The sequence below is a fragment of the Streptomyces sp. NPDC101393 genome, assembly GCF_044767385.1.
Lineage (GTDB): Bacteria > Actinomycetota > Actinomycetes > Streptomycetales > Streptomycetaceae > Streptomyces.
In genome coordinates this window covers 467,291-694,193 of record NZ_JBIWNU010000001.1, presented here as the reverse complement: position 1 = coordinate 694,193, position 226,903 = coordinate 467,291, and the positions used below count along the sequence as shown (strand labels likewise).

202 protein-coding genes, 2 tRNA genes and 1 riboswitch (1 of these 205 only partly in view) are annotated in these 226,903 nt (G+C 71.9%); of the genes, 112 read left to right on the top strand and 92 right to left on the bottom strand.

All coding sequences use genetic code 11. From position 1 onward, the window contains the following. The 5 genes from ACIRQ7_RS03000 to ACIRQ7_RS02980 all read left to right on the top strand — a co-directional run. On the top strand, window positions 1-1,580 hold the 3' portion of the coding sequence (locus ACIRQ7_RS03000) for an ABC transporter substrate-binding protein (protein ID WP_404259371.1). Its footprint begins 43 nt before the window's first position; the window shows 1,580 of its 1,623 coding nt (coding positions 44-1,623); its start codon lies off the left edge, out of view; its stop codon occupies window positions 1,578-1,580. 67 nt (window positions 1,581-1,647) lie between these two features. Continuing rightward, window positions 1,648-2,571, top strand: coding sequence for an ABC transporter permease (locus ACIRQ7_RS02995; RefSeq protein ID WP_401462610.1), 924 nt, complete (start codon window positions 1,648-1,650; stop codon window positions 2,569-2,571). Continuing rightward, window positions 2,564-3,541, top strand: coding sequence for an ABC transporter permease (locus tag ACIRQ7_RS02990; RefSeq protein WP_404259368.1), 978 nt, complete (start codon window positions 2,564-2,566; stop codon window positions 3,539-3,541). The genes ACIRQ7_RS02995 and ACIRQ7_RS02990 overlap by 8 nt, the downstream gene beginning before the upstream one ends. Window positions 3,542-3,552: 11 nt before the next feature. Continuing rightward, entirely contained in the window at window positions 3,553-4,587 is a 1,035-nt protein-coding gene (locus tag ACIRQ7_RS02985) for an ABC transporter ATP-binding protein (RefSeq protein WP_404259366.1), read from the top strand. Then, entirely contained in the window at window positions 4,574-5,641 is a 1,068-nt protein-coding gene (locus tag ACIRQ7_RS02980; RefSeq protein ID WP_404259365.1) for an ABC transporter ATP-binding protein, read from the top strand. The genes ACIRQ7_RS02985 and ACIRQ7_RS02980 overlap by 14 nt, the downstream gene beginning before the upstream one ends. Before the next feature lie 46 nt (window positions 5,642-5,687). Here the strand turns inward: ACIRQ7_RS02980 and ACIRQ7_RS02975 are convergent, their stop codons facing one another. The 5 genes from ACIRQ7_RS02975 to ACIRQ7_RS02955 form a co-directional block, all read right to left on the bottom strand. Beyond that, complete coding sequence (locus ACIRQ7_RS02975) at window positions 5,688-6,881, bottom strand: ABC transporter ATP-binding protein (protein ID WP_404259363.1); 1,194 nt, start codon at window positions 6,879-6,881, stop codon at window positions 5,688-5,690. 38 nt (window positions 6,882-6,919) lie between these two features. Beyond that, window positions 6,920-8,035 carry an ABC transporter ATP-binding protein gene (locus ACIRQ7_RS02970; protein ID WP_404259361.1) on the bottom strand — a complete coding sequence of 372 codons (1,116 nt, stop codon included), beginning with the start codon at window positions 8,033-8,035 and terminating at the stop codon, window positions 6,920-6,922. A gap of 11 nt (window positions 8,036-8,046) precedes the next feature. Continuing rightward, window positions 8,047-9,024, bottom strand: a complete 978-nt coding sequence (locus ACIRQ7_RS02965; RefSeq protein ID WP_401462623.1) for an ABC transporter permease — start codon at window positions 9,022-9,024, stop codon at window positions 8,047-8,049. Between the two features lie 113 nt (window positions 9,025-9,137). Beyond that, the gene (locus ACIRQ7_RS02960; RefSeq protein ID WP_404259358.1) at window positions 9,138-10,934 is read right to left on the bottom strand and encodes an ABC transporter substrate-binding protein; all 1,797 of its coding nucleotides are present in this window, start codon (window positions 10,932-10,934) and stop codon (window positions 9,138-9,140) included. A gap of 88 nt (window positions 10,935-11,022) precedes the next feature. Further along, window positions 11,023-12,051: an ABC transporter permease gene (locus ACIRQ7_RS02955; protein WP_404259356.1), complete on the bottom strand. Its 1,029-nt coding sequence runs from the start codon at window positions 12,049-12,051 to the stop codon at window positions 11,023-11,025. 608 nt (window positions 12,052-12,659) lie between these two features. Here ACIRQ7_RS02955 and ACIRQ7_RS02950 point away from each other — a divergent pair. Then, on the top strand, window positions 12,660-13,769 hold the full coding sequence (locus tag ACIRQ7_RS02950; RefSeq protein ID WP_404260083.1) for a hypothetical protein: 1,110 nt from the start codon (window positions 12,660-12,662) through the stop codon (window positions 13,767-13,769). 18 nt (window positions 13,770-13,787) lie between these two features. On the opposite strand, the gene ACIRQ7_RS02945 is transcribed toward ACIRQ7_RS02950, so the two are convergent. Next, the gene (locus ACIRQ7_RS02945) at window positions 13,788-15,968 is read right to left on the bottom strand and encodes an alpha/beta fold hydrolase (protein ID WP_404259354.1); all 2,181 of its coding nucleotides are present in this window, start codon (window positions 15,966-15,968) and stop codon (window positions 13,788-13,790) included. A gap of 345 nt (window positions 15,969-16,313) precedes the next feature. Here ACIRQ7_RS02945 and ACIRQ7_RS02940 point away from each other — a divergent pair, with 345 nt between their 5' ends. From ACIRQ7_RS02940 to ACIRQ7_RS02900, 9 genes are all read left to right on the top strand, one after another. Further along, the gene (locus tag ACIRQ7_RS02940) at window positions 16,314-16,508 is read left to right on the top strand and encodes a hypothetical protein (RefSeq protein ID WP_401462631.1); all 195 of its coding nucleotides are present in this window, start codon (window positions 16,314-16,316) and stop codon (window positions 16,506-16,508) included. A gap of 106 nt (window positions 16,509-16,614) precedes the next feature. Continuing rightward, window positions 16,615-17,550, top strand: a complete 936-nt coding sequence (gene mshB, locus ACIRQ7_RS02935) for an N-acetyl-1-D-myo-inositol-2-amino-2-deoxy-alpha-D-glucopyranoside deacetylase (RefSeq protein WP_404259352.1) — start codon at window positions 16,615-16,617, stop codon at window positions 17,548-17,550. A 113-nt stretch (window positions 17,551-17,663) separates the two neighbouring features. Then, on the top strand, window positions 17,664-18,047 hold the full coding sequence (locus tag ACIRQ7_RS02930; protein ID WP_404259350.1) for a DUF6113 family protein: 384 nt from the start codon (window positions 17,664-17,666) through the stop codon (window positions 18,045-18,047). 215 nt (window positions 18,048-18,262) lie between these two features. Beyond that, on the top strand, window positions 18,263-20,506 hold the full coding sequence (locus ACIRQ7_RS02925) for a hypothetical protein (protein WP_404259348.1): 2,244 nt from the start codon (window positions 18,263-18,265) through the stop codon (window positions 20,504-20,506). A 164-nt stretch (window positions 20,507-20,670) separates the two neighbouring features. Then, window positions 20,671-21,669 carry an ABC transporter ATP-binding protein gene (locus ACIRQ7_RS02920; protein WP_404259347.1) on the top strand — a complete coding sequence of 333 codons (999 nt, stop codon included), beginning with the start codon at window positions 20,671-20,673 and terminating at the stop codon, window positions 21,667-21,669. Next, window positions 21,666-22,403: an ABC transporter permease gene (locus tag ACIRQ7_RS02915; protein WP_404259346.1), complete on the top strand. Its 738-nt coding sequence runs from the start codon at window positions 21,666-21,668 to the stop codon at window positions 22,401-22,403. The genes ACIRQ7_RS02920 and ACIRQ7_RS02915 overlap by 4 nt, the downstream gene beginning before the upstream one ends. Window positions 22,404-22,447: 44 nt before the next feature. Then, window positions 22,448-23,635, top strand: coding sequence for a sensor histidine kinase (locus ACIRQ7_RS02910; RefSeq protein ID WP_404260081.1), 1,188 nt, complete (start codon window positions 22,448-22,450; stop codon window positions 23,633-23,635). Between the two features lie 97 nt (window positions 23,636-23,732). Continuing rightward, complete coding sequence (locus ACIRQ7_RS02905; RefSeq protein WP_403667040.1) at window positions 23,733-24,338, top strand: response regulator; 606 nt, start codon at window positions 23,733-23,735, stop codon at window positions 24,336-24,338. 80 nt (window positions 24,339-24,418) lie between these two features. Then, complete coding sequence (locus tag ACIRQ7_RS02900) at window positions 24,419-25,564, top strand: PP2C family protein-serine/threonine phosphatase (protein WP_404259344.1); 1,146 nt, start codon at window positions 24,419-24,421, stop codon at window positions 25,562-25,564. Here ACIRQ7_RS02900 and ACIRQ7_RS02895 read toward each other — a convergent pair. Next, window positions 25,557-26,456 (bottom strand): transglutaminase-like domain-containing protein, encoded by a 900-nt coding sequence (locus ACIRQ7_RS02895; RefSeq protein WP_404259343.1) that lies wholly within the window; start codon window positions 26,454-26,456, stop codon window positions 25,557-25,559. The two genes, ACIRQ7_RS02900 and ACIRQ7_RS02895, sit on opposite strands and share 8 nt — an antisense overlap. 15 nt (window positions 26,457-26,471) lie before the next feature. Then, window positions 26,472-27,509 (bottom strand): GNAT family N-acetyltransferase, encoded by a 1,038-nt coding sequence (locus tag ACIRQ7_RS02890; protein WP_404259341.1) that lies wholly within the window; start codon window positions 27,507-27,509, stop codon window positions 26,472-26,474. A gap of 140 nt (window positions 27,510-27,649) precedes the next feature. Here ACIRQ7_RS02890 and fdxA point away from each other — a divergent pair, with 140 nt between their 5' ends. Further along, entirely contained in the window at window positions 27,650-27,970 is a 321-nt protein-coding gene (gene fdxA, locus ACIRQ7_RS02885) for a ferredoxin (protein WP_016642910.1), read from the top strand. A 185-nt stretch (window positions 27,971-28,155) separates the two neighbouring features. After that, entirely contained in the window at window positions 28,156-29,253 is a 1,098-nt protein-coding gene (gene dapC / locus ACIRQ7_RS02880; protein ID WP_404259339.1) for a succinyldiaminopimelate transaminase, read from the top strand. A gap of 95 nt (window positions 29,254-29,348) precedes the next feature. On the opposite strand, the gene ACIRQ7_RS02875 is transcribed toward dapC, so the two are convergent. Together ACIRQ7_RS02875 and ACIRQ7_RS02870 are read right to left on the bottom strand one after the other, a co-directional pair. Beyond that, window positions 29,349-29,795, bottom strand: a complete 447-nt coding sequence (locus ACIRQ7_RS02875; RefSeq protein WP_404259337.1) for an ATP-binding protein — start codon at window positions 29,793-29,795, stop codon at window positions 29,349-29,351. 301 nt (window positions 29,796-30,096) lie between these two features. Beyond that, complete coding sequence (locus tag ACIRQ7_RS02870; RefSeq protein ID WP_404259335.1) at window positions 30,097-31,038, bottom strand: heavy metal transporter; 942 nt, start codon at window positions 31,036-31,038, stop codon at window positions 30,097-30,099. 41 nt (window positions 31,039-31,079) lie between these two features. Between ACIRQ7_RS02870 and dapE the strand changes: the two genes are divergently transcribed. Both dapE and ACIRQ7_RS02860 read left to right on the top strand, forming a co-directional pair. Further along, entirely contained in the window at window positions 31,080-32,171 is a 1,092-nt protein-coding gene (dapE, locus tag ACIRQ7_RS02865; protein ID WP_404259333.1) for a succinyl-diaminopimelate desuccinylase, read from the top strand. Between the two features lie 134 nt (window positions 32,172-32,305). Beyond that, window positions 32,306-33,058, top strand: a complete 753-nt coding sequence (locus ACIRQ7_RS02860) for a TIGR00730 family Rossman fold protein (protein ID WP_404259332.1) — start codon at window positions 32,306-32,308, stop codon at window positions 33,056-33,058. Between the two features lie 15 nt (window positions 33,059-33,073). On the opposite strand, the gene folP is transcribed toward ACIRQ7_RS02860, so the two are convergent. After that, window positions 33,074-33,934 carry a dihydropteroate synthase gene (folP, locus tag ACIRQ7_RS02855; protein ID WP_404259330.1) on the bottom strand — a complete coding sequence of 287 codons (861 nt, stop codon included), beginning with the start codon at window positions 33,932-33,934 and terminating at the stop codon, window positions 33,074-33,076. Window positions 33,935-34,019: 85 nt separating this feature from the next. On the opposite strand from folP, the gene ACIRQ7_RS02850 reads away from it, so the two are divergent. Together ACIRQ7_RS02850 and ACIRQ7_RS02845 are read left to right on the top strand one after the other, a co-directional pair. After that, window positions 34,020-34,532 (top strand): DivIVA domain-containing protein, encoded by a 513-nt coding sequence (locus ACIRQ7_RS02850; protein ID WP_404259329.1) that lies wholly within the window; start codon window positions 34,020-34,022, stop codon window positions 34,530-34,532. Then, a complete protein-coding gene (locus tag ACIRQ7_RS02845) occupies window positions 34,529-35,143 on the top strand; it encodes a DNA-3-methyladenine glycosylase I (RefSeq protein WP_404259327.1) in 615 nt (204 codons plus the stop codon). The genes ACIRQ7_RS02850 and ACIRQ7_RS02845 overlap by 4 nt, the downstream gene beginning before the upstream one ends. A gap of 85 nt (window positions 35,144-35,228) precedes the next feature. On the opposite strand, the gene ACIRQ7_RS02840 is transcribed toward ACIRQ7_RS02845, so the two are convergent. Continuing rightward, complete coding sequence (locus tag ACIRQ7_RS02840; RefSeq protein WP_401462668.1) at window positions 35,229-36,029, bottom strand: enoyl-CoA hydratase/isomerase family protein; 801 nt, start codon at window positions 36,027-36,029, stop codon at window positions 35,229-35,231. 315 nt (window positions 36,030-36,344) lie between these two features. On the opposite strand from ACIRQ7_RS02840, the gene ACIRQ7_RS02835 reads away from it, so the two are divergent. Continuing rightward, the gene (locus ACIRQ7_RS02835; protein ID WP_006603288.1) at window positions 36,345-36,512 is read left to right on the top strand and encodes a DUF3117 domain-containing protein; all 168 of its coding nucleotides are present in this window, start codon (window positions 36,345-36,347) and stop codon (window positions 36,510-36,512) included. A 233-nt stretch (window positions 36,513-36,745) separates the two neighbouring features. Here the strand turns inward: ACIRQ7_RS02835 and ACIRQ7_RS02830 are convergent, their stop codons facing one another. Further along, the gene (locus ACIRQ7_RS02830) at window positions 36,746-37,429 is read right to left on the bottom strand and encodes an O-methyltransferase (protein WP_401462672.1); all 684 of its coding nucleotides are present in this window, start codon (window positions 37,427-37,429) and stop codon (window positions 36,746-36,748) included. 285 nt (window positions 37,430-37,714) lie between these two features. Here ACIRQ7_RS02830 and sigE point away from each other — a divergent pair, with 285 nt between their 5' ends. From sigE to ACIRQ7_RS02805, 5 genes are all read left to right on the top strand, one after another. Next, entirely contained in the window at window positions 37,715-38,407 is a 693-nt protein-coding gene (sigE, locus tag ACIRQ7_RS02825) for an RNA polymerase sigma factor SigE (RefSeq protein ID WP_403667017.1), read from the top strand. Beyond that, window positions 38,404-39,366: a zf-HC2 domain-containing protein gene (locus ACIRQ7_RS02820; protein ID WP_404259324.1), complete on the top strand. Its 963-nt coding sequence runs from the start codon at window positions 38,404-38,406 to the stop codon at window positions 39,364-39,366. The genes sigE and ACIRQ7_RS02820 overlap by 4 nt, the downstream gene beginning before the upstream one ends. Before the next feature lie 986 nt (window positions 39,367-40,352). Further along, window positions 40,353-42,050 carry a trypsin-like peptidase domain-containing protein gene (locus ACIRQ7_RS02815; RefSeq protein ID WP_404259323.1) on the top strand — a complete coding sequence of 566 codons (1,698 nt, stop codon included), beginning with the start codon at window positions 40,353-40,355 and terminating at the stop codon, window positions 42,048-42,050. A gap of 113 nt (window positions 42,051-42,163) precedes the next feature. Then, complete coding sequence (locus ACIRQ7_RS02810) at window positions 42,164-42,646, top strand: sec-independent translocase (RefSeq protein WP_401462681.1); 483 nt, start codon at window positions 42,164-42,166, stop codon at window positions 42,644-42,646. A 117-nt stretch (window positions 42,647-42,763) separates the two neighbouring features. After that, on the top strand, window positions 42,764-43,411 hold the full coding sequence (locus ACIRQ7_RS02805; RefSeq protein ID WP_401462683.1) for a hypothetical protein: 648 nt from the start codon (window positions 42,764-42,766) through the stop codon (window positions 43,409-43,411). Window positions 43,412-43,499: 88 nt separating this feature from the next. On the opposite strand, the gene ACIRQ7_RS02800 is transcribed toward ACIRQ7_RS02805, so the two are convergent. Genes ACIRQ7_RS02800 through ACIRQ7_RS02790 form a run of 3 tightly spaced genes read right to left on the bottom strand, consistent with a single transcriptional unit; the run spans window position 43,500 to window position 46,608 of the window. Next, entirely contained in the window at window positions 43,500-44,687 is a 1,188-nt protein-coding gene (locus ACIRQ7_RS02800) for an Mrp/NBP35 family ATP-binding protein (protein WP_401462685.1), read from the bottom strand. A 42-nt stretch (window positions 44,688-44,729) separates the two neighbouring features. Continuing rightward, window positions 44,730-45,311, bottom strand: coding sequence for a DUF1003 domain-containing protein (locus ACIRQ7_RS02795; protein ID WP_401462687.1), 582 nt, complete (start codon window positions 45,309-45,311; stop codon window positions 44,730-44,732). Beyond that, window positions 45,301-46,608 (bottom strand): magnesium transporter MgtE N-terminal domain-containing protein, encoded by a 1,308-nt coding sequence (locus tag ACIRQ7_RS02790; RefSeq protein ID WP_401462689.1) that lies wholly within the window; start codon window positions 46,606-46,608, stop codon window positions 45,301-45,303. The genes ACIRQ7_RS02795 and ACIRQ7_RS02790 overlap by 11 nt, the downstream gene beginning before the upstream one ends. A gap of 195 nt (window positions 46,609-46,803) precedes the next feature. Between ACIRQ7_RS02790 and ACIRQ7_RS02785 the strand changes: the two genes are divergently transcribed. After that, window positions 46,804-47,586 carry a hypothetical protein gene (locus tag ACIRQ7_RS02785; RefSeq protein WP_404259320.1) on the top strand — a complete coding sequence of 261 codons (783 nt, stop codon included), beginning with the start codon at window positions 46,804-46,806 and terminating at the stop codon, window positions 47,584-47,586. Between the two features lie 32 nt (window positions 47,587-47,618). On the opposite strand, the gene ACIRQ7_RS02780 is transcribed toward ACIRQ7_RS02785, so the two are convergent. Beyond that, window positions 47,619-48,173: a hypothetical protein gene (locus tag ACIRQ7_RS02780; protein ID WP_404259318.1), complete on the bottom strand. Its 555-nt coding sequence runs from the start codon at window positions 48,171-48,173 to the stop codon at window positions 47,619-47,621. Window positions 48,174-48,221: 48 nt separating this feature from the next. Beyond that, the gene (locus ACIRQ7_RS02775) at window positions 48,222-49,334 is read right to left on the bottom strand and encodes a magnesium and cobalt transport protein CorA (protein ID WP_404259317.1); all 1,113 of its coding nucleotides are present in this window, start codon (window positions 49,332-49,334) and stop codon (window positions 48,222-48,224) included. Window positions 49,335-49,838: 504 nt separating this feature from the next. Here ACIRQ7_RS02775 and ACIRQ7_RS02770 point away from each other — a divergent pair. From ACIRQ7_RS02770 to ACIRQ7_RS02755, 4 genes are all read left to right on the top strand, one after another. After that, complete coding sequence (locus ACIRQ7_RS02770; RefSeq protein ID WP_404259315.1) at window positions 49,839-50,426, top strand: suppressor of fused domain protein; 588 nt, start codon at window positions 49,839-49,841, stop codon at window positions 50,424-50,426. Window positions 50,427-50,787: 361 nt separating this feature from the next. Continuing rightward, window positions 50,788-51,426, top strand: a complete 639-nt coding sequence (locus ACIRQ7_RS02765) for a DUF6758 family protein (RefSeq protein ID WP_401462699.1) — start codon at window positions 50,788-50,790, stop codon at window positions 51,424-51,426. A gap of 82 nt (window positions 51,427-51,508) precedes the next feature. After that, window positions 51,509-52,363 (top strand): PHP domain-containing protein, encoded by an 855-nt coding sequence (locus ACIRQ7_RS02760; RefSeq protein ID WP_404259313.1) that lies wholly within the window; start codon window positions 51,509-51,511, stop codon window positions 52,361-52,363. A 193-nt stretch (window positions 52,364-52,556) separates the two neighbouring features. Beyond that, entirely contained in the window at window positions 52,557-53,162 is a 606-nt protein-coding gene (locus tag ACIRQ7_RS02755) for a MarC family protein (protein ID WP_401462703.1), read from the top strand. Between the two features lie 116 nt (window positions 53,163-53,278). Here ACIRQ7_RS02755 and ACIRQ7_RS02750 read toward each other — a convergent pair whose 3' ends face one another. Continuing rightward, the gene (locus ACIRQ7_RS02750) at window positions 53,279-53,431 is read right to left on the bottom strand and encodes a hypothetical protein (protein ID WP_403667003.1); all 153 of its coding nucleotides are present in this window, start codon (window positions 53,429-53,431) and stop codon (window positions 53,279-53,281) included. A 202-nt stretch (window positions 53,432-53,633) separates the two neighbouring features. On the opposite strand from ACIRQ7_RS02750, the gene ACIRQ7_RS02745 reads away from it, so the two are divergent. Next, entirely contained in the window at window positions 53,634-54,560 is a 927-nt protein-coding gene (locus ACIRQ7_RS02745; RefSeq protein WP_404259310.1) for an NYN domain-containing protein, read from the top strand. Window positions 54,561-54,602: 42 nt separating this feature from the next. Here ACIRQ7_RS02745 and ACIRQ7_RS02740 read toward each other — a convergent pair whose 3' ends face one another. The 3 genes from ACIRQ7_RS02740 to ACIRQ7_RS02730 all read right to left on the bottom strand — a co-directional run bounded on the left by ACIRQ7_RS02740 (window position 54,603) and on the right by ACIRQ7_RS02730 (window position 58,249). Next, window positions 54,603-55,061 carry an SRPBCC domain-containing protein gene (locus ACIRQ7_RS02740; protein ID WP_404259309.1) on the bottom strand — a complete coding sequence of 153 codons (459 nt, stop codon included), beginning with the start codon at window positions 55,059-55,061 and terminating at the stop codon, window positions 54,603-54,605. 53 nt (window positions 55,062-55,114) lie between these two features. After that, window positions 55,115-56,050, bottom strand: a complete 936-nt coding sequence (locus ACIRQ7_RS02735) for an alpha/beta fold hydrolase (RefSeq protein WP_404259308.1) — start codon at window positions 56,048-56,050, stop codon at window positions 55,115-55,117. A 123-nt stretch (window positions 56,051-56,173) separates the two neighbouring features. Continuing rightward, on the bottom strand, window positions 56,174-58,249 hold the full coding sequence (locus tag ACIRQ7_RS02730; RefSeq protein WP_404259306.1) for a DEAD/DEAH box helicase: 2,076 nt from the start codon (window positions 58,247-58,249) through the stop codon (window positions 56,174-56,176). A gap of 541 nt (window positions 58,250-58,790) precedes the next feature. Between ACIRQ7_RS02730 and ACIRQ7_RS02725 the strand changes: the two genes are divergently transcribed. Continuing rightward, window positions 58,791-59,528 (top strand): ferritin-like fold-containing protein, encoded by a 738-nt coding sequence (locus ACIRQ7_RS02725; RefSeq protein ID WP_401462715.1) that lies wholly within the window; start codon window positions 58,791-58,793, stop codon window positions 59,526-59,528. Between the two features lie 71 nt (window positions 59,529-59,599). Here the strand turns inward: ACIRQ7_RS02725 and ACIRQ7_RS02720 are convergent, their stop codons facing one another. The 4 genes from ACIRQ7_RS02720 to ACIRQ7_RS02705 form a co-directional block, all read right to left on the bottom strand. Next, on the bottom strand, window positions 59,600-59,890 hold the full coding sequence (locus tag ACIRQ7_RS02720; protein WP_401462717.1) for a hypothetical protein: 291 nt from the start codon (window positions 59,888-59,890) through the stop codon (window positions 59,600-59,602). Window positions 59,891-60,167: 277 nt separating this feature from the next. Beyond that, window positions 60,168-60,395: a DUF3107 domain-containing protein gene (locus tag ACIRQ7_RS02715; protein ID WP_401462719.1), complete on the bottom strand. Its 228-nt coding sequence runs from the start codon at window positions 60,393-60,395 to the stop codon at window positions 60,168-60,170. Between the two features lie 143 nt (window positions 60,396-60,538). Then, on the bottom strand, window positions 60,539-61,180 hold the full coding sequence (locus ACIRQ7_RS02710; protein WP_401462721.1) for a TetR/AcrR family transcriptional regulator: 642 nt from the start codon (window positions 61,178-61,180) through the stop codon (window positions 60,539-60,541). Between the two features lie 148 nt (window positions 61,181-61,328). Beyond that, window positions 61,329-61,556 carry a hypothetical protein gene (locus ACIRQ7_RS02705; RefSeq protein ID WP_404259303.1) on the bottom strand — a complete coding sequence of 76 codons (228 nt, stop codon included), beginning with the start codon at window positions 61,554-61,556 and terminating at the stop codon, window positions 61,329-61,331. Window positions 61,557-61,750: 194 nt separating this feature from the next. Here ACIRQ7_RS02705 and ACIRQ7_RS02700 point away from each other — a divergent pair, with 194 nt between their 5' ends. From ACIRQ7_RS02700 to moeZ, 13 genes are all read left to right on the top strand, one after another. Beyond that, on the top strand, window positions 61,751-62,773 hold the full coding sequence (locus ACIRQ7_RS02700) for an alpha/beta fold hydrolase (RefSeq protein WP_404259302.1): 1,023 nt from the start codon (window positions 61,751-61,753) through the stop codon (window positions 62,771-62,773). A gap of 8 nt (window positions 62,774-62,781) precedes the next feature. Further along, the gene (locus ACIRQ7_RS02695) at window positions 62,782-64,341 is read left to right on the top strand and encodes a DUF3152 domain-containing protein (protein WP_404259300.1); all 1,560 of its coding nucleotides are present in this window, start codon (window positions 62,782-62,784) and stop codon (window positions 64,339-64,341) included. 98 nt (window positions 64,342-64,439) lie between these two features. Next, window positions 64,440-64,532 carry an Ms4533A family Cys-rich leader peptide gene (locus ACIRQ7_RS02690; RefSeq protein ID WP_401462730.1) on the top strand — a complete coding sequence of 31 codons (93 nt, stop codon included), beginning with the start codon at window positions 64,440-64,442 and terminating at the stop codon, window positions 64,530-64,532. 203 nt (window positions 64,533-64,735) lie between these two features. Continuing rightward, window positions 64,736-66,496 carry an ABC transporter substrate-binding protein gene (locus tag ACIRQ7_RS02685; protein ID WP_404259298.1) on the top strand — a complete coding sequence of 587 codons (1,761 nt, stop codon included), beginning with the start codon at window positions 64,736-64,738 and terminating at the stop codon, window positions 66,494-66,496. A 15-nt stretch (window positions 66,497-66,511) separates the two neighbouring features. Further along, window positions 66,512-67,468 (top strand): ABC transporter permease, encoded by a 957-nt coding sequence (locus tag ACIRQ7_RS02680; RefSeq protein WP_404259296.1) that lies wholly within the window; start codon window positions 66,512-66,514, stop codon window positions 67,466-67,468. Further along, window positions 67,465-68,454 carry an ABC transporter permease gene (locus ACIRQ7_RS02675; RefSeq protein ID WP_404259294.1) on the top strand — a complete coding sequence of 330 codons (990 nt, stop codon included), beginning with the start codon at window positions 67,465-67,467 and terminating at the stop codon, window positions 68,452-68,454. The genes ACIRQ7_RS02680 and ACIRQ7_RS02675 overlap by 4 nt, the downstream gene beginning before the upstream one ends. Next, window positions 68,451-70,157 (top strand): dipeptide ABC transporter ATP-binding protein, encoded by a 1,707-nt coding sequence (locus ACIRQ7_RS02670; protein ID WP_404259293.1) that lies wholly within the window; start codon window positions 68,451-68,453, stop codon window positions 70,155-70,157. Before ACIRQ7_RS02675 ends, ACIRQ7_RS02670 begins: the two co-directional genes overlap by 4 nt. A 180-nt stretch (window positions 70,158-70,337) precedes the next feature. Continuing rightward, entirely contained in the window at window positions 70,338-72,239 is a 1,902-nt protein-coding gene (locus tag ACIRQ7_RS02665; protein WP_404259291.1) for a DUF3492 domain-containing protein, read from the top strand. A 123-nt stretch (window positions 72,240-72,362) separates the two neighbouring features. Continuing rightward, entirely contained in the window at window positions 72,363-72,638 is a 276-nt protein-coding gene (locus ACIRQ7_RS02660; protein WP_404259290.1) for a hypothetical protein, read from the top strand. Further along, window positions 72,635-73,819, top strand: a complete 1,185-nt coding sequence (locus ACIRQ7_RS02655) for a hypothetical protein (RefSeq protein ID WP_404259288.1) — start codon at window positions 72,635-72,637, stop codon at window positions 73,817-73,819. The genes ACIRQ7_RS02660 and ACIRQ7_RS02655 overlap by 4 nt, the downstream gene beginning before the upstream one ends. 325 nt (window positions 73,820-74,144) lie before the next feature. Further along, window positions 74,145-75,104 (top strand): NAD-dependent epimerase/dehydratase family protein, encoded by a 960-nt coding sequence (locus tag ACIRQ7_RS02650; RefSeq protein ID WP_404259286.1) that lies wholly within the window; start codon window positions 74,145-74,147, stop codon window positions 75,102-75,104. Next, entirely contained in the window at window positions 75,092-75,919 is an 828-nt protein-coding gene (locus tag ACIRQ7_RS02645; RefSeq protein ID WP_404259285.1) for a spherulation-specific family 4 protein, read from the top strand. The genes ACIRQ7_RS02650 and ACIRQ7_RS02645 overlap by 13 nt, the downstream gene beginning before the upstream one ends. Before the next feature lie 102 nt (window positions 75,920-76,021). Then, window positions 76,022-77,200, top strand: a complete 1,179-nt coding sequence (gene moeZ / locus ACIRQ7_RS02640) for an adenylyltransferase/sulfurtransferase MoeZ (protein ID WP_401462748.1) — start codon at window positions 76,022-76,024, stop codon at window positions 77,198-77,200. Between the two features lie 101 nt (window positions 77,201-77,301). Here moeZ and ACIRQ7_RS02635 read toward each other — a convergent pair whose 3' ends face one another. Next, a complete protein-coding gene (locus ACIRQ7_RS02635; protein ID WP_404259284.1) occupies window positions 77,302-77,565 on the bottom strand; it encodes a hypothetical protein in 264 nt (87 codons plus the stop codon). Window positions 77,566-77,788: 223 nt separating this feature from the next. Further along, window positions 77,789-80,821 carry a flippase-like domain-containing protein gene (locus tag ACIRQ7_RS02630; RefSeq protein ID WP_404259283.1) on the bottom strand — a complete coding sequence of 1,011 codons (3,033 nt, stop codon included), beginning with the start codon at window positions 80,819-80,821 and terminating at the stop codon, window positions 77,789-77,791. 188 nt (window positions 80,822-81,009) lie between these two features. On the opposite strand from ACIRQ7_RS02630, the gene ACIRQ7_RS02625 reads away from it, so the two are divergent. From ACIRQ7_RS02625 to nudC, 5 genes are all read left to right on the top strand, one after another. Then, the gene (locus ACIRQ7_RS02625; RefSeq protein WP_404259282.1) at window positions 81,010-81,486 is read left to right on the top strand and encodes an MGMT family protein; all 477 of its coding nucleotides are present in this window, start codon (window positions 81,010-81,012) and stop codon (window positions 81,484-81,486) included. A 248-nt stretch (window positions 81,487-81,734) separates the two neighbouring features. Continuing rightward, entirely contained in the window at window positions 81,735-85,169 is a 3,435-nt protein-coding gene (locus ACIRQ7_RS02620; protein WP_404259280.1) for an ATP-dependent helicase, read from the top strand. Window positions 85,170-85,391: 222 nt separating this feature from the next. Next, a complete protein-coding gene (locus tag ACIRQ7_RS02615) occupies window positions 85,392-89,696 on the top strand; it encodes a UvrD-helicase domain-containing protein (protein ID WP_404260079.1) in 4,305 nt (1,434 codons plus the stop codon). A gap of 10 nt (window positions 89,697-89,706) precedes the next feature. Then, window positions 89,707-91,107 (top strand): dipeptidase, encoded by a 1,401-nt coding sequence (locus ACIRQ7_RS02610; RefSeq protein WP_404259279.1) that lies wholly within the window; start codon window positions 89,707-89,709, stop codon window positions 91,105-91,107. Between the two features lie 77 nt (window positions 91,108-91,184). Further along, a complete protein-coding gene (gene nudC, locus ACIRQ7_RS02605; protein WP_401462757.1) occupies window positions 91,185-92,120 on the top strand; it encodes an NAD(+) diphosphatase in 936 nt (311 codons plus the stop codon). A 134-nt stretch (window positions 92,121-92,254) separates the two neighbouring features. On the opposite strand, the gene ACIRQ7_RS02600 is transcribed toward nudC, so the two are convergent. Continuing rightward, window positions 92,255-92,512 carry a mycoredoxin gene (locus ACIRQ7_RS02600; protein ID WP_401462759.1) on the bottom strand — a complete coding sequence of 86 codons (258 nt, stop codon included), beginning with the start codon at window positions 92,510-92,512 and terminating at the stop codon, window positions 92,255-92,257. 282 nt (window positions 92,513-92,794) lie between these two features. On the opposite strand from ACIRQ7_RS02600, the gene ACIRQ7_RS02595 reads away from it, so the two are divergent. From ACIRQ7_RS02595 to ACIRQ7_RS02575, 5 genes are all read left to right on the top strand, one after another. Further along, the gene (locus ACIRQ7_RS02595) at window positions 92,795-95,020 is read left to right on the top strand and encodes an ATP-dependent DNA helicase UvrD2 (protein ID WP_403666949.1); all 2,226 of its coding nucleotides are present in this window, start codon (window positions 92,795-92,797) and stop codon (window positions 95,018-95,020) included. 143 nt (window positions 95,021-95,163) lie between these two features. Next, the gene (locus tag ACIRQ7_RS02590; protein WP_404259277.1) at window positions 95,164-95,490 is read left to right on the top strand and encodes a hypothetical protein; all 327 of its coding nucleotides are present in this window, start codon (window positions 95,164-95,166) and stop codon (window positions 95,488-95,490) included. A 120-nt stretch (window positions 95,491-95,610) separates the two neighbouring features. Then, entirely contained in the window at window positions 95,611-95,964 is a 354-nt protein-coding gene (locus tag ACIRQ7_RS02585) for a WhiB family transcriptional regulator (protein WP_401462765.1), read from the top strand. Beyond that, entirely contained in the window at window positions 95,961-96,278 is a 318-nt protein-coding gene (locus tag ACIRQ7_RS02580) for a hypothetical protein (RefSeq protein ID WP_401462767.1), read from the top strand. Before ACIRQ7_RS02585 ends, ACIRQ7_RS02580 begins: the two co-directional genes overlap by 4 nt. Before the next feature lie 98 nt (window positions 96,279-96,376). Next, window positions 96,377-96,577 (top strand): hypothetical protein, encoded by a 201-nt coding sequence (locus ACIRQ7_RS02575; protein WP_404259274.1) that lies wholly within the window; start codon window positions 96,377-96,379, stop codon window positions 96,575-96,577. Between the two features lie 79 nt (window positions 96,578-96,656). Here the strand turns inward: ACIRQ7_RS02575 and ACIRQ7_RS02570 are convergent, their stop codons facing one another. After that, entirely contained in the window at window positions 96,657-98,117 is a 1,461-nt protein-coding gene (locus ACIRQ7_RS02570; protein ID WP_401462771.1) for an ABC1 kinase family protein, read from the bottom strand. Between the two features lie 35 nt (window positions 98,118-98,152). Continuing rightward, window positions 98,153-99,289 carry a ThiF family adenylyltransferase gene (locus ACIRQ7_RS02565; protein WP_404260077.1) on the bottom strand — a complete coding sequence of 379 codons (1,137 nt, stop codon included), beginning with the start codon at window positions 99,287-99,289 and terminating at the stop codon, window positions 98,153-98,155. 206 nt (window positions 99,290-99,495) lie between these two features. Between ACIRQ7_RS02565 and ACIRQ7_RS02560 the strand changes: the two genes are divergently transcribed. The 4 genes from ACIRQ7_RS02560 (at window position 99,496) to ACIRQ7_RS02545 (ending at window position 103,396) form a co-directional block, all read left to right on the top strand. Beyond that, entirely contained in the window at window positions 99,496-100,122 is a 627-nt protein-coding gene (locus ACIRQ7_RS02560) for a M48 family metallopeptidase (RefSeq protein ID WP_403666940.1), read from the top strand. Between the two features lie 111 nt (window positions 100,123-100,233). Then, window positions 100,234-101,922 (top strand): TerD family protein, encoded by a 1,689-nt coding sequence (locus tag ACIRQ7_RS02555; protein WP_404259272.1) that lies wholly within the window; start codon window positions 100,234-100,236, stop codon window positions 101,920-101,922. Between the two features lie 12 nt (window positions 101,923-101,934). Next, window positions 101,935-102,618 carry an AIM24 family protein gene (locus tag ACIRQ7_RS02550; protein WP_401462777.1) on the top strand — a complete coding sequence of 228 codons (684 nt, stop codon included), beginning with the start codon at window positions 101,935-101,937 and terminating at the stop codon, window positions 102,616-102,618. 19 nt (window positions 102,619-102,637) lie between these two features. After that, entirely contained in the window at window positions 102,638-103,396 is a 759-nt protein-coding gene (locus ACIRQ7_RS02545; RefSeq protein ID WP_404259270.1) for an AIM24 family protein, read from the top strand. Window positions 103,397-103,469: 73 nt separating this feature from the next. Here the strand turns inward: ACIRQ7_RS02545 and ACIRQ7_RS02540 are convergent, their stop codons facing one another. Together ACIRQ7_RS02540 and ACIRQ7_RS02535 are read right to left on the bottom strand one after the other, a co-directional pair. Beyond that, the gene (locus ACIRQ7_RS02540) at window positions 103,470-104,000 is read right to left on the bottom strand and encodes an NUDIX hydrolase (RefSeq protein ID WP_404259269.1); all 531 of its coding nucleotides are present in this window, start codon (window positions 103,998-104,000) and stop codon (window positions 103,470-103,472) included. Next, window positions 103,997-105,514: a zinc-dependent metalloprotease gene (locus ACIRQ7_RS02535; RefSeq protein WP_404259267.1), complete on the bottom strand. Its 1,518-nt coding sequence runs from the start codon at window positions 105,512-105,514 to the stop codon at window positions 103,997-103,999. Before ACIRQ7_RS02535 ends, ACIRQ7_RS02540 begins: the two co-directional genes overlap by 4 nt. 191 nt (window positions 105,515-105,705) lie before the next feature. On the opposite strand from ACIRQ7_RS02535, the gene ACIRQ7_RS02530 reads away from it, so the two are divergent. The 4 genes from ACIRQ7_RS02530 to ACIRQ7_RS02515 all read left to right on the top strand — a co-directional run bounded on the left by ACIRQ7_RS02530 (window position 105,706) and on the right by ACIRQ7_RS02515 (window position 109,103). Further along, window positions 105,706-106,872, top strand: coding sequence for an SDR family oxidoreductase (locus ACIRQ7_RS02530; RefSeq protein ID WP_401462785.1), 1,167 nt, complete (start codon window positions 105,706-105,708; stop codon window positions 106,870-106,872). Between the two features lie 133 nt (window positions 106,873-107,005). Next, on the top strand, window positions 107,006-107,488 hold the full coding sequence (locus tag ACIRQ7_RS02525) for a molybdenum cofactor biosynthesis protein MoaE (RefSeq protein ID WP_404259265.1): 483 nt from the start codon (window positions 107,006-107,008) through the stop codon (window positions 107,486-107,488). 168 nt (window positions 107,489-107,656) lie between these two features. Further along, window positions 107,657-107,854, top strand: coding sequence for a hypothetical protein (locus tag ACIRQ7_RS02520; protein WP_401462789.1), 198 nt, complete (start codon window positions 107,657-107,659; stop codon window positions 107,852-107,854). A gap of 151 nt (window positions 107,855-108,005) precedes the next feature. After that, entirely contained in the window at window positions 108,006-109,103 is a 1,098-nt protein-coding gene (locus tag ACIRQ7_RS02515) for a PDZ domain-containing protein (protein WP_404259264.1), read from the top strand. A 125-nt stretch (window positions 109,104-109,228) separates the two neighbouring features. On the opposite strand, the gene ACIRQ7_RS02510 is transcribed toward ACIRQ7_RS02515, so the two are convergent. Beyond that, window positions 109,229-109,783: a PPA1309 family protein gene (locus tag ACIRQ7_RS02510; protein WP_401462793.1), complete on the bottom strand. Its 555-nt coding sequence runs from the start codon at window positions 109,781-109,783 to the stop codon at window positions 109,229-109,231. A 136-nt stretch (window positions 109,784-109,919) separates the two neighbouring features. On the opposite strand from ACIRQ7_RS02510, the gene ACIRQ7_RS02505 reads away from it, so the two are divergent. The 4 genes from ACIRQ7_RS02505 (at window position 109,920) to ACIRQ7_RS02490 (ending at window position 115,266) form a co-directional block, all read left to right on the top strand. Further along, entirely contained in the window at window positions 109,920-112,835 is a 2,916-nt protein-coding gene (locus ACIRQ7_RS02505; RefSeq protein ID WP_404260075.1) for a UPF0182 family protein, read from the top strand. Between the two features lie 112 nt (window positions 112,836-112,947). Beyond that, window positions 112,948-113,021 (top strand) — tRNA-Met (locus ACIRQ7_RS02500). A gap of 209 nt (window positions 113,022-113,230) precedes the next feature. Beyond that, the gene (locus tag ACIRQ7_RS02495; protein ID WP_404259262.1) at window positions 113,231-115,075 is read left to right on the top strand and encodes a sel1 repeat family protein; all 1,845 of its coding nucleotides are present in this window, start codon (window positions 113,231-113,233) and stop codon (window positions 115,073-115,075) included. Window positions 115,076-115,192: 117 nt separating this feature from the next. After that, window positions 115,193-115,266: transfer RNA gene (locus tag ACIRQ7_RS02490), tRNA-Met, on the top strand. 65 nt (window positions 115,267-115,331) lie between these two features. Here the strand turns inward: ACIRQ7_RS02490 and ACIRQ7_RS02485 are convergent. The 4 genes from ACIRQ7_RS02485 to ACIRQ7_RS02470 form a co-directional block, all read right to left on the bottom strand. After that, window positions 115,332-116,474: an ABC transporter substrate-binding protein gene (locus ACIRQ7_RS02485; protein ID WP_404259260.1), complete on the bottom strand. Its 1,143-nt coding sequence runs from the start codon at window positions 116,472-116,474 to the stop codon at window positions 115,332-115,334. Between the two features lie 55 nt (window positions 116,475-116,529). Further along, the gene (locus tag ACIRQ7_RS02480) at window positions 116,530-117,414 is read right to left on the bottom strand and encodes an ABC transporter permease (RefSeq protein ID WP_404259258.1); all 885 of its coding nucleotides are present in this window, start codon (window positions 117,412-117,414) and stop codon (window positions 116,530-116,532) included. Next, window positions 117,411-118,214, bottom strand: coding sequence for an ABC transporter ATP-binding protein (locus ACIRQ7_RS02475; RefSeq protein WP_404260073.1), 804 nt, complete (start codon window positions 118,212-118,214; stop codon window positions 117,411-117,413). The genes ACIRQ7_RS02480 and ACIRQ7_RS02475 overlap by 4 nt, the downstream gene beginning before the upstream one ends. A gap of 370 nt (window positions 118,215-118,584) precedes the next feature. Further along, a complete protein-coding gene (locus ACIRQ7_RS02470; protein WP_401462801.1) occupies window positions 118,585-119,004 on the bottom strand; it encodes a Fur family transcriptional regulator in 420 nt (139 codons plus the stop codon). A gap of 160 nt (window positions 119,005-119,164) precedes the next feature. On the opposite strand from ACIRQ7_RS02470, the gene ACIRQ7_RS02465 reads away from it, so the two are divergent. Further along, complete coding sequence (locus ACIRQ7_RS02465) at window positions 119,165-120,628, top strand: catalase (RefSeq protein WP_404259256.1); 1,464 nt, start codon at window positions 119,165-119,167, stop codon at window positions 120,626-120,628. Window positions 120,629-120,894: 266 nt separating this feature from the next. Here ACIRQ7_RS02465 and ACIRQ7_RS02460 read toward each other — a convergent pair whose 3' ends face one another. Both ACIRQ7_RS02460 and hisN read right to left on the bottom strand, forming a co-directional pair. Further along, window positions 120,895-121,296 carry a cyclic nucleotide-binding/CBS domain-containing protein gene (locus tag ACIRQ7_RS02460; RefSeq protein WP_401463759.1) on the bottom strand — a complete coding sequence of 134 codons (402 nt, stop codon included), beginning with the start codon at window positions 121,294-121,296 and terminating at the stop codon, window positions 120,895-120,897. A 173-nt stretch (window positions 121,297-121,469) separates the two neighbouring features. Further along, window positions 121,470-122,273, bottom strand: coding sequence for a histidinol-phosphatase (hisN, locus tag ACIRQ7_RS02455; protein WP_404259254.1), 804 nt, complete (start codon window positions 122,271-122,273; stop codon window positions 121,470-121,472). A 185-nt stretch (window positions 122,274-122,458) separates the two neighbouring features. On the opposite strand from hisN, the gene ACIRQ7_RS02450 reads away from it, so the two are divergent. Then, entirely contained in the window at window positions 122,459-123,220 is a 762-nt protein-coding gene (locus ACIRQ7_RS02450) for a TetR/AcrR family transcriptional regulator (protein ID WP_404259252.1), read from the top strand. Window positions 123,221-123,277: 57 nt separating this feature from the next. Here the strand turns inward: ACIRQ7_RS02450 and ACIRQ7_RS02445 are convergent, their stop codons facing one another. The 4 genes from ACIRQ7_RS02445 to ACIRQ7_RS02430 form a co-directional block, all read right to left on the bottom strand. Continuing rightward, window positions 123,278-123,601 (bottom strand): DMT family transporter, encoded by a 324-nt coding sequence (locus tag ACIRQ7_RS02445; protein WP_401462809.1) that lies wholly within the window; start codon window positions 123,599-123,601, stop codon window positions 123,278-123,280. Window positions 123,602-123,742: 141 nt separating this feature from the next. Beyond that, window positions 123,743-124,750, bottom strand: coding sequence for a ribosome small subunit-dependent GTPase A (gene rsgA / locus ACIRQ7_RS02440; protein WP_401462811.1), 1,008 nt, complete (start codon window positions 124,748-124,750; stop codon window positions 123,743-123,745). 13 nt (window positions 124,751-124,763) lie between these two features. Further along, entirely contained in the window at window positions 124,764-126,116 is a 1,353-nt protein-coding gene (aroA, locus tag ACIRQ7_RS02435; RefSeq protein WP_404259250.1) for a 3-phosphoshikimate 1-carboxyvinyltransferase, read from the bottom strand. Between the two features lie 145 nt (window positions 126,117-126,261). Continuing rightward, window positions 126,262-126,975: a M50 family metallopeptidase gene (locus ACIRQ7_RS02430; protein WP_404259248.1), complete on the bottom strand. Its 714-nt coding sequence runs from the start codon at window positions 126,973-126,975 to the stop codon at window positions 126,262-126,264. Window positions 126,976-127,019: 44 nt separating this feature from the next. Between ACIRQ7_RS02430 and ACIRQ7_RS02425 the strand changes: the two genes are divergently transcribed. Next, entirely contained in the window at window positions 127,020-127,853 is an 834-nt protein-coding gene (locus tag ACIRQ7_RS02425; RefSeq protein ID WP_404259246.1) for an SOS response-associated peptidase, read from the top strand. Between the two features lie 99 nt (window positions 127,854-127,952). After that, window positions 127,953-128,600: an alpha/beta family hydrolase gene (locus ACIRQ7_RS02420; RefSeq protein WP_404259244.1), complete on the top strand. Its 648-nt coding sequence runs from the start codon at window positions 127,953-127,955 to the stop codon at window positions 128,598-128,600. 67 nt (window positions 128,601-128,667) lie between these two features. Here the strand turns inward: ACIRQ7_RS02420 and ACIRQ7_RS02415 are convergent, their stop codons facing one another. Further along, window positions 128,668-129,267: a helix-turn-helix domain-containing protein gene (locus tag ACIRQ7_RS02415; protein WP_404259243.1), complete on the bottom strand. Its 600-nt coding sequence runs from the start codon at window positions 129,265-129,267 to the stop codon at window positions 128,668-128,670. Window positions 129,268-129,582: 315 nt separating this feature from the next. Here ACIRQ7_RS02415 and ACIRQ7_RS02410 point away from each other — a divergent pair, with 315 nt between their 5' ends. The 6 genes from ACIRQ7_RS02410 (at window position 129,583) to def (ending at window position 135,930) form a co-directional block, all read left to right on the top strand. Then, window positions 129,583-130,287 carry a sigma-70 family RNA polymerase sigma factor gene (locus tag ACIRQ7_RS02410; protein ID WP_401463761.1) on the top strand — a complete coding sequence of 235 codons (705 nt, stop codon included), beginning with the start codon at window positions 129,583-129,585 and terminating at the stop codon, window positions 130,285-130,287. Beyond that, on the top strand, window positions 130,284-130,682 hold the full coding sequence (gene rsrA, locus ACIRQ7_RS02405) for a mycothiol system anti-sigma-R factor (RefSeq protein ID WP_401462823.1): 399 nt from the start codon (window positions 130,284-130,286) through the stop codon (window positions 130,680-130,682). The genes ACIRQ7_RS02410 and rsrA overlap by 4 nt, the downstream gene beginning before the upstream one ends. 161 nt (window positions 130,683-130,843) lie before the next feature. After that, a complete protein-coding gene (locus ACIRQ7_RS02400; protein WP_404259241.1) occupies window positions 130,844-132,358 on the top strand; it encodes an HD-GYP domain-containing protein in 1,515 nt (504 codons plus the stop codon). A gap of 167 nt (window positions 132,359-132,525) precedes the next feature. Then, complete coding sequence (locus ACIRQ7_RS02395; RefSeq protein WP_404260071.1) at window positions 132,526-133,773, top strand: HD-GYP domain-containing protein; 1,248 nt, start codon at window positions 132,526-132,528, stop codon at window positions 133,771-133,773. 442 nt (window positions 133,774-134,215) lie between these two features. Further along, complete coding sequence (locus ACIRQ7_RS02390; RefSeq protein WP_401462827.1) at window positions 134,216-135,217, top strand: tetratricopeptide repeat protein; 1,002 nt, start codon at window positions 134,216-134,218, stop codon at window positions 135,215-135,217. Window positions 135,218-135,285: 68 nt separating this feature from the next. Continuing rightward, a complete protein-coding gene (gene def / locus ACIRQ7_RS02385) occupies window positions 135,286-135,930 on the top strand; it encodes a peptide deformylase (RefSeq protein WP_401462829.1) in 645 nt (214 codons plus the stop codon). Window positions 135,931-135,969: 39 nt separating this feature from the next. Here the strand turns inward: def and ACIRQ7_RS02380 are convergent, their stop codons facing one another. The 6 genes from ACIRQ7_RS02380 to ACIRQ7_RS02355 all read right to left on the bottom strand — a co-directional run bounded on the left by ACIRQ7_RS02380 (window position 135,970) and on the right by ACIRQ7_RS02355 (window position 144,957). Then, on the bottom strand, window positions 135,970-137,904 hold the full coding sequence (locus ACIRQ7_RS02380; protein WP_404259239.1) for a transglycosylase domain-containing protein: 1,935 nt from the start codon (window positions 137,902-137,904) through the stop codon (window positions 135,970-135,972). 113 nt (window positions 137,905-138,017) lie between these two features. Continuing rightward, entirely contained in the window at window positions 138,018-139,085 is a 1,068-nt protein-coding gene (locus ACIRQ7_RS02375; protein WP_404259237.1) for a ribonucleotide-diphosphate reductase subunit beta, read from the bottom strand. Continuing rightward, the gene (locus tag ACIRQ7_RS02370) at window positions 139,085-141,520 is read right to left on the bottom strand and encodes a ribonucleoside-diphosphate reductase subunit alpha (protein WP_404259236.1); all 2,436 of its coding nucleotides are present in this window, start codon (window positions 141,518-141,520) and stop codon (window positions 139,085-139,087) included. The genes ACIRQ7_RS02375 and ACIRQ7_RS02370 overlap by 1 nt, the downstream gene beginning before the upstream one ends. A gap of 160 nt (window positions 141,521-141,680) precedes the next feature. Next, window positions 141,681-141,840: riboswitch (cobalamin riboswitch) on the bottom strand. Window positions 141,841-142,048: 208 nt separating this feature from the next. Continuing rightward, window positions 142,049-143,731: a monocarboxylate uptake permease MctP gene (gene mctP, locus ACIRQ7_RS02365; RefSeq protein WP_403666896.1), complete on the bottom strand. Its 1,683-nt coding sequence runs from the start codon at window positions 143,729-143,731 to the stop codon at window positions 142,049-142,051. A gap of 17 nt (window positions 143,732-143,748) precedes the next feature. Then, on the bottom strand, window positions 143,749-144,009 hold the full coding sequence (locus tag ACIRQ7_RS02360) for a DUF3311 domain-containing protein (RefSeq protein WP_401462840.1): 261 nt from the start codon (window positions 144,007-144,009) through the stop codon (window positions 143,749-143,751). A 186-nt stretch (window positions 144,010-144,195) separates the two neighbouring features. Then, complete coding sequence (locus tag ACIRQ7_RS02355) at window positions 144,196-144,957, bottom strand: GntR family transcriptional regulator (protein ID WP_401463765.1); 762 nt, start codon at window positions 144,955-144,957, stop codon at window positions 144,196-144,198. A 242-nt stretch (window positions 144,958-145,199) separates the two neighbouring features. Between ACIRQ7_RS02355 and ACIRQ7_RS02350 the strand changes: the two genes are divergently transcribed. From ACIRQ7_RS02350 to ACIRQ7_RS02335, 4 genes are all read left to right on the top strand, one after another. Further along, window positions 145,200-146,465, top strand: a complete 1,266-nt coding sequence (locus ACIRQ7_RS02350; protein ID WP_404259233.1) for an extracellular solute-binding protein — start codon at window positions 145,200-145,202, stop codon at window positions 146,463-146,465. A gap of 89 nt (window positions 146,466-146,554) precedes the next feature. Continuing rightward, entirely contained in the window at window positions 146,555-147,538 is a 984-nt protein-coding gene (locus ACIRQ7_RS02345; protein ID WP_404259231.1) for a carbohydrate ABC transporter permease, read from the top strand. Beyond that, window positions 147,535-148,365 carry a carbohydrate ABC transporter permease gene (locus ACIRQ7_RS02340; RefSeq protein WP_401462847.1) on the top strand — a complete coding sequence of 277 codons (831 nt, stop codon included), beginning with the start codon at window positions 147,535-147,537 and terminating at the stop codon, window positions 148,363-148,365. Before ACIRQ7_RS02345 ends, ACIRQ7_RS02340 begins: the two co-directional genes overlap by 4 nt. 9 nt (window positions 148,366-148,374) lie before the next feature. Beyond that, complete coding sequence (locus ACIRQ7_RS02335) at window positions 148,375-149,898, top strand: glycoside hydrolase family 3 protein (RefSeq protein ID WP_404259230.1); 1,524 nt, start codon at window positions 148,375-148,377, stop codon at window positions 149,896-149,898. Window positions 149,899-151,166: 1,268 nt separating this feature from the next. Here ACIRQ7_RS02335 and nagB read toward each other — a convergent pair. Further along, window positions 151,167-151,949: a glucosamine-6-phosphate deaminase gene (nagB, locus tag ACIRQ7_RS02330; RefSeq protein WP_404259228.1), complete on the bottom strand. Its 783-nt coding sequence runs from the start codon at window positions 151,947-151,949 to the stop codon at window positions 151,167-151,169. A gap of 156 nt (window positions 151,950-152,105) precedes the next feature. Next, window positions 152,106-152,867, bottom strand: coding sequence for an SDR family oxidoreductase (locus tag ACIRQ7_RS02325; RefSeq protein ID WP_404259227.1), 762 nt, complete (start codon window positions 152,865-152,867; stop codon window positions 152,106-152,108). A 141-nt stretch (window positions 152,868-153,008) separates the two neighbouring features. On the opposite strand from ACIRQ7_RS02325, the gene ACIRQ7_RS02320 reads away from it, so the two are divergent. Then, window positions 153,009-153,692, top strand: a complete 684-nt coding sequence (locus ACIRQ7_RS02320; RefSeq protein WP_404259225.1) for a TetR/AcrR family transcriptional regulator — start codon at window positions 153,009-153,011, stop codon at window positions 153,690-153,692. A 329-nt stretch (window positions 153,693-154,021) separates the two neighbouring features. After that, on the top strand, window positions 154,022-155,494 hold the full coding sequence (locus tag ACIRQ7_RS02315; protein WP_401463767.1) for a sensor histidine kinase: 1,473 nt from the start codon (window positions 154,022-154,024) through the stop codon (window positions 155,492-155,494). Window positions 155,495-155,688: 194 nt separating this feature from the next. On the opposite strand, the gene ACIRQ7_RS02310 is transcribed toward ACIRQ7_RS02315, so the two are convergent. Together ACIRQ7_RS02310 and ACIRQ7_RS02305 are read right to left on the bottom strand one after the other, a co-directional pair. Further along, entirely contained in the window at window positions 155,689-155,946 is a 258-nt protein-coding gene (locus tag ACIRQ7_RS02310; RefSeq protein ID WP_003983230.1) for a WhiB family transcriptional regulator, read from the bottom strand. Between the two features lie 320 nt (window positions 155,947-156,266). Beyond that, window positions 156,267-157,250, bottom strand: coding sequence for a diacylglycerol/lipid kinase family protein (locus tag ACIRQ7_RS02305; protein ID WP_401462859.1), 984 nt, complete (start codon window positions 157,248-157,250; stop codon window positions 156,267-156,269). A 95-nt stretch (window positions 157,251-157,345) separates the two neighbouring features. Here ACIRQ7_RS02305 and ACIRQ7_RS02300 point away from each other — a divergent pair, with 95 nt between their 5' ends. Next, window positions 157,346-157,807, top strand: a complete 462-nt coding sequence (locus tag ACIRQ7_RS02300; protein ID WP_401462861.1) for a hypothetical protein — start codon at window positions 157,346-157,348, stop codon at window positions 157,805-157,807. A gap of 63 nt (window positions 157,808-157,870) precedes the next feature. Here ACIRQ7_RS02300 and ACIRQ7_RS02295 read toward each other — a convergent pair whose 3' ends face one another. The 4 genes from ACIRQ7_RS02295 to ACIRQ7_RS02280 form a co-directional block, all read right to left on the bottom strand. Next, the gene (locus ACIRQ7_RS02295; protein WP_404260068.1) at window positions 157,871-158,851 is read right to left on the bottom strand and encodes an RNA polymerase sigma factor SigF; all 981 of its coding nucleotides are present in this window, start codon (window positions 158,849-158,851) and stop codon (window positions 157,871-157,873) included. A 43-nt stretch (window positions 158,852-158,894) separates the two neighbouring features. Continuing rightward, window positions 158,895-159,308 (bottom strand): anti-sigma factor, encoded by a 414-nt coding sequence (locus ACIRQ7_RS02290; RefSeq protein WP_003985353.1) that lies wholly within the window; start codon window positions 159,306-159,308, stop codon window positions 158,895-158,897. A 292-nt stretch (window positions 159,309-159,600) separates the two neighbouring features. Beyond that, a complete protein-coding gene (locus ACIRQ7_RS02285; RefSeq protein WP_401462863.1) occupies window positions 159,601-160,089 on the bottom strand; it encodes a GNAT family N-acetyltransferase in 489 nt (162 codons plus the stop codon). Window positions 160,090-160,151: 62 nt separating this feature from the next. Beyond that, complete coding sequence (locus ACIRQ7_RS02280; RefSeq protein ID WP_404259223.1) at window positions 160,152-160,412, bottom strand: UBP-type zinc finger domain-containing protein; 261 nt, start codon at window positions 160,410-160,412, stop codon at window positions 160,152-160,154. A 71-nt stretch (window positions 160,413-160,483) separates the two neighbouring features. Between ACIRQ7_RS02280 and ACIRQ7_RS02275 the strand changes: the two genes are divergently transcribed. Next, window positions 160,484-162,085 (top strand): Na+/H+ antiporter, encoded by a 1,602-nt coding sequence (locus tag ACIRQ7_RS02275; RefSeq protein WP_404259222.1) that lies wholly within the window; start codon window positions 160,484-160,486, stop codon window positions 162,083-162,085. Window positions 162,086-162,337: 252 nt separating this feature from the next. Here the strand turns inward: ACIRQ7_RS02275 and ACIRQ7_RS02270 are convergent, their stop codons facing one another. The 6 genes from ACIRQ7_RS02270 to ACIRQ7_RS02245 form a co-directional block, all read right to left on the bottom strand. Next, entirely contained in the window at window positions 162,338-164,899 is a 2,562-nt protein-coding gene (locus ACIRQ7_RS02270) for a bifunctional lysylphosphatidylglycerol flippase/synthetase MprF (RefSeq protein ID WP_404259220.1), read from the bottom strand. Then, entirely contained in the window at window positions 164,896-165,198 is a 303-nt protein-coding gene (locus tag ACIRQ7_RS02265) for a hypothetical protein (RefSeq protein WP_404259219.1), read from the bottom strand. Before ACIRQ7_RS02265 ends, ACIRQ7_RS02270 begins: the two co-directional genes overlap by 4 nt. A 134-nt stretch (window positions 165,199-165,332) precedes the next feature. Next, window positions 165,333-166,286 (bottom strand): 1-aminocyclopropane-1-carboxylate deaminase/D-cysteine desulfhydrase, encoded by a 954-nt coding sequence (locus tag ACIRQ7_RS02260; protein WP_404259217.1) that lies wholly within the window; start codon window positions 166,284-166,286, stop codon window positions 165,333-165,335. A gap of 39 nt (window positions 166,287-166,325) precedes the next feature. Then, window positions 166,326-166,904, bottom strand: a complete 579-nt coding sequence (locus ACIRQ7_RS02255; RefSeq protein ID WP_404260066.1) for an XRE family transcriptional regulator — start codon at window positions 166,902-166,904, stop codon at window positions 166,326-166,328. Between the two features lie 1,378 nt (window positions 166,905-168,282). After that, entirely contained in the window at window positions 168,283-168,873 is a 591-nt protein-coding gene (locus tag ACIRQ7_RS02250) for an N-acetylmuramoyl-L-alanine amidase (RefSeq protein ID WP_404259215.1), read from the bottom strand. A gap of 179 nt (window positions 168,874-169,052) precedes the next feature. Further along, window positions 169,053-169,286 carry a hypothetical protein gene (locus ACIRQ7_RS02245; RefSeq protein ID WP_401462877.1) on the bottom strand — a complete coding sequence of 78 codons (234 nt, stop codon included), beginning with the start codon at window positions 169,284-169,286 and terminating at the stop codon, window positions 169,053-169,055. Window positions 169,287-169,365: 79 nt separating this feature from the next. Between ACIRQ7_RS02245 and ACIRQ7_RS02240 the strand changes: the two genes are divergently transcribed. From ACIRQ7_RS02240 to ACIRQ7_RS02230, 3 genes are all read left to right on the top strand, one after another. Beyond that, a complete protein-coding gene (locus ACIRQ7_RS02240; RefSeq protein WP_404259213.1) occupies window positions 169,366-170,166 on the top strand; it encodes a helix-turn-helix domain-containing protein in 801 nt (266 codons plus the stop codon). Between the two features lie 10 nt (window positions 170,167-170,176). Further along, window positions 170,177-171,094 carry a glutaminase gene (locus ACIRQ7_RS02235; protein ID WP_404259211.1) on the top strand — a complete coding sequence of 306 codons (918 nt, stop codon included), beginning with the start codon at window positions 170,177-170,179 and terminating at the stop codon, window positions 171,092-171,094. An 89-nt stretch (window positions 171,095-171,183) separates the two neighbouring features. After that, window positions 171,184-171,417, top strand: coding sequence for a hypothetical protein (locus ACIRQ7_RS02230; protein WP_401462883.1), 234 nt, complete (start codon window positions 171,184-171,186; stop codon window positions 171,415-171,417). A 3-nt stretch (window positions 171,418-171,420) separates the two neighbouring features. Here ACIRQ7_RS02230 and ACIRQ7_RS02225 read toward each other — a convergent pair whose 3' ends face one another. The 3 genes from ACIRQ7_RS02225 to ACIRQ7_RS02215 all read right to left on the bottom strand — a co-directional run bounded on the left by ACIRQ7_RS02225 (window position 171,421) and on the right by ACIRQ7_RS02215 (window position 175,647). Next, on the bottom strand, window positions 171,421-171,861 hold the full coding sequence (locus tag ACIRQ7_RS02225; RefSeq protein ID WP_404259210.1) for a VOC family protein: 441 nt from the start codon (window positions 171,859-171,861) through the stop codon (window positions 171,421-171,423). A 91-nt stretch (window positions 171,862-171,952) separates the two neighbouring features. Continuing rightward, entirely contained in the window at window positions 171,953-172,891 is a 939-nt protein-coding gene (locus tag ACIRQ7_RS02220; protein WP_401462888.1) for a beta-ketoacyl-ACP synthase III, read from the bottom strand. A gap of 386 nt (window positions 172,892-173,277) precedes the next feature. After that, window positions 173,278-175,647 carry a heavy metal translocating P-type ATPase gene (locus ACIRQ7_RS02215; protein WP_404259208.1) on the bottom strand — a complete coding sequence of 790 codons (2,370 nt, stop codon included), beginning with the start codon at window positions 175,645-175,647 and terminating at the stop codon, window positions 173,278-173,280. A gap of 246 nt (window positions 175,648-175,893) precedes the next feature. Between ACIRQ7_RS02215 and ACIRQ7_RS02210 the strand changes: the two genes are divergently transcribed. Further along, window positions 175,894-176,979, top strand: coding sequence for a magnesium and cobalt transport protein CorA (locus tag ACIRQ7_RS02210; protein WP_404260064.1), 1,086 nt, complete (start codon window positions 175,894-175,896; stop codon window positions 176,977-176,979). A gap of 51 nt (window positions 176,980-177,030) precedes the next feature. Here the strand turns inward: ACIRQ7_RS02210 and ACIRQ7_RS02205 are convergent, their stop codons facing one another. Then, window positions 177,031-178,314 (bottom strand): CynX/NimT family MFS transporter, encoded by a 1,284-nt coding sequence (locus ACIRQ7_RS02205; RefSeq protein WP_404259206.1) that lies wholly within the window; start codon window positions 178,312-178,314, stop codon window positions 177,031-177,033. Continuing rightward, window positions 178,307-179,053 (bottom strand): FadR/GntR family transcriptional regulator, encoded by a 747-nt coding sequence (locus ACIRQ7_RS02200; protein WP_404259204.1) that lies wholly within the window; start codon window positions 179,051-179,053, stop codon window positions 178,307-178,309. The genes ACIRQ7_RS02205 and ACIRQ7_RS02200 overlap by 8 nt, the downstream gene beginning before the upstream one ends. Before the next feature lie 442 nt (window positions 179,054-179,495). On the opposite strand from ACIRQ7_RS02200, the gene ACIRQ7_RS02195 reads away from it, so the two are divergent. Further along, a complete protein-coding gene (locus ACIRQ7_RS02195) occupies window positions 179,496-180,047 on the top strand; it encodes a GNAT family N-acetyltransferase (RefSeq protein ID WP_404259203.1) in 552 nt (183 codons plus the stop codon). Window positions 180,048-180,333: 286 nt separating this feature from the next. Here ACIRQ7_RS02195 and snpA read toward each other — a convergent pair whose 3' ends face one another. Continuing rightward, complete coding sequence (gene snpA, locus ACIRQ7_RS02190) at window positions 180,334-180,999, bottom strand: snapalysin (protein WP_404259202.1); 666 nt, start codon at window positions 180,997-180,999, stop codon at window positions 180,334-180,336. Window positions 181,000-181,218: 219 nt separating this feature from the next. Here snpA and ACIRQ7_RS02185 point away from each other — a divergent pair, with 219 nt between their 5' ends. After that, window positions 181,219-182,178, top strand: a complete 960-nt coding sequence (locus ACIRQ7_RS02185) for a LysR family transcriptional regulator (protein ID WP_401462900.1) — start codon at window positions 181,219-181,221, stop codon at window positions 182,176-182,178. A 191-nt stretch (window positions 182,179-182,369) separates the two neighbouring features. Here the strand turns inward: ACIRQ7_RS02185 and sodN are convergent, their stop codons facing one another. After that, entirely contained in the window at window positions 182,370-182,765 is a 396-nt protein-coding gene (gene sodN, locus ACIRQ7_RS02180) for a superoxide dismutase, Ni (protein ID WP_401462902.1), read from the bottom strand. Between the two features lie 156 nt (window positions 182,766-182,921). Between sodN and sodX the strand changes: the two genes are divergently transcribed. Continuing rightward, window positions 182,922-183,404 carry a nickel-type superoxide dismutase maturation protease gene (gene sodX, locus ACIRQ7_RS02175; protein WP_404260062.1) on the top strand — a complete coding sequence of 161 codons (483 nt, stop codon included), beginning with the start codon at window positions 182,922-182,924 and terminating at the stop codon, window positions 183,402-183,404. On the opposite strand, the gene ACIRQ7_RS02170 is transcribed toward sodX, so the two are convergent. After that, window positions 183,308-183,937, bottom strand: coding sequence for a CGNR zinc finger domain-containing protein (locus tag ACIRQ7_RS02170; RefSeq protein ID WP_404259200.1), 630 nt, complete (start codon window positions 183,935-183,937; stop codon window positions 183,308-183,310). The two genes, sodX and ACIRQ7_RS02170, sit on opposite strands and share 97 nt — an antisense overlap. Before the next feature lie 91 nt (window positions 183,938-184,028). Between ACIRQ7_RS02170 and ACIRQ7_RS02165 the strand changes: the two genes are divergently transcribed. Continuing rightward, window positions 184,029-184,790, top strand: a complete 762-nt coding sequence (locus ACIRQ7_RS02165; protein WP_404259198.1) for a class I SAM-dependent methyltransferase — start codon at window positions 184,029-184,031, stop codon at window positions 184,788-184,790. Window positions 184,791-184,900: 110 nt separating this feature from the next. Here ACIRQ7_RS02165 and ACIRQ7_RS02160 read toward each other — a convergent pair whose 3' ends face one another. From ACIRQ7_RS02160 to ACIRQ7_RS02150, 3 genes are all read right to left on the bottom strand, one after another. Further along, window positions 184,901-185,653 carry an amino acid ABC transporter ATP-binding protein gene (locus ACIRQ7_RS02160; RefSeq protein ID WP_404260060.1) on the bottom strand — a complete coding sequence of 251 codons (753 nt, stop codon included), beginning with the start codon at window positions 185,651-185,653 and terminating at the stop codon, window positions 184,901-184,903. Window positions 185,654-185,700: 47 nt separating this feature from the next. Beyond that, complete coding sequence (locus ACIRQ7_RS02155; protein WP_404259197.1) at window positions 185,701-186,645, bottom strand: amino acid ABC transporter permease; 945 nt, start codon at window positions 186,643-186,645, stop codon at window positions 185,701-185,703. Window positions 186,646-186,727: 82 nt separating this feature from the next. Further along, window positions 186,728-187,699 (bottom strand): ABC transporter substrate-binding protein, encoded by a 972-nt coding sequence (locus ACIRQ7_RS02150; protein ID WP_404259195.1) that lies wholly within the window; start codon window positions 187,697-187,699, stop codon window positions 186,728-186,730. A gap of 525 nt (window positions 187,700-188,224) precedes the next feature. On the opposite strand from ACIRQ7_RS02150, the gene ACIRQ7_RS02145 reads away from it, so the two are divergent. The 3 genes from ACIRQ7_RS02145 (at window position 188,225) to ACIRQ7_RS02135 (ending at window position 191,305) form a co-directional block, all read left to right on the top strand. Continuing rightward, entirely contained in the window at window positions 188,225-189,448 is a 1,224-nt protein-coding gene (locus ACIRQ7_RS02145; RefSeq protein WP_404259193.1) for an NADP-dependent malic enzyme, read from the top strand. Between the two features lie 159 nt (window positions 189,449-189,607). Continuing rightward, on the top strand, window positions 189,608-190,570 hold the full coding sequence (locus tag ACIRQ7_RS02140; RefSeq protein ID WP_401462914.1) for a zinc-binding dehydrogenase: 963 nt from the start codon (window positions 189,608-189,610) through the stop codon (window positions 190,568-190,570). 33 nt (window positions 190,571-190,603) lie between these two features. Further along, the gene (locus ACIRQ7_RS02135; protein ID WP_404259191.1) at window positions 190,604-191,305 is read left to right on the top strand and encodes a hypothetical protein; all 702 of its coding nucleotides are present in this window, start codon (window positions 190,604-190,606) and stop codon (window positions 191,303-191,305) included. 32 nt (window positions 191,306-191,337) lie between these two features. Here the strand turns inward: ACIRQ7_RS02135 and ACIRQ7_RS02130 are convergent, their stop codons facing one another. Together ACIRQ7_RS02130 and ACIRQ7_RS02125 are read right to left on the bottom strand one after the other, a co-directional pair. Then, complete coding sequence (locus ACIRQ7_RS02130) at window positions 191,338-191,850, bottom strand: cupin domain-containing protein (protein WP_404259190.1); 513 nt, start codon at window positions 191,848-191,850, stop codon at window positions 191,338-191,340. A gap of 46 nt (window positions 191,851-191,896) precedes the next feature. Then, window positions 191,897-192,604 carry an antibiotic biosynthesis monooxygenase gene (locus tag ACIRQ7_RS02125; RefSeq protein ID WP_404259189.1) on the bottom strand — a complete coding sequence of 236 codons (708 nt, stop codon included), beginning with the start codon at window positions 192,602-192,604 and terminating at the stop codon, window positions 191,897-191,899. A gap of 256 nt (window positions 192,605-192,860) precedes the next feature. Here ACIRQ7_RS02125 and ACIRQ7_RS02120 point away from each other — a divergent pair, with 256 nt between their 5' ends. Beyond that, window positions 192,861-193,070 carry a helix-turn-helix domain-containing protein gene (locus tag ACIRQ7_RS02120; RefSeq protein WP_244418743.1) on the top strand — a complete coding sequence of 70 codons (210 nt, stop codon included), beginning with the start codon at window positions 192,861-192,863 and terminating at the stop codon, window positions 193,068-193,070. Beyond that, complete coding sequence (locus tag ACIRQ7_RS02115; protein WP_404259188.1) at window positions 193,070-193,630, top strand: Clp protease N-terminal domain-containing protein; 561 nt, start codon at window positions 193,070-193,072, stop codon at window positions 193,628-193,630. Before ACIRQ7_RS02120 ends, ACIRQ7_RS02115 begins: the two co-directional genes overlap by 1 nt. Before the next feature lie 15 nt (window positions 193,631-193,645). Here the strand turns inward: ACIRQ7_RS02115 and ACIRQ7_RS02110 are convergent, their stop codons facing one another. From ACIRQ7_RS02110 to ACIRQ7_RS02085, 6 genes are all read right to left on the bottom strand, one after another. Further along, window positions 193,646-194,527, bottom strand: coding sequence for a hypothetical protein (locus tag ACIRQ7_RS02110; protein WP_404259187.1), 882 nt, complete (start codon window positions 194,525-194,527; stop codon window positions 193,646-193,648). 420 nt (window positions 194,528-194,947) lie between these two features. Next, window positions 194,948-195,178: a hypothetical protein gene (locus tag ACIRQ7_RS02105; protein WP_404259186.1), complete on the bottom strand. Its 231-nt coding sequence runs from the start codon at window positions 195,176-195,178 to the stop codon at window positions 194,948-194,950. 222 nt (window positions 195,179-195,400) lie between these two features. Then, a complete protein-coding gene (locus tag ACIRQ7_RS02100; RefSeq protein WP_404259185.1) occupies window positions 195,401-195,586 on the bottom strand; it encodes a hypothetical protein in 186 nt (61 codons plus the stop codon). A 106-nt stretch (window positions 195,587-195,692) separates the two neighbouring features. Further along, window positions 195,693-196,916: a helix-turn-helix transcriptional regulator gene (locus ACIRQ7_RS02095; protein WP_404259183.1), complete on the bottom strand. Its 1,224-nt coding sequence runs from the start codon at window positions 196,914-196,916 to the stop codon at window positions 195,693-195,695. A gap of 2 nt (window positions 196,917-196,918) precedes the next feature. Continuing rightward, window positions 196,919-197,839, bottom strand: a complete 921-nt coding sequence (locus tag ACIRQ7_RS02090; protein ID WP_404259181.1) for a DUF4097 family beta strand repeat-containing protein — start codon at window positions 197,837-197,839, stop codon at window positions 196,919-196,921. Between the two features lie 297 nt (window positions 197,840-198,136). Continuing rightward, a complete protein-coding gene (locus ACIRQ7_RS02085) occupies window positions 198,137-198,322 on the bottom strand; it encodes a DUF6104 family protein (RefSeq protein ID WP_401462929.1) in 186 nt (61 codons plus the stop codon). Window positions 198,323-198,473: 151 nt separating this feature from the next. Here ACIRQ7_RS02085 and ACIRQ7_RS02080 point away from each other — a divergent pair, with 151 nt between their 5' ends. From ACIRQ7_RS02080 to fxsT, 7 genes are all read left to right on the top strand, one after another. Then, window positions 198,474-198,902 carry a CU044_2847 family protein gene (locus ACIRQ7_RS02080; RefSeq protein WP_404259179.1) on the top strand — a complete coding sequence of 143 codons (429 nt, stop codon included), beginning with the start codon at window positions 198,474-198,476 and terminating at the stop codon, window positions 198,900-198,902. Further along, a complete protein-coding gene (locus tag ACIRQ7_RS02075; RefSeq protein WP_404259177.1) occupies window positions 198,902-201,103 on the top strand; it encodes a trypsin-like peptidase domain-containing protein in 2,202 nt (733 codons plus the stop codon). Before ACIRQ7_RS02080 ends, ACIRQ7_RS02075 begins: the two co-directional genes overlap by 1 nt. Window positions 201,104-201,464: 361 nt before the next feature. Beyond that, window positions 201,465-202,541 carry an AAA family ATPase gene (locus ACIRQ7_RS02070; protein WP_404259175.1) on the top strand — a complete coding sequence of 359 codons (1,077 nt, stop codon included), beginning with the start codon at window positions 201,465-201,467 and terminating at the stop codon, window positions 202,539-202,541. A gap of 5 nt (window positions 202,542-202,546) precedes the next feature. Further along, on the top strand, window positions 202,547-205,816 hold the full coding sequence (locus ACIRQ7_RS02065; RefSeq protein WP_404259174.1) for an SAV_2336 N-terminal domain-related protein: 3,270 nt from the start codon (window positions 202,547-202,549) through the stop codon (window positions 205,814-205,816). A 133-nt stretch (window positions 205,817-205,949) separates the two neighbouring features. Beyond that, entirely contained in the window at window positions 205,950-206,168 is a 219-nt protein-coding gene (locus ACIRQ7_RS02060; protein ID WP_404259172.1) for a YxD-tail cyclophane-containing RiPP peptide, read from the top strand. Between the two features lie 157 nt (window positions 206,169-206,325). Then, window positions 206,326-207,528 (top strand): FxsB family cyclophane-forming radical SAM/SPASM peptide maturase, encoded by a 1,203-nt coding sequence (locus ACIRQ7_RS02055; protein WP_404259170.1) that lies wholly within the window; start codon window positions 206,326-206,328, stop codon window positions 207,526-207,528. A 128-nt stretch (window positions 207,529-207,656) separates the two neighbouring features. After that, window positions 207,657-210,668 (top strand): FxSxx-COOH system tetratricopeptide repeat protein, encoded by a 3,012-nt coding sequence (gene fxsT, locus ACIRQ7_RS02050; protein ID WP_404259168.1) that lies wholly within the window; start codon window positions 207,657-207,659, stop codon window positions 210,666-210,668. 113 nt (window positions 210,669-210,781) lie between these two features. On the opposite strand, the gene ACIRQ7_RS02045 is transcribed toward fxsT, so the two are convergent. The 4 genes from ACIRQ7_RS02045 to ACIRQ7_RS02030 form a co-directional block, all read right to left on the bottom strand. Further along, window positions 210,782-214,588: a multifunctional oxoglutarate decarboxylase/oxoglutarate dehydrogenase thiamine pyrophosphate-binding subunit/dihydrolipoyllysine-residue succinyltransferase subunit gene (locus tag ACIRQ7_RS02045; protein WP_404259166.1), complete on the bottom strand. Its 3,807-nt coding sequence runs from the start codon at window positions 214,586-214,588 to the stop codon at window positions 210,782-210,784. Window positions 214,589-214,826: 238 nt separating this feature from the next. Continuing rightward, on the bottom strand, window positions 214,827-215,951 hold the full coding sequence (locus ACIRQ7_RS02040) for an ATP-binding protein (protein WP_401462947.1): 1,125 nt from the start codon (window positions 215,949-215,951) through the stop codon (window positions 214,827-214,829). Then, complete coding sequence (locus ACIRQ7_RS02035; RefSeq protein WP_401462949.1) at window positions 215,948-216,688, bottom strand: response regulator transcription factor; 741 nt, start codon at window positions 216,686-216,688, stop codon at window positions 215,948-215,950. The genes ACIRQ7_RS02040 and ACIRQ7_RS02035 overlap by 4 nt, the downstream gene beginning before the upstream one ends. Before the next feature lie 74 nt (window positions 216,689-216,762). After that, complete coding sequence (locus ACIRQ7_RS02030) at window positions 216,763-217,521, bottom strand: spermidine synthase (RefSeq protein ID WP_404259164.1); 759 nt, start codon at window positions 217,519-217,521, stop codon at window positions 216,763-216,765. Between the two features lie 133 nt (window positions 217,522-217,654). Between ACIRQ7_RS02030 and ACIRQ7_RS02025 the strand changes: the two genes are divergently transcribed. Both ACIRQ7_RS02025 and ACIRQ7_RS02020 read left to right on the top strand, forming a co-directional pair. Further along, window positions 217,655-218,512 (top strand): rhomboid-like protein, encoded by an 858-nt coding sequence (locus ACIRQ7_RS02025; protein WP_404259162.1) that lies wholly within the window; start codon window positions 217,655-217,657, stop codon window positions 218,510-218,512. An 83-nt stretch (window positions 218,513-218,595) separates the two neighbouring features. After that, window positions 218,596-218,982: a VOC family protein gene (locus ACIRQ7_RS02020; RefSeq protein ID WP_404259160.1), complete on the top strand. Its 387-nt coding sequence runs from the start codon at window positions 218,596-218,598 to the stop codon at window positions 218,980-218,982. A 36-nt stretch (window positions 218,983-219,018) separates the two neighbouring features. Here the strand turns inward: ACIRQ7_RS02020 and ACIRQ7_RS02015 are convergent, their stop codons facing one another. Both ACIRQ7_RS02015 and ACIRQ7_RS02010 read right to left on the bottom strand, forming a co-directional pair. After that, window positions 219,019-219,594 (bottom strand): hypothetical protein, encoded by a 576-nt coding sequence (locus ACIRQ7_RS02015; RefSeq protein WP_404259158.1) that lies wholly within the window; start codon window positions 219,592-219,594, stop codon window positions 219,019-219,021. A 49-nt stretch (window positions 219,595-219,643) separates the two neighbouring features. Further along, on the bottom strand, window positions 219,644-220,153 hold the full coding sequence (locus ACIRQ7_RS02010) for a YfbM family protein (protein WP_404259156.1): 510 nt from the start codon (window positions 220,151-220,153) through the stop codon (window positions 219,644-219,646). A gap of 194 nt (window positions 220,154-220,347) precedes the next feature. Between ACIRQ7_RS02010 and ACIRQ7_RS02005 the strand changes: the two genes are divergently transcribed. Beyond that, complete coding sequence (locus tag ACIRQ7_RS02005) at window positions 220,348-221,205, top strand: pentapeptide repeat-containing protein (protein WP_404260058.1); 858 nt, start codon at window positions 220,348-220,350, stop codon at window positions 221,203-221,205. Between the two features lie 176 nt (window positions 221,206-221,381). After that, complete coding sequence (lon, locus tag ACIRQ7_RS02000; RefSeq protein ID WP_404259154.1) at window positions 221,382-223,790, top strand: endopeptidase La; 2,409 nt, start codon at window positions 221,382-221,384, stop codon at window positions 223,788-223,790. A gap of 121 nt (window positions 223,791-223,911) precedes the next feature. On the opposite strand, the gene ACIRQ7_RS01995 is transcribed toward lon, so the two are convergent. Next, window positions 223,912-224,781 carry a lysozyme gene (locus tag ACIRQ7_RS01995; RefSeq protein WP_404259152.1) on the bottom strand — a complete coding sequence of 290 codons (870 nt, stop codon included), beginning with the start codon at window positions 224,779-224,781 and terminating at the stop codon, window positions 223,912-223,914. 301 nt (window positions 224,782-225,082) lie between these two features. Here ACIRQ7_RS01995 and ACIRQ7_RS01990 point away from each other — a divergent pair, with 301 nt between their 5' ends. Next, a complete protein-coding gene (locus ACIRQ7_RS01990) occupies window positions 225,083-225,577 on the top strand; it encodes a MarR family winged helix-turn-helix transcriptional regulator (RefSeq protein WP_404259151.1) in 495 nt (164 codons plus the stop codon). 117 nt (window positions 225,578-225,694) lie between these two features. On the opposite strand, the gene ACIRQ7_RS01985 is transcribed toward ACIRQ7_RS01990, so the two are convergent. After that, window positions 225,695-226,540 (bottom strand): hypothetical protein, encoded by an 846-nt coding sequence (locus tag ACIRQ7_RS01985; protein WP_404259149.1) that lies wholly within the window; start codon window positions 226,538-226,540, stop codon window positions 225,695-225,697. Between the last annotated feature and the right edge of the window lie 363 nt (window positions 226,541-226,903).

The following is a 226,903-nucleotide window of genomic DNA, read 5'->3' as shown; positions in this document are numbered from 1 at the left end:
CCGTCGCCCTCGCGGCCACGGCCTGCGGAGGCGGGGGGAGCGGCGGGGACGGTTCCGGGGTGGTCAGTTCCTCGTGGGGGGATCCGCAGAATCCGGTGGAGCCCGCGAACACCAATGAGGTGCAGGGCGGCAAGGTCCTCGAAATGCTTTTCCGGGGGCTCAAGCGGTACGACCCGAAGACCGGGGCCGCGGAGAATGTCATTGCCGACAAGATCGAGACGACGGACTCGAAGAACTACACCGTGACGCTGAAGAGCGGATGGACCTTCAGCAACGGTGAGAAGGTCACCGCCAAATCCTTTGTGGACGCCTGGAATTACGGCGCGCAGCTCAGCAACAAGCAGCGGAACGCGGCCTTTTTCCAGTACATCGACGGATACGACCAGGTCCACCCGGCGAGCGGCGCGGCGAAGGCCAAGGCGATGTCGGGGCTGGTGGTGAAGGACGACAAGACCTTCACCGTCAAGCTCAACCAGAAGTTCTCCAGTTGGCCGGACACGCTCGGCTACTCGGCCTTCATGCCGCTGCCGCAGTCCTTCTTCACCCAGCACGACGCCTGGCTGAAGAAGCCCGTCGGGAACGGGCCGTACGTCGTGGATTCCTACACCAAGGGATCCGTGATGAAGATGCGCAAGTGGGCGAAGTACCCGGGCAAGGACCCGGCCCAGAACGCCGGCATCGATCTGCGGGTCTATACGGACAACAACACCGCCTACACCGACCTTCAGGCCGGGAATCTCGACCTCGTCGACGATGTGCCGGCCGCGCAGCTCAAGAACGCACAGGCCGACCTGGGCGACCGGTACATCAACCAGCCGGCCGGCATCATCCAGGCCCTCACCTTCCCCATGTACGACAAGAAATGGAACAAGCCGGGGATGGAGAAGGTGCGGCGCGGCATCTCGATGGCGATCAACCGCGAGCTGATCACCAATGAGATCTTCCAGAAGACCCGCACGCCGGCCTCCGACTGGACGTCGCCCGTGCTGGGGGCCGACGGCGGCTACAAGGCGGGACTGTGCGGCGATGCCTGCATCTTCAACGCGGCCAAGGCGAAGCAGCTGGTCAAGGAGGGGGGCGGGCTGCCCGGCGGGAAGATGACCATCACCTACAACGCCGATACCGGCTCGCACAAGGACTGGATCGACGCGATCTGCAACAGCGTCAACAACGCGCTGGACAACGACAAGGCGTGTGTCGGCAATCCGGTCGGCACGTTCGCGGACTTCCGCAACAAGATCACCGCGCGGCAGATGCCCGGTCCGTTCCGGGCCGGCTGGCAGATGGACTACCCGCTGATCCAGAACTTCCTGCAGCCGCTCTACTACACCAACGGCTCGTCCAATGACGGGGTGTGGAGCAACCCCGGCTTCGACAAACTCGTCAACGAGGCGAATGCGGCGACCGACACCAAGGAAGCCGTCGGGAAGTTCCAGGACGCGGAGAAGATCCTCGCCGAGCAGATGCCGGGAATTCCGCTGTGGTACCAGAACGGCAGCGGCGGCTACAACGACCGGATCACCAACGTCTCGCTGAATTCCTTCAGCGTCCCCGTCTACAACGAGATCAAGGTCAGCTGAGCCCTCGGGCCCCGCCCCGCGCGCCCGTTCCGCCCGCTCTTCCCGTTCCACAGAACCCGGAGCCCTCATGGGACGCTATGTGATCCGGCGGCTGCTCCAGATGATCCCGGTGTTCATCGGCAGCACGTTCCTGATCTTCTTCATGGTGTACGCACTGGGTGACCCCGTGGCCGCGATGTTCGGCGACCGCGCACCCGACCCCGCCACCGCCGCGCAGATCCGTTCCGACCTCTACCTCGACGAACCCCTGTGGAAGCAGTACCTGCACTACATGGGGCAGATCTTCCAAGGGAATTTCGGCACCGCGTTCAACGGCCAGCCGGTCACCGAGCTGATGGCGGCGGCCTTTCCTGTCACCCTGCGGCTGACGCTCGTCGCCGTCGTGATCGAGATGGTCGTGGGCATCGTGCTCGGTGTGTTCAGCGGGCTGCGGCGCGGGCGCACCATCGACACCTCCGTCCTGGTCTTCACCCTCGTCGTGGTGTCCATCCCGACCTTCGTCAGCGGCTATGTGCTGCAATTCCTGTTCGGTGTGCAATGGGGCTGGGTGAAACCCGCCGTCTCCACCGACGCGCCGTTCGGTGAACTCCTGCTGCCAGGAATCGTGTTGGCGCTGGTGTCGCTCGCCTATGTGACCCGGCTGACCCGTACCTCCATCGCCGAGAACACCCGCGCCGACTATGTCCGTACGGCCGTCGCCAAGGGTCTGCCACGGCACCGGGTCATCACCCGCCACCTCCTGCGCAATTCCCTGATCCCGGTGGTCACCTTCATCGGCACCGATATCGGCGCCCTGATGGGCGGCGCCATCGTCACCGAGCGCATCTTCAATATCCACGGTGTCGGATTCCAGCTCTACCAGGGGATCCTGCGGCAGAACTCGCCGACCGTCGTGGGCTTCGTGACGATCCTGGTGCTGGTCTTCCTGGTCGCCAACCTCCTCGTCGACCTGCTGTACGCCGTCCTCGACCCGAGGATCCGCTATGCCTGATCCGTACGTACCGAAAGAAGCCATCACCCCGGGCGACGGCGGCGCCGCCGCGCTGGCCATCGGCGAGGCGGAGTCGCTGGAGCGCGCCCCCGGGGCGGGACCGCCCGACCAGGTGCCCCCCGGCAAGCCGCGCAGCCTGTGGAGCGACGCCTGGCACGACCTGCGGCGCAACCCCGTCTTCGTGGTCTCCGCGCTGGTCATCGTCTTCCTGGTGATCATCGCGATCTGGCCGCAGCTGATCGCCACCGGCAACCCCTACCGGGCGGACCTGGCCAAGGCGCAGGCGGGAGCCGAACCCGGCCACCCCTTCGGCTTCGACACCCAGGGCCGGGACGTCTACACCCGGGTGGTCTACGGCGCCCGCGCCTCCATCACCGTCGGCGTCTGCGCCACCACCGGTGCCGCCCTCCTCGGCAGCCTGATGGGCGGCCTCGCGGGCTTCTTCGGCGGCTGGTGGGACACCCTGCTCTCCCGGCTCGCGGACATCTTCTTCGGCATCCCGGTGATCCTCGGCGGCCTGGTCTTCCTCTCCGTCATCGTCAGCTCCACCGTCTGGCCGGTGGTCGGCTTCATCGTGCTGCTGGGCTGGCCGCAGATCTCCCGGATCTCCCGCGGCGCCGTCGTCACCGCCAAGCAGAACGACTACGTACAGGCCGCGCGGGCGCTGGGCGCGAGCAACGGCCGGATGCTGCTGCGGCACATCGCGCCGAACGCCGTCGCCCCCGTCATCGTCGTCGCCACCATCGCGCTGGGCACCTACATCTCGCTGGAGGCCACGCTGTCCTACCTGGGCGCGGGCCTGAAGCCGCCGACCGTCTCCTGGGGCATCGACATCTCCGCGGCCTCCACCTACATCCGCAACGCCCCGCACATGCTGCTGTGGCCCGCGGGCGCCCTGAGCATCACGGTGCTGGCGTTCATCATGCTCGGCGACGCGGTGCGCGACGCCCTCGACCCCAAGTTGCGCTGAGGAGCGGCCGAATGACGAGTGGCCAGATGACGATCGGGCCGACGGCGGGCGACGACCGGCCGGCGGCCCTGCTCGACGTACGCGACCTGCGGGTCGAGTTCCGTACCAGGGACGGCATCGCGAAGGCCGTCAATGGCGTGTCCTTCAGTGTGGCGCCCGGCCAGACCCTGGCCGTGCTCGGCGAGTCCGGCTCCGGGAAATCCGTCACCGCGCAGGCCGTGATGGGCATCCTCGACTCCCCGCCGGGTGATGTGACCGGGGGCGAGATCCTCTTTCAGGGCCGGGATCTGCTCAAGCTGAGCAATGACGAACGCCGTAAGGTCCGCGGCGCCAAGATGGCGATGATCTTCCAGGACGCGCTGTCCTCGCTGAACCCGGTGCTCAGCGTCGGCGCGCAGCTGGGGGAGATGTTCGAGGTCCACCAGAAGCTGTCCCGCAAACAGGCCCGCGGCAGAGCCGTCGAGCTGATGGAGCGGGTCGGCATCCCGGCGGCGCGGCAGCGGGTCGGGGACTATCCGCACCAGTTCTCCGGGGGCATGCGCCAGCGCATCATGATCGCGATGGCGCTCGCCCTGGAGCCGGACCTGATCATCGCGGACGAGCCGACCACCGCCCTCGACGTCACCGTCCAGGCCCAGGTCATGGACCTGCTCGCACAGTTGCAGCGGGAATTCACCATGGGCCTGATCCTGATCACCCACGACCTGGGGGTGGTCGCGGACGTCGCCGACACCATCGCGGTGATGTACGCGGGCCGGATCGTCGAGACGGCCCCCGTCCACCGGCTCTACAAGGCGCCCGCGCACCCGTACACCCGCGGCCTGCTGGACTCCATCCCGCGACTGGACCAGAAGGGCCGGCAGCTGTACGCGATCAAGGGCCTGCCGCCCAACCTCACCGCCATCCCGCCGGGCTGCCCCTTCAACCCGCGCTGCCCGCTGGCCCGGGACATCTGCCGCACTGACCTCCCGCCGCTCTACGAGGTGGGCCCCGGCCGGACCAGCGCCTGCCACTTCTGGAAGGAGACCCTCGATGGAGCACGGTGACGCGGTGGGCGGCCGGGGGCCCGCGACCGGCGAGCCGATCCTGGAGATCCGGGACCTGGTCAAGCACTACCCCCTCACCCGGGGCATCGTGATCCGCAAGCAGGTCGGCGCGGTCAAGGCCGTGGACGGGGTCTCGTTCACCCTGCACAAGGGGGAGACGCTCGGCATCGTCGGTGAGTCGGGCTGCGGCAAGTCGACGGTGGCCAAGACGCTGGTCGGCCTCGAACGGCCGACGGCCGGTCAGATCCGCTACCGCGGCGAGGACATCAGCACCCTGTCGGGCCGGGCCCTGAAGGCGGTCCGCCGCAACATCCAGATGGTGTTCCAGGACCCGTACACGTCCCTGAATCCGCGGATGACGGTCGGTGACATCGTCGGGGAGCCGTACGAGATCCACCCGGAGGTGGCCCCCAAGGGCGACCGTCGCAAGAAGGTGCAGGATCTGCTGGACGTGGTCGGGCTCAACCCCGAGTACATCCACCGCTACCCGCACCAGTTCTCCGGCGGGCAGCGTCAGCGCATCGGCATCGCCCGCGGGCTCGCCCTGCGGCCGGAGGTCATCGTCGCCGACGAGCCGGTCTCCGCGCTGGACGTCTCGGTCCAGGCCCAGGTCGTCAACCTGCTGGAACAGCTCCAGGACGAATTCGACCTGTCGTACGTCTTCATCGCACACGACCTGTCCGTGGTCCGGCACATCTCCGACCGGGTCGCGGTGATGTACCTCGGCAGGATCGCCGAGATCGGCACCGACGAGCAGATCTACGACCACCCCACCCATCCGTACACCCAGGCCCTGCTCTCCGCCGTCCCGGTCCCCGACCCCGAGGCGCGCGAACGCCGCGAGCGGATCCTGCTCGCCGGCGATGTCCCCTCGCCCGCCGACCCGCCGTCCGGCTGTCCCTTCCGCACCCGCTGCTGGAAGGCCCAGGACGTGTGCGCGAAGGTGGTCCCGCCGCTGGAGGTGCCGGTGGGATTCCGCGGCGTGGACGGACCCGTACGGCACGACTCCGCCTGCCACTTCGCCGAGGAGCGGCACGTGGTGCCGATCGAGTAGCCCGGCCCCGCCGGGCGGCCGGGGCAGCCGGGCAAGGGCGTCCGCGTCACAGGGACTTGTGGGGCCCGCTCCCGTCCGCCCCGCCGCCGCTGCCGTCCGCCTCGCCGGACGCCGCCGCCCGCGCCCCCTCGATCGCGGCGAGCGCCGGGTCGAGGACGATGTCCACGTCCCTGGCCGCGGTCGTCGGCTCCTCCGGGAAGTGGCAGGCGGTGAGGTGGCCGGCCCGGTTCCCGTCGAGCGCCACGAGCGGCGGCTGCTCGGTCGCGCACCGGTCCTGCGCCTTCCAGCAGCGGGTGCGGAACCGGCAGCCGGAGGGCGGATTGATGGGGGAGGGGACGTCGCCGGCGAGCCGGATGCGCTCGCGGTCCGGGGCGTCGGACTCCACCAGCCTGGCCTCCGGCACAGCCGACAGCAGCGCGTGGGTGTACGGGTGGCGCGGCCGGCTGTAGATGTCCTCGCGGCTGCCCACCTCGACGATCTTGCCGAGGTACATCACCGCGACGCGCTGGCTGAAGTGCCGGACGATCGCCAGGTCGTGCGCGATGAACAGGAAGGCGATGTCCAGTTCGCGCTGCAGCTTCTGCAGCAGATTGATCACCTGCGCCTGGATGGAGACGTCCAGCGCCGACACCGGTTCGTCGGCGATGATCAGCTTCGGTTCCAGCGCGAGCGCACGGGCCACTCCGATGCGCTGGCGCTGCCCCCCGGAGAACTCGTGCGGAAAGCGGTTGTAGTGCTCCGGGTTGAGGCCGACGGTCTCCAGCAGCTCGCGGACCCGCTTCTCGCGGCCGCCCGGCGGATCGATCCCGTTGATCTCCATCGGGCCGCCGATGATCGTGCCGACCGTCTGCCGCGGATTCAGCGAGGAGTACGGGTCCTGGAAGATCATCTGGATCTCGGAGCGCACCGGCGCCAGCTGTTTGCGGGTCGCGTAGGTGATGTCCTGGCCCCGATACGCGAGGGTGCCGGAGGTCGGCTCCAGCAGCCGGGTCAGCAGCCGTCCGGTCGTCGACTTGCCGCAGCCCGACTCGCCGACCAGGCCGAACGTCTCACCGGCGTGCACGGTGAGGTCGATGCCGTCGACGGCCTGCACCGCGCCGACCTTCCGCTTGAACGGGAAGCCGCCATGGATCGGGAAGTGCTTGGTCAGCCCCTCGGCGACCAGCAGGGGTTCGCCCACCGGCGCGCCGCCCGAGGCGTCGCGGGGCGGCGGGAGGGTCACACTGTCGCTGGCGTTCATGACGTCTGGTCGCTCCCTGGAGACTTCGGACTCACTCATCACGAACCGCCGGGCCGGCCCTGGCCCGGCCGCGGCGTGAGCTGCTCGGCGCGGTGGTCTTGCGGGGGGCCGCCCCCGGGCGCCCGGAGGGTCTGCTTCTGGTCGGCGCTCAGGTGGCAGGCGGCGCCGCGCCCGGCGGGCAGCGGCGGCCGTTCGTCCGCGCAGCGGGTGCCCCCGACCTCGCCGACGAAGGCGCAGCGGGTGTGGAAGGGGCAGCCGGACGGCGGGTCCAGCAGGCTCGGCGGGGCGCCGGGGATCGGTACCAGCGGCTCGTTCACATCGGCCGACAGCCGGGGCATGGAGCCCAGCAGGCCCCAGGTGTAGGGGTGTTGGGGGCGGGTGAGGATTTCCTTGACGGACCCGCGCTCGACGGCCCGGCCCGCGTACATCACCAGCAGGTCGTCGGCGGTGTCCGCGACCACGCCGAGGTCGTGGGTGATCAGGATGATCGCGGAGCCGAACTCCTGCTGGAGGTCCTTGAGCAGGTCCAGGATCTGCGCCTGGACGGTGACGTCCAGGGCGGTGGTCGGCTCGTCCGCGATCAGCAGCTCGGGGTTGCAGATCAGCGACATGGCGATCATCGCGCGCTGGCGCATCCCGCCGGAGAACTGATGCGGATAGTCGTCCACCCGCAGGGTCGGCTGCGGGATGCCGACCTTGGTGAGCATCTCGATCGCGCGCCGCCGCCCCTCGCGCTTGCCCGCCCCGGTGTGCTTCATGAAGGGCTCGGCGATCTGCCTGCCCACCGTGTAGTACGGCGACAGGGCGGTCAGCGGGTCCTGGAAGACCATCGCCATCTTGTTGCCGCGGAGCTTTTCCAGGGTGCGTTCCCTGGCGCCGGTCAACTCCTGGCCGTCCAGCAGGATTTCGCCGGTGATCTCGGCGGAGTCGGGGTTGTGGAGGCCCAGTACGGCGAGGTTGGTCACGGACTTCCCGGAGCCGGATTCGCCGACGATGCCCAGCGTCCGGCCGCGCGCCAGGTCGAAGGAGAGCCCGTCCACCGCCTTGACGACGCCGTCCTCGGTGGAGAAGTGCACATGCAGATCGCGTACGGAGAGAAAGGCATCGGATCCGGCCGGGGCCGGCGCACCCTCGGCTGTGGTGAGTGTGGTCACTGGTGGCTCCCCTAGGACAGCCGCACGCGCGGGTCGATGAAGGCGTAGCAGGCGTCCACGATGATGTTGAACAGGATGATGAAGGTGGCCGCGAAGAGCATCACGCCCATGACCGTGGGCAGGTCGGTGTTGAGGACCGACTGCATCGACAGGGTGCCGAGGCCGGGCAGCGCGAACGTCACCTCGGTGATCATCGCGCCGCCGAAGAGCGAGCCCAGGTCGATGCCGAAGATGGTGACGATGGGGATCAGCGAACCGCGCCAGGCGTAGCGGAAGAAGACCGTACGGGCCGACATGCCCTTGGCGCGTGCCGTACGGACGTGTTCCTCCTGCAGCTGTTCGATCATCGCGGAGCGCGCCATACGGGTGTACTGCGCGGTGAAGATGATGGACAGCACGCACCAGGGGATCAGCAGCCCCATGAACCAGCCCGCCGGATCCTCGGTGATCGGCACGTATTTCGGCTGCCCGAGCAGATCGGTGTTGTAGACGAGCAGCGCCAGCACGATCGGGCCGACGAAGTAGATCTGCATCGAACTCAGCACCAGCGAGACGGAACTGAAGAGCTTGTCGATCAGCTTGCCCTGTTTCCAGGCGGCGATCATGCCGGTGCTCAGGCCGACGAGCAGGAAGACCGCGGCGCCGCCGAGGGTGAGCGAGAGGGTGATCGGGAAGCGGTCCACGATCGTGCTCCACACCGCGTCGCCGGTGGCGAAGGAGTAGCCGAAGCACGGGGCGGGGCACGCCCCTTGGGCGAAGTCGCGGCCGGTGACGATGCCGGACATGAAGTGCCAGTACTGCACCGGGATCGGCTGGTCCAGGCCCAGGTTCTTGTGGATGATCGCGAGCGCGTCGGGTCCGCAGTTCCTTCCGCAGGCCAGCAGCGCGGGATCCCGTGGCGCGGCGAAGAAGAGGAAGAACGTGAACGCGCTGATCAGCAGCAGGAGCACGATCGCGCCGAGCGACCGGCGGAAGAGGAATCGAAGCATGGCAGATCGCAGCTCTCGTGGGGCGGCGGGAGTGAGGGGTGTGACCGGCGTCGGTGTGCCCGTCCCTCGGGGCGGGCACACCGTGCCCTCGGTGACCGCTTACGGGTGCGTGGTCACTTCTTGACGTACAGCTTGGTCGGGTCGATCGAGCTGATGACGTCGTTGTTCACGACACCGCCGATCTTCGAACCGTGCAGCTGGATCTGCTTGTAGTAGAAGGTCGGGATCTGCGGGAGGTCCTCCTTGAGGATCCGCTCGCCCAGCGCGAACCACTCGTCCGCGGCCTTCTTCCCGTCCGTGATCTGCGCGATGCGGTCCATTTCCTTGCTGACCGCGGGGTTGTCGTAGTGCGAGTAGTTGTTGCCGCCGTCGTGGATCAGCCGGCCGTCGTACACGGGCGGCAGCACCGTCAGCGAGCTGGGCCAGTCGGCACCCCACGACGACGGGTACAGGTCGAACTTGTTGTCCACCTTGCCGATGAGGTCGTAGTAGGTGTCCGAGGGCAGTTCCTTGCTCTGGACGTCGAACCCGGCCTGCTTGAGGTTGTCCACCACCGCGACCGAGTACTTCGCCGGCTCGGTCGCCGTGTTGTGGGCGTAGGTCAGTTTCATCCCGCTCTTGCCGGCGGCCTTGAGGATCTTCTTGGCCTTCGCGACGTCGCCCAGCGGCTTCTTGAGCTTGCCGTAGGGGTCGATGTCCTTGTAGCCGGTCAGCGTCGGGCTGATGTAGCTGCCCGCCGGCTCACCGCCGCCGGGGGTGCCGTAGGCGTCGAGGATGGCCTGCGTGGGCATGGCGTAGGCGATGGCCTCGCGGACCCGCTTGTCCTTCAGCCGCTTCATGTTGAAGTTCATGACGCCGACGTACGGCTGGTAGCCGGAGGTCGAGCGCTTCTTGATCTTCGGGTCGCCCGCCACCTGCTGCATGCTGGCCGCGTCGACCTGGTTGGTGAAGCTGATCGCCTTCTGGTTGTCCGGGTTGTCGGCCATCAGGCGCTGCGTCGAGTCGGTGTAGGACACGCTGAACTGGATGTCGAACGAGTCGACGTACTGGTGCCGGGAGTTGTCGGTCTTCGGGTCCCAGTGGGTGTTCCTGACCAGCGTGATGCCCTTGCCGTTCTTGAACGACCCGGGCTGGATCTTGTACGGGCCGGAGGAGACCGGGGCCTTGTCGTACTTCTCCTTGGTGTCCTTGCTCTTCTCGACCGCGCCGTACCCGGCCATGGCGAGCGCGTAGGGCAGGTCACCGACCGGCTTCTTGAAGTGGAAGACGATGGTCTTGTCGTCCGGCGTGTCCAGCACGGACTTCGGCAGGTGCTTGCCGTTGTACGGACCGCCCGGCAGCAGCTTGCGGTAGTCCGTGGAGTCGGCCATCCAGGTCTGGAGGTACGTCGGGCCGACCCCGATGTAGTCGGCGAACTGCCGCTCGAAGGTGTGCCGGATGTCGGCCGAGGTGATCGCCTTGCCGTCCTCGAACTTGATGCCGTCCTTGAGCTTGTACGTCCAGGTCTTGCCACCGTCGGACTTCTGGCCGCTGTCGGTGGCGAGGTCGCCGACGACGGTGTACTTGCCGTGGTTGTCCAGCTGGAAGTTGGTCAGCCGGCGGAACAGCAGGGTCGAGAGGGTGCCCTCGTCGGAGACGTAGATCTGCGCCGGGTCCAGGTGGGCGTAGGTGTCGCGCTGGTAGACCTTGACGGTCCCGCCGGGCGTCGCGCCGGGGACCGCCTCGGCCGCCCCGGACGAGGCCTGCGCGTCGCCGAACGTGATCTGGGCGCGCTGCTTCTCGGCGTTCTTGCGGGCGTCGTCGTCGCCCGTTCCCTTGGTCGCGCCGCTGCTGCACGCGGTGAGAGCGAGCGCTCCCGCGGCCAGGGCGACGAGCGTGGTGCGTGCTCTGCGCATACGGACATTCGTCATGAGATGGATGCACCTGCCTGTCGTTGATCCGTGGCTGCTGCCTGACTGATGGCGGTGCTGGGGTGGCAGCACCCCCCGTGGAACGGATTCACCGGGCCCGTTTCGGGTCGAAGGCGTCCCGGACCGAGTCCCCCAACAGGTTGAAGGCGACGATGAAGACCACCATCGCGATGCCGGGGAAGAACAAGTACGTGATGTCGTTGCGGTAGTAGTCCGCCGCGTTCGCGAACATCCGGCCCCAGTCGGGGGTCGGCTCGACCAGCCCGAAGCCGAGGAAGGACAGGCCCGCGATGGACGTCACGAAGTTCGGCAGCATGTAGGTCGTCTGGACCAGGATCGGTGTCAGCACGTTCGGCACCAGCTCGCGCCGGATGATGCGCCACGGCGACGCCCCGCTGACCTTGGCCGCCTCGACGAACTCCCGCTCGCGCAGCGACAGCACCTGGCCGCGCAGCAGCCGCGCCAGGCTCATCCAGCCCAGGAACCACATCACCAGGATGATGATGACGGCGCGCAGCCAGGTGGGCATCTCGTCCTCGGGCGCGACGAAGACGGCGCCCACCACCGGCGCGAACGCGAGGAAGAAGAGCTGGTTGGGGAAGGCCATCAGCAAGTCGGTGAAACGGCCCACGAAGTAGTCGAACCGGCCGCCGAAGTAACCGGCCGAAACGCCCAGCAGGATCGCGGTGAGCACCGAGACGGCCGTGATGGCGACGGCCAGGCCGAGGGTGTTGCGGATGCCGTAGAGCAGCTGCATGAACACATCGCGGCCCAGGCCCGGTTCGATACCGAACCAGAAGTCGGCGGAAATACCGCCGTTGGGCTGCGCCGGATACTGGTTCACCAGCAGGCCGGGGGTGACCTGCCCGTACCGGGTGTAGGGGTCCTTGCCGTAGACCTTGGAGATGACCGGGGCGAGCAGCCCGATCGCGAAGAAGAACAGCACGACGCAGGCGCTGGTGACGCCGGTCCGGTCGCGCTTGAACCGCATCCACATCAACTGGCCGGGCGAACGCCCGGTCAGTGCACCGGACTTACGCTTCTTATAGTGCGGACCTTGCGGGACGAGGACCGGGGTTTCGGCCTCGACCGCCGCGGCCTGGGATGGGCTTGTCATCGCGAAATGCCCCCGCGCCGAGTTCACTTGGAACATGAAGCGGCAGAGTCGCACCGCCGGATGTGCGGACTTTCGCAAGTGATTTATGGCGGAGTCAAGGGATGCCGCAGCCGTATAGGTCCGCTGTCCGCTTCTTGAGCGAAGAGAACGCAGATCGACGCACCGACGTGCTTGACAGGGCGGTGAGATGTACGGCATGGAGGGACATATGGCGCCCAACTTCTTTAACAAGAAGGCAACTTCGCCGTCGCAACACCGATATACGGACGCCCCATAATGAACGTGTACGGCCGTGCGGGTGCCGTAGACCGGCCGGAGCGCCCTGGGTGGCGCTCCGGCCGGTTGCCCCTCCGCCCCGCCTCCCTGCGCCGCCCCCCATGCCGTCTCTCCGTGCCGCCCTCCGCGCTGCCACCTTTCGCGCGAGGTGCGCGCCCTCTGTCCGCCTCTTTACCCGTCTGCCCGCCTTCGGTCGCGGGTTCCTCGCTCGCGGCTGTTGTCCACACCTCGCCACGGGAGTAGACCTGCCGTGGGCGCCGTCCACGCAGCCGCGTATACAGGTGTCCGGAACATTCGATGACCTACGCGGACGGGGGCGGGCCGTGCCCACCATGCGGGCTGCCGCGCTCACCCGGGGCGCACGCGGAATCGGTGCCCTCGCCTGCCTCCTGCTGGCGCTGCTGAGCGCCGGCTGGATCGCCCGGGACCTCTCCGTCGCCGTGCGGCCCGGAGACGTCTGGTGGACCTGGCTCGGCCAGGCGCACCGCCCCCGGGAGTTCACCGCCTGGGCCACCTCGGCGCTCGATCCGCTGCTGCTGCTCGGCGCGCTCGCCGCCGCCGTCGCCGCGGTCCGCAGCGCGGTCGCCCCGGCCGTGGCGGCCGGCGCGCTGGCCGCCGTCGCGGCCGTCACCGTACTGTCCCGGGTCCCGCTGCTGTGGGTGCTGGGCGCCGGCTGGCTGCAGGGCCTGGACGGTGCGCTCACCGGACGGGCCCGGCTCACCGCCATCGGCCAGCTCGCGGCGGCCGCGGTGCTGCTCATCGTGCTCGCGGCGGGCCGACGGCCGGGTGGCGTGCGGCGCGCCCGGCCCGGCGGCGGAGCCCGCGCGCTGCCGGTCGCGGCGTACGCCGCCTACGGCGTGGTCCACGCGGCGCCGCAGCACGGAACGGGCCCCGCAGCCCCCGGACGCCCCCGCAGGGGCCCGGCGACGGCGACGGCGCTGCTGCTGGCCGCCGCGGGACTGGCCGTCGCCGCCTGGGAGGTCCACTGGTGGCGGCAACTCGGCTGGGACACCTACCGCAAGGGGCTGCTCGGCGACGCGTCGGTCTTCCGGGCGCTGCTGCAGCCCCCGGTGCACTGGCAGGCAGCGGCGCTCGCACTGTTCGCCCTGGGGGCCGCCGTCGCCGCGCTGCGCCGGGCCCCCTGGGCCGGACCCACCGCCCTGGCCGCCGCCGTCCTGCTGTGCGCCGACGGCGCGGGGACGCTCGCCTTCGCGCTGCGCACCGGGCAGCTGGGCCGCTTCCCGCTGCTGCCGGCGGCATCCCAACTGGAGCTGGCGACGGCGGCGTTCGTGGTGGCCGCCGGCCTCGCGGCGCTGGTCACCGCCCGGCGGCCGGCCGAGCGCGCCGGGCCGGGCGCGGCCCCGGCGGTGTACGGCCCCGCGGGAGGGTACCGGCCGCCGCACGCCCCGCCGCCCCCGTCGACGCTGCCACCCGGCTGGTGAGCGCCCGGCGACGGGCCCTCAGTCCATCCGCAGCGACCTCTTGAGGAAGTCCACCTGAAGCAGGAGCAGGTTTTCGGCCACCTGCTCCTGCGGCGTCATGTGGGTGACCCCGGACAGCGGCAGGACCTCGTGCGGACGGCCCGCGGCGAGCAGCGCCGAGGACAGCCGCAGCGAATGCGCCACGACCACATTGTCATCGGCCAGCCCGTGCACGATCAGCATCGGGCGGTGCGTTTCCGCCGCCCCCGACAGCCCCTCGTCGGTGACCAGGGAGTTGACGGCGTAGGACGCCGGCTCCTCGTCCGGGTGGCCGAGATAGCGCTCCTGGTAGTGGGTGTCGTACAGGCGCAGGTCGGTGACCGGGGCGCCCACCACGGCCGCGTGGAACACATCCGGCCGGCGCAGCGCGGCGAGTCCCGCCAGATAGCCGCCGAAGGACCAGCCGCGGATCGCGACCCGGTCCAGGTCGAGGGGAAAGGATCCGGCCAGCGCATGGAGGGCCTCGACCTGGTCCGCCACGGTGTACTCGGCGAGCTTCCGGGACACCGACTTCTCCCACGAGGGGGAGCGGCCCGGAGTGCCGCGGCCGTCCGCGACGATCACCGCGAAGCCCTGGTCGGCGAACCACTGGGAGGTCAGATAGGCGTTGTGGGCGGCAACCACCCGCTGACCGTGCGGACCGCCGTACGGATCGAGCAGCACCGGCAGCGGGCCGTCACCCTCCGCATATCCGTCCGGAAGCAGCACCGCGCACGGGATCTCCCGCTCGCCCGCGCGCACCAGCCGCGGCCGGGCGGTGAGCACCGGCTCCTCGGCGTACGAGCCGATCGTGGCCAGCGTCTGCATCCCGCCCTTCGCGTCCAGCCGCACCACCTCCATCTGGGCGCCGGGCCGCTCCAGCGACGCCTGGGACAGCACCGTCACCCCGCCGGCGCGCACCGCGGAGGAGACCGTCGGATACGCGCGCTCGCCGACGCGTTCCCAGCCGCCCTGGTCGCCGCTGCCGCGGAACCAGGCGCGGTAGACACCGATGTCGTGCATGTCGGTGCCGCTGGCGGAGAAGAGGACATCGTCCTCGCCGACGTCCAGGACGGCGCGCACATGCAGCGGCGCCCCGGTCAGCGGCCGGTCACCGACGAACAGCTTCCGTGCGCCGCCCTCGTCCGCGATCCGCACCAGGCGGCCGTCCGGCGTCCAGGCCGGCGCCCCGGGGAACGGCTCGACCCACACCTCGTCCTCGTCCTCGTGCACCGTGCGGGTCGCGCCCGTCTCGGTGTTGACGGTCAGATACCGCTGGTCGCGCTGGTCGCGGGCCTGGACCAGGAGCAGCGGCGGCCCGGCCGACGACCAGTGGACGCGCGCCAGGTAGGGGTAGCGCTCGGTGTCCCAGGTGACGTCGGTCCGCGAGCCGTCGAGGCCGTGCAGGGCCAGGGTGACCTTGGCGTTGGGGGTGCCGGCCGCCGGATACGCGACCTTGGCGGGCGCGCGGTCCGGATGGGCGGGGTCGGCGATCCACCAGCGCCGCACCGGTGACTCGTCGACCCGGGCAGCCAGTACCCCGTCGCTCTCCGGCGACCACCAGAAGCCGCGGTAGCGGCCCATCTCCTCGGCGGCGATGAACTCGGCCAGCCCCCAGGTGACCTCCTCACCGTCGGGCTCCGCCAGTGCCCGGTCGCTTTTGGGCGCGCCCGCGCCGTCGGCCCCGTCCGCCGTGTGGCCGCCGTCCACCGCGACCACCCGCAGCGCGCCGTTGGCCACATAGGCGACATGCCGGCCGTCCGGCGAGGGGCGCGGGTCCACCACCGGCCCCTGGACGGCGAGTTCACGCGTCGTGCCGGCCTGGAGCTCGGAGACGAACAGCCGGCCGGAGAGCGTGAACGCCGCCAACTCGACGGCGGAATCCACCGCGTAGCCGACGATGCCAGCCGATCCCTCGCGGGTGCGTTCACGGCGGGCCCGCTCCTCGGGGGAGAGCTCCTCGTCCGCGCCGGCGAGCAGGGCCTGCGGGTCGGCGGCCGCGAACTCCTTGCCCTGGCCGAGGTCGAGGACCCACAGCTGCTGGGTGCGGTCGGTGCCGGTGAGGGAGCGGAGGAAGACGACGCGGGCGCCGTCCGGGGAGATGGCGTAGCCGCGCGCGGTGCCCAGCGTGAAGCGCTGTGTACGGGCGTGTTGCCGGGGGAACGAGAGCTGTCCGGTCATGCGCCGAAGCCTAAGGGCTGTCCCGTGCCCTTGGCGGGCGGGATGGCGGGACTGCCCTTGGGCGATCGAGACCGTCCGGGGGTGGGTCGAGGGGTGTCCGCCGGGAGGTCTCGGGTAAGACCCGAAAAGGGTCTGGGGGGCTCACGTGTCGCGCCCGTGAAGATCGCGTGCGCCCCTGCTCTGCTCCTGTGCTCCGACTTATGCGCGCGGACGGAAAGTTATGATCCCTTGCGCGTAGTGGGTACTGGGTAAAGAGCCCTTGGCATACCCCGGTGCAGGGTCCGCAGTTGCGGTCCAGGCACCATCAACTCTGTCCGTTCCGTGCGTACTTGGAGGTGAGCCGCCGTGGCACTCTCGATTTCGGCGGTGGTGCTGCTGGCGATCATCGTCTTCTTGCTTGTCAAGAAGTCCGGGTTGAAGGGCGGGCATGCGTTCGTCTGCATGTTGCTGGGCTTTTATCTGGCCAGCTCGTCCATCGCCCCGACGATCAAGCAGGTGACGACGAACGTCGCCGGAATGCTCGGCAATCTGAAGTTCTGACCCGCGACCCCGCTCCGGCCCGCCCGATCGGTCTGCCGATCGGGCGCACCGGCGGAGACCGGGATCGCATGCTGAAGGCGGACCGGGCGGCTCGTAGGCTGTCCGTATGCCCGACATTCCCGCCCGCCGGCTCCTGCTGGTGCACGCGCACCCGGACGACGAGTCGATCAACAACGGCATCACGATGGCCAAGTACGCGGCCGAGGATGCCCTGGTCACGCTGGTGACCTGCACACTCGGCGAGGAGGGCGAGGTCATCCCGCCCGAGCTCGCCCATCTCGCCCCCGACCGCGACGACACCCTGGGCCCGCACCGCGTCGGCGAGCTGGCCGCCGCGATGGAGGCCCTGGGTGTCACGGACCACCGCTTCCTCGGCGGGACGGGCCGCTACCGCGACTCCGGGATGATGGGCGCCCCGCAGAACGACCGGCCCGAGGCCTTCTGGCGGGCGGATCCCGACGAGGCGGCAGCCCATCTGGTGGCCGTGATCAGGGAGGTCGAGCCGCAGGTCCTGGTCACGTATGACCCGAATGGGGGATACGGCCACCCCGACCACATCCAGGCGCACCGCGTCGCGATGCGCGGCGCCGAACTGGCGGCACAGCCCGGCTTCCGGCCCGACCTGGGTCCCGCGCACGCGGTCGCGAAGATCTACTGGAACTGCAACCCCCGCTCCGTGGTCGAGGAGGGCTTCGCGCGGCTGCGCGCCGCCGGCCGGGCCTTCCCCGGCGTCGCCTCGGTCGACGATGTGCCCGGAGTCGTGCCGGACACCGAGGTCACGGCGTCGATCGCCGGCACCCCCGCGCATGCCGCGGCGAAGACCGAGGCGATGCGCGCCCACTACACCCAGATCGCGGTCGACGGGCCGTTTTTCGCGCTCTCCAACGACCTCGGTCAGCCGCTGTTCCGCACCGAGCACTATCAGCTGGTCCACGGCGTCACGGGCGCGGTGGACGGCGAACGCGAAGATGATCTCTTCGCGGGTATCTCCCAAATGGTGGGTATGGATGACAGTGCCCGGATTGAGGAGGTTGCGGAATGAGTGCGGCGAAGAGCGGCGGTAGCGCCCGTGGGGGAAACCGGCGGGCGCGCGCGGGCGCGGGTGCCTCGTCCGGCACACGGGGCCTCTCGGTGGCCCCGAAGGTGAGCGCGGCGATGAGCGCGCCCGTGTCGGTGGCCCGGCTGGGCATATATGCCCTGTTGTTGGTCACTGGCGCACTGGTCGCGCTCGCCGGGACCCTCATTCAAGCGGCATGGTTCCCGGGCGGGTTGGTGCTGGCGCTCGCCGGTATCGGCGGCCTCTTCTACGGCGGGGTCCGGGCGACCGGCACCGCCGCGGGCGTGCTGGTGCCGGGCGCGGCCTGGCTGGTGGCCGTCTTCCTGCTGCTGGGCAACGCCCGGCCGGAGGGAGACTTTCTTTTCGGTGCCGGGCTCGGTTCGTATCTCTTCCTGCTCGGCGGGATCGTGGTGGCTGTGATCTGTGCCACCGCCGCCCAGATCCGCGCTACGGGTGCGCAGCGCACCCGAGTTGGCGGATGACATGGTTGATACCTGGACGGAAGTCCCAGAGAACCGGCTGATCAATTCCGGTGCCGGGGGTTCGCTCGTGCCGACGGTGTTCGTACGCTCTTCGGGTGTCCGTCGGCGGCGGCCAGTATGGTGGTGCGCGCCGCCGCGCCGCCCTGGGGGCACCTCCCGGCTACGGGCCGGGGATCATCTCTGACGAGCGGCGGAGCCAACCGGGAGAACCTGCTTTGAGTCGTGAATCTGACAGTTCGTCCTCCGGCCCCCAGGGCCGTGGCGGAGCCGCGTACCCCTCTGGGACGCCGCCGTACGGCTCGCCCAGGGGAGATGCCGACGAGGCGCTGCCGCCCGGTGCCGCCGCTCCGCAGGAGGCGCCGAAGACCGAGACCACGCTGACGACGCGGATCAAGATCAACATTCCGGGGTCCCGCCCCATCCCGCCGGTCGTTGTGCGCAAGCCCGTCGGTGAGGAGTCCGGCATGAACGGATCGGCAGGATCCGGCGGTTCCGGCGGATCCGCCGGTTCCCGAGGTGTGCCCCGCCCGCTGGGCGGCGCCGAGCGCGATGCCGAACGCACCGCGAACAACCCCCTCGGCGCCCCGTCTTCGCCCGCCGCCCCGGCGGACGAGCCCGGGTCCGGCGGCCCGGCGGAGAAGACCAGCGACTGGTTCGCGCCACGCAAGCAGGGCGGCCCCGCGGCAGCGCCCGGAGGGGCGGGCTCGTCCTCGACGACGGGTTCCCACCGCGCGCCCTCCCCGCCGCCCCTCGGCGACACCGGGGCGACGCCGACCGGCGCCACGCCGCCGCAGCGGCCCGATCTGCCCTACTTCTCCGACAGTCAGGCCCCGCAGGGCAGCGCTTCGCCGTACGACAGCGGCGCTTCGCAGGGCGGCGGCTCGCCGTTCGACGGGGGCGTGCCGCAGGGCGGCGCCTCGCCCTACGACAGCGGCGCGCAGCGCGGCGGCTCGCCGTTCGACGGCGGTGCCCGGCCCGGTGGCGGTTCGCCGTTCGACGGCCCGACCGGGGGCCCGGGTGAGCCCAGCCCCTTCGACGCCCCGCGGCCCGGCGGACCGAGCGGTCCCAGCGGCCCGACGACCGGCCCCGCACCCGGCCGCAGCGCGCTCAACCTCCCGCCGGGCTTCAGCGACCCCGGCGCCACCGGCGCCGCGCCCGCGCGCAGCGACGACACCGCACAGCTCACCCCGCAGCCCCCGGCGCCCCCGCTGGCCGGCCCGGGGAACGGCCTCGGCGTCACCGGCGGCATCTCCGGTGGAGCGCCGGGCGGCACCCAGCGCGGCCCCAAGGGCGGACGCAAGGGCGGCCCCGGCGGCGCACCCGACGGGGCCGGCGGCCAAACCGGCTCCCACGGCAGGGTGTCCGGCGACACCCTGGTCAGCGGCATCCCGAAGGTCCCGTCGGCCGGCGGCCCGGCCTCCGCCTTCCCGCCCGGCCCGCCCGGCAGCGGTGAGAGCGCGGCCCCGACGCCCCGTCCCAAGATCCCCGAGCCGATCAACCCGCCCAAGAAGGGCCGCAACAAGCTCGTCCTCGCGGGCGTCGGCATCGTGGTCCTGGCCGGTATCGCCTACGGCGCGGGCCTGCTGCTCGACCACGCCGACGTGCCCAACGGCACCACCGCACTCGGCGTGGACATCGGCGGCACGACCAAGGAAGACGCGGTCAAGAAGCTCGAAGCGGCCCTCAAGGACCGTCGTACCGCGCCGCTGAAGCTCACCGTGGACGGCACGTCGAAGATGCTGCAGCCCGCCAGGGCCGGGCTGGACATCGACACCCAGGCAACGGTCCGCGACGCGGCGGGCCGTGACTACAACCCGGTCTCCGTCATCGGCTCGCTGTTCGGCGGCACCCGTACGGCGGAGCCCGCGTTGGTCGTCGACGACGAGAAACTGCAGATCGCGCTGCAGAACGCCGCGGGGGCCGTGAGCGCCACCAAGGACGGCGGGATCACGTTCGAGAACGGCAAGGCCGTGCCGCATTACGGTGTGCCGTACAAGTCGATCGACGTCGCGGCGTCCAAGGTCGACGTCACGGACGCCTACCGCCAGCGCGCCACGTCCGGCACCAATGCCCCCGTGGTCCTGGCCACCGGCACCCAGCAGCCGAAGGTCGGCAAGGCCGCAGTGAACAAGGCGCTCAAGCAGTTCGCGGAGCCCGCGATGTCCGGTCTGGTGACGGTCCGGACCGACGCGGCGCACTCGGTCTCCTTCAGCCCGCAGAAGTCCATCCCGAAGTTCCTCTCCTTCCGGATGGGTTCGGACGGCGGACTGACCCCGTACTACGACCTGGCGGCCCTGCGGTCGCTCTACGGCGACACCTTCAACGGCGAGGTCCTCACGAAGGGCGACGGCTCCAAGAAGCCGGTCGGCGTCCGCGAGGTGGCGAGCGCGGTGGGCAAGGCGCTGCAGGGCAGGACCCCCGCCGAGCGGGTCCAGACCATCGGGGCGGACACTCCCTGACCCCGCGCGCCGGCGGCCGCATCCGGTGACCTCGCAGGTGGAGGCCCCCTCACGGTGATTCCTCAGGGAATCCCCTAGGGGGCCTCACCCATGACATCTGTCATGCGACAGTGCGTACGGCTGACACTGCCGCACGGCCCCCCGCATCCCTGATGCTGAAGGACATGACGACCACAGCTACCGGCACCTCAGCCGACACCGCCGCGCACCGCGCGGGCCCGGCACCCGTGGTCAGCTTCCAGCAGGTCAGCAAGAGCTACGGCGCGGTGCGCGCGGTGGCCGATCTGAATCTGGAGCTGTATCCGGGGGAAACCGTCGCACTCCTCGGCCCCAACGGGGCGGGCAAGTCGTCCACCCTCGACCTGCTCCTGGGCCTGCGCAAGGCCGACACCGGCACGGTGTCGCTCTTCGGCACGACGCCGCAGCGGGCCATCGAGCAGGGCAAGGCCGGCGCGATGCTGCAGAGCGGCGGTCTGATGGAGGGCGTCAAGGTCAAGGAGCTGGTCCGGCTCGCCCGCGATCTGCACCCGCACGGCTATCCGCTCGACGAGATCCTGGCCACCGCCGGCATCACCGACATCGCCGACCGCATGGTCGACAAGCTCTCCGGCGGCCAGGAGCAGAAGGTGCGCTTCGCCCTCGCCACCGCCGGCGCCAACGACCTCATCGTGCTGGACGAGCCGACCACCGGCATGGACGTCTCGGCCCGGCAGACGTTCTGGGGCGCGATGCGGGAGCAGGCGCGGCAGGGCCGTACGGTCCTGTTCGCCACCCACTACCTCGAAGAGGCCGACGAGATCGCCGACCGGGTGATCGTGCTGCACCGCGGCCGGGTGCTCGCCGACGGCACCTCCGCCGAGATCAAGGCCAAGGCCGGCGCCCGCCGGGTCACCTTCGACCTCGAGGAGCCGTTCGACCGCGGCGCGCTGGACGGCCTGCCGTTCCTGACCTCCCTGGGGGTTTCGGAAAGCGGCTCCGGCTCGGGACGCCGCACCGTCCGCATCCAGTCCCAGGACGCCGACGCGACCGTCCACGCCGTCTACGGCCTCGGCCTCTACCCGCACAACCTGGAGGTCGCGGGCCTCGGCCTGGAGCAGGCCTTCATCGCCATCACCACGGCGTCCGACGCGACGGCCGGCACCGCCGAGGAGGCGGCACGATGACCACTCTGATCAAGCTCGAAGTCCTGCGCGCGCTGCGCAACAAGAAGTTCATGTTCTTCTCGGTGATCTATCCGCCGGTTCTCTACCTCATCATCGCCGGCGGTGCGGACAGCAAGCCGATCCCCGGGATGAAGCTGGACATGGGGCTCTACTACATGGTCTCCATGGCAGCATTCGGTGCCATGACGGCCGTCCTGCTGGGCAACAGCGAGCAAATCGCCAAGGAGCGTGCGAAGGGATGGGTGCGGCAGCTGCGGCTGACGGCCCTGCCCGGCCGCGGCTACGTCTCCGCCAAGATCGCCGCGGCGGCGACGGTCAGCCTGCCGTCGATCGTGCTGGTGCTGCTCGTCGCCGCCGCCGTCAAGGGCGTGCGGCTGGAGGCCTGGCAGTGGATCGCCATCGCCGTCGGCACCTGGCTCGGCAGCTTCGTCTTCGCCGCCCTCGGCGTGGCCATCGGCTACCTGGCCACCGGTGACGCGGTCCGCCCGATCGCGATGCTCTTCTACTTCGGCCTGGCCTTCCTCGGCGGCCTGTGGATGCCGCTGACGATCCTGCCGCAGTGGGTGCAGAACATCGCGGAGTGGCTGCCGACCCACGCGTACGCCGCGCTCGGCACCGCCGTCGAGGCCGGCGGCGCACCGCACACCAAGGACATGGCGATCCTGGTCGGCTATCTGCTGGTCTTCGCCGGCGGCGCGGCCTGGCTGTACCGCAAGGACACCCGGAAGGCGTGAGCCCCTTGACGACGAGGAGCGGGCCGCCGGACGGCAACCCGGTCATGATCGGGCAGGCACCGACCACCCGGCGGCAGGCCGTCGCGAAGGTGATGTGGATCGTCGTCTGGCTGATCTACTTCGCCGGACCTGTGGCCGAGCTTTTCGGCGAGCACCACTCCGTCGCCACCCGGGTGCTGGGCGCCACCGGCCTCGGCCTCTTCGTCGTCACGTACTTCGTCGTGGTCTTCCGGCACATGTGGCGCACCCAGACCCGCGCGGGGCTGTATTCGGCGCTGGCCGTGATGCTGGTGATGTCCACCGTGCTCGCGTGGTTCCTGGGCCCCAACTGGCTGGTGCTGTTCATCTTCACCTCGGTGGCCTCCGGAGTCGTGCTCCCCTGGGAGGAGGCCCGCTGGACGATCCCGGTGGCCACCGTCCTGCTGCTCGCCGTGGGCATGCGCTTCCCCGAGATCCGCGGCTACTACCTCTTCGCCTACGGCCTGCCGGCGATGGGCAGCGGCTACACCATGGTCGGCGTGCAGTATCTGATCCGTACGACGAAGGAGCTGCGCGCCGCCCGCGAGGAGGTCGCCCGCCTCGCCGCCAACGAGGAGCGGCTGCGGATGGCCCGCGACCTGCACGACCTGCTCGGCCACTCCCTCTCCCTGATCACCCTCAAGAGCGAGCTGGCCGGGCGGATGCTGCCCGGCACCCCCGAGGCCGCCGCCCAGCAGGTCGCCGACATCGAGCGGGTCAGCCGGCAGGCGCTCGTCGATGTCCGGGAGGCCGTCACCGGCTACCGCCGGGCCACTCTCGCCGTCGAGCTCGCCGGGGCGCGCGCCGCGCTGCGCACCGCCGGCATCACGGCCACCGTCGACCCGGCCCTGGAGAGCGGGCCCCGCGGCCTGCCGTCCGACGAGGAAGGCGCCCTGGCCTGGGCGCTGCGGGAGGCCGTCACCAACGTCGTACGGCACAGCGGGGCGCGCCGCTGCGAACTGCTGCTGACCGAGGAGTGGGAGGCCGACGAGCGCCGCTACCTGCGTCTGGCGGTGCTCGACGACGGCGCGGGTCCGCCCCGCGCCCAGCACGACGGCAACGGCCTCGGCGGTCTGCGCGAGCGCCTCGCCCTGGCCGACGGCCGGCTGGAAACCGGCCCCGCCCCTGGCGGCCGGGGCTTCGCCCTGCGCGCCTACGTCCCGCTGGGCACGCCCGCCCCGTCCGCCGCCGACGAGCCGGCCACGCTCCCGTAGGACCGTGCCACCCGCGGACCCGCGTGCCCGCGGGCCGGCAGCACCGAAGTCCGCAAGCCCGGCGGCACACCCCCGCGCAGCCTCTAAGCTGGCCCGCATGATCAGAGTGCTGCTCGCCGAGGACCAGTCGATGGTCCGCGAGGCGCTGGCCGCGCTGCTGTCACTGGAGGACGACCTGGAGGTGGTCGCCCAGGCCGCCCGCGGTGACGAGGTGCTCCCGGCGGCCCGCGCACACTCCGTGGACGTCGCCCTGCTGGACATCGAGATGCCCGGCATCAGCGGTCTGGACGCGGCGGCCGGGCTGCGCGACGAACTCCCCGGCGTGAAGATCGTCATCCTCACCACCTTCGGACGCCCCGGCTATCTCCGCCGCGCCATGGAATCGGGAGCGCACGCCTTCCTGGTCAAGGACGCCCCGGCGGCCCGCCTCGCGGACGCCGTACGGCGGGTCCTGAAGGGCGAGCGCGTCATCGATCCGGTGCTGGCGGCGGCCGCGCTCGCCGACGGCGCCAGCCCCCTGACCGACCGCGAACGCGAGGTCCTGCGGGCGGCCGCCGACGGCTCCACCAACGCCGAGATCGCCCGAGCCCTGCACCTGTCCCAGGGCACGGTCCGCAACTACCTCTCCCTCGCCATCCAGAAAACGGGCGCCCGCAACCGCGCCGAAGCGGTCCGCACGGCCCGCGACAAGGGCTGGCTGTAGCGGGCCGGCGCCGGATCGGGCCCCACCGGGAACCCCGCCCCTGTGCGGTGTCGCGCGACGTCCCGCAGGCTGGGAGTGTTATGCCTGCCACCCGCGCGCCGGAGAGCGGCGGCCGTGCCGCCGTGCTGCTGATCCTCGCCATCCTGGCCGTCACCGTCGTGGACGCGACGACCGGCCCGGAACTGCACATCTCCTCCTTCATGGGCATCGCCCCGCTGGTCGCCGCGCTGCGCTGCTCCTACGGCAACACCCGCGTCGTCGCGGCCATCTATGTCGTCTGCCTGACCTGCGTCGACCTCCTCACCGTGCCCGACTGGGAGCCGGCCAGCCGGGCCGTCGGCATCTTCGGGGCGTTCCTGGTCGCGGTCTTCTCGCTGGTGCTGTGCCGCACCCGCCTGCAGCGTGAGGCGCTGTACGCCCGGACGAGCCTGGTCGCCGACGTCGTGCAGCGCGCCATGCTGCGCGAGCTGCCGCTCACCGCCGGCCCCATCGAGGCGTACGGCTTCTATGTCTCCGCCCAGGAGGGCGCCCGGGTCGGCGGCGACATCTACGAGGCGGTCGAGACCCCGCACGGCATCCGCCTGATGATCGGCGATGTGCAGGGCAAGGGCATGCCGGCGATCGGCGCCGGGCTGGAGGTCCTGGCCTCCTTCCGGGAGGCCGCCCACCACCAGGACTCGCTGGAGTCGGTGGCCGACCGCATGGAGCAGGCACTGGCCCGCTACAACGCCCGCACCGTGGAGCAGGGCTCCGACGGGCGCTTCGTGACGGCGCTGCTGATGGAGGTGTACGGCCCGGACCACGGCCGGGTGCTGTCCTGCGGCCACATCCCGTACTACCTGGTGCGGGACGGCCGGGTGTACGAGCGGAGCGACGGCGAGGGCGGGCTGCCGCTGGGCCTGGGCACCCTGAGCCGCGAACCGCGGCAGGGCGTCACGGTGCGCCCACGGACCCACGACTGGGTCGTGCTGTGCACCGACGGGGTGACCGAGGCGCGCGGCGCGGACGGCGAGTTCTACCCCCTGGGCGAGCGGCTGGCTCACTGGACACGGCTGGCGCCCGCCGACCTGGCCCGCACGCTCCGGGCCGACCTGGAGCGGTTCACCGACGGCGACCTCAAGGACGACGCGACGGTGCTGGTCGTCCGCCGCACCCCGGACACCGGGCGGCCGGACGGCGAAGGGCCGGACAGCGGGCGGCCGGAAGGCACCTCCCCGGTCAGTTGAGCCTCGCGCGGGCCGCGGCGGCCTGCCGGCGTACGGCGGACGCGGTGTCCGGCTCGACGGGCTCCACCACCTTCGCGAACTCCTCCAGCTCCGCCGCCCCCGCCAGGAACTCACCGCGCTCGACGAGCAACTGCGCCCGCTCGTGCCGCAGCCGCGCCGGCCGGCTGGGCAGCAGCAGCGACAGGTCCAGCGCCCACAGCTGCACCGCGCTCTGCTCGGGACGTGCGCGGGCCCAGGCCCGGATGTTGTTGAGGATCCGCAGCACGATCTCCAGCGGATCCGCCGGGGTCAGCATCCCCTCGGAGAGCTGCCCGCCCGTCGCCCCGGCCACCAGCAGCGCCGCGTCCTGCCCGTCGAGCACCCGCCCGCCGCCGAACGGATCGACCAGCACCTGCCCGCCGGGCGCGGCCGGCGCCCCGGTGTCCGGGGGAGCCGCTCCGAAGCCGACGACGAAGTGGCCCGGCAGCGCCACCCCGTACACCGGGGCACCGGCCCGGCGCGCGACCTCGATCCACACCACCGACAGCAGGATCGGCAGGCCGCGGCGGCGCCGCAGCACCTCGTGCAGCAGCGACGACTCCAGCCGCCGGTAGTCGACGGCCGCGCCGCCGAAGCCGCACTGCGTGCCCAGCAGTTCGGCGACATTGCGGGCCCAGGCGAGCGGGCCGCCGACCGGGGCGTACGGGAGCAGTCCGGCCAGCCGGTCCAGCTCGATCTGTGCGGCGTCGATGCCCGCCTCGTCCAGCGCCGGGTCGGCCTCCGCGGCGATCAGCAGACACAACAGCGCCAGGTCGGGCCGCTCCTCGCGCACCGCCTCGGCGAACTGCCGCCGCCGCGCGTCGCGGGCGCCGTCCGGGGTCGGCTCCGGCTCCGGCTCGGGTTCCTGGGACATGGGAGGGATACCTGTTCAGTGCGCGGCGCCCGGAAGGGCACGCCGGTAGTGGTAGCGGTGGTGGACGGTGAAACCGAGCCGTTCGTAGAGCGCGCCGGCGCCCGGGTTGTCCTCCTCGACCTGGAGGTACGCGGCCGACGCACCCTCTTGGAGGGCCCGTTCGGCGAGCGCCGCCATCACCAGGATCGCCAGCCCCTGGCGCCGCAGCGCCGGGTCCACCTCGATGGCCGAGAAGCCCGCCCAACGGCCGTCGGTCACCAGCCGCCCGATCGCCGCCGTCCTGCCGTCCGCGCCCGGCACCGTGGCGAACCACACCGAAGGCCCGCCGGTCAGCACCTTCAGGGCTTCCGGTGTCGGCTCCCCGGTCCGGTTGTAGAGGGCGAACCAGCCCGCGTCGGGCTGCCGGGTGAGGACGACGCGGGCGGAGGCATCCCCGGCGGAGCCCGGGGGAGCGTCCGCGCCGGTGTCGGCGAGCGGTGCCAGCGCCGCGGTCCGGACGGTGGTGTGCCGCTCGTCCGCCCAGCCGCGCTCCGCCAGCTCCGCCGCCAGCCGCTCGTCGGTGTCCGTATGCCCGGTGGCGACGACGATGAGGGCGGGCAGCCCCCGCTCGCCGTACCAATGGGTGATCCGCTCCAGCGCGGTGTCCAGCGGGACGCCGGGGTCACCGATCGGCAGGACGGAGTTGGCGCGGCGGGTGAAACCACCGGAAGCACGCAGCGTCCATTCCCCGAGACGCTCCGTTTCCGTGGCCGGCCATCCGCGGGCCGCGACCTCCTGGAGCTCCCGGGCGTTCGCCGCCGGGCCCCTCCTGCGGGCCGGCGCCGCGGGCACGACCTTGGCGGCGACCAGCGACGTCTCGTCGATCCGAACGGACTCACCACTGCGTCGTGTGATGCTCAGCACACCGCCGTCCCAGGATGTGAGAACGCCGACCGCGTCAGTGAATGCGGCTGCCCCCTCGCCGGCCTCTGTCCGCCGCCGGACAGATACCCTTTTGCCCACGTCAGCAAGGGTGATACGGACTTCCGCCCGACCGCCGGTCATGAATTCCACCGCTCTAGCCGCCCCTCTTGTTCGTCTCGTGCCCGGGAACGGAGATACTAGGTGGCGGGCATCGACGACGCCGCGCTCCCGCGCGCCCTGCGGCGGTACTGCCAATCGGTCCGCCGGCCCTACCGAGGAGGAACGACAGCGTGACCTACGTCATCGCGCAGCCTTGTGTCGACGTCAAGGACAAGGCATGCATCGAGGAGTGCCCCGTCGACTGCATCTACGAGGGCTCCCGGTCCTTGTACATCCACCCGGACGAATGCGTCGACTGTGGTGCGTGTGAGCCGGTCTGCCCCGTGGAGGCAATCTTCTACGAGGACGACACTCCGGAGGAGTGGAAGGACTACTACAAGGCGAACGTGGAGTTCTTCGACGAGCTCGGTTCGCCCGGTGGCGCCAGCAAGCTGGGCCTGATCGAGCGCGACCACTCCTTCATCGCCGCACTCCCGCCGCAGAACCAGTAACGATCCGCGGCCGGCGGGGAGCCGCCCGCTCCCTCCCGCCTCCGCGATCGTCAGGGGGACCTCCCGGCGTTGCCGGGGAGGTCGCACGGCGCCGCCCCGGTCCCGTACGGCCTGCCCGGCTGTACGGGACCGCGGCATGTGTGCCGTCGTCCCCCGCGCCACCCCGTCCGAGAAAGAAGAGCATCGTGGGCGCAGTCTCCTCCCTCCTTCCGGTCTTTCCCTGGGACCGGCTGGAGCCGTACAAGACCACGGCCGCCGCGCACACCGACGGCATCGTCGACCTGTCCGTCGGCACCCCGGTCGACCCCGTGCCCGCGGTGATCCAGCAGGCCCTCACCGCCGCGGCCGACAGCCCCGGCTACCCGACGGTCTGGGGGACGGCCGCGCTGCGCGACGCGCTCACCGGCTGGGCAGCCGACCGGCTGGGCGCCCGCGGTCTGGAACACACCAACGTGCTGCCGATCGTCGGCTCCAAGGAGCTGGTGGCCTGGCTGCCGACCCAGCTCGGCCTGGGCGCCGGCGACAAGGTGGCCTACCCGCGCCTCGCCTACCCGACGTACGAGGTCGGTGCCCGCCTGGCCGGCGCCGAGCCGGTGGTCTACGACGACCCGACGGACCTCGACCCCGCCGGCCTGAAGCTGCTGTGGCTCAACTCGCCGTCCAACCCCACCGGCCGCGTGCTCGGCGCCGACGCACTGCGCCGCACGGTCGCCTGGGCCCGCGAGCACGATGTGCTGATCTTCAGCGATGAGTGCTACCTCGAACTGGGCTGGGAGGCCGACCCGGTCTCCGTGCTGCACCCGGACGTCTCGGGGGGCTCCCTGGACGGCATCGTGGCCGTGCACTCCCTCTCCAAGCGCTCCAACCTCGCCGGCTACCGCGCCGCCTTCCTGGCCGGCGACGCCGCCGTCCTCGGCGAGCTGCTGCAGATCCGCAAGCACGGCGGCATGATGGTCGCCGCGCCCGTCCAGGCCGCCACCGTCGCGGCGCTGGGCGACACCGCGCACGTCGCCGAGCAGCGCGCACGCTACGCCCGCCGGCGCTCCGCGCTGCGCGGCGCCTTCGAGGCCGCCGGCTTCCGCATCGAGCACAGCGAGGCCTCGCTCTACCTCTGGGCGACCCGCGACGAGCCCTGCTGGGACACCGTCGGCGATCTCGCCAAGCGCGGCATCCTCGTCGCTCCCGGCGAGTTCTACGGCAGCGCCGGCGAGCGGTTCGTCCGCATCGCCTTCACCGCGACCGATGAACGGGTGGACGCGGCGGTGCGCCGCCTGGCGGAGTGAACCGCTGAGCGTGCGCCGCTGCACGCGACGAAGGCCGGGGCCCGGAGAGTGCACACTCTCCGGGCCCCGGCCTTCGTGCGGTGCTGACCGGAAGATCAGCCGCCGATCGGCACGCCACCGATCAGGCCGTTGGCCGCCGGCAGGCCGCCGAGCAGGCCCTGGACGGCGTCGACGGGCAGCGAGTCCGACGAGACGCCCTTCTTGGAGGACTTCTTGGCCGCACGGGCGGCGGCGGCCGCGGCCTGCTTGCTGGCCGGCACGGCCTGCTTCATGACCGGGCCGGCGGCCTTGCCGAGTGCCGGGGCGAGGGTGGTGGCGGCCTGGGTGCCGACCTCGGTCACCAGGCCGGCGCCGGCCTGCGCGGCGTTGCCGATGGTCTCGTTGGTGTTCGCGGAGTCCAGGGAGGTCACTCCGCCCAGGTCGGGTGCCTTCGTGGGCAGTTCCGCGGCACTCGCGGAGCCGGCCGCAGCGACCACGGGAGCGGCGCCTGCTGCGACGAGCAGAGCGGCTCGGGCGATCCGACGCGTAACGGGGAGGGACATGGTGCTCCTTTTGCGGAGAGGGACTCGGGCTTCTGACGGATGTGCCGTGTCCGGCTGGCGGACGCACTGACTACCGCGCCAGACGTCCGAAGGTTGCGGTGAACTCCGGTAAAGAATTGGTAACGCGTCACATAATCAGCCCTGGATAAAGACGGGCAATATGCGCACGGTGCGACGGTGTGCGGAAACGTCACAGCCCTTGAGGCATAAGGGAATTGGCGTAATGCGCAGTCATCGCGCAATGAACTCCCGCGCACGCAAAGGGAATTGGCGCCGTGCCACTTTCGGGGGACGGGTCGGACTACTGCGCGGTGATGATACGAACGTCACCGGAAGAGGCCCCGGATCCGCCGCTCGACCCGGCCGGCTCCTGCTGCCAGCCCTTCCCCGAATCGGCGGCCGTCCACATCCGGCCGGCGTAAGAGATCTGTTCGATGCGCAGCTCGGCAGAGTGCGCCAGCGCCCATGTCGCCAGCTCCCAGCCGCGGCGTGCGGCGCCGCCGCCCGCCACCGCCCCGCCCGGCCGCACCGGGACCGTCACCTTCCGCTCGGCGGCCGCACCCCGCCCGCCGGCGCCGTCCGTGCGCGGCAGCACCTCGCGCCCGAACTCCCGGACCAGCTTCTCCCGCACCTGGGCGCCGCCGCCCGCCTTCCCGTCCACCGGGCGGCTCTGGCTGCAGGTCATCGCGTGCTGGTCGCGGCCGGTGAGGGCCCCCGTCAGCCGGGCGGCGTCCGTCTCGTGCTTCGCGTACGCCTGCGGGAAGCCGCTGCGCTGCACCTTCTGGGCCGCGACGGTCAGCGGCAGCCGGGAGTAGCCGGGCACGTTCGCCAGATGCGTGTAGAACTCACCGGCCGAATAGACCGGGTCCATGATCTGCTTCACGGTGCCCCAGTCCTGGGACGGCCGCTGCTGGAAGAGCCCGACCGAATCCCGGTCACCGAAATCGATGTTGCGCAGCCCCGACTCCTGCATCGCGGTCGCCAGCGCGATCGTCACCGCACGCTCCGGCAGCCCCCGGGAAGAGGCCACCGCCGAGATGGTCGCGGCGTTCGCGGCCTGCTCCGGAGAGAGCTCGTACGGCTCCTCGCCGGCCTCGGCGCGCAGCGTGCAGCGCGGCGCGCCGGGGCCGCCCGTGACGTACTGCACCACGAGATAGCCGGCCAGCCCGATCAGTACGGCGAAGGCGGCGGCGATACGCCACGGACGCTTGCTGCGGGCGGGGGCACTGGGCTGGGCGGACACGCGGCCCACCGTACTGGAGCGCTGCCGATAGGGTCGTTTCCATGGAGCGCCCTACAGACCACCCCGCCCTCGACCTGTCGCTGGACGCCGCCGAGCTCACCGCGCAGCTCGTCGACTTCCCCTCCGAGAGCGGCAACGAGAAGGACCTCGCCGACGCCGTCGAGCACGCCCTGCGCGCACTGCCGCACCTCACGGTCGACCGGTACGGCAACAACGTCGTGGCCCGCACGAACCTGGGCCGCGCCGAGCGGGTGGTGCTCGCCGGACACCTCGACACCGTCCCGATCGCGGACAACGTGCCCTCCCGGCTCGACGAGAACGGCGTGCTGTGGGGCTGCGGCACCTGCGACATGAAGTCCGGCGTCGCCGTCCAGCTGCGGATGGCCGCCACCGTCCCCGCGCCCAACCGCGACCTCACCTTCGTCTTCTACGACCAGGAGGAGGTCGCCGCCCACCTCAACGGCCTCGGCCGGGTCGCGGACGCCCACCCCGACTGGCTCACCGGCGACTTCGCGGTCCTCCTGGAGCCCTCCGACGGCCAGGTGGAGGGCGGCTGCCAGGGGACCCTGCGGGTCCTGCTGCGCACCACCGGTGAGCGCGCGCACTCCGCCCGCAGCTGGATGGGCGCCAACGCCGTCCACGCCGCCGCCCCGATCCTGGCGAAGCTCGCCGCGTACGAACCGCGCCGCCCGGTGATCGACGGCCTGGAGTACCGCGAGGGCCTCAACGCCGTCGGCATCGAGGGCGGCGTGGCCACCAACGTCATCCCCGATGCCTGCACGGTCACGGTCAATTTCCGCTACGCGCCCGACCGCACCCCCGACGAGGCGCTCGCGCACGTCCGCGAGGTCTTCGCGGACTGCCCGGTGGACGAGTTCGTCATCGACGACCACTCCCCGGGCGCGCTGCCCGGCCTGTCCCACCCGGCGGCCAAGGCGTTCATGGAAGCCGTCGGCGGCATCGCGAAGCCCAAGTTCGGCTGGACCGACGTCTCCCGTTTCAGCGCCCTCGGCGTCCCGGCCGTCAACTACGGCCCCGGCAACCCCCTGCTCGCGCACAAGAGGGACGAGCGCGCCGAGGTCGCCCGCATCCTGCACTGCGAGGAGCAGATGCGGGCCTGGCTGACGGACTGAACGCCCGGGTGCGCGGGGCGCACCCGGCGCCTACCGCTCGCATCCACATCGCATATCGGCCGAATTCCCCTTCCGGTCATGTCCGTGGACATACGCTGATCAGGCAAACGATCTGTCAGCGGAGGGAGCACGTCATGGCCAACCCCGAGGGTGCACCGGCCCCGGAGGAGCAGCGGCTGGGTCCCGTACTGCGCCGACGCGACCAGGTACAGACCGGCACGACGGACCAGCGGCTGCTGGACACCCAGGGCCCCTCCGAGTGGGTGCACACCGACCCCTGGCGCGTGATGCGCATCCAGGCGGAATTCGTCGAGGGCTTCGGCGCGCTGGCCGAGCTGGGCCCGGCCGTCAGCGTCTTCGGCTCGGCCCGCACCCCCCGGGGGTCGACGGAGTACGAGACCGGCGTGCGGATCGGCGGCTCCCTGGTGGAGGCCGGGTTCGCGGTGATCACCGGTGGCGGGCCCGGCGCGATGGAGGCCGCCAACAAGGGGGCCCACGAGGCCGGCGGGACCTCCGTGGGCCTCGGCATCGAGCTGCCCTTCGAGCAGGGCATGAACGACTATGTGAACCTCGGCGTCGACTTCCGCTACTTCTTCGTCCGCAAGACCTGCTTCGTGAAGTACGCACGCGGATTCGTCGTGCTGCCCGGCGGGATGGGCACCCTCGACGAGCTCTTCGAGGCGCTCACCCTCGTCCAGACCCGCAAGGTCACCCGCTTCCCGATCGTGCTGTTCGGCACGGCCTACTGGGGCGGCCTGGTCGACTGGCTGCGCGGCACCCTGATCGCCCAGGGCAAGGCGTCCCCGCACGACCTGGAGCTCTTCCACCTCACCGACGACGTCGACGAGGCGGTCGGCCTGGTCACCAAGGAGGCGGCCGGTTTCTGACGGGCGCCGGGCCCCTCAGGCCAGTCCCCGGCGGGCGACCGCCGGGGGCCGGTGACCGGCGATGGTGGCCACCATGTCCAGCACCTGCCGGGTCTCGGCGACCTCGTGGACGCGGTAGACCTGCGCCCCCAGCCAGGCCGATACGGCGGTGGTCGCGAGGGTGCCCAACACCCGCTCCTTGACCGGCTTGTCGAGCGTCTCGCCGACGAAGTCCTTGTTGGACAGCGACACCAGGACCGGCCAGCCGGTCTCCGTCATCTCGCCCAGCCTGCGGGTCGCCTCCAGGCTGTGCCGGGTGTTCTTGCCGAAGTCATGACCCGGATCGATCATGATCGCGTCGCGCCGTACGCCCAACTCCACGGCCCGTGAGGCCAGTTGGAGCGTCACCCGGAGAATTTCGGCCATCACGTCCTCGTACGCCACCCGGTGCGGGCGGGTGCGCGGCTCGGCGCCGCCCGCGTGGGTGCACACCAGGCCGACGTCGTGCCGCGCGGCGACCTCGGCGAGCCGCGGGTCGACGCCGCCCCAGGCGTCGTTGAGCAGATCCGCGCCGGCCTCGCACACCGCCTCGCCGACGTCGTGCCGCCAGGTGTCGACGCTGATCACCACATCGGGGTGGCGCCTGCGCACCTCGGCCACGAACCCGACCGTGCGGCGCGCCTCCTCCTCGGCGCTCACCTCCTCGCCGGGACCGGCCTTGACGCCGCCGATGTCGATGATCGCGGCACCCTCGGCCACCGCCTGCTCGACGCGGGCGAGAGCGGGCTCGTCGCGGAAGGTGGCGCCCTGGTCGTAGAAGGAGTCCGGGGTTCTGTTGACGATCGCCATGATCACCGGCTCATGTGCACCGAATTCGCGATTCCCCAGCCGCAGCATTCCTTGACTCCCTCTCCTTGGTCCGCCAGCGACCCTAACTGTCACACCCGCATGGCACGATCAGTGCAGGCGCATAGTTCGGGGAGTGATCGTGTTCTGGTTCCTGCTGATCGCGATGGTCGTGGTCGTTGCCGCGGTCACGCTCGTGGTCGTCGGCGGAGGTGACGGCGGCGGTCTGCGCGACGCCGAGCCCGACCGGCTGCTCGACCCGCTGCCCGGCGACCGTCCCGTGGACCGCGCCGATGTGGAGGCCGTCCGTCTCCCGGTGGCGGTCCGCGGCTATCGGATGATCGAGGTCGACGATGTCCTGGACCGGCTGGCCGCCGAGCTGGCCGAGCGGGATTCCCGGATCGCCGAGCTGGAGGCCGCGCTGGCCGGTGCGCATGCCGCGGCCATGGGCCCGGGCCTGATCCGGGACACCGGCGCGCAGCCGGGCCCGTCGGCGGAGCCCGGTCCGGTGGAGGACGCTTCGCCCCCTGCCGGGCCCGCGCAGGAGCCACCACCGCCCGGCCCCGGCGTCCCGCCCGCACCGGGCACCCCCGACACCCCCGGCGGCCAGGAAGGCCCCGGCAGCACCGAAGGCGAGGGCCGGTCATGAGCGGCGTGGTGACGGCTCCGGACGGCGTTCCGCGCTGCCCCTGGGGCATGGAGTCGGAGCAGATGGCCGACTATCGGGCGTACCACGACACCGAATGGGGCCGGCCGGTCCACGGCGACGACGCCCTCTTCGAACGGATGAGCCTGGAGGCCTTCCAGTCCGGGCTGTCCTGGATCACGATCCTGCGCCGCCGCCCCGGCTTCCGTACCGCGTTCGCCGGCTTCCGGATCCCCGAGGTCGCACGGTTCACGGACGCGGACGCCGAACGGCTGCTCGCCGACGCCGGCATCATCCGCAACCGCGCCAAGATCGCCGCGACGATCAACAACGCCAAGATCGCCGCCGAGCTGGCCCCCGGCGAGCTGGACGCCCTGATCTGGTCCTACGCCCCCGACCGCGCCGGCCGCCCGGCACCGCACACCGTCGGCGAGGTGCAGCCGGTCACCCCGGAGTCGACGGCGCTCGCCAAGGACCTCAAGAAGCGCGGCTTCCGCTTCGTCGGCCCGACGACCGCGTACGCCATGATGCAGGCCTGCGGCCTGGTCAATGACCATCTGGCGGGCTGCCACGCCCGTGCGGCCACCGAGGCGGCGGCGGACGCCGCCGGGTGACGCCAGGGCGCCCGGAAGCCCGTCCGGACGCCTCCGGCGGCCCCTGGGGGCCCCGGACGGACGGGCCGGCGTCCCGGTCGGCCCGTCAGCGTCCCAGGAAGACCGGCTTCTCCTTCTTCACGAACGCCTCGACCGCGATCCCGTGGTCCTCCGAGGCCCCGGCCCGCGCCTGCAGCTCGTCCTCCTTGCCGAGGGTCTCGGCGAGCGAGTGCTCCGCACCGTAGGCCAGCGACTCCTTCAGGGCGGCGTAGGCGACGGTCGGCCCCTGGGCGAGCCGCCGGGCGACGGCTGCGGCCTTGTCGGCCAGTTCGTCGGCCGGCACCAGCTGGTTCGCGATGCCCAGCTCGAAGGCCTCCTGGGCGCTGACATTGCGCGGGAAGAGCAGCAGGTCGGCGGCCCGGCTCTGCCCGATCAGCCGCGGCAGCGTCCAGGACATCCCGGAGTCGGCGGTCAACGCGACACCCGCGAAAGAGGTGTTGAAGGACGCGGAATCGGCGACGACGCGGTAGTCGGCGGCCAGCGCGAAGCCCGCGCCCGCACCCGCGGCCACGCCGTTGACGCCCGCGACCACCGGCTTGGGCATCTCGGTCAGCGCCTTGACGATGGGGTTGTAGTGCTCGCGCACGGTGCTCATGGTCCGGCCGGTGCCCTTGGCCCGGTCCTCGGCCAGCAGCCCGATGTGTTCCTTGAGGTCCTGCCCGACACAGAAGGCGCGCCCGGTGGCGGTCAGCAGGACGGCGCGTACGGCCGGATCGGCGGCGGCCTCCTGGAGAGCGTCCCGGAGCTGCACCTTCGCCTCGATGTTCAGCGCGTTCATCGCGTCGGGGCGGTTGAGCGTGATCGTCGCCAGTCCGTCGGTCAGGTCGTAGAGCACGGTGTCGGCCATTGTGGGGGTCCCCTCCGTCGCGGCTCGGACTGCGCAGAAACGGCAGTCAGCGCTCAGGATGCCGGAGATCATCCGCCGCCGACATGTGACGTACATCAAAGAATGTGGGCGGGCGGGATGCCGATGAGTGGCGGAGTATCGCAGCCCGCTCCCCGAATTGAGTGGTTTTGCGAGAGCGCGTTGCAGAAGGGTTGTCGGCCGATGTTGGTCATCGGGTCGTTCGATGCGGGATAATGGCTTGGAAGCAATGTGTTCGATGCCGGTGACACGTGGGTTGTCGGCTGCGATGAGCTGGTTTCAGGAAGGGGAACGAGCATGGCGGCCATGAAGCCGCGGACGGGTGATGGCCCGCTCGAGGTGACCAAGGAGGGGCGGGGCATCGTCATGCGCGTTCCGCTCGAAGGCGGCGGGCGACTCGTCGTCGAGCTGACACCCGACGAAGCCAAGGCCCTGGGTGAGGCCCTGGACAAGGTCACCGTCTGACGCGGGCGGAACAACCGCTGCGGTTTCCCGGGGCTGACCCCGGTACCCCCAGCCGAAATACCCCGGCCCCGGCAGGCGGCGCGCAGACACTGCGCGCCGTGTGCCGGGGCCGTTTCGTTGCCGAGAGGGACAGTCTTGCGGGCCATGCGGCCATGCGGGCTTGGGGGCCTTGAGGGCCGGCGGGCGTGCCGACGCGGCAGACCGTGCGCCGGCCGGCGAGGGCCCGGGGGCCGTCAGCCGCGCTTGACCGCGCAGAGCAGTCCGTCGCCGACGGGCAGCAGGGACGGCACCAGGGTGCTGCTCTCCCGTATGGCCCGCAGCAGTTCGCGCAGCCGCAGCACTTCGGCGGGCTGCACGGCGGAGTCGACCGTACGGCCGTCGGCGAAGACGCCCTCGAAGCAGACCAGGCCGCCGGGGCGCAGCAGACGCAACGATTCAGCGAAATATTCCAGGCACTCCATCAGATCCCCGTCGCAGAAGACGAGGTCGTAGCCGCCGTCCGCGAGGCGGGGGAGTACGTCCAGTGCGCGGCCGGGGATGAAGCGCGCCCTGTTGCCGGCGAAGCCCGCCTCGCGGAACGCCTGCTTGGCGAAGGTCTGCCGCTCGGGTTCGAGATCGACGGTGGTCAGCACCCCGTCGGGCCGCATGCCGTGCAGGAGGTAGATGCCCGACACGCCCGTGCCGGTGCCGATCTCGGCGACCGCTTTGGCATCCGCCGTGGCGGCGAGCATGCGCAGGGCCGCGCCGGTACCGGTCGTCACCGTGCGGATACCGGCCTCGCGCGCGCGGTCACGGGACCAGCGCAGGGCGGCGTCGGCGGTGCCGTCGATGGTCCCGGCGCCGTACGCCTCGGCGAAAGCCAAGCTCGTCTGCCGGTTGCCGGTAATGGCCCTCTCCTGTCCCCGTAGTTGACGCAACCGTGACTGTATCCGCTGCGTGCGGGAACCCGCAGATGGGACCGGGCGTTAATAAGAGGCAGGGGGGATGCACAGGTGGAGACCGAGCGAGACACGCAGTCAGAGCGACAGAGCCGGCAGCAAGACCAAATGCAGGTCAAAACTGCTTATCCGGAGCTAACGGGCGAGGTGGATATGGTAGGGGCTCTACTGGACACCACCAGAGCCACCAGGGGAGGTGCGGCCACGACGGGTGACCGCGGAGTGCTGAAGCGCTTGCGCAGGTCGTTCGCCGAGCCGAAATCCGTGACAAACACTGCTGACCGTTCCCGCCCTCATGGCCCCAAGGGCATGGGACGGGCCTCCGCCACCGACTCCGCACCGACAGCGACCTTCGCCTCAGACGCGGATGCGCAGGCGTGGACCCCGCCCAGCTGGGAGGAGATCGTCAGCACCCACAGTGCACGGGTCTACCGCCTCGCCTACCGCCTCACCGGCAATCAGCACGACGCCGAGGACCTCACCCAAGAGGTTTTCGTCCGCGTCTTCCGCTCGCTGTCGACCTACACCCCCGGCACCTTCGAGGGCTGGCTGCACCGCATCACGACCAACCTCTTCCTGGACATGGTCCGCCGGCGCCAGCGCATCCGCTTCGACGCCCTCGGCGACGACGCCGCCGAGCGGCTGCCCAGCCGCGAGCCCTCCCCGCAGCAGCACTTCAACGACACCCACTTCGACGCCGACGTGCAGCAGGCGCTGGACACCCTCGCGCCCGAGTTCCGTGCCGCCGTGGTCCTCTGCGACATCGAGGGCCTGTCGTACGAAGAGATCGCCGCGACCCTGGGCGTCAAGCTCGGCACGGTCCGCAGCCGGATTCACCGGGGCCGCTCCCACCTGCGCAAGGCGCTCAAGCACCGTTCCCCGGCAGCGCGCGAGGAAGAGCGCGAGCAGCAGCGTGCGCTGGCCGTGGTGTCCACCGGGGAGGTCGGAATCGCGTGAGCGCAACAGGCGGTGCGTCCCCCGCCGAGCAGCATCTCGGTGACCGCCTCGCGGCTCTGGTCGACGGCGAGTTGGGCCATGACGCGCGCGAGCGGGTGCTCGCGCACCTCGCGACGTGCGGAAAATGCAAGGCCGAGGCCGACGCCCAGCGTCGGCTGAAGAGCGTTTTCGCCGAGACGGCGCCCCCCGGGCCCTCCGAGGGGCTGCTGGCCCGCCTCCAAGGGCTGCCCGGCGGCGACCCGAACGGTCCCGGCAGTCGGCTCGGCAACGGCAGCTTCGGCCCCGGCGACTTCGCCCGGGGCGACACCCCGTTCGGCTACGTCCCCTCAGGCGGCCACGGTCGGCACACCATGTCCGCCGTCCCCCCGCAGCCCCGGCTGCGCGGCTTCCGCACCCCGGAATCCGAGCGTTCCGCACCCCAGCGGCGCCGATTCGCCTTCGCGGCGGCCGGCGCGGTCTCGCTCGCCGCCTTCGCCCTCGGCGGCGCCTTCCCCCTGGAGGCGTCCGTCGACTCCCCGGGCGGACGCGCCGACGGCACCGGCACCACCGTCACCCCGCTCAGCGCGACCCCGGCGGCCGGCAGCGGCTCCTGGGTCCGTGACGAGGACGTCGTGGCCACCCGTGACTCCCGGTCCGCATCCGGTGCGCCCGCCGGTGGCGCGACCGCGGCCCCGGCCCCCGGCGCGATGAGTCTGTTCGGGCCCGGTGCCCCGATGTCCGCCCGCCCGCCGCTCGCGGTGTCGCACCCGATGGCCGGGCGGTTCGGCCTGTCGCCGCTGATAGCCGCGACCGGCCCCGCGTCCGCCTATCAGGCCCCTTCGCCGACCGCAGCGGTCGGCAAGACCCCCAAGCGTCAGAGCCTCCCCCCGCTCCCGCAGCCGGCACCCAAGCGCCCGATGGCCGCCTCCGAGGCCCCCTCCGGCGCGCCCACCCAGGGTCCGGCCGCCGCCGCCCGCTGACCGAACCCTGCGCAGCCCCGCGCGGAACTGGTTGAATCGCAGTCGGGCGGCGCACCCCTGTCCGGGGCGCGGGCCGCGAGGTGGCGGTGGCCCGCGAGTGACCGCGGGCGAAAAATGGGGAGAGCATGGACGACGGTAAGGCCGCCGGGCCGAAGCTGAAGTGGTGGAGCCGTCCGGGACGCACCCCGGAACCGCCCACCGAGACCGGTCCACCGGCAGCGATGCCTCCCGCCGACGCCGGGCCTGCCACGGGCGCCGGTGACCGGCCGCTCGGCGTACCCGCTCCGCGAGGGGACCACGAGACCCGTGGGCCGGATGAGACACATGGGCCGGACGAGCTGCGTGGGACGGTCGGGGCGACGCAGGCTTCGGGTGGCGGCGTGACCGCGGAGGGGGCCGAGCCCTCGGAGGACTGGACCGTCCGACCGCCGCAGCCGGCCACCGCCCCGGAGGCAGCGGGCTCCGGGATATCCGACGGCCGGCCGCACGCCGCACCTGAGCGCGGTGCGGCACCTGCGGCATCAGCGACCCCTGGAGCACCTGCGGCACCTGTAGCACCCGCGGCACCCGCGGCCGGTGCGACGGTGACGCTCCATCAGCTGCCCGCCGATGCGGCGGACGAGGCCTCCGGGGCACCCGATCCGCAGCGGGGGACCCCGGACGGTACGCCGGCCCGCACCCCGGCCGCCCCCCAAGCCCCGGTCGCCCCCCAGGGCCCGACCGCTCCCCAAAGCCCGGCCCCGCCCCACTCCCCACCTCCGGCCCAAGCCGCGCCCCCGCCCCACCCCCCGGCCCGGCAGCAGCCGTTGCACCCCGAGGACCCGTACGGGACGCCGCCATACGGCGGTCCCGGGCCGTGGGCGCCCGCGCCTCCCGTGCAGCGACCGGTGCCGACCCCCGCGCACGGCACCAGGCTCCCGCCGTCCGCCGGGCCGCTGCCCGCGTACGGCTCTCCGCCACCCGGCGCCCCGGTCCCCTCGGGTGCGATGCCTCCGCAGGCCCAGAACCAGGCCCAGGCCCCGGCCCCGGCCCCTGCCTCCGCCCCGACCCCGCCCCCGGTGGCGGCCCACCCGGGCGGCCCGCCGCAGCCACCGGCACCGAGTGGTCCGGGGGGTTCGGACGGCGCCGGATTCGTGGTCCCGCCGCCCCCGCCCGCCCCGCTCCCGGCGCAGCCCGCCGACCGGCCGGACCCGGCGCCGCCGGCCGATGCCGCGCGCCCGCTGCCCGCCGAGCAGCCCGACCCCCACCGCCCCGCACTGAAGAAGCCGGGCGCCCCGGAGGCGGCCCGGGACGCCGGCACCGCCGTGGACGGCGCGTTCGTACCGGTCCCCGGCGAGGGCGGCCCCCGGCCCCAGGAGAGCCGTACGCCGCCCCCGCCGCACCCGACCGGCGACGGTGATCACCCCGCAGCCCCCGCGCCGCCCCGGCCGCAGGCGCACCACCACCCGGCGCACCCCGGTCCGGCGGCGCACGGCCCCGCCCCGCTCGCCCCGCAGGGGGCCTGGCAGCAGTACGACCCCTGGAGCGCGCCGCAGCACGGCGGCCCCCCGGCCGCCCCGCTCGCCCTCCGGCGTGGCCGGCGCGGGCTGCTGGTGGTCGGTGCCGTGGTGCTCGCGCTGCTCGCGGGTGGCGTGGGCGGCGGGATCGGCGCGTACGTCGAGCGCAACGGCGGTCTCGGGGACATCCAGCTCCCGCAGGCAGGCGACGACGAGCAGGGCCGCAATCCGGAGAGCGTCGCCGGGATCGCGCAGCGGGCGCTGCCCGGAGTGGTCACCCTGCACGTGAGCGGCAATACGGAACAGGGCACCGGCACCGGCTTCGTGCTCGACCGGCAGGGCCACCTCCTGACCAACAACCACGTCGTCGAACCGGCCGGCGCCGGCGGCGAGATCTCGGTGACGTTCAGCGGCGGCCAGACCGCCAAGGCCAAGGTCATCGGCCAGGACAGCGGCTACGACCTCGCGGTCGTCCAGGTCGAGGGCGTCACGGGCCTGCGGCCGCTGACCCTGGGCAATTCCGACGCGGTGCGGGTCGGCGACCCGGTCGTGGCGATCGGCGCCCCGTACGACCTCGCCAACACCGTCACCGCCGGGATCATCAGCGCCAAGCAGCGCCCGATCACCGCCGGTGGCGAGAAGGGCGACGGCAGCGATGTCTCGTACGTGGACGCGCTGCAGACGGACGCGCCCATCAATCCGGGCAACTCCGGTGGCCCGCTGGTGGACGCCCAGGCGCGGGTGATCGGCATCAACAGCGCGATCCGCGCGGCCGACAGCGGCAGCGGGCTGGACGGCGCCGCTCAGGGCGGCAGCATAGGGCTGGGCTTCGCCATACCGATCAACCAGGCCAAACGGGTGGCCGAGGAGCTGATCAACACCGGCCGGGCGGCCCACCCGGTGATCGGCGTCAGCCTGGAGACGGAGTACGCCGGTGACGGCGCGCGGGTCAGCACCCGGAGCAAGGAGGGCACGCCGCCGGTCACTCCCGGCGGGCCGGGCGCGAAGGCCGGGATCAAGGCCGGCGATGTGATCACCAAGGTGGACGGCGCCCCGGTGCACGGCGGTGAGGAGCTGATCGTCAAGATCCGCAGCCATCGGCCGGGCGACAAGCTGATGGTGACCCTGGAGCGCGACGGCAAGGAGCGGACGGTCCGGCTCACGCTGGGATCGGCCGGCACGGGCTGACGTTTGCACGGTGTTGGCGCGGGTGGCTCCCGCCCGGGGCCCGGGGCCAGGTACCGTGATAGTCGGCCTGGCCCCTAGGCCACCCAGGCCACGCGTACCCAAGGAGCTGCAAGGTGTTCTTCGACATAGGACCCCTAGAGCTGGTAGCGCTCGTGATCCTTGCGGTGCTCATCTTCGGCCCGGACAAACTGCCCAAGGTCATCCAGGACGTGATGGGCTTCATCCGCAAGGTGCGGGCGTTCTCCGACAGCGCCAAGGAAGACATCCGCAGCGAGCTGGGGCCGGAGTTCAAGGACTTCGAGTTCGAGGACCTCAAGCCCAAGAACTTCGTCCGCAAGCACGTCCTGGAGAAGGACGAGTACGGCCTCAAGGACCTTCAGGACATCCGCAACGGCTTCGACCTGAAGAAGGAGATGGCCGAGGTCACGGACGCCGTGAACGGCCGCGACAGCTCCCCGGCCGACAGCGCCCCCGCCGCGCGCCCCGACTTCTCCAAGGAGTCCCCGGCCGCCGCCTCCGGGCGTCCCGACCTGGTGAAGAAGAGCGCCGAACCGGCCGCCCGCGAGCACCCGCCGTTCGACGCCGACGCCACGTAATCTTCCCGTATGCCCGGCTGTGTTGACGCCTATGGCTATGCTCCCGGTGTCCGGGGTGAGGTCGCCTGAGGGGGGCGGGCCGCCCACGACGCAGGGCAACAAGGAGGCTCCGCGCAGATGGAGACGACGAGTCGGGCAGCGGCACAAGCGGTGTCCGCCGACGGCCGGAAGGTCGACGGCTATCTGCTGGCCGAATTCCCGTGGTACGGCCTCGATGAGGCGTTCACCGGGTCACGCTGGCTGATGCAGGTCGGCGCGGCCGCCGACGGCACGGTCGAGCACGGCGCCACGGGGCACGGCGAGGAGCCCAGCATAAAGGTGGCGGAGGCGGCCAAGGAGGCCGACCGTTTCGCGGTCGTGGTGACGGTCGCCGGCCGCCCCGTACGGCGCAGCGCCGACGGAACCGGCGTATTGGACGCGACCTCGGTCTCGACGGCCGCCTGGCTCGCCGGGTCCGGGCTGCTCGCGCAGACCTGGCCGTCCCAGATGGACCGCTCGCTGCGGCAGGACTGGCTGGACCAGCAGACGATGATCGCCTGGGAGCTGGCCGACGACCTCGGCGGCGAGACCTGGAGCGAGCTGATACTGCCGGTCGACGGCGTACCGACGCCGTTCCAGTACCGCGAGTCCGAGTACGGCTGGGTGCTGGCCGGTTCGGCGGGCGACGGTCCCGAGGGCGTGCACATCGGTGCCTACGGGCGCGGGATGAGCGCCTACGGCCTGGGCTTCTCGGTGATCAAGGACCTGGCGGCGTACGGGGGCTGAGCCCGGCGCACCCCGCCGACGCGGAAGGGGCGGACCCGCCGGCGGGTCCGCCCCTTCGCGCTGCCGTGCGGCGCTTCGCGCGCCGGACCTAGAACTTGTTGCGCGGGGTGATCCCCAGCGACATGCCCTGCAGACCGCGCTGGCGGCCGCCGATCTTGCCGGCGATCGAGCGGATGGCTGCGCCCGCGGGGGAGTCGGGGTCGGTCAGCACGACCGGCTTGCCCTCGTCGCCGCCCTCGCGGAGCCGGACGTCGATCGGGATGGAGCCGAGGACGGGGACCTGGGTGCCGGTGGTCTTCGTCAGGCCCTCGGCGACCCGCTCGCCGCCGCCGCTGCCGAAGACGTCGACCATCTCGTCGCAGTGCGGGCAGGGCAGCCCGGACATGTTCTCGACCACGCCGACGATCTTCTGGTGGGTCTGCACGGCGATCGACCCGGCCCGCTCGGCGACCTCGGCCGCGGCCTGCTGGGGCGTCGTCACGACCAGGATCTCGGCGTTGGGCACGAGCTGCGCCACCGAGATGGCGATGTCACCGGTGCCGGGCGGCAGGTCCAGCAGCAGGACGTCGAGGTCGCCCCAGTAGACGTCGGCGAGGAACTGCTGGAGTGCGCGGTGCAGCATCGGGCCACGCCAGACGACGGGGGCGTTGCCGGGGGTGAACATGCCGATCGAGATGACCTTCACGCCGTTCGCCGACGGCGGCATGATCATGTTCTCGACCTGGGTGGGCTTGCCGTAGGCGCCCAGCATGCGGGGCACGGAGTGGCCGTAGATGTCGGCGTCCACGACACCGACCTTCAGACCGTCGGCCGCCATCGCCGCGGCGAGGTTGACCGTCACCGACGACTTGCCCACGCCGCCCTTGCCGGAGGCGACGGCGTAGACGCGGGTCAGCGAGCCGGGCTGGGCGAACGGCACCTCGCGCTCGGCGGTGCCGCCGCGCAGCGACGACGCCAGCTCCTTGCGCTGCTCGTCGCTCATCACGTCCAGTTCGACGTCGACGCTCGTGACGCCCTCGACCCGCTCGACGGCCTCGCGCACATTGCTGGTGATCGTCTCGCGCATCGGACAGCCGGAGACCGTCAGGTAAACCGCCACGGCGACCGTGCCGTCCGCTGCGATCTCCACCGATTTGACCATCCCCAGATCGGTGATGGGACGGTGGATCTCGGGGTCGTTCACCGTCGCGAGCGCGGCACGAATCGCGTCCTCGCTCGGCGCGGAACCTGATGGGGGTACCACCCGGACGGAGTCTGGGGGAGTGTCGGTAGCCATGCCCTGATGGTACGGCGGAGGAGCGGGCCTCCGGTAAGGCCGTCAGCGGTCGCGTTCGTCACTCTCCGCGTCGACCATCTGCCGCAGCTCCAGTTCCTTCATGATGTCGGCCAGCTCGGAGCGGATCCAGTCGCGGGTCGCGACCTCGCCCAGGCCGAGCCGCAGTGCCGCGATCTCCCGTGTCAGGTACTCGGTGTCGGCGATGGAGCGCTCGTTCTGCTTGCGGTCCTGCTCGTGGGTGACCCGGTCGCGGTCGTCCTGCCGGTTCTGCGCCAGCAGGATCAGCGGCGCCGCGTACGAGGCCTGCAGCGACAGCATCAGGGTCAGAAAGATGAACGGGTACCCGTCGAACCGCAGCGGGTCGGGCGCGGCGATGTTCCAGGTGATCCACAGGATGATGATGACCGTCATCCAGACGATGAACCGGCCGGTCCCCAGGAAGCGGGCGATCTTCTCCGACAGCCGGCCGAACGCCTCCGGGTCGTACTCCGGCCAGAACGTACGGCGCGGTGCGCGCGGCTGGTCGAGCCGCACCCGCGGCCGTTCCGGGGCGCCCCGCCGCAGCGCGGTGGCCCCCTGGGCCCGTGACCGCTCCTTGGCGCTCTCCCGCTCCTCAGCGCCCATCTGCGGCCTCCCCGAGCGGTCCGGCGCCGGTGATGCCGGCCGCCGCCGCGCCGTGCATCTCGGTCTCCCGCCAGTCGTCCGGCAGCAGATGGTCCAGCACGTCGTCGACGGTGACCGCGCCCAGCAGCGCCCCGCTCTCGTCGACGACGGGCGCGGCGACCATGTTGTACGTCGCCAGATAGCTGGTCAGTTCGGACAGCGGGGTGTCGGGCGGCAGGGCCGGCAGATCGGTGTCGGCGATCGCGCTGACGAGGGTGAACGGCGGGTCGCGCAGCAGCCGCTGGAAGTGCACCAGGCCCAGGTATTTTCCGGTCGGGGTCTCGTCCGGGGGCCGGCAGACGTAGACCTGGGCGGCCAGCGCCGGGGACAGGTCCGGGTCGCGGACCCGGGCCAGCGCGTCGGCGACGGTCGCGTCCGGGCGCAGCACGATCGGCTCGGTGGTCATCAGACCGCCGGCCGTCCGTTCCTCGTACGCCATCAGCCGCCGGACGTCCGCGGCCTCCTCCGGACGCATCAGCGTCAGCAGCCGCTCCTTCTCCTCCTCGGGCAGCTCGGAGAGCAGGTCGGCGGCGTCGTCGGGGTCCATCTCCTCCAGGACGTCGGCGGCCCGCTCGTCCTGGAGCTTGCCGAGGATCTCGACCTGGTCGTCCTCCGGCAGCTCCTCCAGGACGTCGGCGAGCCGGTCGTCCGTGAGTGCCGCCGCGACCTCGGCCCGCCGCTTGGGGGAGAGGTGGTGCAGCACGCTCGCGAGGTCGGCGGGGCGCAGCTGCTCGAAGGTGGCCAGCAGGTTCTCCGCGCCCTGGCCGTGCTCCTCCAGCGAGAAGCCGGTCACCGCCGACCACTCCACGGTCAGCGCCTCCCCCTTGCGGCGCAGCGCCCCGCCCTTCCCCTTCCGTACGAAGACCTTGTCGATCTCCCAGTCGCGGCGGGCCGGCAGCTGGGAGATGCCGATGTCGAGGACGGTGACCTCCTCGCCGGACTCGACCAGCCGCACCCGGCGGTCCAGGAGTTCGCCGAGGACCAGGGTCTCGGAGGCGCGCTGTTCGAAGCGCCGCATGTTGACCACGCCGGTGGTGATGATCTGGCCGGACTCGACGCCCGTCACCCGCGTCATGGGCAGGAAGATCCGCCGTCTGCTGACGACCTCGACGACGAGCCCGAGCAGGCGGGGCGGCCTGCTGCCGACGCGGAGCATCGCGACGAGGTCCCGGAGCCGGCCGACCTGGTCGCCGTTGGGGTCGAAGACGGCGATGCCGGAGAGGTGGGAGACGAAGACCCGGGGAGTCACCACTGCCATGCAGAGCTCCTCCTTTTCTCCCGTTTCGCCCGTAATGGGGGCTCAATCCGGGTTCAGGCTAACGTGCCCGGCTCGCCGCCGCCCCGGCAGGGGAGGCCGTACGGTGTCCGCCCGGCACCCGCCGAAAACGGTGGCCGTGACAGGTACGCTGCCGTACTGCTGTCGAGGTCACCCGCATCAGGAGGCAGAACCGACGTGACTGCAATCCCCTCGGGGGCGAGTCCCCGCCCCTTGGCCGGTCCGCGTCGCACGGGACGGGCGGCGCTCGTGGGGTCGGTGTGCGCGGCGTTGGCCGCGGTGCTGGCGGGATGCGGCACCGAGGACCCGGACGCGGGCACGAACGGCGTCGGGAAGCTGCCGGCCGCGAAGATCGAATCCAAGGCGCGGGCGGCGGCCGAGCGCGCCGACACCGTCCGGCTCTCGGGCAACATCGTCAGCCAGGGCCGCACCTACAAGCTCGACATGCGCCTCGCCAAGGGCGGCGCCCGGGGCGAGCTGACCACGAAGGCGGCCGCCTTCCAACTGCTGCGGGTCGGCGAGGAGCTCTATCTGAAGGCGGACGCCGCCTTCTGGGCCGGCGAGAAGGGCAGCACATCCGGCACCCCGGACAAGGGCGCCGCGGCCAAACTCGGCGGCAAATACGTCAAGGTGCCCGCCGCCGACCCCGTCTACAAGCGCTTCAGCGGCTTCACGGACAAGGATGTGCTGCTCGGCAGCCTGCTGGGGCTGCACGGCAAGCTGGCGACCGGCGACCGCAGCGACATCGACGGCGTCCGCACGATCCGGCTCTCGGCCGGCGGGGGCTCCGGCGGCACCTTGGACGTCTCCCTGGAGGGCACGCCCTACCCGCTGCGGCTGCAGCGTGCGGGCGGCGCGGGTGTGGTCCGGATGGCCGACTGGGGCAGGACCGTGGACCTCAAGGCCCCGGCCAAGGACCAGGTCGTCGACTACGGCACGAAGATCCCCGGCGACGGCTGACAGGGACGGCGCAGGCCGACGGGCCGCGCCGGTCAGCCCTTGCGGCCCCGGCGCAGCAGCTTCGGCAGCGCGGCCGGGGCCGCCCGCCGGGTGATCGCGGAGGTCGGCAGCGGCGGCGCGGCCTGCGAGCCGTCCCCGAAGGCGGTCCGGGCGGTGCCCCCGGAAGGCGCCCCGTCCGCCCCGGCCGGCTCCAGGCGCAGCACCCGGCACTCGCGTGCCCAGCGCTGGGTGATGGTCTCCGCGTCCGGTGCGTTGAGCCGCTTGCCCTTGAGTTCGTCCACGGCGGCCCGCCAGGCCTCGCCGTCCGGCGCCAGCTCGCTGACCCAGGCCTCCCAGGCCACCAGCCGGCCGCCCTTGTCCTTGCTGCGTACGGTGACCGTCGCCGGGCCGCCGTCGCTGAGCCCGAGGTCGGCGAGCGGTTGTTCGCCGTCGCCGTCCCCGATGAGGCAGGCGGCGCCGTCGATCCAGAGGTGCCACAGCGCACGCGAGGGGCCGGTCGTGCCCCGCACCCAGATGAGGCCGGACTTCTTGGTGGCCTCTTCGATGAGCGCCCGATCCTGCAGGGCCTGCGACACGGTCTCCGTCATGCGGCTCAGCCTAATGTGCGGGGCGCGGGCGCCCCGGGGGTGGTGCGGTCAGAGCCAGCCGTTGCGCTTGAACCCGCGGTGGATGCCGAAGCAGATCGTGACGGTCACCAGCACCATCGCCGGGTAGCTGAACTTCCAGTGCAGCTCCGGCATGTAGTCGAAGTTCATGCCGTAGATCCCGGCGATCATCGTCGGCACCGCGAAGATCGCCGCCCAGGACGTGATCTTGCGCATGTCCTCGTTCTGCGCGACGGTCGCCTGCGCCAGATTCGCCTGGAGGATGGAGTTCAGCAGGTCGTCGAAGGACAGCACCTGCTCGTTGACCCGCGCCAGGTGGTCGGCGACATCCCGGAAGTACTTCTGGATGTCGGTGTCGACCAGCCGCATCGGCCGCTCGCTCAGCTGCTGCATCGGCCGCAGCAGTGGCGACACCGCGCGCTTGAACTCCAGTACCTCGCGCTTGAGTTGGTAGATCCGCCCGGCGTCGCCGCCCTTGCTCGAACCCTTGCCGTTGGTGCCCGAGCTGAAGACGTCGATCTCCACCTCGTCGATGTCGTCCTGGACGGCCCCGGCGACCGCGATGTATCCGTCGACGACCTGGTCGGCGATGGCGTGCAGCACGGCCGACGGTCCCTTGCCCAGCAGCTCGGGGTCGTCCTGCAGGCGGTGCCGCAGGGCGCGCAGCGAGCCCTGGCCGCCGTGCCGCACGGTCACGATGAAGTCCCGGCCGGTGAAGCACATCACCTCGCCGGTCTCCACGACCTCACTGGTCGCGGTCAGCTCGGCGTGCTCGACGTAGTGGACCGTCTTGAAGACGGTGAAGAGGGTGTCGTCGTAGCGCTCCAGCTTCGGCCGCTGGTGGGCGTGCACCGCGTCCTCGACGGCGAGCGGGTGCAGCCCGAACTCCGCGGCGATACCGGCGAATTCGGACTCGCTGGGCTCGTGCAGGCCGATCCAGGCGAAGCCGCCGTCCTCCCGCACCCGGGCCATTGCCTCGGCCGGGCTGACGTGTTCGCTCACCCGGCGGCCCTCGCGGTAGACACCGCAGTCGACGATGGCGCTGTTCGCGCCGGCGGGGCTGATCTTTTCGTAGGTGTACGGGGAGTCATCGCGGCGGCGGGACGGGCGGACGGCGGCGCGCAGGTCGCGGATCATCGACATGCCAGGCTCCTTCACGGGCCGGCCGTCAGCTGCGGGCGCGGGGCAACGCTGCCCGGAACGTGGACGTACGAGGCAACGCTGGCCGTACGTCCGCAAAGCGGGCGGCGCTCCGTGCGGTGTCAGACTGACGGCAGTTCGCAGAAAACACGGAACAAGAGTTGAAGGCGCTCTTCCGTCATCTACATCCGGCGCAAAGGCGCTTCCCGGGTTTCGCCGCTGAGCGGCGGGGTACGGAAGCTCTCGGATCAGGAGATTCGCTGCGCGAGGGAGATGACAGGAGAACTATCGGTACTGCACGGTCGACTCGGATCCACCGCAGCCCCACCTCCTCCGGCCGGTCCCCGTTGGGGGACGACGTCATTCCCTGACCAGACGGCAAGGCTATCAGCCACCTGAAGCGTTACGGTGCCGCTTTGCCGCATCGATACGAATGGCGGTGCGCGCCGCGCGGCAGCTCCTCAAGGGGCCGACCGCCGGGCGAGGGGCCGACCGTATGCTCGCCGCATGTCTGACGTTCTTGAGCTGGTCGAAGCCCGGTTGCACAGCGCCCTGGGCGAGCCGGACGCACGCGCCGCCGTCACCTTCCTCGGGACCGACCGCATCGAGGTGCTCCGTTTCGTCGGGGACGGAGTCGTCCGCTACGCCACGCTCGGGATGTCCGCGCAGCCCATGGCCGACCCCACCGCCGTCCTCGCCGATCCGCTGCGCGGTCCGCGCGCCGAGCTGGTGCTGTCCGTGAAGAGCGGCCGTGCCGAGACCGGCAAGGTCCTCCGGCCGCTCGCCGTCCTCGCCGCATCCCCGCAGGTCGAGGGGGTGATCGTGGCTCCGGGCGCGTCACTGGACGTGGGGGAGCCGCTGTGGCCGGGCGCCCCCTTCACCTCGGTCCTGGTCGCCGCGCCCGGCGGACTGGTAGAGGACCTCGCACTCGACGAGCCGCTGGAGCCGGTCCGCTTTCTGCCGCTGCTGCCGATGACGCCCAACGAGGCCGCGTGGAAGCGGGTGCACGGCGCCGAGGCTCTGGAGGAGCGCTGGCTCCAGCAGGGCACGGATCTGCGCGATCCGCTCCGCCAGGGTGTCCCGCTCGACGGCTGAGTGCCGTACCGGGCACCGCGCCTGGTGACCCGTCACACACCTGGGCGCCTGCCCGCCCTGCGTGGGGAGGGGCGGGCCGAGCGGGTGGCGGACGGGGCGTCAGGTGGCGAAGAGCGGGACACGGCCACCGGTGGCGTGCCGTGGCTTCCTGTCCTCGGCGCGGCGGCACCGGGGCCCGGCGGCGACGGCGCCGTTCCTCGCGCCGATGGCCGCGGGCGGCCGCCTGGGGAATCCACGCGGCAACCACCCCGGATACCGGGGCGCGGAGTGGGGGAGGGCCGCTCCCCGAGGGCGAGGTCGTGGGTACCGGACGGGTGATCGTCCTTGACGCGGCGGCGCCCCAGGAGGACCGTTGGTCCTTATGAGGGGCGAACCCAGTTGCCCGAAGTGCGGAGGCCGGGTACGGGCGCCCGGTCTCTTCTCCGACTCCTGGCAGTGCACCGTGCACGGCACCGTGCACCCACTGCAGCCGGTGGTCCCGCCGAGCGTGGAGGCGCTCGGCGTGGTCGTTCACCGCGCGCAGGTGCCCGTATGGATGCCCTGGCCGCTCCCCGTCGGCTGGCTGTTCACCGGTGTGGCCTGCGCGGGCGACGACCGCAGCGGCGGCCGGGCGACGGCGGTGGCCTGCTCGGGGCCCGGTCCGCTCGGCGGTCCGGGGGAGCTGCTGCTGATCGCCGAGGAGCTGGGCGTCGGACTGGGCGCGCGCTACGCCGGTATCGACGGACCCGACCCCGGGCCCCATATGTGCGTGAACAAACCCCCGCACGCCAAGGTGCTGGCGGCCGGGCGGCCGACCCCTATGTGGCACGTCGCGGACGCCCCCGGTGACCGCGCGGTCTTCGCGGGTGAGGCGCGCGGTCTGTGGCTGTGGGCCATCGTCTGGCCGGAGCAGTCGGGCCTGCTGATGTACGACGAGCTGGTGCTGACGGATCTGCGGGAGGCGGGCGCCGAGGTGGATCTGCTGCCGTGCGGCGCGCTCTCCCCGCGCATCCTGGGCTGAGGCCGCCCCGCCGGGGCAGGTCCCGGTGCCCGGTATCCTTCTGAGGTCCCCGTCCGTCCGCCCGCAGTCTGGAGTCCGTGCCGTGCGTATCGACCTGCACACCCACTCCACGGCTTCCGACGGCACGGACACCCCCGCGGAGCTGGTGCGGGGGGCCGCGGCCGCGGGTCTGGACGTCGTCGCGCTGACCGATCACGACACCGTCGGCGGCCATGCCGAGGCGCGCGCCGCACTGCCCGGGGGCCTGACGCTGGTGACCGGCGCGGAGCTCTCCTGCCGGATCGACGGGGTGAGCCTGCACCTGCTCGCCTACCTCTTCGACCCCGACGAGCCGGAGCTCGCCCGGGAGCGCGAACTGGTCCGGGACGACCGTGTGCCGCGCGCCCAGGGCATGGTCGCCAAGCTGCGCGATCTCGGCGTGCCCATCACCTGGGAGCAGGTGGCGCGGATCGCCGGGGACGGCGCCGTCGGGCGGCCGCATGTCGCGAGTGCGCTCGTCGAGCTGGGCGTCGTCGATTCCGTCTCCGACGCCTTCACCCCGCAGTGGCTGGCCAACGACGGCCGGGCGTACGTCGGCAAGCACGAACTCGACCCGTTCGACGCGATCCGGCTGGTCAAGGGCGCGGGCGGGGTCGCCGTCTTCGCGCACCCGCAGGCCGTCAAGCGCGGCAGCTGTGTGCCGGAGAGCGCGATCGCCGAACTGGCCGCGGCCGGGCTCGACGGCATCGAGGTCGACCACATGGACCACGACGAGCCGACCCGCACCCGGCTGCGGGCGCTGGCCGGCGACCTCGGGCTGCTGACCACCGGCTCCAGCGACTACCACGGCAGCCGTAAGACCTGCCGGCTCGGTGAATACACCACCGACCCCGAGATCTACGGCGAGATCGTGCGCCGTGCGACCGGCGCCTTCCCCGTCCCTGGCGCGGGCGGCTGACCCACCCCTCCCCGCGGGCCGCCGCGCAGGCGGCAGCCGCCCGTGCGGCTCTCACCTGATGTCCGCACCGTCCGTGCGGCCGTATGCCCTCCGGTCGTCGCCGCCCGGACCGGGCCGACTCCGTACGGGCCGCCCTCGCGCCCGCTCCGTTTTCCCCCTGCTCACCTGTTCGCACTCCCGCAAGGCCATCATCGTGTTCGACGTCGCTGTCTTCAGTACGCTCTTTGTCACCCTTTTCGTGATCATGGACCCGCCGGGGATCACCCCGATCTTCCTGGCCCTGACCTCCGGCAGGCCCGCCAAGGTGCAGCGCCGGATGGCCTGGCAGGCTGCCACCGTCGCCTTCTGCGTCATCGCGGTGTTCGGCATCTTCGGGCGGCAGATCCTGGGCCGGCTGCACATCTCCACGCCCGCGCTGATGATCGCGGGCGGTCTGCTGCTCCTGCTGGTCGCGCTCGATCTGCTGACCGGGAAGTCCGAGGAGCCGACCCAGACCAAGGACGTCAATGTGGCGCTGGTGCCGCTGGGGATGCCGCTGCTGGCCGGGCCCGGCGCGATCGTGTCGGTCATCCTCGCGGTGCAGCACGCGCACGGGTTCTCCGCGCAGCTCTCGGTGTGGGTGGCGATCGCGGCGATCCACGTGGTGCTCTATCTCGTGATGCGGTTCTCGCTGGTGATCATCCGGGTGATCAAGGACGGCGGGGTGGTGCTGGTGACGCGGCTGGCGGGCATGATGCTCTCCGCGCTCGCCGTGCAGCAGATCATCAACGGCGTGACCCAGGTGATCCAGGGCGCCTGACGCCCGCACCGGGGCATGGCGGCCCCGGACGGCAAAGCGCCCCCGTACGACGTGTTCGTACGGGGGCGCTTTCGCGGTTCTCAACAGAACAAGTTCATCGGGCGGCGGTGTAGGCGTTAACGGACGGCGGTGTCGGCCGGGCGGATGTAGATGCGCTGGCCGATCGAGGCGGCCTGCTGCACGATCCGGTTGACGGAGGCGGCGTCCACGACGGTGCTGTCCACGGCCGCGCCGTCGACGTCGTCCAGGCGCATGATTTCGAAGCGCATACGGCTTCTCCCTTCGTCTGATCCTCCTGCGGAGAACTCTGTGGTCGGCGCGCCCGGCCGCACTGCCGGGCGTTCCTGTGGGTACAACGAAATGCCTCCTGCAATGATTCCCTACGCTAAAGAAAATTTTTCACGGTCTAAGTACTCGCAGGTAGTGAACCGGTTGTGCCCGCAGAGTGACCCCCCGGACAATGGGTCGGGTATGAACGACGTCCGGCCCACGGGCCCCACAGACCTTGCCGCGCTGGCGGCCGGCATCGAGCGCACCAACGAGCTGCTCACCCGCGTGCTCGCCGAGGTCGCCACCACCCCGTCCACCCACGCGGCCTTCGTGGACGCGGGCTATGTGTACGCGGCCGCGGGCCGGCTGGTCACCGGCACGGAGGACCGCCGGGCGTTCGACCTGGACGCCGAGGGGATCATCGAGGCGTTCATCGACAAGGCCCGGATGATCTTCCCGGACAGCCGGCTGCTGCGCGTCTACTGGTACGACGGCGCACGCCGCCGCATCCACACCCAGGAGCAGCAGCGGATCGCCGAGCTGCCGGACGTGAAGGTCAGGCTCGGCAACCTCAACGCCAACAACCAGCAGAAGGGCGTCGACTCCCTCATCCGCACCGATCTGGAGTCGCTGGCACGCCACCGCGCGATCAGTGACGCGGTGCTGATCGGCGGCGATGAGGACCTGGTCTCCGCGGTGGAGGCCGCGCAGGGCTACGGCGCGCGGGTGCACCTGTGGGGAATCGAGGCGGCCGGCGGCCGCAACCAGGCCGAACCGCTGCTGTGGGAGGTCGACAGCCAGCGCACCTTCGACCTCGACTTCTGCAAGCCGTACGTCTCCCGGCGGGCGGGCGGCGAATTCACCGACCCGGCCGCGGCCGAGGGCCCGGTGCCCACCCGCGAGGAGGTCCGCTTCGTCGGCGCGCGGGTGGCCGCCCAGTGGCTGGCCGACCGCGGCCGTGAATGGGTCGCCGAACTCCTCCCCGGACACCCCTACCTGCCCGGCACCGTCGACCAGGAACTGCTGACCGCCGCCGAGGGGCTGCTGCGCCACTCCCTGCGCGGCCACGCGGACCTGCGACGGGTGCTGCGGGACGGCTTCTGGGACCACGTACAGGGGCAGTACTAGGGCCCAGGTGTGCTGACCGGACAGTCCGCACGAGGGCGCGGGTCAGGCCTGTGCCAGCAGTTCGGTGAGCCGGTCGAAGAAGCCCTGCCAGCCCGCCTCGGCCTGCTGGTACTGCTCGGCGGTGAGGTGGCCGCCGCTCTGCCGGAAGGCCATCTCGGTACGGCCCCCGAGGTCGGTGAGGGTGACGTGGACGACGTCACCCTCGGTGCCGTCGGACGGGGGCAGGTCCCGCACCGTGAATTCCAGCCGCTCCGGTGCCGCGACCTCGCGGTAGACGCCGGAGAACGGCAGTTCGTCGCCGCCCGGCGTGACCATCACCAGGCTCCAGCCGCCGCCGGGCCGGACGTCCATGTCCACCCGGTCCACGGGCACCGACAGCTCCCCGCCGAACCAGTACGCGAAGTGCTCGGGCGTCGTCCAGGCCCGGAACACCAGCTCGCGGCGGGCGTCCAGGACGCGGGTCACGTCGATGCCGTGGGCCGTCTGCGGATTCTGCGTCATGCCGGTGTCCTTCGTGCCGGGGAGTGGCCGGGAGCGTCGCCGGCCGGCCGGGCTCAGGGGGACCCGGTGGCCTTCTCCGATGCTCGCCGAGCCGGGCGGTCCTGTCCTCCCGAGGCGGCCGCCGCGCGGCCCGGACCGCTCCAGAATCCGGCCAGTGCGGCGGCGGTCGCCTCCGGGCGCTCGGCATTGGGGGAGTGCTCGGCGCCCTCGATGACGGTGCGGCGGGCGCCCAGCCGCTCGGCCATCCGGTCCATCAGCGGCACCGGCCAGGCGTAGTCCACGGCGCCGGAGATCACATGCTTGGGCAGCGGCACGGCCGCCAGCTCCGCGACCCGGTCGGGCTCCCCGATCATCTGCCGCCCGGTGGCGATCAGCTGCTCGGGGACGGTGTTGAGCCAGCGGCGGTGCAGGAACGCGCCGATCTCGGCGGGGGTGGCGGCGTCCGCGGCCTCCGGCGGGTCCAGGGCGCGCATCGCCCCCCAGACCTCCTCCATGTCCAGCGTGCCGAGCGCCTCGATGAGCATCCGTACCCGCTCCTGCTGGGACGGATCGATGGCGGCCGGCCCGGAGCTGAGCACCGTGAGGGACCGGAACGCGTCGGGGGAGGCCAGCACCGCCGCGCGGGTGACCAGCCCGCCCAGGGAGTGCCCCAACAGGTCCACCGGCTCGCCCGGACGGCTCACCGCCCGCGCCTGGGCCAGCACATCCAGCGCCAACTCCCGCTGGGCGTAAGCGAGTTCATCACGCGGGCCGGGGGACTCGTGCTGCCCGCGCCCGTCCACGGCCAGCACCCGGAACCCGGCCGCGGCGAGCGGTGCGAGCAGCGCGATGAAGTCCTCCTTGCTGCCGGTGAATCCCGGCACGAGGAGGGCCGTGCCGATCGGTACGCCGTCGGGCCGGGCGTCATGGACGGCGAACGTGCCGCGCTCGGTGCTGAGTCGGTACGCGCGGGCGCACGGGGGCAAGGTGAGGGTGGGCGGCCTGCTCATGCGCCCGAGGCTATCCGGCCGGACCCGCGCAGCGGCGCCCCACGCACCGCGGGCACGCCGAAGGCCCGGTCCCCGCACTGGGCGGGGCCGGGCCTTCGGATCGCACGGTGACCGGACGGGCGGTCAGCTCTCGGGCGTCGCCTCGGCGGTGGCGGCCTTGGCGCGGCTGCGGCGTCGCACCGGCTTCGCCTCGGCCTGTGCCGCAGGCGCGTCCGCGGCGTCCGCGGCCGGCTTGGCGGCGGCGGCCTTGCGGGTCCGCTTGGGCTTGGCCGGCGCGTCCTCGACGGCCTCGGCGTCGGCCGGCTGCGCGGTCTTCGCCGCAGCCTTACGCGTCCGCTTCGGCTTGACGGCCTCGGCCGCCTCGGTGCCCTCGGCGCTGTCCACGGCGGCGTCCGCGGCCGGCTTGGCGGCGGCGGCCTTGCGGGTCCGCTTCGGCTTGGCCGGTGCGGCCTCCACGGCGGACTCGACCGTTTCCACGACCGCCTCCGCCACGGTCTCCACGGCCTTCGCGGCGCCGCGGGTCCGGCGGCGCGGCTTGGCGGGAGCCTCGGCGGCCTCCGTCACGGCCTCGGCCTCGGCGACCACCGCGGCGCCCTCCGCCGTCGCGGTCGCGTGCGCGGCCGGGTCGGTCTCGGGCTTGGCGGCGCGGGTACGGCGGCGACGCGTCTTGGCGGCCGGGGCCTCCGGTGCGTCGGCGGCGGGAGCGGAGACGGCGACGGCCGCCTGAGTGGCCTGGTCGGACTCCGGCGCCTGCACGGCGGCCGGGGCGCCCTGGGCGGCACCGCGGGTGCGCCGGCGACGGCGCGGCTGGCGCGGCTCGGCCGCGCCCTCGGCGGTGCGCACCGATTCGGTGGCCTTCGGCGCGGACGTCTCGCCGGCCGCGCCGTCCTCGAGCGGGGTACCGCCACGGGTGCGGCGGCGCTGGCGCGGGGTGCGGGTGCGCTGGGGGCGCTCCTCCTCCACGACGGCGGCGGCGACAGGCTTGCGCGGCCCGCGGCCGCGGCCGCCGGTCTCGCCCAGGTCCTCGACCTCTTCGGCCGCGAGCCCGGCGCGGGTGCGCTCGCCACGCGGCAGCACGCCCTTGGTGCCCTGCGGGATCTTCAGCAGTTCGTAGAGGTGCGGGGAGGTGGAGTACGTCTCCTCGGGCTCGTCGAACGGCAGGTCCAGCGCCTTGTTGATCAGCTTCCAGCGCGGGATGTCGTCCCAGTCGACGAGCGTGACCGCGGTGCCCTTGGCGCCCGCGCGGCCCGTACGGCCGATGCGGTGCAGGTAGGTCTTCTCGTCCTCGGGGGACTGGTAGTTGATGACATGCGTCACACCCTCGACGTCGATGCCGCGGGCGGCGACGTCGGTGCAGACGAGCACGTCGACCTTGCCGTTACGGAAGGCGCGCAGCGCCTGCTCGCGGGCGCCCTGGCCGAGGTCGCCGTGCACCGCGCCGGACGCGAAACCGCGCTTGGCGAGCTGGTCGGCGATGTCGGCGGCGGTCCGCTTCGTACGGCAGAACACCATCGCGAGTCCGCGGCCGTCGGCCTGGAGGATGCGGGAGACCAGCTCCGGCTTGTCCATGGAGTGCGCGCGGAAGATGTGCTGGGTGGTGTTGGCGACGGTCTGGCCCACGTCGTCCGGCGCGGCGGCGCGGATGTGGGTGGGCTGCGACATGTAGCGGCGGGCCAGCGAGATGACCTGTCCCGGCATGGTCGCGGAGAACAGCATCGTCTGACGCTTGACCGGCAGCAGTTGGATGATCCGCTCGACGTCGGGCAGGAAGCCCAGGTCGAGCATCTCGTCGGCCTCGTCCAGGACCAGGCTCTTGACCTCGGAGAGGTTGAGCTTCTTCTGGCCCGCGAGGTCGAGCAGCCGGCCCGGGGTGCCGACGACGACGTCGACGCCCTTCTTCAGCGCCTCGACCTGCGGCTCGTAGGCACGGCCGCCGTAGATGGCCAGCACCCGGACGTTACGCACCTTGCCGGCGGTGAGCAGGTCATTGGTGACCTGCTGGCACAGCTCGCGGGTGGGCACGACGACGAGGGCCTGTGGGGCCTCGGTGAGCTGATCGGGGCGGGCGCGGCCGGCCTCGACATCCGCGGGGACGGTGACGCGCTCCAGGAGCGGCAGACCGAAGCCCAGGGTCTTGCCGGTGCCGGTCTTGGCCTGGCCGATGACGTCGCTGCCGGAGAGGGCAACGGGGAGCGTCATTTCCTGGATGGGAAAGGGGGAGGTGATGCCGACGGCTTCAAGGGCCTCGGCGGTCTCGGGGAGAATCCCGAGCTCTCGGAACGTAGACAGAATCTTGCCTCTTCTGTGAGACGCGGCGTGAGGCGGCGAAGGGGGTCGTACCGCACCTTCGTACGGGTTCGTACGGGGGCCGGCCTGATACAGCCGGATGGCGCGGGACCACTGCCAACGCTCAGGCACTCCTGCCGCGAGCGGTGTCCCTACCTGCGCTGCGTATCTCGTACGCGCCGCGGGGGAGGGCGGTCGGTTTGGAGCCGATCGGGCCACCGACCGGGCATCCGCATTCGTGGAACGACCCACCGATACTCGGCGGGTCCAATACCACTGTACCCCGGATGCGGCGCGGCATCCGAAGACTTGTCTGGGTGAGGAATTCGTCACGCTACGGCGCGTCGCTGCCGGCACCCCTCACGACGGCTGTGCGTACGGGTGACGGGGGAGGTGCCGGGCGGGCCCTTCCCCATGCCTTCGCCGGGGCACCGAGCGGGCTATTGTGCCCGTCATGGAGACGCCTGACAACGCCGCTGCTGATGCGCAAGAACACACCGGGATCGCCGCCCAGAACTGGGCGCAGGCATCCGCCGACCCGCATTACCGGGCGGCCGTGATCGACCTCCTCGGCGCGCTCGCGTACGGCGAGCTGTCCGCCTTCGAGCGCCTGGCCGAGGACGCCAAGCTCGCGCCGACGATGGACGACAAGGCCGAACTGGCCAAAATGGCCTCGGCCGAATTCCACCACTTCGAGCGGCTGCGGGACCGGCTCGCACAGATCGAGGCGGAGCCCAACGAGGCGATGGAGCCGTTCGCCGCCGCACTGGACGAGTTCCACCGCCAGACCGCGCCGTCGGACTGGCTGGAGGGCCTGGTCAAGGCGTACGTCGGCGACTCGATCGCCAGTGACTTCTACCGGGAGGTCGCGGCCCGGCTGGACTCCGACACCCGGGATCTGGTGCTGGCTGTCCTGGACGACACCGGTCACGCCTCCTTCGCCATCGAGAAGGTGCGCGCCGCGATCGAGGCCGAGCCGCGGGTCGGCGGGCGGCTCGCGCTGTGGGCGCGGCGGCTGATGGGCGAGGCGCTGTCGCAGGCGCAGCGGGTCGTCGCGGACCGCGATTCGCTCTCCACGATGCTGGTGGGCGGCGTGGCCGACGGTTTCGACCTGGCCGAGGTCGGCCGGATGTTCTCGCGGATCACCGAGGCGCACACCAAGCGGATGGCCGCGCTCGGACTCGCGGCGTAGCGGGTACCCGCACAGCGATCGGCCGGCGGCCCCGAGCGGGGGCCGCCGGCCGATCGCCGTGGTGGTGTCCCTCAGGCCGTGCGGTGGCCCTTGAGGGGTGCGGCCGGGCCGCGCAGCCTGCGGCGCGGCGGGTGGACCAGGACCGAGAGCATGGCCACGCCCACGGCGAGCGCCGCGAAGAGCACCTGCACCGGATTTCCCGGGCCGAGGATCGAGCGGGTCAGCAGCGCGCCGAGCAGCGCCGCGACCGGGCCCGTGGCCAGCGTCAGGGCGCGGGCGGGGAGGCGGTCCGGCAGCCATCGTGTGGCGCACAGGGCGATGACGAATCCGACGATCAAGGCGCCGAGCGCTTCCCAGATCATGCTGTTCCCTCCCGCGTGACGAGGCCGATGCATCGAACAAATCGGTCGTAGGCGGTCGTACCCAAGGGGCACTGCGATAACCCTCGCCCGATCGATCCCTTGCCTGATCAGAGCAGCCGGAACGACACGAATGGGGGGTACGGGGGAAACCTGGTCACAACACCGTGCGAACGGCGGGGAAACGACGGAAAGGAAAACAGGAGCGGCGGCCCCGGAGGAGAACCTCCGGGCCGCCGCTCCTGTTCGTCCGCGGGCGCCGCGCGCGGCGCCCCACTGATCAGAGCGCGCCGAACCCGACCTTGCGGGCGGCCTGCTCGCCGATCTCGACGTAAGCCAGCCGGTCCGCCGGGACCAGAACCTTACGACCGTGTTCGTCGACCAGGCTCAGCAGCGGTGACTTGCCGCCCAGCGCGTCAGCCACCGCGCTTTCGACCTCTTCGGCAGACTGCCCGCTCTCCAGAACGATCTCGCGGGGTGCGTGCTGCACGCCGATCTTGACCTCCACGGCTTATGTCCCTCCGACGGTCTGGGGTCCCCCAGCGTCAGCTGGGGGAGGGTGCGCGGCAATCCGCGCTGTACGCAGCACACATTAGCCCGCTGCGAGGACCGGCAGGACGCCGCGGAGCACGCCCGCAGCGAACACGGCCGTCACTGCCCTTCGGTGCCGTGCAGCGGGAAGCCGGCGATGCCCTTCCAGGCGAGCGAGGTGAGCAGGCCCACGGCGGTGTCGCGCGGCACCTTGCTCCCGGAGGAGAGCCAGTAGCGGGCCACCACATGGGAGACGCCGCCCAGGCCCACGGCGAGCAGCATCGATTCGTCCCGCGACAGGCCGGTGTCCTCGGCGATCACCGCGCAGATGGCCTCCGCGCATTCCAGCGAGACCTTGTCCACCCGCTCGCGGACGGCCGGTTCGTTGGTCAGGTCCGACTCGAAGACGAGCCGGAAGGCGCCGCCCGGGTCCTCGACGTACGCGAAGTAGGCGTCCATCGTCGCCGCGACCCGCTGCTTGTTGTCGGACGTGGAGGCCAGGGCCGTACGCACCGAGTGCAGGAGCGACTCGCAGTGCTGGTCGAGCAGGGCGAGGTAGAGGTCGAGCTTGCCCGGGAAGTGCTGGTAGAGGACCGGCTTGCTGACGCCCGCCCGCTCGGCGATGTCATCCATCGCGGCCGCGTGGTAACCCTGCGCGACAAACACTTCCTGGGCAGCACCCAGAAGCTGATTGCGCCGGGCTCGGCGTGGCAGGCGTGTGCCCCGCGGGCGTGCCGCCTCGGTCTGCTCGATGGCGCTCACGCTGCCTCCCAGAAGTCGTTCCGTACGTGACACGCGCAAGATGGTGCGTCACGCCCGCCATCGTACTTTTGGGTAACCCGGCTGTGCGCGGTCAGAGGTGAGAAATTCTGCCGGGGCGCGCCATCGGAAGCCGACATAACGGCGCAGGTCATCGGTATTCGTCTTCGTTGAGCTCCACGACACGGGACTGTTCGGCGCGGTCCGCCTCGTTGGCCGAGTCCGGATCGGAGCCGGTGAGGGAATCGTCGAGGCGCGGTGCGATGTCGGCGTGCTGCTCCGCGGTGTCCGTTTCCGGTGCCTCCACGTCGAACTCCGTCACGTCGCGCGCGCCGTCCTCGCTCTCGAAGGTGTCCGGGTCGGTCGGGTCGACGGGCATGGTGGCTCCCTCTCTCGCTCTCTCGGCTGATGCCTGGCATGAAGCAGGGGCCCGGGCGGGGCGGCTGCCCCTCTTGCAAGCGTAGGAGGGCGAGCGCTCCTGTGACGAGGGTAGGAGAGCCGCCGCGCCCGCGCGATGCGGTGTGTGACGGCGAACACACGATCGGGGGTGTGATCGTCTCGTAACATCGACGCATGTCTTCGACCGAGTCGCCGGACACCCGGACCGCCGCCCTTCCGGTGCCGCCAGCCGGCCCCGGGGTGAGGGCGGGGGAGACGGTGCGGTCCGTGACCTTGCCGGGCCTGACACTGAGCGTGCGCAGCCCCGACGGTCCCGTGGGCGGCGCCGTCCGGGACGCCGCGGCGGTGGAAGAGGGCCCGGTCCGCGAGCCCGCGCTGTACGTCCACGGCCTCGGCGGCTCCTCGCAGAACTGGTCCGCGCTGATGCCGCTGCTCGCCGACCGGGTGGACGGCGAGGCGCTGGATCTGCCCGGCTTCGGGAACTCCCCGCCGCCGGACGACGGCAACTACTCCGTGTCCGCCCAGGCGCGGGCGGTCATCCGCTACCTCGACGCCTCCGGGCACGGCCCCGTGCACCTCATCGGCAACTCCATGGGCGGTGCGGCCTCGACCCGGGTCGCCGCGGTGCGCCCGGACCTCGTCCGGACCCTGACCCTGGTCTCGCCGGCGCTGCCCGAGCTGCGGCCGCAGCTGACGGCGGTGCCGACGGCGCTGCTGGCGGTCCCCGGCGTCGCCCGGCTCTTCAGCCGGGTCACCCACGACTGGACGCCCGAGCGCCGTACCCGCGAGGTGCTGGCGCTCTGCTATGGCGACCCCGGCATGGTCACCCCCGAGGGCCTGAGCTCCGCCGCCGACGAATACGCGCGACGCCTCGAACTCCCTTATTTCTGGGAGGTGATGGAGCGTTCGGCGCGGGGTCTGGTCAACGCCTACACACTCGGCGGGCAGCATAATTTGTGGCGTCAGGCAGAGCGGGTCCTGGCGCCCACCCTTCTCGTCTACGGTGGGCGCGACCGCCTGGTCTCCTTCCGGATGGCACGGCGGGCCGCCGCCGCGTTCCGCGGTTCGCGGCTGCTGACACTCCCGGAGGCGGGGCATGTGGCGATGATGGAATACCCCGAGGCGGTGGCGCGGGCCTTCCGTGAGCTGCTCGACTGCGAAGTGACCGAGAAGACCGCTGATGCGGGCAGGAGCTGACAGGCCCAGTGGGACGCCATAGCCGCCGAGGCCGGCCGGAGAATCCAGCAGACACGTCGGGCGGAGCGCCGGGGCCCTTGGGCCCGCCCACCGCTCCCGCGGCCCCCGCCGGGAGCGATTCCCTTGCCGCGCCGGGGCAGGGGAGCCGTCGGCGCGGTCCCGGCGCGGACGACGACCTGTTCGGCGACGGCGTACGCGGCGGCCACCCCGAGCAGCGCGAGCCGGGCGGCGGCTGGGGCGCGCATCGGCCCTCCCCGGCCTTCCCCGCCTCGCCCTCGGCACCCGCGCAGGGCGGCCCGAGGGTCCCCCGGCCGCGTGCCGCCGAGCCGGACGGGCGGGGGGCGGCCGGCTTCGGTCCCGCGGGAGGCGCCGGGCGTCCCGGTGCCGGAGGCGCCAACGGCCCTTCTTCGGACGGCAGTTCCTACCCGGCGGGCCCCGGGGTGCTCCGTTCGCCGATGTCGTCGCCGGGCGGCGGTGTGCCGGGGCCGCGCCGCGAGTACGTGGAAGCCTTCAGCGACACCGTGCCGGGCGGCGACCCCTATGCGGACGACGACGTGTTCCGGGCCGGGGCGCCGGGCGGCACCGCCGACGGGGTCCCGGCCGGCGGCCGGAACACCGGGCGGTCGGTGGTCTTCGACCGCGCGGAGATCGACGAGCTGGACCGGCAGGACGGACTGCACACGGAGGGCGCCGAGCGGGGCGGACCGGCGGGCGGGGACCCGGACGGTCCGGCCGGCGAAGGGGCAGCGGGCGACGGCCGCCGGAAGGGTGCCAAGGGGCGCACCTTCACCGGGGCGGCGGCCGCGGCCGTGACGACCGTGCTCGCCGTGGTCATCGCCGGGCAGGTCGCCGAACGGCACAAGGACGGTGAACCGCAGGCGCGCAGCGGTCCCGACCGCGCCGACGGCGTCGACGACGAGGCCTCCAGGTCGCAGGCGCGTCCGACGCAGGACGCCAAGCCGGCCGGCTACGCCCAGAAGATGGCCAAGGCGTTCCCGCTGGATGCGGAGCTGACGGCCAGCGGCAGGTTCAAGGCGACCGGCGGCGACGCCGCTGCGCCCGGCCGCGGGCATGTGGTGCGCTACCGCGTCGATGTCGAGGAAGGGCTGCCGCTGGACGGCGATCTTTTCGCCGACGCGGTGCACAAGACCCTCAATGACAAACGGAGTTGGGCGCACGGCGGGGAGCGGACCTTCCAGCGGGTGGGCTCCGGCGACGCCGATTTCGTGATCTCGCTGGCGAGCCCGGGGACGACCGCGAAGTGGTGTGCGAAATCCGGTCTGGACACCACCGAGGACAACGTCTCCTGTGATTCGGCGGCGACCGACCGCGTCATGATCAATGCGTACCGCTGGGCGCAGGGCGCGGAGACGTACGGCCACGACAAGATGTACGCCTACCGCCAGATGCTGATCAATCACGAGGTCGGCCACCGCCTAGGGCACAACCACACGATCTGCAGCAAACAGGGCGCGTTGGCCCCCGTGATGATGCAGCAGACGAAGTTCCTGACGACGGACGGCGCGACCTGCCGGCCCAATGCCTGGCCGTTCCCCACGGCGGGATGACCCGGGCGCCGTACGCGGCCCGCGGCGGAAATGAGACGAGGTGTCTCTCATGGCGAGACACCTTTGCCAGGACCGCATATCCGTTCCATGATCTGCGCATGCCGCACCGTCACGCCGTCGAACACGCCGCCATAGAGCTGGCGCTGATCGGCGTGTCCGTGCTGTCCGTGGCCGACATCGACTGTCGCTGAGGCCCTCCCGGATCCGTAGAGGCATGCCCTGCCGTCACCCGCGTTGGCCGGTCGGCGGCGGGTGAACCTCCGGACCGGGGCAATTCCCCCGCGTATCCGCGTACGTCCTCATCCACGCGTCCGCAGGGGCGGCCTCGCGCGTCCTCGGCGCCCTCCCTGCCGCCTTTCGCGGGTGCGTCCCGCTGTGAAAGGCGAACCCCGTCATGGCCGAGCAGGCCCGATCCCCGCGTCACCCCCGATCCCGTAGAACCCCACTCCTCTTCACCACCCGCCGGGTGCTCGCCGCCGCGGTGGGCGTGGCGCTCGCCGGCGGCGCCGTCGCCTGCGGTCCCAAGGACGCCGCCGCGGGCAAGGCCGGGGACGCGCCGCGGAAGGGCGGCACGCTGACCGTCCTGAACTCCGAGCCGCAGAGCGACTTCGATCCCGCGCGGCTCTACACGTCCGGCGGCGGCAAGGTCCCGACGCTGGTGTTCCGCACCCTGACCACCCGCAACCGCGCCAACGGCGCGGCCGGCGCCAAGGCCGTGCCGGACCTCGCCACCGACACCGGGCGCCCCAGCAAGAACGCCACCGTGTGGACCTACACCCTCAAGGACGGCCTGACGTTCGAGGACGGGTCGCCGATCACCAGCGGCGACATCAAATACGGCATCGAGCGGTCCTTCGCCGCCGAACTGTCCGGCGGTGCCCCCTATTTGCGGGACTGGCTGGTCGGCGGTGAGAAATACCAGGGGCCGTACAAGGACAAGTCCAAGGACGGGCTGACGTCGATCGAGACACCGGACGACAAGACCCTGGTCTTCCATCTGAAAAAACCCGAAGGCGAATTCCCGCTGCTGGCGACGCAGACGCAGTTCGCGCCGGTGCCGCGGAAGAAGGACACCGGAACGAAGTACGAGGAGCACCCGGTCGCGTCCGGTCCGTACAAGGTCGTCAAGAACACCGGCGACGGCGAGCGGTTGCTGCTGGAGCGCAACACGCACTGGTCACCGAAGACCGACAAGGAACGGCACGCCTATCCCGACATCATCGACGTGAAGTCGGGCCTCGACGCCTCCGTCATCAACCAGCGGCTGGCCACCGGATCGGGCGCCGACGCCGACGCGGTCACCACCGACACCAACCTCGGACCGGCCGAACTCGCCCAGGTCGGAAATGACAAGGAACTCCAGAAGCGGGTCGGCACCGGCCGCTTCGGCTACACCAATTACCTCGCCTTCAACCCGAAGGTGAAGCCCTTCGACAACCCGAAGGTGCGCCAGGCCATCGCGTACGCCGTCAACCGGCGGAGTGTGGTGAACGCGGCCGGTGGATCCTCGCTCGCCGAACCCGCCACCACCTTCCTGCCGAACCAGAAATCCTTCGGATACACGCCCGCCGACCCGTTCCCGGCGGGCGCGACCGGAAATCCCGGGAAGGCACGGAAGCTGCTGAAGGAGGCCGGCCACAAGGACGGCCTGACCCTCACGCTCACCCACTCCACCGCCAAGAACTTCGCCACCAGCCCGGAGGTCGCCACCGCCGTCCAGGAAGCGCTGAAAAAGGCCGGTATCACCGTCAAGCTGGCCGGCCTGGAGGACAACGACTACAAGGACAAGGTGCACAGCCTCAAGGACGAGCCGGGGCTGTTCATCGGCGGCTGGGGTGCGGACTGGCCCTCCGGCGGCCCGTTCCTCGCGCCGATCTTCGACGGCCGGCAGATCGTCAAGGACGCCTACAACTTCAACCACGCCCAGCTCGACGACCCCGCCGTCAACCACGAGGTCGACGCGATCAACAAGCTGACCGACCTGGACGCGGCCGCCCGGCGCTGGGGCGCACTCGACAAGAAGATCGGCGAACAAGCCCTCTCCGTCCCGCTCTTCCACCCCGTCTACAAGCGCCTCTACGGCAAGAACGTCAAGAACATCGTGATCAGCGACTGGGATGGCGTGCTCGACATCTCGCAGGTCGCGGTCAAGTAAGGCCGGACCGACACTGTGAGTGACCCCCAGGAATCCGGAGTATGGCGGCGACTTCGCGCCCGCCCGTCGGCCGTCGTGGCCGCCGCCGTACTCGCGGTGCTCGCCCTCCTCGCCCTCGGCGCACCGCTGCTGTCGGCGCTGGAGGGCCAGGACCCCACCACCTACCACGACAGCCTCATCGACTCGGCGCGCGGCGGCGTACCGCTCGGCGGGTTCGGCGGGATCAGCGGCGACCACTGGCTGGGCGTCGAACCGGGCACCGGCCGCGATCTCTTCTCCCGGCTGCTCCATGGCGCCCGGGTCTCGCTGCTGGTCGCCCTCGGCGCCACCGTCGTCCAGGTGCTGATCGGCGTCACCGTCGGCCTGGCGGCCGGGTTCGGCGGACGGCTCCTCGACACCGTTCTCAGCCGCTTCACCGATGTGCTGCTGGCGCTGCCGATGCTGGTCTTCGCCGTCGCGCTGACCGCCGTCGTACCCGCCGACTTCCCGCGCCCGCTGCTGCTGGTCATCGTCATCGGACTGCTCAACTGGGGCGGTACCTCGCGGATCGTGCGGGCCCAGACGCTGAGCCTGAAACAGCTCGACCATGTCGCCGCGGCCCGGCTCGGCGGCTCACGGCCCTTCCGGGTGGCCCGGCGCGAGCTGCTGCCCGCGCTGGCCGCGCCGGTGATCACCCACGCGGCGATCCTGGTGCCCGCCAACATCGTCGTCGAGGCCTCGCTGTCCTTCCTGGGCATCGGCGTCAAACCGCCCACCTCGTCCTGGGGCCAGATGCTGTCCACCGCCACGACCTGGTTCCGTGCCGACCCGATGTACGTCCTGCTGCCCGCGGCCTGCCTGCTCGTGACCGTCCTCGCCTTCACCGCGCTGGGCGACGCGGTCCGCGGCGCCCTCGACCCGCGCGAGCGCTCCCGCCTGCGGGTCGGCACCCGCGGCGGCTCCCGCGCGCCGAGGACAGGAGCCGTCGTATGACCGGCTATGCGCTGCGCAGGCTCGGCGGTGCGCTGATCGTCCTGCTCCTGCTGTCCGTCCTCGTCTACCTGCTCTTCTACGTCGCGCCCGGCGACCCCGCGAAGCTCGCCTGCGGACCGCGCTGCGACGCCGGACAGATCCGCCAGGTGCGCGACCAACTCGGCCTGGGCGAACCGCTGTACCGGCAATACCTGCACTTCCTGCAGGGCCTCGTCGCCGGCCGCGACTACTCCACCGGCACCGGCGTACTGCACTGCCACGCCCCCTGCCTGGGCCTCTCCTACCAGAACGACCAGCCGGTCACCGCGCTGCTCGCCGCCCGGCTGCCGGTCACCGCCTCGCTCGCGCTCGGCGCGATGGTGCTGTGGCTGCTGCTCGGCGTCGGCACCGGACTGCTCTCCGCGCTGCGCCGCGGCGGCGCGACCGAGCGGGTGCTGACCGTGCTCACCCTCACCGGCACCGCCACTCCCGTCTTCATCACGGGACTGCTGCTGCTGATGGTGTTCTGCGCGTATCTCCAGTGGCTGCCGTTCCCGTCCTACGTGCCGCTGACCGAGGACCCCGAACAGTGGGCCTGGAACCTGCTGCTGCCCTGGACGGCGCTGGCCCTGCTGGAATCCGCCAAGTACGCCCGGCTGACCCGCTCCTCGACCCTGGAGACTCTGGCCGAGGATCACATCCGCACCTTTCGCGCGTACGGCGTACGCGAGCGCGCCGTCATCGGACGGCATGCGCTGCGCGGCGCGCTGCCGCCCGTCATCGCGCTCAACGCCATCGACCTGGGCACGATGTTCGGCGGCGCGATGCTCACCGAGACGCTGTTCGGGCTGCCCGGCATCGGCCGGCTGCTGGTCCAGTCCGTCCGCACCGTGGACCTGCCCGTCGTCGTCGGAGCGGTGCTCGGCATCGGCTTCGCCGTCGTCCTCGCCAACGCCGTGGCCGATGTGCTGTACGCGCTCGCCGACCGAAGGGTGGCCCTGAGATGACCGCACCGCTCGTCGAGGTCGAGGACCTCACCATCACCTTCCCGGGCGGCGACGGGGGCGCGGGCGGCGTACGCGCCGTCGACGGTCTCTCGTTCCGCCTGCCGCCCGGACGGGCGCTGGGCATCGTGGGGGAGTCGGGGTCCGGCAAATCCACCGTCGCCGCCGCCCTCCTCGACCTCCACCGGGGCACCGGCGCCCGGGTCGGCGGCACGGTCCGGGTCGACGGCCTGGACGTGCTCGCCGCCCCGGAACCGCGGCTGCGCCGGCTGCGCGGCGGCACCGCGGCGATGGTCTTCCAGGACCCGCTGTCGTCCCTGGACCCCTACTACGCCATCGGCGACCAGATCGCCGAGGTCTACCGCGTGCACCGCCCGGACGCCTCCCGCCGCGCCGCCCGCGCCCGCGCCGTCGAGGTGCTGGACCGGGTCGGCATCGCGGACGCGGCCCGCCGCGCCCGCGCCCGGCCGCACGAGTTCAGCGGCGGGATGCGTCAACGCGCCCTGATCGCGATGGCCCTGGCCTGCGCGCCGCGGCTGCTGATCGCCGACGAGCCGACCACCGCCCTGGACGTCACCGTGCAGGCGCAGATCCTCGACCTGCTGCACGACCTGCGGGCCGAGAGCGGCATGGGCCTGATCCTGGTCACCCACGACCTCGGGGTCGTCGCCGGCAGCGTGGACGAGCTGCTGGTCATGCGCGCCGGACGGGCTGTCGAGCACGGGCCGGTGGGCGAGGTCCTGAGCGCGCCCGCCGCCCCGTACACCAAGGAACTGCTGGCGGCGGTGCCACGGGTGGACGCGGCAGGGCCGGCCGCGGTCCGGGAACTGTCCGCCGTGCCGGCGCCCCGTGCCCCGGCCCGGCCGGCGGCCACACCGGACGGGGCGCCCGTGCCCGGCGAGGTGCTGCTCGAAGCCGCCGGTCTGCGGCGGGAGTTCGGTCGCCGCGGCGCCCGCACGACCGCCGTCGACGACGTCTCGCTGACCGTGCGGGCCGGGGAGAGCCTCGGCCTGGTCGGCGAGTCCGGCAGCGGCAAGACGACCGTCGGCCGGATGCTGGTGCGCCTGCTGGACCCGACGTCCGGGACGCTGCACTACCGGGGCCGCCCGATCGGCGCTCTCGGTGAGCGTGAGCTGCGGCCGGTGCGCAGCGAGTTGCAGATGGTCTTCCAGGATCCGGTGTCCTCGCTCAACCCCCGGCGCACCATCGGGGAGTCCGTCGCCGATCCACTCCGGGCCGCCGGGGTGCTCGACGACGCGGCGATCGTGCGGCGGGCCCGCGAGCTGCTGGACCGGGTCGGGCTCGACCCGGCCTGGTACCACCGCTATCCGCACGAGTTCAGCGGCGGCCAGCGCCAGCGCGTCGGCATCGCACGGGCGCTGGCCCCCTCGCCCCGGCTGCTGGTCTGCGACGAACCGGTCTCCGCGCTGGACGTCACGACCCAGGCGCAGGTCATCGAGCTGCTGGGCGAACTGCGGCGGGATCTGGGTCTCTCCCTGGTCTTCATCGCCCACGACCTGGCGGTCGTCCGGGCGGTCAGCGACCGGGTCGCGGTGATGCGGGCCGGCCGGATCGTCGAGGAGGGCCCGGTCGACCGGGTGTACGACCACCCCGCGCACCCCTACACCCGGGGCCTGCTGGCGGCCGTCCCGGTCCTCGATCCGCAGGTCGCGGCCGACCGCCGGGCACTACGCGCCGTCGCCTAGCGATGACATAGCGCGTCGAAACGCCCCAGGGGACGGAAAGTTACGAGTGTTCACCCCTTCCGGTGGTGCGATGGACAACCGTCCATCGCCCCACCGGCCCCTTTGCGTAGCTTCTTCCTGCAGGTGACGGCGAGTCCGCCGGGCCAGGGAACACCGATAGGGGAGGACGGGGGTGCACTCGTGCGCATTGGGATGCTGACCGAAGGTGGTTTCCCGTACGCGTTCGGTGAGTCACGCGCGTGGTGTGACCAGCTCGTGCGCGGACTCACCGGCCACGAATTCGACGTCTATGCCCTGAGTGCCGGCGCCCGGCAGGAGGCGCGCGGCTGGGACGCGCTCCCCGGGCAGGTGCGGCAGGTGCGCACCGCCCCGCTGTGGGGGGAGTTCCCCCCTCAGCATCTCCGGCACCCCGAGGAGCGCACGGGCCGTGCCGCCGGCCGGCGCGAACGGCGCCGCTTCACCGAGCACTTCGGAGACCTCGTCACGTCCCTCGGTGGCGGCGCACCCGCCGCGGACGCCGAGGCGGACGGGCCCGCCGGCTCTCCCGCGGCGGCCAAGGCGGACCGTTTCGCCGCCGGTCTCTACGGGCTCGCCGAACTCGCCCGCGACCACCCCGGACACGGCGGACTGCCCGCACTGCTGCGCTCCGAGGACGCCGTACGCACCCTGGAATCCGCCTGCCGCGGCCCCCGCGCGCTGCGGGCGGCGCAGGGCGCCCAGGTCCAGGACCTGCTGGCCGTCGCCGAACGGCTCGAACTCGCCCTGCGCCCCCTCTCGCTGGACTGGTACGGCGACGACCACGACCCGGGTCTGGGCGGGGTGGATCTCACCCATGCGACTTCCGGGGGCGCGGCGGCGCTCCCGGGGCTGTTGGCCAAACGCTTCTTCGGTACTCCGCTGCTGGTCACCGAGTACGGCGTACGGCTGCGCGAGCACTACCTCGCGCGCGCCGCATCCCCCCTGAGCGCACCGGTCCGCGCGCTGCTCGCCGCCTTCCAGGGCGCGCTGGCCGCCGAGGTCTACGCCCAGGCCGCGCTGATCACCCCCGGCAACACCCACGCCCGGCGCTGGCAGCAGCGGTGCGGCGCCGACCCCGCCCGGCTGCGCACGGTCTACCCGGGCATGGACGCCGCGGCCTTCGCCTCGGTCGCGGACGCCGCCGCGGACGACTCCAAGACCCTGGTACGGGTCGGCGCCGTCGAACCGGCCAAGGACATCGTCGGCCTGCTGCACGCCTTCGCCGAGATCCGCAAGGCCGAGCCGGAGGCGACCCTGAGGATCATCGGCGGCGTCGGCCGCGACCCCGAGGCGCCCGGCTATCTCGCGCACTGCCGGGCGCTCGCCGCGCAGCTCTTCCCCGACGAGGCGGCCGACGCGCGCACCGTCGGCGAGAATCCGGTCAGCTTCGAGGAGATCGGCAGCCCGGACGTGCCGACCCTGGAGGACGCGTACGCCTCCGGTGCGGTGCTGGTGCTCTCCAGCGTCGTCGAGGGCTTTCCGCGCTCCCTGGTGGAGGCGATGTTCTGCGGCCGGGCCACGGTGTCCACCGATGCCGGCGCGGTCTGCGAAGTCATCGGCGGCACCGGCCTGGTGGTCCCGCCGCGCAACCCCCGCGCCCTCGCCGAGGCCTGCACCGCGCTGCTCGGCGACCCCGAGCGCCGGGCCCGGCTGGGTGCGGCGGCCCGTGCGCGGGCCCTCGAACTCTTCACCGTCGAGCAGAACGTCGCGGCATTTCGTGGCATCTACCTGGAGCTGATCTCGCACGCGCCGGGCCACCCGGCCGGGTACGGCGCGCGGGACGCGCACGGCGTACCGCAGCCGTTCGCCCGCCCCGCCGAGTCCCACGTCCCGGGCCGGTGGGCGGCCGCCGGCGCGGCGGGCCGGCTCACGACGGCGGTCCGCACCCCCAGCTGGGCGGCGCCGGACCCGGACGAGGCGCCCGCCGACGGACCCGCCGCACACGGACCGGCCGGGCGTGCTGCCAACAGCCGTGACGAGGAGGCCCGTTGGGATGCCTGGATGCCGGTCGGTGTGGGTGGCCCCGGTGGGTTCGGCGGCTTCGGGGGAGGGGCGGGCGCGTGACGGGCGAACGGCGGGCGGGCCGGCCGGAGTGCGGCGCGGCGACCGGTGCGCGGCGAAGCGGGCGGCCGTAGCGGTGAGCGGGATGTCGATGAGGCGGGTGTGGTGAGCGTGAGGGAGGCGGCGGTGACAGGCGTGCTGGACGTGATGTGTGCGATGGGCGTGGTCGGCGTGGCGATGGTGACGGGCATGGCGGATGTGGCACACGGCAACCGACCCGGGCGATCCGGCCGTCCCGGCCCGCTGCGCCGTGGCCGCGTCGCCCTCCCCGGCAGCCCGGCATACGCCGAGCCGCAGCGCGCTCCGGAGGCCCCCGGCCTGCTGCCGCGCCGCCACGCCGCGCTCTCCCGCGCCGCCCACGGAATCTGTGTGCAGGCCGCAGGGAGAGGAGACCGCGCATGACGGCGCCCGAGACGGAGCGCAGGGCGCCCGCGGGCGAGACCCCCGCGGACCGGCGGACTCCCGCAGCGCGCCGGGGCCCGGCCGACCCCGTGCGGTCGTTGATGCACCGTCACCACGAGCTGTGCGCACGGGCGGTCGACGCGCTGGAGATCGCGGCCGGCCTGGAGGCGCACGGCGTCACGGACCGTACGGCCGCCCGGTTCCGGCACCGTGACGTCTTCTCGCTGGCCGAGGAGCTGTACGCGCGAGTGCCGCGCGCCGAGGCGGAGGCCGCGGCCGCCCCCGGGCCCGAGCCCGCCCGGAGGCAGCGCGGCGTGCGCGCCGCGCTGCACCTGCTGCCCGGCGCGGTCTGCGCCGCCACCCTCGCCGCCCTCTCCTCGGCGGACGCCTCAAGTCCCTTCGTGCGCCCGGCCTTTGGGGCCACCGGACTGGTGCTGACGGTGCTCGCGCTGCGGCTGGCCCTGCGGTCCGGGCCGCTGCGCGTACGCCACCGGGGGAGCGGGACCAGGGCCGCCGGCCTGTGGACCTGCTGGCTGACGGGCTATGCCGTCCTCGGCGACTGGCTGCTGGCGCAGGTGCTGGCCGGCGGGCCCGACCTGCCGTCCGCGCACCCCAGGGCGGCCCTGGCGACGGCCGTGGCGCTGGCCTTCGCCGTCGCCCCGGCGGCCTGGTGCGCCCGCTGGTTCGCGGTGCGCGGGCGGCGCTGCCTGGCCGGCAGCCGCGGGCTGGGCGAACTCGCCGCCCGGATGCGGCCGTTGCCGGTCGCCGTCACCCTGCTCTTCCTGGGCGCCCTGCTGGTGCTGCTGTCCGGCGCGGAGCTGGGCCTCGGGGGTGGTGGCGCGACGGTGATGACCGCGGCGGCGGCGCTGGGCGTCCTGCTCTTCCTCGCCCGGCTCCTCACCGTGCACGGCTTCGGCGGGGCGGCGGCCGGCGGCCTGGCCGCGGCCGCCGCGCTGGAGGCGCTCGCCCTGGCACTCGTGCTGATCGCCCGGCTCCCCGGCCTGACCGTGCTCGACGCCCCGGTGGAGGCACTGACCACCGCCGCCGGACCGGCCGCGGTCCCCGCCGTGGCCTGCGCGGCAGCCGCCCTCGCGCTGCTGTTCCACGGCCTGCGCGCGCTGACCGGCGCCAGCGCGCACTCGCCCGCCTCCTCCGCGACGGCGGAGGCGGGGCGGCCATGAACCTCCGGATAGCGAACGCTCGCCCCCCGACCGGGCCGCCCCGCCCGAAGCCCCCGTACGGCCCGCCCCGCGCCGCCACCGGCCCGCGCCGCGCGGCACGAGGACGGCCCGACGGCCGACCGCAGCACGCACCGCCCCCGGAGAGGTGCCCCGACACCGCCGCTCCGGCCTCTTCGACGCGGCCCCCACCCCCCACGTGGCCCCCGCCTCCAGGACGGACGCCGAACCCGCGGCCGAAGCCCCCGTACTCCCTTCCACTCCCCTTAGGAGCACGACACATGAACGTCCACCCGACCACACGCCACGGGCACCGGGGGGTCACGCGATGAGGGTCCTGCTCATCGGCGCCAACGGGTACCTCGGCCGCTACGTCGCCGACCGCCTGCTCGCCGACCCCGCCGTCCAGCTCACCGTCCTCGGGCGGGGCGACGACGCCGACGTCCGCTTCGACCTGGCCACCGGCAGTCCCGGCGCGCTCACCCGCTTCCTCGACGCCGTCCACCCCGGTGTCGTCGTCAACTGCGCCGGCGCCACCCGGGGCGGCGCCCGCGATCTGACCCGGCACAACACCGTCGCGGTCGCCACCATCTGCGAGTCGCTGCGCCGCAGCGGCTGCGGCGCCCGGCTGGTCCACCTGGGCTGCGCGTCCGAGTACGGGCCCTCGCAGCCGGGCTCCTCGACGGCCGAGGACGCGGTGCCGCGACCCGGCGGGCCGTACGGCGTGAGCAAGCTGGCCGCGACCGAGCTGGTCCTCGGCTCCGGGCTCGACGCCGTCGTGCTGCGGGTCTTCTCGCCGGTCGGCCCCGGCACCCCGGCGGGATCGCCCCTGGGCCGGCTCGCCGAGGCGATGCGCCGCGCGATGCAGGCAGGCGACAGCGAACTCAAGCTCGGCGGGCTCGGGGTGCAGCGCGACTTCGTCGACGTACGCGATGTCGCGCGGGCCGTGCACGCCGCCTCGCTGTCCGCCGCCCAAGGCGTCGTCAACATCGGGACCGGCCGCGCCGTACGGCTGCGCGAGGCCGCTTCCGTGCTCGCCCGGGTCGCCGGATTCGGCGGCTCGCTGCACGAACTCGACTCCCCGCCCGCGCGGCTGGTCATCCCCGGCCCGTCCGGTGAACACCCGGGCCTCGGCTCACCGCCCGCCACCTATCCCTACCCGGACGGCTGCGGCACCTGGCAGCAGGCGGACGTGCGCACCGCACGCGACCGGCTCGGCTGGCGGCCGCGGATCGGCCTGGAGGAGTCCCTCGCCGACATCTGGATGGAGGCCGCGTGTCGTATCTGACCACCCCGACGGACACCACCCGTGCCCCGACCGGCGCCGGGCCGCTCGGCGTCGGTGTGCCGGGCTTCGCCCATCCGCTGCTCGCGCCCACCGAATGGGCCGAGCTGCTCCGCTGCTCCCGGGGGTTCGTGCTGCCGCCGGAGGGCCGACGGGCCGGCACCGGGCACGGCTACGTCCCGGTCGCGCCGGTGCACTGGGCGGTGCTCAATGTGTCCAACGGGCCCGGTGCCCGGCCGGACCCGCACTGCATGCCCGCGGCGGCCCGGATCCGTGAGACGGGTGTCCGCCTGCTGGGACACCTGGACATGGCGCAGGGCGCCCGCCCCTTCGGGGAGCTGGTGTCCGACGCGCACCGCTATCTGGAGTGGTACAAGGTCGACGGCTTCTGGCTGGACCGCTGTCCCACGGACCGGACGCTGCTGCCCGAGACCCGGCGGGTCGCCACCACCCTGCGGACCCTGCGCGAGGACGCCTACCTCGTCTTCGGGCACGGCGCGCACCCCTTCCCCGGCTACGCCGAGTCCGCCGACCAGCTCGTCACCTTCGCCGGTGCCTGGGCCGACTACCGCTGGTCACAGGTGGCCGAGTGGACCGCCGATTACCCACCGGAGCGGTTCTGCCACCTCGTGCACGGCGTCCCGCGGATGCATCTGGACGAGGCGCTGCGGATCGCCCGCTGGCAGGGAGCGGGCACCGTCTACTTCACGGACCGCCGGGCCGCCGGTCCGGCAGGTGCGGCCGGAGACGCCTGGGAGACACTGCCCGGCTACTGGGACGAATTCGTCTCGCGCATCGGACCAGGTGTCTCGGAATGAAGAGGGGCGTGGCAGTGTTACGGAAGAACAATCTCCCCCACTCAGGGCTGCGCCCGAGCGGGGGTTGCCCAGAGATGGACCAACCCTTTGTTGAGGTCTTCCGTGTCGCTGCCACCCCTGGTCGAGCCAGCTGCTGAGCTCACCGTTGACGAGGTCCGCAGGTACTCCCGCCACCTGATCATCCCCGACGTGGGGATGGAAGGGCAGAAGCGGCTGAAGAACGCCAAGGTGCTGTGTGTCGGCGCCGGCGGTCTCGGCTCGCCCGCACTGATGTATCTGGCCGCGGCCGGCGTCGGCACCCTGGGCATCGTGGAGTTCGACGAGGTCGACGAGTCGAATCTGCAGCGCCAGATCATCCACAGCCAGGCCGACATCGGCCGTTCCAAGGCCGCGTCCGCCAAGGACTCGGTCCTGGGCATCAACCCGTACGTCGACGTCAAGCTCCATGAGGAGCGCCTCGACTCCACGAACGTCATGGAGATCTTCGGCGAGTACGACCTGATCGTGGACGGCACGGACAACTTCGCCACCCGCTATCTGGTCAACGACGCCTGCGTGCTGCTCAACAAGCCGTACGTCTGGGGTTCGATCTACCGCTTCGACGGCCAGGCGTCGGTGTTCTGGAGCGAGCACGGCCCCTGCTACCGCTGCCTGTACCCGGAGCCCCCGCCCCCCGGCATGGTCCCCTCCTGCGCCGAGGGCGGCGTGCTGGGCGTGCTCTGCGCGTCCATCGGCTCCATCCAGGTCAACGAAGCGATCAAGCTGCTGGCCGGTATCGGTGACCCGCTGGTCGGCCGCCTGATGATCTACGACGCGCTGGAGATGACCTACCGCCAGGTCAAGGTCCGCAAGGACCCCGACTGCGCGGTCTGCAGCGAGAACCCGACCGTCACCGAGCTCATCGACTACGAAGCCTTCTGCGGCGTCGTGTCGGAGGAGGCCCAGGAGGCCGCGGCCGGTTCGACGATCACTCCCAAGCAGCTCAAGGAGTGGATCGACGGCGACGAGAAGATCGAGATCATCGACGTCCGCGAGCCGAACGAATTCGAGATCGTCTCGATCCCGGGCGCCAAGCTGATCCCCAAGAACGAGTTCCTGATGGGCACCGCCCTGCAGAACCTCCCGCAGGACAAGAAGATCGTCCTGCACTGCAAGACGGGCGTCCGCTCCGCCGAGGTCCTCGCCGTACTGAAGTCCGCCGGCTTCGCCGACGCGGTGCATGTCGGCGGCGGCGTCATCGGCTGGGTCAACACGGTCGAGCCGGAGAAGCCGATCTACTGATCCGCCCGTATCGGCGGGTTGCGGCACGGTGCCGCAACCCGCCGATCGGCGTTTTTCGGAGCGGCTCACAGGAGGGCCGGGGCGCTGCCGCGCCACAAGCGTCAGCCCTGAAGGGCCGACACCACCACGAGACACAACGCCAGGGAACCCACAGCCCCGAAACCGCCCCATGTGACGAGCCGCTGCCGATCGTTGCGCCGGCCGTACATCCGGAGGGCCAGGCACGCGTACACGGCCACCAGATTCAGGACGGTCAGCCACACTCGCGTCCCGTTGGTGACGGAGAGGTAGACGAGCACCCAGGGCGCCAGGAGCCCCAGTCCGGACAGGACATGCGCGAAGACTCGGCTTTCCCGCTGCAGCATCTCATCCGAGGGTGAGAGCGGTTCCAGATCGGGCAGTTCGGAATACACAAGCTTCCTTCCCTCATGTCTTCCCTTACGTCCGCGGCCGCACGACACGGTTGTCACCACACTCGGCGTCCGGAGCACGGCCCCGGGCGCCCCGCGCGGCCAGCGGGCGCCGCTCATGGCCGCCTACCGGGGCGTCGGTGCGGTGTGCCGGCGTGGTTCGCGCGCGGCAAGGAACTCAGATCTCGCCCTTGCGGGTCAGGTAGTTGAACGCCACCCAGCCCGGCAGCACCGGCAGCCAGAAGACCATCAGGCGGAAGAGCAGTACGGCGGGGAACGCGGTGTCGCCGGTGAGTCCGGCGAACGTCAGCGCGGCGATCAGCGCGCCCTCGACGGCACCCACACCACCCGGTGTCGGCGCGGCCGAGCCCAGCGCGTTGCCCGCGAGGAAGGCGACCGCGATGCTGGCGTAACTGATGTCGCCGCCGCCGAACGCCCGGATCGAGGCGTCCAGGCACATCACGTTCGCCGCCGTCAGCAGCAGCATGCCGCCGATGCCGGTGATCAGCTTCCGGGGGCGCTGAAGGATGTCCAGCATGCGCGGGACCACGCCCGCGAACAGGGAACGCACCCGTGTCGAGACGAACTTGCGCAGCGCCGGGACCGCCGTGACGACCAGGACGAGCACGGCGACGGTCAGCAGGCCGGCGATGACCGTACGGGACGGCGAGATCTGCGGGGCGCGTTCGGTGCCCGTCAGGTAGCCGAAGGTCAGCAACAGCAGGATGTGACTGCCCAGACCGAACAGCTGGGACGCGCCGACGCTCGCCACCGCGAGGCCCGGCCGGACCCCGGCACGTTGCAGGAAGCGGGTGTTCAGGGCCACGCCGCCGATCGCGGCGGGCGCCACCAGCTTCACGAAGTTGCCCGCGATCTGCGCGATGACCGTCCGGACGAACGACACCTTCTCCGTGACGAACCCGAGCAGGCTCATCGCCGCGGCGATGTACGTGAACGCCGAGAAGAACATCGCGACCAGCACCCACACCCACTGGGCCTCGCTGACCACGTCGCCGAGGTTGAAGTTGGTCAGCTGCGAGAGCAGCAGATAGACCGCGAACGCGCCGGCGATCCAGCTGATCAGGATGCGCGGACTCAGCCGCTCCAGACGGGCCGGTTCGATCACCGCGGTCGGGCGGACCAGCAGCACCTGCTGGCGGATCTGGGCGAGCAGATCCTCCTCGCGGGCGCCCTCCGACGCCTCGTCCAGGGCCCGCTTCTCGGCGCTCTTCTCCGCGTTCTTCTCGGCCCGCAGCGTCTTGCGGTCCTTGTGCCCGGCCGCGGCCCGCGCCTCCCGGGCCTCCTTCGCGGCCTCCGAGGCCGCCAGCACCGCCTCGCGCTCCCGCTTGGAGCGCTCCCGGGCCAGGTGGCGCAGCGTCGCCCGGGTCGTCCGGCTGAGCGCGATCGGCTGGAGCAGCGGAAGGCTGTCGGCGACCGCGTCCGGGCCGAGGACCTCCACGGCCGCGGCCACCGCGCGCTCGGCGCCGACCCGTAGTCCGCAGGTCGTCAGCAGCTGGGCGATGTCCATCCGCAGCACGAGGTCGCCGGCCGCGATCTCACCGCCGCGCAGCTCGGTCAGCACGATGTTGCCGGAACGATCCACCAGAAGGGCGTCACCGACCAGCCGGCGGTGGGCGATCCGCCGCGACTGCAAGGCCTCGACCTGCCGCCAGGCGCTGTGCATCAGCGCGTCGGTGATCTCCTCGTCGGCCAGTGAGTCCAGGGTGCGGCCGCCGATGTGCTCGTACACGAGCATCACCGCGTCCGGGCCGAGCTCGGAGGTGGCGATCAGCTTGGGGGCGTTCGCGCCGGCCGCGATGGCGGCGTAGGCCAGCAGCGCCTCCTGCTCCAGGGCCTGGCGCAGCGACTGCAGGCTGCGGCGCTGGTTGATACCGCGCAGCGAGAGGCGGCGCCAGACGCGGTAGAAGAAGCCCTGGGCCTGCTGCTCGCGGTCCACGACGGTGACGTCGATCGGCGGGCCGTCCTCCAGGGTGACGATGTAGCGGCGGCCGCGGTCGGCCTGCTCGGGGTGGTCCGGGTTGGTGGAGTCCTCGGCGCGCATCGCGCTGACCGGATGGAAGCCGACCCGGCGCAGCCCCGCGAGGAGGTTCTGCCCGGTGGGGCGGACATTGGGCGAGCCGACGGCGTAGAGGGTGCCGAAGGCGACGGTCCAGCCGATCAGCACGGTCGTGACGATCGCGAAGGGAGTGGTGTAGCGCCCGACGAGCACCGCGAAGGCGTCCAGCAGCAGCACGCACCACATCGCGACCCGCCAGCGGGGCCGCCGGGACATCCCGACCGCCGTCATATAGGCGATGACGGGCGCCAGATAGCTGTGCACCGGGGCGGTGAGGCCGCCGTTCTCCAGCGGGTTGGTGAGCGCGTCGCGGATGGATCCGGGGGCGGCCTCGGCGACCCACAGGTCGGTCGCGAGCGAGACGCCGTGCGCGAGCACCGCGGCGAGCACACCGTCCGCGATCCGCAGGCCGTCCCGCTTGATCAGCCGCTCGACGGCGAACGCCACCGGGACGATCAGCACCGCCACGCTGGAGGTCAGGCCGGTCAGGTTGATCAGCAGCCGGGGCGCCGCGTCGGCGCCGTTGCCGATGTCGTTCTCCAGGCCCTGGGTGGTGCCGTGCGCGAAGGTGGCCAGCCCGAGAACGAGCGCGATGCCCGCGATGCCGAGGAGCAGCCGCAGCAGGTCGGAGGGGCGGTGCACCCGGGCGGGCAGCAGCGGCTCGTCGCCGGAGACCCGGTCGACGTGGAACTCGCCGCACGCGTCGGCCGTCAGGTCGGCGCGGTGCGAGCCCGTACGGGGCGTGCCGCGCTCCGCGCCGTCCGGGGGCGTGCTGTCCTGGCGCGCGTCCCCCGGGCGCGCGGCCTGCTGCTCGTCCCCCTGCTGGGTGTCCTCCTCGTGCGGTCCCTTCTCCTGCCGCTCGGGTGGCTCGGGCTCCGTGGGCCCATCCGGCCTCTCGGACGCCTCAGGTCGTTCGGCCTTCTCGATCGTGCTCGCCTTTTCGGTAGCGGAAGCCGTGGAGGGCTTCCGTTGGTGCTTCCCCTGTTCCGCCTCCTGCCGGTCCGGCCGCGTGGTCCGCGCGGGTGGTTCCGGGTCGGCGTCGGTGGCGTCGGCGGTCAGCGCGTCAGGGGCGCCCGCCTCCCCTGGAGGCACCGCACCCTGCTGCTCAGCCGTCTCTTCTTTGTCTCGTATCACCAGTCACCGTCCGGAAGATGGTGGCACGGCCGAGCGGCGGTGGGGGGCATCAGGGGGGCATTTCGGGGGCGCGGGAAGCGGAACGCCCGCCACCGCAGGGGGCCCGCGGCGGGTCGCCACCGTCCTTGTGGGGGTGCCGGGCCGGATATCGGGGACCGTTGTCGGTGGGGTGCGGCAGGATGGACCGAATGAGTGGGACCGGAGACACGGCGGCGCATCACGCCGCGGACGACGGCGCCGGCCGGGCCGGCGGCGGGCCGCCCGACGGGCCCGGTGAGCTGCCCGAGTACGCCGAGCGGGTACTCGGCGTCGCCGAGCTGATCCCGGCCGGCCGGGTCATGACCTACGGCGATGTCGCGGAGTGGCTGGAGGAGGGCGGGCCGCGCCAGGTCGGCCGGGTGATGGCCCTCTACGGCGGGGCGGTGCCCTGGTGGCGGGTGGTGCGCGCGGACGGCCTGCTGCTGCCGGGCAGCGAGCTGCGCGCGCTCGCCCACTACCGCGACGAGGGGACGCCGCTGCGCACCGTCTCGCGGGCGGCGCGCGACGAGAATCACATACCCCGGCTCGACATGCGGGGGGCCCGCTGGGACGGCGCGCCCACGGGCGAGGACTCCCCGGCGGACGGCTCGCCCGGCGCCGGGGAGGGCGACGGGCGGCACCCCTGAGGCGGCAGCCGCCCGCGCCCCGGCCGGCCGGCGCCGCCCCCGTAGCCTGGGGGCCGCGTCCGGCGCCGACACGGTCGCGGGACGCGCCGCGGTCCGGGCGCCGGGCGGCGTAGCGTCGGGGCCTGCCGCCACCGCGGTCCCGGGGGCGCGCCGCGGCACAGCGTCCGCCGCCGCCCGCCCCGCAGGCCCCCGACCCGTTCTCACGCACCGCACGACGACCAGCACTCCCACCAGGACCGGCGATCCACTTGAGTTCCTCCTTCTCGGCCCTTCCGCCGACGCGGCCGCACCGGGCGGCGCGGCGGGATGCCTCCGGCGCGTACCGGTTGGTGCGCACCCCGGCGGGGACGGTGGAGCCTCCTGTCTTGGACGCAGCCCAGCGCGCTGTGGTTGACCATGACCACGGACCGGCCCTCGTCCTCGCGGGACCGGGCACCGGCAAGACCACGACGCTGGTGGAGTCGGTCGCCCGCCGGGTACGCGACGGCGCCGATCCCGAGCGGATCCTCGTCCTCACCTTCAGCCGCAAAGCCGCCGTCGAACTCCGCGACCGGCTGGCCGCCCGCCTCGGCGGCAGCGCCGTCCCGCAGGCCACGACCTTCCACTCCTTCTGTTACGCCCTGGTCCGCGCCCACCAGGACGCCGACCTCTTCGCCGACCCGCTCCGGCTGCTGTCCGGCCCCGAACAGGACCTCGTCGTCCGTGAACTCCTGGAGGGCCAGGCCGAACTGGCGGACGCGGGCCGGGCCCGGACCCGCTGGCCGGACGAGCTGCGCGCCTGCCTGACGACCCGCGGCTTCGCCGACGAGGTCCGCGCGGTGCTCGCCCGCAGCCGCGAACTGGGCCTCGGACCGGAGGCGCTCGCGGACTTCGCGCGCCGCACCGGCCGCCCCGACTGGGGCGCCGCGGCCGGCTTCCTCGCCGAATACCTCGACGTCCTCGACGCCCAGGGCGTGCTCGACTACGCCGAACTGGTGCACCGCGCCGTCCTGCTGGCCGAGCGGACCGACGTCGCCGCCGAGCTGGCCGGTGCGTTCGACGCGGTGTACGTCGACGAGTACCAGGACACCGACGTCTCGCAGGTACGGCTGCTGCGGGCGCTCGCCGGCAACCACGGAGCCGCCGCCACACCGGGGAGCCCCGGCCGCACCCTGGTGGCCTTCGGCGACCCCGACCAGTCGATCTACGCCTTCCGGGGCGCCGACATCAACGGCATCCTCGACTTCCCGGAGACCTTCACCCGCGGCGACGGCACCCCCGCCGCGGTGCACGTCCTCGGCACCTCCCGGCGGTCGGGCGCCGCCCTCCTGGCGGCGACCCGGCTGCTCGCCCGGCGGATGCCGCTCACCCGCCTCCCGGCGCGGAAGGTCCGCGCACACCGCGAGCCCGCGCCCGTACGGGACGGCGGCCGGGTCGAGGCCTTCACGTACCCGACACCGGGGGCCGAACTCGACAACATCGCGGACATCCTGCGCCGCGCCCACCTGGAGGACGGCGTGCCCTGGCGCGACATGGCCGTCCTCGTCCGCGCCGGCGGGCACTCCATCCCCGCCGTACGCCGTGCGCTCACCTCTGCTGGGGTGCCGCTCGACATCGACGGCGACGATCTGCCCCTCCGGCACGAACCGGCCGTCGCGCCGCTGCTGGGCGCACTCCGGGCGGCCGCGCGGGCGGCCCTCGGGACGCCGGGGGAGCCCACGGTGCCGGAGCAGGACGGCGGACCCGACGCGGCGGAGGCACAGGCGCCCGATGACGGCCCCGCCGGCGGGCCCGACGCCGCCGTTCCCGCTCCCACCGTCCCCGCCTGGCTCGACGCCGAGACCGCCATGGAGCTGCTGACCTCACCGCTCGGCGGGATGGACTCCGCCGACCTGCGGCGGCTGGGCCGCGCGCTGCGCGAGGAGGAGCGGGCCGCCGGGCAGCCGCTGCCGCGGCCCTCGGACGAGCTGATCGCGCAGGCGCTCGCCGAACCACAGCGCCTGGTGGCGCACGATCCGGCGTACGCCCGTGGCGCGCAGCGGCTCGGGGTGCTGCTGCGCAAGGCCCGTGAGCTGCTGGCCGGTGGCGGCACCGCCGAACAGGCGCTGTGGGAACTGTGGGACGGCACCCCCTGGCCGGGCCGCCTGGAGCGCACGGCCCGGCGCGGCGGCGCGGCCGGCCGCAACGCCGACCGGGACCTGGACGCCGTCGTCGCGCTCTTCGAGACCGCCGCCCGCGCCGAGGAGCGCACCGGCGGACGCGGCGCCCTCAACTTCCTGGAGGAGCTGGACGCACAGGACATCGCCGCCGACACCCTCACCCGCCGCACGGTCCGCCCGGACGCCGTACGGCTGATGACCGCGCACCGCTCCAAGGGCCTGGAGTGGCACCTCGTCGTCATCGCCGGTGTCCAGGAGGGGCTCTGGCCCGACCTGCGGCGGCGCGGCTCGCTCCTGGAGGCGGACCGGATCGGCCGGGACGGCCTGGCCGAGCCGCTCACACCGGGCGCGCTGCTCGCCGAGGAGCGCCGGCTGTTCTACGTGGCCGCGACCCGCGCCCGGGAGCGGCTGGTGGTCACGGCGGTGAAGGCCGCAGCGGACGACGGTGACCAGCCGTCCCGTTTCCTGACCGAACTCGGCGTCGACCCGCAGGACGTCACGGCCCGCCCGCGCCGCCCCCTCGCGGTCGCCGCGCTGGTGGCCGAGCTGCGGTCCACCACGGTCGACCCCGCGGCCACCCCCGCGCTGCGCGAGGCCGCGGCCCAGCGGCTCGCGAAGCTGGCGGCCCTGACCGACGAGGACGGGAACCCCCTGGTGCCGGCCGCCCACCCGGACAGCTGGTGGGGGCTGCACGAACCGACCCACAGCACCGTCCCGCTGCGCGACCGCGACCGGCCGGTGGTCCTGTCGGGCAGCGCCCTGGACCAGCTCGCGAACACCTGCTCCCTCCAGTGGTTCCTGGGGCGCGAGGTGAAGGCCGACGCCCCGTCCACCGCCGCGCAGGGCTTCGGCAACGTCGTCCACGTCCTCGCCGACGAGGTCGCCTCCGGGCGCGCACCCGCCGATCTGACCGTCCTGATGGAGCGGCTGGACTCCGTATGGGACGCGCTCGCCTTTGACGCGCCCTGGAAGTCCCGCCAGGAGAAGGACAGCGCCCGCGCCGCCCTGGAACGCTTTCTGCGCTGGCACGTCATGGAGCGCGAGACCCACGGCCGGGACACCGTCGCCACCGAGCACGGCTTCGACGTCACCCTCGAAGCCGGCGCCTACGAGGTCCGTATCCGCGGCAGCATGGACCGGGTCGCGCGCGACGCCGAGGGACGGGCCTACGTCGTCGACTTCAAGACCGGCAAGCAGAAACCGACCGGGCCGGAGGTCGCCCGCCACCCCCAGCTGGCCGTCTACCAGCTCGCGGTCCGCGAGGGCGCCGTCGACGACGCCTTCGGCGGCAGCACCCCCGGCCCCGGGGGCGCCGAACTGGTGCATCTGCGCCTGGGCGCGCCCCGCAAGGAGGGCGGCGACGTACTGCCCGCCGTCCAGGCGCAGCAGCAACTGGAGGGGGAGTGGGTCGGCGACCTGCTCGCCACCGCGGCCGGCCGGGTCCTGGAGGAGCGGTTCACGCCGACGACCGGGACGCACTGCACGCACTGCGCCTTCCGGGCCTCGTGCAGCGCACAGCCCGAGGGACGGCACATCGTGGAGTGAGCCCGGTGGCGGGCAGGCCGGGCGGGGGCGCCCGGTCGGTCGGGGCGGCGACGCCGCGTCTCGTCCGCGGGCTCCCGGCCGGCCGGGAGCGGGGGTGGTCGGCCGGTCCGCCGGTCCCCCGGCCGGCCGCGATTGTCAGTGCGGCCGGTTACGGTTTCGGACGTGTCAGCCCGCATCTCCGACCCGGCCCGCGACCCCGGCTCCGTCCCCCGCACCGACCCGGTGCCTCCCACCGGCGCGGCCCGCCTCACCGACCCCGAGCAGCTCAAAGAGCTCCTGGGCATCCCGTTCACCCCGGAGCAGACGGCGTGCATCACCGCCCCGCCCGCCCCGCAGGTCATCGTGGCCGGAGCCGGTTCGGGCAAGACGACGGTGATGGCCGCCCGCGTGGTGTGGCTGGTGGGCACCGGCCAGGTCGCCCCCGAGCAGGTCCTCGGGCTGACGTTCACGAACAAGGCCGCCGGCGAGCTCGCCGAACGCGTCCGCAGCGCCCTCCTCGCCGCCGGCGTCACCGACCCGGAAGCCCCCGCCCGCCGCCCGGCCACCGCCCCCGCGGGCACCGCCGCGCCGGACCCCTTCGACGGCGGCCCCGAGCAGCCCCAGGGCGAGCCGCGGATCTCCACCTACCATGCCTTCGCCGGGCAGCTCCTGAAGGACCACGGCCTGCGGATCGGCCTGGAGCCCAGCGCCCGGCTCCTCGCCGACGCCACCCGCTTCCAGCTCGCCGCCCGCGTCCTGCGCGCCGCCCCCGGCCCCTATCCGGCGCTCACCAAATCCCTGCCGTCCCTCGTGGAGGACCTCCTCGCCCTGGACGGCGAGCTGGCCGAGCATCTGGTGGAGCCGGCGGACCTGCGCGCCTACGACACCGGGCTGCAGGCCGCCCTCGACGGCGTGAAGCTCTCCAACGCCGATCTGCGCAAGGTCCCCGAGACCGTCCGAGGCCGGCTGGAGCTGCTCGACCTCGTCGGCGCCTACCGCGACGAGAAGCGCCGCCGTGACCTCCTCGACTTCGGCGACCAGATCGCCCTGTCGGCGACCCTCGCCACCACCCGCCCGGAGGTCGGCCAGATCCTGCGCGACGAGTTCAAGGTCGTGCTGCTCGACGAATACCAGGACACCTCCGTCGCCCAACGGCTGCTGCTCTCCGGCCTCTTCGGTGCCGGCACCGGCAGCGGCACCGGTCACGCCGTCACCGCCGTCGGCGACCCCTGCCAGGCCATCTACGGCTGGCGCGGCGCCTCCGTCGCCAACCTCGACGACTTCCCCCACCACTTCCCCTTCGAGGACGGCACCCCCGCCCGACGGTTCGCCCTCAGTGAGAACCGCCGCAGTGGCGGCCGGCTGCTCGACCTCGCCAACGGCCTCGCCGCCCCCCTGCGCCGGATGCACGCCGGCGTCGAGGCACTGCGCCCCGCCCCCGGCGCCGAACGCGACGGCATGGTGCGCTGCGCCCTGCTGCCCACCCACGCCGAGGAACTGGCCTGGCTCGCCGACTCCCTCGCCCACCTCGTCCGTACGGGCACCCCGCCCGGCGAGATCGCCGTGCTGTGCCGTACGGCCGGGGACTTCGCCCGCATCCAGGGCGAGCTGGTCGCCCGGGACGTCCCCGTGGAGGTCGTCGGCCTCTCCGGGCTGCTGCACCTCCCCGAGATCGCCGACCTCGTCGCCGTCTGCGAAGTGCTCCAGGACCCGACGGCCAACGCCGCCCTGGTGCGGTTGCTGATCGGCCCCCGCTGGCGCATCGGCCCCCGCGACCTGGCGCTCCTCGGCCGCCGCGCACGCACCCTCGTCCACCACGGCGGCCCGTCCGAGGACCCGGAACAGCGCCTCGCGGCGGCCGTGGAGGGCGTCGACCCGGCCGAAACCATCTCGCTCGCGGACGCCCTCGACACCTTCCTCGAAGCCGAGGGCCCCGATGACGGCCTGCCGTTCTCCGCCGAGGCCCGCGTCCGCTTCGCCCACCTCGCCGCCGAGCTGCGCGACCTGCGCCGTTCGCTCAGCGATCCGCTCATGGACGTCCTCCACCGCGTCCTGGCCACCACGGGCCTGGAGGTGGAGCTGTCCGCGTCGCCGCACGCCCTCGCGGCCCGCCGCCGCGAAACCCTCGGCACCTTCCTCGACATCGCCGCCGGATTCGCCGCCAAGCAGGGTGGTGCATCCCTGGACGGCGAAGCGTCCCTGCTGGCCTTCCTCGGCTTCCTGCGCACCGCCGTGCGGCACGAAAAGGGCCTGGACAGCTCACTCCCCGGCGGCGACAACACCGTCAAGGTGCTGACCGCCCACAAGTCCAAGGGCCTGGAGTGGGACGTCGTCGCGGTGCCCGGCCTGGTGGGCAAGCAGTTCCCCAGCGAACAGGCCCGGGAGTCCTGGATCACCCAGCCCAAGGTCCTGCCCCACGCCCTGCGCGGTGACGCCGCCACCCTCCCGGACGTCGGGGAATGGGCGGCGCGCGGCCTGAAGGACTTCAAGGAGGAGATGAAGCACCACCAGGCGACCGAGGAACTCCGCCTGGGCTACGTCACCTTCACCCGCCCCCGTTCCCTGCTCCTCGGCTCCGGCCACTGGTGGGGCCCCAACCAGAAGCGGCCGCGCGGCCCTTCCTCGTTCCTGGAGGCGCTGCGCACCCACTGCGAGGCCGGTCACGGCGAGATCGAGGCCTGGGCGGACGCCCCCGAGGAGGGTGCGGAGAATCCGGCCCTCGCCGAGGCCGCCGCCGAGCAGGCCTGGCCGCTCCCGCTCGACCCCGTCGCCACCGCCCGCCGCCGCGCCGCCGCCGCCACGGTCCGCACCCACCTGGCCCGCCGCCGCGCCACCACGCCCTCCCCGGACGCGGCGGACCTCCAGCCCCCCTTGGCAGCCGGCCACGGCCTCACCGGCCCCGCCACTGCCCCCTCCGCCCCCGAGTCCCTCTTCGCCCACGACCCGGAATGGCCCCCGCCACCGGACGACGAGACGGAGGACGCCCCGTACGACATCCCGGAGCCGGACCCCTTCGCCGACGACACGGACCCGGACCGGTACGCCGACGGCGCGGAGGCTGACGGGTACACCGGTGGCGCGGAGGCTGACGGGTACACCGACGGTGCGGGGGCGGACGGGTGCACCGGTGTCGCGGAGGCGGACGGGTACACCGGCGGTGCCGGGGCTGACGGGTACACCGACGGTGCGGGGGCGGATGGGTGCACCGGTGTCGCGGAGGCTGACGGGTACGCCGACGGTGCCGGGGCTGACGAGTACACCGGCGGCCCCGGGCTGGGCCGGCATGCCCACCATCCGGATGCTGAGTCCTACGGCCCGGATGCCGCGTCCTACGGCCGGGACCCCGAGTCTTACGGCCGGGACGATGAGTCTTACGGCCCGCACGTCGAGTCCGATGCCTCGGGCGCCGAGTCCTACGGTCCGGGCCTTGGGGCACACGGCCCGGACGCCGAGGGGCTCGGCGCGGATCCTGCGATCAGTGGTCCGGATCCCGCTATGAGTGGCCCGGACTCCGACGTCGATGCCGCCCCCGCCCACGGGCACGCCCCGCTCCGGCCCCGTGTGGTCGCCCAGCGCTCGGCCCCGGACGAATCGGAAGACCCGGGCCGCGCGGACGCCCGATGGGACCCGTCCCGTGCGGGCTCCTCGACTCCCTCCGGCACCTCCACCCCCTCCGGCGCCCCCGACGCCTACGACACCCACCGCTCCGACGACACCCACCGCTCCGGCGACACCCACCGCTTCGATGACGCCCACGGCTCCGGCGACGCCGACGACCCCTTCGGCCCGGCCGATGCCGCCTCAGCCCCCCGGGCCCTCCTCCCTGAGGAGCGCCGCACGGTGGGGTCCTGGGACCGTGACCTGGATGCGCTCGCGGGCGAACTGCGGCGCTCCCGTGCCCGCGTCCGGGACGTCCCGCTCCCATCCGCGCTCAGCGCCACCCAACTGCTCCGGCTGGCCGCCGATCCGGACGGCTTCGCCCGCGAGCTGGCCCGCCCCATGCCGCACCCACCGCAGCGTGCCGCCCGGCGCGGCACCAGGTTCCACGCCTGGGTGGAGTCCCGCTTCGAAGAGCTGACGCTGCCCCTGCTCGGCCCGGACGAGCTGCCGGGCGCCGAGCCCGGCGAGGAGCCGGAGATCGTGGACGAACGCGATCTGGAGGCCCTCAAGGAGGCCTTCGCCCGCACCCCGTACGCCCGCCGCACCCCGTACCGCGTCGAGGCCCCCTTCCAGCTCACCCTCGCCGGCCGGATCATCCGCGGCCGGATCGACGCCGTCTACAAGGAGCGCACCCCCGAAGGCGGCGACCGCTTCGAGGTCGTCGACTGGAAGACCGGCCGGGCCCACTCCGCCGACCCGCTCCAGCTGGCCATCTACCGCCTCGCCTGGGCCGAGCGGCACGGCCTGCCGCCGTCGGCCGTCGACGCAGCCTTCCTGTACGTCCGCAGCGGCGAGGTCGTCAGACCCACCCGGCTGCCGGGCCGGGCCGGGCTGGAGCGCATCCTGCTCGGTGAGACCGCCGACGGGCCTGCCCCCGAAGGCCGATAGGCTCGGCCGTATGAGCACCACCCCGGACAGCGCCGTCCACGCGTACCTCACCAGCCACCGCGACACCTTCCTCGACGACCTCGCCGAGTGGCTGCGCATCCCCTCCGTATCGGCCGACCCGGAGCGCGCCGCCGATGTGCGCCGCAGCGCCGAATGGCTCGCCGCGAAGCTTGCCGACACCGGCTTCACGACCACCGAGGTCTGGGAGACCGACGGCCTGCCCGCGGTCTTCGCCGAGTGGCCTTCCGGGGACCCGTCCGCGCCGACCGTCCTCGTCTACGGCCACCACGACGTGCAGCCCGCCGCCCGCGAGGACGGCTGGCACACCGACCCCTTCGAGCCGCAGACCGTCGACGGCAAGCTCTACGCCCGCGGCGCCGCCGACGACAAGGGCCAGGTGTTCTTCCACACCCTGGGTGTCCGCGCACACCTCGCGGCCACCGGCCGTACGGCCCCCGCCGTCAACCTCAAGCTGCTCATCGAGGGTGAGGAGGAGTCCGGCTCGCCGAACTTCCCCGCCCTGATCGCCCGGCACGCCGACCGCCTCGCCTGCGACACCGTGATCGTGTCGGACACCGGCATGTGGTCCAAGGACACCCCGACGGTCTGCACCGGCATGCGGGGCCTGACCGACTGCCAGATCGACCTCTACGGTCCCGACCAGGACATCCACTCCGGCTCCTTCGGCGGTGCGGTCCCCAACCCCGCCACCGAAGCGGCCCGTCTCGTCGCCGCCCTGCACGACGACGACCGGCGGGTAGCCGTCCCCGGCTTCTACGACGGCGTGATCGAGCTCACCGACCGCGAGCGCGAACTCTTCGCCGAGCTGCCGTTCGACGAGTCCGAGTGGCTGCGCACCGCGCACTCGCACGCCACCCTGGGCGAGCAGGGCGCCACGACCCTGGAACGGATCTGGGCCCGCCCCACCGCCGAGGTCAACGGCATCGGCGGCGGCTATCAGGGCCCCGGAGGCAAGACCGTGGTGCCCTCCACCGCCCAGCTCAAGCTCTCCTTCCGCCTCGTCGCCGGCCAGGACACAGCGGCCGTCCAGCAGTCCGTACGCGACTGGGTCGCCGCCCGCCTCCCGGCGGGCATCCGCCACGAGATCACCTTCTGGGGCGCCACCCGCCCCTGCCTCACCCCCCTCGACCACCCCGCGCTCCAGTCCGTGGTCCGCGCGATGGGACGGGCCTTCGGCCAGAAGATCCGCTTCACCCGCGAGGGCGGCTCCGGCCCCGCCGCCGACCTCCAGGACGTCCTCGGCGTCCCGGTCCTCTTCCTCGGCATATCCGTTCCGTCCGACGGCTGGCACGCACCGAACGAAAAGGTCGAGCTCGACCTGTTGATGAAGGGCGTCGAGACGGCCGCCCACCTGTGGGGCGACCTGGCGGACAGCTGGCGCCCCGCTTGACCCGCGCCGGCACCGCCGTCACCGTTCCGCGTCCTACACAGCAATCACCCACGCCACAGGGGGAGTTGGAAACAGCAGTGACCACCTGGACCGCCCACAGCGCCGACCGGCCGCTCACCTTCAGCGCACCGAGCGGGATCGACCGCGCCGCCCACCACCGCCTCGACGAGGCCTGGCTGGCGGCAGCCTGGAGCCACCCGACGACGCGCGTCTTCGTGGTGTCCGGCGGCCAGGCGCTGATCGACGACACCCCCGACGGCCGCACCGAGCTGATCATGACGCCCTCTTTCGAGGCCCCCATGACCGAGGCGCACCGCTATTACCTCGGCACCGACGACGACGGCGTCAGCTACTTCGCCCTCCAGAAGGACTCGCTGCCCGGCCGCATGGACCAGTCCGCGCGCCCCGCGGGTCTGCGCGAGGCCGGTCTGCTGCTCTCGCCTCGCGATGCCGGCCTGCTCGTGCACGCCGTGGCCCTGGAGAACTGGCAGCGGCTGCACCGCTTCTGCTCCCGCTGCGGTGAGCGCACGATCATCGCCGCCGCCGGTCACATCCGCCGCTGCCAGGCCTGCGGTGCCGAGCACTATCCGCGCACCGACCCCGCCGTGATCATGCTCGTCACCGATGAGGAGGACCGCGCGCTCCTGGGCCGCCAGGTCCACTGGCCCGAGGGCCGCTTCTCGACCCTGGCCGGCTTCGTCGAGCCGGGGGAGTCGATCGAGCACTCGGTGGCCCGCGAGGTCTTCGAAGAGGCCGGTGTCGTCGTGGGCGAGGTCGAATACGTCGCCAGCCAGCCCTGGCCGTTCCCGTCCAGCCTGATGCTCGGCTTCATGGCCCGCGCCACGTCCTCGGAGATCCAGGTCGACGGCGAAGAGATCGAAGAGGCCCGGTGGTTCTCCCGCGAGGACCTGCGCGCCGCCTTCGAATCCGGCGAGGTGCTCCCGCCGTACGGCATCTCGATCGCGGCCCGGCTGATCGAGCTCTGGTACGGCAAGCCGCTGCCGAAGCCCTGATCGCAGTCCCCGCGCCACACCTTCCGTCCCGCGACGGGCCGGTGGCGCCGGACGGCCGCAGGGACGGACGAGGGCCCCGGGGGAGTTCCCCGGGGCCCTCGCTCCGCTCGGAGACCCTGCTCCGATGCGGCTCGTCAGACGGCGAGGGCCTGCTTCACCTGCGCGAGGCTCGGGTTCGTCATGACGACGGCCTCGGCACCGGCGGAGGGCACCACCTGGACGGTCGGCACCGTCTGGTTGCCGCCGTTCGCCTTCTCCACGAAAGCCGCGGACTCCGGGTCGTGCTCGATGTTGATCTCGGTGTACGCGATGCCCTCGCGGTCCATCTGGCCCTTCAGCCGACGGCAGTAACCGCACCAGGTCGTGCTGTACATCGTCACAGTGCCCGCCATGCGTCCCGCGCTCCTTCGTTAAGGGTGATCCGACGCCGCCGACGCCGTGTCCGGCGCGACGACAAGAGAAAGAACGCACACCGCGCTCCGGCAATTCCCGCTTCATCCCCCAGCTCCTTCCCCCGCTCGGCCGGCCCGTGATCCCGAGCCGGTGAGTCCGATCGTGCCCGGACCGCCGCGGCCCTGCCGCCGACCGTCCCCACCGTCCGCGAAAAGTACGACCGGACCCGGCGCCTGTGGACAACTTTCCGGGCGCCGTCGCGGACCTGGCAGCATGGCGGGGTGACACCAGCAACGGACTCCTCTCTTTTCCCGCAGGTCCCCGACTCTCCCGACGCGGTGCTCGACGGGCTCGACCCCGAGCAGCGGGAGGTCGCGACGGCCCTGCACGGTCCGGTGTGTGTCCTGGCAGGCGCCGGCACGGGCAAGACCCGCGCGATCACCCACCGGATCGCGTACGGCGTGCGAGCCGGAATCCTGCAGCCCGCCAGTGTGCTCGCTGTCACCTTCACGGCACGCGCGGCCGGCGAGATGCGCGGCCGTCTCCGGCAGCTCGGCGCCGGCGGCGTCCAGGCCAGGACGTTCCACTCCGCCGCGCTGCGCCAGCTCCAGTTCTTCTGGCCCAAGGCCGTCGGCGGCGAGGTCCCCCGGCTGCTGGAGCGCAAGGTGCAGCTCGTCGCCGAGGCCGCCGCCCGCTGCCGCATCCGCCTCGACCGCAACGAGCTGCGCGATGTCACGGGCGAGATCGAATGGTCCAAGGTCACCCAGACCGTGCCCGCCGACTATCCGGCCGCGGTCGCCAAGGCCGGCCGCGACGCCCCCCGCGACCCGGCCGAGATCGGGCAGATCTACGGCACCTACGAACAGCTCAAGCGCGATCGCGGCACGATCGACTTCGAGGACGTGCTGCTGCTCACCGTCGGCGTGCTCCAGGACCGGCACGACATCGCCGAGCAGGTCCGCTCCCAGTACCAGCACTTCGTCGTCGACGAATACCAGGACGTCAGCCCGCTCCAGCAGCGGCTGCTCGACCTGTGGCTGGGCGAGCGCGACAACCTCTGCGTGGTCGGCGACGCCAGCCAGACGATCTACAGCTTCACCGGCGCCACCCCCGACCACCTGCTCAACTTCCGCACCCGCCACCAGAACGCCACGGTCGTCAAGCTCATCCGCGACTACCGCTCCACACCCCAGGTCGTCCATCTGGCCAACGGCCTGCTCTCCCAGGCCAAGGGCCGGGCCGCCGAACACCGCCTGGAGCTGGTCTCGCAGCGCGAGGCCGGCCCCGAGCCCGGCTACGTCGAGTACGCCGACGAGCCCGCGGAGGCGGAGGGCACCGCCCGCCGTATCCGCGACCTCATCGCCTCCGGCGTCCCCGCCAGCGAGATCGCCGTCCTCTTCCGCATCAACGCCCAGTCCGAGGTCTACGAACAGGCACTGGCCGATGTCGGCGTGCCCTACCAGCTGCGCGGCGCGGAGCGGTTCTTCGAGCGGCCGGAGGTACGCGAGGCCGGCATCAAGTTGCGTGGCGCCGCCCGCTTCGGCGCCAATGACGCCCTGCTCGACGACGCCGTCGACCTGCCGTCCGAGGTGCGGGCGGTGCTCAGCGACATGGGCTGGACCGGCGAGCCGCCCGCGGGCTCCGGCGCGGTGCGCGACCGCTGGGAATCCCTGGCTGCCCTGGTCCGGCTCGCCGAGGACTTCGCCAAGGCCCGCCCCGCCGCCACCCTCGCCGACCTCGTCGCCGAGCTGGACGAGCGGGCCAACGCCCAGCACGCCCCGACCGTCGAAGGCGTGACGCTCGCCTCGCTGCACGCCGCCAAGGGCCTGGAGTGGGACGCCGTGTTCCTGGTCGGCCTCACCGAGGGCATGATGCCGATCACCTACGCCAAGACCGACGAACAGGTCGAGGAGGAGCGCCGCCTCCTGTACGTGGGCGTCACCCGTGCCCGCCTGCACCTCGGCCTGTCGTGGTCGCTGGCCCGCTCGCCCGGCGGCCGGGCCTCCCGTCGTCCCAGTCGCTTCCTCGACGGCCTCCGGCCGGGCTCCGGAGCGTCCGCCGCCCGCCGTACGCCGGGGGCGGCCTCGGGCGGTGTCGAGCGCGGCGCCGGGGCAGCGGGGGCGAGCCGCCGCAAGAATCGCGGGCCGGCCCGTTGCCGCGTCTGCGGTAAAACGCTCACGGCTGCCGGTGAGATGAAGCTGATGCGCTGCGAGGACTGTCCCTCGGACCTCGACGAGGCGCTCTACGAGCGGCTGCGCGACTGGCGGGCCGGGCAGGCCGAGCAGTCCCGCCAGCCCGCGTACTGCGTCTTCACCGACAAGACGCTGATGGCAATTGCCGAGGCCGTTCCGGGAACCGAACCGGAGCTCGCGGCCATCTCAGGAGTGGGACGGCGAAAGCTCGACCGGTACGGCACCGATGTACTGGCGCTCTGCGCCGGCGAGGAGCTCGCGGGGGCCTCGGAAGAGGGTTCCGAAGACGCCGCGGAAAACTCGTCGGAAAAATAGTTTGCGCACGCGGAGCACGGCCCCATAGCCTTCACAAGCACGGAGACGACGGACCTTCCGAGATCCGATGGATCCGTGCTGTACTTGAACAAGCCTGGAACGGGATCCCCGGTCCACCGAGACGCCGAGAGGAGGCGAGCCCAGTGATCAGCATTAACGAGACCAGCAAAATGACCGATCTCTCGGTCGTCGCCACCTGCGCCCTCGGCTCCTCGCTTCTCGGCACCGGTCTGTCCGGCTTCGGCCGCCTGTCCGGTACCGAGGTCGCGCGCCCCGAGTCCCTCGTGGCTCTGACGAGCAGCGAGCGCATCGCGCGACCGACCGAGGCACCTGCGGTAGCAGCAGCGGCAGCAAAGGTGAATGCCTTTGCCTTCGCGGCGGCCAATGGTGCCGGATCCCCGGAGCAGTACCAGACGAAGCATGAAATGTGGGCCTACCGCGGCCTCGAACCCTGGAGAGATCCAGCCTGATCGGCACGATCAGGTCGGCACCTTCCAGGGCCGCGGAACCCACACCGGGATCCGCGGCCCTTTTGCTTGCCCGATGCGCCCAGCCACCAGCCGGGCCGAACCGACGAGGAACACACCACAGTGCAACTCCAGACGCACACCCCGTCCGTAGCGACCGACCTGATCCCACCGCCCGACCCTCAGGAGAACTCCTTGCTGCCCCTCACCGAGCTCGACGACGAGATCGACCGCCTCGGCGCCGCTGTTCCGTGCCGGACCTACGACCCCGAGGTCTTCTTCGCGGAGTCTCCGGCCGACGTCGAGTACGCCAAGACCCTGTGTCAGACCTGTCCGGTGCGCGAGGCCTGCCTGGCCGGCGCCAAGGACCGGCGTGAGCCGTGGGGCGTCTGGGGCGGCGAGCTCTTCGTCCAGGGCGTCGTCGTGGCCCGGAAGCGTCCGCGTGGCCGTCCGCGCAAGAACCCGGTCGCGGCATGAACTCCACCGGCACAGGAACGATCGACCGTCCCGTCACACGGGATCCCCAGAAGCAGGTCCCCACGATGAACCCCACCTCCACCGAAACGCCCGCCCCTGTGAACTCCGGTGCGATCGAGTCGCGCCAGAACAGGAACCACGAAATGCAACTCATCCCAGAAGCCCTGGCGCGTGCCCATATGGACCAACGCCTCCAAGAGGCTGAATCCGAACGCAGGGCGCATCGGCTTGCCGCCGCGCGGCGTATGCAGCGGCGCGCCGAGCGCGCGTCGCTCCGTGCCCGGCGTGCGCTGGCCATGGCAGTCATGCAGTAAGGCAGCACAGCGCTGCCGCTCCTACGGGGTCCGTCCGACAGGGCGGGCCCCGTGGTGCGTTGTATCCCGCTTCGCGTGGTTGACAGGGATATCGTCGGATGGTGGACCAGAAGACGCATGAACAGGCGGAGTTGACCGCCGAGAACACGGTGTGCGCCCAGTGCGGCGCGGTCGCCGAGGGCACACCGCTGACCTGGACCTGCTCCGTCGAGAACGGTAAGCGTCGCTATTTCTGCGACGGCTGCGCGCGGGAGAACATCCGGGCCATCGAGAGCCGCCTGGATTCGAGCGGATGGTGAGACACGTGACGGGGTGAAGCTCTTTCAGGAGGGGGAGCCTGAGCGGGCCCGGCACCGGGCCCGCTCCAGGCCGCCGGGCTCAGGCCGTGCTCTCCTTGACGGCCCCCTCGACCACGTCGTCGTCCGCCTCGGCGTCCGCGTCCGGATCGGCCTCCGTGCCGACGGCGGCGGGGTCCGCGAGCTCCGAGGCGGCAGGCTCCTCCTCAGGGACGAAGCCCGGCATCCATGTCTCCAGTTCGTCCCGCAGCCGGACCGTCGCCCCCAGCTGGCAGAGCACTCCGATCGTGCTCAAGGTCACACGGTGTATCAGGAGATACGCGGGCGGCAGGTTGAGCTGCTTGCCCAACTGGTGCGCGGGGGAGCGCGGATCGCCGATCCGGGCCGCCTGATTCCGCATCCAGCTCCGGGTGAAGGTGAACTCCTCGACCTGTGCGGGCTCGATAATCGGCAGCAGGTAGTCCAGCACCGCCTCCGGGTCCAGCTCGATGGTCTCCTTGACGAAGCCCTCCTCGCACAGCAGCTGGTAGACCGCGTCGGCCTCGCCGTCCAGGGTCATCCGCAGCGACGTCCCGATCGTGGGCGGCAGCCCGTCGGGCAGCCGGTCGACCGTGCCGAAATCGAGCACCCCCAGGCGCCATTCCTCGACAGGTCCGTCCGGGGAGTCCCCCGTGAGGAGCCGGAAATTTCCCGGATGCGGGTCGGCGTGCAGCAGGCCGGTGCGGACGGGACCGGAGAAGAGGAAGCGGGCCAGGAGCTGGCCGGCGCGGTCCCGCTGCTCCTCGGTGCCGTCCGCGATCACCTCGGACAGCGGCACCCCTTCCATCCACTCCGTGACCAGCACCTGGTCGCTCTGGTGCACCACGGCCGGCACCCGTACATCCGGGTCGTCGGCGAACTCCTCGGCGTGTGCCTGCTGGGCCTCCGCCTCCAGGGCGTAGTCCAGCTCCTCAGCGACCCGGTCGCGCAGCTCGGTGATCAGCGGTTTGACGTCCATGCCCGGGATCAGCGGGCCCAGCAGCCGCGCGAAGCGGCTCAGCTGTGCCAGGTCGGACAGCAGTGCCTTGCCGGCCCCCGGATACTGCACCTTGACGGCCACGTCCCGGCCGTCGTGCCACACCGCCCGGTGCACCTGCCCGATCGACGCCGCCGCCGCGGGCTTGTCCGCGAATTCCTCGAACAGCTCCCGCCAGTCCTCGCCCAGCCGCTCCGCCAGCACCGAGTGCACCGTGCTCGTCGGCATCGGCGGCGCGGCCTCCTGGAGCTTGGTCAGCGCCGCGCGATACGGGCCGGCGATCTCCTCGGGCAGCGCCGATTCGAAGACGGACAGCGCCTGCCCGAACTTCATCGCACCGCCCTTGAGTTCCCCGAGGACCTTGAAGAGCTGTTCCGCGGTGCGCTGTTGGAGTTCGCGGCCGACGATCTCGGCCGATCTCCCGCCGATCCGCTTGCCCAGGCCCCAGGTGGCGCGGCCGGCGAATCCCAGTGGCAGCGCGGCCAGCTTGGCGGTGCGGGTGACCGCCTTGCGGGGAAGATCAGACATGCGCCCCTCCAACTCACACTGTCCCCCTACCGGGGTTACTCCGTCATTGTGGCGTGTCGCGGCCGAGGATCCGAGGCGTGTGCCTCCATCGGCGAAGCGGCAGCGCCGCAGCCGCACTCCGGATGGGGTGCGATCCGTGTCGTGCGCACACTCGCACACGGCAGTGCGAGCTCCATCCGCGCACCGGTGCACGGTGGCAGCTCACCGTCGAGGAACGTCAGCGCCTGGACGGCGGCGAGCCCCGCCACCATCGTCGCCAACGCGCCGTCGCAGGCCGGCATCGCCGGGGATCCCCGCCCCGAACGCCACTGCGCGAGCAGCCTGGGCCAGGCCGGCTCCTCGTCCGTACGCCGCAGCTGGTCGCAGCCGGCGCAGGCCGATCCACCGGGCAGCACCAGCGGGCCCACCACACCCGTGCCCTCCACCACCCCCGCGTACAGATGCGGGATACCGGCCGTGACCAAGGGTTCGGACAGGACGGGATCGGGGGCGTACGCGGCGAGGCCGTCACGCGGGGTCAGCACCACCAGGGACAGCCCCGGCTCGCCGGAGTCGCTGACGGGGACTCTCGGGCGCGGGCGGCGGCTCCAGGGGGAGGACTGCTGGACCAGCCGCCGCGCCGACGCGTCGCGTCGTTCGCCGACCCGCTCGGCGGACTGCCCGCCGGGCACCACGTCCCACGGCTCGACCGTGCCGCCGTCCAGCACGTCCACCCGGCCGATACCCGCGGCCGAGAGCAGCGCCGCGACCTGGGCACCCACTCGCCCCGCCCCGCGCACCCGGGCACGGACCGCCCGGCGCGCCCCTATCCGGCCCAACGCGCCGTCGGCTTCCGGATGCCGCACGGACAGCGAGGCCAGATCGGGCCTGAGCCGTTCGTACGCCGGCCCGTCCGCGCGTACCGCGTCGGCCGCCGGGCCGCCCGCCGCCGGAGCCTCCAGCAGCCCGGCCGCGCCGAGCCGGTCCACCACTCCCCGCACGTGGTCGGGCGGCAGATCCAACGACCTGGCGTCGGCGAGGAGCTGCTGTATGTTCCGGGTGCCGTCGATCATCCCGAGGAAGCTGCCGGTCGCGGTGTCGACCGGGCCGACCACCACCGCATGCGCCGGCGCCACGCCGAACCGCACCGTTTCCCTGTCCCGCCAGCCGCGCCGCAGCGCGGGCTTGAGCATGGGATGCATGACATCCGCCCCCGTCCTTCGTCGTCCCGTCCATCGGCGACCGGAACCCAGCATGCGACGGGCGGCGGAACAGCGGGGAAAGTTATCCACAGGCAGGGCCATTAGTCGTACAAGCCGCGCCCGCTGTGGATGGGTTTCCGGGGCGAACCGACCGTGGGTCGGGACTTCCCGCAGTGCCAGCGGGTAACGTCGGACGCGTGCCCGCCGACCCTTCCCCTCGCGGCTCCGGAGAGACACCCTTGCGCCGCGCCGCAGACACTCCACGCAGGGCTGCGCCGAGCCCGCAGAGCCGCGGATCAGGGACGAGCGCGGTCGAGGTGCGCCGCAGTTCCCGGCGGCGCAGAACGGTCTCCGCCTACCGCGACGGCGACCGCACGATCGTCCTGATCCCGGCCCGTATGTCAGCGGCCGAGGAGCAGCGCTGGGTCACCGTCATGCTGGACAAGCTCGCCGCCCAGGAGAGCAAGCGGATGCTGGGCGACGGCGAGCTGGCCGAGCGCGCCGAGCGGCTCTCCGACCAGTTTCTGGACGGCCGGGCGCGGCCGGCGTCGGTGCGCTGGGTCACCAACCAGAACACCCGCTGGGGGTCGTGCACCCCGGCCGAGGGCAGCATCCGCCTCTCGCACCGCCTGCAAGGCATGCCGGAGTACGTCATCGACTACGTCCTGCTGCACGAGCTCGCCCATCTCCTCGTACCGGGCCACGGCCCGAGGTTCTGGCGCCTGCTGGAGACCTACCCCCGCACGGAACGGGCCCGCGGCTATCTCGAAGGGGTGGTCGCCGCCGACCGCCTGCCGCATTTGCCCGCCGCCCGCAGTGAATGACCCGCGTCCCGTGTGACATCGGGCGTGCCCCGGGATCGCCTGCTGTCGGCGCGAGCGGTTAGCCTGGCGCGCACACGAACTCACAGCGGGAGCGGGGGACGGTCGTTACGTATGGCCAGGGAATTCCAGCGGGGCCACAAGGCCAAGATCAGTGATCTGACGGCGGGGACGGATCTGTACGTCGGCGTGCAGATCGCCGGTCCGGGCCTCACCTTCGACATCAGCTGTTTCGGTCTGGACGCGAACGAGCGGCTGTCCGACGACCGTTACTTCATCTTCTTCAACCAGCCCAAGTCGCCCGAGGAGTCGATCCAGCAGCTCGGCGCGCAGGCCGGTGACACCGAGTCCTTCCGGGTCACCCTCGACAGCATTCCGCAGAACGTCCAGAAGCTGTCGTTCACCGCGGCGCTCGACGGCGCCGGCCAGGTGTCGCAGATCGGCCCCGGCTACATCCGGATCGTGGCCGGTGGCGAAGAGGTCGCCCGTTACTCCTTCACCGGGAGCGAGTTCAGCACCGAGCGCGCCGTCATGCTCGGCGACTTCTACCTCAAGGACGTCTGGCGGTTCGCCGCGGTCGGCCAGGGATTCGACGGCGGCCTCGAAGCGCTGCTGAAGAACTTCGGCGGCGAGGTCGCCGAGGAGGCGGCGGAAGCTCCGGCGCCGCCCGCCGCGGCGCAGGGCGCCCCCGGTTTCGGACCGCCCGCAGGGGCCGCCCCCGCGCCGTCCTTCGGGCCGCCGGCCGGCGCGCCCATACCGCAGCAGCAACCGCCGGCCGCGCCCCAGGGTGTCCCGCAACAGCCCGCGCCCCAGCAGCCTCAGCAGCCGACCGCACCACAGGTCCACAACGCGCCGACCATCGCCGCGCCGATGGCCCCGCCCGCTGGTCCGGTGCCGCCTCCCGGCATGCCTGGTCCTCCCGGTATGCCGGGCCAGCCCGCCCCGTACGGCCAGCCCGGTCAGCCCGCGCCCGGTGGCTTCCCCGGCCAGCAGGCGCCGCAGGCACCCCCGTACGGCCAGCCCGCCCCGGCGCCCGGCGGATACGCCGCGCCCCAGGGTCAGCCCGCCCCCTACGGCCAGCCCGGTCAGGTGCCCGGCGCCCCGTATCCGGGGCAGGCACCGGCGGCCCCTCAGGGAGCCGGGCCCAGCCTGGGCGCCGTCCTGGAGAAGTACAAGGAAGCGCCCACCGGCCAGCGCTGGACCCCGCAGAACAGCAAGCTGATCCGCGTCGACCTCGGTGTCGACGGCCAGCCGGTGCTCGCCCGGCAGGGCAGCATGGTGCTCTATCAGGGCAAGGTCGACTTCAGCTACAAGGGCGCCGGCTTCCGCGGCCGGATCGTCGGCAACGCCACCGGCCAGGAAATGCAGCTGATGCGCTGTTCCGGCCAGGGTCAGGTCTTCTTCGCCGAGAACAGCGCCCATGTCCATCCCATCGAGCTCCAGGGCGACGCGATCTGTGTCTCCGCCGAGAGCGTGCTGGCCTTCGACGAGTCGCTGACGCACGAGATCCGCCGGATCGAGGGTCACGGCATCCCCGGTGGCGCCCTGTTCACCATGCAGTTCCACGGCACCGGCACGGTCGTCGTCACGACCCAGGGCACCCCGGTGGTGCTGCCGGTCACCCCGACCACCTTCGCCGACGCCAACTCCATCGTGGCCTGGTCCGCGGCCTCGCAGGTGATCATCTCCAGCCAGGTGAGCCTGCGCCGGCAGGCCTACCCGGGCCACTCCGGTGAGACCGTGAACCTCCAGTTCCGCGGTGCGCCGGGCAACTTCATCGTCGTCCAGCCCTACGAGGTCTGAGGGAGCCCGTAAATGAACCAGCAACAGCTGTCGGGCTATGCCCCGACCCCGCCCGCCGCACGCATGGAGAACCACGGCGCGTCCATGGTGAAGATCGCCATGCAGAGCGGCCAGGACGTCCTCGCGCGCACCGGCTCGATGATCGCCTACGAAGGCTTCGTGCAGTACGAGCCGAACCCGCCCGCCGTCCGCCAGATGGCCTCCCAGTGGATCACCGGCGAAGGCGCACCGCTGATGAAGTGCACCGGCGACGGTCTGCTCTTCCTCGCCGACTACGGCGCCGACGTCGTCTGCATCAACCTCAACGGCGAGTCGCTCTCCGTCAACGGCACCAACCTCCTCGCCTTCGACGCGCACCTCCAGTGGGGCGTGCAGCGCGTCAAGGGCATGGCGAAGTTCGCCGGCCAGGGGCTCTTCAACGTCGCGATCTCCGGCACCGGTTGGGTCGCACTGACCTCCCGGGGCACGCCGATCGTCGTCGACTGCGGCCGTGGTGACGACGAGACGTATGTGGACCCGGACGCGCTCGTCGCCTGGTCCACCAACCTCAAGATGAAGGGCAAGCGCAGCTTCAAGGCATCATCGATGATCGGGCGCGGCAGCGGCGAGGCGTACCAACTCGGCTTCTCCGGCCAGGGGTTCGTCGTCGTCCAGCCCAGCGAGGACAGCACCGACCGGCTCCGGGCCCGGGGCTGAGGGGGAGGACGAGAACACCATGCAGAGTCCGCTTTTCGCCTTCACCGAGGCACAGTCCGAGGACCGTTACGCCTTGCAGAACCCGCAGTTGCTGCGGGTCGGCCTCCAGGGCCATGAAGACCTGCTCGCCCGTAAGGGCTCCATGGTCGCCTATCAGGGCATGCTCGAATTCGACGGCAACTACCAGACCCAGGGCCAGCACCGCGCCCGCGCGATGTCCGGTGAGGGCCTGGATCTGATGCGGGTCTCCGGGCAGGGCACGGTCTATCTGGCCAACCTCGCCCAGTACATCCACGTCGTCGAGGTCGACCACGACGGTCTGACCGTCGACAGCAGCTACGTCCTGGCGCTCGACTCCGGCCTCCACTGGGACGTCGTCTCCGTCGACAGCCAGTACGGCATCTCCGGCACCGGTAAGTACCAGCTCAACATCTCCGGGCGCGGCAAGGTCGTCCTGATGACCTCGGGCCAGCCGCTGATGCTGCAGGTCACCCCGGACAAGTACGTCAACGCCGACGCCGACGCGGTCGTCGCCTGGTCCGCCTCGCTGCGGGTCCAGCTGCAGGCGCAGACGCACTCCTCCGGGGTGTGGCGGCGTCGCGGCAACACCGGCGAGGGCTGGGAGCTGAGCTTCCTCGGCCAGGGCTACGCGCTGGTCCAGCCCAGCGAGCTGCTGCCGCCGCAGAACGCCGTGATCGGGTCCGGTATGGCCGCCCAGTTCGGCCTGGGCCAGCAGGGCGCCCATGGGCAGAACCAGGGCAACATCTTCACCAACTGACGCACCGCAGTGACGCATTCGGCGCCCGTCCCTCCAGGGAACGGGCGCCGAAAGCGTGTCACGGGCGGTTGCGCTACAGCACCGCGCGGGTACGCTCCACCAGCCGCACCACCGAGTCGTCGGCGACGCCGGCCACCTCGTCGTACGCGAACCACCGCAGGTCCAGCGATTCCTCGCTGATGGCGGCCACCGCGCCCTCGGGAGCCAGCGCCGCATACTGGACGTCCAGATGCCAGGCGCAGGGTGTGTGGTGGCGATCCAGCCGCACCGGGCCACCGGGGAGCAGCGTCAGCCCCTCGGCGATCCCGGACTCCTCACGCGCCTCACGCAGCGCCGCGTCCGCCAGCGAGGCGTCCTCCGGCTCGCAGTGGCCGCCCATCTGCAGCCACATCTCCAGCTTGCGGTGCAGGGTCAGCAGCACCCGGCCGGCAGCCGGATCGATCACCAGCGCGCTCGCCGTGATGTGCCCGTCCTTGCAGGGCTTCCACATGCCGTCCTGGTGGGCGGCGAGGTGGTCCAGATACGTGAGCCGCAGCTGCTCCTGGTCGGGCGACGGCGCGGGCCACTCCTTGAGCACCCGCGCCGCGTCCTCACGCAGACTCACTTGTCGCCGTCACCCCTGCCGTCACCCTTGCCCTCGCCGGAGGCGCTGTCCGGGCCGTCGGCGGTGCCGGTGGCGTCCTCGTCCGACGACGCATCGGCCGGGGCGTCCTTCGCCGGCTTGCTCAGGTCGGGCTTGCCGCCGCTCGCGGCCTCGCCCAGCATCTTGTCGAGCTCGGAGAAGTCCAGCTGCTCGTGGTGCACGAAGCCGTCCGGGTCGTCCAGATCGGCCGCCGTCGGCAGCATGTCGGGGTGCTCCCACAGGCCGTCGCGGCCCTCCAGGCCACGGGCGTCCGTCAGGGAGGCCCACAGACGGGAGGCATCCCGCAGGCGCCGCGGACGCAGCTGAAGACCGATCAGCGTGGCGAACGTCTGCTCGGCCGGGCCACCGCTGGCCCGGCGCCGCCGCAGCGTCTCGCGCAGCTTGTCCGCCGACGGGAGATGCGGGGCGGCAGCGGCGTGCACCACCGCGTCCACCCAGCCCTCGACGAGCGCCAGCGCGGTCTCCAGCCTGGCCAGCGCCGCCTTCTGCTCGGGGGTGTCCTCGGGCTGGAACATGCCCTGCTGGAGGGCGTTCTGCAGCTCCTCGGGGTGCTGCGGGTCCAGCTGGCCGACCACGTCCTCCAGCTTGCTGGTGTCGACCTTGATGCCGCGGGCGTAGCCCTCGACGGCACCGAACAGATGCGAGCGCAGCCACGGCACGTGGGCGAAGAGCCGCTGGTGGGCGGCCTCGCGCAGCGCCAGATAGAGCCGCACTTCCTCCTCCGGGACGCCCAGGCCGGAGCCGAAGGTCGCGATGTTCCCCGGCAGCAGGGCGGCCTTGCCGGCCGGCCCCAGGGGCAGCCCGATGTCCGTCGAGCCGACGACCTCGCTCGCCAGGACGCCGAGCGCCTGGCCGATCTGGGTGCCGAACATCGCGCCGCCCATGGAGCGCATCATCCCGAGCAGCGGGCCCGCCATGGCCTGCATCTCCCCGGGAAGCACGTCGCCCATCGCCGAGCCGACGCGCTCGGCGAGCGGGTTGACCAGGTCCTTCCACACCGGGAGGGTCTCCTCGACCCACTCGGCGCGGCTCCACGCCACCACCGAGCCGGAGCCCGACGGCAGCGACGTCACACCGTCCAGCCACAGGTCGGCCAGCCGCACGGCCTCCTCGACCGCGGTGCGCTCACCGGGGGACAGGCTGGCGTCCTTGCTGCCGTCCTCGGCGCCCTGCGCGACGGTCTGGCGCGCGATGTCCTTGGCCATGTCCCAGTTCACCGGGCCGCCCTCGTAGGAGAGCATCTGGCCGAGCTTCTGGAAGGCGGCGCCCAGGTCGCCGGGGTTCATCTCGCCACCGGCTCCGCCCATGCCGCCGAAGAGCGCCGCGAACGGATTGTCCGCGCCGCCGCTCCCGCCGCCGAACCCGAAGGGGTCCGCGGGGTCCTGGCTACCTCCCTGGCCGCCCTTCTTGCTGCCGTTGTCGCCGTCCTCCGGCTCCTCCGGCGGAAGGCCGAATCCAAATGGGGTGTCACTCACGGGTTTCCTCGGCTCGTAGGGCCGCCGACCAGGGGCCGGCAGCGACTGCCCGACATCACCTCCAGCGTAGACACCCGACCCGCTTCGGGGCTCGGTGCTTCGCTGTACCGGTGGCTGCGGCAGGATGGACGCCACCTGGTGCGCACGCGTCAGCACGTGTACGTACTGAATTCAACCGCTGGAGACGCCCGGTGAGTTCCCCAGATCCGACCGTTCGCGCAGCGCGAAACGCTGCGGCCGACACCGAGAAGGCCGAAACCGAGAAGGCGGCCACGACCGCGGGCGGCGCCAAGGACCGGCCGGAGCGCCGGCCCGTCGTCGCCGTCACCGGAGCCGCGTCCGGTGTGGGCGCGCTGCTCACCCACGCCCTCGTCGCATCGGACGAGGTCAAGCAGGTGGTGGCCATCGACGAACGGCGCGGCGACATCGCTGAGGCGCACTGGCACGTCCTCGACGTACGCGACCCCGCCATCGCCGAGAAGCTGCGCGGCGCCGACGTCGTCGTCCACCTCGCGCTCGACCTCGACCTGGAGACCGACGACACCGCCCGCACCGCCTACAACGTCCGCGGCACCCAGACCGTGCTCACCGCCGCCGCGGCGGCCGGTGTCCACCGGGTCGTGCTGTGCACCTCCGCCATGGTCTACGGCGCGCTGCCCGACAACGACGTGCCGCTGGCCGAGGACGCCGAGCTGCGGGCCACCGCCGACGCCACCGGTGTCGGCGATCTCCTGGAGATCGAGCACCTCGCACATCGCGCGCCCCGTGCGCACCCCGGCCTGAATGTCACGGTCGTACGCCCCACCGTTCTGGTCGGCGGCACCGACACCGCGCTGACCCGCTACTTCGAGTCACCGCGCCTCCTGGTCGTCGCCGGATCCCGCCCCGCCTGGCAGTTCTGCCACGTCGAGGACCTGGTCAGCGCACTGGAGTACGCCGCCCTGGAGAAGGTCGACGGCGAGCTGGCGGTCGGCTGCGACGGCTGGCTGGAACAGGACGAGGTCGAGGAGCTCTCCGGCATCCGGCGCATGGAGCTGCCCTCCTCGGTGGCCCTGGGCGCGGCCGCCCGCCTGCACCGCATCGGTCTGACACCGTCGCCCGCCGGGGACCTCGCGTACACGATGCACCCCTGGGTGGTCAGTGGCAGTCGGCTCCACGAGGCGGGCTGGCGGCCCCGGTGGACGAACGAAGAGGTGCTCGCCGAGCTCCTGGAGGAGGTCGCGGGCCGGCACACCGTCGCGGGCCGCAGGCTGGGCCGCAAGGACGCCACCGCGGCCGGCGCCGCCGGTGCCACCGTGGCCCTGCTGGGCACCGCCGCCCTGGTCAGGCGCGCACGCAAGGCCCGCCGCCGTATCTGAGCCGTCCGGTCCGGCAGGGCGGCCGGGCGGTCAGGACCGGGCTGCCACGGCTGTAGGAGCCTCCATACGGCCGCCCTCGCGCCCGGCAGAAACGGCCATTCCGCATCGCTGCCCGGTGGGGCACGATGGGACCATGTCCAGCACGCAATCCCTCCCGCCGTCCGGCCGCGACCACCCCGGTGAGCAGGCCGCACAGGACCCGATCCGGCTCCTCGCGATCCGTGACACCGCGCTGTCCGTCGACGAGGTCTTCGCGGCCGTCGGCGACGCTGCGGCCGGCGGTACGGCGCTGTTCGTCGGTACGGTCCGCTCCCATGACGGCGGTGCCGACGTCGACGGCCTGGGCTATTCCGCGCACCCGAGCGCCGAGGCGGAGATGCGCCGGATCGCCGAGAAGGTCGTCGCCGAGTTCCCCGTCCGCGCGCTGGCGGCCGTCCACCGGGTCGGCGACCTGTCCATCGGCGACCTCGCCGTGGTCGTCGCGGTCTCCTGCCCGCACCGTGGCGAGGCCTTCGAGGCCTGCCGCAAGCTGATCGACGATCTCAAGCACGAGGTGCCGATCTGGAAGCACCAGACGTTCTCGGACGGTACGGAGGAATGGGTGGGCGCCTGCTAGCGGGCACCGGGGCCGGCCGGCGGGCCGAACGGTGACTTCCCGAACGCATGGCCGAATCGGTGCGGTCCTCCGGTTGCGTAACCCGCCCCCTGGCGTGAGCGTTGATCTGGCAGATGGTTAATCTGCTTATTGGTCGATTGCGGTTGTGCAAGCAGTTGGGAGGTCGCTGTGGGTGCGCTCCTCTGGTTGCTGATTCCGGTTCTCGCCGCGCTGGTCGCCGCGGGATGGAGCAGCTGGGCCCTGCGTAACCGCAAGACCGGGGATGTCGCCGAACTGGCCGGCTATGCCAGGTTCCGTGAGGCGATGGAGAAAGATCCTTCCGCTTCCGAACCCGCTGCGGCCGCGGCCGCCACCGACGCCGCCTGACGTTCGGCGGCCTGCGCACCAGGAAGTCCTGCGCACCAGGAAGTGCCGCATCCCCGCGGAGTGACGGGCCGTCGGTCGTGCGTGCCTGGACCGGCCCCCGTACGGACGGCCCCGCGGGCCGGTTGTCATACCCGTCCCGTACTGTCGTTCCATGCCACGCCGCACCGCGACGCTGCTCGCCTCGACCCTGATGCTGATCGCGCTGCTCTGCGCCGGGGTACTGATCCCCGTGCCGTACGCCGAGATGTCGCCGGGCCCGACGGTGAACACCCTCGGTGATCACGACGGCGAGCCGGTGCTGCAGATCTCCGGCCGCAAGACCTACCCGGCCACCGGTCACCTCAACATGACCACGGTCCGCGTCACCGGCCCCGACTACACCATGAACCTCGTCGAGGCCGTCTACGGCTGGCTGAACCACGACAACGCCGTGGTGCCGCACAAGACCCTCTATCCCGAGGGGCAGACCGCGGAGCAGGCCGACCAGGAGAACGCCGAGGAGTTCTCCCAGTCCCAGGAGAGCGCCAAGGTCGCCGCGCTCAACCAGCTGCACGTCCCGGTGGCCACCCAGACCGTCGTCGGCTCCGTCGTCAAGGACAAGCCGGCCGACGGCAGGCTGCACGCCGGCGATGTGATCACGGCCGTGGACGGCACGGCGGTCAAGGCGAACACCGACGTCGCCAAGCTCGTCACCCGCCACAAGCCCGGCGAGAAGGTCGTCTTCACGGTCATCCCCGCCAAGGACGCGGCCGCGGCGGAGAAGAAGGGCAAGCGCCCGACGGCCGGCCGGAAGCAGATCTCCCTGACCACCGAGAAGGCGGACGACGGCCGCGCCATCGTGGGCATCCAGGCCGGGGTGGATCACATCTTCCCGTTCCACATCGACGTCAAGCTCGCCGATGTCGGCGGCCCCAGCGCCGGGCTGATGTTCTCGCTCGGCATCGTCGACAAGCTGACCCCGGGGAACATGACCGGCGGCAGGTTCGTGGCGGGTACGGGCACGATCGACGACAAGGGCAAGGTCGGGCCGATCGGCGGCATCTCGATGAAGACGGTCGGGGCGCGGGAGAAGGGCGCGGAGTTCTTCCTGACGCCCAAGGAGAACTGCGCGGCCGCGGCCAAGGACACCCCGGCCGGCCTGCGCCTGGTCAAGGTCGACACCATAGGCGACGCGGTGAAGGCCATGGAGAAGATCCGCAACGACGACACCCAGGGTCTGCCGAGCTGCAGCACGTCCGGCAGGTCGTAGCCGCGTCCGCGGCGCCGCCGTCCGGAAGGGCGCGGCTGCCGGGACGCGGAACATCACAGAGGGAAGGCCCGGCCGAGCGGCCGGGCCTTCCCTCTGTGGTCACGGAATTCCTGCCGCCTCGAAGCTCACGCCTCGAAGGTCGCCGCCAGCGCGTCCGCGAGGCCCGGCACCAGCGCGGCGCCGGTGAGCACCTCGGAGGTGGAGTCCTTCTCGCGCAGCCGCAGCGCCGATTCGCGGGAGCCGTCCCGCAGCACGGCCACCGTCATCCGGACCTCCTGGCGGTCCGGGTGGTCGGCGACCCACTTGGCGAGCTGCGTATCGCTCATGCCCTCGGGCACGGAGTCCTCGGCGGACGGCGGCAGCATCAGCCGCTCCACGGTCATCGCGCAGCCGGTGACCGCGTCGGGCCAGGCGATGGTGCCGAGGAACTCGTCCAGCGGCGCATCGGCCGGGATCTCGTCCTGCTCCACGGGGGTCAGGGAGGCGGTGGTGGAGTCGTCGATGCCGAGCTGGGCGGCGAGCGAGGGCTCCTGATCGCGCAGCTTGGCGGTGTCGACGAGGGCGAACAAACGGGCGGGCTGGTCCCAGCCGAGACCGGCGCTGTACTCGTCGATTTCGAGTACCGCTCGGGTCAGTGGGCCGGCGGCGAGGGGGGTGCCGTCAACGGGGAGGTTGGTCATGTTCAACATCGTGCCTTGTGAACCCCTGAAATCGGGAACCGAGTAAAGCCTTAGTAAGTTGCATCAGTGGGTCCTACTATCGCCGGGCCTGCTCCACACCACAGCGAACTTCGAGGTGCGCACCTTGGCTTTCCAGATGCCGGACCGCGGCGGAGGCCCGACAGGGCCACGGATCAGAGTCGGCCGACCGTCCCGGCGGATCCGGACCCTGCTCATGACGTTGGGCGTGCTGGCCGTGCTGGCCATGCTCTTCGTGATGTTCGCGGGGTTCTGGACCGACTGGCTCTGGTATCGCTCGGTCAATTATTCGTCGGTCTTCACCACGACCCTGTGGACCAAGATCGGACTGTTCTTCTTCTTCGGCGTCCTGATGGCCTCGGCCGTCGGCGTCAACATCTGGCTGGCGCACCGGCTTCGGCCGCCGCTGAGCGCGATGTCCATGGAGCAGCAGAGCCTGGACCGCTATCGGATGGGCATCGCCCCGTTCAAGAAGTGGGTGCTGATCGCGATCACCGCGGTGATCGGCCTGATCGCGGGCGCGTCCGCCTCCGGCGAGTGGCGCACCTGGCTGCAGTGGATCAACGGCGTGCCGTTCGGTCAGAAGGATCCGCAGTTCGGCATGGACGTTTCCTTCTACGCCTTCGATCTGCCGTGGTACCGCTTCCTGTTGAGCTTCGGCTTCGCCGCCGCCGTGCTGTGTCTGGTCGCCGCGGCGCTGACGCACTACCTCTACGGCGGGCTGCGGGTGACGAGTCCCGGCTCCCGGGCGACCGCCGCGGCGACCGGCCATCTGTCGGTGCTGCTCGGCATCTTCGTCTCGCTCAAGGCGATCGCCTACTGGCTCGACCGGTACGGCCTGGCGGTGAAGTCCAGCGGCCTGAAGTCGGCCGACAACTGGACGGGCCTGCGCTATGTGGACGCCAACGCCTATCTCCCGGCGAAGACCATCCTGTTCTTCATCGCGGCGATCTGCGCGGTGCTGTTCTTCGCCACGCTCTGGCGCCGCACCTGGCAGCTGCCGGTGATCGGCTTCGGTCTGATGGTGCTCTCCGCGGTACTGATCGGCGGGCTGTATCCGGCGATCGTGCAGAAGTTCCAGGTCCAGCCCAACGAGCAGGCCAAGGAAGCGCCGTACATCAAGCAGAACATCAAGGCGACCCGGGATGCGTACGACATCCAGGACTCCGACGTCACGCCGTACAAGGGCAATTACAAGCCCAAGGACAAGGAGGACAGCCAGCGGCTGCGGGACGATGCCGACTCCACGGCCAGCATGCGGCTGCTCGACCCGAACGTCGTCTCGCCGGCCTTCCAGCAACAGCAGCAGGTGCGTGGGTACTACCAGTTCCCCTCGACCCTGGACGTCGACCGGTACAAGGACCAGGACGGTGCCGAGCAGGACACCGTCATCGGTCTGCGTGAGCTGAACATCGCCGGTATCCCCGAGCGCAACTGGATCAACGACCACTTCAAGTACACCCACGGCTACGGCGCGGTCGCCGCGAAGGGGACCGAGACCGCCGACGGCGGCGGGCCGAAGTACACCGAGTCGGATCTCCCGGCCAAGGGGCAGCTCGGGAAGTACCAGCAGCGGGTCTACTACGGCGAGAAGACCTCGCAGTACTCCATCGTCGGCGGGCCGCAGAAGGAGCTCGACTACTCCGACGACAGCGGCGAGAAGAGCTACAGCTACCAGGGCAAGAGCGGGGTGAATCTCTCCAACCCGATCAACCGCGCGGCATACGCCGTGTCGTTCGGGGAGCCGCAGATCCTCTACTCCGGCGCGATCGGCAAGGGTTCGCGGATCCTCTACAACCGCACTCCCAAGGAGCGCGTCGAAGCGGTCGCCCCCTGGCTGACCATCGACGGTGACGCGTACCCGGCGGTCATAGACGGCCGGATCAAGTGGATCGTGGACGCCTACACCACGAGCAACGGCTATCCGTACGCCTCGCGCACCACGCTCGGGGACACCACGGCCGACTCGCTCACCAACGGACAGCGGGCGGTGGTGGCCCAGCAGAACCAGGTCAACTACATCCGCAACTCCGTCAAGGCGACGGTCGATGCCTACGACGGCTCGGTGAAGCTCTACCAGTGGGACAAGAAGGACCCGGTCCTCAAGACCTGGATGAAGTCCTTCCCCGGCACGGTCGAGAAGCGGGACGCCATAAGTCCCGCCCTGATGGAGCACCTGCGCTACCCGCAGGACCTCTTCAAGGTGCAGCGGCAGCTGCTCACGACCTACCACGTCACGGACCCGGGTACCTTCTACACCGGCTCCGAGCGCTGGCAGATCCCGAACGATCCGACGACCAAGTCGGGCAACGCCGTGCCGCCGTATTACCTGAGCATGAAGATGCCGGGCCAGAAGGACCGGGCGTTCTCGCTGACGACGACCTTCACGCCCAACAAACGCGACAATCTAGGCGCGTTCATGGGTGTCGACGCCAACGCGAAGAGTCCCGACTACGGCAAGATCAGAGTTCTGAAACTGCCCTCGCAGACACCCGTCCCCGGGCCGCAGCTGGTGCAGTCGAAGTTCAACTCCGATCCCAGCATCGCCAACGAGCTCAACATCCTCAAGAAGCTCGGTGACTCGGAGATCGAGTACGGCAATCTGCTGACCGTGCCACTGGACGGCGGGCTGCTGTACGTCGAACCGGTCTATCTGCGCGGCGCCAACACCAACTACCCGCTTCTGAAGAAGGTGTTGGTCAGCTACGGCGACAACAAGCCCGTCCTGGAGAACTCCCTCAAGGACGCGCTGGATGTTGTCTTCGGCAAGAAGGCGCCGAGCACCGGCACCCCTGAGGAGCCACCGAGCGGCGACACGAGCCAGCCGCCGCCACCGTCCGACCAGACGGTGCAGGAGGCTCTCGGTGACGCCCAGAAGGCGTACGAGGACGGCGAGAAGGCCCGCACCTCGGGCGACTGGGCCGGTTACGGCGAGGCCCAGAAGAAGCTGAAGGAGGCGCTGGACCGGGCCGCCAAGGCGTCCGAGAAGGCCCCCGGCAAGAACGACAAGCCGGCGGACAAGTCCGGCGGCTGAGGCGCCCCCCCGGCCTCGTGAAGCGGCCCGTGACCGCCGGTGTGAGCCGGTGGTCACGGGCCGCGGTGGTCAGGGGTCTCCCCGGCACCGTGATAGGTTGAGATCACAACGGCGCGGGGTGGAGCAGCTCGGTAGCTCGCTGGGCTCATAACCCAGAGGTCGCAGGTTCAAATCCTGTCCCCGCTACTCAAGAACGAAGGCCCGGATCCTTGAGGATCCGGGCCTTCGTCGTGCGTTCCCGGATCCGTTTCGCACACGGCCGGGTCGTTCGGCCGATGTGGGGAAAGTGTGTGCTTGAGTTTGACAAGTCGTCGTGTCGGGAAGTCGACAAACCGCTGAAGTGACCTCACTGGCTGCGGTATACCAGGTGTACGTGGGTTACGGGTGATGCGACGATGGCTCTTATGGGGGACAAGGCAAGGTTGTTGGAGACAGACCGGTTTGTGCATGCGCCCGACGACGGGCGCGAATCCGAGCTGCCGATGGATGCGATGGAAGCCGCGGAAGCCTCCGACGCCGTGACCGAGACCGGCCACCGCCGGGCCGCGGCGGCCGGCGACACCGCAGCCATGAGCGCGCTCGGCGCGCTGCTGCTGCGCCGCGGTGACCTCGACGGCGCCGAGCCGCACCTTCGCTCCGCCACCGCCGCCGGCGACCGCGCAGCCGCGAACAACCTGGGTGTCCTGCTCCACCAGCGGGGCTACGCGGACGAGGCGGCCGGATGGTGGCGTATCGCCGCGGTCGCGGGTTCCGCCGCCGCAGCCCACGCCCTCGGCCGGCACTACCGCGAGCGCGGTGATGAGCCGGCCGCCGAGTACTGGCTGCGCCAGTCCGCCGAATCCGGCCACTGCCTGGGCGCGTACGCCCTCGCCGACCTGCTGGAGCACCGCGGTGACGTCGGAGCCGAACGCTGGTTCCGGGCCGCAGCCGAGCGGGGTCACCGGGAGGCCGCCTACCGCCTCGCCCGGGTCGTCGAGGACGGCCGGGACACGGACCGCCGGGCGGTGCCCGCCTACGGCGAGCTGACCCAGGAAGCGGAGGCCGAGCAGTGGTACCGCCAGGCCGCCGCGCGCGGACACCGGCGCGCCGCCCTCCAGTTGGGCGCGCTCCTGGAGGACCGCGGCGACATCCAGGAGGCCGGCCGCTGGTACCTCTCCGCAGCCAAGGACGGTGAGCCGCGCGCCGCCTGCGCGCTGGGCTTCCTGCTGCGCGACGCCGGTGACGAGGAGAGCGCCGCCGAATGGTGGCGGCGCGCCGCCCAGGAAGGCGATGGCAACGCTGCCAACGCGCTGGGCGCGCTGCACGCCGACCGCGGGGAACTGCAGACCGCCGAGCGCTGGTACCGCGCCGCGCTGGACGCCGGGGACGTCAACGGCGCCTACAACATCGGGCTGCTCTGCGCCGAGCAGGACCGGTCCGGACGCGGCGAGCAGTGGTACCGCCGGGCCGCCTACGCCGGGCACCGCGAGGCCGCCAACGCGCTCGCCATCCTGCTGCTGCAGCGTGGCGACGCCGCGGGGGCCGAGCCGTGGTTCTCCAAGGCGGCCGAGGCGGGCAGCGTGGACGCCGCGTTCAATCTCGGCATCCTGTTCGCCGGGCGGGGCGAGGAGCGGATGGCGCACACCTGGTACGAGCGGGCGGCCGCGGCCGGGCACACCGAGGCGGCGCTGCAGGTCGGCATCGTGCAGCTGCGCGAGGGCGACGAGCAGGCCGCGGAGCGGAATTTGCGCTGCGCGGCCGGCGGCGGCAGCCCCGAGGCGGCCTTCCGCCTCGCCGACCTGCTGGACCGCAGGTCGGCCGAGGTGTCCGGAACGGGCTTCGCGGATCCCGGGCGGACGCCGGACGACGAGAGTGCGCAGTGGTACGAGCGTGCCGCGCGGCAGGGGCACCGTCGCGCCCAGGTCCGGGTGGGCATGCTCGCGGCCGCTCGTGGCGATGTGGTCGAGGCCGCGACCTGGTACCGCGCGGCGGCCGAGTCCGGCAGCCGTAACGGCGCCTTCAACCTCGGCCTGCTGCTGGCCCGCGAGGGCAGCCTCCCCGAGGCCGCTCTGTGGTGGCAGCGCGCCGCTGAGGAGGGGCACGGTCGCGCGGCGCTTCGCCTCGCGCTGCTCGCCGCCCGGCGCGGTGCGCTCGCGGAGGCGCAGAGCTGGTGTGCGCGGGCCGTCGAACTGGGGCCGCCCGAGGTGGCGGGGCGCGCGGCGCGGCTGCGGACGGCGCTCCAGGAGGAGCTCAGCGCCTGAGGGTTCCGGAAGGAGCCGCCGAGGGCCCGGGCTCCGGCCCGCTGAAGGCCGGAGCCCAGGCCCCGGGAAGGGATTTGCGCTGGTCGTCGGCCTAGGGTTAGAGTAAAGGCACAACGACGCGGGGTGGAGCAGCTCGGTAGCTCGCTGGGCTCATAACCCAGAGGTCGCAGGTTCAAATCCTGTCCCCGCTACTTAAGACGAAGGCCCGGATTCCGAGTGGATCCGGGCCTTCGTCATGCGTGTGTCCGGGGCGGCTCTACGAGGCGTTGCCGGGCCGGTGACCGACCGCTTCCGCGTAGAGCGTGCGGTCGACGATCCGGTCCTCGGGGAGCGGCGCTCCCTTCGTGACGCCGGCGTCCCGGTAGGACTTCTGGAGCCGGTCCGTGGTGCCCTTCCTGATCTCCCAGTCCATCCGCAGGGACGGCACCGAGGTCAGGATCTTCGCGTCGACCTTCAGCAGCTTGGCGAGTTCGGTGACGAACGCCTTGTCGGCCTTGTAGTCGCCGCGGAAGTAGGTGTTGACGGTGCGGGTGTAGGCGCGCAGGAAGGCGACGCCGGCGTCCGGGTCCTTCCGCAGCAGGTTCGGGCCGTACAGCGCGCCGCCGAGGGGTTCGCCCTGGGGCTGGCCGCCGAGGAACGCGTACTTCTTGTCGCCGTCCACCCGCCGCCATACCGGGTCGAGGAGCCAGGCGGAGTCCACGCCACCACCGGTCAGCGCGGTGAGGACATCGGCGGAGCCGAGCTGCTGGAAGGCGACGGAGTTCATGTCGGCGCCGTGCGAGGCGAAGGACGAGTCCATCGGGTACATGATCACGGAGCCCTTGCCGATCATGGTGCCCATCCTGGAGCCCTTGAGGGATGCCGACGAGGCGCTCTCGCCCTTCTTCAGACGCACCCACAGGCCGCTCTTGGACTCCGGGTCGGGGGAGAAATTGCCGGCCACCCAGCGGATGGGGAAGCCGCCGTTGATGCCGTTGACCACGGCGGCCTCGGGGGCTGCCCAGAGGGTGTCCAGGTCGCCCTTGGCCAGCAGCGGCAGCGCCTCCGGGGTGGGCAGCACCTTCAGCTCGACGTCCAGGCCCTCCTTCTTGAACTCGCCCTTCTCGATGGCCAGTCGCAGCGGCGCCACGTACTCGGCGTTGAGGGTCCCGGTGGCGACGGTGAGGGTCCGGCGCTTCTTGAGGGGGGCGGGCGCCGGGGTGCCCTTGTCGCAGCGGGCCGGGGCGCGGTCGGGGGCGCGGTCCGCGGGGTCGGTCCAGGCGGCCTTGCCGCAGCCCGGGACCGCTTTGATGGTGCGGGGTGCGGAGGGGGACGCGGTGTCCTCCTTGGCGGCGCAGCCCGCGCTGAGGGCGAGTACCGCGGTGAGCACGGTGACGGTGGTGGTGCGGATGCGGCGCATGGGACCTCCGTGCGGGCGGTGTCTCAGGGTCTGCTCGGGATTGCTCGTCCAGGGGTCAGTTCTGGGCGCGGCTGCGGTCGCGAGGTGCCCAGGGGGTGAGGAAGCGTCCGGCCAGGCGGACGAGTTCGGAGAAGAGCACCCCGAGGACGGCGACACAGACGATGCCGACGAACATCACGTCGTTCTGGAACAGGGCGCGCGAGTCGAAGATCAGGTGGCCGAGGCCGTCGGTGGCGGCGATCTGTTCGGAGGCGACGATGACCAGGACCGCCACGCCCGCGGCGATCCGCGCGCCCACCAGGACGGCAGGCAGCGACGCGGGCAGCAGGACGTGCCGGAACATCTGCCAGGCGCTCGCGCCGAAGACCTGGCCGGCGTCGCGGTGGCCGGCGGGGATGGCCAGTACGGCGGCCATGGTGGAGATCCAGACGAAGAAGAAGACGGTGGCGGCGACGAGGGCGACCTGGGGGCCTTCGCCGAGGCCGAACATGTTCAGGAACACCGGGAGCAGGGCGAGTTTGGGGACGACGTACAAGGCGTCCAGGAGGGGTTCGAGGGCGGCCCGCACGAGGTGCAGGGAGCCCATGAGGAGGCCCAGGAGGTAGCCGGACACCGTCCCGATGGCGTAGCCGGCCAGGACGCGCTGGAGGGTGGCCCGGACGTCCGGCCACAGCTCGCCGGCGAGGGCGCGGTCCCAGCCGTCGGCCAGGATGGTGGACGGTGCGGGGTAGATGCGGTCGTCGATCCAGGACTGGCCGGCGGCCAGCTGCCACAGCAGGACGAGGACGAGCGGGACGGCGACGGCCAGCGAGAGTTCGAGGGTGCGCCGGCGGCGGTGGGTGCGTTCGGGGCGCAGTTCCCGGGGGCCGGGGCGGCGGACGATCAGGCGTTCGGTCCGGGCGTGGTGGCCGGGGTCGTTCGGGCTCAGGGTGGTGGTCATCCGCGCGGGGCCCCCTTCGTGCCGTGCGCACCCGTCCCGACGGTGTCCAGGGCGGCCCGGCCGGCGACCTCGTCGCGCAGCAATTCCCACAACTCGGCCTTCAGGGCGGTGAATTCGGGGGCGTCGCGGACGTCACCGGTGCGGGGACGGGCGAACGGCGGGCGGCGTTCGGCGATGATCCGACCGGGCCGGGCGGACATCACCAGGACCCGGTCGCCGAGCACCAGCGCCTCTTCGAGGCTGTGGGTGATGAAGAGGGTGGTGGTGCGGGTGGTCTGGGTGAGCTCCAGCAGCTCGTCCTGGAGGATGGTGCGCAACTGGGCGTCGAGGGCCGCGAACGGCTCGTCCATCAGCAGGATCTCGGGCTCGACGGCCAGCGCGCGGGCGATGGCGACGCGCTGGCGCATACCGCCGGAGAGAGCCGCCGGGTAGGCGGCGGCGAAGTCGGCGAGCCCCAACCGGGTGAGCCAGGCACGGGCCCGTTCGTCGGCCTCCTTGCGGGGGACGCGCGCGATGTCGAGGCCGAACCGGACGTTGGCCAGGACGGTCTTCCAGTCGTAGATGCCGTAGTCCTGGAAGATCATCGCGACCGGGCGGTCCGCGCTCGCGCGCAGCTCCAGCTCGCCCGCGCCGGGGCGCAGCAGACCGGCGGCGATACGCAGCAGGGTGGATTTCCCGCAGCCGGACGGGCCGACGACGCAGACGAATTCACCGGCCGCGATCTCGAGATCGAGCGGGCCGAGCGCGGCCACTGCCTTGCTGCCGCGGCCGAAGGTGCGGGTGAGGGCGCGGGCGCGCAACGCCGGCGGCGGGGCGGCCGGTTCGGCCCGGTCACCGGCCGGGCGGGTCGGTGCGGGGGAAGGGTGCGGCTCTCCCACGGGTGCTCCTCGCGGAGTGCGGACAGGGCGCCGCGGTCACGGGAGGCCGGGCCCGGTCGGACCCGATGGCCGAAGAGCGCGGCGCCGCCGACGATATGACGGGCCGTCAGATCAGGGCAAGGGTCGTGCGGATACGGGTCCGGAGGGGCGCCGGGTGCGCGAGTGGCCCGGGGTGGGATCCGGGCATGCCGAAACGCCCGCGGCCGGTATGGCGCGGGCTCTGTGGGGGGGGGGTGCTGCGCCAGGGGGCGCCGGTGCGGGGCGGCCCGGACGGGGGCCGGCTCCCGCCGCGTCAGGAGGTGGAGTTGCAGGTGGGGCAGATGCCCCGGTAGGTCACGGTGACCTCGGAGACCTGGAAGCCGTAGCGCTCCGGCTCGGGCAGGGCGGAGAGGGGGTCGCCCTGGACGTGGACGTCGCGGATCGTGCCGCACTGCGAGCAGATGAGGTGCTGGTGATCGTGGTGAGCGTTCGGGTCGTAGCGCTTCGCGCGGCCGTCCGTGCTGACCTCGAGCACCTCGCCGAGCGAGACCAGCTCGCCGAGGGTGTTGTAGACCGTGGCGCGCGAGATCTCGGGGAGGCGGTCGGTCGCCCGTGCGTGCACTTCGTCAGCGGTGTAGTGGACGTGGTCCCCATCGAGGACCTCGGCGACGACGCGTCGCTGCGCGGTCAGCCGCCAGCCGCGTCCCCGGAGCCGTTCCAGCAGGTCACTCATGCCATTCACCTATCAGTCAGATAAAGCCAGGGTAGCAGCGGCCGGTCCATCACCGGATCAGGTACGACTTTCGGGTCCTTCTTGACTTAGACATTGTCCAATGTAGGATCGGCAACGGCGCAAGCCAAGGGCAGGTGTAGAAGACTTTCAGGAGGCGCACGTGTCGGTAGAGAGCACCACTGGACCGCTCACCACGGAGTCCGGGGCTCCGGTCGCGGACAACCAGAACAGTGAGACGGCCGGCGTCGGCGGCCCCGGTCTGATCCAGGACCAGCTCCTGATCGAGAAGCTCGCACACTTCAACCGCGAGCGCATTCCGGAGCGCATCGTGCACGCGCGCGGCGCCGGTGCGTACGGCACCTTCACGGTGACCGCTGATGTGACCAAGTACACCCGCGCGAACTTCCTCTCGGAGATCGGCAAGCAGACCGAGACGTTCCTGCGCTTCTCGACCGTCGCAGGCAACCTCGGCTCGGCCGACGCGGTGCGTGACCCCCGCGGCTTCGCGCTGAAGTTCTACACCGAAGAGGGCAACTACGACCTCGTCGGCAACAACACCCCGGTGTTCTTCATCAAGGACGCCATCAAGTTCCCGGACTTCATCCACACCCAGAAGCGCGACCCGTACACCGGCTCGCAGGAGGCGGACAACGTCTGGGACTTCTGGGGCCTCTCTCCCGAGTCCACCCACCAGGTGACCTGGCTGTTCGGTGACCGCGGCATCCCCGCCACGCTCCGCCACATGAACGGCTACGGCTCGCACACCTTCCAGTGGACCAACGAGGCCGGCGAGGCCTTCTGGGTCAAGTACCACTTCAAGACCGACCAGGGCATCAAGAACCTCACCCAGGCCGAGGCCGACAAGCTCGCCGGTGAGGACGCGGACAGCCACCAGCGCGACCTGCGCACCTCGATCGAGCGCGGTGACTTCCCGTCCTGGACCGTGCAGGTGCAGATCATGCCCGCGGCCGAGGCGGCCAACTACCGCTTCAACCCGTTCGACCTGACCAAGGTCTGGCCGCACGAGGACTACCCGCCGGTCGAGATCGGCAAGCTGGAGCTCAACCGCAACCCGGAGAACATCTTCGCCGAGGTCGAGCAGTCGATCTTCTCCCCGCACCACTTCGTGCCGGGTATCGGCCCGTCCCCCGACAAGATGCTCCAGGGCCGTCTCTTCGCCTACGGCGACGCGCACCGCTACCGCGTCGGCATCAACGCCGACCACCTGCCGGTGAACCGTCCGCACGCCACCGAGGCCCGCACCAACAGCCGGGACGGCTTCCTTTACGACGGCCGTCACGCGGGCCGGAAGAACTACGAGCCCAACAGCTTCGACGGCCCGGTGGAGACCGGCCGGGCGCTGTGGCAGCCGGTCGCGGTGAACGGCGAGACCGGTGAGAGCGCGGCGCCCTCGCACGCCGAGGACAACGACTTCGTACAGGCGGGCGACCTCTACCGCCTGCTGTCCGAGGACGAGAAGGGACGCCTGATCGACAATCTGGCGGGCTTCATCTCGCAGGTCTCCCGCGACGACATCGCGCAGCGCGCGATCGAGAACTTCCGCAAGGCGGACGCGGACTACGGCAAGCGGCTCGACGCCGCGGTCCAGGCCCTGCGCGGCTGACGCGGCCCCGCGCGGCTGAGCCGCCGCCGCTCCGGCGGAGGTGGCCGATCGCCGTGGGACTGCTCAACCGTCGCTTGCCGTAAAACCGAAGAGGCCGGATGCCGATGGGCTCCGGCCTCTTCGTGCGTCCGGGGCCGCCGGCGCTCAGTCCGTAGAGGGCCGGGTCGGCAGGGAGGGACCGGGCAGGCATGCTCCCCGGGAATCCGGGAGGTGACGGCCTTCCTTCCTGAGAGGCTCAGGCGGCGTCGGCATGCCTGCCCGAGGACTCAGGCGGTGACGGCGCCGACCCGCTCGATGACGTCCGAGCGGCAGCGGATGATGTCGCGGACCGACACGATGCCGACCGGTTCGCGGTCGTCCAGCACGATGAGATGGCGGAAGCCGCCCCGCACCATCGCGTCGGCCGCCTCGTCCAGGGTCCAGTCCGGCGCGGCGAAGACCACATCCGACGTGGTGTGGGTCTGGGCGGTCTCGCGGTCCGGATTGTCGCCGGCGCCCAGGGAGTTGAGGATGTCGCGCTCGGTGAGAATGCCGATGCCGCCGGCGTCCTTGTCGAGGACCACGGCCGCCCCGATGCGGCGGGCCGACATCAGCTGTGCGGCCTGGCGAAGAGTGTGTGCGGGCCCGATGGTGAGGACCACCGTGCTCATGGCGTCCCTGACGAACATGGGCATGGAGTGGAGCCACCTCCTTGGTGATGTGGCTTGCGAATGAATTCACAAGTTCACAATCTGTTGGATTCTCATGTTCACATGCCCACGCCGAACCAACAAGGGGCGGGCGGCGGATCGTGCTCCGCCGCCCGCCCCTTCGCAGGTCACAGCCGCTGTGCGGCCCCGGATCAGTTCCGGGTGTCGCCGACGTACTTCAGCAGGTCCTCGTGCAGCAGGCTGTTGGAGGCCGCAGCGTTCCCGCTGTGCGGGCCCGGCTTGCCGTCCAGACCGGTGAACCGGCCGCCCGCCTCCTGGACCACGACGGCGCAGGCCGCCATGTCCCACAGCGACAGCTCCGGCTCCGCGCAGATGTCCACCGAGCCCTCGGCGATCATCATGTAGGGCCAGAAGTCGCCGTAGCCGCGGGTCCGCCAGCAGTCCCGGGTCAGGTCGAGGAAGCCGGGCAGCTGACCGCGCTCCTCCCAGCCGGACAGCGAGGAGTACGCGAACGAGGCGTCCTGGATGCGGCCGACCTGCGAGACGCGCAGCTTGGACGCGGAGGTCAGGCTGCGGCCGGTGAAGGCGCCCAGCCCCTCGGCGGCCCACCAACGGCGGTTGAGGGCCGGCGCGGAGACGATGCCGACCACGGGGCGGTCGCCGCCCTCGCCGCGCTCCATCAGCGCGATCAGCGTCGCCCAGACCGGCACCCCGCGGACGTAGTTCTTGGTGCCGTCGATCGGGTCGATGATCCAGCGGCGTGGACCCGAACCCTCGCTTCCGAACTCCTCGCCGAGCACCGCGTCCCGTGGCCTGGCCCGCTGGAGATGACCGCGGATCAGCTCCTCGGCGGACTTGTCCGCCTCGCTCACCGGCGTCATGTCCGGTTTGGTCTCGACCTTGAGGTCGAGCGCCTTGAACCGTTCCATGGTCGCGGCGTCCGCGGCGTCCGCAAGGACATGGCCGAGACGAAGATCATCGTGATAGTCGGGCATGTGCGAACAGTATCGACAGGGGTACCCCGGAGCCACACGGCCATGCCAGGACCGGCGCGTAAGGGGTGCAGGTGCCGCTGGACAGCGGTGCGGGGCCGTCGTGCGGCGACCCTTGACAGCCTCTGGCGCCGCGTCAATTCTGTGCGCACTCCGGCCATATGGGCCGGCGGCCCCGGAGGCGACGGATGCCCGCTGCGCGTGAATCCCTGCTGGATGCCGCCTATACGGCGCTGACCGCCCAGGCCTGGGCGGCCGTCCGGATGGTCGACGTCGCGGCCGCGGCGGGCGTCTCCCGGCAGACCCTCTACAACGAGTTCGGCAGCAAGGAAGGGCTGGCCCGCGCCCTCGTGCACCGGGAGACGGCCAACTATCTCGCCGGTGTGGAAAAGGCGTTGACCCGGGACGGCCGGCAGGCGGCGGCCGGGCCGCCGGGTGACGCCGCGGGCCGGGTGGTCGCCGCGGCCACCTGGACGCTGCGCGCCGCGCGTACCAACCCGCTGGTCAGGGCCGCCCTGACCGGCTGCTGGAGCGAACGGCTGCCGGCCCCGCCCACGACCGCCGCCGTACGGGCCGCGCGGCGGGGCGTGCCCGCGCAGCGCTCCCGGGCGAGGGCCGAGGACCCGCTGCCGGGCCCGGCCGAGCTGGTCGGCCGGTTCTGCGACCGGGCGGTGGCGGCCCTGGAACCGGACTGGCCGCGGGAGGAACTGCCGGCTCTCGGCACCGCCTGCGAGACCGCGGCGCGGCTGACGCTGTCGTGTGTGGTCGCCCCGGTGGTGCCGGGATCGGCTCTCGCCGCGGGCGCCCCTCCCGTAACGGATCGCGTACCGGCGGGGCCCGCCGGCGCAGGGGCGGCGCAGACCCGGCCGGAGCCCGAGGCGGAGACGGTGTCGCGGCTCGTACGCGGGGCGTTCGCCCGTCTGCCGGGCGGGGGAGCGGTGGCCCGCTGAGGGCCGCGGGTGTGACGGTTACGGGCGCCGCCCGTCAGGGGTGTCCGGGCGGTGTCGTCAGTGGGCGGAGCCGGACAGCTGCAGGCCGATGACGCCCACGATGACGAGGGTGATGGAGACGAGCTTCAGCGTGGAGACCACATCGCCCAGAAAGACCATGCCGTAGATCGCGGTGCCGGCCGCGCCGATGCCGGTCCAGACCGCGTACGCCGGGCCGACGTCGAGTTTCCGCAGGGCCAGGGTCAGCAGACCGAAGCTGCCCAGGGCGAAGGCGCAGAAGGCGATGGTCGGGAACAGACGGGTGAAGCCGTGCGACAGCTTGAGGCAGACCGCGAACCCCGTTTCCAGGATCCCCGCCACCACGACCAGCAGCCACGCCATGTCCCTGTGCCTCCGTCAGCTCGGCCCTGCTCGGGTGAGGATGACCGCTCGGCCCTGTCCGGCCCTGCTCGCCCGGACAGGGGCCGGCCGACCTCGGTGCGATTATGCCTTTACCTCGGACGGACGACGGAAACGTCGGGATCAGTCGCCTTCGCGTCGCTCCCGGGTGGCGAGCAGCCGGCGCAGCGAATAGAGGCGGGCCGGGTCGGCGTGCCCGTCGGCCACCCACTGGTCCAGCCCGCAGTCCGGCTCGTCGTGGCTGCACGCGCGAGGACACGCGTCCGTCCCCGTGACCAGGTCGGGGAAGGCGAGGATGACCCGCGACGGGTCGACGTGGTGCAGCCCGAAGGACCGTACGCCCGGGGTGTCGATCACCCAGCCCGAGTCGCCGGGCAGCGGCAGTGCCAGCGCCGAGGTGGTGGTGTGCCGACCCCGTCCGGTGTGGGCGTTGACATGTCCGGTGGCCCGATGGCGGTCCGGGACCAGGGCGTTGACCAGGGTCGTCTTGCCCACCCCGGAGTGGCCGACGAAGGCCGTCATCCGGCCCGTCAGCTGTTCGCGTACCCGGTCGGCGGCCTTGCCGTCGGTCAGTTCGTCGCGGTTGGTGACGAGGTAGGGCACGCCCAGGGCGCCGTACAGCTCCAACAGGCCGTCGGCGGACGCCAGATCGGACTTGGTCAGCACCAGCAGCGGGCTCAGGCCCGCGTCGTAGGCGGCCACCAGGCAGCGGTCGATGAGGCGGGGGCGCGGCTCGGGGTCGGCGAGTGCGGTGACGATCGCGAGCTGGTCGGCGTTGGCGACCACGACCCGCTCGAAGGGGTCGTCGTCATCGGCTGTACGGCGCAGCGTCGAGGTGCGCTTCTCGACCCGGACGATCCGGGCGAGGGTGTCCTTGGCGCCGGTCAGGTCACCGACGACCGCGACCCGGTCGCCCACCACCGCGCTCTTGCGGCCCAGTTCGCGGGCCTTCATGGCGGTGACCGTACGGCCCTCGATCAGGCAGGTCAGGCGGCCGCGGTCGACGGTGAGGACGAGGCCCTCGCCGGCGTCCTCGTGTTTGGGGCGGATGTTGGTGCGCGGGCGGTTGCCCTTGGGATTGGGGCGGACGCGGATGTCGTCCTCGTCGGGGTTCTTGCCGTAGCGACGCATGGCGGCCGGGTCCTCACGCTCTCCGGGCGGGAACCGCGGCCGGATCGAGCATGTCCGTCCACATCGCGGGGAAGTCGGGCAGCGTCTTGGCGGTGGTGGCGACGTTCTCCACCTCCACCCCCGCGACGGCGAGGCCGATGATCGCGGCGGCGGTGGCCAGCCGGTGGTCCTCGTAGGTGTGGAAGATCCCGCCGTGCAGGGCGCGCGGCCGGATGTGCAGGCCGTCGGCGGTCTCGGTGACGTCGCCGCCGAGTTCGTTCAGCTCCTTGGTCAGAGCGGCCAGCCGGTCGGTCTCGTGCAGCCGCAGATGGGCGACGCCGCGCAGCGTGGAGGGGGAGTCGGCGAGGGCGGCGACGGCGGCGATGCCCGGGGTCAGCTCGCCGACCTCGCTCAGGTCGACGTCGATGCCGTGGATGCGGCCGCTGCCGGTGAAGGTCAGGCCGCGGTCGGTCAGCTCGCAGGAGCCGCCCATGGTGGTGAAGATCTCGCGCAGCGCGTCACCGGGCTGGGTGGTGTGCTCGGGCCAGTCGGGGATGGTGACCCGGCCGCCGGTGACCAGCGCCGCGGCCAGGAACGGCTGGGCGTTCGACAGGTCGGGCTCGACGACCAGGTCGCGGCCGAGGAGGGCGCCGGGGGTGACCCGCCAGACGTTCGGCTCGCCGCCGGACTCCGGGGTGTCCACCTGGGCGCCGACGTTGCGCAGCATGTCGACGGTCATCCGGATGTGCGGCATGGAGGGCAGCGCGGAACCGGTGTGCCGGACCTCGACGCCCTGGTTGAAGCGCGGGGCGGACAGCAGCAGGGCGCTGACGAACTGGGACGACGAGGAGGCGTCGATCTCGACCGGGCCGCCGTCCAGGGCGCCGCCGCCGTGCACCGTCATCGGGAGCGCGCTGCGGTTGTCGTCGTCGATCCGGGCACCGAGGGCGCGCAGGGCATTGATGACGCCGCCCAGCGGGCGTTCGTAGGAGCGCGGGTCGCCGTCGAAGTGGATCGGGCCGTCGGCGAGGGCGGCGACCGGAGGCAGGAAGCGCATGACCGTGCCGGCGTTGCCGACATCGACGGTCGCCGGGCCGTGCAGCCCCGCGGGGATCACCCGCCAGGCTTCTCCGCCGCCGGCGCCCGCGGAACTGGAGGAGGCGGTCTCCTCGATGCCGACGCCCAGGGTGCGCAGCGCCTCGGCCATCAGGAGGGTGTCGCGCGAGCGCAGCGGGCGGCGCAGCCAGCCGGGTTCGGAGGAGAGGGCGGCCAGGACCAGGCCGCGGTTGGTGACCGATTTGGAGCCGGGCACGGTGACGGTCGCATCGACCGCCCCGGAGGCGACGGGGGCGGGCCAAAGGGCGGGGTGTGCGGGGCTCTCGGTCATGCCCTTACTTTAATGGCTGGCCAAGGGTGCCGATCTTGATCAAAAGTGGCGCAACCTCTACGAAACATGGCGCTGGTAGTGCGCCGCTGCGGCCGGAGCGGGCGGAAGCGGCGGATACCGGCCACTACGGCGGGCAGCTGTCCGCTCAGACGTCGAGCAGCCGGCTGCCGCCGCCTATCAGGGAGAGCAGCGTCACGACATGGAAGACGCCGAGCCAGGCGGCCGCCGGAATATGGGTGAGGCGGGCCAGCTGGTCGGGGTCGGAGTCCATCGCCCCGCCCCGCCGCCGCTTGCCCATCAGCTCGAACGGCGGCCGCACCCCGCCCAGCAGCAGGAACCACACCACGACGTACGCGAACGCCGCCTGCACGTCCGGCGTCGTCAGCCAGGAGATGAGGAAGAACGCGGCGCCCGCCAGGACGACGGTGAGCACGCCGTAGGCGTTGCGGATCATCACCAGCATCGCGATGAGCAGCGCGGTGGCGCCCCAGAGCAGGGCCGTGATGTGCCCGGTGGCCAGCAGCGCGGCGCCCGCCAGCCCCAGCAGCGACGGCGCGGTGTAGCCGGCCGCGGCGGTCAGCACCATGCCGATGCCGGTCGGCCTGCCGCGGGAGACGGTCAGCCCCGAAGTGTCCGAGTGCAGCCGGATGCCGTCCAGCCGGCGGCCGGTCAGCAGCGCGATCAGGCCGTGGCCGCCCTCGTGGGCGATGGTCACGGCGTTCCGGGACAGCCGCCAGGCGGGGTGCGGGGCGACGGCGGCCAGCGCGACCACTCCGGTGGCGATCACCAGCCAGAGTGAAGGGGCGGACTGGGTCCCGAAGACCCGGCTCCATACGTCGGTGATGTGGTCGGTGTCCATAGTGCTGGGGTTCCCCCTTCGTGTGGCATGGCAGTGTGGCATGCATGTGCGGTAGGTATGCAGCGAGTCGCAGGCCCGAGGACCTGGCGGGCGTTTTCGACGTCCAGAAGTGGGAGCCCGAGGAGACCCTGGCACCCGACTGGAACATCGCTCCGACGAAGCACGTGCACGCGGTGCTCGACCGTCCCCTCAAGGGCGAGGCGGCACTCGGCTTCCCGGCCGGCGGACCCGTCCGCCAACTGCGGTCGCTGCGGTGGGGGCTGGTGCCCTCGTGGTCGAAATCACCCGAGGGCGCGGCGAAGATGATCAACGCACGGGCCGAGACGGTGCACGAGAAGCCGTCGTTCCGGCGGGCCTTCGAGTCCCGCCGCTGCCTGCTCCCCGGTGACGGCTACTTCGAGTGGGTCACCGATGCGGCGGAGCGGGAGCTGGAGGAGCAGGGCAAGAAGAAGCGGGGCCGTAAGCAGCCGTATTTCGTGACGCCCGCCGACGGCTCCGTGATGGCGATGGCCGGGCTGTACGAATTCTGGCGGGACGGCACACTCCCCGCCGATCACCCGCAGGCATGGTGGGTGACCTGCACCGTGCTCACGACGGCCGCCGAGACCACGCCGCTGGCCGGCGCCACCGGGGGCGAGGGCCCGCAGGCGCTCGCCGACATCCACCCCCGGATGCCGCTGGTGCTGACGCCGGACCGCTGGGACGCCTGGCTCGACCCGGCCCGTACCGACCCGGAGGATCTGCGGGAGCTGCTCATACCGCCGCCGGCCGGGCTGATGCGCGCCTATCCCGTCCCCACCGACGTCAGCAATGTCCGCAACAACGGGCCCGAACTGCTCGCCGAGCTCGACGGGCCCGAGGTCGGCACGCTGTTCTGAGCCGCTATGACGGCGCCGCCCCGGCCGCGGACCGGGCCCGGTGCGCGGCTCTGGCGCGCTGCCGTGCCGATCCGGCGGGGGCGCGGGCAGGATGGACGTATGAGCACAGGGGCGAGTGAGCGCGAGACGGTCGGGACGCCGGCGGGCGATGCCCGGATCACCTGGTACCGCGATGCGGTACCGGCGCGGGCCGTACTGGCCGTGAGCCATGGCGCGGGCGGCGGCATCGAGGCGCGCGATCTGCGGGCGCTGGCCGCCGCGCTGCCGGGCCGGGGCTACACCGTGGCGCTGGTCGAGCAGCCGTGGCGGGTGGCGGGCAAGAAGCTGGCCCCCGCCCCGAAAACCCTGGACAGCGGCTGGACGGCGCTGTGGCCGGCGCTGGCGAAGCCGGGGCTGCCGGTGGTCGCGGGCGGCCGCAGCGCGGGCGCGCGGGTGGCCTGCCGTACGGCGCGTGAGCTGGGCGCGCACGCCGTGCTGGCGCTCAGCTTTCCGCTGCATCCGCCGGGCAAGCCGGAGAAGTCCCGGGTGGAGGAGCTGACCGGCGCGGGCGTGCCGACGCTGGTGGTACAGGGGGCGCGGGACCCGTTCGGCAGGCCCGGCGAGTTCCCGCCGGGCACGGAGATCACCGAGGTGGCACACGGCGACCACGGCTTCGCGGTGCCGAAGGCGGCCGGGGTGGGCGAGGCGGAGTCGATGTCCACGATCACGGACGCCGTGGCGGCCTGGCTGGACGGGCTCTTCGCCTGAGGCAAGGGGTTCGTCTGCGGCAGTGGGTTCGCCCGAGGCCGCGGACGCGGCACGGCCGGCCGCGTGGTCAGTCGGCCCGGCCGCGAGGCCGGGCGCGGACGTGCATCCGTTCGCCCTGCCGGCCGAAGAGGCTGAGCAATTCGACCGGCTCCTGGTCGGCGGGCCCGAACCAGTGCGGCAGCCGGGTGTCGAACTCGGCCGCCTCCCCGGCCCGCAGCACCACGTCACGGTCGGCGAGCAGCAGCCGCAGCCGCCCCGACAGGACGTACAGCCATTCGTAGCCCTCGTGCGTACGCTGCTCGGGCTCGCCCTTGCGCGGCTCGATCACGAGCTTGAACGCCTGCAGGGCACCCGGCTGGCGGGTCAGCGGCACCACGGTCATGCCGTGGCTCTTCCGCGGCACCGCCCGCACCCGCGGATCACCGACCTCCGGCGCGCCGACGAGCTCGTCCAGCGGTACCTGATGGGCGTGTGCCAGGGGCAGCAGCAGTTCGAGGGTGGCCTTGCGGCCGCCGGACTCCAGCCGCGACAGGGTGCTCACCGAGATCCCGGTCGCCTCCGAGAGGGCCGACAGCGTCACGCCGCGCTCCTGGCGCAGCTGCCGCAGCCGCGGTCCCACATCGGCCAGCACCCGTTCGTACCCGTTGTCTGCCGTGTTGTCTCCCACAGGGTTATTTTGCTGAAGCGGCAATGTGCTTTGTCAAGCGGTCCGGTCCGTCCAAAAGCCGCGGCAGGCCGGGAATGACCCACGGGATGCGGCTGTTGTGCCAGGCGTAGAGAGTCGAGTACATCCAGCGAAGCACGAGGAATGGGAGTCCGCCGCATGGGAATCGCATGCCCGGCCCGTCCGTCCGCTGACCTGCAGTGGTCGCAGGTGCAGGCGGCGCAGCCCGCCATGGCCGGAGCGGCGGCGGCAGCGGATCGTCGTCTATTCTCCGATTCGAGTGGGTCCGCATCCGGATCCGTCACGGTGTTGGAGGAGGTGGGTCCGGTCACCGGTACCGACGCAGGGACCGACGGCGCGGCGCAGGAGAAGTCCGAGAGCCGGCAGGAGAGCGCCGCCGAGCGCAACGCGCGCTTCGAGCGGGACGCGCTCACCTTCCTGGACCAGATGTATTCCGCCGCGCTGCGTATGACCCGCAATCCGGCCGACGCCGAGGACCTGGTGCAGGAGACCTACGCCAAGGCGTACGCGTCGTTCCACCAGTTCCGGGAGGGCACGAACCTCAAGGCGTGGCTCTACCGGATCCTCACGAACACCTTCATCAACTCCTACCGCAAGAAGCAGCGTGAGCCCCAGCGCAGCGCCGCCGAGGAGATCGAGGACTGGCAGCTCGCGCGCGCCGAGTCGCACATGTCGACGGGACTGCGCTCCGCCGAGTCGCAGGCGCTCGACCACCTGCCCGACTCCGACGTGAAGGCGGCCCTCCAGGCGATTCCCGAGGAATTCCGTATCGCGGTATACCTCGCGGATGTCGAGGGCTTTGCGTACAAGGAGATCGCCGACATCATGGGCACACCTATCGGCACGGTGATGTCCCGTCTGCACCGCGGCCGGCGCCAACTGCGCGGCATGCTGGAGGATTACGCCCGTGAGCGCGGGCTGGTCCCGGCGGGTGCCGCGGCTGCGGATACGCAGGCCACGCGGACGTCGGGATCGCACGACCGGAAAGGCTCGGGATCATGAGCTGCGGAGAGCCGCACGACAAGGACTGCTCGGAGGTCCTTGACCACCTCTACGAGTATCTCGACCGCGAGATGCCCGCCGGGGAGTGCGCAGAGTTCCAGGGCCACCTCGACGAATGCTCGCCGTGCCTGGAGAAGTACGGCCTGGAGCAGGCCGTCAAGAAGCTCGTCAAGCGCTGCTGCGGCCACGACGACGTCCCCACCGACCTGCGGTCCAAGGTCATGGGCCGGATCGATCTGATCCGGGCCGGGGAGGCCGTCCCCGAGCTGAGCGTGCTCGAACAGGCCAAGCACGAGCAGGCACAGCGGGAGCAGGCGGCCGATGCTGCCGGCTCCGCGCCGGCCGGCTCCGGCGACTCGGGCGATGCACGCACCGAGGCCGCGCGGGCCGAATAAGGCCGCGCGTCACCCTAAGGGGTGAGGGGCGGGGCGATTCGTCCCGCCCGATCCGCTGATGCGCCTTCTCCGGCGCCCCGGCCCCTCTATTCTCACCGAACCCTGTGCACCGCGGACGCGGCAGCGACGGGGAGAGCGGTGGGCATGGGGAGGAGGGCGCGATGCGGAGACTTCCGGCAGCCGCGCGGGGGTATATCGGAGGCGCCGCCCTGGCCGCGGCGCTGTGTGCCGCCCCGGCGGTGCGGCTCGGCGCCGACGCCCCCTGGACCGGTGCCCTGGCCCTTGCCGCCCTCTACGGACTCTGCGAACGGATACGCCACTGCCCGCTGATGGGCGGCCGGGTACCGCTCGGTATGGGCTCCTTCTTCCCGGTCCTGCTGGCCGGGGCCCTCCTTCTGCCGCCGCCGCTGGCCGCGCTCGCGGCCGTCCCCGGCGCGCTGATCGCCCGCGCGCAGGCCCGCTCGGCAGCCGCCCGCAAGATCTGGCACGCCGCCGAACTGGCGATGGCCTGCTGGGCGGCCTCGCACGTCTTCCGGGTGATCGGCCACCACCCCTCGCTGTCCGCACCGCAGTTCCCCGTTCTGCTGGTGCCGGCCCTGGCCGCCGCCGGCACCTTCTGCGCGGTGCTCGCCGTCCTGGAGGGCGGGGTGCTCATCGCCGCGGAACGCCACCCGGTGCGTACGGCCTGGCGGGGACTGCTCCCCCGCTCGCTGGGCCCGTACCTCGTGCAGGGGCTCGCCGGGCTGATGATGGCGGTCCTGTGGCGCAGCTCGTACGGGCCCCTCGCGGCGCTGCTGGTGCTGTTGCCGATGTACATCTCCTGCTGGGTCTTCGCGCAGTACCACCGTGAACGCGCCGCCCATCAGGCCACCATCCGCGCCCTCGTGCAGGCGGTGGACATCAAGGACCGCTACACCCGCGGGCACAGCGAGCGGGTCGGCCGGGCCTCGGTGATGATCGCCCGCGAGCTGGGCATGCCCGAGGAGCGGGTGGAGGTGCTGCGGTTCGCCGGCATCCTGCACGACGTCGGCAAACTCGGCGTCCCCACCCGGCTGTTGCGCAAGGACGGGCCGCTGACGCCACAGGAGCGCAGCGTGATCGAGCTGCATCCCGAATACGGGCACGAGATCGTGCGGGGCATCGGTTTCCTCGGCGAGGCGCGGGCCGCGATCCTGCACCACCACGAACGGCTGGACGGCGGCGGCTACCCCTACGGGCTCTCGGGGCATCACATCCCGGAATGTGCCCGGGTGGTGGCCGTCGCCGACGCCTTCGACGCGATGACCTCGACCCGTTCCTACCGCCGGGCCCGGCCGGTTCCGGCCGCGGTGGCGGAGCTGCGCAAATGCGCGGGCAAGCAGTTCGATCCCCGGATGGTCAGGGCGCTGGCGGCGTCGCTGGAGCGGGACGGCTGGCACCCCGATCTGGTGATGGCGGCGGACACGGATCCGGTCGCGGTGCCGCCGCCGGACCTGACGGACGAAGGGGAGGCGGCGCGGGATGCGGCGGCGCCGGTCGGGGCGGCCCAGGACGCGGCCGGGGGCGGGCGAGGAAACGTCCCGCCTGTGCGCTCGCAGGGTCCGGGCACGGCTCCGGACACCGGCGCGGGTGGCGATCCGGCCCTCGGCCGGGGCGCCGCGGCGGCCGGTCCCGCCCGGCGGGACGGCGGGCGGTGAACGGCGGCGCACGGTCGTCGGCCGGCGGGCGGTCGACCGGTGGCGGGCGGCACCCCCGCGGTGCGCACCGCCGCGGCACGGCCGCATACCCGCCGGGCGACCGGCAAGCGGCCGGCCGGTGGGGAGCGGACGGCGCGGGCCACCGGGCCGGCCGGGCCGGCCGGGCCGTGGTCGCCGGTGTCTATGGGGCGGCCGGTGCGCTGGCGTGCTGGGCGCTGGGCCGGACGCTGTGGGAGGGCGTGTCCGAGCCCGGGATCGCGCTGGCCTTCGGGGTACTGATCACGGTCGGCGAGCTGGTGCGCCGGGGCTCCGCGCGCCCGGCGGGCCCCGGACTGGCCCCGGGGGAGCGCGAGAGCGCACCCCTCGGCGCGGCCGGCGCGCTCGCGTACGCCCTGCTCGGCGAGGTCGGCGGCCGGGCGACGACCCACGGGCTGCCGCAGACCATCGCGGTCGTCGTGGCGGCAGGTCTGGTGGGGCTCGTCCCGCACCTCGCGCTCGGCCGCGGGCAGGCGCTCGACCACCTCGCCCGCCGGCTGCTGACCGTCGGATTCGCCGCCACGTGTTTCCAACCCCTCTACAACACCGGGACGTTGGCGGAGTGGGTGGCGGACGGGCCGGTCTATCCGCTGTTCCTGATCGGCCTGCTGGCGCTGACCGCGCTCTGCGACGCGGTGCTGGCCGCCGCACTCGCCCGCGCCCGCACCGGCTGGCCGTACGGACCGCTGCTGCGCGACGAGTTGCGGGCGCTGCTCGGCATCGGCTCGGCCATCGGCGCCACCGGAGTGGTCATCTCGCTGGCCACCGCGGCCGCCGGGCTGTGGGCGCTGCCGGTCTTCTGCCTGCCGCTGCTGCTGACCCAGTTCGCCTTCCGCAGGTTCGCCGCCGTACGTGCCACCTACCGCCAGACCATCGCCTCCCTGGCCCGCTCCACCGAGATCGCCGGTTACACCTCGCACGGCCACGCCCGCCGGGTCGCCGCCCTGAGCCGCGCCGTGGGCCGCGAACTGGGCCTGAACGAACCGGACCTGGACGTGCTGGAATACGCCGCCCTGATGCACGACATCGGGCAGCTCTCGCTGCTGGACCCGGTGCCGGCCGGGGCGACCGCGCCGCTGCCGCCCGCCGAGCAGCGCCGGATCGCGCTGCTGGGCGGCGCCGTCGTGCGGCAGACCGGGGTGCCGGCGGAGGTCGCGGTGATCGTGGAGCGGCAGGCGGATCCGTTCCGGGACCAGCCGGTCACGGCCCGCATCGTGCGCACGGTCAATGCCTACGACGACCTGGCGGGGGAGTCGGCGGGCCCCGGTGGCCCGCTGCGCGCCCTGGAGCGGCTGCGGCTGGCCACGGCGCAGGATTACGAGCCGCGGGTCGTCGAGGCGCTGGCCCGGGTCCTGGGCCGCGGCGGCCGCACGGCCTGAGACGGGCCTCGGGCCCGCCCACGCCGCCCACCCGGTCGGGCGGCCCCCTCCGCAGCGTGTTCGCGCTGCGCGGAACAGGAGCCTTCGCGTCCGTCCGCGTACCGCGCTGCCGTCGCTCCCGCGACCGCCAGGGTGCGGCCACAGGGGCCCCGGCAGCCCCGCACGCCGGAAAATCCCGCCGTTGAGCCGCCGAGGCCCGTCAGAGGTCGTGGAACCCATGGGTAATGAGCGGCCTCGGATATGGGCATGGTTGGATGCGAAGGAAGCCCCTCGCAGGGGGATTCAGGGGGTCGGCGAAGGGCAGGGAGCCGCAAGGGGCACAGCGATCGGGCTGAGCCCGACGGCAATCTGTGGCAGGTTGTCGAGTGGGCCCCCAGACGGCCCCGGGCGCCGCCCGGGACACCTCCGGAGCGGCATCGAGAGCAACCAGCAGGCGGGAATCGTGAGGATCTTCGGCAAGGTACGGCACCGGCCCTCCGCCTCGTGGCGGCAGGCGACCGACCGCGCTTTCACGCTGATCGGCGACGGCCGTTACGACGACGCGGGCGCGTTGCTGACGCGCGCCGCCGACATGGAGCCCTGGCTCTCGGAGTCCTGGTTCAACCTCGCGCTGCTGCACAAGTTCCGGCACGACTGGGAGCAGGCGCGGGCCGCCGGTCTGCGCGCGGTCGCCCTGCTGGACCGCGAGAGCGGGGCGCCCGACTGGTGGAACGTCGGCATCGCCGCCACCGCCCTCCAGGACTGGCCGCTGGCCCGCCGCTCCTGGCAGGCGTACGGCCTCAAGGTGCCCAGCGAGGGCTCCCCGTCCGGTGAGCCGGTCGGCATGGCCCTGGGCAGCGCCGCCGTCCGGCTCTCGCCCGAGGGGGAGGCCGAGGTGGTCTGGGGCCGCCGGCTGGACCCGGCCCGGATAGAGGTGCTGTCGATCCCGCTGCCGTCCTCCGGGCGCCGCTGGGGCGAGGTCGTGCTGCACGACGGCGTCCCGCACGGCGAGCGGACCACCGCTTCGGGTGGCGACGGCGACATCAGGGCGTATCCGGTGTTCGACGAGATCGAGCTGTGGGCGCCCTCACCGGTCCCCACCTGGGTGGTGCTCCTGGAGGCCGCCACCGAGGCCGACAGGGACGCCCTGGAGCGGCTGGCGGCCGACGCCGGCTTCGCCGCCGAGGATTGGTCGTCGTCCGTGCGGCTGCTGTGCCGTACGTGCTCGGAGAGCCGGATGCCCAGTGACGAGGGCGACGGCGAGCATCTGGATCCGCACGACCACAGCGAGCCCGGCCATCCCGGGCCGCTCGGGCACCGCACCGCGGGCTCGGGTTCCCTGTGGGTCCCGGAGCGCGAATGCGGAATCGCCGCACCCGCCGCTCTGGTGCGCGGGCTGCTGGACGGCTGGGTCGCGGACAGCCCGGACAGCCGGGAATGGCGTGATCTTGAAGAGGTCTGCTGAGGACCGGTGTCCGCCCCCGTAGTCTGTAGGGCGACTATTCAGGGTTTTCAGGAAGGCGTACGGCGGAGATGGCCCAGCAGCCTGTGTTTGATCAAGACGGTGAGCAGCGCGTGGACGAAGAGTTCATCGACGACACGACGGACGCGGCGCAGCGGGAGCTTGCCCACCGCGAGCGCGGCACCTCGCGGCCGATCACGGTCGTCGGCAATCCGGTGCTCCACAAGGAGTGCAAGGACGTCACGGAGTTCGGTGACGAGGTCGCCTCGCTCATCGACGACATGTTCGCCAGCCAGCGCACCGCCGAGGGCGTCGGCCTCGCCGCGAACCAGATCGGTGTGGACCTGAAGGTCTTCGTCTACGACTGCCCGGACGACAACGGCAAGCGGCACGTCGGTGCGATCTGCAACCCGGTCCTGGACGAGCTGCCGCCCGAGCGCCGTGAGCTGGACGACTCCAACGAGGGCTGCCTTTCGGTGCCCGGCGCGTACGCGGAGCTGGCCCGCCCGGACTACGCGGTGGTGCGCGGCCGGGACGCGCAGGGCAACCCGATCGCCGTCGAGGGCACCGGCTACTTCGCGCGCTGCCTGCAGCACGAGACCGACCACCTCTACGGCTACCTCTACATCGACCGGCTCTCCAAGCGCGACCGCAAGGACGCGCTGAAGCAGATGGCCGAGCTGGAGCCCCGCTACCCCGTCGTCGCCAACGACTGATTCAGGCCTTGCCGGGGGGCGGCGAGGCGGCGGGGCGGTTCAGGAAACGGCCTTCCGGTAGGCGCTCCAGACCTTCGGCGGGAGCGTCGTTCCCCGCTCCGGGCCGGAGCCGCCCACGCCCTCCATCGGCAGCAGGTCCGGTGTTCCGGGCTTGTTGCGGAAGAGGGTGACGGCGGTGATCGGTTCGTTGCCGTCACCGGAGGCGGGCGGCGCCTGACCGGCGACGAACCACGCCGATTTCAGCCGGTCGCCGGGCTCGGTGGCGCCCGCCGCGACCGGCCTGTTGACGAGCCCGCGTCCCGCGTCCTTACGGGCGTCCGCCTCGGGCATGCCCAGGATGCGCCAGCCCACCCCCTCCAGGGCCGCGGTCACCTGCTGGGCGACCTCGGTCGACACGACCCGCTCGGGTGCCGGCCGCGCGAAGCCGTCCACCGGTTTGCCGTCGAGGGTCATCCGGGACACCGCGTACGGGTCGGCGTGCAGCCCGCCGCCGGTGAAGGTCGTGTATGCGCTCGCCATCCGGATCGCGCTGGGCACCGAGGTACCGAGCGGGAAGGTCGGCTCCAGCTGGGCCAGGCTCTCCTTGTGCAGGCCCGCCTTGACCGCGAGGTCGCGGATCCGCTGCAGTCCGAGGTGCCGCCCGGCCTGGACGAAGGGCGGGCTCTGGCCCTTCACCAGTGCCCCGGTCAGGTCCTCCCAAGCGTTTGGCGGCCGGACCGCCTGCGGCTGTTGCCCCCATGCGTCGACCGGCTGCCGGACCGGCTGATCGGCCTGCTGCTGGAGGGCGGCGGCGAGGACGAAGGGCTTGAACGCCGAGCCGGCCGGGACGGCCGCGGTGTCCGCGTTGTTGCTGAAGTGCTGGGTCGCGTCCGTGCCGCCGTAGAGCGCGACGACCGCGCCGTCCTCGGGGCGTACGGAGGCGGCGCCGAATTGGGCGAATCTGTCGGCCGCGCGCTTCTTCGGATCGATGGTTTTCTTGCGCACTCCGGTGACGGCCTTTTCCAGCTGCCGGGTGCGTGCCTTGTCGAACGTGGTGTGAATGCGGTAGCCGCCGCGGGCCAGATCCTTGTCGGTCAGACCGGTGTTGCTCTTGATGAACTTATTGGCGACATCGACGAGATAACCGGTCTGTCCTGCCTGGCTGGTGGGCTTGGCCGGCGGAAGTGGTTCGGGGTACTTCCGGTACTTCGCGCGTTCCTGCCGGCTCATCCAGCCGGTGTCCACCTGCCGGTCCAGAATCCATTTCCACCGTGCCACGGAGCGGCGGTGGTTGGCCGCCCCGAGTCCGGGATCGTACTGTTCCGACCCCTTCAGCAGGGCGGCCAGCACCGCTCCCTGGCCGGCGTCGAGATCCTTCGCGTCGATGCCGTAGTAGGCGTGGGCGGCGGCCTGGATTCCGTAGGAACCCCGCCCGAACCAGCTGGTGTTGAGATAGTCGCGCAGGATCTCCTGCTTGGGCCGCTGATTGTTGATCTTCAGCGCGATGATGAATTCCTTGACCTTACGGGTGACCGTCCGGTCCTGTGAGAGATAGGTGTTCTTCACGAACTGCTGGGTGATGGTGGAACCGCCCTGGGCCTCCTCGCCGGAGGCCATGTTCATCACGGCGCGGGCGATGCCTTTGAGGGAGACGCCGGAATCGGTGTAGAAGGTGGCGTTCTCGGCGGCGATCACGGAGTGCTCGACGGAATCCGGCACCTTGCCGAGAGCGACGCTCTGCCGGTTGACGGCGCCCACGCTCACCATCTGGCTGCCGTCCGCCCAGTAATAGACGGTGGCCTGCTTGCGGGCGAGGGAGTTCTCGCCCGGGATGTCGATGGTGGCGTAGACGACGGCGAACAGCCCCGCGAGGGCGGCGACCGCGCACCCGGAGGTTCCCAGCAGCAGTCTCCAGGAGGGCAGCCAGCGGCGCGGACCCTCCCGTCCCTGACGCGGATAGTCGATGAACCGACGACGCCCCTTCGTGTCCTTCATACCCGGGGAGATGTGGTGGGCCGGGCTCCGGTTGCCGTCGCACAGATCCGCTAACGGAACGGTCACAATCGGCGGGCCGGGAGGAAGGACGGAAGGGGCGTCGCGTGGCGCGTCTAGAACTCGTCGTCGAAGGAGACCGAACCCTCGACGGCGACCTGGTAGGCGGAGGCCCGGCGCTCGAAGAAGTTGGTCAGCTCCTGGACGTTCTGCAGCTCCATGAACGAGAAGGGGTTCTCCGACCCGTACACCGGCGCGAAGCCCAGCCGCTGCAGGCGCTGGTCGGCCACGCACTGGAGGTACTCGCGCATCGACTCGGTGTTCATGCCCGGCAGGCCCTCGCCGCACAGGTCACGCCCGAACTGCAGCTCCGCCTCGACGGCCTCCTTCAGCATGTCGATGACCTGCTGCTCCAGCGCGTCGTCGAAGAGGTCGGGCTCCTCGGCACGGACCGTGTCGACCACCTCGAACGCGAAGTTCATGTGCATGGTCTCGTCGCGGAACACCCAGTTGGTGCCGGTCGCCAGGCCGTGCAGCAGCCCGCGCGAGCGGAACCAGTAGACGTACGCGAACGCCCCGTAGAAGAACAGGCCCTCGATGCAGGCCGCGAAGCAGATGAGGTTCAGCAGGAAGCGGCGGCGGTCGGCCTTGCTCTCCAACTGGTCGATCTTCTCGACCGAATCCATCCACGTGAAGCAGAACTGCGCCTTCTCCCGGATGGACGGGATGTTCTCCACGGCCGCGAAGGCGGCGGCGCGGTCGTCCGGGTCGGGAAGGTAGGTGTCCAGCAGCGTCAGATAGAACTGGACGTGCACGGCCTCCTCGAAGAGCTGCCGCGACAAGTACAGCCGCGCCTCGGGGGAGTTGATGTGCTTGTAGAGGGTGAGCACCAGGTTGTTGGCGACGATCGAGTCACCGGTGGCGAAGAACGCCACCAGCCGGCCGATCATGTGCTGCTCGCCCGGCGAGAGCTTGCCGAGGTCGGTGACGTCGGAGTGGAGGTCCACCTCCTCGACGGTCCAGGTGTTCTTGATCGCGTCGCGGTAGCGGTCGTAGAAGTCCGGGTACCGCATCGGGCGCAGCGTCAGCTCGAAGCCCGGGTCGAGGAGGTTCTTGGTGCCCGTCGCGGGGCCGTTGCCGGCGGCGGTGGCTTCCGGGGCGGTGGTCTCGGGAGTGGTGGTCATTACTGGCAGGCCTCGCAGGACTCGGGGTTTTCCAGGGAGCAGGCGACGGCCTCGGGGTCGGTGGCCTGCTCGGGTACGGGGACGGGGGTGGCGGCGGCGCCGCCGCGCGCCGACTGCGCGATCCGCGTCGCGGGGCGCGAGCGCAGGTAGTACGTCGTCTTGATGCCGCGCTTCCAGGCGTAGGCGTACATCGAGCTGAGCTTGCCGATGGTCGGCGACGCCATGAAGAGGTTCAGCGACTGGCTCTGGTCGAGGTAGGGCGTACGCGCCGCGGCCATGTCGATCAGCGCGCGCTGCGGGACCTCCCACGCCGTGCGGTACAGCGCCCGGATCTCCTCGGGGATCCACGCCACGTCCTGGACCGAGCCGTTGGCCTCGCGCAACGCGTCCCGGGTCCGCGCGTCCCACAGGCCCAGCGCCTTGAGCTCCTCGATGAGGTAGGCGTTGACCTGAAGGAACTCACCGGACAGCGTCTCGCGCTTGAAGAGGTTGGAGACCTGCGGCTCGATGCACTCGTAGACGCCCGCGATGGAGGCGATGGTCGCGGTCGGCGCGATGGCCAGGAGGAGGGAGTTGCGCATCCCGGTCGCGGCGATACGGGTCCGCAGCGCCTCCCAGCGGTCGGCCCAGCGGGGCTCGGCGTTGGGGTAGTGGTCGGGGTGCAGCACTCCGCGGGCCGTACGCGTCGCGGACCAGGCCTCGTGCGGGCCGTGCCGCTCCGCGAGGTCGGCGGAGGCCTCGTACGCGGCGAGCATGATCCGCTCGGAGATACGGGTCGACAGCTCCCGCGCCTCGTCCGAGTCGAAGGGCAGCCGCAGCCGGAAGAAGACGTCCTGCAGGCCCATCAGGCCCAGGCCCACCGGCCGCCAGCGGGAGTTGGAGGCACCGGCCTGCTCGGTCGGGTAGAAGTTGATGTCCACGACGCGGTCGAGGAAGGTGACGGCGGTGCGGACCGTGGCGTCCAGCCGCTCCCAGTCCATCTCGCCGTGCTCGCCGAGGTGGGCGGCGAGGTTCACGGACCCCAGGTTGCAGACCGCGGTCTCCCCGTCGTCCGTCACCTCCAGGATCTCGGTGCACAGGTTGGACGAGTGCACGACCTTGCCGGGCTCGGCGGTCTGGTTGGCGGTGCGGTTGGCGTGGTCCTTGAACGTCATCCAGCCATTGCCGGTTTGCGCCAGGGTGCGCATCATCCGCGAGTACAGCAGCCGCGCCGGGATCTGCTTGAGCGCCCGGCCGTCGGCCTCCGCCTTGCGGTAGGCGGCGTCGAATGCGTCGCCCCACAGGTCGACCAGCTCCGGTGCGTCCGACGGCGAGAAGAGCGACCAGTCGGCGTCCGCCTCCACCCGGCGCATGAACTCGTCCGGGATCCAGTGCGCGATGTTCAGGTTGTGCGTACGGCGGGCCTCCTCGCCGGTGTTGTCGCGCAGCTCCAGGAACTCCTCGATGTCCGCGTGCCAGGTCTCCAGGTAGACACAGGCCGCGCCCTTGCGCCGACCGCCCTGATTGACCGCGGCGACCGACGCGTCCAGCGTGCGCAGGAACGGCACGATGCCGTTGGAGTGGCCGTTGGTGCCCCGGATCAGCGAACCGCGCGCCCGGATACGGGAGTACGAGAGGCCGATGCCGCCGGCGTGCTTGGAGAGCCGGGCGACCTGGTGGTAGCGGTCGTAGATCGAGTCCAGCTCGTCCAGCGGGGAGTCCAGCAGATAGCAGGAGGACATCTGCGGGTGGCGGGTGCCGGAGTTGAAGAGGGTGGGGGAGGAGGGGAGGTAGGACAGCGAGCTGGTCAGGCGGTACAGCTCGCCGACGTCCGCCAGCGCGGCCGCGGAGTCGTTCTCGGCCAGGCCGCAGGCCACCCGCAGCAGGAAGTGCTGCGGGGTTTCGATGACCTGACGGGTGGTGGGGTGCCGGAGCAGGTACCGGGAGTGCAGGGTGCGCAGGCCGAAGTAGCCGAAGCGGTCGTCGGCGCCGTCCGCCAGCGCCCGCTCCACCAGCGAGTCCAGGTGGGCCGCATGGCTCTGCACGAACGCGGCCGTCACATCGGCGATCAGGCCCTCGCGGTGGCCGGTGGCGACCGAGGCGGCGAAGGACGTCGCGCCCTGGCCGGCCGCCTCCTCGGCGATGGCGAGGGTGAGCAGGCGCGCCGCGAGCTTGGAGTACTGCGGCTCATCGCCGATCAGACCGGCCGCCGCGTCGATCGCCAGCTGCCGCAACTCGGCCTCGTCGGAGCCCGCGTGACGGCCGCGCAGGGCGGCTGCGGCCACCTTGCCGGGGTCGGTCGCGGTCAGGTCCTCGGTCAGCTCGGTCAGGGTGCGCAGCAGGGCGGCACCCGGTCCGTCCTCGCCTCCGCCGCGGGCGGTGGGGACGCTCCGCGTGGTCACCGCGGACTGCTCGACCTCGGCGTCTGACGCGGGCTCCGTTGGCGCGATGGTCACGTGGTGCTCTCCCTCACTCGGCGGGGGCCAGGAGGGGCAGGCGCGACGGGCGCACGCGGGCACACGGCACCCCACAAACGCTCGGGGTGCGCGGGCACACCGCGCGGCGTCCACCGGCCCAACCCGCGGGGCCCGGACGTATCGACGTCCGCATCGATGGCGATACGGGCGTACCGTCGGCAGGTCCTCGGACTACACGGGTGCGCGGATGGCGGTAATGCCAGATAAGCGCACTCATACACCGTTGCGGGACAGTTCCGGATTCGCACCGGATTCCCCTGCGGCGACAGCGAAGACGAGCATACATGTGGGGGTGCCACATCGTGCGCACCCCCATATCTAGTGAGTCGCGAGTGATCGGGCCGTGTCTGTCCGTGGCCTCCCCGCTCGCCCGTACCGACTTCCCCGCTCTGCCCGGGGCCCGCAGGAAGCGGCTGCGGGCCTCGCCCCGCCCCCCGGGCACGGCAACGGGCCGCCGCCTCCCCGGAGGGACGCGGCGGCCCGTGCTCGCCGGAAGGGCCCGCAGGCTCAGTGGCTGCCGGCCGGTTCCGCCGCCTCCGGCGTCGCGGGCGGCAGGTCGGCGGTGACGCCCTTGTCGCCGGCGTCGGCGGTGTAGTCGCCGGGGCTGGTCTCGTCGACACCCTCCGGGGCGTTCACGGCCTTCAGCACGAAGGTCAGCACCACCGTCACGACGACGTTCAGCACGAAGGCCGTCAGGCCGATGTAGCCGATCTCACCGATGCCGGGAATCTCCTTGTTGGAGCCGCCGAAGTGCGCCTGGGTGGGACTTGCCACGCCGTACGCCGCGAGCGTGCCGTAGAGCATGCCGACGGCCCAGCCGGCCAGCAGCGCCCAGCGGTGGAACCACCGGGTGAAGAGGCCGCCGACCAGCGAGGGCATGGTCTGCAGGATCCAGATGCCGCCCAGCAGCTGGAAGTTGATGGCCACCGTCTTGTCCATGGTGAGCACGAAGACCAGCGCGCCGACCTTCACCAGCAGCGAGACGAGCTTGGCGACCTTGTGTTCCTGGGCCGGGGTGGCGTCCGGCTTGAGGAAGTCCTTGTAGACGTTGCGGGTGAAGAGGTTGGCCGCGGCGATCGACATGATCGCGGCCGGCACCAGCGCGCCGATCCCGATCGCGGCGAACGCGACGCCCGAGAACCAGCTCGGGAACATGTCCTCGAACAGCTGCGGCACCGCCAGCTGCGGATTGCCGTGGATGTCCGTCTTCGCGGCGATCGCCATGAAGCCGAGCAGCGCCAGCAGCCCCAGCATCAGGGAGTACAGCGGCAGGATCGTGGTGTTGCGGCGGATCACGTTGCGGCTGCGCGAGGACAGCGTCGCGGTGATCGAGTGCGGGTACATGAAGAGCGCCAGCGCCGAGCCGAGCGCCAGTGTGGCGTACGCCCACTGGGCGTTGGGGCCGCTCGCCAGCTCGCCGCGCGGTTTGCCGGTGGGGCCCGGCTGGGCGAAGGCGTCCCCGGCCGCGTCGAAGATCGCGCCGAAACCGCCGAGCTTGATCGGGATGTAGATGATCGCCACCGCGATGACGAGGTAGATCAAGCCGTCCTTGACGAACGCGATCAGCGCGGGCGCCCGCAGGCCCGACGAGTAGGTGTACGCGGCCAGCACCGCGAACGCGATCAGCAGCGGCAGGTCCTTGACGAACCAGTTGGTGTCCTGGCCGCCGCCGATGCCCATCACGTCGAGGACGGCCTGGATGCCGACCAGCTGGAGCGCGATGTAGGGCATGGTCGCCAGGATGCCGGTGAGCGCGACGGCCAGCGACAGGCCCTTGGAGCCGAAGCGGCCGCGCACGAAGTCCGAGGTGGTGACATAGCCGTGCTTGTGCGACACCGACCACAGGCGGGGCAGGAAGGTGAAGATGAGCGGGTAGACGAGGATCGTGTACGGGACGGCGAAGAAGCCGGCCGCGCCCGCCGCGTAGATCGCCGCCGGGACGGCCACGAAGGTGTACGCGGTGTAGAGGTCGCCGCCGAGCAGGAACCATGTCACCCAGGTGCCGAAACTCCGGCCCCCCAGGCCCCATTCGTCGAGGTTGGCGGACTGCTCGGCCTTGCGCCAGCGGGCGGCGAGGAAGCCCATGACCGTCACGGCCAGGAAGAAGAAGACGAAGACGGTCAGCGCGACGCCGTTCACGCCCCCGGTGCCGGAGGCGGCCAGGGTCGTCGGGGCGGCAGGCGTCGTCACAGCGGTGATTGCGGCTATCACTTCGTCGCACCGCCCTTGCGGATGCGCTGCTCACGCTGCACGAGCTTGTACGCGGTCATCGTCAGCGCCGTCGAGATGAGCACCCACATCATCTGGTACCAGTAGAAGTACGGGATCCCGATGAACCTCGGTTCGATCCTGGCGTACGAACTCACCCACAGCATCGCCACGAACGGAGCGATCAGGCACAGTCCGGCCACCACGCGTGTGGGAGTGACGACCTGTCTGGTATCTGGTGATGCGGCTGGCTCTGGCATGGCGGGGGCTCCGTCCCTGGCGATCTCCTGTGCAATCGGCTGGAAATCTATGGCAGGGCCGTGGCGCGCGTCACTAGCTGTCCGCATATCGGTACGGAAACGTCGCCCGCCGCCCGGTACCCGGAACGGGCGCGGGTACCGCCCACGGGGCCCTCGCGCGGCGGGCGGGCGCCGGTCCGCCGGACGTCAGTCGGTCGGTCGCTGGAGCCGCGCGACGAACTTGTAGCGGTCGCCGCGGTAGACCGAGCGCACCCACTCCACCGGCTGCCCCTTCGCGTCGAGGGAGTGCCGGGAGAGCATCAGCATCGGCAGCCCGACATCGGTGCCCAGCAGCCCGGCCTCGCGGGGGGTGGCGAGCGAGGTCTCGATGGTCTCCTCGGCCTCCGCGAGGCGGACGTCGTAGACCTCGGCGAGCGCGGTGTAGAGGGAGGTGTACTTGACGAGATTGCGGCGCAGCGCCGGGAAGCGCTTGGCCGACAGATGGGTGATCTCGATGGCCATCGGCTCACCGCTGGCCAGCCGCAGGCGCTCGATGCGCAGCACCCTGCCGCCGGTGGTGATGTCCAGCAGTCCGGCCAGCCGGTCGTCGGCCGTGACATAGCCGATGTCCAGCAGCTGGGAGGTGGGCTCCAGGCCCTGGGCGCGCATGTCCTCGGTGTAGGAGGTCAGTTGCAGCGCCTGGGAGACCTTGGGCTTGGCGACGAAGGTGCCCTTGCCCTGGATGCGCTCCAGGCGGCCCTCGACGACGAGCTCCTGGAGGGCCTGACGCACCGTCGTGCGGGAGGTGTCGAATTCCGCCGCGAGGGTGCGCTCGGGCGGGACCGGGGTGCCGGGCGGCAGGGTCTCGGTGATCTCCAGCAAGTGCCGCTTGAGGCGGTAGTACTTGGGCACGCGCGCCGTCCGCACGCCGCTGCCGTTGTTCTCGGCACTGCCCCCGTCGGTCTCCATGACCCGCCTCTCCGACTCCTGTCGTGCTGCCGTCACCGGCTCCTCCGTACGTAGCGGCTCACATCGTGGCACGAGTGGGCATCCCCTGCTCCCTCGCAGGTCCCGGCCCGCAAGATGTCGGTCCGGTAACGGACCTGACAGCGACTCTTATACACCCTTGACACCCCAAAAGGTCTAGGCCAAGCTGCGGGGCACTGGTCTAAACCATTAAAGACCACACCCGGCCTTTGGGGGAGAGCGCAATGAAGCGTGGGCTCATAGCAGCGACGGCAGTCGCGGGAATGCTGGTGAGTGTCGCTGCCTGTGGGTCCAGCGACAACAAGGCGGGCGCCGATGGCTACAAAGGCCAGAAGCTGACCGTATGGGTGATGAGCGGGTCGAACCCGGCGGAATGGACCAAGCAGGTCTCCGCGCAATTCAAGAAGAAGACCGGCGCCACCGTCGAGTTCAAGGTCCAGCAGTGGAACGGCATTCAGCAGAAGCTGAGCACCGCGCTCTCCGAGGACACCCCGCCGGACGTCGTCGAAATCGGCAACACCCAGACCGCCGCCTACGCCAAGGCCGGCGCCCTCGCGGACCTCGGCGACCTGAAGAAGGACATCGGCGCCGACTGGAACGCCTCCTTCAACAAGGCCGCGATGGCGGACGGCAAGCAGTACGCGCTCCCGTGGTACGCCGGGAACCGCGTGGTCATGTACAACAAGAAGATCTGGGCCGAGGCGGGCCTCAAGGACCTCCCCCAGACCCGCAACCAGCTCTTCAAGGCGTTCGACGCCATCAAGAAGAAGACCGACGCCGAACCGCTCTACCTCCCCGGCCAGAACTGGTACTTCTTCGACGGCCTGACCATCGGCACCGGTGCCGACCTCGTCAAGAAGAGCGGCGGCAAGTGGGTCTCCAACCTCGGCGACCCCAAGGTCTCCAAGGCCATGGACATCTACAAGCAATACCAGGCCTTCAGCGACGCCCCGAAGAACAAGGACGAAGCCACCCCGCAGCAGGCCGAGGTCTTCGCCAAGGGCAGGACCGGCGCCGTCATCGCGATGGGCTACGAGGCGAAGACCGCCATCGCCGCCAATCCGAAGATCAAGGACGACATCGGCTTCTTCACCATTCCCGGTGAGACCGCGGCGAAGCCCGAAGGCGTATTCCTCGGCGGCTCCAACTTCGCCGTCGCCGGAATGGGCAAGAACCAGGACCTCGCCAAGGAATTCCTGCGGATCGCGCTGTCGAAGAAGAACGACGGACAGATGGTCAAGGAGGTCGGCTGGACGCCCAAGTCCCCCGACCTGGCGGACGCCGCCAAGGGGAATCCGGCAGCCGCTGCCGCCGCCCCCGCCGCCGAGAAGTCGGCCGGCACCACGCCGCTGATCCCCCAGTGGGCCGCGGTCGAGAACGTGCCGAACCCGATCAAGAACTACATGACCGCGGTCCTGAACGGGAAGACCCCGGCCGCGGCGGCCAAGGACATCGAGTCCGAGATCAACGCGCGGCTCGCCAAGCAGTAGCCGCACCGGGCCGCGTACGGGGCCGGCCGTCCCCCGGCCCCGCACGCGGCCACCGCACGCGCACCACGGTCCGATGGGGAGAGACGGTCATGGCAGTGCAGCTCGACGACGCGGTGGAGAAGACCGCGCCGCGGATCGGCAAGGGGGGCGCACCGCCCGCCCGCCGCGGACCCGGCCGCCGGCGGGCCGCCCGCGGCGCCCCCTACCTCCTGCTCCTCCCGGCCCTCCTCGCCACCGCGGTCTTCCTCGGCTGGCCGATGGTGCGCAATCTGCTGCTCTCCTTCCAGAACCTGAACATGAAGGAGCTGATCCAGCACCTCACGGACTGGGCCGGGACCGGCAACTACCAGGAGATCCTGGGCAGCGAACAGTTCTGGCGGGTCACCCTCCGCACCATCGTCTTCACCGGCGTCAACGTCGTACTGATCATGCTGCTCGGGGTGCTGATCGGACTGCTGCTCGCCCGGCTCGGCAAGAAGATGCGGCTGGTGCTCTCCGCCGCGCTGGTGCTGACCTGGGCCATGCCGGTGATCGCCGCCACCACCGTCTTCCAGTGGCTCTTCGACTCCCGCTACGGCGTCGTCAACTGGGTGCTGGACAAGCTCGGCTGGCACTCCATGGCCGCCTACGACTGGGTCGGCAGCCAGCTCTCGACGTTCTTCGTCATCACCGTGCTGATCGTGTGGCAGTCGCTGCCCTTCGTGGCGCTCAACCTCTACGCCGCCACCACGACCATCCCCAAGGAGCTCTACGAAGCGGCCCGGATGGACGGCGCGAGCAGCTGGAAGGTCTTCACGTCGGTGACCTTCCCCTTCCTCAAGCCCTTCTTCCTCGCCACGACGTTCCTCGAAGTCATCTGGGTCTTCAAGGCGTTTCCGCAGATCTTCGCGATCAACGAGGGCGGACCCGACCGGCTCACCGAGACCCTGCCGATCTACGCCTTCACCGAAGGCGTCGGCAACCTCCACTTCGGCATGGGCGCGGCGATCTCGCTGCTCACGATCGTGGTGCTGCTCGGCATGACCGCCTACTACCTGCGTCTGACGCTCAAGCAAGAGGAGGACGAGCTGTGAAGCGCTCGATCGCCGGCCGACTCTGGCCCAACGCCACGGCGCTCGTGCTCGCCATCGGCTTCGTCTTCCCCGTCTACTGGATGTTCAACACGGCCTTCAAGCCGACCCGGGACATCATCACCGAAGAGCCCGTGTGGTTCCCCTTCCACGGCACCTTCGAGCACTTCGTGACCGCCGTGAACGCCCCGGACTTCTGGACCCTGGCCGGGAACTCGGTCATCGTGACGGTGCTCGCCGTCGGGTTGTCGCTGCTGATCGCGCTCTGCGGGTCGTTCGCCATCGCGCGGATGCGGTTCAAGGGCCGCAAGGGCATCCTGCTGACCTTCATGGTCGCCCAGATGGCACCCTGGGAGGTCATGGTGATCTCGATCTACATGATCGTCCGGGACGCCGACATGCTCAACAGCCTGCTGCCGCTCACCTTCTTCTACATGCTGATGGTGCTCCCCTTCACCCTGCTGACACTGCGCGGCTACGTCGCCGCGGTGCCCAAGGAGCTGGAGGAGTCCGCGATGGTCGACGGCTGCTCGCGCCGCCAGGCCTTCACCAAGGTCGTCTTCCCGCTCCTCGCCCCCGGCCTGATGGCCACCTCCCTCTTCGGCTTCATCACCGCCTGGAACGAATTCCCGCTCGTACTTGTCCTCAACAAGGAACCCGCCATGGGCACCCTGCCGCTCTGGCTCTCGCAGTTCCAGAGCCAGTTCGGCGACGACTGGGGCGCCACCATGGCCGCCGCCTCGATCTTCGCCATCCCGATCCTGGTGCTGTTCCTGTTCCTGCAACGCAAGGCGGTCGGCGGTCTCACCTCCGGCGCAGTGAAGGGATAACGCAGCCACATGACCACGCTCACCCGCTCCGCCGACACCCTCACCCGCGACGCGCTCGCCGTCCTCCAGCCCGGCTTCACCGGCACCACGGCCCCCGACTGGCTGCTGCGCCGGCTCGGCGAAGGCCTGGCATCGGTCGGCCTCTTCGGCCGCAACGTCGCCGACCCCGCACAACTCGCCGCCCTCACCCGGCGGTTGCGGTCGGAACGCGACGACATCCTCGTCGCCGTCGACGAAGAGGGCGGCGACGTCACCCGCCTCGAAGTACGCGGCGGCTCCTCCTTCCCCGGCAATCTCGCGCTCGGCGCCGTCGACGACACGGAGCTGACCCGCGACGTCGCCCGCGAACTCGGCCGTCGGCTCGCGGAATGCGGCATCAACCTCAACTGGGCGCCGTCCGCCGACGTCAACTCCAACCCCGGCAACCCCGTCATCGGCGTACGCTCCTTCGGCGCCGACCCGCAGCTCGTCGCCCGGCACACCGCCGCCTACGTCGACGGCCTGCAGTCCGCCGGAGTCGCCGCCTGCACCAAGCACTTCCCCGGGCACGGCGACACCGCCGTCGACTCCCACCACGACCTGCCGCGGATCGCCGCCGACCTGCCCACCCTCCAGGAGCGCGAACTCGTCCCCTTCCGCGCCGCGATCGCCGCCGGCACCAAGGCCGTCATGAGCGCACACATCCTGCTGCCCGCCCTGGACGGCAGCCACCCCGCCACGCTCAGCCCGGCCGCCCTGCACGGCCTGCTGCGCGCCCCCGAGACCGACGGCGGCCTCGGCTTCGACGGACTGATCGTCACCGACGGGATGGAGATGCGGGCCATCGCCGCCACCTACGGCATCGAACGCGGCAGCGTGCTGGCCGTCGCCGCCGGCGCCGACGCGATCTGTGTGGGCGGCGGACTGGCCGACGAGGACACCGTGCTGCGGCTGCGCGACGCCCTGGTGAGGGCGGTGCGCGACGGCGAGCTGTCGGAGAAGCGGCTCGCCGACGCCGCGGCACGGGTGCGCGCCCTGGCGCGCTGGACCCGGAGTGCGGGCGCGGCGGTGGGGACCGCGCCCGCACCCGGCATCGGCCTCGCCGCCGCCCGCCGTGCCCTGCGCCGTACCACCGACGGCACCTTTGAGCCGCTCACCACCGCGCCCTACGTCGCCGCCTTCACCCCCCTCGCCAACATCGCCGTCGGAGACGACACACCCTGGGGCGTCGCCGCCGAACTGACCCGTCTTCTCCCCGGCACCGAAACCGGCACCTACACCGGGGAGTTGGCCGCCACCGACGGCCCCCGCATCCTGGTCGACGGTCTGCTCCGGGCCGCCGCAGACCGCCGCATCATCGCTGTCGTACGCGATGTCCACCGCCACCCCTGGATGGCGGAGGCCCTGGACACCCTGGTCACCGCCCGCCCCGACACCGCAGTAGTCGAGATGGGCGTCCCCCAGGCCCCGCCCCGCGGCGCCCTCCACCTGGCCACCCACGGCGCCGCCCGCGTCTGCGGCCAGGCCGCCGCCGAATCCCTCACCGAGCGATAGCGGCCCAGGGCCCAGGGCCCAGCGAGCCGACGGCGATGGTGCCCCAGGGCCCAACCACCAAATGAGCCGGCGGTGATCGCGCCGCAGGGCCCACGACCAGCGAGCCGACGGCGATAGGGGCCCAGGGCTGCACCGCCAGCGAGCCGACGGCGATGTGCCCCAGGGCCCAACCACCAAACGAGCCGAGGGCGTAAGTGCCCCAGGGCCCAACCACCAAATGAGCCGGCGGTGATCGCGCCGCAGGGCCCACGACCAGCGAGCCGACGGCGATAGGGGCCCAGGGCTGCACCGCCAGCGAGCCGACGGCGATGGTGCCCCAGGGCCCAACCACCAAACGAGCCGACGGCGATAGGGCCCCTGGCCCACCGCAAACGCGCCGGCTGGGCGAGCCATCAGGTGCGGGCGTCAGCGCGAGCCGCGCGAGCAGGCGAGGCGCCACAGCGGAGGTGGCAGGGCGGGGCGCCAAGCGGGGGCGGCTGGGCGGCAGAGGGAGGGGGTAGGGAGGGGGTAGGTGCAGGCGACGGGGGAGAGCTGACACGACATGCCCAGCCGTCGACGGGCGCTGACAGACACAGCCACCGAGGGGGCTGACATGCTCAGCCATCGAGGGGTGCTCTGAGGCGACCTGGCTGAGGAGAGTCGGCACCCGACGGCGGAGAAGCGGACCGCTGCCCCGGCAGCCGGACCGAGTGTCTGCCACCGCGCAGCCTCAACGGGCCGACGACGCTTGGCACATGGTGGGGGGAGGCCCTGCTGCCCACGGCGGGGCGGCCGTCCTACGCGGCCCACGGCAGGGGAGCCTCCGTCCCAGTCACAGCGGTGGGCGCGCCCCACCCCGAACCGCCCCGCCCCGAACCGCCCCGCGCTACCCCGCACGCGTACGCCTTGTCCCCGAAGAGGCCCCGCCCCCGAACCCTCTCCACGGGCAACGCCCGACCCCGATGCCCCGCCCCGAACGCGCCCCGCCCCGAACGCGCCCCGCCCCGCACGCGCCCCGGCCGGCAGTTCCCCGCAGGGGACTGCCGGCCGAACCGGGAGCCGAACCGGGAGCCGAACCGGGAGCCGAACCGGGAGCCGAACCGGGAGCCGAACCGGGAGCCGAACCGGGAGCCGAACCGGGAGCCGAACCGGGAGCCGAACCGAGTGTCCGACACCGTGTAGCCCTCAACGGGCCTGCAGCGCTTGGCGCATGGTGGGGGAGGCCAACCCGGAGCCGCCCCCGCACCCGGCCGTGGGGTGAGGCACCCCACGGCCGAGGGGCGCCGTTCTCAGATCCCTTGCCAGTCCGGCTTTGCCGCGTAGGTGGCACGGAAGTAGTCGGCGAGCTTCAGCTTGGAGGCCGCCGCTTCGTCGACGACGACCGTCGCGTGCGGGTGGAGCTGCAGCGCCGAGGCCGGGACCAGGGCGGCCACCGGACCTTCGACGGACTGCGCCACGGCCTCGGCCTTGCCCTCGCCGGTGGCCAGCAGCACCAGATGGCGGGCTTCCAGGATGGTGCCGATGCCCTGGGTGATGACGTGGTGCGGGACCTCGTCGAGACTGTCGAAGAACCGGGCGTTGTCCTCCCGGGTCTGCTGGGTCAGCGTCTTGATACGCGTACGCGAAGCGAGCGACGAGCACGGTTCGTTGAAGCCGATGTGCCCGTCGGTGCCGATACCGAGCAGCTGGAGATCCACCCCGCCGGCCTCCCGCAGCGCGAGGTCGTACGCCTCGCAGGCGGCCAGGACATCCTCGGCCGAGCCGTCCGGGCCCATGAAGGAACCCTCGCTGAGCCCGAGCGGTTCGACGACCTCCCGCAGCACCACCGAACGGTAGGACTCGGGGTGACCCGCGGGCAGCCCCACATACTCGTCGAGCTGGCAGATGCGGGCGCGTGCGGCGTCCACCGTGCCCGCCCTGACCTGCGCCGAGAGCGCCTCGTAAATCGGCAACGGGGTCGAGCCGGTGGCCACGCCGAGCAGAGCGTCGGGCTTGCGGCGCACCAGGGTGGCGATGGCCTCCGCGATGAGTTCGCCGCCTGCCGTGGCGTCCGGGACGATGACAACTTCCACGCTTGGCCTGCCGTTCTGGAGAATGGACTCATGTGGTATAGACCAATCTACCAGAGGGAGGTCCGCCGGAACCGGTCGGCGCTCCGAAATCGCCCGGGGTGACGACCGCACGGCATCGGCCCGGCGGCCGCAGGGGGAGCCCCCATTCGGCGTCGTTCAGAGAAGCGCACCCCCTGTCGCGTCGATCCACTGGCCGGTGACCCAGCGGCTGTCGTCCGACGCCAGGAAGGCCACGATGTCGCCGACATCCGTCGCGTCCGCGATCCGGCTCAGCGGTGATATCGCCCGGACCGCCTCCCGCGCGCCGGCGTTCGCCTCTCCGCGCAGCCAGCCGGCATTCATGTCGGTGTCGACCACGCCCGGGGCGACGGCGTTGACCGTGATGCCGCGGGGGCCGAGTTCCTTGGCCAGGGTCGCGGTGAAGACGTCGATCGCCCCCTTGGTCATGGAGTAGGCGATCAGCTCGGGCTTGGCGAGGCCGCGCGTCAGTCCGGTCGAGGTGTTGATGATCCGGCCGCCGTCCCGCAGCCGGCTCAGACCGGCCTGGGTGAGGAAGAACGGTGCCTTGGTGTTGAGTGCGAAGACCCGGTCGAAGTCCGCCTCGGTGACGCCGGCGATCGGCTCCCGGGTGCCGTCCGTGCCGGCGTTGTTCACCAGGATGTCCAGCGCGTCCGCCTGTGCGTCGAACTGCTCCCACAGCACCTCGACCCCGCCCGGCGCGGTCAGCTCGGCACGGATGGCGAACGCCTGCCCGCCGGCTTCCTCGATCGCGGTCACCGTCCCCTTCGCCGCGGCCTCGTCGTGGCCGTAGTGGACGCCGACCCGCGCGCCCTCCCGTCCGAGCCGCTCCGAGATCGCCCGGCCGATGCCCCGGCTGCCGCCCGTGACCAGCGCCGTCCTGCCGCTGAGTGCCCCCATGGCAATGCCCCCCATGTCGTGTGCGGGTGTCCACGCCGTTCGTGGGCACGTCCGCCTCCGTAGCGGGCGCTTCTTTCTGTATCGCCCGCTACGGAAAAACCGTAGCACGCAATCCGTACCGAGCGCTATAGAATTCATGGCATGGCGTCCAAGGAAGCGAAACAGCGCGGCAGGCCCCGGTCCTTCGACCGCGAAACGGCGTTGGAGCAGGCGGTCCGGTCCTTCTGGGAGCACGGCTACGAGGCCACGTCCATCTCCGACCTCACTCGCACCATGGGCATCAGCGCCCCCAGCCTGTATGCCGCCTTCGGCGACAAGCGGGCGCTGTTCGACGAGGTGGTGGCCGAGTACGGCCGGCTCTACGGCGGATTCCTCGCCCGCGCGGTGGCCGAGGAGCCGACCGCCCGCCGAGGCGTCGAGCGCGCGCTGCGCGAGGCCGCGGTCGAATACACCCTGCCCGGCCGCCCGCACGGCTGCCTCGTCATCAGTGCCGCCCTCAACACCGCGCCCGCGTCCGCCGAGGTCGCCGAGTCGCTGCTCGCGATGCGGCGCTCGAACGTCGACGGGATCGAGCGCCGCATCCGGGCGGACATCGCTTCCGGCGAACTCCCCGCCGACACCGACGCGAGCGCGCTGGCGCACTGCATGGGCGCGGTCATCCAGGGCATGTCGCAGCAGTCGCGGGACGGCGCGGACCGGACGACGCTGGAGGCGGTCGCAGAACTGGCGATGCGGGCCTGGCCGGCCGGGGACCGGGAATCGGCGGCGTCCCGTGCGTCCGGCGGATCGGACGCATCCGGCGCGCAGGCCGAGGGGTCGGTGTGAACCGCCCCGGAAACACCCGCGGGCCGCGGCGCCGGGACAGGACCCTCAACCTGTCCGGCACCGCAGCCCGGAGCTGACATCGGCCGGTCCCGTTTTCGGGCGGTAGGTACCCCAATGTGCGGTAGGGATACGGTCCCGTCCTGGGGCCGGTCGATAGGAGGCCTTGGCGCAGTCAGGGCAGAGAGCGCCTCGAGCCTCGATCCGCTCTCCTGTGCGGGGAGAGCGGAAGCTTTAACACGTCATTGTGGACTAGACCATTCTGATCTGTCCATGCCCGTGCAGGGACAACAGATACACCGTACGCCGGTAGGCTCCCAGACGTGCCCTCCATGAACGATCTCGTACGCCAGCACACCGCTCTGAGCGACTCCGACCTCGAGTGGCTCCACCTGCTGGTCTCGGAGTGGCAGCTGCTCTCCGACCTGTCCTTCGCGGATCTCGTCCTGTGGGTCCCCACCCTGGACGGCACCCGCTATGTGTCCGTCGCCCAGATGCGGCCCAACACCGGACCCACCTCTTACCAGGACGACATGGTCGGCCACCTCGTTCCGCGCGGCCGCCGCCCCATGCTGGACTCCGCCCTCGACGAGGGCCGGATCGTCCGCGAGGGCGATCCGGAGTGGCGCGAGGAGGTGCCCGTGCGTGTGGAGTCCATTCCGGTGCGCCGTGACGGCCGGGTGCTCGGTGTGATCGCCCGCAACACCAACCTGCTGACCGTGCGTACGCCCAGCCGGCTGGAGCTCACCTACCTCCAGAGCGCCTCCGACCTCGCCCAGATGATCGCTGCCGGATCGTTTCCCTTCCCCGGCCAGCAGGTCGACATGGACGCCTCGCCGCGGGCCGGCGACGGCCTGATCCGGCTCGACGGCGACGGCATCGTCCAGTACGCCAGCCCCAACGCGCTCTCCGCCTACCACCGGCTCGGTCTCGCCGCGGACCTGGTGGGACACCACCTCGGCCAGGCCACCGCCGAACTGGCGCCGGCCCGCGGCCCGGTGGACGAGGCCCTGGTGAAGCTCGCCAGCGGATGGGCGCCGCGCGAATTCGAGGTCGAGGGCGAGGAGGGCGTGATCCAATTGCGCGCCATTCCGCTCAAACCCAAGGGGACGCATATCGGTTCGCTGGTTCTGCTCCGCGATGTGACCGAACTCCGCCGCCGCGAACGGGAACTGATCACCAAGGACGCCACCATCCGGGAAATCCACCACCGGGTGAAGAACAATCTCCAGACCGTCGCCGCGCTGCTGCGGCTGCAGTCCCGCCGGATGGACTCCGCGCAGGGCCGTGACGCGCTCAACGAGGCCGTGCGCAGGGTCGGTTCGATCGCGATCGTGCACGAGACGCTCTCCCAGAATCTCGACGAACGGGTCGAATTCGACGAGATCGCCGACCGGGTGCTGGCCATGGTCGCGGAGATCTCCCCGGGCAAGGTCACCACCCGTCGCACCGGCCGCTTCGGCATCCTGGACGCCGAGGTCGCCACACCGCTGTCGATGGTGCTCACCGAAATCCTGCAGAACGCCCTGGAGCACGCCTTCGACCAGGGCGAACACGGCACGGTCGAGGTCGGCGCGGTACGCGGCGGCAGCCGTACGGAACCGCGCCTGCTGGTCACCGTCCAGGACAACGGCCGTGGACTGCCCGACGGTTTCGATCCGCAGCGCGCCGGAAATCTGGGGCTGCAGATCGTACGGACCCTGGTGGAAGGGGAGTTGGGCGGAAAGTTCGACATGGTGCAGGCGCCCGAACGGGGTACCCAGGTCATCCTCGACGTTCCCGTGCGCGCCGAAAAGCAGCACTGAGGTCCGGCGATTCCGGTCGGCCGTCCGTCCGTTCGGGCGGGCGCCGGTAAGGGCCCCGAAAAGCAGTTAGCCCCGGACCATACGGTCCGGGGCTCAAAGCTTTAGCGATGCGAATACCGTCCAGGCTTTTCCGCTCTGGCGGAGCATCGGGGTACTACTGCGCACTGCGGCTCGGGGGCCACGGGGCGTCTGGCTCAGGCGCTTGCGTTACGCGCCCGGTTACGAGCTGCGCGGCGCTTCATTGCGCGGCGCTCGTCCTCGCTCAGACCTCCCCAGACGCCGGAGTCCTGGCCGGACTCGAGCGCCCACTGCAGGCACTGCTCCATGACGGGGCAGCGGCGGCAGACGGCCTTGGCTTCCTCGATCTGCAGGAGCGCAGGACCGGTGTTGCCGATGGGGAAGAAGAGCTCGGGGTCTTCCTCGCGGCAAACGGCGCGGTGACGCCAGTCCATGGCTGCTCCATCTCCTCGTATGACGGGAACGTTGCTTGTGAATGTGAACGCTTTCACGAATCCCTCCACAAGGGAAGGGCCGAACTCCAGTTGTGAACTGGTGCGGTCCTGTGGAATGAGGAGGAGGATTCGGACTCTCAAGGGGGCCGGTAAAGCGGCCGTCCCGATCGCCATGAAGAGACTCGCAAACCTCGGCGACGGATACAACCCCTTCCGGAAACTTTTTTTTGATTCCTTGGTGTCGCCTAGCTCACAGCCGTACTTCCAGGGGGTGGAAGTCTGTCTAAACGTTCGAGTGAAAGGACTTTAGGCCCTACTGCTCACACAATCACACGCAGTGCACGGCGAACGCCTGTGAACGTCACACTCGTACGCAGTCCCAGGTGGTCACCGTCCATCTGGAAGGGCAGTGGAACCTGTGAATGCAAGGTGAAGTCCGTGAGGTCATGAAGCGAGACCGCGTGCTTGCCCTGGGGGCCGCGATGCGGTGTTGACGTCAGCAGCTGGGTGGCGTACCGGGTCATGGTGGGGGCCGAAAGCTTGCTCAGTGCGAACAGGTCCAGGGCCGAGTCGAACGACGCTTCCGGGGACGGGTAGATCGGGCGATTGCCCAGGTAGGTCCACGGGGAGGTGTTGCAGATTATGGACATCACGAGGTCCTCGGTGACCGTGGTGGAGCCGCCGTGACCGTCCGGCCGTTCGAGGGTGATGGCACCGTGCCGGCGGTTCGCGTCCCCCATGAACTGGCGTACGAACTGTCGCACGTACAGGGCGTGCGTCGAACGCTTGCCGCGTTCGCGCTGCTGCTCTACGCGGCCCACGACGCCCGCGTCGAAACCGAAGCCCGCGCAGAAGGTGAACCAGCGCTCCGGGACGCCTTCGTCCTCGCTGCCGGGGGTGCCGGAGGCCAGGCCCAGACTCACCGTGCGCTCATTGCCGTCACGCAGCGCGTCCAGCAGGGCGCCGGTCGCCTCCACCGCGTCATTGGGGAGGCCGAGCGCGCGGGCGAAGACGTTCGTGGAGCCACCGGGGACCACGGCCAGGCGCGGATGCGCATCCGGATCGGGGCCGTTGGTCAGCAGGCCGTTGACGACTTCATTGACCGTGCCGTCGCCGCCGAGCGCCACCACCAGCTCGGTCCGGCCGTCCTCTGCCGCCTGCCGGGCCAGCTCGCGGGCGTGGCCGCGGTACTGCGTCTCGGCGACTTCCAGCTTGAGGTCGCTGGCGAGCGCGTGGGTGAGGACGTCGCGGGTGCGCGCGGTGGTGGAGGTTGCCATGGGATTGACCACGAGAAGTGCGCGCATATGAAGAAGCGTACCTACCTGCTGGTACCCGCCTGACGTCCCGCCCGTCCCCGGGCCGCCCTGGAAGAGCGTTCCGGCGGCGCTACCCTGCTGGGGTGAGCAGTCAGCAGAAGCAGTCCACGGCCCGGGTGGCCGGCGCCCCCGCCGCTACCGAGCCGACCGGCCCGCGCCCCGCCCGGCTGAGCGCCGCCGCGGCGCTCACCGCAGTCGAGGGCCTGGCGCTCGCCGCCATGGGCGCCTACATGCTGATCATGGGGCTGGCCGGTTCGCCCGACAGCGCGCAGCAGGCCGAGATGGGCGGGCTCACCGTGCTCGCGCTCGCGGTGCTGCCGCTGGTCGCGGCGCGCGGGCTGTGGCTGCGCCGGCGCTGGAGCCGCGGCCCCTCGCTGATCACCCAGATCGTGGCGCTGCCGGTGGCCTGGACGCTCGTCAAGGGTGGCGGGGTGCTGATCGCGGCCGGTGCCGGGCTCGCCGTGGGCGCGATCGTCGTGCTCGTGCTGCTGGTCAATCCGACGGCCACCGAGGCGCTGGGCATCGGGCCCCGGGAACCGCGGTAGGCGTCCGGGGGCGAGGAGCGGGCGGGGTCCACAGGAACCCCGCCGGCCCGTTCACCTGGCGGTTCACTCCTCGACGAGGAGCCGGTCGCGCAGCTGGGCGAGGGTGCGGGCCAGGAGGCGCGAGACGTGCATCTGGGAGATGCCGACCTCCTGGGCGATCTGCGACTGGGTCATGTTGCCGAAGAAGCGGAGCAGCAGGATCTTCTTCTCGCGCGGCGGGAGATCCTCCAGCAGCGGCTTGAGGGACTCGCGGTATTCGACGCCCTCCAGCGCCTCATCCTCGGCGCCCAGGGTGTCGGCGACGGCCGGTGACTCGTCGTCGGTGTCCGGGACGTCCAGGGACAGGGTGCTGTAGGCGTTGGCCGACTCCAGGCCCTCCAGGACTTCTTCCTCGGAGATCCCGAGTTGCTCGGCCAGCTCATGGACCGTGGGCGCACGGCCGTGACGCTGGGAGAGCTCGGCGGTGGCGGTGGTCAGGGACAGCCGCAGCTCCTGGAGGCGGCGCGGGACGCGGACCGCCCACCCCTTGTCGCGGAAGTGCCGCTTGATCTCGCCGACGACGGTGGGGGTGGCGTAGGTGGAGAACTCCACACCCCGGTCCGGGTCGAAGCGGTCCACGGACTTGATCAGGCCGATGGTGGCGACCTGGGTCAGGTCGTCCAGCGGCTCGCCGCGGTTGCGGAACCGCCGCGCGAGGTGTTCCACGAGCGGCAGATGCATCCGGACCAGGGTGTTGCGCAGCTCCGCGCGCTCCGCCGAACCGTCGGGGAGCTTGCGCAGCTCGTAGAACATCGCCCTGGCGCCGCTGCGGTCGTGCGGGTCATGGTGGTGCTGCGGCTCTTGGGAATGCTGGGGTTCCTGGGGCTTCTGGTCGGTCGCGGGCGGATCGTGCTGATGCGCCTGCTGCCCCTGCTGCTCGCTCTGGTCCATGTGGTCCGCCCGCTCTGCCTGCTCCGCCGCGTCCAACCGGCCGCCGTGGTCGTCTACGCCCACCGGATGCGGCCGGGCCTCCTGCTGCTCGGGGATGGTCGCCCTGGGCGCCATCCGCGCGCCGCGTTCGAGATCTTTCACGGGGCCCCCTGTTCGGTCATGACGGTCCGGGACCGGCGCCGCGCTCCTTGTACAGACTGATGGTGACCGTGCGGTCCTCGGCGACGGTGGAATCGACCTTGCCGGCCAGTGCGGAGAGCACCGTCCAGGCGAAGGTGTCGCGCTCAGGGGCGCGACCGTCGGTGGTCGGAGCCGACACGGTCACCTGCAGTGCGTCATCGATGAGGCGGAAGACGCAGCTCAGCACACTGCCGGGGACGGCCTGTTGCAGCAGGATCGCGCAGGCTTCGTCGACCGCGATGCGCAGATCCTCGATCTCGTCGAGGGTGAAGTCCAAACGGGCTGCGAGTCCGGCCGTGGCCGTACGCAGCACGGACAGGTAGGCACCCGCAGCGGGCAGACGGACTTCCACGAAGTCCTGAGTCCCGGGCTCGCCTGCGATCTGGGACACCCTCACCTCCAAGGTGGCACAAGCTGGTTGAGCTGGAATGCTGGATATCGAGCTGTTCGCGACACCCGCGCCGGTCGGCTTCTCCCGTCGGGTGAAAGGAGAACGATCCGGCGCAGCACATGGTTCGGCTGCGACGCTATCGCGATCTGTGCGCCGGTGTCGCCCGGACGGAGCACGGCCGCCGTCCGGACGCCGATCCGGTGCGCGGTCACCCGGCAGCGTCGTTGTCACTGATTGTAAGGCTACGGGTACGCACAGTGGCTAGGGGTCTGCACCATCAAATCGATGCCGATTACGCTCCGTTGACGCCTGACGGGCCCGCAAGGTTGTGCAGCGCCTCTCCAGTGAGCCGGAAGACGGTCCATTCGTCCATGGGCGCGGCGCCGATCGATCGGTAAAAACCGATGGACGGTTCGTTCCAATCCAGGACTGACCACTCGAAACGCTCGTACCCGCGGGCCACGCAGATCTCCGCGAGGGCCGTCAGCAGCGCCTTGCCGTGACCGCCGCCGCGTGCCTCGGGCCGGACGTACAGGTCCTCCAGATAGATACCGTGTGTGCCCGTCCAGGTCGAGAAGTTCCGGAACCACAGGGCGAAGCCCACGGGTGCGCCGTCCTGCTCGGCGATCAGCGCGAAGACCGCCGGGTGGTCACCGAAAAGGGCTTCCTTGAGCTGCGGCTCGGTGGCCTGCGCGGACTCGGAGGCGCGTTCGTAGGCGGCCAGCTCGCCGATCATGGCGAGGATCACGGGGACGTCGGAGGGGGTTGCTTCGCGGATCATGCGGCCAGGCTAAAGGGGAGCCGCGAGGCGGCTCGCACCGGTGGCGGGTGCCGGCCGCCGGCTCAGACCAATTGCTGGTCCACGAAGCACCAGCGCCAGGTGGCACCCGGTTCGAACGACCGCATCACCGGATGACCGGTCTCCTCGTGGTGGGCGGTCGCGTGCCGGAACGGGGAGGAGTCGCAACACCCCACATGCCCGCAGACCAGGCACAGTCGCAGTTGTACGGGATGGCTGCCGGCGGCCAGGCACTCCAGGCAGGTGGCGCTCAGCGCGTCCGGTTCGGCGCGCGGCAGTTCGGGAACATGCGTGCACTCGCTCATGATGGCCAGGTTAGATCGCCGGGGCGGACGGTGACGCCCAGGACGTGGAGCGCGGGGACGGGACGGTTCCGATGGATGTGATGCCGCTGCTGTTGCTGGTCGCGGGGAGTGCGGCGGTCGCCGGACTGGCCCGGCGTACGCCCGTGCCGGCGCCGCTGCTGCTGGTCGCGGCCGGGATCGGTGCGGCGTACATCCCGGGCATCCCGGACTACACCCTCGACCCGCACATCGTGCTGCCGCTGCTGCTGCCCCCGCTGCTGCACACCGCGGCGCTGGAGAGCTCCTACCTGGATCTGCGGGCCAATCTGCGGCCGGTGGCGCTGCTGTCCGTCGGGTACGTGCTGTTCGCGACCCTCGCCGTCGGTTACGCCGCCTACCTCGTCATCCCGGACCTGCCGCTGACCGCGGCGCTCGTGCTGGGCGCGGTCGTGGCGCCGCCGGACGCCGTCGCGGCCACCGCCATCGCCCGCAAGCTCGGGCTGCCGAACAGGATCACGACGATCCTGCAGGGCGAATCGCTGGTCAACGACGCCACCGCCATCACCGCCTACAAGGTGGCACTGGGCGCGGCCGTAGGGGTCGGTGCCACCTGGGGCGGCGGTATCCGGGAGTTCGCCGTCGCGTCCGTGGGCGGTGTCGGGATCGGTGTGCTGCTGATGGTGCCGCTGCACTGGCTGCGCCGCCGGCTGCGGGAGTCGGCGCTCCTGGAGAACACCCTCTCGCTGCTCATTCCCTTCGTGGCGTACGCGGCGGCCGAGCAGGTCGGGGCCTCCGGGGTGCTGGCCGTCGTCGTGGTCGGCCTCTATCTGGGGCACCGCTCCTGGCAGGTCGATTTCGAGACGCGGCTCCAGGAGGACGCCGTCTGGAAGGTGGTCTCCTTCGTGCTGGAGTCGGCGGTCTTCGCGCTGATCGGGCTGCAGCTTCCGGTGGTGCTGCGCGGGCTGGGGGAGTTCAGCGGGGCGCAGGCGCTCTGGTACGCGGCGGTGGTCTTCGTCGTGGTGGTCGTGGCGCGGTTCGTGTGGGTCTTTCCCGCCACCTATCTGCCGCGTCTCCTGTCGGCCCGGGTCCGGGCGCGCGAGACCGATACGACGTGGACGGCGCCGGTGGTCGTGGGGTGGGCCGGGATGCGGGGTGTGGTGTCGCTCGCCATCGCCTTCTCCATTCCGGTCGCGGTGCACGGAGGCGGGGACTTCCCGGCCCGCAACCTGGTGCTCTTCCTGACGTTCACCACGGTCATCGCCACCCTGGTCATCCAGGGGCTGACGCTGCCGCCGCTGATCCGGGCGCTGAAGCTGCCGCCCCGGGACGTGCAGGCGGAGACGCTCGCGGAGGCGGAGGCGCAGAACGAGGCGTCGCGGGCGGCGGAGGCGCGGTTGGACGAGCTGATGGAGGACAGCCGCAACCAGCTTCCGGGGCCGTTGTCGGACCGGCTGCGCACCGTGATGGAGCGGCGGCGCAACTCGGTGTGGGAGCGGCTCGGGTCGGTCAACGAGGCGACGGGGGAGTCGGCCGATGAGACCTACCGGCGGCTCGCGCGGGAAATGATCGATGCGGAGCGGCGGGTGTTCGTGGACCTGCGGGACGCGCGGCGGATCGATGACGAGATGTTGCGGACACTGCTGCGGCGGTTGGACCTGGAGGAGGCGGCGGCGTACCGGGAGGGGGCGTCCTAGCGGACGTCAGGACGGACGTCAGGGCGTCGGGGCGTCGGGAGTCGCCCCGGAATCGGCACCTGTCGCTGCGGGGGCCCTTGCGGTGTGCGTGGGGTCAGGTGGGGCGGCGGAGCAGGACGGGACCGTGGCGGCCCACTGTTCGGCCCGGCGGGGCGGGTGCCCGCGAAGAGGGGAGGCCGTCCCCGTTCTGCCTCGGCATGCGCGGAGCCCAGGGGCGCGGGCGGTGCGCACTCCCCGATCCTCAGGCCATCGTCACGAGGACAGCCGGCGGGCCAGGCGCAGCCCCTGGGCGGGGGACATGTGCGGCAGGTAGGCCTTGCCGATCGCGCGGGTGATGTTCGGGAGGGCGGCCGAGTCCGGGTAGACCAGGTACATCGGGTGGTACTCCGGCTGGAACTTCGCCTTGAAGTTGAGCAGTGAGCGGAAGCCGTAGACGGGTTCGAGCGCCTTGCCTGCGTAGTCGAGGAGCCTTTGGAGGGGGATCGGAGGGTCGGCGGTGTCCTTGCGGGCGAGGGGGGCGCCGGACAGGCTCAGGAACGCGGCCCCTTCCTCCTGGAAGCCCAGGGCGGCCGAGGCGATCAGGAATTCCATGGAGCCGCGGAAGCCGTCCGCCCGGCGGCGCATGAAGTCCAGGGTCCAGCCGACGGGTTCGCCGTTTAGGTACGTCGGCATCCAGCTGGTGATGCCGTGCACGGTGCGGTCCTTGTCGACGGCGAGCAGGCAGCGCACATGGGGATCGTCCAGTTCGTCCAGGCCGCCCAGGGTGAAGCCCATTTCGGGCAGGCCCTTGTCGGAGACCCACTCCTCCGAGATGGAGCGGATCTGGTCGCGCAGGGCGAGCGGGGCGTCGGGGAAGGTGCACCACTCGGCGGTGATGCCCTGCTTCTTGGCCTTGTTCAGGGCGGTGCGGACGTCCTGCCACTTCTTCCCGGTGAAGGCGAGCCCGGCCAGCGGGACGACGGTGTCCTCCGCGACCTGGACGGCCTTCCAACCCAACGCGTCAGCGCGGGACTTGACCGCGGCGGTGACGCTGTAGAAGGCCGGGGTCCAGCCGTGCAGGTCGCAGTAGCGGGCGAAGCCGTCGACGGCGTCGCCGCGGGCTGCCGGGTCGCCGAACGGGTCGCCGGTGGTGAGCGCCACGGTGGAGTGCACGCGGTAGGCGACGGCGGCCGAACCGGTGTCGTCGAACCAGTAGTGGTTGCCCGGCCAGGTCGTCAGGTAGGAGAGGGTCGAGCCGCCGTGGGCGGTCAGGAGTTGGCGGGCGCGGTGCGCCGCCCTGTCCTCCTGGCGGACCCGTGGCCGCCGGAAGGTGAGGAACAGCGCGACGAGGGTGATCACCCAGAAGCACAGGCCGACGTATTCGTAGAGGGCCAGGGCGGTGCCGCCCACGGGCACCGGGGTGTTCCAGAACAGGCCGTCGTAGTCGGGCGGCAGGAACGCCGCGGGCAGATTGGCCAGCAGGTCCGGGAAGGTCACCGTGGGTTCGTACTGGTCGCGTACGGCCATGCCGATGCCGAGGTAGGCGGCGCAGGCCAGCAGCAGGGTTCCCAGCACGACCGCCGCGAGAGAGCGCACGGCCCGTCCCGGGAGCCGGAGCGCGAACAGGACGCGGGTGAGCACCATCAGGAGCAGCACCAGCACCACCAGTGCCATCTGTTCCACGAGGGCCTGGATGGTGGGGGTGACATCGGACGGCTGGACGCTGTACTGGTCGGGGTCGGTGGAGACATCGACGGCGAGGAAGGCCATCAGCGCGAGCCAGACGGCCAGGACGACGATGGTGATCCGCCACGCGGCGCGCAGGCCGCGGCGCAGCCCCTCGGCCAGGACCAGCAGCAGCGCCGAGACCATCGCCCCCATCAGGAGCGCGGGGGAGTGGTAGAAGTCCCGCATCGCGTGCACCAGGTGGCACTCCTGGGCGGAGGACGCGCAGTAGAGGTCGATCGTCTCCTTGTCGGGCCCGCTGGAGAAGATCAGGTTCGAGATCAGCGCGAACGGGCCCAGCGCGTCCTTGTAGAGCGCCGCCAGGGCGGGCCCGATCGCGAAGGCCGCGACGGCGAGCGCCACCAGCACCCGGCCCTCCGTATTGGAGGAGCGGCGGGCCCGCAGATGCCGGGTCCCGCGGTGGAGGACGGCACCCAGGGCGAAGCCGACGAGGACCCCGCCGACGTGCATCACCTGCTGGGCGTGTCCCACGTAGAGGGCGAGAACCAGGGGGACGACGGTGATCAGCAGCCGGACGCGGCGCCGCCACAGCGCGGTCAGCTCGTAGCTCAGGACGGCGGCGACCGCGAGGATGCCGGTGCTGGGGGCCGTCGTGTCGAGGTCGGAGAGGTTGTGCAGCCAGGTCTCGCGGGCCTCCGAGCCCAGCGCGATGAGGCCGGTGCCCAGCAGGGTGCCCAGGATCTGGCCGCCGACCAGGACGGCGGCCGACCGCGCCGCGCCCATGCGTTGTTCGGCCGGGGCCAGCAACAGGAGGAGGACGAGCGTGGTGCCGAGGTAGCCGCCGAGGCCGGATGCCCAGCCGAGGGAGCTGAGCGGTGACCACCAGTGGCCGTCGGACAGGGCCGGGACGCCGACCCCGATCCGGCGCAGCAGCGCGTCGGACGGGCCGCCGGTAAGGCTGCCGGTGGCCGCGCCGACGACCCACAGGGCCACCAGCAGCGTCAGGGTCAGCCAGGCCCGGCGGGCCGGCGCGAGGACCGGACCGACGGCGTGCAGCAGCCGCCCGAGGCCGCGCTCTGGGCTGAGGAAGTGCGGGGCCCCGGCCTCCTCGTCGGGCTCCGGGGCCGGGGCGGGCGCGGATGCCGTCACGGGATGAGTCCCGTCTGCCGTGCGAGATGGGGGAGTGGGGTCACCAGGCCGGCGCGCCGGACCTGCCGGCTGTGGCCGCCGGGAAGCGGGACGGGCAGGACGCCCATACCGGCCCGCTTCGCCGCCCCGTAGGTGCTGCGGCCCCGCGGCCCGTAGGTGTGGTCGCCGGTGCCGACGACGAAGACACCTGCGGGGCGGGCGAACGTCCCGCGCGCGGGCACGTCCTGCGGGGTGACCGCGGCGAACGCCGCCTCGTCCCCGCCGGGCACGGTCCCGTTGTCCGGAAAGGAGGGCGGCATGCGTTCCCTCCTCCGGTGCGGTACGGGCTCTTGACGACCTCATCAGGCCGCGCGGGCCGGTACACGCCGGGCGGGGCCGGACGGGTGAGGCGGTCCGGGGCCCGGGGGGGGGCGTCGGGAGCCCGCGGCCGGCGTCAGGGGGCGCCGGTGATCACGGCCGCGACGGTGCTGCCCGGGATGAAGGCGCCCTCGCGCACCAGCGTGGTCAGCCCGAACAGCATCTTCGCCACGTAGACCCGCTCCAGCGGCAGCCCGTGCCGCTCCTCGAAGGCGTCCGCGAACGCGTCCGTCTCCGGCGTGCGCCGGGCGTATCCGCCGCCGTGGAAGCGGTCCTCCAGCCGCCACTCGCCGCGCCGCCCGCCGAACGCGGCGGCCTGCAACTCCTCGACCGTCCGCTGGAGGAAATGCGGGCTGCCGCCCTTGAGCACGGGGAAGCCGACGGCCCGCTGCCCCGGTCCGAGCCCGGCCGCCAGACCGGCCAGCGTGCCGCCCGTCCCACAGGCCACCGCCACGGTGTCCGCCGCCCCGCGCAGCTCCCGGCCCAGCTCCATACAGCCCTGTGCGGCAAGGGAGTTGCTACCGCCCTCCGGTATGACGCGGAAGTCGCCGAAGCGGTCGTGGAGCGCGGCGAGCAGGTCCGGGTCGGTCTTGCGGCGGTAGCTGCCGCGGTCGACGAAGTGCAGCCGCATCCCGTCGGCCGCGCAGCGGGCCAGCGACGCGTTGAGCGGCGCGCCCGCCAGCTCGTCGCCGCGCACCACGCCGATGGTCGCGAAGCCGAGCAGCCGGCCGGCCGCCGCGGTCGCGCGCAGATGGTTGGAGTACGCGCCGCCGAACGTCAGCAGGGCCCGCTCGCCGTCCGCCGCGGCGGCCCGCAGATTGGGCGCCAGCTTGCGCCACTTGTTGCCCGGAGGGTACAGCTCCACTGGTCCAAGTGCAGCTGTGTCCCCAGGCAGCGTGGTGTGAATGAGGTCATCCCGCTTCAGCAGCAGGCGCACGCCCCGGCGGGCGAACCGCTCATCCTCGATCTCCTGGAGAGGGGAGGGAGGGCGGGGCCGGAGGGCGGCGGCGAGATCTACGGGGTGGTTCACCCGTCCATTGTGGCCGCTGTCCTTGGGAAGGCCGCAGAGTCAGCCCACGGGTACGGCGCGGCTCCACAACTCCTCGGAGTGCTCCGCGAACCGGTCGAACATGCCCCCCGCCCCTTGGCGGCGCAGGTGCAGCAGTGGTGAGTCATGGCCGACAAGCCGCGCCAGGTGGGGCGTCACCAGCGCGTCGCTGTCGAACCGGAACACGGACAGTGACACGTGATTCACGGCGTCCTCAGCGCTGCTGTAACGCGTCTCCAGCCCGGGAAGGGCACCCATTCGACCCAGGTGATCCAGAGTGATCCGAATCCGGGTGGACACGCTCAAGGCCACATCTTCGATCGCCTCTCGCTGCGCGGTCACCTCTCCAGAGGGGTCGCCCAGAAGAATCCGGACCCGACAGCCGGACTCCGCCTTGCGGCGTAGGGTCTCGGCGAACCGGGGCACCTGGCTCCAGAAGAAGTAATTCGTATACCCGGCGAGAAACAGTTCCTCGCCGCTGTTCTCGACGAGCTCAGTCCACACGGTGGACGGGCAGGCGGACCGGTAGGGATACGAGCGGACCAGCTCACGGTCATTGCCGGTCTTGAGGCGGTCCTTCACTGCTCGGGGCCACAACATTTCTTCTTCAACTCCCAACGCTCGACAGGCGTCCTCACGATTGGTTCCGTGCGGTACCAGTCCGGCGTCAGCCAACCACCGCTCCACGGTCTTACTGGTCACTCCCACCCGGGCCGCTAGCTTCCGGGGCGATAGACCGGCATCTGCCATAGCTGATCGTAAGGCGACGTTCAAGACTTCCCCCTCAGACGTTTGGGCCGTTTCGACCGTACGCCTGGAACGGCCCAACTGTCCTCGTCACGGGGCGGATTCGTCCGCAAGGGCGATCCACTATCGGGCACATGAAACGCCAGACAACGATGCAAGGGCCCGTACACGTGATGATCCCTGCGAGCCCTCCCGAACCCGCCGAAGGGTGTGATGTCTGCGACGCGTTGGTCAAGCAGCGCAGGGAAGCTCGGGCGAGAGGGGACCACTCCGCTGTATCCGACTGCAATGTGGAGCTGGCCGCTCACCCCAAGCACCGGAAGCCCAGGGGGCGAGAGTGATGGACATGCAGACATGGCGAGACGGCCACAAGCGGGCTGATGACGCCGCCACAGCAATGCGGGAGGCTCTGTTCGCTCTCGGCTTTCCACGGGCCGTCGGCAGGGGTGTACGGCCCGTGGTCACCCACTCGGGAAAGTCCTATGTGGATCTGGGCATGCTCCGTGCAGAACACGTCGAAGAGGTGGCGAAGGCGATCCGCGCGGCAGTCGGCGTGAGTGAGCCGTCACCGGTTGGTTCTTGACGCCGCACCAGTGGCTGGGAGACAAAGCCGCAGGGCCGTCCGCTGCCCAACCACGCGACCCCGACCGCTCAGCAGGCGCCGCCGTCGAGTCGTGAGCGGTGAGCAGGCCCGGACCGATCGGTGTAAACCTTCTTCACTTCCTCAAGGGCGCGCCTGCGGCGCGCCGGGCGGTCCAGCCACTCCGGTCGGGCGTGCGGCCTTCGGCCGGTCCCGTCCGGGCGGCCTACCGCCCGTTTGCCGCCGCCGACCCTGGGCGCGAGAAGGCCACCGTCCAACTCGGCCCAGCTCTCCGCACTCCTCCAGGCGGCCCGCATCGTGGCCGGGGCCGTATGGCTGGTGGCGGACGGCACTGTGAGTCTTCAGGCAGCTCCCATGGGGCGAGCCTCTAAGAACAGGGGGCCAATCGGGCACTACAACGGGCAGGGCATGTGCCCGCCCGATTCGCCGGAGGAGCGTAAGGCCCCAGCCGCACACCGGCGCGCGTGAACGGCTCGTCCTCGACCTCCTGGAGGGGGGAGGGGAGCCGGGGGGCGAGGGCTGCGGGGCCGGCGGGGGCTGCGGGGTGGTGCACTCGTTCATTGTCGGCTCCCCGCCCGTGAGCCGCCCCGCGCGGGGGCGCGGCCCGGCCTTCCGGCGGCGGGCCGCGGCTCACTTCAAGCGGTCCCCGACCCGTTCGCGGAGGTCGTCCATGGCGAAGCCGCGGGGGTCGACCTTGCCCGGCTGCCACTCCAGGTGGCCGATCACCGAGCGGGCGCTCCAGCCGTGCGCGCGGCACAGCGCGGCCGCCGCCTTCTCCATGGCCGCCAGCTGCGCCTCGGGCCACGGGTCCTTGCCGTCGCCGAGGTTCTCGCATTCGAAGCCGTAGAAGGCGCGGTTGCCGTCGGTGTCCGCCTGGGTGTCCGGCGGCAGCCGCTTCTCGGCGATCACGGCGCGCAGGACGTCGCCGTCGCCGAGACCGGCGTGGTTGGCGCGGCCGCCGCCGACCAGATGGACCGTGCCGTCCTTGGTGATCACGCCGTGGCACAGCGGGCCGGGAAGGTCCTCGTGGCCGTCGTAACAGACCTGGACCGTACGCGCGGAGCCGGAGGTGGCGGTGTGGTGGATCAGCACGCCGTGGACCGGTCCCCAGGGCCCCTTGTCGTTGCGGTGGTGCGTGCGCCAGTCGCCGACCTCGGTGACCCGCAGGCCCTCGGCCTTCAGGGCGGCGAGGAACCGGTCGGCGGACAGGGGTGCGGACATGGCCGACTCCGATCGGTGCTCGGCGGCCGCCGAGCGCGCACCGCCTCCTGTCTCGCTTCTACGGGACAGGCCGGCGACGGGGGAGCGGAACCGAATAAAACGGACCAGGTGTTCGGTGGCTGTGCGAGCGGTTCCGGCCGCATGCACCCGCCCGGCAGGTGGCTATCCGCTCACGCGTGTCACGAGTGCAGGAAGCCGTCGCCGTGGACATTGACATGCGCTTCCAGGGCATTGAGCGCACCCTGGGTCGCCTCGGGTGAACCCGTGCCGCGGCGCTCGGCGTAGTAGGCCGCGCCCAGCTTCTTCAGCAGGTCGTTGCCCGCCCGCTGCTGCTGGACGTCGTCGACCTTCTGCTTCCCCTGATTGAGCGCGCTCTGAGCCTGCTCCTTGGCGCGGTCGAGAAACCCTGACATTGCTGCCTCCGTGAAGGTCGGTGTCGTAAAGGATCAACGGCCCGGACGGCCGTGGGGTTCCCGTGCCAGGCTGGAGTACGTGAGCGAGGAGCGCGAGACGGGTGAGCCGCACGGCGCAACGGACGCAGCGGGCGGGGTGGCCGCCTCGCGCGCGCCGGTCTACCGCGAGCGGCCGGCCCGGCCGGCCGGCGCGGTGCTGTGGACCAACGCGCCCCGCCCCCCGTCGCGGCCGGTGCTGCCCGACGGCTGCACGGACCTCATCTGGCACCAGGGCCGGCTGCTGGTCGCCGGGCCCGACACCGGCCCGCACTTCCCCGACGACATCCCGCCCGGCCCCCTCTCCCACGGCGCCGACGGCACGGGAGGAGCCCCCACCGTCGGGCTGCGCTTCGCCCCGGGCCAGGGCCCTGCCGTTTTCGGCGTACCGGCCCATGAGCTGCGCAATCTGCGGGTCCCGTTGACGGACCTGTGGCCCGAGGGGGAGGTGCGGGAGCTGACCGAGCGGGCCGCGGCCGCCGGTGCGCCGGGCCGGGTCCTGGAGCAGGTCGCGCTCGCCCGGCTGCGCGCGGCGGGCGGCACGGACGTCCGCACCGCCGCCATCGCCGCGGCACTCGCCGGCGGCTGCCCCGTCGCCGAGGTCGCCCGCCTCGCCGGCATGGGCGAACGCCGGCTGCACCGGCACAGTCTGGACGTCTTCGGCTACGGACCCAAGACCCTCGCCCGGGTGCTCCGGCTCGTCCGCGCGCTCGATCTGGCGCGCACCGGGATGCCGTACGCCATGGTCGCGGCGCGCGCCGGATACGCGGACCAGGCCCACCTCGCGCGGGAGGTGAAGTCGCTCGCGGGGGCTCCGATGGGAGTGCTCCTGCGGCCGGGTTAGCGTGTCCGGCATGGACTACCAGGCCGTCATCGAGGAGGTAGCGGCCTTCGCCCGGCCGTTCACGGGTCAAGGACAGGTCGCCGACTACATTCCGGCGCTGGAGCGGGTGGCCGCCGACCGGTTCGGGATCGCGGTGGCCGACATCAACGGCGACGTCTACGGCGTCGGCGACTGGGAGACGCCGTTCTCCGTCCAGTCCATCTCGAAGACCTTCTCGCTCGCGCTGGTGATGGCCGGTTCCCAGGACGGGGACGACATCTGGAAGCGGGTCGGGCGGGAGCCGTCCGGTACGCCCTTCAACTCGCTGGTCCAGCTGGAGTGGGAGGCCGGCATCCCGCGCAACCCGTTCATCAACGCGGGCGCGCTCGTCGTCACCGACCGGCTGCAGACCCTCACCGGCGACGCCAGTACGACGCTGCTGCACTTCCTGCGCGAGGAGAGCGGCAACCAGGACCTCGCCTTCGACCAGGCGGTGGCCGGCTCCGAGGCCGACCACGGCTCCCGCAATGCCGCGCTCGCCCATTTCATGGCGTCCTTCGGCAACCTGGAGAACCCGGTCCCCAGCGTCATCGAGCACTACTTCTGGCAGTGCTCGATCGAGATGAGCTGCCGGGACCTCGCCACGGCGGGCGGCTTCCTGGCCCGGCACGGCCTGCGCGCAGACGGCACCCGGCTGCTGGGGGCCCGCGAGGCGAAGCGGATCAACGCCGTGATGCTGACCTGCGGCACGTACGACGCGGCCGGTGAGTTCGCCTACCGCGTCGGACTGCCGGCCAAGAGCGGCGTCGGCGGCGGGATCATCGCGGTGGTCCCCGGGCGGTGCACGCTGTGTGTCTGGAGCCCCGGTCTGGACACCCGCGGCAACTCCGTCGCGGGTGCGGCGGCGCTGGACCACTTCACGACGCTGACCGGCTGGTCGGTGTTCTGAGCAGCCGGGGCCGGCGGCGCAGGTGCCGGCCCCGTGCCGTTGTGGGCGCCGGCCGGCTGGCGCATCGTGGCGGTAGGAGGTGCACCGCCATGGAGCACGAGATGCGCGCCGAGTACGAAGAAGGCGTCCTGCCGCACGAGGACACGCCGGTCAAGATCTGGCACATGGTCCGGCTGGACGGGACCACGGCGATGTGCGGACGGGCACTGGCCCCGGCCTCCGCCACCCAGTCGGCCGAAGCCTGGGGCACACCCGCGGGGGAGCCGTTCTGCCACTCCTGCGGCGCGATGTACCTGCGTGAGCACCCTCAGGACGGCGGCTGACCGCTACGCGGTCTCCTGCTGGGGCAGCGGGGCGAAGAGGTCCACGCCGTGGCCGTCCGGGTCCTGGACCACGGCGTAGCGCTGGCCCCAGAACGCGTCCCAGGGTGCCTTCTCGCCCTTGTAGCCGGCGGCGGTCAGCTCCGCGTAGACCTTGTCGACCCCGGCCGGTCCGTCGCAGGCGAAGGCCAGCCCCGTCGGGGCGCCCGCCTGCGGGGGTGTCCAGTCCGGGTCGATGGCGCGGGCGGTTTCGTGGGTGTCCCACATCAGCCGCAGACCGCCCGGGAGCGGTGCGTCGGCGTGCGGGGCGGTGTCCGCTTCGGCGGGCACGTCCAGGCCGAGGCGGCGGTAGAAGGCCAGCGAGGCGGCCATGTCGGCGACGGTCATGCCGATGGCCGCGAAGCGCGGCGCGGACGGTGTGGCGTGCGTGGCGGGTGAAGTACTCATACGGCGAGAGTAGGCAGCGGCGCCGGCCGCGGTCTTGAACGAATCGGACACGCGGGGCGGCCGCCGCCGGACGGAGCACCGCGACGCCGCCTCACGGACAGCGGATGATCTGGCCCGCGTAGGAGAGGTTGCCGCCGAAGGCGAACAGCAGGACCGGGGCGCCGGAGGCGATCTCGCGGCGCTCGACCAGCTTGGACAGCGCGAGCGGGACCGAGGCGGCGGAGGTGTTCCCGGACTCGACGACGTCCCGGGCGATCACCGCGTTGACCGCGCCGATCCGCTCGGCGACCGGTTCGATGATCCGGAGGTTCGCCTGGTGCAGCACCACACCCGCCAGGTCCTCGGGCGTCAGGCCGGACCGTTCGCACACCTGGCGGGCGATGGCCGGCAGCTGGGTCGTCGCCCAGCGGTAGACGGACTGGCCCTCCTGGGAGAACCGTCCCGGCTCGCCCTCGATGCGCACCGCGCTGCCCATCTGCGGGACCGAACCCCACAGCACCGGGCCGATCTGCGGCTCCTCGGAGGCGGTGACGACCGCGGCGCCCGCACCGTCGCCGACCAGGACGCAGGTCGTACGGTCCGTCCAGTCGACCATGTCGGTGAACTTCTCCGACCCGATGACCAGCGCGTTCTTCGCCGATCCGGCGCGGATGGCGTGATCTGCGGTGGCCAGCGCGTGGGTGAAGCCGGAGCAGACGACGTTGATGTCCATCGCGGCGGGCGCGGGCAGACCGAGCCGGGCGGCGACCCGGGCAGCCATGTTGGGGCTGCGGTCGGTGGCCGTGCAGGTCGCGACCAGCACCAGGTCGATGTCTTCCGGGGCGAGGCCGCTGGTGGCGAGGGCCTTGGCCGCGGCGGCGGCCGCCATCGCGTCCACGGTCTCGTCCGGCGCCGCCACATGGCGGGTGCGGATGCCGACCCGGCTGCGGATCCAGGCGTCGTCGGTTTCGACGATCTTCGCCAGATCGTCGTTCGTGAGCACGTCGGAGGGCTGGTAATGGCCGAGAGCCAGGACGCGTGACCCCGTCATGAGTTCCCCCTTGTGCGTGGGCGGACGGTACTCGACCAGTGTCACCCCTGGGTGACGACACCCCGTTGCGCAAAGTGCCAATCTTCCGCCGCCAGATCTGGAGACATCCGACCGCCACGCGGTGCCCGGCGGGCTCTCGCACCGTGTATGGGACGTACGGGGTACGAGAGGGCGCGAACCGGGCCGCCGCGGGCCCCGGGAACGCGGTCGGCGCCCGGACCGGCCGCGCACCCCGCCGCCGGTCCGGGCGCCGAGCAGGGGGCAGCAGTCGGCCCCGATCCAACGGCAGGGCCACCGACGCCCGCCGGTATTGCTCCGCCCGGGGGCGCGTCCCGGGAACACCGGCTTCCGGGACGCGCCCCCGACCCGGGCGGACCAGCGGCTGATCAGGGGCGCCCGTCCGACGCGTCCGGCCCCGTCGCCAGTGCCCGGAAGCGGCGCAGCCGCAGGCTGTTGCCGACGACGAAGACCGACGAGAAGGCCATCGCGGCGCCGGCGATCATCGGGTTGAGGAGCCCGGCGGCTGCCAGCGGCAGTGCGGCGATGTTGTAGCCGAAGGCCCAGAACAGATTCCCCTTGATCGTCCCGAGGGTGGCGCGGGCGAGGCGGATCGCGTCGGCCGCGGCACGGAGGTCGCCGCGTACGAGGGTGAGGTCACCGGCCTCGATGGCGGCGTCGGTGCCGGTGCCCATGGCGAGTCCGAGGTCGGCCGTGGCGAGGGCGGCCGCGTCGTTGACGCCGTCCCCGACCATGGCGACCTTGCGGCCCTGCGCCTGGAGGCGCTGGACGGCGGCGACCTTCTCCTCGGGGAGGACGTCGGCGATGACGTCGTCGATGCCGACCTCGGTGGCGACGGACCGGGCGACGGCGGCGTTGTCACCGGTCAGGAGCACGGGGGTGAGGCCCAGGGCGCGGAGCCGGCGGACCGCCTCGGCGCTGGTCGGCTTCACCGCATCGGAGACGACCAGCAGCGCGCGGGTCGCGCCGTCCCAGCCGACGGCGACCGCGGTCCGTCCCGCGGCCTCGGCCTCCGCCTTGGCGGCCACCAGCTCGGGCGGCAGCTGCCCGCTCCGCTCCGCCAGCAGCCGCTCCCGGCCGACCAGGACGGCGTGCCCGTCGACGACGCCCTGGACGCCGAGGCCGGGAACGTTCGCGAAGTCCTCCGGGACCGGCAGCGCCCCGGTCGGTTCGGCGGCCTGGGCGGCGTCGGCGATGGCGCGGGCGATGGGGTGCTCGGAGGAGTGCTCCAGGGCACCGGCCAGCCGCAGCGCCTCCTCGCGCCGCACGCCGTTGGCGACGTGCACGCCGGTCAGCGTCATCACTCCGGTGGTGACCGTGCCGGTCTTGTCCAGGACGATGGTGTCGACCCTGCGGGTGGACTCCAGGACCTCGGGGCCCTTGAGGAGGATGCCCAGCTGGGCGCCGCGCCCGGTGCCGACCATCAGCGCCGTCGGCGTCGCCAGGCCCAGCGCGCAGGGGCAGGCGATGATCAGTACCGCGACCGCTGCGGTGAAGGCCGCCACGGCGCCTTCGCCGGTGCCGAGCCAGTAGCCGAGGGTGCCCAGGGCCAGCACGATGACGACCGGCACGAAGACCGCGGAGATCCGGTCCGCGAGCCGCTGCGCCGCCGCCTTGCCGTTCTGGGCGTCCTCCACCATCCGCGCCATCCGGGCGAGTTGGGTGTCGCCGCCGATCCGGGTGGCCTCGACGACGAGCCGGCCGCCGGCGTTGACGGTGGCGCCGGTGACGGTGTCGCCGGGGCCGACCTCGACGGGGACGGATTCGCCGGTGAGCATCGAGGCGTCCACGGCGGAGGAGCCCTCGCGTACCTGCCCGTCGGTGGCGATCTTCTCTCCCGGCCGCACGACGAACCGGTCGCCGACCGCCAGCTCCGCGGTCGGGATGCGGACCTCACGCCCGTCCCGCAGTACGGCGACGTCCTTGGCGCCCAGCTCCAGCAGGGCCCGCAGCGCCGCCCCCGCCTTCCGCTTCGCGCGTGCCTCGAAGTAGCGGCCGGCCAGGATGAAGGTCGTGACGCCGGCCGCGGCCTCCAGATAGATGGCGCCGCTGCCGTCGGTGCGCGCGATGGTCAGCTCGAAGGGGTGCGTCATCCCGGGCATGCCCGCGGTGCCGAAGAACAGCGCCCACAGCGACCAGCCGAGCGCCGCGAGGGTGCCCATCGAGATGAGGGTGTCCATCGTGGCGGCGCCGTGCCGCAGGTTCGTCCACGCCGCCCGGTGGAACGGCCAGGCGCCGTACGCGACCACCGGGGCGGCGAGCGTCAGCGAGAGCCACTGCCAGTTGGTGAACTGCAGCGCGGGCACCATCGCCATCAGGACCACCGGGACGGACAGGGCGAGGGAGATCAGCAGCCGCTGCCGGAGCGGGCCGAGCGCGTCGGCGGCCGGGCCGGTCCCGCCGTCCGCACCGCGCCCGCCGTCCGCCGTGTCCGGCACATCCGGTGGGGCCGGTGCGGCGGGCGGTTCGGGGAGCGCCGCACTGTAGCCGGTCTTCTCGACCGTGGCGATCAGGGCGGCGGTGTCGGTCCCGCTGTCCTCGGCGACCGTCACCTTCGCCTTTTCGGTGGCGTAGTTGACGGTGGCGGTGACGCCCTCCATGCGGTTGAGCTTCTTCTCGACGCGGGCCGCACACGAGGCGCAGGTCATGCCGCCGATCTCCAGCTCGACCTGGAGGGTGCGCGCTCCGGACGCGTCCCCGGCCGTGCCGCCTGCGGTGTCTCCGATCGCGGTGCTCATGGCTGCTCCTCGGTGGGCTGCGGGTGGAGGTGCGGTGGTGCCCACTGACGCAACACTATACCCCCCTAGGGTATTCCGTCACCGCCCGCACTCCCCACCCTCCCCCGGGAGCTGTGCCCGCTCCGCCCTGCGGCCCCCGGGCACGCTCGCCCGCCCCGCGGCCGTGCGGGGGCCGCCCTCCGGGGAGAAACCGGGCCTCCTCCATACCCCTCGCCGGGGGTCGCACGCCATACTGGGCCGGTGTCAGTGATCAGCAATCTCCGCAAGGCCGTCCGGCTGCCGCAGCCGCGCACCCAAGGAGTCGACCTCAGCCACCCCGCGCGCTCGCCGCTCGGAACCGCCGTCGTGAACTGCGCCGTGTATGTGTCCGGCGTACGGCAGAGCGGCGACCACCCGGCCGGTGTGGCGATCCGCAAGGTGCGGGAGACCGGGAACGGTTTTGTGTGGATCGGGCTGCATGAGCCGTCCGAGAAGGAATTCGCCGGAATTGTCGAGCTTTTCGGGCTCCACCCGCTCGCCGTCGAGGATGCCGTCCACGCTCACCAGCGCCCCAAGCTCGAAAACTACGACGACTCGCTGTTCACCGTCTTCAAGACGGTCCGCTACGTCGAGCACGACCAGCTCACCGAGACCAGTGAAGTGGTGGACACCGGCGAGATCATGGTCTTCACCGGCACCGACTTCGTGATCACGGTGCGGCACGGCGGCCATGGTTCGCTGGGCCCGCTCCGTGAGCAACTGGAGGACGTGCCCGAGCAGTTGGCGCACGGCCCGTCCGCCGTGCTGCACGCCATCGCCGACCACGTCGTGGACGACTACCTGGACGTGGCGGCCGCCGTCCAGGACGACATCGACGAGGTCGAGAGCGAGGTGTTCTCCATACGGGGCGGCGGCGGGGCCGGCCGGATCTACCAGCTCAAGCGCGAACTGCTCGAACTCAAGCGCGCGGTGGCCCCGTTGGACCGCCCGCTCCAGTCGCTCGCCTCCCAGCCGATGGCGCAGGTCGAGCCGCAGATCAAAACGTACTTCCGGGATGTCGCCGACCACCTGGAGCATGTCTCGGAGCAGATCACCGGCTTCGACGAACTGCTCAATTCGATACTCCAGGCGCATCTCGCCCAGGTCACCGTGGCCCAGAACGAGGACATGCGGCGGATCAGTGCCTGGGTCGCAATCCTGGCCGTACCGACCATGGTCTGCGGCATCTACGGCATGAACTTCACCTATATGCCGGAGAAGCACTGGACGTTCGGCTATCCGCTGGTGATGGGGCTGACGTTGGGCCTGTGCTGGGTGATCCACCGCGGCTTCAAGCGGAACGGCTGGCTTTAGCCGAAGCCGCGACCGCGACCGAGGCCGGAGCCGCCCGCCGGGAAGCCCGCGCTACCGGCCCGCCACATGCCGGGGACGGGCCGCGCACCAGCCCACCGCGATCTGCGGGATCAGCAGCACCAGGAGGACGGCCAGCGGGACGGTCCAGCTGCCGCAGGCGTCGTGGACCGCGCCCAGGACGGCCGGTCCGGTGGCCGCCAGGATGTAGCCGAAGCACTGGGCCATGCTGGAGAGCTGCGCGGTGTGCCGGGCGTCCGGCGCACGCTGGACGATGAACAGCAGGGCCAGGCTGATCGCCGCGCCCTGGCCCAGCCCCAGCAGGGTCATCCAGACGTACGCGCCGCCGACCGGGGCCGCGAGCATGCCGGCGAAGCCGACCGCGCACAGCACCGCGCCGATACCGGCCAGCACCCCGGCGCGCAGCCGGCGGCCGACGATGACGGGGGAGAGGAACGAGCCCGCGATGCCCAGCAGCGAGGAGAAGGAGAGCATCCAGCCGGCGTCGCCCGCACTCATCCCGGCGTCCTTGAGCATCGTCGGCAGCCAGGCGGCGGCCGCGTAGTAACTCAGCGACTGCAGGCCCATGAAGGCGGTGACCTGCCAGGCCAGCGGATCGCGCCACAGGCCGCGGACGGGGTGTGCCGCCTGGCGTGCCACGTCCGCCGGAACCCGGGTGCGGGTGCGGGTCTGCGGCAGCCAGAAGACCAGTGCGATGATCGCGAGCGAGCCCCAACAGGCCAGCGTGGTCTGCCAGTTCAGGCCCGCCGCCTGCTGCACCGGCACCGTGATGCCGGCCGCGAGCGCGGCGCCGCCGAACAGCGACATGGAATACAGGCCGGTCATCAGCCCGGACCGGGCCGGGAAGTCCCGCTTGATCAGACCGGGGAGCAGCACGTTGGCGACGGCGATCCCGGCGCCGATCACGATCGTTCCGGCGAACAGCGCCACCACCGAGTCCAGCAGCCGCAGCGCGGTGCCCGCACCGATCAGCGCCATGGTGCCCAGCAGCGACCGCTCCATCCCGAACCGCCGGCCCAGCCGCGGCGCGATCGGCGCCAGCAGCCCGAAGCAGAGCAGTGGCAGCGCGGTCAGCATGCTGGTGGCGGCGGCCGACATCCCGCTGTCGTCACGGATGGTGGCGGCCAGCGGCGAGACGGCGACCAGCGCGGGGCGCAGGTTCAGCGCCAGCAGCACGACACCGATACCGAGGTGGAGGGCGCGCCGGCCGGTGACGCCGAACGGCGCGGGCGCGGCGGCGGCCTCCACGGCTATCGCCCCGTCCGCCGTCCCGTCCACCGCCTCCTGGGTGGCCGTTGCCGGTGCTTCGTCACGCATGGTCGTTCTCTCCTGAAGTGCGCCCGGTCCGCGGGGCGTTGCCCTCGGTGTCCGGTTCGCGCAGTGCGTTCATGGCCTCGGTGAGGTGCGTCAGCGCCGCCCGTTCGGCGGCCTCCGCGTCCCGGGCCTCGATGGCGTCGACGATCGCGGTGTGCGCGTCGAACTGGTGGCGTACCGCGTCGGGCAGCTGCGTGGGGACCACGGCCTCCAGCGTCCCGCGCAGCGCGTCGCTGAGGTGCCCGTAGAGCTCGGCCAGCACGCTGTTGTGCGCGGCGGCGGCCACGGCGCGGTGGAAGCGCATGTCCGCGTCGATGAACGCGGTCACCTCGCCGCTGTCCCAGGCCCGGCCGCGCTCGGCCAGTGCATCGCGCAGCGCGGCGAGGTCGGCGTCGGTACGGCGGAGGGCGGCGTAGCGCGCGGCATCGCGCTCCAGGCAGGCACGGACCTCGTAGGCCTCGATGTTCTCGGCCCGCCGGAGTCTGCGCTGCACGGCGGCGCCGAAGTCGCTGCTGGCGCGGACGTAGGTCCCGTCGCCCTGGCGCGGCTCCAGCATGCCCGTGTGCACCAGTGCCCGGACCGCCTCACGCACGGTGTTCCGGCCGACGTCGAGCTGCTCGACGAGCACGGGTTCGGCGGGGATCTTGGTCCCGACCTCCCACTCGCCGTCGGTGATCAGCGTTTCCATCTGCTCGATCACCAGGTCCACCAGGCTGGTGCGGGCGGTGTTGCGCAGCGGCATGACGCCGTCCTCCCTCGTGGCCTTCGGCCGTCGGCTCTGGTGTTCTATTCCACCGGTGATGGGAACATCCCATGTTTCGCCCTGTCAAACGCGCGAAGCCGGCCCGAAGGGGTGGCGCGGGCCCGCGGGCAACACCGTGCATCAGGTCATCGACGCAGGTCATCGGCCCGGGGGGCGGGTGCGGGCCGGGCGGCGGGTTCGCGCCTCCCGGGGCGTCGGGCCGGGTGCGGCGTGCGCGGGTGCGGGCCTGCGCGGCGCTCCGGAGCCCAGCCGAGGGAGGGGCCGGAGTTGTGCCGGGGCAGGGCCGGAGCCGAGCAGGGGCAGGGCCCGACGACCGGTCGTCCGCGTAAGCTGCCGGATATCTCCGCCACGGGTTCCCGCACGACCGGTGCGGGATGCGCCCGTGCGGGCAGCCGGTGGCACCGGCGGAGGGGGAGGGCCCATGGCCGAGGTGTTCCTGAGGCGGCTGACCAGGTGGCAGGCGGAGACCCAGCGGGAGTCCGTCGCCGATCTGTATGTCGCGGCCCATGACGGGCCGCCCGCCGGCGGCGACCCCGAACGGGAGGCGTTCCTGCGGCGGTTCGCCGGGTACGACATCCAGCGGCCCGGCTTCGAGATGGTCATCGGCAGCGACCCGGCACTGGCCGGCTGCTGTTACGGCTATCCCGCCGACCGCGAGGGCGAATGGTGCCGGGCGCTGCCCGGCGAGGCCCCGGCCGCACTGCGTGAACACGCCGCGGCGGGGCGGCTGTTCCTCATCGCGGAGCTGATGGTGCTGCCGGCATACCGGCGCACCCGGGTGGCCACCCGCCTCCAGGAGACGCTGCTGATCCGCAGCAATGCCGCACAGGCGATCGTCTTCCTCGCGCCCGGGAACGAACCGGCGCACGCCGCGTTCCGCTCCTGGGGCTGGCGGCCGGCCGGCTGGCCGGAGCCCGCTGCCGCGCCGCCCGGGAGCCGTGAACGGCAGGCGTGGAGCCGGGCGTTGACCTGATCGGGCGGCGCCGCCTGCTGCCCGGCCCTGAACGGTCGGGTCTGACACGCACCAGCGGTGGGGCTCGAAGTGAGCCCCACCGCTGGTGCGAACGCGACGGACGTGCAACCGGTGGGGGTACGAGGGCCGGCCGCCAGGTATCGGCTCTCGTCGGTCACGGACCGTCGGCGTACCCCGGCCACCGTCAGCTCGGTCGGGGCGCGCCGAGGGCCTTCGCCCGCGCGTCGTGGTACTTCATCGTGCTGCGTACCCGTGCCGTGGTGCTTGGTGATGCGTGCTTCGTGGGTCAGGCAGCCTTGCCGAAGCGGATGCCCGCCAGGCCGTTCGCCCAGAGCTGGTCCACCTTGGCGCTCTCGTTGGCGTCCGGCTGGGTGTTCTGGCACGAGGTGCCGGGGCCGCCGCCGGACATCAGCTCGCTGCAGGGGCCCTCGTAGTGGTCCGGCAGGCCCAGCACGTGGCCGGTCTCGTGCGCGGTCACGCGGGTGGAGTTGTACTCCTGGTTCTGCGCGTAGTCCAGGAAGACGTAGCCCTGGCCGTGGCCGTCGGTGCTGGCGTACGAACCGCGCGGGTCGTCGCCCTCGCGGTACTGGAAGTCGCCGCCGCTGCCTTCCTGCAGCTTGACGTTCTGCACGGCGCTGTTCCAGATGGACGCGCTCTGCGATATCTGGTTGGCGAACGTGGGCGCGGCGCTCGCGTCGTAGGTGACGGTGACCGAAGCCGCGTCGGGGTGCGCCTTCATCTTGGCCTTGGCCGACTTCATCACGGCCTCGAAGAACGCCTTCGTGTCGGCCTTCTCTGCGGCCGACCCGGTGTACGCGGCGATCGAAGCCGGCGTGCTGTGGGAGGTGTGGGTGGGGGAGGAGGAAGCTGCCGAAACCGGCGCCGCTGCTGCGAGTGCGGCGACGAGGCCCAGTCCGAGCGCTGCCGACAGCGCCGTCTTGGGAGATCTCATGTGGGGGCTCCTTTAATTTCCGAGGGCCGTACGGTCGCCGTGTGGGGCGGCGACCGGGGCCCTGCGGATTTCTTGGTGCCGCCGAGTCTGGACGGAGTTCACCCGTGGGGCGGAGATGCCAGGTGGCGATAGCGCCAGGCAATACCCCTGTGAAAAAAGAGAGTTAGGGCAGGTTTGAGAGTCTGGTGTGACGTATGCCGACGTCGTTATGCTCCCGATGTGGAGCTAGAAGTAAGGCATCTTCGCGCATTGTGCGCCATCGCCGACTCCGGCAGCGTACGCAAGGCGGCCCGGCAGTTGGGGATGACCCAGCCTTCCTTGACGACGCAACTCCACCGCATCGAGAAAGCCTTGGGCGGCCAGCTGTTCTTCCGCGAGCCGACCGGCAGCCGTCCGACGCCGCTGGGCCACTCCGTGCTCTGCCGGGCCCGCCCCATAGTGGCCGAAATGCGGGCACTCGTCGAGGAGATCGCCTCGGTATCCGTACGCGAACAGGGCGCGCGGCTGCGCATCGGCAGCACCAACAGCCGCGCGGTCGCCGGCTGGCTGCGCCGGCTGCGCGTACGCCTGCCCGATACGGATACGACGATACGGACCGATGTGTCCGCCAACGCCCTGCTCAAGATGGTCGCCATGGGGCAGCTCGACGTCGCCTTCGTGCACGAGGTCGAGGGCGCCCCGCTGCGGGTCCCCGATGTCCTCGTCGAACATGAGCTGATCGCCCGGGAACCGCAGTTCATCGCCCTCTCGGACACCCATCCCGCCACCTCGCGCGAGGTCGTCCATGTCGAGGACCTCGCCGACGACCAGTGGATGGTCGACCCGACCGTGGACGGCGAATGGGCGGGCCTGCGCCGCATCTGGACCGCGGCCGGCATCAACCCCCGTGTGGTGCACGGCGATTACCTCACCGCTGTGGACCTCGTGACGGCCGGCGAGGTGGTCACCCCCTGCCAGCCCACCGCCCGCCCGCGGCACGGCATGGCCATCCGCCCGCTGCACGGCGACCCGCTGGCCGTCCGCCTCTTCATGGCCTGCCGCCCCGACAGCGCCCCGGCCGCCCCCGCCGACGCCCTCTTCGCCGACCTGACCTCCTCCTACATGGAGATCGCCTGGTCCTGCGAGGCCTACCGGGCCTGGCTGATCCGGCACGACGGCCCCCTCACGGTGGCCACGTAGGCGCACGGACGACCGGCCGTTCCCAGCAGACCTGACGACGCCTGACGGACACCTGACCGGTGCCGGGTGCACGCCACAAGAAGACCGCACCCGGTCCGTCAGTGCCGCCGTCTTCGGCGGCCTGCGGACCGGGTGCGGTCAGGTGGGCGAAGCGACCTGCGAAGGTGCAGGTCGGGACGCCCAGCCCAAGATCAGGCCTTCTTGGTCTCCCAGAAGATCTTGTCGATCTGGGCGATGTGGTCCAGCGCCTTCTGGCCCGTGGCGGGGTCGTTCGAACCCTTGGCGGCGCTGAGCGCCTTGAGGGTGTCGTTGATCAGCTGGTGCAGCTCCGGGTACTTCTCGAAGTGCGGGGGCTTGAAGTAGTCGCTCCAGAGCACCGAGACGTGGTGCTTGGCCAGCTCGGCGCGCTGCTCCTTGATCAGGACGGCGCGGGTGCGGAAGTCCGCATCCTCGTTGCCCTGGTACTTCTCCTGGACGGCCTTGACCGACTCGGCCTCGATACGGGCCTGGGCGGGGTCGTACACGCCGCAGGGCAGGTCGCAGTGAGCGCTGACCTTGACCTTGGGGGCGAACAGGCGGGAAAGCATGTTCAGTCCTTCCTCGTGATCGTCTTCTCAGGTGCGAGATTACTCGGTAGGGGAAGGCTTTTCTCGGGTGGCCCGGGGGTCTTAGGGCAAAAGTCCAGTGCCGGGGCGGGACTGATGGAGGATGGACCGGTGAGCGGGCTGGACCGGGAGGTACGGATGCCGGAGCGGGTGCACGAGCGGGGACCGGAGCGGGAGCCGGAGCAGGAGGATGCCGCCGGACCGGGCGGTGAGCGCGGCGGGCTGCTGCGTGCTTTCGGCCTCGCGGAGGTCTACAACCCGTCGATGGTGCCGACGCTGCAGCCGGGTGACCAGCTGGTGGTCCAGTACGGGGCGGTGGTGCGGCCCGGTGACGTGGTGGTGCTGCGGCACCCGTTCCGGCAGGACCTGCTGATCGTCAAGCGGGCCGTGGAGCGCCGGGACGGCGGCTGGTGGGTGCGGGGGGACAACCCCTACGTGGAGAACGACAGCCGGGAGTTCGGGACGGTGCCCGACGAGCTGGTGGTCGCCCGCGCCTGGGCGCGGGTGCGGCCGCCGCGCGGGATTCAGCGCTCGCCGCGTGCCGCGCTCTCCTGGGCGCTCTCGGCGGTGCGGCCGGTGCGGCCGGACCGTTCGCTCTCCAGGCGCTTGCGGGCGCGGTAGGCGGCCACGTTGGCGCGGGTGGCGCAGCGGTCGGAGCAGTAGCGCCGGGAGCGGTTGGTCGAGGTGTCGAGGTAGGCGTTGCGGCAGGGGTGGGCCTCGCAGATGCCGAGCCGGTCGACGCCCAGGTCGGTGAGGTGGAAGGCCAGGCCCATACAGGCGGTCGCGGTGTAGCCGGCGGTGGCGTTGGCGGCGTGGTCGGCGATGTGCAGATGCCATTTGGGCCGGCCGTCGTCGTCGCGGAATTCGTGTCCGGAGATCTGCGGGCTGACCGGGAATTCCATCATCAGGGCGTTGAGGAGGTCGACGGCCAGCACCTCGTCGCCGGTGTCGGCGGCCTCGAAGACGGCACGCAGTCGGGCGCGGACGGTGCGCAGCCGGGTCACGTCGCTGTCGGTCGCGCGCCGGGCGGCCTGCTGGGCGACGCCGAAGAGGTCGCGTACGGCCTCGACCGAGGTGAGGGTGTCGCCGCCGCGCTCGGGCTGCTCGGTGTTGACCAGCCGCACGGCATAGTCCGAGTAATAGGCCAGTTCCACTTGTAGTCCTTACCGGGGCGGTCTAGTGTGCGGAGTGCTGCTCGTAATGGGCGTTGTCACTACGAGGGTATTACGGCCTGAAGGGGAAGTGATGACCGAGACCGTCACCGGAGCCGACTGGCAGGCGTGGCAGAACAGTTGGGACCGGCAGCAGGAGTGGTACCTCCCCGACCGCGAGGAGCGGTTCCGGGTGATGCTGGACATGGTCGAGGCGCTGGTGGGCCCCGAGCCCAGGGTTCTCGATCTGGCGTGCGGTACGGGCAGTATCTCCGACCGCCTGCTGAAAAGGTTCCCGAAGGCCGAGAGTGTGGGAGTGGATCTCGATCCCGCGCTGCTGGCCATCGCGGAAGGGTACTTCGAGGGCGAGAGCCGGGTCCGGTTCGTACGCGCCGACCTGAAGGACCCGGCATGGACGGACCGGCTGCCGCACGACTCCTACGACGCGGTGCTCACCGCCACCGCCCTGCACTGGCTGCACACCGAGGACCTGCGCGCGCTGTACGGACAGCTCGGCGGCCTGGTGCGCCGCGGCGGCGCCTTCATGAACGCCGACCACATGCCCGAGGAGGCCACCCCGCGGATCAACGCCGCGGACCGGGCCCAGCGCCACGCGCGCATGGAGCGGGCCAGGGAAGCCGGCGCGGTCGACTGGGCCGGCTGGTGGCAGCAGGCCGCCGCCGACCCGAGGCTGGCCGCGCCCACCGCCGAGCGCTTCGAGATCTACGGCGAGCACGCCGACGGCGACACCCCTTCCGCCCAGTGGCACGCCCAGGTGCTGCGCGACTCCGGCTTCGCCGAGGCGCGGACCGTGTGGCGCTCGCCGTCGGACGCGCTGGTGCTGGGGCTGAGGTGAGCTGACCGGGCTCGGACGCGACGAAGGCGGTACGGGCCCCGCACCGGGGCGCGTACCGCCTTCGTCGTGTATCGGGCGCTCCCGCCGGTGTCGGGGCACCGTGCCAGGTCTCAGAGCACCTTGGACAGGAACGACTTGGTGCGGTCGTGCTGCGGGTTGCCCAGCACCTCGCGCGGGTGGCCGGATTCGACGACCACACCGTCGTCCATGAAGACCAGCGAGTCGCCGACCTCGCGGGCGAAGCCCATTTCATGGGTGACGACGATCATCGTCATACCGTCCGCGGCCAGGTCCTTCATCACGTCCAGGACCTCGCCGACCAGCTCCGGGTCGAGCGCCGAGGTCGGCTCGTCGAAGAGCATCAGCTTCGGTTCCATGGCGAGCGCACGGGCGATCGCCACCCGCTGCTGCTGGCCGCCGGAGAGCTGCGAGGGGTAGTTCGCGGCCTTGTCGGCCAGGCCGACCCGGTCCAGGAGCTTCGTCGCGCGCTCCCGGGCCACGGCCCGGGACTCACCCTTGACCTGCATCGGCGCTTCCATGATGTTCTGCACCGCGGTCATGTGCGGGAAGAGGTTGAAGCGCTGGAAGACCATGCCGATGTCGCGGCGGCGGGCGGCGACCTCGCGGTCGCGCAGCTCGTAGAGCTTGCCGTTGTGTTCGCGGTAGCCGACGAGTTCTCCGTCGACGGACAGCCGGCCGGCGTTGACCTTCTCCAGGTGGTTGATGCACCGCAGGAACGTCGACTTGCCGGAACCGGACGGGCCGATCAGGCAGAAGACCTCCTTCGGTGCCACTTCGAGGTCGATGCCCTTGAGGATGTGGGCCGCGCCGAAGGACTTGTGGACGCCCTCCGCCTTGACCATCGGGACGCCGGGCTTGCCGGCCGGCTTCGTGGTGATGTCGCTGCTGGTCATGCCGCACCTCCGGCGGAGCGGTTGGAGCCGCCGGCCAGCTTCGCCTTGACGCGCTGGAGCGGGGTGGGCGGGAGCTGGCGGCTGGAGCCGCGGGCGTAGTAACGCTCGAGGTAGTACTGCCCGGTGCTCAGCACCGTGGTGGCCACCAGGTACCAGGTGGCGGCGAGGAGCAGCATCTCGACCACCACACCGGAGTCCCGGCCGACGTTCTGGGCGGCTTGCAGGAGGTCGTAATACTGAACGGCGGCGACCAGTGATGAGGTCTTCAGCATGTTGATGACCTCGTTGCCGGTCGGCGGCACGATCACCCGCATCGCCTGCGGCACGATGATCCGGCGCAGCGTCTTGCCCTGGCTCATGCCCAGTGCGTGCGCCGCCTCGGTCTGGCCCTCGTCGACGGCGTTCAGGCCCGCCCGGCAGATCTCCGCCATGTACGCCGCCTCGTTCAGGCCGAGGCCCAGCAGCGCGCACAGGAAGGGGGTCATGAAGTCCGACCACTCGTCCTTGTAGACCGGCATCATGTCGACGTACCGGAAGACCAGGCCGAGGTTGAACCAGAGGAACAGCTGGACGTAGACCGGCGTTCCGCGGAAGAACCAGACGTAGAACCACGCGACGCTCGACGTCACCGGGTTCTTGGACTGGCGCATCACGGCCAGGATCACGCCCAGCACGATGCCGATGACCATCGCCAGCACGGTGATCAGCAGGGTGTTGCGCAGGCCCTTGAGGATGTCCGCGTTGAACAGGTACTCCGGGATGGCGTCCCAGTTGATGTTCCCGGTGGCGAAGGCCCGGACGAGCAACGCGACGATCGCGAGCACGACGACCGCAGCGACCCAGCGCCCGTAGTGGCGGACGGGAATGGCTTTGATGGGCTCGGGCTGGGACGGCGGCCCGGCCGCCGGCGGCTGTGCCGACTTGTCGACGTCAACTGACACGGGTGTTGCCTTTCAGCATTCGGCGGGAGGAGCGCAAAGCACTGCGGGGACGGGGAGAGCGGGGGCGGCGGCTCGCTGCGGCTCAGGAGCCGGCGTTGAGCTGCACTTCCTTGACCGCGGCGTCCTTGACGTCCCACTTCTTCAGGACCTTGGCGTACGAGCCGTTCTTGATGGCGTTCTGGAGTGCCGCCTTGAGCGCATCGCGCAGCTTCTCCTGGCCCTTGGGGACCGCGATGCCGTACGGCGCCGCCTTGAGCGGGGCACCGCCGACCATCTCGAAGTCCTTGCCCTTGCCGGAGACCTTCACCGCGTATGCCGCGACCGGGTAGTCGCTGGAGACGGCGTCCACACCGGCGGTGCGCAGCCGGGTCTGGGCCTCGGAGTCGTTGTCGAACGCCTCGATCGAGATGGGTTCCTCGTCGTTCGACTCGCAGGCCTTGGACTTGTCCTTGGCCAGATCGTGCGAGACCGTACCGCGCTGCACGGCGATCTTCTTGCCGCACATGGCTTCCCAGCCGTCGATGCCCTTGGTCTGGCCCTTCTGCGTGTAGAGCGAGACGCCGACGTTGAGGTAGTCGACGAAGTCCAGGCCCTCGCCGACCTTCGTGCCGTTGCTGTCGATGCCCTGCTGGCGTTCCTTGGTGTCCGTCATCGCTGACATGGCGATGTCGTAGCGCCCGGACTTGATGCCGCCGATGAGGGTGTCGAAGGTGGCGTTGTTGAAGTTGAGCTTGACGCCCAGTTCCTTGCTCATCGCCTCGGCCAGGTCGGGGTCGATGCCCTCGACGGCGCCGTTGCTGCGGAACTCCACCGGCTTGTACGTGATGTCCGAGCCGACCTGGAGCAGGCCCATCTCCTGGACGCCCTTGGGGAGCATCTTGAAGAGCGGCGCGTTCGGGTTGCGGTTCTTCTGCGCCTCCCGTTTGGCGATGGCCGCATCCGTCTGGTCGCCACAGGCGCTGAGCAGCAGCAGCGAGGCGGCGACCGCGGCCGCGGCGGCCACGGCTGACCGAGACCTGCCGGCGGCCGAGCGACGGGTGGTGCTTGCGGTCATGCTGATCCTCCTGCGGACGGGATGAGCCGACTGGCGGCGGCCGGGCACACACCTTCGAGCGTCGCGACCTCGGTTGAGTACGGAATCTTGCCATCCGGACTCCGGTATCCGGACTGCTGTTCAGGTCAAAATCGGATAACGGACGAGCGGGGGGAGGTGTGGGCCAGATGCCCCAAGGGTGTCCCCCTTCCGGGGGGCCTGCGGGGCCGTCCGATAGGTGTGAGGCGTCTCGGATTTCGGACACTCCGGCGTGAGCGTTCTGCGTTTTTGTGCAGTTTGTCGCTATTGTCGAAGCCCTGAACCCGGGGGTAATGAATCTGACTCGTCGAGGTCCGCGCCCGTCCGGTAGAAAGGTTCGTTACACCCCTCATCCGGGGCTCAGGGCGCGTGTGCGGCGCGCCCGGCGTCCGTACCTCCCCCCGCGGGACGGCCATCCGTCTTGCCGGGCCCGGACGCGGTGCCCGCCCACCCCTTAACCAGGGAGTGGTCACCCTCAACTGATTAGCGAAATAAGGGGTTGGACAAGTGGCAGCGGAGATCGTCAATCCTCGCAGCGACAGCAATACGGGCGCGGACTCGGGCAGTGCTCCCGATGAAGTCTTCGACCCGGCCTTCGCGCTCCATCGTGGCGGCAAAATGGCCATCCAGGCGACCGTTCCGGTCCGCGACCGGGACGATCTGTCCCTCGCGTACACACCGGGCGTCGCCAAGGTGTGCAGCGCCATCGCCGAGAAGCCCGAGCTGGTCCACGAGTACACCTGGAAGTCCCAGGTCGTCGCCGTGGTCACGGACGGCACCGCGGTGCTGGGCCTGGGCGACATCGGCCCGGAGGCCTCCCTCCCGGTGATGGAGGGCAAGGCCATCCTTTTCAAGCAGTTCGGCGGCGTCGACGCGGTGCCGATCGCGCTCGGCACGACCGACGCCGACGAGATCGTGGAGACCGTCGTCCGGCTCGCGCCGTCCTTCGGTGGCGTCAACCTGGAAGACATCTCGGCGCCCCGGTGCTTCGAGATCGAGCGCAAGCTCCAGGAGCGGCTGGACATCCCGGTCTTCCATGACGACCAGCACGGCACCGCCGTGGTCACCCTCGCCGCGCTGCGCAACGCCGCCAAGCTGACCGACCGGTCGCTGGGCCAGCTGCGCGCCGTCATCTCGGGCGCGGGTGCGGCCGGCGTCGCCATCGCCAAGATCCTCATCGAGGCGGGCATCGGCGATGTCGCGGTCTGCGACCGCAAGGGCATCGTCTCGGCGGAGCGCGACGACCTGACGGACGTCAAGCGCCAGGTGGCCGGCTTCACCAACAAGGCGCGCCTGACCGGTTCGCTGGAGGACGCGCTGGACGGCGCCGATGTGTTCATCGGTGTCTCGGGCGGCACGGTGCCGGAGAAGACGGTGGCCACGATGGCGAAGAACTCGATGATCTTCGCGATGGCCAACCCGAACCCGGAGATCCACCCGGACGTCGCGCACAAGTACGCGGCCGTCGTCGCCACCGGGCGCAGCGACTACCCGAACCAGATCAACAACGTGCTGGCGTTCCCCGGCATCTTCGCGGGCGCCATGCAGGTGCGCGCCTCGCAGATCACCGAGGGCATGAAGCTCGCCGCCGCCGAGGCGCTGGCCGCCGTCGTCGCCGACGAGCTCAGCGCCGAGTGCGTCATCCCGTCGCCGTTCGACGAGCGGGTGGCGCCGGCCGTCACCTCGGCCGTCGCGGCCGCGGCGCGCGCCGAGGGCGTGGCACGCCGCTGACCGACGCACCGGCGGGGCAACCCGCCGGGACGCCAACGGGCCGGGCCCGCACCTGAGAAGGGTGCGGGCCCGGCCCGTTGACGTCCCGGGCCCGTCGCGCGGCGCGTGTCACACCCACGCCCGGTACCGCGCGGGGCGGCCGCGGCCTACGTTGGGATCATGTTTGCTGCCTACGCCGCCCGCATCGACCGTGACCAGCCGCTGAACGGCCTCGAACTGGGCGACCGCCCGGCCCCCGACGCCCGTCCCGGCTGGACGACCGTCAATGTCAAGGCCGCCTCCCTCAACCACCACGACCTGTGGTCGCTGCGCGGCGTCGGAATCAGCGAGGAATCGCTGCCGATGATCCTCGGCTGCGATGCCGCCGGCACCGACGCGGACGGCAATGACGTCGTCCTGCACTCCGTCATCGGCCAGACCGGCCACGGCGTCGGCCCCGGTGAGCCGCGCTCCATCCTCACCGAGCGCTACCAGGGCACCTTCGCCGAACAGGTCACCGTCCCCTCCTGGAACGTGCTGCCCAAGCCGAAGGAGCTCACCTTCGAGGAGGCCGCCTGTCTGCCGACCGCCTGGCTGACCGCGTACCGCATGCTCTTCACCAACGCGGGCGTACAACCGGGGGACAGCGTCCTGGTGCAGGGCGCGGGCGGCGGGGTCGCGACCGCCGCGATCGTGCTCGGCGCCGCCGCCGGGCTGCGGGTCTTCGCGACCAGCCGGGACGAGGCCAAGCGCAAGCGCGCCGTGGAGCTGGGCGCCGAGGCGGCGTTCGGCAGCGGTGAGCGGCTGCCGCAGCGGGTGGACGCGGTCATCGAGACGGTCGGCGCCGCCACCTGGTCGCATTCGGTCAAGTCGCTGCGCCCCGGCGGCTCGCTCGTCATCTCCGGCGCCACCAGCGGCTACCACCCCGAGCGGACCGAACTCAACCGGATCTTCTTCCTGGAGCTGAAGGTCGTCGGCTCCACCATGGGCAGCAAGGAGGAGCTGGCGTCGCTGCTGAGCTTCTGCGCGGCCAAGGGCGTCCGGCCGGTGATCGACTCCACCCTGCCGCTGGACCGTGCGCGCGAGGGCTTCGAGAAGATGGCGCAGGGCGACCTGTTCGGCAAGGTCGTGCTGACCGTCTGAGGATCGTACGGTCCGGCCCGGGTGGGGGCGTTCATGGCGGGTCGATCCGGTGAACGGCGCGCGCAGCCGTCGGTTGTCGCGCCGGACGCCGTACGCGTCCGGATCGGGCCGCCGCGACGACGCCGTCCGATGGCCCGGCGGGAGTGGGCCGTCGGGGTGCCGCTGATGGCCTTCGCGGGGCTGGTGGTGGCCGCGATCCTGACGGCGACCCTCGCATACGCGCTGGTCGGCACGGACGCGCCGTTCCTCGTCAACGCGCGGGGCCCGGCGAAGGGTCCGGCGTCACCGGCCGCGCGGATCTCCGCCGGTGTGCTGTTCACCGCCATGGCCGGGGTCGTCCTGGCGGGCCTCCGGGCCTGTCTGCGGCGGCGGTTGGCACCTGCGTGCGTGGCCGTGGACGCCGCGGGCGTGTGGCTCACCCGTGGCCGGTTCGTCCAACAGGGCCTGCGGTGGCAGCGGATAGCGGCCGTCGGCATCGTGGCCGCCGGCGCTGAAGGGGCGACCGGTGCCGAAGGGGCCGCCGGGGTGCGCGCGCCGTTCCTCGACCTGTATCCCGTCGAGCGGGCCGAGGACGCGTACGGCCCGCTCGGCAGCCGGGTGCTCAACGCCGCACCGGCCGCTGAAGGCCTCAGGGGCCGCCGGTACGCCATCGAACTCACCTGTCCGGAGAGCGAGTTGACGCTGCTCGCGGCCGAACTGCGGCGGTGGGACGCCCCGCGCCCCGGCGGGAGCTGACACCTGCTGCCGTGACGGGCCGCCGCGCGGGATCAGCGCCGGGTGCCGCCCGCTCCGGCCGCCTCCTCGTCCAGGAAGTAACTGTCGTGCCGGACCAGGAAGTCGGCGAACTCCTGGCCGCCGCGCTGCGCCATTTCGGCGACCCGCTCGAAGTACTCCTCCCGGGGCGCGCCCGGTGAGAAGAGCAGCAGCATCGATGCGGGGTCGTCCGAGTCGTTCTTGAAGGCGTGCAGCCCGCCCACCGGGACGTAGAGGAAGTCGCCCGCGCCGCAGGTGGCCCAGCGTTCGCCGTCGTAGAGGCGTACCGCTCCGGAGAGGATGAAGAAGGATTCCGAGAGGGTGCGGTGGAAGTGGGTGCTCGGTCCGGGCGCCTTCGGCCCCATGTCCACCCGGTACAGCCCGAATTCGCCTCCGGTGGCGGCATGGGTCGCCAGATAGTGGGTCCGGTTGGCGCCCCTGATGAGGTCGGGCGGGGTGTCCGCCGGGCGGTGGACGGCGTTGATCTCGCCGTTCTCGCCGAGGTAGCGGGGCTCCGGGTAGGACATGTCAGTCTCCTTCGTGGGGCGCGGTGCGGTGGTGGACGGTGCCGGCTCAGGTGCTGCTTCCCGGGGTGGAGTTCGCGTCCGGGGCGGGAACATTGATCAGGCTTTTGTACAGCCGATAGCGGGCCACTGCGGGCATATCCGGCGCCTGCGGCGTCGTGGTCGTGGTCGTGTCCGGGGAGGCGGGCGGCCCTCCGGGGGACGTCTGAGGCCCGAGCGGCATCGCGGGGGCGGGCCGTACGCCGTCCAGCGCGGCGATCCGCGCCGCCATCGGGCCCGACGCCCCGTGCCTGACGAATTCCTGCCAGGCCGAAAGGTCCTCCCATTCGGCGTGGTTGAGCACCCGCGTCCCGTCCTGACTCAGGTGGAAGTGCGCGGCGAGCAGGCCCGGCACGGGTTCCTGTGCCAGGAGGTCCAGCACGGTGTCGGCGAGCCTGTGCTGGGCGGCCGGCCCGACGGTGGTGAAAGCCGGGGTGACCAGAAGCTCCGGGCGCCTGCCGGTCACCCCGCCGGGGGCGTTCCCGGCGACGTGGCTGCGGTAGCGCCGGTAGCGCACCAGGCCCGGCCGCCGGATGCCCGGGACGGTCTCGTCGATCCGGTCGACGAGCGCGGGCCGCCGGGTGCGGGCCCAGGCGCGGTGGGCGTCGTCGCTGGTCCACTGGGCGTGATTCAGGAGGTGGCTTCCGTCGGTGCTCAGAAAGACGCTGAGCGAGAGCATCGCTTCCGGGCGTGACTGCTGCTCCCACTCGGCGAGCACGGCGTCGGCGGCGGCGCGCTGGACGCCGGCGGAAGGCGGTGGTCAGGGGTGACATGGGGGCAGCTCCATTCGGCCGGGCCGCGAGGCGCGCGGGGTTGCGTGGGCTTGACGGGACCGAGGCTGCCCCCTCAAGTCCACTTGAGGTCAAGGCGGGCCAAGGGGCGGCTGGGAGAGGGATGGCGAGAAGGGGGAGACAGGTGCATCGGCGTGTCAATGAAGGTTGACGCGTGGGGACCGTCAACGTAGATTGACAGGCATGACCGAAGCAACGGATCTCGCCGAGCGGGCGGGCGACCGGGACCCCCGGATCGGACTCCGCGCCGTGGCCGCGCTCCGCCGGCTGTTGGAGCAACTCGAAGCCGTGCAGGTGCGCAGCGCCCGCGCGAAGGGCTGGTCGTGGCAGGAGATCGCCGCCGAGCTGGGCATCAGCCGGCAGGCGGTCCACAAGAAGCACGGGAGGCGCTGATGTTCGAGAAATTCACGGCGGACGCGCGTGCGGTGGTGACCGCCGCCGCCACGCACGCGGACCGTACGGGCAGCGGCACGGTCGGCGAGCCCGAACTGCTGCTCGCGCTCCTGGACCGTACGGATTCGGCGGCCGCCACGGCGCTCGGCGCGCTCGGCATCCGGGAGCGGCGGGACTCCGTGGTGAGCGCGCTGGACGCGGCCCGCAGGCGAGGCGGGATCTCGACGGCCGACGTGACGGCACTGGCCGGGCTCGGTATCGACGTCGAGGAGATCGTCGCGCGGGTGGAGCAGGAGCACGGCGTGGGAGCGCTCGCCCCCGGCGGTCCGGCCCGGCGGGGGAAGAAGCTGCGGCGGCCGTTCACCGCGGAGGCGAAGTCTGTGGTGGAGCGGTCGCTGCGGATCGCGGTCGGCCGCGGCGACCGGCGCATCGGCGACGAGCATCTGCTGCTGGCCCTCACCGCCCGGCCGGGGCCGGCCGCGACGGTGCTGGCTGACCACGGCGTGACGTATGCCGAGGTGGTGCGGGTGCTGGGGGAGGGCGCGGCCAGGGCGAGTTGAGCGGGCCTTCGGCGGCTACGGGTACCGGACCTTGAGCGTCGCCATGCCCAGTGTGCTGTGCCGGGGCAGATAACCGGCGTCGAAGACCGCGCCAACCAGCGGACTGAGCAGGTGGCCCAGCCGTTCGGCGCGGGAGTGGCCCAGCGCCCGCCAGGGGCCCGCCGCCAGCCGGTCCGTCATCCGCTCGATCGCCTCCCGCTCCTTGTGGGCACGCTCGGTCGCGCTGCCGTCGGGGGCGATCCAGCCACGGGCGGCGAGGCGGTGCCGGGCGTCGCTCCACTCCTGCGCGCTCCAGCCGCGGCCCACGAATCCGGCGGCAGGTGCGGCGCCGACGGTACAGAAGGACACCAGCGCCTCGCACGGGTCGAGGCCCGACGTCAGCAGCGCCGCCAGATGGCCGTCGCCGCGGTGCTCGCGCAGTATGGTCGCGGCCTGCCAGATCACCAGATGCGGCGCGTCCGGCCACGGCAGGTCCCGGTTGGCGGCGGCCAGCGGGCGCGCCGCGGGGCCGGCGTTCTCGGCGGCCTGGCGCGCCAGCCGTGCCGCCTCGGCGAGTTGGGCCGCGGAGAGCCGGTCGCCCAGGAGGGCGGTCAGTACCCGGTCCATGGCGAGCAGCCGGGCGTCCAGCACCTTGGCCGGGTCGGCGGTCGTCCAGATCTGCGGGACGTAGCGCGCGACCATGCGCGGGCTGAAGCTGTAGTACGTCGCCGCCACCAGCTCGGGTCCGGCGGCGCCCAGCGGAGCTGTCCGCCATGCGAAGTAGCTGGGCCACCGGGACGCGATGTCGTAGCCGAGGTCCGACGCGACCTGGCGGGCCTCGGGGGCGAAGTAGAGCGTGGCGTGCAGGGGTTCGAGCTGGTGCCACATCCGGCGGGCGACCGAAAGGTATTCGGACATCGCTGTACCTCATGGCCTTCACGATGCATGCAGACAGGGGGAGTTGACCGTAGCCCTGAACGCGTCCTCCGGTCCGGGGAATCGGGCGGCCGGTGTGATCGGGAGCCCGGAGGCGGAGCGGCGGCGGATGCGTCGCGGACGTGCGGTGGACGAGCCGTCGACGAGCTGTGGACGAAAAGCCGTGCGAAGAAGGGAGTTCCCCGATTACGCGCGGTGAAATCCAGGAGGGGGTAAGTAACTATGCGTTACCGGCGGGCTGTTGCGGTGTGCCCGGCGGGCGGAGGGTGCGGGCCGGCCCCGTCGCCGCGCGCCGATCGGCTGCCCCGGGGATGCTGACGCCGTGCGAGGGGAGGGCGCGGTAAGGGTGGCGTCGGTGCGGACGGACGGATGCCCGGGGAGAGCGGGGCGGGCCCGGCCCGCTCAGGTGCGGCGGGCCAGGAGGTAGCCGCGACGGGTGTCGGCCTCGTGGGGGTAGGGGGCGCGTTCCCTCCGCATCGTCACGGTGAATCCGGCCTCCTCCAGGAGCCCCGCGACAGTCGAGGGGGCGAGGAACCGGAAGTCGATGTCCACGTCGTGCCCCCACCACTCGTCCAGGTACCGGACCTCCTCCCCGATGTGGAACGAGAGGAGGAAGAGGCCCGAGGGGCGCAAGACCCGGCGTGCCTCCCCGAAGGCGCGGGGCAGGTCACGGGATCGAGGTGGATGATCGAGTACAGGGCGACGGCCGCTCCGAATTCGCCGTCCCCGGCGGACAGTGCCAGCAGGTCGCCCGCCCGGAACTCCACCTCCGGAACGCGGCGCCGGCCTGCGGAGAGCATCCCGCGGACAGATCGATGCCGACCGTACGGACGCCGTGCCCGGCGGGCCGGGCCGCTACGTGTCCCGGCCCGCAGCCGAGGTCGGCGATCGCGGCACCGTCCTCCCCTCTTCCAGGAGGCGGCCGAGCAACGCCCGGTCCAGCGGCTTGCCGGCCAACTCGTCGTGCAGCCGGGCCGCGTACTCCTCGGCCACCGCGTCATAGCTCCGCCGGACGACGTCGTGGCCCGCGTGATCCCTCATGGGCGGAGCATGGCACGGGTTCGCGGCCGGGCAGGCCGCGGGAGCCAACGGGCGGGTGAGGCCAGGGGTTTACCCGGCCTCCGCCACGCTTCGGGCCCGACGGGGTCTAACTGCCGTCCCCCCGCCCCGGGGCCCGCAGCAGTGCGCCGATGTGGGCGGCGGTCGCCGACAGGCGGTGTCGGGACTCCGTCAGCTGCTCGGCCGTGACGCCGTGGTCGCGGGCCGCGTCCCGCAGGTCGTCGCGGAAGCGGTCCAGCAGCCGGTCGAAGTCGCGGGCCGGATCGTCGCCGGCGGGCTCCCCCGCCCAGGCGGGGGCCGGGGGAGCGTCGGTGACCGGGCCGTCCTTGGTCAGGTCGGTGCGCTCGGCCGTCGCATGGGCCTCGCCGCCGGGACGGGGCTGCCCGCCCTGGCCCTGCGCGGCGTGGTCGTGTGCGGACCGGCCCTGGGTGGCGCGGTCCTGCCCGCCGGGGCTCTCCTCGCCGCTCCGGGCGGGGCCGCTCTGGCCGCTGGTGAAACGGCCCACCTCGCGCGACACCTCGGACAGCGCCTCGCGGACCGCGCCCGACCAGTCGCCGGAGCGCACGTGGTCCTGGGTCTGCTCCTGGACCTGTTTGATGACCCGCTGGACCTCCTCGCGGGCGAAGACCTGCGCGTCCCGGGCCTGCTTACGCGCCCGCTGGGCGTCCTGCTTGGCCCGCCGGCTCTCCTCCTTGGCCCGCCGGGCCTGCTCCTTCCACTCCTCCTTGGCGCGCCGGAACTCCTCCTTGGCCTGCCGCCAGGACTCCTTGTCGCCCCACGGGACGTCGAAGTGGTCGGAGGCGTTCGGGAACGGCCGCTGCGCGCCGTCGTCCGCCGTGGCATCCGTCCCCCCGGCGCTCTTCCCACCGTTGCCGTTGCCGTTGCCGTACGGCGCGGACGTGTCCGGGCCGGAGCGGGAGTCCCGGCGGGCCTGCTGGGCCGCCTCCCGGATCTCGCGGCGCAGATCCCGCGCCGAACCGCTCACGTCCTCGCGGATGTCCGAGGCGAGGGCGGCCACCGACTCGCGGATCTCCAGCTCCAGATCGGCCAACTCGCCGCCGCGGTCGGCGAGTTCGGCGCGACCGGCGTCGGTGAGGGAGTAGACCTTGCGGCCGCCCTCGGTGGCGTGCGTGACCAGGCCCTCGGCCTCCAGCTTGGACAGCCGCGGGTAGACCGTGCCGGCGGAGGGCGCGTACAGACCCTGGAAGCGCTCCTCCAGGAGGCGGATGATCTCGTAGCCGTGCCGCGGGGCCTCGTCGAGGAGCTTGAGGAGATAGAGGCGGAGGCGGCCATGGGCGAAGACGGGGGGCATGCTCAGAGCACCTTCTTCTCTGCGGACGGGGCGCCGGGGGCGGCGGAGTCGTACGGGCCGTCGGCCGGCCCGGGGGTCGGGCCGTCACCGGCTTCCGGGCCCTCGAAGGCGGGGCGGCGCAGCAGGGCCAGGCCGCCGGAGACGGTGGTGACCTTGAGCGTCCCGGTGCCGGCGCCGAGCGCGCCGGTGATGCGTTTGGCGCCCCACTGGCCGCTGACGCGCAAGTCTCCGAAGGCGTTGGCGACCGTGCCGCTGGTGGTGTTGGCGTCCACCTTCGCGTCGGCCGGGTCGGGCAGCCGGATGGCGACCTCCCCGGACACGGTGGTCAGGCTGATGTCCGCGCCCTTGGCCGTGGGGTCGAGGTCGATGACCATGTCGCCGCTGACGGAGTCGGCGCGCACCGAGCCGCCCGCGCCGTCGATCACCGTCAGGTCCCCCGAGACGGAGTGGAACCGCAGATCGCCGGTGACGGCCTGCGCCTCGACGTTGCCCGAGACGGTGTCGGCCCGCACCGGGCCGGTCAGCCCGACGACCGTGCTGCCGCCGGTGACGCCCTTCAGGTCCGTACGCCCCGAGATCCCGGAGACGACGGCGCTGGCGCCGATCACGCCGACCTCGACGCGGGTGGTGGCCGGCACGGTCACCGAGATCACCGCGCTGCGGTTCCAGCCCTTGCGGTCGAAGAACTTGAGAAAGCCCTTCCAGGGCAGGTCCTCATAGGCGATGGAGAGGACGCCCTCCTCGCAGGAGACGGTCAGCGGCGGGCCGTGCACCTCGCTGATCTCCAGGCGGGGCGGACTGCCGTCCGAGGTGCCGACGACATTGACGGTCCCGCCGACCACGCGGACGTGGAGCGCGCTGACGGGTTCTTCGATCTCCAGCCTGCGTGGTGCGGAGATCGACCACTCGGTCCGGGCTGACATCCCTGGCCTCCCCTGGGTGGGCATGCGACAGGTACGCATGCAACGCAACATATCGCGTCTTCGCTAGACACGATATATCGCGGATCGGGGAAGTCAAGCGCGAGAAGCGGACGTCGTGCGCGAGAAGCCGGGGCGTGCGCCCGCCCCGCGCGCCCCGCCCTGCCCGCCCCGCTCCCGCGCCACCCGCCGTCAGCGGGGGGCGCCCCTCACCCGCAGGCAGTCACCGCCACCGGCCACGCGTCACTCCTCGCCGGCCTTCCTCACCCGGCGCTCTCACCCGGCCTTCCTCACTCGTCCTCACTCGTCGTCGTCATCGTCGTCATCGAGCCGCGCCAGCCAGGTGGCCAGCCGCTCCACCGGCACCTCGAAGTCCGGGTTCAGGTCGACGAACGTACGCAGCTGATCGGCCACCCACCCGAGGGTGACCTCTTCCTCGCCGCGCCGGTTCTCCAGCTCCTCGATGCCACGGTCAGTGAAATACACGCGCTCTCCACCAGGGGTCATGGGACATTCCCGGCCAGGATAGGCAGGCTCACGGACCCCTCGCGCCACAGGCACCCGACGGCTAACCTGATCACCTGTCAACGGTCCTGCGGCGATGGGTCATTGCCGCCAGGGGGAGCGGGAGGCCGTGATGCAAGACCGCGCGCAGCGCATCGCACTGCCGGATGGCACGGAGGTCTGGGCCCGCGTCTCCAGGCTGGACGCCCCCGGCCTCGACGGGCCCGGCGACGCCGACGGGGAGTACGGGGACGACGGCTTCGAGGACGTCGGCGCCTGGGACGCGCTCGGTGCCCGGGTCGAGGGGCTCCAGGAGGTGATCGGCGGCGTCGCCGCCAGCATCCGGCAGGCCGCCGAGCGGGTCGCGCCGCACGAGACCAGCGTGACCTTCGGCGTCGAGGTGTCGGCCAAGCCGGGCAAGGCCGTCGCCCTGCTCGCTGACGGCGAGGCCAAGGCGAACCTCTCCGTGACGCTCACCTGGCGGCGCGAGGACGCCGCGCCCCCGGCCCAGGCCCCTGATCAGCCGGCCGGGCGCCGGGAGCCGGACGATCCGAGCCGTTGATGGCGACCTTTGAGGGGTGGCCCGCCGAGCGCGCCGACCGCGCCGCGGCCGTCGCGGCGGGCAGCGCCACGAATCAGCAGCTCCTCGACCACGCCGCGCGCGCCACCGTCGCGCTGTGTGCCGCTCCCGGCGAGGGCCCCTCCCGGCTGTGGGGCAGCGGTGTGCTGGTCGCCCCCGGATGGGTGCTGACCTGCGCACATGTCATCACCGCGAGCGACGGTCGGCGGCGCGGCACGGGCCCGGACGGGAACATCGGGGTCGTGCTGGGCGGCCGGGTGGTCGCCGCGCGGCTGGAGTACGACCTCCGGCGGCCCGACCCGGCGGCGGGCCCGGCGGCCGCGCAGCCCGACCTCGCCCTGATCCGGCTGCTCGACCCGGCCGTCGAGCACCCCTGCGCCTGGCTCAGTGACCAGCCGACGACGCTGCTCACGGACGCGTACATCTTCCGCGGGCACCGGGACCCGGGGGCAGGCGCGGGCCGCCACCCGGCCACGCCACCGGCCGCGCCCGGCACTCGCGACATACGCGAGTCGGACGGCGGCCCGTTCGCCGGCATCCCCGCGCCGACCCGTCACACGCCCGCGGCCACCGCTCCCGCCGCCCCCGTGGACGCGTTCCTCGCCGTCCGTTTCGGCGCCCGGGACGCCCGCGGGCTCCAGTTCGCCAGCGACGTCCGGGTCACACCGGGAGCGTCCGGCGGACCGCTGCTCGAATGCGACCGCGGCGAGGTGGTCGGCATCGTCAAAGCGTCGAAGCAGGAGGACCGGCTGGGCCTCGCGGTGCCCGTCTCCGCGCTGCGCGGGCTGGGCCGTGAGCATCTGGTGGCGGGCGCCACCGGCCTCGGCCCCGATCCGTACCACGCGCTGATGAGCCTGCACGACCGCTGGCACTGGTCCGGCCAGGAGCTGGGCCGCCCCGGCGGGCCCACCTGGTTCGACGCGCAGCACTCGATCATGGCGGGGCGCGGCCGGCTGTGGGGCGTCCAGGAGCGGCTGCAGGCACTCGACCTGCTCGCCCGGCTGCCCGCGCCGCGTGACCCGCTGGTCGTCGAGGCCGCGGTCGGCGAGGTGCTGGACCGCGGCGACGCGCCAGGCGCCTGGCCGCTGCGCACCTGGCGCGACGGCCACGGCGAGCTCTACCAGGGCCGCGATCCGTACACGGAGCTGCGCTCCTTCGTGCACTACCTGCGGATCGTGGCGCAGCAGACCGCCGACGAGGCGCATGACCTGCAGGGCGAGGAGGCCGCCTCGGTGCGTGCGGACATCGCCCGCCTTGAGGAGTTCGTCCAGGCCAAGGCGGTGGTGCTGCAATTGCAGGACCGCCGCAGGATCGGCCCCGTACGCCGCAGGCCGCGTTCCGTGCTCGTCGAGTTCGAGCCGCTCTTCTACGACGAGGGCGGGGCGGAGCTGTACAACTGGTCGGTCAGTGAGGGCTACGGCCGCGGTCAGTGGCTGCGGGTCGACGTCCAGGAGTCGGACGGCGGTGTGCCGTTCGAGCAGGCGCGGGCGCAGGTTCTGCAGCAGCTCGGTGCCCGGTTGCTGCGCGCCGACCGGGACGCGGGGCCCGGTGCGCGGGTGCGTCTGGAGGTCGCCGTACCCGAGGGGCACTGGCACACGGCGGCCGGCGAGTGGGAGGTCGCGGCGTCGACCCGGAGCAGCTCCCGGGTGCGTCAGGTGGGCCCCGGGCGCCCGGTGATCCTGCGTGATCAGGGGCGGCGCGAGGAGGTCGACCCGGCCTGGCTGCGCCGCTGGCAGGGCATCACCGCCGCATCCGAGCTGCGCGCGCTGCGTGTCCCGCCGCCCTCCCGGCCGGGTGCGGGCGGCTCCGACGCGCTCTGGCGGCTGCTGGAGTCGGCGGACGGAGGCGCGCTGCCCACGCTGTGCCATTCGGTCGCCGACGGGGTCGGGCGGGACGCGGTCGGCGCCGCTCTGGACACCGGTTTCCCGGCCGGGCTGTGGCCGGCGGCCGGGCACGGCGAGCGGGCGTGCGACGCGGGGTGTGAGGAATTCCACCGCGGGGTACGCGAGTTGCTCAAGGAGGCGGCCCGCGTGGCGCGGCTTCCCGAGCTGGTCCGGGAGCTGCGGGTGAAGGCCGCCGAGGAGGGGGCGCACTGGGCCCGTGACCTGGTGCTCCTCTACGACGATCCGGAGGACCCCATCCCGCAGCTCTTCGCCGACCGGCCGCAGGTGTCCCCCCGGTGAGCGGGGGAGGGGCCGCGCGCGCCGCGGGAGAGACCGGCGCCGCCGGTCCGGGAGCGCTGAGCGCGTACGCCTCGCGGCACCTCCCATGCGACCGGCGGCCTCACCCGTACGGGGCGCCCCGGATGCGCAAGTCGCGCTCCCCACGTGGCACTTGGCGCCCCGTCGTGACCTCGCGGGAGACCGGAAACCGCCCCGTGACCTTCCGTCCAACTGGGTACTGTCATAGCGTCGTGGGAGATGTGTTCATGGGAATGCGTGGCGGTCGTGCGGGAAGGACCGGGGGCGGATGCCGACGTCTCCCGGGCATCCCCGGTGACCCTCGCTCCTGCCCGATGCCTGGCCGGCGACGAGGAGTTCCGACGTGACCGACTGGCTCATCTACCGTGGCGCGGGGGCACCGCACGACGGCATTGAGCACCTTCCGCCGCCGCCGCGCTGGCGCGATTTCGACGGCGGGCCCCTCGTCGCGCCGCCCGCCGCCCTCGATCCCGCCTCCGAACGCCGGCTCGGCGTGCAGTCCGGGCGCCGGCTCGACGTGCAGCGGGCCGAGGCCAGCAACCACCGGCCCGGCGACACCGAGCGCGAGCTGGTCAACGCCGCCCTGTATCTGCGCAGGCCACTGCTGGTGACCGGCGCCCCGGGCAGCGGCAAGAGCACCCTGGCGCATTCGGTCGCCTACGAACTCGGCCTCGGCCGGGTGCTCGGCTGGCCGGTCGTCAGCCGCAGCACCCTCCGGGACGGCCTGTACGCCTACGACGCGATCGGCCGCCTCCAGGACCTGCAGATCGCCCGCGCCGCCCCGCCCGGCACCGGTGCGGACGGCGCCCCGGAAGGCCCCGGCGAGGAACCCGGCGGCGGTATCGGCCGCTACATCCGGCTGGGCCCGCTCGGCACCGCCCTGCTGCCCGCCGCCAAGCCCCGGGTGCTGCTCGTCGACGAGCTGGACAAGAGCGATATCGACCTGCCCAACGACCTCCTCAACGTCCTGGAGGAGGGGGAGTTCAGGATTCCGGAGCTGGAGCGGCTGGCCGGATCCGTCTCCGCGGTCCCGGTGCTCAGCGACGACGGCGCGCGGGTGACGGTCCGCGACGGCCGGGTGCGCTGCAACGCCTTCCCGTTCATCGTCCTCACCAGCAACGGCGAACGCGACTTCCCCGCGCCCTTGTTGCGCCGCTGCATCCACCTCCACATCCCGGTCCCGGACAAGGAACGGCTCGCCGCCATGGTGCGCGCGCACTTCGGCGAGGACGCCGCGGAGCGCTACGAACCGGTCATCGACCGCTTCCTGGACCGTGAGCCCGGCGATGTGCGCGCCGTCGACCAGCTGTTCAACGCCATCCACCTCACCCAGAAGGCCGGATGGACGGACGAGGACGAGGAGGAGACCCGACGGCGCCTGACGGCCGAGCTGATGCGGCCTCTTGACCGGACGAGGTGAGTGCGGTGCCCCTCGGGGAGCCGGGACCGGACCCCCTCGGCGAGCTCGTCGGCCGGCTGACCGCGGCCGGTCTGCCCGCCGACGCGCGGGGGATGGCCGACGCCCTCTGGCTCGCGCAGTGGATCACCCCCGGTGACGCGCCGGCCCCCGGACCCGACGTCGAAGGGGCCGATCCGGCGCGCGCCGACCGCAGGGATCCGGCCAGTTTCACTGCGGGCCCCGCCGCATGGGCACCGCCCCCGGTCACCACCGCCCCGGAGCTCTCGGCCGAGGTCGCCCTCCCGAGTGCCTCCGCGTTCCCCGGACTGTTACCACTGCAGCGTGCCCTGCGGCCCGTCCAGCGCTACCACCCGCCGGTCGCCCCGGTCCGCAAGGAGCTCGACGAGTCCGCCACCGCCGAACTCTCCGCGCACGCCGAAATGATCATCCCGGTGCTGCGCGGGGTGCACCGCCGCGAGGCCGGTCTGCGGATCCTGATGGACGGCTCGTCCTCGATGGCCGTCTGGGAACAGATGCTGTACGACCTGCGGCAGGTCTGCGAACGGGTCGGCGCCTTCCGCGACGTCACGGTCCACTACCTCCACCCGCACGGCACGGACATCGGCGTCGCGGCGGCCCCCGGCCCCGGCCGGCCGCTGCGCCCCGCCGACCAGCTGCACGACCCCACCGGCCACCACCTCACCCTCGTCCTCAGCGACTGCGCGGGCCCGCTCTGGCGGGACGGCCGGATGCAGCGGATGCTCTACCGCTGGGCCGCCGACGCCCCGCTCGCCGTCGTCCAGCCGCTGCCGCAGCGGATGTGGGCGCGGACCCTGCTGCCCGCCGTCGCCGGCACCCTCACCCGCCGCCAGGGCCCCTACCAAGCCCTCGACTTCCGGCCCGTGCGCCGCCGCAGGTCCGCGTCGGCCCGCGGGTCCGCGCCCGGCGGGGCCGTCCGCGAACGCGCCGTTCCGGTCCTCTCCGCGACCCCCACCGCACTCGCCTCCTGGGCCCGGCTCGCGGCCGCCGACGCCGGACTCTCGCTGCGCGGCGCCGCGTCCGTCGTCCGCGCCGACCACGGCTCGGAGCCCGCCACGGGGCCCACGATGACCCTGCGCCCCGCCGAACCCGCCCTGATGGTCCGCGAGTTCGACCAGTTCGCGTCACCGGCCGCCCGGCTCCTCGCCGTCCATCTGTCGGCCGCCCCGCTGGCGCTGCCCGTCATCCAGCTCGTGCAGCGCGCGATGCTGCCGCAGACCGGCCCCGCGGAACTCGCCGAGGTCCTGCTCAGCGGGCTGGTCACCCAACTCCCTCCGAACCAGGGCCCGTCCGGCACCGATGCCGGGGCGAGCGGCCCGTGGTACGACTTCGTGCCCGGCGTACGCGACGAACTGCTCGCCCGGCTCAGCGCCGGTGAGGCCGCTCTCGTCCTCAAGCACTGCTCGCTGTACGTGGAGCGCACCTTCGGCCGCAGCGCCCGTAATTTCCCCGCCGTCGCCGTCGCCATGCTCTCCGGCAGCGGGCGCGAGCCGGAGACCGGCCGGCACCCCGTCCCCGCACCGTTCGCCCGGGTCTCCGAACGCGTCCTGCGCCGCTTCGAACCGGCGCTGCGCCCACCCGCCCGGCAGCCCTACGTCCCGGACGGCCCCGGTGCCGAGGGCGCCGCCCTCCTGGCGCGCTACGAACAGGGCGGCGCCGTCCGCGACCTGATCGAAGCGGTGCGGCTGCTGCGCGCGGCCGCCGAAGGGCTGCCGGAAGCGGGCACCGACCTCGCACGGGCCCTGCTGCACGCCTGGGCGACCTGGCGCCAGCCCGACGCCCTGGAGGAGGCCGAGGCGGCGGTGGGCGCGGCCGAACGCGCCACCGCGGAATTCGCCCCGGGCCAGGAGACCGAGCGCGCCCGGACGCTGCTGGTGCTCGGCCGGGTGCGCCGGGCCCGCGCGAAGGAGCGCCGCGCCGCCGGCGCCGCCGCCGCGGAACGCGCCGCCCTGGAGGACGCGGCACACCAACTGCACGCCGCCTGCGAGCTGATGAGCCTGCTCGACCCCCGCGTCCTGGAGAGCATGGTGCTCCGCACCCAGGTGCTGCGCCGGCTGGCCGCGCTGCCCGCCGCCGACACCCCGCCCGCCGACCCCGCCGACCCCGCCGCCCCCGACGGGACGACCGCGGACGCCCCGCCCGACCCCCTCGACGAGGCCGAACGGTCCCTGACCACCCTCCTCGACCAGTGGCCCAGCGGTGAGCAGGTGCCCGGCGAGGCCTACGCCGCCCGCGGCGGGGTGCTGCTGGACCAGGCCCGCAGGGCCGCCGCCCGCGACCCGCAGGGGCCGGATCGCGCCACCGTACGCAGCCACCGGCCCGCCGAAGCGCTCGCCCTGCGCGCCGCCGACGACCTCGACACCGCCACCGTCCTGCTGCGCCGCCGCGGCAGCTCCGCCGACCGGATGGTCTGCGAGACGCTGCTCGATCTGGCGGCGGCACGTTCGCTCACCGGGGGCGCCGGGCTGCCCTCCGTCCTGCCGACCCTCGAACGCGCGCACGCGATCGCCGGCGAACTGGCCGATCCCGCCCTGGAGGCCGACAGCCTGCGGCGGATCGCCGCCGAGCAGCGCGCCGTGCACACCCGCACCGGCGCGCTCGCCGCCCTCGACGAGGCCATCGCCTCGCTGGCCGCCGCGCTGCGTCTGACCGGCCCCGATTCCCCCGAACACAGCGCGCTGCTGGCCGAGCGCGGCGCGGCACTGCTGCTCCGGGCCCGGCTGGAGCCGGCCGACGGGCCGGGCCGGCGGCTGGCCAACGACGCGGTGCACGTCCTGCGCGAGGCGCTGGCCCGGGTCGCGCCGCAGGACCCGGACCTGGGCAGCCGCCGCCTGCTGTTCGGCCGCGCCCTGCGGCTGCGCCACGAACGCCAGCCCTCACTCGCCGATCTGCACGAGGCGGACTGGATCCTGGAACTGTCCGCGCGCGGTTCCGACGACCCCGCGGTGTCGGCCGAGGCCTGGCTGGAAGTGGGCGACGTCCAACTCCTGCTGGACCGCCGCTTCGACACCCGCGAGCGGCACGAGCGCGCCGCCGCCTGCTACGGCCGCGCCGCCGCCGCGGCACTGCGTGCCGACAGCGCCCTGCTGGCCGCCCGCGCCCACCACCGTCGTGGCGAGGTGCTGGAGGAGACCGCCGGACGGCAGCCCGCGCTGCACGCGTACCGCGAGAGCTGGGAACAATGGCAGCGCGCGGGCGAGGAGACCGGCCCCGAGGCCCAGCACACCCGCGCGCGCATGCGCGCCCTGGACGGGTGAACGCCCGGGGCGGGAACTCCCCTCGACCGCCCCCAGGAGTCCCCGGCGAGCGCTTGGCCGGCGGCCCCGGAACGTGTTTCTGTGGACAGGAGTTCGGGAAGACCCCCGTCCAGCCGGCCCAGAGGAGAGCAGTGTGGCGACCACCCCCCGCACCGAACCGCCCGCGGCCGCCCGGTCCGGACCCTCGGCCGAGCCGCTGCCGGATTTCGAGGGTGTCGACGTGGCAGGACTCGCGGCGCGGACGGATCACGCGGTGCTGGGCGAGGTGGCGGCGCTGCTGCTGCGCAACTGGCCCTCAGCTGAGGACGCGGTGGCGTACTACGAGGACGGTCCGGGAAAACTCTTGCATTGATGGTCAGGTGCGGTGGTTTTTGGGCAAACGCGCAACGAAACCGGCCAGTTGTCGGGGGGAATCGGTTCCTTAATCGGTGGCGGAGCCATGCATGAGTCAACGGGCGGGTGTTGACCCATGCATGGCTCCGCCACCGACGAAGGCAGGGGGCAGTGCCGTGCTGGGCGAAGCGACCGGTCGGACCACCGCCGTACCCTTCCGGCAATTCGTCCTGAAGATCCACAGCCGCTGCAATCTCGCCTGCACCTACTGCTACATCTACGCCGGCCCCGACCGCAGTTGGCGCGACCGCCCCCGGCTCGTCCCCGCCGCCACCGTCCGCCGGACCGCCGAGCGCATCGCCGAACACGTACGGACCCACCGCCTGCGCGAGATCCGCGTCGACCTGCACGGCGGAGAGCCGCTGCTCACCGGCCCCGGACCGCTCCTCGACCAGGCCGCCGCGATCCGGGCCGCGCTCCCGGCCACCTGCAACGCCGAATTCGGCGTCCAGACCAACGGCACCCTGCTCACCCCGCAGATACTCGACACCCTCGGCGCCGCCGGATTCCGCCTCGGCGTCAGCCTCGACGGCGGCACCCCCGGACTCAACCACCGCCGCACCGACCACGCCGGACGCCCCTCCTGGCCCGCGGTCACCCGCGGCATACGGCTGCTCACCGCCCGGCCCGACGTCTTCGCCGGCATCCTGTGCACCATCGACGTCACCGCGGACCCCGCCGAGGTCTACCGCTCGCTCCGCGCCCTCGGCCCCCCGATGCTCGACTTCCTGCTCCCGCACGCCAACTGGTCCAGCCCGCCGCCGGCTCCCGCCGGGAGGGGCCCGCACCCCACGCCGCCGGGTGCCGCGAGCCGCACCCCGTACGGCGACTGGCTGTGCACCGTCTTCGACCTCTGGTGGGACGGCGGCCCCGGCCCCCGGGTGCGGGTGTTCACCGAGATCCTGGGCCTCCTCCTGGGCCGCCCCAGCTCCAGTGAAGCCGTCGGCCTCTCGCCGGTCGTCGCCCTGGTGGTCGACACCGACGGGGCCATCGAACAGGTCGACTCGCTGAAATCCACCTACGAGGGCGCCGCCGCCACCGGCCTCGACGTCTTCCGCAACAGCTTCGACGAGGCCCTCGCCCACCCCGGCGTGGCCGCCCGTCAGCAGGGCCAGGACGGCCTCGGCGCCCAGTGCCGCAGCTGCGCCCTGATGGCGGTGTGCGGCGGCGGCAACTACGCCCACCGTTACCGCGCGGGCGCCACCGGCTTCGGTAACCCTTCCGTGTACTGCGCCGACCTGGAACGCCTGATCCGGCACATCGCCGCCCGGCTGGACGCCACCGTCGCGCTCAACTTGCCTTCCCCCAACACGACCTGACGCACTGTCGCCATATGGGGGGACACTTGGACTATCGTGCCGAACAGCCCCCCGGCCGCCCCGGTCCGGGCACGGCCGCCGCACAGCCTCTACGCGCGCGCCCCTTCGCACCTCAGGGAGACGGTCGCATGGCCGATCAGTCCAGTTCTTCCGGCCCCACCCGCTCCACGGAGCACATCACGATCAGCTATGCGGGCTTCGCCCGGCCATGGGCCGCGTGGATCTCCCACCAGCTGGAAGAGCTGGGACACGGTACGACCATGCTGCGCTGGGACCCCCAGGCGGAGACCGCGCTGTCCGCGGAACTGTCCGGGCTGCTGGAGGCCGAGGGCCGGCTGCTGATCGTCCTCGACGACTGGTACTTCAAGCTGGGGCCCAAAACCCAGGACGAATGGACCGCCGCCCTGCGGGAAGTGGTGGCCCCGCACGCCGACCGGTTCGCCGCGGTCAGTGTCGCCACCCAGTCCCTGCCCGCCACCGCCTCCCTGCTCCGGCCCGCCGACCTGCGCGACCTGGACGCCCACGAAGCCAACCGCCGGCTGCTGCACCGCCTCGGCATCACGTCGTCCGGCCACGCCGTGGACGACAACGCCCCCGGCGCGCCCCGCTTCCCGAACAACCCGCCCGAGGTGTGGAACATCTCGCGCCGCAACAATCGCTTCACCGGCCGCGACGACGTACTCGAAGAGCTGCACGGCAAGTTGGCGGGCACCGGAGCGAGCGCCGCGCCGCCGCTCGAAACCCGTATCGCGCTCTTCGGCACCTCCGGCGTCGGCAAGAGCCAGATCGCCGCCGAATACGCCCACCGCTTCGGCAACGACTACGACGTGGTGTGGTGGATCAGCGCCACCAACCGCGGCGCCGCCCGTGAACAGCTCGCCGAACTCGCCACCCGCCTCGGCCTCCCGGTGGGCCAGGAACTGGGCGACCGCATCCGCGCCGTCCACGAAGCGCTGCGCATCGGCCGCCCCTACCGCCGCTGGCTGCTGATCTTCGACAGCGCCGACGACATGGAGCAGGTCGAGGACCTCATCCCCGACGGCCGCGGCCATGTCCTGATCACCACCCTGACCCGCGACTGGTCGGGATCCGGCAGCGCCCAGGAGATCGAGGTGCTGCCCTTCGCCCGCGTCGAATCCGTCGCCTACGCCCGGCGGCGCGCGGGACGGCTGACGCCCGCCGAGGCCAACCTCCTCTCGGATGCCGTCCAGGACCTTCCGCTGCTGCTCGCCCAGACGGCGGCCTGGCTCGACGCCAACCCGATGTCCCCCAAGGAGTACATCGAACTCATCCGGCGCGGCGAGCCCAGCCTCGTCGGCATCCGGATCTCCTCCGACTACCCGATGGCCTTCCAGACCAGCTGGGCCATAACCCTCAACACGCTGCGCGAACGCAGCCCCGCGGCCGTCGAACTCCTGAAGCTCTTCGCGTTCTTCAGCCCCGACGCCATCCCCGTCCCGATGCTCGCCAGGGCCCGCCGCGGCGACCTCCCCGAACACCTCGCCGACCTCGCGGCCGAGCCGCTCCGGTGGAACACCGCACTGCGCCGGCTGACCGAATCCACCGCCGTACGCCTCGACTACCAGATCTCGCAGGACGCCGACCCGGCCGTCGAAACCGCCCAGATGCACCGGATCTACCACCGGTTCCTGCGCAGCGACCTGACCGAGGACGAACACGACCAGATCTCGGCCGCGGCCTGCCGGGTGCTGGTCACCGCCGACCCGCAGGACCCCACCGACACCCGCAACTGGGAGCGCTACGCCGAACTCATCCCGCACCTGGAATGGGCCGGTGTCCTGGACAGCGCCGAACCCGCCGTCCAGGAACTGCTGCTGAACTGCATCGAATATCTGCGGGTACGCGGCGAGTACCGCATGGGCCTGCGGCTGTGCGAACAGTTCCTCTCCCGCTGGCGCTCCCGCATGGAACCCACCCGCCGCACCATGCTCGTGCTCACCCACCAGCACGCCAACATGCTGCGCAGGCTGGGCCGTTACCGCGAGGCCGAAGCCGTGGGCACCGCCATCGTCGACCAGCTCGCCGCGGAGCGCGAGCCCTCCGACTCCGACCTGCTGCGCGCCCAGGACGGCCTGGCAGGCACCTTGATGGCACTGGGCGCCTACGAGGAGGCGTACGGCCTCTTCGACGCGGTCTGGCGGGCCTACGCCGAGCTGCTCGGCCCCGAGGCCCCGCGCACCCTCTCCTCGCGCCACAACCTCGGCTCCGTTTTCGCGCTGCTCGGCCGCTACGAGGAAGCCCTGGTCACCCACCGCGACGTACTGGCCTTCCGGGAACGCGAGCTGCGCGCCCGTCACCACCTCACCCTCAACGCCGGCACCTCCTACGCCCGGATGCTGCGGCTGCTCGGCCGCTACCGCGACGCCACCTCCAGCCAGGAACTCAACGCCCGGCTGCACCTCCAGGTGATGGGCGCGCACACCCCGCAGACCCTGCGCGCCGAGCACAACCTCGCGCTGTGCCTGCGCCGCTCCGGCGACGTCGTACGCGCCGACGCGCTGATGGCCGACCTCGTCGAGCGCTCCCGCCGGGTGCAGGGCCCCCGGCACCCCGAGACGCTGATGATGCGCGCCGACTACGCCACCTTCCTGCGCGAGCACGGCGACCTCGGCCAGGCCCGCGACCTCGCCGAGGAGGTCGCCGAGCGCTACCGCACCCTGGCCGGCGAACGGCACCCGTACACCGTCGGCACCCTCGGCAACACCGGCCTGGTGAAGGCCGAGTTCGGGGAGCACTCCGAAGCGCTGGACATCGCGGAGCGCGCCTTGAACGGCATGACGGGCGTCATGGGCCCCGACCACCCCTGGACGCTGGGCTGTGCGCTGAACGCCGCCGCCGCCCGCAACCGCGCCGACGACGAGAACGGCGCGCTGGAGCTGAGCCGCGACACCCTGGAACGAGCCAAGATCATGGTGGGCGACACCCACCCGATGACCCTCTCCGCCAAGACGGCGCTCGCCGAGGACCTGCGGACCCTGCGGCGCGGCCAGGAGGCGGCGAAGCTGGAGCAGGAAGCCGTCGGGCAGCTCACCGAGACGCTGGGCGCCGAACACCCGCACACCCTCTCCGCCCGGCGCCGGCGCCGCCCGTACTGGGACTTCGAGCCCCAGCCCGTCTAGGGCGTGCTCTCACAGCCCGTATGACACCCGCCCCGCAACCCCGAAGGGCCCGTCACCGCGATCGCGGTGACGGGCCCTTCGGCAACTCCCGGTGCTACCGGAGGTCGTGACGCCTACGCGTCGAAGACCTCGGCGACCAGCTGGGCCTGCTCCGCCTGGTGGCGCTTGGCGGAGCCGACAGCCGGGGACGAGCCGTGCGGACGCGAGATGCGGCGCAGGCGCTCGCCGTGCGGCACATCGGCGCCGACGGCCAGGTCCAGGTGGTCGATCAGGTTGAGGCCGAGGAACGGCCAGGCACCCTGGTTCGCCGGCTCTTCCTGGGCCCACAGGTACTTCGCGGTGTTCGGGAACTTGGCGATCTCCGCCTGGAGCTCCTTGCCGGGAAGCGGGTACAGCCGCTCGATACGGACGATCGCCGTGTCGGTCGCGCCGCGCTTCTCCCGCTCCGCCTCCAGGTCGTAGTAGACCTTGCCGGAGCAGAAGACGACCTTGCGGACGTCCTCGGCCTTGACCGTCGAGTCACCGATGACGGGGCGGAAGCCGCCCGTCGTGAACTCTTCCGTCTTCGACGCCGCGGCCTTCAGACGCAGCATCGACTTCGGTGTGAAGACGACCAGCGGCTTGTGGTGCGGGTTGTGGACCTGCCAGCGCAGCAGGTGGAAGTAGTTCGACGGGAGGGTCGGCATCGCGACCGTCATGTTGTTCTGCGCGCACAGCTGGAGGAAGCGCTCGATCCGGGCCGAGGAGTGGTCCGGGCCCTGGCCCTCGTAGCCGTGCGGCAGCAGCAGGGTGACGCCGGAGGTCTGGCCCCACTTCTGCTCGGCGGAGGAGATGAACTCGTCGACGATCGTCTGGGCGCCGTTGACGAAGTCACCGAACTGCGCCTCCCACATGACCAGCGACTCCGGGCGGGCCAGCGAGTAGCCGTACTCGAAGCCCATCGCCGCGTACTCGCTCAGCAGCGAGTCGTAGACGTTGAAGCGGGCCTGGTCCTCGGAGAGGTAGAGCAGCGGGGTGTAGTCCTCGCCGGTCTCGCGGTCGATCAGCACCGCGTGGCGCTGGCCGAAGGTGCCGCGGCGGGAGTCCTGGCCGGCGAGCCGGACCGGGGTGCCCTCCATCAGCAGCGAGCCGATGGCGAGGGTCTCGCCCATGCCCCAGTCGATGGTGTTGTCCTCGACCTGGGCCGCGCGGCGCTGCAGCTGCGGCAGCAGACGCGGGTGAACGGTGACCCGGTCGGGGACGTTGACCTGCGACTCGGCGATCCGCTTGACGACCTCCTGGGAGATCGCGGTGTCCACGAAGACCGGGAACTCGGCCTTCGGCTGCGGCACCTCGGGGGTCGCAGCCGTCGTCGTGGCGTCCCGGACCTCGGTGAAGACCTTCTCCAGCTGGCCCTGGAAGTCCTGCAGCGCCTGCTCGGCCTCTTCCAGCGTGATGTCGCCGCGACCGATCAGCGATTCGGTGTAGAGCTTGCGCACCGAGCGCTTCTTGTCGATCAGGTCGTACATCAGCGGCTGGGTGAAGGCCGGGTTGTCGGACTCGTTGTGTCCGCGGCGGCGGTAGCAGATCAGGTCGATGACGACGTCCTTGTTGAACGCCTGGCGGAACTCGAAGGCGAGACGCGCGACGCGCACCACGGCCTCCGGGTCGTCACCGTTCACGTGGAAGATCGGCGCCTCGATCATGCGGGCCACGTCCGTGGCGTACATGGAGGAGCGGGCCGACTCCGGTGCGGCGGTGAAGCCGACCTGGTTGTTGATGACGATGTGCACCGTGCCGCCGGTGCGGTAGCCGCGCAGCTGCGACATGTTGAGCGTCTCGGCGACCACACCCTGGCCGGCGAACGCCGCGTCACCGTGCAACTGGAGGGGCAGGACCGTGAAGTCCGTGCCGCCCTTGTTGATGATGTCCTGCTTGGCGCGCGCGATGCCCTCGACGATCGGGTCGACGGCCTCCAGGTGGGAGGGGTTGGCGGCCAGCGAGACCTTGATCTGCTCGCCGTCCAGGCCGGTGAAGACGCCCTCCTGGCCCAGGTGGTACTTCACGTCGCCGGAGCCGTGCATCGACTTCGGGTCGAGGTTGCCCTCGAACTCCCGGAAGATCTGCGCGTACGACTTGCCGACGATGTTGGCGAGGACGTTCAGCCGGCCGCGGTGGGCCATGCCGATGACGACCTCGTCCAGGCGCGACTCGGCGGCGGAGTCGATGACCGCGTCGAGCAGCGGGATGACGGACTCGCCGCCCTCCAGCGAGAAGCGCTTCTGGCCGACGTACTTCGTCTGCAGGAACGTCTCGAACGCCTCGGCGGAGTTCAGGCGGCGCAGGATGCGCAGCTGCTCCTCGCGCTCGGGCGACTTGTGGGTGCGCTCGACCCGGTCCTGGATCCACTTGCGCTGCTTGGGGTCCTGGATGTGCATGAACTCGATGCCGGTGGTGCGGCAGTACGAGTCGCGCAGCACGCCCAGGATGTCGCGCAGCTTCATCATGGTCTTGCCGGAGAAGCCGCCGACCGCGAACTCGCGCTCCAGGTCCCACAGGGTGAGGCCGTGCTCGATGATGTCGAGGTCGGGGTGCTTGCGCTGGTGGTACTCCAGCGGGTCGGTGTCGGCCATGACGTGGCCGCGGACCCGGTAGGAGTGGATCAGGTCGAAGACCCGCGCGGCCTTGGTGACGTCGTCGTCGTGGGAGACGTCGATGTCACGCAGCCAGCGGACCGGCTCGTACGGGATCCGCAGCGACTTGAAGATGTCGTCGAAGAAATCGTTCTCGCCGAGCAGCAGCTGGCTCATGATGCGCAGGAACTCGCCGGAGGCGGCGCCCTGGATCACGCGGTGGTCGTACGTGCTGGTCATCGTCATGACCTTGGCGACGCCCAGCTTGTTCAGGGTGTCCTGCGAGGTGCCCTGGAACTCGGCCGGGTAGTCCATCGCGCCGACGCCGAGGATGAGGCCCTGTCCGGGCATCAGACGGGGCACGGAGTGGACGGTGCCGATGCCGCCCGGGTTCGTCAGCGACGCGGTGACGCCGGTGAAGTCCTCCATCGTCAGCTTGTTGTCGCGGGCCCGGCGGACGATGTCCTCGTAGGCCTGCCAGAACTCGAAGAAGGTGAGCGTCTCGGCCCTCTTGATGGCGGCGACGACGAGCTGGCGGTCGCCGTTCGGCTTCACCAGGTCGATGGCCAGACCGAGGTTGACGTGCTCGGGCTTGACCAGCGTCGGCTTGCCGTCCTTCTGGGCGAAGGAGTAGTTCATCGACGGCATGGCCTTGAGGGCCTGCACCATCGCGTACCCGATGAGGTGGGTGAAGGAGACCTTCCCACCGCGGGCGCGCTTGAGGTGGTTGTTGATCACGATGCGGTTGTCGAAGAGCAGCTTCACCGGCACCGCACGGACGGACGTGGCCGTCGGCAGCTCCAGTGAGGCGTTCATGTTCTTCGCAACGGCGGCCGAGGGGCCGCGCAGGGTGACCATCTCCGGTCCTGCCGGAGCCTCGGCATCCGCCGGGGCGTCCTTGGCGGCGGGCTTCGCGGCCGACTTGGCCGGCGCTGCCTTGGCAGGCGCGGCCGGAGCGGCCTTGGCGGGCGCCGGAGCACTCGCTGCGGGCTTCGCCGGGGCTGCCGGGGCGGCGGGCGCGGCCGGGGTGGCGGCCTGCGTCTCGGCCGGCGGAGCCGGGGACTGCGCCGGGGCTACCGGAGCGGGGGCTGGCGCCTCCGCCGGCTGGCTCGGCGCGGTGGCGCCGCCCGGCTTGTAGTCGGCGAAGAAGTCCCACCAGGCTCGGTCAACCGAGTTCGGGTCCTGGAGGTACTGCTGGTAGATCTCGTCGACGAGCCACTCATTTGGACCGAACGCAGCGGCAGGGTTCTTTCCCTGCCCCTCTTGGTCGGTCGAGATGCTCGAGCTGTTGGGGGACTGTAGCGACACGGCGGCAACCGCCCTCTTCCGCTTCCTAAGGTGGTGGACAGCGGGAATAAAGGCTACGCCTCTTGTGACCTTTGGTGCAGTCCGGGAGGGCCACAGGTCGCGCACGTCACATTCGCCGAGGGGTTTCGGGGCATGACTTGGCGGGAAACACACGGAGTTTGCCCGCGTGAGGGTAGAACTCATCGCCGAGGCACGCCCGGGGTCGGTGCTCCCACCACCGACCCTACGTCACCGACCGTCAACCTCGGGATGACTCCTTACCCGGAAGCGTGACTCTGATGCGGCATCCACGAGGGGATTCGGCCACCCCGATCCGCCCGCCGTGCAGATCCACCGCCCAGCGCGCGATGGCCAGCCCCAGACCCGTACCGCCGTCACTGCCGGGACCGGACGGCGCCGGACCGCCGCGGTTGAACCGCTCGAAGACGCGGTAGCGCTCCGACTCCGGAATGCCGGGCCCCTCGTCCTGCACCTCCAGCTCCAGGCTCTGCGGCCCGTCGCCGCGCCGCGCGTGGACGGTGACCCGGCCGTGCTGCGGGCTGTGCTTGATGGCGTTGTCGATGAGGTTGGCGACGACCTGGTGCAGCCGCTCGGCGTCCGCGTGCGCGGTCAGCTCCGGCGGGGACACATCGAGATGCAGGTGTACGTCCGTACGGGTGTGGGTGCCGGAGCCGGCGAGCCCGGACAGCGTCGAGGCGCCCCGGCTCATATTGGCCTCCTTCAGCACCCCCGACAGATACGGCCAGACCTCGAAGCGCCGGGAGTGCAGCGGCACCACGCCGTTGTCCAGCCGGGACAGGTCCAGCAGGTGCTCGACCAGCCGCCCCAGCCGCTCGGTCTGCTTCAGCGCCGTCCGCATCGTCTCCGGATCGGCCTCGGAGACGCCGTCCACGACGTTCTCCAGCACCGCCCGCAGCGCCGCGATGGGGGTGCGCAGCTCGTGCGAGACATTGGCGACCAGCTCCTTGCGGTGGGTGTCCACCGCCTCCAGGTCGGCCGCCATCCGGTTGAAGGCGTCGGCCAGGTCGCCGAACTCGTCGCGGCGCTCCGAGCGCACCCGCCGGCTGTAGTCGCCGTGTGCCATCGAGCGGGTCACATCGGTCATCTCGTCGAGCGGCGCGGTCAGGTTGTTCGCCACGAACTGGGTGATCAGCAGGGACGCGATGATCGAGAAGACCGTGATCACCCGCAGCTCGGTCGCCGAGGCGATCGCCACGAACACCAGGAGCGTCGTGATGATCACCGAGACGATGACCAGCGCGCCGAGCGCCGCCTTGACCGAGCGGTACGGATCCAGCGGCCGCAGCCCCTCCCAGATCCGCTCCCAGATCTCTTCCGCGCGCTCCCGCCACCGCCGCATCATGCGGCCGGGGTCTCCAGCGCGTAGCCGACGCCGTGGACCGTACGGATGCGCTCGGCGCCGATCTTGCGGCGCAGCGCCTTGATGTGGCTGTCGACCGTGCGCGTCCCTGAGGCGTCCGCCCAGTCCCAGACCTCGGCCAGCAGCTGCTCACGGGAGAGCACCGCGCGCGGGGTGTTCGCCAGGCAGACCAGCAGGTCGAATTCGGTCGGGGTCAGATGCACGTCCGCGCCGCGCACCCGCACCCGGCGCTGGGCGTGGTCGATCTCCAGCTCGCCGAGGCGCAGTATCCCGGTGCGCGGGGTGTGCGCCGCGAGGGCGGCCCGCTCGACCCGGCGCAGCAGGACGTGCACCCTGGCGGCCAGCTCGCGCATCGAGAACGGTTTGGTCATGTAGTCGTCGGCGCCGACACCGAGGCCGACGAGCATGTCGGTCTCGTCGTCCCGAGCGGTGAGCATCATCACCGGTACGGGCCGCTGGGCCTGGACCCGGCGGCACACCTCCAGGCCGTCGAAGCCCGGCAGCATCACGTCGAGGACCAGCAGATCGGGCTGCCAGGCCTCGGCGGTGTCCACGGCGGCCGGGCCGTCCGTGGCGGTCTGTACCTGGAAGCCCTCGGCGCGCAGCCGGGCCGCGATGGCGTCCACGATCGTCGGGTCGTCCTCCACGACCAGCACCCGGCGCTGGGCGCCCGGCGTGGCCGCGGTGGTGCCGCCCTGGGTTGTCTGAGTCTGGTCCATCGCCCGCCCCTGCATGTCCCCTGCGTGGTCGCGTATTGCTGGGCAGCAGCGTAAGGGCATGGTGTGACTGTCGGCTACGCGCCCTTGCGCGCCAGATGCACCACGTCGGGGACGCCTCGGACAACGGTGATCTCTTCCGTCCGTACCCCATGGAATCCGGCATTTCGGAGCGCCTCGTCGAAGGCGGACGACGGCTGCGCGGACCAGACGGCGAGCACTCCGCCGGGTGTCAGGAGGTCATGGCAGGCGGCGAGGCCTGCGGGGGAGTAGAGGCTGTTGTTGTCCTCGGTGACGGTCCAGTCGGGGCCGTTGTCGATGTCCAGACACAGGGCGTCGAAGGGGTGTTGGTCCCCGCCCGCCCGGATGTGCGCGATCAGATCGGTGTGTGCGATCTCGGTCCGGGGGTCGGCCAGCGCGGCCGCCGAGACCGCCGACAGCGGGCCGTCGCGGTGCCAGTCGATCACCGCCGCCTCCCGCTCGACGACCACGATCCGGCCCCAGCGGGGCTCGGCCGCGGCCCGCGCCAGCGAGAAGCCGACGCCGAGGCCGCCGATGAGGACGGACGGCCGCTCCCGCCCGGCCGGCAGCTCGGCCAGCGCGGCGTCGATCAGCAGCCGCTCGGAGCGTCCGTCGGAGGTGTCCATCAGGAAGCAGCCGTTGGCGATGATCTCGTAGACCGCAGGCGCCGCAAGGGTTCCGGGGCCCTCGGGGGAGCCGCCCCGCTGCCGCAGGACCACCTCGCCGTACGGGCCCTCGCGGCGGTCGAGGGTGCGCGGGGCCTCCTGGAGGCCGGCCGTCGGATGCATCGGATGCGCGGGGGTAACGGGAGCCATGCGGTCATTTTGGCCAACCACCGGGGCGGCGGTCCAAACGTTTTGGAAATGGCCGGAGGACGACCCCGGACGTGGCGAATCTCATGAGGGTTGCTCTGCGTGACGCATCTCACCCGCACAGCTCGCTCATGGGTTGAACGTGCAGGCTGGTCGCGCACGTTGTCCAGGGCGGGGGCGGAACCGCGGCAGCGGACCTGCGAGAGCCGAACCGCGGGAGCGGAACGAAAGGGGCGGTGGCGTGAGCGTGCTGGAAACAGCCGGTGGTGTGCCCGCCGGGAGCACGGCCGACGGCAGCGCGCCCACCACCCTCGCGCGAGGGCGGCCCTGGCGCGTGCTGCCGGGTCCCCTCAGTGCCCCCTTTACCTTCTGTTACGCCGCCCTCCTCGCCGCCACCTCCCTCTTCGCCGCGTACGCGAACCCCTCGCTGGTCTCCGAGCTGCTGAGCGGCTCCAGCACGGACGTCGTGCACCTCGCACGCACCCCGCTGCTGGTGCTCGTCGCCAGCGCCCTGTGGATCGCCGGCGGCCTGACCTCCGCGTACGCCCTCGCCTTCCTCGTCGTACTGACCGCACTGGAGCGGCGGATCGGCGGGCTGCGCACGGCCGCCGTGTTCTTCGGCGGCCATGTGCTGGCCACCCTCGCCACCGAGCTGCCGGTCGGATTCTCGGTCGCGGTCGGACAGCTGCCGGACAGTTCCCTGCACCGCCTGGACTACGGCATCAGCTTCGGCGTGATGACCTGCACCGGAGCGCTCGCCGGACTGCTGCCCGCCTGGGCGCGCTGGCCCCTGCTCGCCGGTGTCGGCTACCTCGCGGTCTCCGACCTGCTCGCCTACACCGACCCCCTGACCGACTGGGGCCACACCCTCGCGCTCGCGCTGGGAGCGGTGTCCTGGCCGCTGCTGCGCCGCTGGCGTGACCGGCGTACGGGCCCCGCCCCGCTCCTGGGAGATCTCGGGCATCCGGCGCTGCACGGCGCCCGTACCTTCTGACGTCCGGGTGCGGGTGCCCGGCCCGCGCGGTCTACTCGGTCGTGAATGCCGCGAACGCCGCGCATCGGGACGAGGGATGCCGCATGCGAATGATCTTTGTGAATCGGCCGGTGAAGAGTGTCGAGAAGTCGACCCAGTTCTTCGGGAAGCTCGGCTTCGAACTCAACCCCGCGTACTCCGACGAGAGCTGTTCCTGTCTGGTCATCGACGAGAACATCTACGTCATGCTGCTCGCCGAGCCGCGCTTCAAGGACTTCATCAACGACGAGATCAGCGATACGGGCACCGGGACCGAGGTGCTGAACTGCCTGTCGGCCAACAGCCGCCAGGAGGTCGACGACCTTCTGTCCGCGGCGCTCGCCGCCGGCGGCAAGCCCTGGAAGCCCGTCATGGAGGAGGGGCCCATGTACGGCGCCAGCTTCCAGGACCTCGACGGACACGTCTGGGAACTGGTCTACATGGAGCAGTAGTTGCCGGGGCGCCGGGGCCGGTGAGGCCGGGCCGGTTCACGGCTGGGGCGTCGGCGCCGCCGGGTAGGGGTGCCGGGAGGTCCGGAGGACGGCGTAGGCGCTGCCGCCCAGCAGCGCCACGCCCGACAGCACGCCGCTGACGAACGGCACCCACGCCACCGCGGGGCTCGCCGCCATCGCGAGCCCGGCCGCGCCGAGCACGGTGAGCGCGACACCGGGCACGGCGATGCTGCGCCGCTTCCAGACCGCCATCAGCGCCACGAAGTGCAGCCCCACGATCAGTGCGATCCACGCGACGGCGGTCTCCTCGGGTGCGCCGGCGGCACGGAGCGCCAGATTGCCGCCGATGAGGAGGACCACCTCCGCCACCACGACGAGAGCGAACTTCCCGCGGAACCACGGTGGTTGAGGCTCCGCGGAGCCCTGGGCCGCCGCGGGCCGCTCCTGTCGTCCGGCGCGGAGTGCGAGCGCCGGCAGCCCGGCGAAGGTCAGCACGGCGAGCACGCGCAGCGTGTTGCCGACCGCCGGGGGCAGCGGGGAGTGGGCGTTGGCGACCACGAAGATCGTCCCGAAGAGTGCGCCGATGAAGACACCGGACATCCGCTGCAACATCCGGTGAACGTAGCAGTCGGGCCCCGCGCCGACACCCCCTGTGGCGGCCCTATCCGAGCCAGACCAGCATCCCGTCGCCGTCATCGGCCGCGGCGCGGAAGAACGGCCGCAGGGCGTCGTAGTGCTCGCGCACATAGTCCAGGGACTCGCCGCCCCCGCGCTCCCAGACGATCGTCGGGTAGACCTCGGACCGCGCGAGGTCGGCCGGGTCGACGCCCGCGGTCAGGTCGGCGCCGGATATCGACGCCAGCGCCTCGGCGGCCGCCCGCACCCGGTCGGGGGCGAGGCAGCGGGGTGGTCCGTAACCCCAGTCGTCGGCGTTGGCCAGCTCCTCCTCGCCGTGGACGATGTCCACCGGGAAGGACGTGCGGCGCAGCAGGAAGCCGACGGCGTCCCAGGCCTTGTCGATGTCCAGGCAGCGCGCGGCCGCCGGGTCCGTGCCGTCGGCGGGCTCGGCGTTCATGCGCGCGCTGACCAGATCCAGCGCCCACTCGGGATCGCGGCGGGCCCGGTCGAGTTCGGCGGGTGTGACTCGTGCGTATTCCCCGATCATGCTCATGGTCCGGATGCTAGGTCCGGGCACTGACAACGCGGCGTGCCCGGGGTGGGGTGCGGCGGGCGCAGCGATCGAAACAAGCCGTCCGGCGCGGCCGGCGGCCCCTGGGAGAATGGGGCCACATCAGGGCGAGGCCGACCTGTCGCGCCCCAGGTAGCAGGAGTTCAGCCACCTTGCCCCAGGACCGCGAGCACCCGATTCCCGATACCGCCCCCGGTGGCGCGCCCGGCACCGCGGATCCCGGACCGCGGCCCGACCTAGGCCTGCGGGCCGACTGCGGCAGCTGCTTCGGACTGTGCTGCGTCGCGCTGCCGTTCGCCGCCTCGGCGGACTTCGCGATCGACAAGGACGCCGGGAAGCCCTGTCCCAACCTCCAGCCGGACTCCCGCTGCGGCATCCACGCCGAGCTGCGCGAGCGCGGCTTCTCCGGCTGCACGGTCTTCGACTGCTTCGGCGCCGGCCAGAAGGTCTCGCAGGTCACCTTCGGCGGCCAGGACTGGCGGGGGTCCCCGCGCGGCGCACGGCAGATGTTCGACGTGTTCCCCGTCATGCGGCAGCTGCACGAACTGCTCTGGTACCTGGCCGAAGCGCTGACCCTGGACCCGGCCCGCCCCCTCCACGCCGACCTGCGCGACGCGCTGGAGAAGACCGAGCGGCTCACCCTCGGCAGCGCCGAGGAGCTGTCCGCGCTGGACGTGCCGGCCCACCGCGGCGAGGTCAACGCGCTGCTGCTGCGCAGCAGTGAACTCGTCCGCGCCGAGGTCCCGGGCCGCAGGAAGGACCGGCGCGGGGCCGATCTCATGGGGGCCCGCCTCAAAGGCGCCGATCTGCGCGGGGCCAACCTCCGGGGCGCCCTCCTCATCGCGGCCGACCTCCAGGGCGCGGACCTGCGGTCGGCCGATCTGATCGGCGCGGACCTGCGGGATGCCGACCTCCGTGGCGCCGACCTCACCGGCTGCATCTTCCTGACCCAGGCTCAGGCCAACGCGGCCAAGGGCGACGGTGCCACCCGCCTGCCGCCGGCGCTCACCCGCCCGTCGCACTGGAAGCGGTAGCGACTGCCCGCCCCGGCCATCCCCGGAGCCCCCCGGCCGCGCTGTCCCCTCCTCTCTGTACCCCTCCGGTCCCGCTGTCCGCTGTGATCGCTCACAGCGAACGCCGCCTGGGGAACATCTTCCGCACTCCTTGCATTGAGTGGGTATAGCTCAACTTGCTTGCCGAAGGGGAGATCATGGCTTCGACGTCCACATCGCTCACTCTGCCCGTGCTGCCCCTCGATGACGAGGTCGTGCTGCCCGGCATGGTGGTGCCCCTCGACCTGTCCGACACGGATGTGCGGGCAGCGGTGGAGGCCGCGCAGGCCGCCGCCTCATCGGGTAACAAGCCGGAGGTGCTGCTTGTGCCCCGGGTCGACGGCACCTACGCCGGTATCGGCACGCTCGGCCGGATCGAGCAGGTCGGGCGGCTGTCCGACGGCGACCCCGGTGCGCTGATCCGGGGCCTGGGCCGGGTGCGGATCGGCTCCGGCACGACCGGTCCCGGAGCCGCGCTCTGGGTGGAGGGCACCACCGTCGAGGAGACGGCCCCCGACCCCCTGCCCGGCTCGGCAGGTGAACTCATCACCGAATACAAGGCCCTGGCCACCAGCTGGCTGCGCAAGCGCGGCGCCTGGCAGGTCGTGGACCGCGTGCAGCAGATCGACGACATCGGGACCCTCGCCGACAACTCCGGGTACTCCCCGTTCCTGACCACCGAGCAGAAGGTCCAGCTGCTGGAGACCGTCGATCCGGTCGCCCGGCTGAAGTTCGCCACCGAGGCGCTGCGCGAGCACCTCGCCGAGCAGGACGTCGCCGAGTCCATCGCCAAGGACGTCCAGGAGGGCGTCGACAAGCAGCAGCGGGAGTTCCTGCTGCGGCGCCAGATGGAGGCGGTCCGCAAGGAACTCGCCGAGATCAACGGCGACCCCGAGGACGAGGGCGAGGACTACCGCGCCCGGGTCGAGGCCGCCGAGCTGCCCGAGGACGTCCGCAAGGCCGCCCTCAAGGAGGTCGACAAGCTGGAGCGGTCCAGCGACCAGAGCCCGGAGGGCTCCTGGATCCGCACCTGGCTGGACACCGTCCTCGAACTGCCGTGGAACGCCCGCACCGAGGACGCCTACGACATCGCCGGCGCCCGGGAGATCCTGGATGCCGACCACTCCGGCCTGGACGACGTCAAGGAGCGGATCACCGAATACCTCGCCGTCCGCAAGCGCCGGGCCGAGCGCGGACTCGGGCTGGTCGGCGGGCGCCGCGGCGGCGCGGTGCTGGCGCTCGTCGGGCCGCCCGGTGTGGGCAAGACGTCGCTCGGCGAGTCCGTCGCGCGGGCCATGGGCCGCGAATTCGTCCGGGTCGCCCTCGGCGGTGTGCGGGACGAGGCGGAGATCCGCGGTCACCGCCGTACGTACGTCGGCGCGCTGCCCGGCCGGATCGTGCGGGCCATCAAGGAGGCCGGGTCGATGAACCCGGTGGTGCTGCTCGACGAGATCGACAAGGTCGGATCCGACTTCCGCGGCGACCCCGCGGCCGCCCTCCTGGAAGTCCTGGACCCGGCGCAGAACCACACCTTCCGCGACCACTACCTGGAGGTCGAACTGGACCTCAGCGATGTGGTCTTCCTGGCCACCGCCAACGTCCTGGAGTCCATCCCCGAGCCGCTGCTGGACCGCATGGAACTGGTCCGGCTGGACGGGTACACCGAGGACGAGAAGGTCGTCATCGCACGGGATCACCTGCTGCCCCGCCAGTTGGAGCGGGCCGGTCTCGAAGCGGGCGAGGTGACCCTGGAGGACGACGCGCTGCGCAAGCTGGCGGGCGAATACACCCGCGAGGCGGGCGTGCGGAATCTGGAGCGGTCGGTCGCCAGGCTGCTGCGCAAGGTCGCGGCCCAGCACGAACTGGGCGAGCGGGAGCTGCCGTTCACGGTCGGCACGGACGCGCTGCGTCCGCTGATCGGGCGCCCGCACCACACCCCGGAGTCGGCGCAGGACCCGGCCGAGCGGCGGACCGCGGTCCCCGGTGTGGTCACCGGCCTCGCGGTCACCGGTGCAGGCGGCGACGTGCTGTACGTCGAGGCGTCGCTCTCCGATCCGGAGACCGGTGCGGCCGGGCTCCAGCTGACCGGTCAGCTCGGTGACGTGATGAAGGAGTCGGCACACATCGCACTGTCGTTCCTGCGCTCGCACGGCGCCGAACTGGAGCTGCCGGTCGCCGATCTGAAGGAGCGCGGAGTGCATCTGCACGTCCCCGCGGGCGCCGTCCCCAAGGACGGTCCGAGCGCGGGCGTGACGATGACGACCGCGCTGGCCTCGCTGCTGTCGGGCCGGCAGGTCCGGCCGGACGTGGCGATGACCGGGGAGATCTCGCTGACCGGGCGGGTGCTGCCGATCGGCGGCGTCAAGCAGAAGCTGCTGGCCGCGCACCGCGCCGGGATCACGACCGTGATCATCCCCAAGCGCAATGAGCCGGATCTGGACGACGTGCCGGCCGAGATCCTGGAGGGCCTCAGGGTCCACCCGGTCGCGGACGTCCGGCAGGTCCTCGAACTGGCGCTGACACCGGCCTCGGCCGGTGCCGCACCGGAGGTTCCGGTCGCCGCGTGACGGTAGTGGCCGGCAACCGGCAGGGCCCCTCCCGCACTCCGTGTGCGGAAGGGGCCCTGTTCGTCCCGTTCCTTCGCGCAGGCGGCCGGGCGCCGACCCCGCCCCGTACGCAGTCGGCGGGTCAGCCGTTGGCGAGGGCCTGGAGGCGGTCCAGGGCGCCGTTGAAGCGGTTGTGGTCGCCGACCGTCGGACCGGTCGAGGTGTACTGCCAGATGGTGTGGAAGCCCCAGCCGGCCGGGAGTTCACCGACCGAGGAGCCGTAGCGCGGGACCCACAGCGGGTTGACCGCGCCGAAGGCGCCGGAGTTGCCGGTGCACTGCTGCCACCAGCTGGTGGAGGTGTAGATGACGGCGTCCCGGCCGGTGCGCGCCTTGTAGGTGGCGAAGAAGTCCTTCATCCAGTTGACCAGCCCGGCCGCGCTCAGCCCGTAGCAGGTCGCCCCGTAGGGGTTGTATTCCATGTCGAGAGCGCCGGGCAGCGTCTTGCCGTCCTTGGACCAGCCGCCGCCGTGGTCGACGAAGTAGTTGGCCTGCGCGGCGCCGCTGGAGGTGTTGGGGGTGGCGAAGTGGTACGCGCCACGGATCATCCCGACGTTGTATGAGCCGTTGTACTGCTGCGCGAACGACGGGTTGGTGTAGCTGGTGGATTCGGTCGCTTTCACGTAGGCGAAGCGGACGCCGCTGTTCCAGAGGGTCTGCCAATTGACGCTGCCCTGGTGGCCGCTGACGTCCACGCCCTCGACCGAGGCGGCGGCCGCGGAATCCGGCGGGGCGACTCCCGGGGCGACTCCCGGGGCGCCGCCCTCGTGGGCGGCGATCTGTGAACCGGCCCAGTCCTGGCCGGGGTGGGTGGGCTCGGGGGCGTACTTCGGTGCCGCCGCGGCGCTGCCGGGCAGGCCGAGGAGGAGGGAGACGATCGCGAGGAGGATCCCGGCCACGGTCGCGAGGGAGCGCGAGGAGCGGTGGGGGGAGCCGGATCTGAGCACGGGCATTCGTGCCTCCGAAGATCTCGGTGAGTTGACCTGAGGGGGGAACGGTCTACCTGAGAGGAACGGTCTACCAGAGGGGGAACGGTCTGCCGGAGCGGAAACGGTCTGCCTCAGGGGTGGTTCGCGAAAACCCCTGAAATTGGTGTGGCCATGCCAGAAATGACGATACGCGCGTAGACCGGCGCGATAAAAGAGCGGCGGCGGGCTGCCGTTGGTCTAATCCTGCGAAATACTGGCCCAGCTGCGGCTTCGGCCGCCGCTGAAGGAAACTTTCAGGGTAGGGAAAGCGGGAGAGGGCGCTGACGTGCACAACACCGGAGCCGATGGCATCGAGGCGGACGGCGAGCCGATTGGTGTGGACCACGTATTCCTGGCCCTTGAACGCGAGTTGGCGGTCTTCCTCCGCCGCGCCCGCGCCTCCTCCGGAGAGCTGGCGCGTGAGGTCCACCCCGATCTGGAGCCGGCCGCCTACGGACTCCTCGTCCGGCTGGCCGACGCCGGTGCGCAGCGCGCCACCGACCTCGCCGGATTCTTCGGCGTCGGCAAGGCCACGATGAGCCGTCAGCTGCACGCCCTGGAGGGCCTCGGCCTCGTCGCCCGCGAACCGGACCCGGCCGACGGGCGGGCGGTCCTGGTGCGGATCACCGACGAGGGCCGCGCCCGCTTCACCCGTGTCCGCACCGGCCGCCGCGCCCAGTACGCCCGCCGCCTCGCCGCCTGGGACCGCACGGAGGTCGCCGAACTGGCACGCCTCCTGCACCAGCTCAACGCCGAACAGGACGGGGACGAGCCCGCGTAGGGCGTACCCGTAAGGGGCGGCAGCGGGAGCCGGGAGGGGCTTTGCCGTGACCGTCGCGCCGACCGTACGGCGGCTCGCCGTCGGCCGCCCCGACGCCCGGCCGGCGGCCCCGCCTTGTCACGGCATGACAAAAACGACCGAGGCGTCGTCCCTCGCCTTGCCGCGGGGATGGGCCGTGCCGTCCGGGTCGGCCGCCTCCGCCGCCCGCACCCGGTCGATCAGCGCCTGCGGGCCCTCCTTGGCCACCAGGGCCGCGCAGTCCGCCCAGGAGCCCTCCCGGAAGACCTCGACCCAGCGGCCCGCGCCGTCGCTCAGCGCGGTCAGTGACCGGACCTGGGTGCGCGGGGTGCTGCCGGTGACGGCGCGGTCCGCCACCGCCGGGTCGGCCGCCGCGGTGAAGAAGCCGCCCTCGGCGTTGCGCAGCGCCTCGACCGTGCGGACGTACTCCCGGCCCGCGGCCGCGCGTTCGGCGGAGCCGCGGGGCAGTGCCCGTACGGCTGCCTTCCGCTCGCGGACCCCGGGGGGCAGTTCGTCGAGGCGGGAGTCCAGCACCGGCTGCACCGAGCCGTCCGGGCGCCCGATGAGGAGGGCGGAATCGGACAGTACGAGGTGTTCCACGGCCTGTTCGGACCACCGCGCGGCGACCACGGTTGCCTGCGGCGTCCGTGCGTGAGAAAGGTCACAGGTGGTGCGGTGCGTATCGGCCGTGCGGGCGATGGCCGCGGCGAGCGCCTCAGGGAGCGTCATATCACGGTGTGAACCGGACAGTTCGAGCATTGCGCCCCCGAGGCGTGCGGTGAACCACGGCACCGAATGCACGCATCCGGTGTCCCCCTCGGGCGGCGTCACGCCGTCCAGCAGGACCAGGACACCGCCCAGGCCGGAGGCCGGAAGCGCGACGGACGTGTAGTCCTCGTTTGGGCGTTGGGGATCGCCCGGCTCGGTGGCGAGTTCGATGCGCATGCGACGCAGTGTGCCGGAGCGGGCCGTCGCCCCCGGCGGTCAGGGGGCCGCGCGGAGCACCCGCGTACGGCCAGGTCAGCGGTGTACCGGAGGTAAGGGCGCGGGGGCCGGGCGGGGTGCGGGCGCGCATCCTTCCAGGACCGGGTCGCATCTCCAAACCCGTCCGGGGGTTGCGTGGGGTTGCGGCCCTGGGCCCCGGTGGACGGAAGTTGATGGCCAAACTCCGATTGATGTTCACTCATTCAGGTGGCCGGACATGGATGCCGAGCCACTGCGCGGTGCCGGTGGAAGGGTCGTTTCCCGGATCATGGGGTGGGACCAGGACATTCGTCGCGACGCGCAGAGCCGGGCTGTTCCCCTTCG

Bases quoted from the DNA above. Each gene is read 5' to 3' on its own strand.
- ACIRQ7_RS02995 (WP_401462610.1), top strand. From the start codon at position 1,648: ATGGGACGCTATGTGATCCGGCGGCTGCTCCAGATGATCCCGGTGTTC.
- ACIRQ7_RS02990 (WP_404259368.1), top strand. From the start codon at position 2,564: ATGCCTGATCCGTACGTACCGAAAGAAGCCATCACCCCGGGCGACGGC.
- ACIRQ7_RS02985 (WP_404259366.1), top strand. From the start codon at position 3,553: ATGACGAGTGGCCAGATGACGATCGGGCCGACGGCGGGCGACGACCGG.
- ACIRQ7_RS02980 (WP_404259365.1), top strand. From the start codon at position 4,574: ATGGAGCACGGTGACGCGGTGGGCGGCCGGGGGCCCGCGACCGGCGAG.
- ACIRQ7_RS02975 (WP_404259363.1), bottom strand. From the start codon at position 6,881: ATGAACGCCAGCGACAGTGTGACCCTCCCGCCGCCCCGCGACGCCTCG.
- ACIRQ7_RS02965 (WP_401462623.1), bottom strand. From the start codon at position 9,024: ATGCTTCGATTCCTCTTCCGCCGGTCGCTCGGCGCGATCGTGCTCCTG.
- ACIRQ7_RS02960 (WP_404259358.1), bottom strand. From the start codon at position 10,934: ATGACGAATGTCCGTATGCGCAGAGCACGCACCACGCTCGTCGCCCTG.
- ACIRQ7_RS02955 (WP_404259356.1), bottom strand. From the start codon at position 12,051: ATGACAAGCCCATCCCAGGCCGCGGCGGTCGAGGCCGAAACCCCGGTC.
- ACIRQ7_RS02950 (WP_404260083.1), top strand. From the start codon at position 12,660: ATGCGGGCTGCCGCGCTCACCCGGGGCGCACGCGGAATCGGTGCCCTC.
- ACIRQ7_RS02945 (WP_404259354.1), bottom strand. From the start codon at position 15,968: ATGACCGGACAGCTCTCGTTCCCCCGGCAACACGCCCGTACACAGCGC.
- mshB (WP_404259352.1), top strand. From the start codon at position 16,615: ATGCCCGACATTCCCGCCCGCCGGCTCCTGCTGGTGCACGCGCACCCG.
- ACIRQ7_RS02930 (WP_404259350.1), top strand. From the start codon at position 17,664: ATGAGCGCGCCCGTGTCGGTGGCCCGGCTGGGCATATATGCCCTGTTG.
- ACIRQ7_RS02920 (WP_404259347.1), top strand. From the start codon at position 20,671: ATGACGACCACAGCTACCGGCACCTCAGCCGACACCGCCGCGCACCGC.
- ACIRQ7_RS02915 (WP_404259346.1), top strand. From the start codon at position 21,666: ATGACCACTCTGATCAAGCTCGAAGTCCTGCGCGCGCTGCGCAACAAG.
- ACIRQ7_RS02910 (WP_404260081.1), top strand. From the start codon at position 22,448: ATGATCGGGCAGGCACCGACCACCCGGCGGCAGGCCGTCGCGAAGGTG.
- ACIRQ7_RS02905 (WP_403667040.1), top strand. From the start codon at position 23,733: ATGATCAGAGTGCTGCTCGCCGAGGACCAGTCGATGGTCCGCGAGGCG.
- ACIRQ7_RS02900 (WP_404259344.1), top strand. From the start codon at position 24,419: ATGCCTGCCACCCGCGCGCCGGAGAGCGGCGGCCGTGCCGCCGTGCTG.
- ACIRQ7_RS02895 (WP_404259343.1), bottom strand. From the start codon at position 26,456: ATGTCCCAGGAACCCGAGCCGGAGCCGGAGCCGACCCCGGACGGCGCC.
- ACIRQ7_RS02875 (WP_404259337.1), bottom strand. From the start codon at position 29,795: ATGTCCCTCCCCGTTACGCGTCGGATCGCCCGAGCCGCTCTGCTCGTC.
- dapE (WP_404259333.1), top strand. From the start codon at position 31,080: ATGGAGCGCCCTACAGACCACCCCGCCCTCGACCTGTCGCTGGACGCC.
- ACIRQ7_RS02860 (WP_404259332.1), top strand. From the start codon at position 32,306: ATGGCCAACCCCGAGGGTGCACCGGCCCCGGAGGAGCAGCGGCTGGGT.
- folP (WP_404259330.1), bottom strand. From the start codon at position 33,934: ATGCTGCGGCTGGGGAATCGCGAATTCGGTGCACATGAGCCGGTGATC.
- ACIRQ7_RS02845 (WP_404259327.1), top strand. From the start codon at position 34,529: ATGAGCGGCGTGGTGACGGCTCCGGACGGCGTTCCGCGCTGCCCCTGG.
- ACIRQ7_RS02840 (WP_401462668.1), bottom strand. From the start codon at position 36,029: ATGGCCGACACCGTGCTCTACGACCTGACCGACGGACTGGCGACGATC.
- ACIRQ7_RS02835 (WP_006603288.1), top strand. From the start codon at position 36,345: ATGGCGGCCATGAAGCCGCGGACGGGTGATGGCCCGCTCGAGGTGACC.
- ACIRQ7_RS02815 (WP_404259323.1), top strand. From the start codon at position 40,353: ATGCCTCCGCAGGCCCAGAACCAGGCCCAGGCCCCGGCCCCGGCCCCT.
- ACIRQ7_RS02805 (WP_401462683.1), top strand. From the start codon at position 42,764: ATGGAGACGACGAGTCGGGCAGCGGCACAAGCGGTGTCCGCCGACGGC.
- ACIRQ7_RS02800 (WP_401462685.1), bottom strand. From the start codon at position 44,687: ATGGCTACCGACACTCCCCCAGACTCCGTCCGGGTGGTACCCCCATCA.
- ACIRQ7_RS02795 (WP_401462687.1), bottom strand. From the start codon at position 45,311: ATGGGCGCTGAGGAGCGGGAGAGCGCCAAGGAGCGGTCACGGGCCCAG.
- ACIRQ7_RS02790 (WP_401462689.1), bottom strand. From the start codon at position 46,608: ATGGCAGTGGTGACTCCCCGGGTCTTCGTCTCCCACCTCTCCGGCATC.
- ACIRQ7_RS02780 (WP_404259318.1), bottom strand. From the start codon at position 48,173: ATGACGGAGACCGTGTCGCAGGCCCTGCAGGATCGGGCGCTCATCGAA.
- ACIRQ7_RS02775 (WP_404259317.1), bottom strand. From the start codon at position 49,334: ATGTCGATGATCCGCGACCTGCGCGCCGCCGTCCGCCCGTCCCGCCGC.
- ACIRQ7_RS02770 (WP_404259315.1), top strand. From the start codon at position 49,839: ATGTCTGACGTTCTTGAGCTGGTCGAAGCCCGGTTGCACAGCGCCCTG.
- ACIRQ7_RS02765 (WP_401462699.1), top strand. From the start codon at position 50,788: ATGAGGGGCGAACCCAGTTGCCCGAAGTGCGGAGGCCGGGTACGGGCG.
- ACIRQ7_RS02750 (WP_403667003.1), bottom strand. From the start codon at position 53,431: ATGCGCTTCGAAATCATGCGCCTGGACGACGTCGACGGCGCGGCCGTG.
- ACIRQ7_RS02745 (WP_404259310.1), top strand. From the start codon at position 53,634: ATGAACGACGTCCGGCCCACGGGCCCCACAGACCTTGCCGCGCTGGCG.
- ACIRQ7_RS02740 (WP_404259309.1), bottom strand. From the start codon at position 55,061: ATGACGCAGAATCCGCAGACGGCCCACGGCATCGACGTGACCCGCGTC.
- ACIRQ7_RS02735 (WP_404259308.1), bottom strand. From the start codon at position 56,050: ATGAGCAGGCCGCCCACCCTCACCTTGCCCCCGTGCGCCCGCGCGTAC.
- ACIRQ7_RS02730 (WP_404259306.1), bottom strand. From the start codon at position 58,249: ATGACGCTCCCCGTTGCCCTCTCCGGCAGCGACGTCATCGGCCAGGCC.
- ACIRQ7_RS02725 (WP_401462715.1), top strand. From the start codon at position 58,791: ATGGAGACGCCTGACAACGCCGCTGCTGATGCGCAAGAACACACCGGG.
- ACIRQ7_RS02720 (WP_401462717.1), bottom strand. From the start codon at position 59,890: ATGATCTGGGAAGCGCTCGGCGCCTTGATCGTCGGATTCGTCATCGCC.
- ACIRQ7_RS02705 (WP_404259303.1), bottom strand. From the start codon at position 61,556: ATGCCCGTCGACCCGACCGACCCGGACACCTTCGAGAGCGAGGACGGC.
- ACIRQ7_RS02700 (WP_404259302.1), top strand. From the start codon at position 61,751: ATGTCTTCGACCGAGTCGCCGGACACCCGGACCGCCGCCCTTCCGGTG.
- ACIRQ7_RS02690 (WP_401462730.1), top strand. From the start codon at position 64,440: ATGCCGCACCGTCACGCCGTCGAACACGCCGCCATAGAGCTGGCGCTG.
- ACIRQ7_RS02685 (WP_404259298.1), top strand. From the start codon at position 64,736: ATGGCCGAGCAGGCCCGATCCCCGCGTCACCCCCGATCCCGTAGAACC.
- ACIRQ7_RS02675 (WP_404259294.1), top strand. From the start codon at position 67,465: ATGACCGGCTATGCGCTGCGCAGGCTCGGCGGTGCGCTGATCGTCCTG.
- ACIRQ7_RS02670 (WP_404259293.1), top strand. From the start codon at position 68,451: ATGACCGCACCGCTCGTCGAGGTCGAGGACCTCACCATCACCTTCCCG.
- ACIRQ7_RS02655 (WP_404259288.1), top strand. From the start codon at position 72,635: ATGACGGCGCCCGAGACGGAGCGCAGGGCGCCCGCGGGCGAGACCCCC.
- ACIRQ7_RS02650 (WP_404259286.1), top strand. From the start codon at position 74,145: ATGAGGGTCCTGCTCATCGGCGCCAACGGGTACCTCGGCCGCTACGTC.
- ACIRQ7_RS02635 (WP_404259284.1), bottom strand. From the start codon at position 77,565: ATGCTGCAGCGGGAAAGCCGAGTCTTCGCGCATGTCCTGTCCGGACTG.
- ACIRQ7_RS02625 (WP_404259282.1), top strand. From the start codon at position 81,010: ATGAGTGGGACCGGAGACACGGCGGCGCATCACGCCGCGGACGACGGC.
- ACIRQ7_RS02610 (WP_404259279.1), top strand. From the start codon at position 89,707: ATGAGCACCACCCCGGACAGCGCCGTCCACGCGTACCTCACCAGCCAC.
- ACIRQ7_RS02600 (WP_401462759.1), bottom strand. From the start codon at position 92,512: ATGGCGGGCACTGTGACGATGTACAGCACGACCTGGTGCGGTTACTGC.
- ACIRQ7_RS02580 (WP_401462767.1), top strand. From the start codon at position 95,961: ATGAACTCCACCGGCACAGGAACGATCGACCGTCCCGTCACACGGGAT.
- ACIRQ7_RS02575 (WP_404259274.1), top strand. From the start codon at position 96,377: ATGGTGGACCAGAAGACGCATGAACAGGCGGAGTTGACCGCCGAGAAC.
- ACIRQ7_RS02570 (WP_401462771.1), bottom strand. From the start codon at position 98,117: ATGTCTGATCTTCCCCGCAAGGCGGTCACCCGCACCGCCAAGCTGGCC.
- ACIRQ7_RS02565 (WP_404260077.1), bottom strand. From the start codon at position 99,289: ATGCTCAAGCCCGCGCTGCGGCGCGGCTGGCGGGACAGGGAAACGGTG.
- ACIRQ7_RS02555 (WP_404259272.1), top strand. From the start codon at position 100,234: ATGGCCAGGGAATTCCAGCGGGGCCACAAGGCCAAGATCAGTGATCTG.
- ACIRQ7_RS02550 (WP_401462777.1), top strand. From the start codon at position 101,935: ATGAACCAGCAACAGCTGTCGGGCTATGCCCCGACCCCGCCCGCCGCA.
- ACIRQ7_RS02545 (WP_404259270.1), top strand. From the start codon at position 102,638: ATGCAGAGTCCGCTTTTCGCCTTCACCGAGGCACAGTCCGAGGACCGT.
- ACIRQ7_RS02525 (WP_404259265.1), top strand. From the start codon at position 107,006: ATGTCCAGCACGCAATCCCTCCCGCCGTCCGGCCGCGACCACCCCGGT.
- ACIRQ7_RS02515 (WP_404259264.1), top strand. From the start codon at position 108,006: ATGCCACGCCGCACCGCGACGCTGCTCGCCTCGACCCTGATGCTGATC.
- ACIRQ7_RS02510 (WP_401462793.1), bottom strand. From the start codon at position 109,783: ATGACCAACCTCCCCGTTGACGGCACCCCCCTCGCCGCCGGCCCACTG.
- ACIRQ7_RS02505 (WP_404260075.1), top strand. From the start codon at position 109,920: ATGCCGGACCGCGGCGGAGGCCCGACAGGGCCACGGATCAGAGTCGGC.
- ACIRQ7_RS02495 (WP_404259262.1), top strand. From the start codon at position 113,231: ATGGCTCTTATGGGGGACAAGGCAAGGTTGTTGGAGACAGACCGGTTT.
- ACIRQ7_RS02485 (WP_404259260.1), bottom strand. From the start codon at position 116,474: ATGCGCCGCATCCGCACCACCACCGTCACCGTGCTCACCGCGGTACTC.
- ACIRQ7_RS02480 (WP_404259258.1), bottom strand. From the start codon at position 117,414: ATGACCACCACCCTGAGCCCGAACGACCCCGGCCACCACGCCCGGACC.
- ACIRQ7_RS02470 (WP_401462801.1), bottom strand. From the start codon at position 119,004: ATGAGTGACCTGCTGGAACGGCTCCGGGGACGCGGCTGGCGGCTGACC.
- ACIRQ7_RS02460 (WP_401463759.1), bottom strand. From the start codon at position 121,296: ATGTTCGTCAGGGACGCCATGAGCACGGTGGTCCTCACCATCGGGCCC.
- hisN (WP_404259254.1), bottom strand. From the start codon at position 122,273: ATGCCCGACTATCACGATGATCTTCGTCTCGGCCATGTCCTTGCGGAC.
- ACIRQ7_RS02450 (WP_404259252.1), top strand. From the start codon at position 122,459: ATGCCCGCTGCGCGTGAATCCCTGCTGGATGCCGCCTATACGGCGCTG.
- ACIRQ7_RS02445 (WP_401462809.1), bottom strand. From the start codon at position 123,601: ATGGCGTGGCTGCTGGTCGTGGTGGCGGGGATCCTGGAAACGGGGTTC.
- rsgA (WP_401462811.1), bottom strand. From the start codon at position 124,750: ATGCGTCGCTACGGCAAGAACCCCGACGAGGACGACATCCGCGTCCGC.
- aroA (WP_404259250.1), bottom strand. From the start codon at position 126,116: ATGACCGAGAGCCCCGCACACCCCGCCCTTTGGCCCGCCCCCGTCGCC.
- ACIRQ7_RS02430 (WP_404259248.1), bottom strand. From the start codon at position 126,975: ATGGACACCGACCACATCACCGACGTATGGAGCCGGGTCTTCGGGACC.
- ACIRQ7_RS02425 (WP_404259246.1), top strand. From the start codon at position 127,020: ATGTGCGGTAGGTATGCAGCGAGTCGCAGGCCCGAGGACCTGGCGGGC.
- ACIRQ7_RS02420 (WP_404259244.1), top strand. From the start codon at position 127,953: ATGAGCACAGGGGCGAGTGAGCGCGAGACGGTCGGGACGCCGGCGGGC.
- rsrA (WP_401462823.1), top strand. From the start codon at position 130,284: ATGAGCTGCGGAGAGCCGCACGACAAGGACTGCTCGGAGGTCCTTGAC.
- ACIRQ7_RS02400 (WP_404259241.1), top strand. From the start codon at position 130,844: ATGCGGAGACTTCCGGCAGCCGCGCGGGGGTATATCGGAGGCGCCGCC.
- def (WP_401462829.1), top strand. From the start codon at position 135,286: ATGGCCCAGCAGCCTGTGTTTGATCAAGACGGTGAGCAGCGCGTGGAC.
- ACIRQ7_RS02380 (WP_404259239.1), bottom strand. From the start codon at position 137,904: ATGAAGGACACGAAGGGGCGTCGTCGGTTCATCGACTATCCGCGTCAG.
- ACIRQ7_RS02375 (WP_404259237.1), bottom strand. From the start codon at position 139,085: ATGACCACCACTCCCGAGACCACCGCCCCGGAAGCCACCGCCGCCGGC.
- ACIRQ7_RS02360 (WP_401462840.1), bottom strand. From the start codon at position 144,009: ATGCCAGAGCCAGCCGCATCACCAGATACCAGACAGGTCGTCACTCCC.
- ACIRQ7_RS02355 (WP_401463765.1), bottom strand. From the start codon at position 144,957: ATGGAGACCGACGGGGGCAGTGCCGAGAACAACGGCAGCGGCGTGCGG.
- ACIRQ7_RS02350 (WP_404259233.1), top strand. From the start codon at position 145,200: ATGAAGCGTGGGCTCATAGCAGCGACGGCAGTCGCGGGAATGCTGGTG.
- ACIRQ7_RS02345 (WP_404259231.1), top strand. From the start codon at position 146,555: ATGGCAGTGCAGCTCGACGACGCGGTGGAGAAGACCGCGCCGCGGATC.
- ACIRQ7_RS02335 (WP_404259230.1), top strand. From the start codon at position 148,375: ATGACCACGCTCACCCGCTCCGCCGACACCCTCACCCGCGACGCGCTC.
- ACIRQ7_RS02325 (WP_404259227.1), bottom strand. From the start codon at position 152,867: ATGGGGGCACTCAGCGGCAGGACGGCGCTGGTCACGGGCGGCAGCCGG.
- ACIRQ7_RS02320 (WP_404259225.1), top strand. From the start codon at position 153,009: ATGGCGTCCAAGGAAGCGAAACAGCGCGGCAGGCCCCGGTCCTTCGAC.
- ACIRQ7_RS02315 (WP_401463767.1), top strand. From the start codon at position 154,022: ATGAACGATCTCGTACGCCAGCACACCGCTCTGAGCGACTCCGACCTC.
- ACIRQ7_RS02310 (WP_003983230.1), bottom strand. From the start codon at position 155,946: ATGGACTGGCGTCACCGCGCCGTTTGCCGCGAGGAAGACCCCGAGCTC.
- ACIRQ7_RS02305 (WP_401462859.1), bottom strand. From the start codon at position 157,250: ATGCGCGCACTTCTCGTGGTCAATCCCATGGCAACCTCCACCACCGCG.
- ACIRQ7_RS02295 (WP_404260068.1), bottom strand. From the start codon at position 158,851: ATGGCGCCCAGGGCGACCATCCCCGAGCAGCAGGAGGCCCGGCCGCAT.
- ACIRQ7_RS02285 (WP_401462863.1), bottom strand. From the start codon at position 160,089: ATGATCCGCGAAGCAACCCCCTCCGACGTCCCCGTGATCCTCGCCATG.
- ACIRQ7_RS02280 (WP_404259223.1), bottom strand. From the start codon at position 160,412: ATGAGCGAGTGCACGCATGTTCCCGAACTGCCGCGCGCCGAACCGGAC.
- ACIRQ7_RS02275 (WP_404259222.1), top strand. From the start codon at position 160,484: ATGGATGTGATGCCGCTGCTGTTGCTGGTCGCGGGGAGTGCGGCGGTC.
- ACIRQ7_RS02265 (WP_404259219.1), bottom strand. From the start codon at position 165,198: ATGCCGCCCTCCTTTCCGGACAACGGGACCGTGCCCGGCGGGGACGAG.
- ACIRQ7_RS02255 (WP_404260066.1), bottom strand. From the start codon at position 166,904: ATGTTGTGGCCCCGAGCAGTGAAGGACCGCCTCAAGACCGGCAATGAC.
- ACIRQ7_RS02250 (WP_404259215.1), bottom strand. From the start codon at position 168,873: ATGTCCGCACCCCTGTCCGCCGACCGGTTCCTCGCCGCCCTGAAGGCC.
- ACIRQ7_RS02245 (WP_401462877.1), bottom strand. From the start codon at position 169,286: ATGTCAGGGTTTCTCGACCGCGCCAAGGAGCAGGCTCAGAGCGCGCTC.
- ACIRQ7_RS02235 (WP_404259211.1), top strand. From the start codon at position 170,177: ATGGACTACCAGGCCGTCATCGAGGAGGTAGCGGCCTTCGCCCGGCCG.
- ACIRQ7_RS02230 (WP_401462883.1), top strand. From the start codon at position 171,184: ATGGAGCACGAGATGCGCGCCGAGTACGAAGAAGGCGTCCTGCCGCAC.
- ACIRQ7_RS02225 (WP_404259210.1), bottom strand. From the start codon at position 171,861: ATGAGTACTTCACCCGCCACGCACGCCACACCGTCCGCGCCGCGCTTC.
- ACIRQ7_RS02220 (WP_401462888.1), bottom strand. From the start codon at position 172,891: ATGACGGGGTCACGCGTCCTGGCTCTCGGCCATTACCAGCCCTCCGAC.
- ACIRQ7_RS02215 (WP_404259208.1), bottom strand. From the start codon at position 175,647: ATGAGCACCGCGATCGGAGACACCGCAGGCGGCACGGCCGGGGACGCG.
- ACIRQ7_RS02205 (WP_404259206.1), bottom strand. From the start codon at position 178,314: ATGCGTGACGAAGCACCGGCAACGGCCACCCAGGAGGCGGTGGACGGG.
- ACIRQ7_RS02200 (WP_404259204.1), bottom strand. From the start codon at position 179,053: ATGCCGCTGCGCAACACCGCCCGCACCAGCCTGGTGGACCTGGTGATC.
- ACIRQ7_RS02195 (WP_404259203.1), top strand. From the start codon at position 179,496: ATGGCCGAGGTGTTCCTGAGGCGGCTGACCAGGTGGCAGGCGGAGACC.
- snpA (WP_404259202.1), bottom strand. From the start codon at position 180,999: ATGAGATCTCCCAAGACGGCGCTGTCGGCAGCGCTCGGACTGGGCCTC.
- sodN (WP_401462902.1), bottom strand. From the start codon at position 182,765: ATGCTTTCCCGCCTGTTCGCCCCCAAGGTCAAGGTCAGCGCTCACTGC.
- sodX (WP_404260062.1), top strand. From the start codon at position 182,922: ATGCCGGAGCGGGTGCACGAGCGGGGACCGGAGCGGGAGCCGGAGCAG.
- ACIRQ7_RS02165 (WP_404259198.1), top strand. From the start codon at position 184,029: ATGACCGAGACCGTCACCGGAGCCGACTGGCAGGCGTGGCAGAACAGT.
- ACIRQ7_RS02160 (WP_404260060.1), bottom strand. From the start codon at position 185,653: ATGGTCAAGGCGGAGGGCGTCCACAAGTCCTTCGGCGCGGCCCACATC.
- ACIRQ7_RS02150 (WP_404259195.1), bottom strand. From the start codon at position 187,699: ATGACCGCAAGCACCACCCGTCGCTCGGCCGCCGGCAGGTCTCGGTCA.
- ACIRQ7_RS02140 (WP_401462914.1), top strand. From the start codon at position 189,608: ATGTTTGCTGCCTACGCCGCCCGCATCGACCGTGACCAGCCGCTGAAC.
- ACIRQ7_RS02135 (WP_404259191.1), top strand. From the start codon at position 190,604: ATGGCGGGTCGATCCGGTGAACGGCGCGCGCAGCCGTCGGTTGTCGCG.
- ACIRQ7_RS02130 (WP_404259190.1), bottom strand. From the start codon at position 191,850: ATGTCCTACCCGGAGCCCCGCTACCTCGGCGAGAACGGCGAGATCAAC.
- ACIRQ7_RS02120 (WP_244418743.1), top strand. From the start codon at position 192,861: ATGACCGAAGCAACGGATCTCGCCGAGCGGGCGGGCGACCGGGACCCC.
- ACIRQ7_RS02115 (WP_404259188.1), top strand. From the start codon at position 193,070: ATGTTCGAGAAATTCACGGCGGACGCGCGTGCGGTGGTGACCGCCGCC.
- ACIRQ7_RS02110 (WP_404259187.1), bottom strand. From the start codon at position 194,527: ATGTCCGAATACCTTTCGGTCGCCCGCCGGATGTGGCACCAGCTCGAA.
- ACIRQ7_RS02100 (WP_404259185.1), bottom strand. From the start codon at position 195,586: ATGAGGGATCACGCGGGCCACGACGTCGTCCGGCGGAGCTATGACGCG.
- ACIRQ7_RS02095 (WP_404259183.1), bottom strand. From the start codon at position 196,916: ATGCCCCCCGTCTTCGCCCATGGCCGCCTCCGCCTCTATCTCCTCAAG.
- ACIRQ7_RS02090 (WP_404259181.1), bottom strand. From the start codon at position 197,839: ATGTCAGCCCGGACCGAGTGGTCGATCTCCGCACCACGCAGGCTGGAG.
- ACIRQ7_RS02080 (WP_404259179.1), top strand. From the start codon at position 198,474: ATGCAAGACCGCGCGCAGCGCATCGCACTGCCGGATGGCACGGAGGTC.
- ACIRQ7_RS02075 (WP_404259177.1), top strand. From the start codon at position 198,902: ATGGCGACCTTTGAGGGGTGGCCCGCCGAGCGCGCCGACCGCGCCGCG.
- fxsT (WP_404259168.1), top strand. From the start codon at position 207,657: ATGGCCGATCAGTCCAGTTCTTCCGGCCCCACCCGCTCCACGGAGCAC.
- ACIRQ7_RS02040 (WP_401462947.1), bottom strand. From the start codon at position 215,951: ATGATGCGGCGGTGGCGGGAGCGCGCGGAAGAGATCTGGGAGCGGATC.
- ACIRQ7_RS02035 (WP_401462949.1), bottom strand. From the start codon at position 216,688: ATGGACCAGACTCAGACAACCCAGGGCGGCACCACCGCGGCCACGCCG.
- ACIRQ7_RS02030 (WP_404259164.1), bottom strand. From the start codon at position 217,521: ATGGCTCCCGTTACCCCCGCGCATCCGATGCATCCGACGGCCGGCCTC.
- ACIRQ7_RS02020 (WP_404259160.1), top strand. From the start codon at position 218,596: ATGCGAATGATCTTTGTGAATCGGCCGGTGAAGAGTGTCGAGAAGTCG.
- ACIRQ7_RS02015 (WP_404259158.1), bottom strand. From the start codon at position 219,594: ATGTTGCAGCGGATGTCCGGTGTCTTCATCGGCGCACTCTTCGGGACG.
- ACIRQ7_RS02010 (WP_404259156.1), bottom strand. From the start codon at position 220,153: ATGAGCATGATCGGGGAATACGCACGAGTCACACCCGCCGAACTCGAC.
- lon (WP_404259154.1), top strand. From the start codon at position 221,382: ATGGCTTCGACGTCCACATCGCTCACTCTGCCCGTGCTGCCCCTCGAT.
- ACIRQ7_RS01995 (WP_404259152.1), bottom strand. From the start codon at position 224,781: ATGCCCGTGCTCAGATCCGGCTCCCCCCACCGCTCCTCGCGCTCCCTC.
- ACIRQ7_RS01985 (WP_404259149.1), bottom strand. From the start codon at position 226,540: ATGCGCATCGAACTCGCCACCGAGCCGGGCGATCCCCAACGCCCAAAC.